The following is a 230,686-nucleotide window of genomic DNA, read 5'->3' as shown; positions in this document are numbered from 1 at the left end:
CAGGTGGTATGTTTATTGTTCCTGCTATGCATAACCCACTTGGTTTCTTAATCGCTTTAAGTGTAGGTTCAATAATTACTGCAATTCTTTTGGTATTTTTAAAAAAGGATGCAATAGAAGAAGATACTAAGGAAGATGAAGATGAAGAAGAACTTGATTTATCAAGCATTAAAATAAATTAATTTTATAACTATCATAGAGTACATCTACTGCATTTTGTGATACCGTTTAAAGGAGAATTGTTATGTATGTTTCAATGACAGAAATGTTGAAAAAAGCTAACCAGAATAATTATGCTGTAATGGCAATTAACTGTTTTAATTTAGAAACAGCGAGAGCTGTTATAAAAGCCGCCGAATTAGAAAATTCTCCTATTATTATCAATGTGGTTCAAGAGCATTTGTTAAACCATTGTGATAGTGAATTAATAACCCCCATTGTAAAAAAACTGGCTAGCAGAACCAATATAAAAGTTGCTTTAAATTTTGACCACGGGCAAGACGTTCTTTTACTTAAGAAAGCAATTGACGATGGATTTTCTTCGGTAATGGTAGATGCATCTCGCTTTGGCTTGGAAGGAAATATTGCCATGACAAAAGAAATTGTACAATATGCACATCCCAAAGGAGTAAGCGTAGAGGGTGAAATTGGGTGTATGGGAGCTACTGAAGGAGCTAATTTTACGGTAAATGATATGTATACAAATCCTAAGGAAGTATTACGTTTTGTGAAAGAGACAGGAATTGACGCTCTCGCTATCTCAATTGGTTCATCCCATGGTAATTATCCTAATGGCATGGTTCCAAAGTTTGATTTTGAACGATTAAAAATCATTAAAGAATTAACTAAAATGCCATTAGTACTTCATGGAGGTTCGGGCTCTGGTGAAGATAATATATTGAAATCTGTTAAATATGGTATCAATAAAATTAATGTGGGATGTGATTTCATGAATGCTAATATTGCAGCAATTAAAGCAAGGCTGAAGGAAAATCCAGATATTAATTATTATGTATTAATGCACCAAGTTGAGCAGGACAGTATAAATTTAGTAAGATATTATATCAAACTGTCCGGCTCTCAAAATAAAAATTAAAAAGGAGAAAAGATTATGTTAATGAACATGAAACAGTTACTAAAAGTAGCTCAGGAAAATCACTTTGCAGTACCAGCTTTCAACACAAGCAGTAATATGATATTAAAAGGTGTGATGGAAGCGTGCCATGAAAAACAAGCTCCAGTTATTATAGCAATACATCCAGATGAATTGTCATTTGTAGGAGACAGTTTTGTAGCTAGTGTCATAGAAGAAGCTTATAAATCTGATGTACCAGTTGCTATCCACTTAGATCATGGCGCAACCTTTGAACAGATAGTTCATGCAATAAGATGTGGATTCACATCCGTTATGATTGATGCTTCCCAAATGCCATTTGAAGATAATGCCGCAATTACAAAAAAAGTAGTTGAGGCTGCGCATGCTGTAAATGTTTCTGTAGAAGCAGAATTTGGAACAATTGGTAAGACAGGTAACGATGCAGAACCCTCAGCTGATAAGATTATTTATACAGATCCAGCACTAGCAAAAGAATTTGTTGAAAAAACTGGCGTAGATACATTGGCAATAGCTATAGGAACAGCTCATGGTATCTATCCTAAAAATATGAAACCAAAATTAAGATTAGACTTGTTAAAGGTTTTAAGAGATACAATAAACATTCCGTTGGTATTACATGGCGGTTCTTCTAATCCGGACGACGAGATCGCGGAATCTGTAAAAATAGGTATTTCTAAAATAAACATTTCCAGTGATATTAAAGAAGCATTCTATCGAAAATGTCGTGAAGTTTTACAGGATCCTGTTATCCGTGAACCAAATGAAATTTATCCGCCATGTATTAAAGCTATGAAAGAAGTTATATACCATAAGATTGATTTGTTCAATGATGCTGATAAAGTCAAATTCTATAAATAGGGTGTATATAATTATTTAGATTTCTTAAAAAGTTGATAATTAAAATATTACTTTATGAATAATGTAATGTTGTAAAAAACATAGATTAAAACTGTAAATTAATGACGTTAAAGCCATAATAGGATTTACAAAACCTCTTATGGCTTTAACATTCTATGTTGTAAAGCTTGGATAGTGTTTTTACTTGCATAATTGAAAACAAATTTATGCTTTTCGGCAAATATTACATCTTATGATTCTACTGCAAAAAGTTTTTATTTAAACACCTCTTCGGGCTTATTAATACAATATATTTAAACATAGATTCGGTAAGTGTATTTATCAAGTGGAGAATACTCCAATGCATTCAATAGTTATTTCCACATAACAATACTTTTTTGTAATCACATCAAATGATGAAGAAAAATTCAATCATTATATAGATATAAATTCACCTATTTTTTGTTACTGTCATCTTCATACATAGATTCTTTTATAACTTTTTACGTAATTTTATTCAAAATCCTTTCTATATTCAGGATCTTTGGCAAGTTTTTCTTGCTGTTTTTTATACATTTCATCAGCAGTAACTAAAAAAGCATATACATACCTTAATTGCTCTTCTGACAAAATTTGTCCTTTAAAAGCTAACATTTTGCGACCATCTAAAAACTGTTCAATATCTTCAATAGGTATATCTTTATAATCTGAAGAAGTATTTTGACCTTCAATATTATTACTTTCATTAACTTGGCGCATAATTTCATCAGATGTTGTATCAAGTGCTATAGCAATTTTAGAAAGCATTTCAGGATCAAAATATTTATTTTTATTATTTTCTATTTTATATATTGCAGTATTACTAACCCCTAATATATTTGCTAACTCTCTTTGAGATATATTCTTATTTTGTCTTAATTCTCTTATTACATCACCAATTGTTTTTTTATTCCTCATCGTAACACTTCCTTTAAAAATCGCCTTTCAATTTCCAATTATAGCAATAAAGTGACATGAATGTCAACAATAAAGTGACAACTAATTTAAAATTAGTAACCATGTAGAAAAAAGTTATATATACATCATCTATATAGAGATTAATTATAAAAATTAATAGCAAAATAGTTGACATCTAAATGATTATATACTATAATTAAAATAATCAAATAGATTATTACGAGGAGGATAACTATGGTAAATGTTATTAATGAGATACTTATAAAATATGGTCTAACTCAAAAACAATTATCACAAAAAGTATACATAAGCCAACGACAACTAATACGCATTAAAAAAGGCGAATCGCGTCCAGGGAATAAATTCATAACAGGTCTAAAAAATGCATTTCCAGAGATTGACCTAAACGAACTTATCGAAAACAGAAAATAGGTGAGAGAAGATGTTGTGGAAGATTAAATGAGGTTGAAAAAAGTTGTAAAGCTTCTATGCAAGTCGTACTATGCTTAAAATACTGTCAGCAAAAATATGCGGATAAGAATCTTTATTTTAGGCAATGTAAATGATACCAATTGCTGCGAAAATTAAGTAAATTGAATGTCATACAAGGCACTAATAACGTTTAATAGTTTAAACTTAGTTTTATAAGGATGCCTCCATTTTTGGCATAATGTCAGTTATATTATGATAATTCTATGAAATTGGAGGAAGTCCTTTGAAATATGCGAAACCTTAATATTTTAAAGTTTTTTGGGTTTTGCAAACTAAAATCTAAATAATTAATGGAGGTGTTAAATTTTTGTAAAATGATATGAAATATAGTTCAGTAGGACAAGTAAACCATGTTTGGATGGGGCTCTGGTGAAGAACTGAAGGTTCGTAAAGAAGCTACACAAATATTTAGAAAATTATATCCAAATGTGAAAGTAAATGAAATTTGGCTTCCTTCGGATAGCATTGATCAAAAACTTGATGCTGCATTAGCAGCTGGAAATGCTGGTGATGTTATTATGATGTCACCTGATTGGTACGGCCTTCGCTCGAAGTGGTTTGAAGATTTAACACCATATGTGCAGAAAGATCATTTGGATTTACAAAGTATTTATACTCCTGGTATTGATGTAGGATATGTAGATAAAGATGGAAAACGAGAAGGTTTGCCTGTAACAGCTTCATCTTTTGTCTTTGCATACAATAAAGACATTTTTGATAAAGCTGGTATTTCATATCCTACAGATAATTGGACATGGGATGATTTTAAGAATATTTGTGAAAAAGTATCTTCAGGTTCAGGCGTTAATAGGATTTATGGTACTGTTTCTCATTGGGTTCTTCCAAACTTTGCTACTATTGCATATGGTGGAAAGATGTATAACGACGATTGGACGAAAGAATTGGTTGATGATTCAAATTCGTTAAAAGGATTACAGATGTTTGGTGATTTATTTGCTAAAAATGTAATACCAAGTAGTGCGGCATCTAGTGCTATGCCTATGGATCAAATGTTTGCAGCAGGAAAAGCAGCAATCTATCCGATGGGATTATTTGAAGCAAAACAAATAGCAACCGAAATTGGAAATAATTTTAAATGGGATATAGTGTTACCACCTAAAGATCTAAATGGTAAGAATACCGATGTAAGTTATCTTACAGGTTTTGCTATGAATAAAAGTTCAAAAAATAAGGCAGCAGCTTGGGCATATATAAAGACAATGTCTACCAATAAAGAGATTGCTGATTTATATTGCCAAGTAGATATACCTTCACTTAAAGAATCTGCTGAAACTACTTTTAAATCTTCAAAAATTGGCAATACTCAAATATCAACAGAAAAGTTTGAAAAAGGTTTAGAAGTTGCAATTTTGAACCCTTGGGGAGGAGCTCTTGCTAAAGCTGGAGACCAGTACAGCCAAATGTGGCAGCAGATTACAACGTTGCATAAACCGGCTTCTGATGCTGTTAAAGAATTTGCTCCTAGAATACAATCAGCTTTAAATGAATTAAAAAGTGAAAAGTAAATATAAAAAGGGGAGAATTTATTAATTATCATTTTCTCCCCATTTATCCTAATAATAATAAAATGATTAATGAGGTGAAAAAATGAAGACAAGAAAAAATAAACTTGAAAGAATTGAAGCTACAAAATTTTATCTATATATTTCCCCATGGTTACTAGGTTTTCTAATTTTTACTCTGTATCCTATAGTATATTCATTTTTGTTGATTTTTACTAATGCTGATTTAACGGGAAATGGGAAATTTATAGGTATTAATAACATAATAAAAGTATTTAGCAAGGACCCACTTTTTTTAAAAGCACTTGAGAATACATTATACTATTCGTTCGTTTTTGTCCCTTTAAGTTTAATATTTGCTTTTTTAATTGCGCTTTTACTCAATCAAAAGCTAAAGGGAATAAGTATATTTAGAACTAGCTTTTATATACCTTATATAACTTCAGGTGTTGCTGTTACAATGCTATGGGGGTGGCTTTTTAACCCTGACGTTGGGCTTATCAACTATATATTATCTGTTTTTGGTGTCAAAGGGCCAAATTGGTTAAACGATGAAAGGTGGGCAATGCCTGCTATTATTATAATGAGTCTTTGGTCTATTGGCAATACAATTATTATAACACTTGCTGGACTTCAGGATATACCAACTCAACTATATGAAAGTGCTGAGTTAGATGGTGCTAATCGTTTTACAATTACAACTAGAATTACCATACCACTTATAACACCTACGTTATTTTTCAACCTGATAATTGGCATAATAGGTGCATTTCAGATATTCACGCAGCCATATGTTTTAACCCAGGGTGGACCAAATTATGCGACATATACATATGTACTTCATTTATATAATTATGCGTTCAAATATAATGAGATTGGATATGCTTCTACCCTTGCATGGATACTTTTTATTATCATAATGATACTTACATTAATAGTAAACTATACATCGAAGTATTGGGTTTATTATGAAAATTAAGATTTGGAGGTGTTGAATATGCATAGAAATAAAAATGTATTAAAAAATTTAAGATATGTCTTAAGCTATGTTTTGCTAGGTATATTGACAATTGTATTTATTTTTCCATTTGTTTGGATGGTTTCTACTTCTTTAAAATTGCCAAATGAAGTATATACTTTTCCCCCCAAAGTTTGTATCAAAAACTATAACCCTAGATAACTTTATACAGGGATGGCAATATGCTAATTTTACTCGTTATACAATAAATACAGTAATAATAGCAATAACAGCAACTGTGGGTGCAATATTCTCCTCAGCTCTTGTAGCTTATGGCTTTGCTAGATTTAAATCACGTTTTAGTAATTTGCTATTTTCTATAGTTCTTGCTACAATGATGTTACCAAGTCAAGTTTTACTCATACCTACATATATTCTTTTTTCTAAATTAGGATGGATAAATACATTTCTTCCACTTATAGTTCCTTCATTTTTTGGAGGTGGGGCATTTAACATATTTTTACTCAGACAATTTTTTAAAACGATACCCAAGGATTTTGATGAGGCCGCATAAATTGATGGAGCTAGCTCATTCCAAATTTTTTATAAAATATTATTGCCAATGATTAAGCCAGCATTAACTGCTGTAGCTGTCATGTCTATTACTTATAATTGGAATGATTTTTTCCTACCATTAGTTTATCTTAATAGTGACAAAAATTTTACATTAGCCATAGGTCTCCAATTCTTTCGTACATCATATGGATCAACACAAATACCAATGTTAATGGCTGTTTCTTTTATAACGATCATACCTGTACTTATTCTTTTCTTTGCTGCACAAAAGTATTTTGTGCAAGGTATTACTATGACAGGTATTAAAGGATGATTTATTATTATTTGGGAAAGGTGATGTTAATGAAATATAAGAATCCAATAATTCGTGGATTTAACCCTGATCCTAGTATATGCAGAGTAGGCAATGATTATTATATAGTTAATTCTAGTTTTGAATTCTTTCCAGGTATACCGGTATACCATAGTAAGAATCTTGTTAATTGGCAATTATTAGGTTATTGCCTTTCAAGAGATTCACAGCTTGAGTTATCTGGAGCAAAAGCATCTAGTGGTATTTATGCACCTACTATCCGTTACAATAATGGCATTTTTTATGTAACGGCAACGAATGTATATCATGGAGGAAATTTTATTGTTTATTCAAAAGATCCAAGTGGGCGATGGTCTGAACCTATTTGGGTGGATCAAAATGGAATAGATCCATCATTATTTTTTGATGACGACGGGACGGTTTATTATAGTACAACTAATAACAATAAAATAATGCTTTCTGAAATAAATCCATTAACTGGTAAAAGGTTATCTTCTATAAAGCAAATAAGCGAAGGAAGTGGTGGGCGCTATCCCGAAGGACCACATATTTATAAGATAAATGAATGGTACTATTTAATGTTGGCTGAAGGAGGCACTGAATATGGGCATATGGAGACAATTTTTAGGAGCAAATCTCCATGGGGGCCATATGAGGTATGTCCGCATAATCCAATACTTACTCATAGAAATAAAGGAGAAAACCCGATACAATGTGTAGGTCATGCGGATTTGGTGGAAGATCAAAATAGAAATTGGTGGCTAGTATGTTTGGGTGTAAGACCTATTGGTAATTTATTATTGCATAATTTAGGTAGAGAAACTTTTCTCGCTCCTGTTATATGGGATAAAAATGGTTGGCCTATAGCAGGCAATAACGGTACTATCGCAATAGAAATGGATGGACCACTTCTAAGTGAGGCATTACCTGATGAAAATATCTTTTATGATGATTTTGAGAATAATAAGCTGGATGTACACTGGAATTTTATTCGTAATTTTAATCAAGCTAGATATGATTTGTCTTCAAAGAGTAGTTGGTTAAAGATTAGTGGTGGTGAAGAAACATTATCTGAAAGCAAAGGATCTCCTGCATTTATTGGGCGAAAACAACAGCATTTTAATTGTACAGTTACTACAAAAATTTTATTTGACCCTATAGGAGATAACTCGGAAGCCGGTATTGCTGCCTATTACAATGATAGCTATCATTATGAGGTTTTCATTACAAAGAAAAATAATGATTATTATATATGTCTTAGAAAAAGAATTCATGATATTGAAGTAATAACTGATTGTGTAAAAATAGAATATGAAGGAAAACTCCAACTTAGAATTCGCTCCGATAGAAAATACTATTATTTTGATTATAAGCTTTCTGAAGATGAATGGAAAACCGTTGGTAAGGGGATGACTGCGGGTTTATGCACAGAAGGAACTTATTTAATGACATTTACTGGTACATATATTGGAATCTACTGTATAAATGGTGAAGCTTATTTTGATTGGTTTGAATACTTCGGTGAAGATTGAGGATTTGTTGCAGGAATTTTAAAATAAAAGGCGAAATATATCAATTAATCGATAAATTATGGTTTATATTGGAAAATGTTTTGGATGTGAATTATGACGAAAAGCATTAACAAGTTGATTGCTGAAAATTATTGAAAGTAACAATAATAGTGAAATAAAAGTGGTGAGAAATCTAGTGAACATAAAAATAAGAGAAGCAGAATTGAATGATTATAAATCAATAAGTACTCTTGTTAAAGAAGTACATAGTCTACATGTTAAAAATAGGCCGGATGTGTATGCGGATGTGGAGAATCCTTTTACGGAAGAAAGATTTAATAAGATATTAGATGACGATAAAACAAAGATTTTTGTCGCTGAAAATAGTAATAATGAAATAATCGCTTACAGCATTATAGAAATAATGATTGCGAGAAATATTCCAATTCTTAAAGAGAGAAAATTTGTCTATATAGATGATTTATGTGTTAGCTCAAATCATAGAAGAAAAGGCGTGGGGAGAATGTTATTTAAGCATATTGTTGATTATGCAAAAAAATCAGGTGCAGATGCTCTTGAATTAACTGTATGGGAGTTCAACAGCGATGCGATAAAGTTTTACGAAAGTTTAGGTATGACGACAAGAAATAGAAGAATGGAATTGAAGATTTAAACTTTATAAATAATTATTTAAACATTTTAACAGGATATTATCCATTATCTTGTCTAATTTTATTTTTGAGAAGCGAGGCATGAGAAAAAATTGGTGAAGCCGGAGGGTTGGGTTATAATATTAATAGATTAATATTATAAAGACGATGTTCTCCTCTTAGTAATTAAAGAAAGACTTTTAAAGATCTTGGCACTTATTAAAGTTTTTTCAGAAGTTACACAGGCTTTCAAAATCCGCAATAAATAATATATGAAGTATGGATGCTGAGAGCATGATGTCAAACTTTACAAAAAAATAATAGAAGGATTAAAAGACATGAAAGAAGGTAATAGAAGAAGGAATAAGTACGTACATTTTATGATAATTAGTTTATTGAGAATTAATTGAAGGTATATAGGGGTGTCGTCAAATGGATTTAGTAGATACCTATGCAAGATGGATAAAGAAGAATGTGGATAACCCAGAGATGGTCAGAAAGCTTATTATATTGGGTTTGAAGGCAGAGCATGCCTACTTTTCTCTATTTAGAGACAAGCAAGTGCCAAGGTCGTTTAACTACCTAAATAAGATAGGTGTGGAGTTTATATTAAATCCTTTGATATATAGAGATCAGTCAGCATGGGTCAATTTGTTTGCTCCCACCGAAATACTTCATGCTATGGACATATACCCTTTGTGTATAGAGGCACTTTCTTCTTTCCTTGTTGGTTTTCACTGTGAAGATGTATATGTAGACTATGCCCAACGGTCCGGGATATCCGATACCCTTTGTAGTTATCATAAGGGATTTATAGGAGCTGCTTTAACCGGCCTTTTACCTAAACCTAAGTTTATGATTACATCATCAATGCTGTGCGATGCCAATATAAGCACATTTAGATATCTTTCATGGTATCACCATATACCCATGTATTCCATAGATGTGCCGCTTGAATATAGCCAACAAAGTGTTAATTATTTGGAAAAACAGCTTAGGGAAATGGTGAAAATGCTGGAAGAGGCAACAGGTAAAAAGATGGATGAGGATAAACTGAAGGATGTAATAAAAAGGGAGAATAAGATTCACGCACATATGAATAGATATATTGATGCTTTGAGGTATAAATGCCATCCTACCACCTTGACGTTAGAGATGTATATGTTGTTTATCAATCATACATTTATGGGTACTCAACCAACATTGAATTTTTATGAGATGTTGACAAATGAGCTGGATAGCTTTCCCCACAGCAGAGCAAAGAGGGTATTTTGGGTGCACATCGTGCCTTTTTATCCATATGCATTAAAGCAGTATTTTAATTACAGCCATAAGTATGAAATTTTGGGACTTGACCTGAATTTTGATTATTTAGAGGAGATGGATTATGAAAACCCGTACAGGGCATTGGCCAGAAAAATGCTTCTTAATAATAACAATGGGCCTTATCAAAGGAAAGTGGACAGCATAATGAGCATAGTTGACAGGCTGCAACCTGACGGTATAATACATTTTTGTCAGTGGGGATGTAAGCAGTCTGTAGGAGGAATGATGCTGCTTAAAAAGGCACTGGATGAAAGGGGCATACCTTTTCTTGCTTTGGATGGCGATGGAGCGGATCGGCGCAACCATCATGAAGGACAGATAAATACCAGGCTGGAAGCTTTTTTGGAGATGTTAGATAAGTAAGGGAGATGCTTATGATCATAGGATATATATGTAAATATACACCTATAAAGATTTTGGAGAGCATGGGTATTGAATGCGTGCGCATTGAGCCATCATATATTGATAATGGTATAGCCGAAGCCCATATGCATCCCAATGTGTGTACATACGTAAAGGGAGTGCTGACAGAAGTATTTAAGGGGGGATATGATGGCATTATCCTTGTAAACTGCTGTGATAGCGTAAGGCGGTTGTATGATGTCCTGAAAAACGCAGAAAATGGCAAAATGATATATATGCTGGATTTACCGAGGAAAAGCGGAGACCAGTCAGTGGCCATGTATGCCTCCGAAATAAAAAAACTTATACAGACATTTACAGATTTCTATGGGAAAAAATTCAATGTCCAGGATTTTATAAGATATATATCGACAGAGCAGGAAAATGCCGGGCAATTTAATATGCCCAAGGGAAACGATGGTATAAGGCTGGCTATAATGGGGGCCAGATGCAATTCATCTCTTATTGATTTGCTTAAAAAGGCAGGGGTAGATGAGGTGTTAAATTATACATGTACTGGGGATTTATTAAATTATATGCCGCTTCCTGATTTCTCAGCAGGTGAGCAGGACATAATAGAGTGGTATGCTGGAAGCCTTATCCGTTCAATCCCGTGCATGCGCATGGCAGATATTGATAGAAGACGTGATATGTTGAAGGATATAATGGCAAACGCCAATGGCATAGTGTATCATACTATAAAATTTTGTGAGTTCTATTCATATGAGTATTCATATATAAAGGATAATTGTCGCTTTCCCATCTTAAAGATAGAGACCGATTTTACCCATGGCAGTGAAGGACAACTTATAACAAGGATTGGTGCCTTTGTGGAATCATTGAAGGGTAGCAATAATAAGGTGGAGAGACCTTCACATGGAACTAGGAAAACTATAGTAGCCGGCATAGACAGCGGGTCTTTGTCCACCGACGTTGTTATACTGGATGAAGACTGTAATATACTGTCATATAGCATTGTACCAACTGGTGCATCTATAGTGGATAGTGCCAACAAGGCCTTTTCACAATCTCTTAAAAGAGCTGGAATTGCTCCACAAGATGTTTCGTTCATCGTATCTACTGGATATGGGCGCATTAATATCCCTTTTGCCAATAAACAGGTAACAGAGATAACTTGCCACGGCAAGGGGGCCTATTTCTTAAATAGCAATATAAGGACTATCATTGATATAGGCGGTCAGGATAGTAAGGTTATAAGACTGGATGAAGATGGCAATGTGGTGGATTTTGTAATGAATGATAGGTGTTCGGCAGGTACGGGACGATTTTTGGAAGTTATGGCAAAGGCCCTTGAAATTCCACTGGAAAAGATGGGAGAAGAAGCTGAAAAGGCGACGGAAGACATAAATATTACAAGCATATGCACGGTTTTTGCAGAGTCGGAGGTTATATCTCTTATTGCACAGAATAAAAAAGGGCAGATATAATAAAGGGATTGCACAATTCAGTGGCCAGCAAAACAATTGGCTTGCTTGACAGGCTTGGCAGGAAGGGTGCCTATATGATGACAGGTGGAGTGGCAAAAAATAGAGGTGTGGTAGAGGCAATAGAGCAGCGAATAGGGGACAAAGTACATATTCCTGCGGAACCACAGATGGTAGGAGCTTTGGGAGCAGCCATTTTGGCGCTACAGGAAATTAAGGTGAAACACGTTAAGTAAATTAAAATATATTTTTAATACAAAAGGCTTTTCGTCTCTTAAAACAGCAAATACAATATCTGAAATCTGGTGCATAATTGCTCCAAGAGCCATTTTTTTAAGGATTTTTAAATTCAATATAGTATTCTATTAAAATTAAAAGAAATTTTGGGGGTTATAATGAAACTTCTTATAAAAATTACTGCATTGCTAATAACTTTTATCGTGCTTTTAAATATCATAGCAGAGTTACAGGTGATCACATTTGCATATAATGCAAAACCGGTAAAATCTGATGCTATTATTGTCCTCGGCTGTGCAGTTTACGAGAAAAATCCGAGTCCTTTTTTTAAGGAAAGGTTAAATGAAGCTATAAAACTTTATAAAGAGGGACTTGGTAAGTACATTATTGTATCTGGCGGTGAAGGACCTGGTGAGGATATATCTGAGGCAGAAGCGGGGAAGGAATATCTTTTGAAAAATGGTATACCTGATAATACTATATTAAAAGACGACAAGTCGTATTCAACGTTGCAAAACCTCAAAAATTCTAAGAAAATTATGGATGAAAAATCGCTAAAGACAGCAATAATTGTATCAAACAAATTTCACCTGAAAAGGGCAAGCATAATAGCGAAAGAAGCAGGCATAAATGCAAGCTATTCAGGAGTATTTGTAAAAAGGTATTTTTATGAAGAAGTATACGGCTTTTTACGGGAAGCACCTGCATTATTGTATATGTATTTGAGAACTTTAGCTAATATTTGATATAATTATAATATATAGCATAGATTAAAACCATACATATATTTGGTGGTGTTATTATGGAAATTTTTAATGTTGATGAACTTATTAGACTGATTAAAAAAGGAGAAGATTCCTACACTCAATTTAAAAGCATGATAAATAGTCCGGATGCATTGGCATCTGAAATTTGTGCATTTGCAAATACTGATGGTGGAAAAATTGTTGTAGGTGTTTCGGATGATGGAGAAATTATCGGGGTTAGTGATATTAATTATTTAAATCAGATAATATCAAATGTTGCATCACAGAAAATTGAGCCTCCTATAAGTGTTCTGACTCAAAATATAATTTTTGATGATAAATTGGTTGTAATTATAGATGTGCCAAAAGGTGATAATAAACCTTATGCCGCAAATAGGACCGATTATTGGATAAAGGTTGGTGCTGACAAAAGAAGAGCAACAAGGGAAGAATTGAGACGGCTTATGCAATCATCCGGAAATATTTATGCAGATGAGATGGTAGTGCCCAATACTTCAATTGAAGATATTGATATGTATGCATTTAGGGATTTTTATGAAAAAGAATATGGCTCTGCAATTGAAGAAAATGGAATACCCGTGGAGCGGCTTTTAAATAATTTAAAACTCATGAAAGACAGCAGTTTGACATTGGCTGGATTATTATTGTTTGGCAAAAGGCCAGAACGCTTAAAACCGCAATTTATAATTAAAGCGGTAAGCTTTATAGGGAATGACGTAAGCGGAACTGAGTATCTTGACAATGAAAATATAGAAGGTACTATTTTTGAGCAGTATAAAAATACTATTGCCTTTTTAAAGAGAAATTTAAGAAAAATCCAGAAAGGACAGAATGTAAATCTGCAAGGAATAATAGAGATTCCCGAAATTGCTCTCGAAGAAGCAGTTATTAATGCAATTGTACACAGAGATTATTTTATCGAAAGCAGCATTAGAGTGTTTGTGTTTGATGACAGAGTAGAAATAATAAGTCCGGGTAAATTACCTAATACTGCAAACATAGAGAATATAAAAAGAGGAATACAGATTGCAAGGAATCCTATATTGCTATCATATTTGCCGAAATTAAAAATCCCATACAGAGGAATTGGCTCTGGCATAAGAAGAATGATTGCAGAATGTAGTAAAGCAGGTATCAAAGAACCTGAATTTATTGAAGATAAAGAAGCAGAATTATTTAAGGTTATATTTTACAGGCCGTAATATTGTGTAAAAGGCTTTCCTTTTATTATAGGATAAGGAAAGCCTTTTTTAGTGAAAGTGTACTTTATTTATTCGGTTGGTTTTATCACAAGTCCATTGTTGAAGTGGTTTAAACCACCGACTAGATCGATAACTGATAAAAGCTCAACTATTTCTTCATCAGTTACGCCCGCTTCTTTTAATTTGTTGGTGTATGTAGTAATGCACATCTCGCAATTATTTAAAATTGATACGGTCAATGCAACAAAAAGCTTTGTTTTTCCGTCTATCTTGCCAGATCCCATTACAACACGTGATTTTTCAAGAAAGAGTTTAAGATATTCTGGCTTATTTGCCATTGCACGCATTGTTGGAGGAATAAATCCCATCTGCTTTTCTATTTGCTCAAATAATTGCTTTACTTCTGGACTTGCCTCTTCATTGCTAACTAATTTAACCCCTATAGCCATACTATCACTCCTAAAAATGAAATAATATATACCCACCCCTCTATGATGGGGTACAAGATAATAATACTACTATTCTATTGTGGATGCAAGTACGGTGAAAATTTCAGTAGAGCGAAGGGTACATTTAATAAGCAATGGTTCACTTCTCATCTTTGATTAAGTATTCTTTCTATCGGCTGTACATACAGATGAAAATATTGATGATAATAAAACAATAGAGGCAAGCTTTGAAGCAATAAAAAGATATTCAATATATAAGTTTCTGTTATGGTTTCTATAAATTTTTATTATTATACTTGTTAAATATTTGATGTTATAATTATATCAAAATATGTTAAATAATTTTCAACTTTCAAAGGAGGAGAGAACTTGGGATATCTAATTGAGAATAAAGATTTTGACGATATTTTAAATGTGCTGAAAAAAGATTATAAAATTTATGCACCGAAGCGCTTTGAAAAGCGTGGCCGGTATTCTGACACAGATCTTATAAGATATGATGAGATAAAATCTTTGAAGGACATTGTATACGATGAAAAATCCGATTTTTCACCAAAAGAAGTTATATATCCAATAACACAAGCTTTGTTTTATTTCACAGAGGATGAGTACAGAGAAAGCAAGGTATTTGATAAAAAAATACTATTATTTGTAAGAGCTTGTGATATAAATGGCATAAAAAGACTTGATACGATTTTCCTTCAAAATGGTGGTACAGAAGATATTTATTACAAAAGACTCCGTGAAAAAGTAAAATTCGTTTTGATGGAATGTAAAGATGGCTGGGATACATGTTTCTGTGTTTCTATGAACTCCAATAAAACAGACGATTACAGTCTTGCAGTAAGGTTTAATGATGACAACATTATGATAGAAGTTAAAGATGACGAATTTTTAGATATATTTAAAGATAAGGAAGAAATAGATTTTAAGCCTGAATTCGTAAAATCAAATCCGAAGGTTGTCCATGTCCCAGAAATAGACAATACAGAACTACTCAAAAAAGTATATGATCTTGATATGTGGGAAAGCTTTAATTCCCGCTGTATAAGCTGCGGTGCTTGTACTGCTGCTTGCATAACATGTAGCTGTTTTAATACAGTAGATTTAATTTACAGTGAAAATGCAAATGTCGGCGAAAGAAGAAGAGTGCAGGCAAGCTGTATGCACAAGGATTTTACAGAGATGGCGGGTGGTCATGTATTTAGAAAAACTGCCGGTGAAAGGATGAGATTCCGTACACTTCATAAAGTATATGATTATAAAGCTCGCTTTAAAACGGAAAACATGTGTGTCGGTTGCGGTCGCTGTGATGAAAGATGTCCAGAGTTAATATCTTTTTCAACAACGATAAATCGCTTATACGATGAAGTTGAAAAGTTGAAGTCGGGTAAAGGAGGCAGCATAAATGAATAATATTTTCATGCCTAAGCCATATAAGATACTTGAAATAGTTCATGAGACGAATTTGGAATACACATTTAGAGTTGAAGTTGATGTAAAAGCAGAACATGGGCAGTTCTTTCAAATTTCCATTCCAAAGATAGGTGAAGCACCTATATCGATAAGCGCTATGGGTGACAATTGGATGGAATTTACTATAAGAAAAGTTGGAAAAGTAACAAATGAGATATTTAACTTATCTCCTGGCGATAAGATATTCATGAGAGGACCTTATGGTAATTCATTCCCAGTTGACAAATATAAAGGGAAAGATCTAGTCATTATAGCTGGTGGTACAGGTGTATCGCCTGTTAGAAGCTTACTTAAGTATTTTTATGATAATTCGGAAGAAATAAAATCACTATACTTTATAGCAGGTTTTAAAGATGAAAATAGCGTCTTGTTTAAAGAAGATTTAAATAATTTTAAGACAAAATTTAACACCATATATACTCTTGATAAGAAAAAAGTCGATGGATTTGAAGTTGGCTTGGTGACAGAGCATATAAGTAAAATACCATTTGATAGCTTTGATGATTACAATGTCATTGTCGTTGGTCCGCCAGTGATGATGCATTTTACAGCATTAGAATTATTGAAAAATGGGGTACCAGAAGATAAAATTTGGGTTTCCTTTGAGAGAAAGATGTCTTGCGGAGTTGGAAAATGCGGTCACTGCAAGATAAACGAGACGTATGTTTGCCTCGAAGGTCCTGTGTTTAATTACACAAAAGCAAAGGATTTACTTGATTAAATGTGGAGGTGTATGTAATGAACTATGATATAGATGTAAAAAAAGTCCGCAGAAATTGTTACAGGCAATCGAAAGTCCGCGGTGAATTCATGCTGCAGATGCGCGTTCCAGGCGGTGTAATGGATGCTAAATATCTGTCATATGTAGAGCATATTGCAAAAACATGGGGGAATGGACAATTTCATCTTGGCGTTAGACAAACTTTATCAATTCCTGGAATAAAGTACGAAAATATCGATGAAGTCAATAAGTATATAAAGACGTTCATTAAAGAGATAGAAGTAGAGCTTTGTGGTGTTGACATGGAAGTAGATGACAATGGATATCCAACGATAGGTTCTAGAAACATCATGGCTTGCATAGGAAATAAACACTGCATAAAGGCAAATATCGACACAACATCACTTGCAAGGAAAATTGAAAAAATCGTCTTTCCAAGTGATTATCATATAAAAGTCAGCATAGCCGGATGTCCTAATGACTGTGCAAAGGCTCATTTCAACGATTTTGGAATTATCGGCATCACTAAAACAGAATATGATTATGATCGCTGTATAGGATGCAAGAAATGTATCGAGGCTTGTAAACAACATGCTACAGGTGTTTTATACATGGTAAATGGAAAAATCGAGAAAGATTCATGCTGTTGTGTTGGTTGTGGTGAGTGTGCACTTGTATGTCCTACAGGCGCTTGGTCTAGAAATCCTAAGAAATTCTACAGAGTCCTCATTGGTGGTAGAACCGGAAAACAGACACCTCGGATGGGAAAGATTTTCTTGAATTGGGTAACAGAAGATGTAGTGCTGGGCATACTTAAAAATTGGCAAGATTTCTCTGCGGAAGTATTGAATCATAAACCAGTATATCTCCATGGAGGTCACTTGATAGACAGAGCTGGATACAATAAATTTAAAGAGCTTATATTAAAGGGTGTAGAATTAAACCCTGAAGCTATGGTTGCAGATAGAATATTTTGGGCAGAAACTGAATACAGGTCAAATATAAATGTTAAGCCTGTTTGTGAATGTTAAATTAAAAGTGAAGGAACCCCCTTCACTTTTTTGATGGTTTATTATATATTTTAAGTGAATTGATTATTTTGATGTAAAATGATAAAATTAAGCCGTATAAATTTTAGGTGGTGATATTGTGCCGCTTTCGGATCAAGAGAGAAAAAATATACGTGAAACATGGCGTATAAAAGTCAAGAAAGATAGAGAAATAGAAACGTATAGAAAAAAAGAAGCTTTTGATAGAGTATATAAAATTGCAAAGATATTAAAAGAAAAGTATTTTGTTGATAAGGTTATATTGTATGGTTCACTTGCAAGAGATGACCGTTTTTATAATCTATCTGATATTGATATTTTTATTGATGGATGGGATGATAGTAAATTTAACTATTGGACAATGTTGATTGATGTTGAAAATGTTGCAAAGCCTTATAAAATAAGCATAGTTACGCAAAAAGAAGCTTATAAATCTCTGCTAAATGAAATATTAAGAGAAGGGAAGATTATAGAGTGACGGATATTAATAAAATTAAAGTCACATTAGCAAGACTACAGTTAGAACTTGAGAATATACAGAAATTATATGATACTTTAAATGAGAGAGGCTTATTAGATAGTAAAAACAGAAGAGAGAAATTGGCTGATGATTTCATGCTAAGGGCTGTTGGCTCTATTTTTCATGATTTTTATACTTCCGTTGAGAATATGTTTAAAATTGTGGGTAGAAATATAGATAATTTGATCCCTTCAAGCTCTGAATGGCATCTAGAATTACTTGAACAAATGTCGACTCCTATAGAAGGAGAAAGGCCGGCTTTTATTAGTTCTAATTCAAAGTTTTTGCTTAATGAATTTAGGGGATTTTGTCATGTATTTCGTAATGTTTATGGATTTAACCTAGTATCAGAACGCATAGAAAGACTACTAGATATTTTCCCCCATACTGTTGATAATTTAAGAAGGGATGTAGTACAGTTTATAGAAGACATGCAATCTATCATGATAGAGGAGTGATTTGAGGCTTACAAGCTCTAATTGCTTTTACTTAAAATACTATGGATATAATTTTTTACCTTTACAAATTTACTGTTTTAAAGTATAATTAGATTAAATTTAATACTTGTGAAATTAGTTTGCGGGGGAACCATTTTGGTTGAGAAGGTAAAACCTGACCCTTAGAACCTGATGTAGTTAATACTACCGTAGGGAAGCAAATGTCTGTTATTATAAAGCTTTACCATGCGGTAAGGCTTTTTTATTATTATGACATTAAATACTACCTTCTTTCTCCCCTTCATTTTACAAGTATCAAAAAAATAATTTATGAAAGGATGACCATGATGAATTATACTACACAGTTAGACGCAGCAAAAAAAGGAATTATTACAGAAGAGATGAATGTTGTGGCAGCTAAAGAAGATATTGAAGTTGATTTATTGATGAGTAAGATAGCTTCTGGTGAAGTAGTTATACCTGCGAATAAAAACCATGAAGCACTTAGTCCAGAAGGTGTAGGGGCAGGCCTTAGAACAAAAATAAATGTAAACCTAGGTGTATCAAGGGACTGCAACAATGTAGATGCAGAATTAGAAAAGGCAAAAAAAGCAATAGAAATGAAAGCAGAGTCAATCATGGATTTAAGTTCATATGGTAAAACTTTTGAATTTAGAAACAGATTGATAGGTATTTCTACAGCCATGATAGGTACTGTTCCAGTATATGATGCTGTAGGATATTACGACAAAGATTTAAAAGACATAACTCCTTCAGAATTTATAAAAATCGTTGAAAGGCATGCACAAGATGGCGTTGATTTTATGACCATCCATGCAGGCATAAATAGAGAGACAGCGGAAATTTTTAAAAGAAATGAAAGACTTCTTAATATCGTTTCACGCGGAGGCTCTTTGTTATATACGTGGATGGAATTAAATGATAATGAAAATCCTTTTTATGAGTATTTTGATGATATTCTTGACATATGTGCTGAGTACGATGTAACCATAAGCCTTGGCGATGCATTAAGGCCAGGTTGTATAAGTGATTCGACAGATGCATGCCAAATAAAAGAGCTTATAACCCTGGGCGAACTTGCAAAAAGAGCTTATGAAAAGAATGTTCAAGTGATAATTGAGGGACCTGGTCATATGAGGCTAAATGAAATCGAAGCAAATGTTTTGCTGGAGAAAAAGCTATGTCATGGTGCGCCGTTTTATGTATTGGGACCAATCGTAACAGATATTGCCCCTGGATATGATCACATTACAAGTGCAATTGGCGGTGCCATTGCTGCAGCAAGTGGGGCGGATTTCCTGTGTTATGTTACACCTGCGGAACATCTGAGGCTTCCAACGATTGAAGATATGAAGGAAGGCATCATTGCTTCTAAAATAGCTGCCCATGCAGCAGATCTGGCAAAAGGTATACGCAATGCAGAAAAATGGGATAATGATATGGCTTATGCAAGAAAAAAGCTTGATTGGGATGAAATGTTTAGATTAGCAATAGATCCTGAAAAAGCACAGAGGTATAGAAGTGAATCTCTACCACATGACAGTGAAACATGTACAATGTGCGGAAATATGTGCGCTGTAAGAAACATGAATAGAGTTATTAAAGGAGAAGATGTAAGCTTGTTATAGATTCAACTAGAAAAGGCTCTTGAGTAAAATTGATAAAATTAGGTAAATTGCTATTCTTATGATATAATGGATGTGTAATCGAATATAATATAAAAGGGGGCTACAATATGCCTGGTTTTGGTACTCCATTTGCTGGGCTTGCAAATAAAAACAAGATTACACATGAGGAGCTTATAAGAGCTATACGATTTATGGTGGCGGCAGAGTATGAGGCTATACAGTTATACATGCAGCTAGCAGAGTCAACAGATAACAAATTAGCAAAAGACGTTTTAGTAGATATAGCAAACGAAGAAAGAGTGCATGCTGGAGAATTTTTGAGGCTTTTGAAGGAATTATCTCCAGACGAAGAAAAGCTGTATGAAGAAGGAGCAAAGGAAGTAGAAGAAATGATTGAAAAAAACAACAAATAGACTTTTATACATACTTTTTCAAGGCACAAGTGAAAACTATCTTGTGCCTTATTTTTTAGCACTCATTCATGTTTTATTTTTCTAGAAAAAAATTTTTAAAAACAAGAAGGATTTTTGAAATTTGCGTAGAATATATTATAATATAAAACGACATATTAATATACTAGTATACAAGTTTAAAAACTAAAGTGATTATTACTTAACACATTACGCTTTATGTCCCCTATGAAATATTTTTAAGCAGAAGAAAAAATCAAATAAAAAAGAAGGAATTTTAAAAATTATGTCGAATATATAGAAGTATGAATATTAATATGCTAGTATACAAGAATACAAGTATTAAGATAGGGGATGTGAAGCGATGGCATTGGAACTTTTAGAAAACAATACGTACGAGTCTAAAAAAGACTACATCTACAGGATGATCAGAAAGAACATAATCGACATCAATTTAAAGCCTGGCGAAGTTATATCTGAAAATGATATAGCTAATGCCTTTGAAACCAGTAGGACGCCTATTAGAGAAGCATTTACGAGGCTGGCAAATGAAGAACTGATTGAAATCTACCCACAAAAAGGCACGTTTGTTTCTTTGATAGATATAAAGCGTGCTCAAGAAGCAAAATTCATGAGGGTAAATCTTGAGAGAGAAATCGTAAAGCAGGCTTGCAGGGAATTTCCAGATGACATCTTATTTCAGCTTGAAGCGAATATAAACCAGCAAGAATTCTGTGTCATGAAAGAAAATTATATAACCATATTTGATCTGGACAACGAGATGCATGAGCTTATATACAGGGGATGCAAAATGGATAGGATATGGTCGGCCATAAGGTTTATAAGCGGTGATTATGACAGAATAAGGACTTTAAGATTGTCGTCTGATACTGACTGGAATGCAATAATTGATGATCACAAGCAGCTTATCGAATCGATAAAAGACAAGGATGAGGAAAGAGGACTAAAAATAATCAGTGATCACTTAACAATGATAGATAGAGATGTAATTCTTCTCAAAGAAAAGTACTCAGAATATTTCAAACAATAAAAAATGTTGCACTAAAAATCTACAATAAGGGAGTAGGATATATGAAGATGACTTTCAGATGGTTTGGCGAAAAAGATGACAGTGTTACGCTTCAGCAGATTCGCCAAATACCAGGTGTTTATGGAATTGTAGGGGCTTTATACGATGTACCTGTTGGAGAAGTATGGCCGATTGAAAAAATTCTTGATTTGAAGAAAAAAGTTGAATCATATGGTCTAGAGTTGGAGGTTATAGAAAGTGTAAATGTTCACGAAGATATTAAGCTTGGACTTCCAACGAGAGATAGATACATTGAAAACTACAAGGAGACCATCAAGAATCTGGGCAAACTTGGTATTAAAGTTGTGTGCTACAACTTCATGCCTGTATTTGACTGGATAAGAACGAATTTAAATGAAAAATTGCCTGATGGTTCATATGTGATGTCTTACGATGAAGATATGTTAAGGGGGAAAGATCCGCTTAAGCTTATTGAAGACATGGATAATGGCTCAAATGGTTTTATACTACCTGGTTGGGAACTTGACCGCCTAAAAGAATTAAGAATGCTATTTGATATGTATAAGGATGTAGATGAGGAAAAATTATTTGATAATCTTAAGTACTTTTTAGAAAATATCATGCCTACATGTGAAGAATACGATGTAAAGATGGCTATACACCCAGATGATCCGCCATGGTCATTATTTGGACTGCCGAGGATTGTGACCTGCAAGGAGAACCTTGAAAGGATTGTAAACCTTGTAGATAGCCCGTATAATGGATTGACACTTTGCAGCGGTTCACTAGGCTCAAACCCTAAAAACAATATACCAGAGCTTGTAAAGCATTTTGGAAAGATGGGAAGAATCCATTTTGGCCATGTAAGGAATATAAAATTTACAGGTGATGGTAAGTTTTATGAGACATCACATCTATCAAGTGAAGGGTCATTTGATATGTTTGAGATAATGAAAGCTTACTATGATATAGGGTTTGAAGGATATATAAGGCCGGACCATGGAAGGATGATATGGGGTGAAAAAGCTAGACCAGGATATGGGCTTTATGACAGGGCCTTAGGTGTAGCATATTTAAATGGTTTATGGGAGGCAATTCAAAAGATGTCTTGAGATAAACTTGTATTTAGTATTGTGATTGTCATACTATTTAAGTTTGTGACTATATAGAAATCGTTGCCAACTATTACAAATCGCATAATATTTTATTTGTATTTTAAGATGTTTGCTTAGTCAAACATTAGAGAAAGGGGATAAGCAGATGGATTCGGTTTTAATGAATAAAGACAGAAGCAATGAAAAGACCAAAACGAAGAAAAACAGCAATTTCAAAAACACGTTAAAAGCTATAAAAAAAGACTGGCAGCTGTATAGCCTTCTTATACTTCCTATAGCGTACTATATCATCTTTAGATATATACCTATGTATGGAAATATTATAGCTTTTAGAAGATTTGTGCCTGGTGGTCCTGTGTATGGCACAGAATGGGTTGGACTTAGATATTTTAATATGTTTATACACGATCCATCGTTCTGGCAGGTTTTTAGAAATACGATAATTTTAAGCGTAGAATATTTGGTAATAAGCTTTCCATTTCCAATAATTTTTGCACTGCTTTTAAATGAGATTAAAAGCACGTGGTTTAAGAGATTTACACAGACAGTATCATACTTGCCATACTTCATATCAACGGTTGTTGTGGCAGATATGATAATGCAGATACTTGATCCATCATCAGGAGTTATAAACATGATTGTAAAACACTACACTGGTCATACTATAAACTTTTTAGCAGAACCGCAATGGTTTAGGACGATTTATATAGTTTCAGGTATTTGGCAAGGCATGGGATGGGGCGCTATACTTTACCTTGCAGCACTTACAAATATCAATCCAGAATTATATGAAGCAGCTATTATTGATGGTGCTAGCAGATGGCAACAAACGATATATGTAACTATTCCAGGCATGATGCCAACGATTATGATTCTTTTGATATTAAATATAGGTAGTCTTTTAGCCGTAGGTTTTGAAAAGATATTGCTTCTGTATAATCCATTGACATATTCTACGGCAGATGTCATATCGACATATCTATATAGAATGGGACTTGTATCAAATAACTTCAGTTATGCGGCTGCAATCGGTATGTTTGAAGCAGTAATAGGTCTTACATTGGTTTACACAGCAAACTACTTGTCGAGAAAATTTACAGAGTCAAGTCTATGGTAAAGGAAGTGATGATAAATGAAAGAAACAAAGCAATATAAGATATTTAAAGTAGTAAACACAATAATAATGATAATTGTAATTTTAGTGACGCTTTATCCATTTTGGTATCTTGTAAGTTTATCATTAAGCAGTGAAAAATACGTATATGCAGGCTTAGTATCATTATATCCTAAAGGTCTTACGCTTAAAACTTATCAGGTTCTTTTGGCAGAGAAAGAATTCTGGACCACCTACAAAAACACGATAATATATACGATTGTAGGGACTCTTATATCATTGTTTTTATCGACGCTTTTAGCATATCCTCTCTCAAAAAAGCGTCTTAAAGGAAGAGGAATAATACTTGGATTTGTAGTATTTACCATGTTTTTTAGCGGTGGATTGATACCGACTTACTTATTAGTTAATGCATTAGGGATGAGAAATACAATATGGGGCGTTGTGCTTCCTGGTGCTGTCAGTACATTCAATGTAATGGTTATGAAGACTTTCTTTGAAGGTATACCAACTGAGCTGGAAGAAGCTGCACAAGTTGATGGAATGAGCACTTATGGAATATTGCTTAAAATAGTACTTCCGCTTTCAAAACCTATTATGTACGTTATGGCGCTTTTCTATGCGGTAGGTGTATGGAACAACTGGTTTGGACCATTTATATATCTTGATGACAGCTCAAAATTTCCAGTTGCACTTTACTTAAGAAATATTTTAGCAGGTGCACAGCAGACAGCGGTTAGCAGTACCTCAGACCAAAGTGAACTAGCACAGATATCAGCTACTTTAAAGTCAGCCAGCGTCATACTAACATCAATACCAATTATGATGGTATATCCATTTATACAGAAGTACTTCGTTCAAGGCGTCATGATTGGCTCACTGAAAGGTTGATTAACAGTATCTAAATATCAAAGAAATGAAAGAAGGTGAAGCTTTCGTATTCTTTTAAGGAGGTGATGGTTAAAAATAAAAAAACCAAATTTTCTGCTATATTTAAATATTTGATTAATAAAGAGGAGGATATTTGTATGAGTAGAAATGCAAAAAAATTGCTGTCATTTTTATTAGTTGTTGTGTTGGCAGTCGGTGTTTTACTGGCAGGTTGTGGCAATAAAAACACGGAATCTAACAGTAACACAAATACTAGCAAGCAGGAGCAGACAGCAACAAATAGTAAAGACCCGCAGAACTTACATTTTAAATCAGATAAGCCATTAGAATTTACAATGCTGTACAGTGATCACCCAAATTATCCATACAAGGAAGATTGGCTTTTGTGGAAGGCTATAAAAGATGCTACAAATGTTACGTTGAAACTTACAATAGTGCCTATGAGCGATTATAATCAGAAGAGGAGCCTTTTAATTAGCTCAGGTCAGGCGCCAGAGATAATACCAAAGACATACCCAGGTTCGGAAATACCGTTTGTTTCATCCGGTGCCATACTTCCAGTAAGTGACTATATAGATCAGATGCCTAACTTCTCAAGAGAAATAAAAGAGTGGGGACTTCAAAAGGAGATAGATTCTCTAAAACAAGCAGATGGTAAATTTTATGTGTTACCTATGTTACATCAAGATTATACAATGCAGTATTCACTGGCTATAAGACAAGATATATTCGATAAAAACAATATACCGGTTCCAAACACATGGGATGAGTTGGAATCGGCATTAAAGAAATTAAAAGAACTCTATCCTAATTCTATACCAATGTCAGACAGATGGCAAGGGAAAGCTTTAATTGGTGAAGCATTGCCGACATTTGGTGTGCCTGTATCTGGCAGTGACGGTTTGTTTGATTGGACACAGACATCAACAGTATTGTATAACAGTTCAAAAGATGATTGGGAATTTTATCCAACATCACAGGAATACAAAGATATGTTAACATACTTTAACAGGCTTGTAAAAGAAGGTCTTCTTGATCCAGCAAGCTTCACACAGACAGATGACCAAGCAGTACAGAAATTTGTAACTGGTAAATCATTTGTCATTATGACAAATACTCAGGAAATACAAAACATGATAAACAGAATGAATGAGACACTAGGTCAAGGTAATTTCAAAGTTACACAGATTTTGCCTCTTGCAGGTCCAAAAGGTGGAGTAATTGCAGGCAGCCATCTTGAAAACGGTATAATGATATCTGCTAAGGCTAAAGATGATCCAAACTTCCCACAACTTCTTAAGTTTGTCGACTGGCTGTGGTACAGCGAAGCAGGCCTGACGCTTACAAAGTGGGGCGTTGAAGGTGTGACTTATCAGAAAGTCAATGGCAAATTCCAGCTTATGCCTGATGTAAACTACATGAATCTTAACCCAAGCGGCACAAAGAACTTGCAGAAGGATTATGGATTCTCTGGTGGTGTATTCTGTCTGTTATATGGCGGACCAAAAGATCTTGCTGAATCAATGATGACACCAGAAGTAGCAAACTTTGAAAATCAAGTGAATACTCAAAGAAAACTGTTACCTATAGCACCACCTGTACCATTTACTGAAAGTCAAAGAGAACAGGCTAATATGTTAAGCCAGCCAATAGGTGATTATGTAGAACAAATGATGCTGAAGTTTATAACGGGTGTTGCATCAATTGATAAGGATTGGAATAGCTATGTACAACAGGTTAATTCAAAAGGTGTTGACCAGCTAGTGAAGCTTACAAATGATGTATATAAAAGTACAAAGGACAAAATGAAATAAAATAATAGTGGTATTAAATTGTTGATGATTCCCTTTGAGGGCTTCTGCCTTCAAAGGGAAAAATGTTAGGAGGAGATATTTTTCTTTAAAGGTATAAAATGATAATATAGTCATGTAGTATATATGCTTATGGAGAGTGATAATATTATGATGAATAATAAAAAAGTTGTTAACAGAATGTACGACTGCTGGCTTAGGTATGAACTTTGCGATGAAAAAGTTCTTGATGGATATAAGGATTATTTTAATTATATTGTAGTTAAAAGCAATGATAGGATTATTAGCAATGCGGTCAATGAGCTAAAAAAAGCTTTATCGAATATTAAAGATGTTGATATAGAAATAGTCGAAAATATACCGGAGTCTAATTGCATTTTTGTAGGCACTCCAGATGATTTTAAGGCAGAAGGATTTGATATTGATTTGGAAGATGAACTTAAAAGTGAAGGCTATGTATTAAAGATAGTAGAAAAAAAAGGTCACAGTGTGTTGGTGGTAATTGGCGGAAGCGAAAAAGGCGTACTATATGGTGCTTTTCACCTGATAAGGTCTATATTTAGTGGTAAAACTTTGAAAGATGCATTGTGCATCGATAATCCTCAAAATGCTTTTAGGATATTAAATCATTGGGACAATATGGACGGGAATATTGAAAGAGGATATGCGGGAAAATCTATCTTCTTTAAAGATAATCGCATAGTCCAAGATCTTTCGAGGATAAAAGATTATGCAAGGCTACTTGCTTCTATTGCAATAAATGGCGTTGTAATAAATAATGTCAACGTCCATCAGCAAGAAACTAAGCTTATTACAGATGAATTTTTGCCTGATGTAAAAAGGATTGCAGATGTCTTTAGAGATTACGGTATAAAGACATATCTAAGCATAAATTTTGCATCACCTGTTGAAATAGGTGGTCTTTCTACTGCAGACCCGCTTGACGATGAAGTTAAGAATTGGTGGAAAGATGTAGCATCAAAAATATACAGCTACATTCCAGACTTCGGTGGATTTTTAGTAAAAGCAGATTCAGAGTTTAGACCTGGACCATTCACATACGGACGCAATCATGCAGATGGTGCAAATATGCTGGCTGAAGCATTAAAGCCATATGGCGGTATTGTTATCTGGAGGACTTTTGTATATAACTGCATGGTAGACTGGAGAGACCGCTCTACAGATAGAGCAAAAGCAGCTTATGACAATTTCAAGCCGCTAGATGGAAAATTCATGGATAATGTTGTCTTGCAAATAAAAAATGGCCCGATGGATTTTCAGATAAGAGAACCTATTACGCCATTATTTGGCGCAATGGAGAAGACAAATGTTTTTATGGAGTTTCAGATCACTCAAGAGTACACAGGACAGCAGAAGCATTTATGCTACCTTGTGCCCCTTTGGAAGGAAGCTTTAGACTTTGATACATTTGCGAAAGGCGAAGGCTCGTTTGTAAAGAAAGTGGTAAATGGCAGCCTATTTGGAGCAAAATACGGCGGAATTGTCGCTGTAGCAAACATAGGGGATAGTAAGTCATGGACAGGACATCCTCTTGCACAATCAAATCTCTTCAGTTTCGGAAGGCTTGCATGGAATTCAGACCTTTCGTCAAGAGAGATAGCAGAGGAATGGGTTAAACTTACATTTGGGTGCGATAAAGAGGTTTTGGAGACGGTTGTACCAATGCTGCTGCAATCCAGGGAGATATATGAGGAGTATACAAGTCCTCTTGGGATAGGATGGATGGTAAACCCAGGCCACCATTACGGACCTAATGTTGATGGCTATGAATATTCCCATTGGGGAACGTATCACTACGCCGATTTTAGAGGGATAGGCGTTGATCGCACTGTCGCGACTGGGACAGGTTATACGGCGCAGTACAAAGAACCTGTTGCGAAAATGTACGAAAATATCGATACATGTCCTGATGAGCTTTTGCTTTTCTTCCATCATGTGCCTTATGACCACAAATTGAAATCAGGGAAAACTGTGATTCAGCATATATACGACACCCATTTTGAGGGAGTGGAAAGGGCAGAAAAACTAAGGGAATCTTGGATGAAACTAAAAGGAAAAATAGACGATGGGATATTTAAAGCCGTGTTAGAAAGATTAGACATACAGGTTGTTGATGCTAAAGAGTGGAGAGATGTTGTAAATACCTATTTTTACAGAAAGACAGGCATAAAAGATGAATATGGAAGGAAAATTTATGAATAACCGTCTTAGGCGAAGCTTGAGATAGAAATACGGTAAAAATCTAAAAATTTGGATTATAAAGTTAGTTGATTGATTGGAGGAAGTTTATTATGATTAATATAGCCATAATTGGGGCAGGTAATATTTCACCTGCCCACATACAGGGCTTTTTGGAATTTAAAGATAGGTGCAAAATCGTAGCAATATCAGACATCTACAAGGATAAGGCAGAAGAAAAGAAAAGGCGGTTTGATTTAGATGATGCCACTGTGTACAGCGATTACAGAGAGATATTAAAAAGAGAAGATGTTGATTTGGTGGACATATGCACGCCGCCTTACACACATGCAGACATTGCAGTGGAAAGTTTAAATGATGGAAAGAATGTAATCGTAGAAAAGCCAATGGCAGCATCATTAGAAGAGTGCGACAGAATGATAGAAGCGTCAAGGAAAAACAAAAAACTCTTGTCGGTAATAGCGCAGAATCGCTTCAGGACTCAATTTATGAAATTAAAAAAGATCGTCGAGTCAGGCCTAGCAGGACGTATAGTACATGCACAAGTAGACTCATTTTGGTGGAGAGGTCATTCCTACTACGATCTGTGGTGGAGAGGTACATGGGAAAAAGAAGGTGGAGGATGCACATTAAATCATGCAATACACCATATAGACATGCTTATATGGCTTTTAGGAATGCCTGAAGAAGTACAGGCTGTTATGAACAATGTAGCACACGACAACGCCGAAGTTGAAGACATATCGATAGCGATACTTAAGTATAAAAGTGGTGCGTTAGCACAGATAACAAGTTCAGTTGTGCACCACGGCGAGGAGCAGCAGATAATACTTCAAGGGAAAAAGGCGAGGATATCTGTTCCATGGAAAGTACATGCATCTACAGCATCCAGCAATGGTTTTCCATCAGGCAGAGATGAAGAACTAGAAAAGAAGATACAAGACTACTATGACAGCTTGGAAAAAACAAAGTACAGCGGTCATACTCCACAAATAGATGATGTATTAAAGGCATTAGAATCAGAACATGAAATCTTGGTAGGTGGCAGTGACGGAAGGAATGCCTTAGAGCTTATAACGGTTATCTACAAAGCTGCAACAACAAGGGAAGTTGTAAAGCTTCCACTTAAAAAGGATGACCCATTTTATACAGTAGATGGCATAATGTCAAGTGTACCTCATTTTTATGAGAAAAAAACGTTTGTAGAAAATTTCAATGATGAGCGCATAACATTTGGAAGAGATATTAAGTAAAAATAAGGAGGAATACCAAATGAGCAGAGAAAACGGTATGTACTATATGCCTGAAAGCAGGGCTAAAAAAGTCTGCGGTGAAGGAGATTTTGAATTTGCAGCAATTGGACTGGATCATGGGCACATATATGGAATGACAAAAGGACTGATAGAAGCAGGTGCTGAAGTAAAATGGGTATATGACAAGGACCCAGAGAAAGTTGAAAGATTCATAAAAGCATTTCCTACTGCAAAAAAGGCCAGAGACGAAGATGAGATACTGATGGATAACTCAGTTAAATTGGTAGCAAGTGCAGCAATACCATCAGAAAGGTGCGCTATAGGCTTAAAAGCCATGGATGCTGGCAAAGACTACTTTGCAGACAAGCCACCTATGACAACCAGAGAGCAACTGGAGCAGGCTAAAGACAAAGTGAAAAAGACGAAAAGAAAATATGCAGTCTACTATGGTGAAAGGCTTCACAATGAAGCATCTGTCTATGCAGGACAATTAGCAGAAAAAGGGGCAATAGGACGAGTAATACAAGTCATTGGCATGGGACCACATAGAGAAGGAAAAGGACGGCCTGACTGGTTCTACGAAAAGGACAAATTTGGAGGAATACTGTGCGATATAGGAAGCCATCAGATAGAACAGTTTTTGTTTTTCACAGGTGCAAAAGATGCTAGGGTCCAATCGGCAAAAGTAGCAAATTACAATCATAAACAGTATCCTACTTTTGAGGACTTTGGCGATGTGACACTAGTTGGCGATAATGGCGCAACAGGCTATTTTAGGCTTGACTGGTTTACTCCAGATGGCCTTGGCACATGGGGAGACGGAAGGCTATTTATATTAGGAACAGATGGATATATAGAACTTAGAAAGTATATCGATGTTGCTAGAGAAAATACGACAGACCACGTGTACCTAGCAAATAAAGATGGCGAATATCATATGGATGTAAAGGGGAAAGTCGGATTTCCTTTCTTTGGTGAATTAATACTGGACTCAATAAACAGGACAGAAAATGCTATGACACAAGAGCATATATTTAAAGCTATAGAGCTAGCATTAGAGGCTCAAACAAATGCAATAAAGGTAGAATGAAATTTATAATCTTGAGAAGAGGTGTTTCACATGATAAGTAAATCTTTTTATGCGCATCACAGCGCATTTGGAGCTTTTTCAAGTTTTGTGATTGGAAAATGCGGTAAGGGTGGTGGCGTCGTATTAAATGATGTTAGACCGCCTGAAAACAATATCTACATCGGGTACAAAAGAGATGGAGTGATAAACCTACTTCCATTTATTAAAGATGATACAAAAAATGCTGAGGAAGAGTTTACAGGAGAAGTTTCTAACAGCAATAGAGGAAAAAATATAAAAGTTTTCAAAGAAGATGAAATAGAAAGGGAAATGGGATGGGCATCAGACACATGGACTGCTGGAAACTTTAGATTTTCAATACTTACTCCATTTGGATACGTCAAAAATCCTGCAGTGATGGATGAAAATGAGAAAAAACTCGTACTGGCTCCTGTTATATTTGTGCAGTTGACGATGGACAACACTGACAACGATAAGGATGCTGAGATGATATTTGGCTTTGAAGGACCAAAAAGGATATTATCTGAGCTTACAGATGGAAAATACTTAGGTGGTGCCTTTGAAAGAAAATACGGTTTTGCCATCAAAAAAAGTGATGATGTAAGAGAACTGTCAAGACTTGATATTTTGACGTCATGGGCAAATGGCAATTATCAAAACCACGGTCTTGGCAGAGCACCTTCTTTGATATTTAAAGTTCCTGCAGGTGCCAAGAGAACATTTACTATCGCATTAGCAACTTATCAAAGTGGAATTATAACGACAGGAATTGATACTGAGTTTTACTATACTTCTGTGTTTAAGTCGCTAGAGGATGTCCTTGCGTTTGGTCTTGACAATGTTGATTATTATATAAATTTGGCTAGAGAAAGGGATGAAGAGCTTAGGAAAAGCGGACTCAATGAATACAGGCAGTTTTTGCTAGCTCATGCTGCTCACAGCTATTATGCCAGCACTGAGCTTCTGAAAAGAACTGATGGTACGCCTTTATGGGTTGTAAATGAAGGCGAATATATAATGATAAACACATTTGATTTGACGGTTGATCATGTCTTCTGGGAAATAAGATTTCACCCGTGGACTATTACAAATACACTAGACTTGTACGTGGAAAATTACAGCTACAAGGATCAAGCAGGTCTTGCATTTACACATGATATGGGTGTTGCAAATGGCTTTTCTAAAAAAGGGTATTCTTCTTATGAACTTCCTAACCTTACAGGATGCTTCAGCTATATGACTCATGAGGAGCTTTTAAACTGGGTGCTGACAGGTTCTGTCTATGCCATAAAAATGAACGACAAAGAATGGCTTAATAAGAATATGGATGTTTTTTCTGAATGCTTTGATTCCATCATTGCAAGGGATAAGAATAACGACGGGATAATGGATGTGGACAGTTCAAGATGTCAAAATGGCTCAGAGATAACTACTTATGACAGCCTTGATGAAAGCCTTGGTCAGGCAAGAAATAATTTATACCTTGGCGTAAAGACGTGGGCAGCGTATGGAGTACTTCATGGACTATTTAAAGAAAATGGATTGGAAGAAAAGGCGAAAAAAGCGCTAGAAAAGGCGAAAGAGGCTGCAAATACAATTGTTGGCAAGTTTGATACAGAAAATCAGTATATCCCTGCTGTATTTGAAAATGGAAATACATCTAGGATAATACCTGCTGTTGAGGCGTTGGTTTATCCGTACGTTGTAGGATATACTGACTTTGTAAGCGAGGTAGGAGTTTTTGGTGAGCTTATAAAGGTATTGAAGAAGCATGTTATGACGATTATGAAACCGGGCATATGCATAGATGAAGTATCTGGTGGCTGGAAGCTTTCCTCAACGAGCAAGAATACATGGAACAGCAAGATATTCTTGTGCCAATATGTGATAAAAGATGTGCTTAATATAGACTTTGGAGATAAAGAGATTGAGTGGGATAGGGTACACGCAATGTGGCAACAGGTGTCTTGCAGTGAAGATTGTGCTACAGACCAGGTTAACAGCGACACAGGTACACCTAGAGGAAGCCGTCTCTATCCGAGACTTGTAACCAGCATACTGTGGATGAAATAAATTATTAAATTATCTAACATAATTTCGGGGGGCTTAACATGGTAAAAATAAAGATACCAAAAAATTCTGATGGCAAAAAATTCACCAGTAGATGGAGATATTGTGTAGGGACAGGGAGATTAGGGCTGGCCCTACAGAAAGAGTACATTGATACATTAAAATACGTAAAAGAGAACATCGATTTTAAATACATCCGTGGTCATGGACTTTTGTGCGACGATGTGGGTATTTACCGTGAAGACATAGTAGGTAACGACATAAGACCCTTTTACAATTTCACGTATATAGATAGAATCTTTGATTCATTTTTGGAATTAGGGATAAGGCCTTTCGTCGAAGTTGGATTTATGCCTAAAAAATTAGCGTCAGGCACACAGACAGTATTTTATTGGGAGGGAAACGTAACCCCTCCTAAAGATTATAATAAGTGGAGTAACCTTGTAAAAGCAGTTGTTACACACTTTATATCTAGATACGGCATAGATGAAGTCTTGAAGTGGCCATTTGAGATATGGAATGAACCTAACTTAAAAGAATTTTGGAAAGATGCAGATCAAAAGGAGTATTTTAAGCTGTACAAGGTTACTGCAAAGGCGATTAAAGAAGTGAATGAAAATCTACAAGTTGGAGGTCCAGCTATATGCGGCGGATCTGACTACTGGATAGAAGACTTTTTGAATTTCTGTAATGAGGAGAATGTGCCTGTTGACTTCGTGTCCCGCCATGCGTATACATCTAAACAGGGAGAGTATACTCCGCATCTTATATATCAAGAGATCATGCCATCTGAATACATGCTTAACGAATTTAAAAGTGTCAGGGAGATTATAAGGAATTCACCTTTCCCAAATCTTCCTTTTCACATAACAGAGTACAATACATCTTACAGTCCATTAAATCCTGTACATGATACGCCTTTTAATGCGGCGTATCTTGCGAGGATTTTAAGTGAAGGCGGCGATTATGTTGATTCATTTTCTTATTGGACATTCAGCGATGTGTTTGAGGAGAAGGATGTTCCAAGGTCGCAGTTTCATGGAGGATTTGGACTAGTTGCATTGAATAAGATACCAAAGCCGACTTTTCACATGTTTAAATTTTTCAATGCTATGGGAGAAGAGGTGCTTTACAGGGATAACCGTATGCTTGTGACAAGAAGAAATGACGGATCAGTTGCGCTTATCGCTTGGAACGAGATAATGGAAAAGACGGAAAATCCAGATAAGGAATATGAACTGGAAATACCTGTAGGATTCAAAGATGTCTTTATAAAGAAGCAGATGATAGATGAGGATCACGGCAATCCTTGGGGTGCCTGGATACACATGGGAAGGCCGAGGTTTCCAAACAAAGAGCAAATTAAAACTTTAAGAGATATTGCGAGGCCACAGATCAAAACAAGTAGAGCTACATCAGATGATGGCTATGTAAATTTGAAATTTAGATTGGGGAAAAATGCTGTGGTATTGTTTGAATTGACTGAAGTAATGGATGAATCAAACACGTATATAGGACTTGATGATAGCAAAATAAACGGATATTGATGTGATTTAGGAGGGTAAAAATGGGACTTTTTGATATGCCATTACAAAAACTTAAGGAATACACTGGTACAAACCCATGTCCGAAAGATTTTAATGAGTATTGGGACAGGGCTTTAAATGAGATGAGATCAGTTGATCCCAAAATTGAACTTAATCCCAGCAGCTTTCAAGTGCCGTTTGCAGAATGCTATGACTTGTACTTTACCGGCGTGCGAGGCGCAAGGATACATGCAAAGTATATAAAGCCTAAAACAGATGTGAAGCATCCTGCACTAATAAGATTTCATGGATATTCATCAAATTCAGGGGACTGGAATGACAAATTAAATTACGTGGCGGCAGGTTTTACAGTTGTGGCGATGGATGCAAGAGGCCAAGGGGGGCTTTCTGAAGATGTTGGCGGCGTAAAAGGAAATACTCTAAATGGACATATAATCAGAGGATTAGACGACGACGTTGACAACTTGTTATTCAGGCATATTTTTCTAGATACTGCACAATTGGCAGGAATAGTAATGAATATGCCTGAAGTTGATGAAAATAGAGTTGGAGTCATGGGGCCATCACAAGGCGGAGGTTTAGCATTGGCGTGCGCATCATTAGAACCCCGTATACGCAAAGTCGTATCTGAATATCCTTTCTTATCTGATTATAAGAGGGTATGGGATTTAGACCTTGCAAAAAACGCATACCAAGAGATTACAGACTATTTTAGGCTTTTTGATCCTAGACATGAAAGAGAAAATGAGGTGTTTACTAAGCTTGGCTATATAGATGTTAAGAATCTGGCGAAGAGAATAAAAGGCGATGTGTTGATGTGTGTCGGATTGATGGATCAAGTTTGTCCGCCATCAACTGTTTTTGCAGCGTATAACAATATAAAATCAAAGAAGGATATAAAAGTATATCCTGATTACGGCCATGAGCCTATGAGGGGATTTGATGATTTAGCTATGCAATTTTTACTGGAGCTTTAAACGTTAAAAGTATGAGGAGATTTGATATAGTCAGATCTCCTCATACAATATTTTTTATCAATTTTTTGTATTCACTTACATTTAAACCTGTATACTTTTTAAAGCAGGATGAGAAGTAATTTGGGTCTTGTATGCCGACTGCATTAGCGATTTCAAATGATTTCATATTTTTTTCTTTTATCAAATTTATTGCTTTTTCCATTCGCTTATTTGTAAGGTATTCTATGAAGTTTATGCCTGTTTCTTTTTTAAATGTCCTGCTTAAATAGCTGGGATTTAGGTAAAAGTGCTTAGCGACGTATGACAGTGAAAGATTGCTATTGCTAATATTTTCATCTATGAATTTTTTAACATTATCAATCAAATTGTTGATATTGCTTATCTGCTCTTTGTTTACCGCCTTAATCGTATTTTTTACAGTTGTTGATACATATTCAATCATGTCAGGCAGCGTCTCTATATTTATGATTTTGTTGTAAGACTCTACCTCAGACAAATATATATCATCAAAGTTTTCTTTTAGTTCTAATGACACAGAAAAGCAAATTGATATAATGTTTAATGCTGTAACGCGGATTAACTTAATTACATTTTCGCTTTTAAGATCTATATTAGAAAACACATCTTTTACAATATTTATTGCATCGTTTTCTAAGCCTGATTTCATGTAAAATCTCAATTCGTTAAACAGATGATTGGTGTCAAGCCCAGTTTTGCTTTCTGTAAATTGTACATCTCTATAATGTATGACATTGTTGTTGCCAACTGCTATGCGATAGTTTAATGCATCTATTGCTTCAATGTACGATACTTTTATGTCGCTTACCTCTCCTTTTATATTTCCGATCCCTATATTTACAATGCAGTCAACATCTTTGATGATTTTATTTTTCAACCTTATACAAATTTTATACAAATCTAATTTTTCATCGTTGTTTAAGATGATAATTCTATTCATTGAGTTAGTGAAAACAATGATCCTTTTCAAATCTTTAAAATAGTTTTTTACGTAATTAGTCACTTTAAAATTTTTTATCAGACGAGATTCTTCGTTTACATCATTTGAATTGATAATCTCTAAAGCGGCAACTTGATAAATGCTGCCATCCAGAGATATATCGAAAAATTCTAACTTTCCATTTATCAAATTGTCATCTAAATTGCCACTAATAAGCTCATTTAAAAACCGCTCTCTTAAATAAGGCAGATTATCGTAAAGCTGTCTTTTTAATTCTTCAAATTCTTTCTTTTCCTTCCTTTCACTTTCTATGACTGCTTTTAGCTTAGATGCAGTATTTAAGACTTCATCTTCATCTATCGGTTTAAGCAAAAAATCAGATATCCCTATTTTTACGGACTTTTGAGCGTAATTAAAGTCATTGTAACCAGTTAGGATGACAATTTTTATTGTAGGATATTTTTGTAAAATAGATTCGCTGAATTTTATGCCGTCAATTCCTGGCATTTTTATGTCTGTAAAGACTACATCTGGTTTAAGTTCATCTATTAGTTTAAATCCTTCCTCCGCATTTGATGCTTCGCCTGCTATTTCCATTCCGAGCGTGTTCCAATCAATACAACCTTTTAATAGATTTCTTTCAAGATACTCATCGTCAATAATGAGCACTTTTATTTTATCATTCATCATTCTGATCCTCCTTATTTATCGGGATAGTTATTTCAATCTTTGTTCCTTCATCTATTTTGCTGTAAATTTTTACTACATCTGCAGAATTGTAATATATCTTCAACCTTTCAATTGTCGATCTAAGGCCAACACCTTTAGACATGCTACTTTCGATTTCTCTTATCTTTTCTTCATTCATGCCTTTTCCATTGTCTTCTACTATGAGTTTTATTTGATCGTTGTCATATAAAGCTTTTATTGAAATGATTCCCTGACCGTCTTTATTTCTCACGCCGTGGTTCAAGGCATTTTCGACTAATGGCTGCAATATAAGCTTTGGTATTCTATAGCTTAATGTTCGCTCATCAATATTTATTACAACATTAAATTTATCTCCAAACCTTATTTTTTGTATTGTAAGATAGTTTTTTATTATGTCAAGCTCTTCTTTTATGGTGATTTCCTCATTGCCATTCATCAAAAAAGATCTATAAAACTTTCCTAGAGCTTTCACAATTTTACTGGCGTTTTTCGTGTCATTCATTAAAATCAAGGCGCTTATTGCGTCAAAAGAGTTAAATAGAAAATGGGGCTTTATCTGCGATTGCATTACATCCAGTTCCAATTTCCTTTTCATCTTTTGCTCGTTAATGATATCGCCAATCAATTTTTTGATTTCATCGATCATCTTGTTATAAACATCTTTTAGCATCCCTATCTCATCATTGCCGGTTATAATATTTACCTTTTCAAATTTTCCATCCTTTATTCCCTTCATAGAGTTTACCAGCTTTATTATAGGCTGTGTGATAAATAGAGATATAAATAATAGACCTAAAATAAGCAATACAATATTTATGATTATTACTAATAGAAGTATTAAATTGTATATCCAAAACTGACTGTTAAGCTCATTAAATGGTGTGACGCTTATTATATTCCAGCCAAAATTATTTTTAAGATCCGAAATAATGTACACTTTTCCGTCAATCTTCTTTATAGTTGAATTATTGGGCTTTATATAATTGAATATCTCGTCATTTAAACTTTTACTTATATTAGTTGGCTCTATTATACTGTTACCTTTCTCGTCTTTTATTATGATACCAGATGTATAAGTATTTATTGAGCTATTTATATACTTATACAAGTAAGATTTAGAAATATTTATTATCATAAATCCTGCTGGCTTTTGGCTATTTATATCGTTTATCACTCTTATGAAAGATACATATCCTTGGTTTCCTTTACTATCATTTATCAAACTACCACTATTAGCTATTAATATATAAGCACCTCTTAAACTTATCAATTTATCGTACCAATCAGCCGATTTTAGCACAGATAAATTAATATTTTTATAAGAAACATTATCTACAAAGTATTCGTTTCCTCTGTTGTCAAATATATATATAGACGAAATAAAATCATTAAAGTTTAAAAAATCAGCCAAATATTTGCTCATAGGCTGTATATAGGAAGCGTAATTACCTGCATTTCCGTTTGACAAAGCTGATTGCAGTATTTGACTTGATATTAAAATTTTTGACTGATTGTCAACGGTATTTATTAATGATTCTATACTGGAATTAATATTTGAAACAATTTCATTAGAAACTTGCATGACTTTGCTGTTAGTTATATTATTATTTATCTCATTATAAGTGATCGAAAGAAAAGAGATTGAAACGATTAAAACAAACAAATAGTACAATACTATTTTGGATGATATATTTAGATCTCTGAATTTTTTAATAAATCTTTTTAACATAGCATTAACTCCTTTGGAGTAATATTTTAGAATTAATGACATTACCTTGTAAAATACATGAAACAATGAATTTAACTATATTTTAAGTTTTATTATTGTGATATTTATACAAATTAAAATATCTATCATATATTTTATCACATATTAAAAGAAAATGTAACTAGTTTATTTGTTGGGTGAACAAAGTAAAAAAATTAAAGAATCAGGTAAAAAATTTCTATTTTATTAAAAAAATTTCGAGCTATAATATTCTCATAAATTAAAGTTAGAAATTAAAACAAGTATTAGTAATAACATGTTTTTATTCCTTTATATTGATTTATTTGATTTAATTTCTTTTAAATTTCTTTTATCCAGAACTATTTTATTTAATAACATTAGTAAACGTTAAGTGTAAGATGATGGTATATATGGGTAGATATATTAAAGTTATTTAAACACTTGTTTGATATTTAAAAATATTTTTCTACTCATATATATAATATTTAATGCTAATGGAGGAGGTGGTATTATAAAACATATTTTTAACATTTTTTAACATTTTTATGGGAGGGGAAAAGATGAAAGGGAAAAAATTATTTATTTTAATTCTGACGATTGTAATTGTAATGGTTATCTCAGCACTTTTGTCAGGATGTAGCACTACAAAAACGTCTAGCAAAGATTCTAACAAAAATACGCCCAGCAATAATACTTCTACAAACAGTAAGCAAATGAAGACGCTATCACTCTACATAGGTGACTCTACTCAAAGTCCAATCGATTTTACTAAAACACCTGTAGGTCAAAAGCTTGCGGAATTGACGGGTGTCAATTTACAAGTAAGTTATGTAGTTGGTACTGATGAAGAGACTAAGGCAACGCTTATGGTTACAGGAGGAGATTTACCAGATATAGTTGTTACACATAATGCTTATCAAATATTTAGAAATGCAAACGACTTAATTCCACTAGATGATTTGATAGATAAATACGGTACAAATATAAAAAGATGGTATTCCCCACAAGATCTCAATAAGATGAGAGATCCTAAAGATGGCCATATATATTATTTAACTCCTGCTAGAAAAAGCGCATATTATTATCCTTATTCAGGATTTTATTTGCCATTGGAAGTTTTGCGTGATGCAGGCTGGCCTAAAAAATTAACGCTTGATCAGTATTTTACTATAATAGAAGATTATATAAAAAAACATCCTACTTATAATGGTCAACCGGTAATAGGATTTACTGCCGATACTGACAACTGGAGAATATTTACATTAACTGGTGCACCAAGCTATTTAGCTGGAAATGCAAACACAGGTGATGTCTGGGTAGACGATAACAATAAGGCTCATCCTTTTGCAATAAGTCAATGGGCACATGATTACTATAAGAAGCTAAATGAAGAGTGGAATAAAGGCATACTCGATAAACAGATGTTTACCAGGAATTATGATTCATATAAAGCACTTATAGCTTCAGGCAGATTATTAGGTTTTTACGATCAGCGTTGGGACATTCAAGATGCGATTAATTCACTTGAGCAGCAAAAACTTTATGATAGGGTACCTTTTGCTTTGCCAGTAACTTTCGATGGTGTAACAAAAGAAGATTATAATAGCATAAATATTACAGGTACGACACCTGGTATGAGTATAACAAAAAGTTGTAAAGACCCTGTTGCTGCAATGAAGTTTTTAGATGCTATGTGCAGCGATGAAGCTTTAAAGCTTGAGAACTGGGGAATAGAAGGCAAAGATTATACTGTTAAAGATGGCAAAATGTATATGACACCAGAACAATTAAATCAATATAAAAACAGCAGCTACACACAAAAAGAAGGCGTAGGGCTATATTGGGAATTTCCACATCCAGATGCTGGAGCAAAACTTGCTGATGGGAACTTTGCATCACCTCAAGACAGCCCAGAATATGTAGCAAGTGTATATAAACCATATGAAAAAGAAGTATTAGATGCTTATCATTTAACGAATTTGTCAGAAATGATGGCACCGCCATTAGATACACCATATGGATTTGTATACGATATAAGCATACCTGATAGTGAGCAGCAGATTAAGATTGCAAATCAAAAGGCATCTGACCTTACGAGAAAATATGTAGCACAAATGATACCTGCAAAACCAGACCAATTTGAAAGCATATGGAAACAATATGTATCAGAAATGCAAAAAGCTAAATATGATCTTGAAGTACCATATATACAGCAACAAATAGACTGGAGAATTCAGCATTGGGGGACAAAGTAAACTAATTACGGTGTTTTTGTAATGAAGTACGATTTTCGTACTTCATTACACTTAAAATATTTTAATTTTTTTTGGAGGATTGATTATGACTGTTATAAACGCAAGTGCAGAAACTTTATCCAGAGAAAAAATGATAAAAGATAGAAAAGATAGAAGGAAAAAATTTTTTAAAAAATTGAGCCAACAAAAAGAATTGGTTTTGATAGTTTTGCCATTTCTAATATTGTTGCTGATATTTAGTTATGTTCCGCTATGGGGCTGGATAATAGCATTTAAAAATTTTAATCCTGCATTGGGAATTAGCAATTCTCCATGGGTTGGATTGGAAAACTTCAAAATGCTTTTTGAAGATCCAACTTTTTATCAGTCAATTAGGAATACATTAGGAATTAGCATTTTAAAATATTTTTTAGGATTTTTTTCCTCTATAACGTTGGCAGTTTTAATTAATGAAGTTAGAAATATGAAGTTTAAAAAGACGGTACAGACCATTTCATATTTACCACATTTTGTTTCGTGGGTTGTTGCAGCTAGTATTGTTCTTGATGTTTTATCACCAGATGGAGCGATAAATCAACTGCTTTTAAAATTTCACACTATAAAGCAGTCGATTAATTTCATAGGAGTACCTCATCTTTTCTGGCCGTTAATGGCACTTTCCGATATGTGGAAAGAAGTGGGCTGGAATTCAATTATTTATCTGGCGGCAATGACTGCTATAGATAATGAGTTGTATGAGGCAGCAAGTATTGATGGGGCCGGTAGGATAAGAAAAATTTTTTCTATAACTCTGCCGTCAATAGTGCCAACTATAAAAATACTTTTAATATTAAATGCAGGCTGGATATTAAATGCTGGTTTTGAACAAGTTTTTCTATTATCAAATCCAATGGTTATAGATTATTCACAGACATTGGAATTGTATGTATACAATTATGGTATACCGATGGGGAGATTTTCGTTTGCGACAGCAGCCGGTGTATTTAATTCTGTTGTTTCATTAGCGATGGTTACACTAGCAAATAGAATATCAAAAGCACTTAGTGGTGAAAGTGCATTTTAATTCTAATTTAAATTTACAAATTCTCAGGGGGTTATAAAGTGGCTAAAAATAAGAGAAGAAGGTTGACCACAGAAGATATAGTATTTGATACAATTAATTATATTATTCTTACAATTGTAATAATAGTTACGCTGTATCCATTTATACACGTACTAGCGGTTTCTTTTAATGATGCTATAGATACAGTGAGAGGTGGAATATATTTATTTCCAAGAAAATTTACGACTTTTAATTATGTTTCAATTTTGAGCGATCCGGAAATTTACAATGCGACAATAATTTCGGCATTGAGAGCAATTATAGGTTCAGTATTAAATGTAATTGCTAGTATAATAGTTGCTTATGCCATAAGCAGAAGGGATTTTGTGTTAAGAGGTATAGTTTCAAAAATATTTACTTATTCTATGTATTTTACAAGTGGTTTAATTCCATATTACCTGTTAATCAGAGACTTACATCTTATGAACAATTTCTTAGTTTACATATTGCCAGGGATAGTAAGTGCGTGGAATATAATGGTTGTGAGAAGCTATATTGATGGTTTGCCTGCCAGCCTAATTGAATCAGCTAAATTAGATGGAGCTAGCGAACTGAGGATAATATTTTCAATTATATTTCCACTTAGTGTGCCAGTATTAGCGACGATAACGCTTTTTGTAGCTGTAGGACAGTGGAATTCATGGTTTGATACAATGCTTTTTTGTTCAACAAATCCAAATTTAAGCACATTACAGTATGAATTGCAGAAAGTTTTGCAGTCGACTCAGCAGTTTACACAACAAGCATCTTTTGATATGGGGTTGAAAAGCAATACTAACTCAGTAACTCCTGAAAGCATAAGAGCTGCGATGACAATAGTAGCAGTAGTTCCAATTATGATGGTATATCCGTTTTTGCAAAAGTACTTTGTAAAGGGTTTAACCATTGGCAGCGTGAAGGGTTAGAATTTGTTATTTGAATAGCAGTTTAAATTTTAATATTAATTTAATTACCGGGAGGTAAAAAAATGAGCTTAAAAATAAATAAAATTGTATCATTTATTACAGTTTTTATAATGATTTTAGGGACGTCAATGTATATGCCACATGTAAAAGTGTTTGCGGACAGCACCAGCACTAATTTAGTTTCCAATGGAACTTTTGAAAATGGAAATACTTCTGGATGGGCTGGAACAGGTTCATCTGTCGTTAAGGCAGTATATGGTGATGCTCATAGCGGAGATTATAGCTTATTGACGACAGGGAGAACAGCAAATTGGAATGGTCCTAGTTATGATTTGACTGGCAAAATAGTTCCCGGACAGCAATATAATGTTGATTTTTGGGTGAAATTTATTGATGGTAATGATACAGAGCAAATTAAGGCTACTGTTAAAGCGACTTCTGACAAAGACAATTATATACAAGTTAATGATTTTGCAGATGTAAGTAAAGGTGAATGGACAGAAATAAAAGGCAGTTTTACTCTTCCTATTGCAGATTACAGTGCAATAAGTATCTATGTTGAGTCACCAAATCCAACAGTGGATTTTTACATTGATGATTTTTCTGTAATAGGTGAAATTTCAAATAATCAAATTACAATACAAAATGATATTCCGGATTTATATTCAGTATTTAAAGATTATTTCCCAATCGGTGTTGCGGTTGATCCAAGTAGATTAAATGATACTGATCCGCATGCTCAATTGACGGCTAAACATTTTAATATGTTTGTTGCAGAAAACGCCATGAAACCGGAAAGTTTACAGCCTACAGAGGGAAACTTTACTTTTGATAATGCTGATAAGATTGTTGATTATGTAATAGCACATAATATGAAGATGAGAGGTCATACTTTACTTTGGCATAATCAGGTTCCGGATTGGTTTTTCCAGGACCCATCTGATCCGTCTAAACCAGCTTCAAGAGATTTACTGCTTGAAAGATTAAAAACACACATAACAACTGTGTTAGACCATTTTAAAACAAAATATGGTTCTCAAAATCCAATAATCGGATGGGATGTTGTAAATGAGGTTCTTGATGATAATGGCAATTTAAGAAATTCTAAGTGGTTACAAATTATAGGACCTGATTATATAGAAAAAGCTTTTGAATATGCACATGAAGCAGATCCATCTATGAAATTGTTTATTAATGATTACAACATCGAAAATAATGGTGTTAAAACTCAAGCTATGTATGACTTAGTGAAAAAATTAAAGAGTGAAGGTGTGCCAATAGATGGAATAGGCATGCAAATGCACATAAATATAAATTCTAATATAGACAATATAAAAGCTTCTATAGAAAAACTTGCATCATTAGGTGTGGAAATACAGGTAACTGAATTAGATATGAATATGAATGGTGATGTATCTAACGAAGCATTGCTTAAGCAAGCGAGATTGTATAAACAATTATTTGACTTGTTTAAAGCAGAAAAACAATATATAACTGCTGTAGTTTTTTGGGGAGTTTCAGATGATGTAAGTTGGCTTAGTAAGCCAAATGCTCCGTTACTTTTTGATTCAAAGTTGCAGGCAAAGCCGGCGTATTGGGCAATTGTAGATACAAGTAAAGCTATACCCGATATTCAATCTGCAAAAGCTTTAGAAGGATCACCGACGATTGGTGCAAATATTGATAGTTTTTGGAAACTTGTAAAACCATTGTATGCAAATACTTATGTGAAAGGGATTGTTGGTGCAACTGCTACTGTTAAGTTTATGTGGGATACTAAAAACTTGTATTTGTTAGTACAAGTTTCAGACAATACTCCATCTAATAATGATGGTATAGAGATTTTTGTAGACAAGAATGATAACAAATCTACTTCTTATGAAACTGATGATGAACATTATACAATTAAGAGGGATGGTACAGGGAGTTCAAATATTACAAAATATGTAACATCTAATAATTATGGATATGTAGTTCAGCTAGCCATTCCAATTGAAGATATTAATCCTGCACTTAATGATAAAATTGGATTTGATATTAGAATAAATGATGATGAAGGCAGTGGTAATATAGATGCAATAACAGTTTGGAATGATTATACCAACAGTCAAGATACTAATACATCGTATTTTGGTGATATTGTATTGTCAAAATCTGCACAAATCGCAACAGCTATATATGGTACTCCTGTTATTGATGGTAAAGTAGATGATATTTGGAATAATGTTGAAGCTATTTCAACAAATACATGGGTTTTGGGTTCAAATGGTGCTACCGCGACAGCAAAGACGATGTGGGACGATAAATATCTATATGTTTTGGCTGATGTTACAGATTCAAATCTGAATAAATCCAGTGTCAATCCATATGAACAAGATTCTGTAGAAGTTTTTGTAGATCAAAATAATGACAAGACAACTTATTATGAGAATGATGACGGCCAATATAGAGTCAACTATGACAATGAGCAAAGTTTCGGAGGAAGCACTAATTCAAATGGATTTAAGTCGGCTACTAGTCTTACACAGAGTGGATATATTGTAGAAGAAGCCATTCCTTGGACGAGTATTATTCCGTCAAATGGTACTATCATAGGGTTTGACTTGCAAGTTAATGATGCAGATGAAAATGGTAATAGAATAGGTATTGTCACATGGTGCGATCCAAGCGGAAATTCATGGCAAGATACTTCTGGCTTTGGAAACTTGATGCTTACAAGCAAGTCATCTGGTACCTTGAAAAAAGGTGTGACATTTGATGACATAAAAGATAGCTGGGCAAAAGACGTGATAGAAGTATTAGCATCAAGGCACATAATAGAAGGGATGACAGACACTCAGTATGAACCTAATAAGACGGTAACAAGAGCGGAATTCACAGCAATGATACTGAGGCTTTTAAACATAAAAGAAGAGCCATACAGCGGAGAATTTAGCGATGTAAAGAGTGGAGATTGGTATGCAAATGCAATAGAAGCAGCATATAAAGCAAGAATAATAGAAGGAGACGGAAAAAACATGAGGCCCAATGACAGCATAACGAGAGAAGAGATGACAGCCATAGCCATGAGAGCATACGAGATGCTGACACAGTACAAAGAAGAAAGCATAAGTGCTACAGCATTTAGCGACGACAAATCCATAAGCGACTGGGCAAGAAATGTAGTAGCAAATGCAGCAAAATTAGGAATAGTAAATGGGGAGCCCAACAACGTGTTTGCGCCTAAAGGTATAGCTACGAGAGCAGAAGCAGCTGCTATCATATACGGTTTACTAGAGAAAACAAATAATCTGTAAGTAAAAAGACAGAGGGAATTTACTCCTTCTGTCTTTTACTTTGTGTTGACTTAGACTGTGATTTCTATTAATGTGCTGTTTTTATCGAGGTTAAAGTGTAATTTTATATTGTCAATAACTAACTCGTATTCGCCTAGGAAACCTGTAAATTCAAATTCGCCTGTATTGCTTGTGACAAGACGCGTAGGATGTGTCCACCATTCATCTTTTATAAGCTTTTTTAATCCGTAATATGATGGTTTGCATGAATTGTCACGGCGTAAAAGACCTGCAGGTGCACCAAGCCATGCGTTTTCATCGCAGAAATTCCACCATGTGATTGATTCTACCATTGGATGTGAAAAGAGAGATTTATAATGCTTTATAACTTCCATTGCTTGTCGTTCTTCACCATCAGGTGTTGAGGGCCAATCGCTTATCTGGTAGTCATTTAAGTCTTCTATTTCGGGTGGCATCAAATGCCCTGATAATAATGTGTTTTCTGTAAAATGCAATGGAATATTGAAATGCGAAAATCTTTCAAGTACTTCTAAAGTCTTTTCGACGCCCCAATATCCTTGATGCATGTGCGATTGAATTCCTATGGCATCAATAGGGATTCCAGCTTCAATGCATCCTTCTATGAGTATTTCGTATGAAATTGATGTATTAAAGTCATTTATAAGTAAAACTGCATCAGGATTAGCCTTTTTTGCTTCATTAAAAACTTCTTTTACGAGGCGAATGCGCCCTAATTCTTTGCATATCCTGGTTATTCCATTGTCATACTTATCAAAAATAGGCATGATGACGACTTCATTTATTACATCCCATATATCGACTAATCCTTTAAAATCGCTTACTTCACGCTTTATGCGATTTAGCTGTGCTTTTAAAATTTCTTCATTGCTCATATTTAAAAGCCAAGGTGCAGTTACGGTATGCCAGCAGAGGGGATGTCCTTTTACAAGACAGCCTTTTGATACAAGCCACTCTGAGGCTTTTTTAAGTCTTTTTGTATCTGGTTTGTCTTTTTCAGGTTCAAACCTACCCCAATAAAAGGGAATTGTAGCATAATTAAATATGTCAAGAAATTTTTCAAAGCGCTCTTCGATTTTTGCTTTATCGTTTTCTTTTAATTCGTTATTAGCAAGTGGAAGAGAATCAAATGCCCCACACCCAAATAAAAATTTATGCTTCACCTGAGATACAGTAACTTCCGTGTCTTTAATAGGTGAACCGTCTTTTTTAGTAAGCCTTATTTTGATTTTTCCTTTGCGGTGTTTTAACTCATCCGCAGTATCTGCGCTCATTATAATCCCTCCAATGATATGTAATTATTTATAAGTAAAATTTACTCTCATATTTTGACCAAGTCAATAAAATATGCATGTAAGATTAGCACAATTTAAAGTCGTTTTTTATGTCATATTAGACAATGGTTTTGTGTATGATGCATTTAAAAAAGTAAAAATATCTAAGATTGTAGTAAAAAATTTATATTCATTCTAATTATATGGTATTTTATCATATTATTGTAAACAATTTGGTTTTAAAATAATAGAAGGGATGTGGAGGCATGAAGCTGTTTAAAAAAATCATGTTGATCTTTCTATCAATAATGTTGATAATCAGTACATCAGCATGTGGCACTGGCTCAAATAACTCAAGTAATTCTAACGCTTCTAAATCTTCGAAGTCTTCTAGTACAAACGAAAAGATAACGCTTACATTTTGGAATATATTTACTAGCGATCCGCAAAAAACGATAGTCAAAAATATAGTAGACAAATGGAACCAAGAAAATCCAAATGTTCAGATAGAGCAAAGCATTACTGAGAATGATGCATATAAGACAAAGATAAAAACAGCAATAGCAGCAAACGAAGCGCCTGATATTATTTATGCGTGGGGTGGTGGATTTTCAAAACCATTTGTAGATGCAGGGAAAATACTAGCTTTAGATGATTATTTAAACGATGGAACAAAAGATAAGATGCTGTCTGGAGCACTTAATAATATTACGTATAATGGAAAGGTTTACGGACTGACATTTGCACAGCAAGCCAGTGTGCTTTACATAAACAAAGAGCTTTTTGACAAGTACAATGTAAAGATACCTACAACATTTAGCGAGTTGATTGATGCAATAAAGACATTTAAAGCAAATGGAATTACGCCATTTGCCTTGGGTGAAAAAGACGAATGGCCTGGAATGTGGTACTATGATATGATAGCGCTCCGTGAGGCCGGTGCACAGCTTTCTAGAGATGCATTAAACGGAAAAGCTTCTTTTGAAGATCAGGCATTTATAAATGCTGCCGAGAAGCTACAGGAAATGGTTGATGCTGGAGCATTTGATCAAGGTGTTATGGGCCTAACAAGAGATGAGGCTACAGCAGAATTTAATCAAGGTAAAGCTGCTATGTACTTCGGAGGAAATTTTGATGCAGCTTCTTTTGAAGTAGATTCTTCATTAGTTAAGGGTAAAGTAGAAGCTGTAAGATTTCCGACGATCGAGGGAGGTAAGGGAGATCCGACTGAATACATTGGTGGAGGCAGTGATGTGTTGCTTGTAAATGCCAATAGTAAGTATAAAGATGAGGCTGTAAAGGCTGCGAAATATCTGGCTGAAAATATGTCTCTTGAGTTTTACAAAGTTGGCGCCGCCTTGCCTACATGGAAGTATGACAGCGTAGATCAATCAAAAGTTGATCCTTTAGAGATACAGATAATGAATAACATTGTGGCAAATTCAAAAGATAGTGTTCTTGCGTGGGACTTATATCTTGAGGGTGACCAGGCTCAGACACATAAAGATTTAGTTGCTCAATTGTTTGCAAAACAGATTACACCACAAGATTATGCAAAGCAGATGCAAGAAAAAATCAATGGGAAATAATGCTGAAATGGGATTTATTCTGATGTGTTTTGATGTAAAATTGCAAAGCTACTGAACTGGTGGCTTTGCGGTTTGCTATTATTAATTTTTTATTAAGAATTTCGTTAATTAGTAAAGATATTAAAGATTGTGGTAAAAAAATTGTATTCATTATGTTTGCATAATGTTTTATTATATAAGCGTAAGTTGTAAACATTACAATAAACATTAGAGAAAGGATGCGGAACAATGAAAAGATTTAAAAAGGTTATGCTAGTTGTATTATCTTTATTGCTGATTCTTAGCGCATCAGCATGTGGTACTAGCTCAAACAATTCAAATGCTTCAAATTCAGCGAAGTCATCTGGTTCATCCGGAAAGATAACGCTTACTTATTGGAATATCTTCACTGGTGAACCGGCAAAGACAAAAGTCAAAGAGATTATTGATCAGTGGAATAAAGAAAATCCAAATGTGCAGATTGTTGAAAGCGTTACTGAAAACGATGCTTACAAAACAAAGATTAAGACTGCAATTGCTGCAAATGAAGCACCTGATATATTTCAGACATGGGCTGGAGGATTTTCACAGCCATTCGTTGAAGCTGGTAAAGTTCTTCAATTAGACAGCTACTTAAATGACGGTACAAAAGATCAGATGCTGCCAGGAGCACTAGATAATGTTACGTACGATGGAAAAATATATGGCATTACTTATGATCAGCAGGCAAGTGTATTATACGTAAATAAAGAACTTTTTGATAAATATAATGTTAAGATACCTACAACATTTAGTGAATTGATTGATGCAATAAAGACTTTTAAATCAAAAGGAATAACTCCATTTGCACTCGGTGAAAAAGATGAATGGCCGGGCATGTGGTACTACGATATGTTAGCACTTCGTGAAGGCGGTGTGCAACTTACTAGAGATGCATTAAATGGCAAGACATCATTTGACAATCAAGCTTTTGTAGACGCTGCAAAGAGACTTCAAGAGATGGTTGATGCAGGTGCATTTGATCCAGGATTTATGGGACTTACAAGAGATGAAGCTACAGCAGAATTTAACCAAGGAAAAGCTGCCATGTATTTTGGAGGTAACTTTGATGCGGCAGCATTTGACTCAGATCCATCGTCACTTGTAAAAGGAAAGATAGAAGCTGTCAGATTTCCAAGTATAGAAGGCGGCAAAGGTGATCCTACTGAGTACATTGGCGGTGGTGCTGGTGCATTAATGGTTAGTGTAAATTCAAAGCACAAAGATGAAGCTGTTAAGGCGGCGAAATATCTTGCAAAGCATTTGTCTGATATGGAGTATCTGATTGGTGCTGGGTTGCCTATGTTTAAATACGATAATGTAGATCAATCACAAGTTTCACAACTTCAAATACAAATAATGAATAACATTGTTGCAAATGCGAAAGGTAATGTTCCTGCATGGGATCTATATTTAATGGGTGATGATGCTCAGACACATAAGGATTTAGTTGCTCAATTGTTTGCAAAACAAATTACACCACAAGATTATGCAAAACAAATGCAACAGAAGATAAATGGTAAGTAATATTATTTGATAAATTTCCTGCTAATTATTTGATAATTAGCAGGAAATTATTTAACGGCCAACAAAGATAACTACTATTGATAGTGTATATGCGTTTCTACTATTTCTGTTAGGAGGTTTTTCTATGGAAAAAATTTTGAGCGATAAGAAAGCGATATTTCTTTTCGTCTTTCCTGCATTTTTAGTTTTTTTGGTTATTGTATTGCTTCCGATATTTTTTTCTTTTTATTACAGTTTATTAAAGTGGGACGGTTTTAGCAAAGGAGTTTTTATTGGACTGCAGAATTATAAAAATTTATTTATTAATAACACAGACGGGTTTATTGTTTCTGTCAAAAATTCGTTTATATTGGCAATTCTTTCTGTGTTTATTCAGCTGCCTATTTCTCTTTTACTTGCTTTGATATTATCCAGAGGAATTAAAGGTGAGAAATTCTACAGAACTGTGTATTTTATACCTGTTATATTGTCGACAGTTGTTATAGGTCAGCTTTGGATGAAGATATACAATCCTAACTATGGACTATTAAATTTCATACTGACTAAAATTGGCTTACAATCTCTTACAAATCAGTGGCTTGGAAATACAAAAACAGCACTTGCCGCGGTATTTGTTCCGATTTTGTGGCAGTACATTGGCTATCACATGCTATTAATGTATGCGTCTGCAAAATCGATACCTACGGACATATACGAAGCTGCTAAAATCGACGGAGCAACAGAATCGCAGATCGCATTCAGGATAACAATACCTCTTATGAAACCTATATTGAAAGTTTGCGTCATATTTGCTGTTATAGGTTCTTTTAAGGCATTTGATTTAATCTATGTTTTGACAAATGGTGGACCATTACATGCCAGCGAAGTGCCGTCAACATTGATGTACAACATGATATTCTTTAGATATCAATATGGTTATGGTAGTGCAATGGCTATATTTATCATCTTAGAATCTTTAATTGGAACAATCATTATACAAAAATTATTCGGAAAAGATGAAGCATATTAAAGGCGGTGTTAAAATTGGAAAATATAGCAAATAAGAATAATAAAAGAGGTATGAAAAAAATTGGATTTTATTTGTTGGAGGCTATGCTTGTTATTTGGGCAATAATACAGCTATATCCTTTATTTTGGCTATTTTTATTCTCTGTAAAAAATAATACTGAGATTTTCGGTGGAAATATTCTTGGATTTCCTCGAATTTGGCAATGGTCAAACTATTCTGAGGCACTATCCAGTGGTAATGTAGGCAGGTATTTTATAAATAGTTCCATAGTCACAGTTTTAACTATTGTAATATCGAGTATTTTGGTGGCAACAAGTGCATATGCGATTGTCAGGATGAAATGGAAGTACAGCAAGTTGGTTTTGACAATATTTTTGATGGGCATGATGGTGCCGATACATGCCACACTGCTTCCGTTATTTATAATTTTAAAGAATTTAAATCTGCTTAATACGTACGCATCGCTGGTAATCCCATATGTCGCATTCGCTATACCTATGGGAATATTTATATTGACAGGCTTCCTTTATACTATACCACGAGAATTAGAGGAATCGGCATTTCTAGATGGATGTAGCATATACAAGTCGTTTTATTACATTATATTGCCGCTTATAAGGCCGGCATTAGCGACAATAGCGATTTTCACCTATTTGTCGACGTGGAATGAGCTTATGTTTGCAAATACTTTTATAAATAATGATGCTATAAAAACATTGACAGTTGGTATCATGTCTCTGTCAGGACAATATCAAACTGAATGGGGACCAATTGGTGCTGGGCTTGTAATTGCTACGATTCCTACAATTTTAATATATGTTTTGCTTAGCGAACAAGTGCAAAAGAGCCTTGTAGTAGGAGCTGTAAAGGGGTAAAATAATAAAAGGTAATTTATTCTTAATCATTAAAAATTTTAAAAGGAGATAATAGAAGTGAAGATAAGCTTTAATTATTATCCTGATGGAAAGAAAAAAGCCTTGACTATGAGTTATGATGACGGACAGGTGTTTGATAGAAGATTGGTTGAGATTTTTAATAAATACGGCATAAAAGGAACATTCAATTTGAATTCAGGTAAGTTTGATACAGAACCTTATGTATCTAGAGAAGAAATAAAAGAATTGTATAAAGGACATGAAGTAGCAGTCCATTCGCTAGATCATCCTTATTTGACGTTGATACCTTCAGAAGAACTGGTGTATCAGATAATAGAAGATAGGAGAAACCTTGAATCACTTGTAGGCTATCAGGTACGAGGCATGGCATATCCATATGGGGACTACAACGATATAGTGTTAAATAGTCTTACATCATTTGGTATAGAGTATTCCAGAACTGTTAGGTCGACTAAAAGCTTTAGAATACCTAATAATTTTTTAGAATGGCATCCAACTTGCCATCATGATCAAGATGTAATACAGAAGCTAAAGGAATTTAAGAACCTAAAAGAATGGGAGCAGATGCCTTTATTCTACGTTTGGGGACATAGCTTCGAGTTTGATAGAAATGGCAATTGGGATCTGATAGAAGAATTTTGCAAAATGGCATCCTTCGATGAAACCGTGTGGTACGCTACAAATATTGAAATAGAAGATTATATAAATGCACTTAAAAGCTTAAAGTTTAGTGTTGATCGCAGCATAGTATATAATCCATCGGCAATACCTGTATGGATCGGAGTAGATCATGAGCCGGTAAAGATAGAACCTGGTGAGAAAATTTATCTAAAATAGCAAGTATATATAAAATCATCCACGATTGTGTTGTTGAAAGAAAACAACCAGTGGATGATTTTTTATAAAGAAAAATACGTTTTAGTCGATATATAACATTGAGGAGGTGATAGCGTGAAGAAGATAGTGGCTTTTGCACTTTCAATTGTACTTGTTATCAGTTCGATATCGCTTGTAATAGCAAAGCCAAGAGAAAATAATCGAAAGACTACAAAGTCAGTTAAGGTAGTTAGCCAAAGAAACGAAAACGGACAGATTGAATCAGAGGATAGAGTTACTGAGGTAAAGTATACAAAGTTTGCCGGAAAGATGAAGGCGAATGGCAAAGAAATTAAATTTGATGTCCCTCCGGTCATTAAAAGCGGTACAACATTAATTCCGGTGCGGGCTGTAGTTGAGAGTCTAGGTGCAAACGTAAATTGGGATGCTGCATCAAATACTGTTACAATAACAAAGGGAGACAAAACTATTGTATTTGACTTAAATAACTCAAAAGTATACGTAGATGGTACCGAAGTAACTCTAAGTATGCCGGCAATGGAAATTAGCAATAGGACATTTGTTCCGTTAAGGTTTATCGCCGAAAGCTTAGGAGTAAAAATAAATTACGATAACAATACAGGAAACATAGACATTGAAGATGACAATACGCAAAACAGCACTGTATCGCAAGATGTCTATGGACAAACAGATGAGACAGTTTCACAGGAAGTCTATGGCTCTAATGATACAGATAATACAGACAACACAGTTGTAAACAGTGTATATGATGAACAGGATTAGATTTAATAATATATAAAAAGATACTCAGATTTGAGTATCTTTTTATAGCATCTTTTTTTTATTTTTTTATTTTGAATTTTTGAGTATTATTTATGCAGTCATCCCGCCTACTACTTCTAAAGCAATTCCTGTGATGAAAGAAGCTTTTTCTGAAGCTAAAAATAATACTGCTTCAGATACATCTTTAGGCTCACTATAGCGACCTAGAGGAACTGATTTAGTTAAAAATTCTTTAGCAGCTTGTGAATCTTCTGGATTAAATTCTTTCTCTAAAGATCTCATCATGCGTGTATTAACTAATGCAGGGCATACAGCATTGACGCGTATTCCAAGACCTGCATATTCTACTGCAGCTGTTTTTGTGAGAGCTATGACGGCAGCTTTTGATGCATTATAAGCACTTGTATTAGGCATACCCTTTAAACCTGCAATAGAAGACGTATTTATAATTGAGCCGAATCGTTGCTCTTTCATGACACGCAACACGTATTTTAATCCGTAAAAGACACCTTTTATGTTTACATCAATGATTAAATCAAGTGAATCCGAAGGATAATCTGTTATTGGTGCAACTTTTCCTTCTACACCTGCATTGTTAAAAAACACATCAATCTTTCCAAAATGATCTTTTGCTTTTTTTACATATTGTTGAACTTGCTCTTCTTTGCTTACATCTGCACATATTAGAAGGTAATTTTCTTTTTGTAAATTCAGATCTTGTGCTGCTTTTTCGAGAGCATCCATGTTTAAATCAACTAAAGCTAATTTAGCTCCCTCTGCAGCAAATGATTTAGCAGTTTCTTTGCCTATTCCACCAGCAGCTCCTGTAATCAATACAACTTTATCTTGAAAAGTCATTAGTAAATTCTCTCCTTTTGAAATTAATTTGTAAAATCAATACTATACAATTTTTTCTAATTTGTCAATAGATGTTTAGTGTTATGGTAAAGATAATCAATACATTTAAAACTGTTTACTTGAAAAAATATACTAATTGAACTATTATATATGTAAAAATTAATTTAATAACTTCAAAGGAGTGTTAAATATGGAGGAAGTAATTAGCTTTTTAAAAGCAAATCCTGTTTTATGCCTTGCGTCGATATGACGTGACAGCAAGCCTAAGGTTCGCCCATTTCAATTTATGCTTGAGAAAGATGGAAAGTTGTATTTTTGCACGTCAAATAAAAAGAAAGTTTATGATGAGATTAAATTAAATCCTTATATTGAACTGACTTATTTGGATCGCATCAAGTATATCCTCGACATTCGGTATATCTAGTTTCCAAAGTCCGAGATCTGAGATAATTTGTGACGCTTGCGAAGAAGATAATGGCCTTTTCACCTTTTTTGTAATAGTTTCTCATAAAACTGAATTTGAGTGCTCAGACAGCCATTTCTCGTATTCCACAAATCTTTTAATAATTTTTTAGCAATTTCATGTTTTCTGCCGGCAGATATGTCGTGGGCACAGACCCAAATATTCATATCAACAAATTGCAAACCAATATTATCTTTCATATAAATCCTCTCTATTCCATGTTGTTTTACCTTCTGTGCCTAGATCAATGTTATTTTCTAATATGTCAATATGGTGCAATCTTGCTTTTTCATACAAATTCTCTTTTTTAACTATTTCTTCTAATGTCTTAGTTAGAAGACCAGATACAGATGTTTGTTTATTTATAGCTATATGCTTTATCTTCTGCAATAAATCTTTAAGTAATGATAATTTAATGTTTTGCGTCTTGTTCAATGATATCACCTCCACGTAATTTAATATAGCACATGTTTATGTGTATATTAATGCATTCATTTATCAATGGTTATTTAAAAATACTTAGATTTAAAATAGTTTTTAGCATTATACAGATTCTATTGTGTTTTATATATTATTGAAGACAATTTTGCATTATGGTACTATAATTTTAGATCTAAAAGAAAGAGTGAAGATTGATGAATAGTGAATCATTAGAGACAAAAGAAAAGATACTTAATGCAACAATTGATATAGTAGGGATGAAAGGCGAGGCTACTATTAGGGAAATTACTGAAAAGGCAGGTGTGAATGTAGCATCCATAAACTATTACTTTGGAAATAAAAATAATTTGCTAAAGGAAGTGGAAAATTACTATGCCGAGAAACTTCTAAAAACTGGATATGATATTTTAAGGGATGACAATCTAAAATCTAAAGACAAACTTTTTAAATGGGCTTTAAATTTGATAGAGTACATGTATAAATACCCTGCATTGATTGCCATCATAGTTAAATTAACAAATGACGACAAGAGCTATAATCCGGTAATGATAAAAAAGATATATTTTAATGATGAAATACGTGAAATGATAGAGGATATAATAAAGGATATAACAAAAATAGAAGATAATAGAATCTTAAATTTTAAATATCTACAACTTTTTTCAGGTATTTTAGGTACCGTTATAAACCATGTCGTTGTAAGCATATATGGCGATAAAAAAAGCATTTTGAATTTAGGAGATCCGGAGGAACTAAGGCAGTACATAAGGCTTTTGATAGACAGCATTTTAAAATAAATAAACATTCTGTGATTTTTCTTGTCTTTTAGCATAAGATAATTAAAAGATTATTATGTCGATTATGTTGACTCATTGACTTTAATATGCTAAACTTAAAACAAATATTTTAAACAATTGTTTAATTACACTTTATAAATGGAGATAGATATAGATGGGAAGCTTTGTAGAAGTAAAGAATATTTCTAAAAGATATAAAATGGGTGAAATCACTATTACTGCAGTTTCAGGGGTAAGCTTCAATATAGAAAAAGGTGAGTTTACCGTAATAGTAGGTGAAAGCGGTGCTGGCAAGACGACAATTTTAAATATGCTTGGTGGAATGGATACCTGCGATGAAGGCCAAATAATTGTGGATGGAAATGAGATCAGCAAATACAACCAAAGACAACTGACAACATATCGTAGAAAAGATATAGGGTTTGTATTTCAGTTTTATAATCTTGTTCCAAACCTTACGGCTTTGGAAAATGTAGAACTAGCAACGGATATCTGTGATAATCCTATGGACCCCGTAGAGGTGCTTAAAGATGTAGGGCTTTCTGAAAGGATTAACAATTTTCCTTCGCAATTGTCAGGTGGCGAACAGCAGAGAGTCGCCATAGCCAGAGCACTGGCAAAGAATCCTAAATTGTTATTATGTGATGAACCAACAGGGGCTCTAGATTATAAGACTGGAAGGGCAATTTTAAAGTTACTGCACGAGACGTGCAGGAGATTAGGAATGACAGTCATAATAATAACCCATAATAAGGCTATAACTCCAATGGCAGATAAGGTTATAAGCCTTAAAAATGGCAGTGTTGAAAATATAGTTGTCAACGATTCTCCAGTCCCTATAGAAAGGATAGAATGGTAAATGGGAAAATCTCTATTAAAAGATATATTTAAAGAAATTGCCAATACAAAAAAGAGATTTTTATCTTTGTTCTTTATTGTTTTGATGGGCGTTGGAGTTTTCGGTGGAATAAAAGCAGCAAGCCGAGATATGAAACTCACCGCTGACAAATACGCTGATGACTACAATCTTTTTGATGTGCAAGTTATCTCAACAATGGGGCTGACAAAAGGCGATGCAGAAAGTATAAGCAAGGTAAAGGGTGTTGCGGCTGTCAATCCTTTTTATACAGTTGATGCAGTTGTAGATAAAAACAATAAGGGCTTTGTCATCAAAGTCATAAGTATAGATCCTTCAAAAATAAAGAATGATAAAAATTTTGTAAATAAACCTAAGCTTCTAGAAGGCAGATTTCCTGAAAACAATTCTGAGTGTGTGGTGGAGACAAAATTTCTAAAAGATCTTGGCTTTTCTATAGATGATACTGTAACTATAAATTTGGATTCTCAAAATCAAGACAATATAAAAAGCAAAAAGTTTAAAATAGTTGGAGTTGTTGAAACGCCTTATTACATCTCAAGAGACAGAGGTTCCAGCAATGTCGGAAATGGGCAGATACAGGCTTTTATGATGGTACCTCAATCTGACTTTTCTATGGATGCATATACAGAGATAGATGTGCTGGTAAATGGCGCAAAAAATTTTTCTACTTTTTCTGATAAATATTATAATTTTATACGTCCAGTAAAAGATGATTTAACAAAATTAGGAGAAACAAGAAGCGAAATTAGATATGAAGAAATTAAAAATAAAGCCCAGAAGGAAATAGACGACGCTAAGAAAGAGCTTGAAGACAAAGAAGCTAAGTACAACAAGGAATTGGCTGATGCTAGAGCAAAGCTGGATGAAACAAGTGCTATGCTTTCCAATTCAAAAATAGAACTAGATAAAAAACAAGCCAGTTTTAATGAGCAAATGGCTTTAAATCAGAAAAAAATTGATGATGGAAAAAGGCAGATCGCAGAGACACAGGCGAGTATATCACAGAATGAAATAGATTTAAATAATGCAGAAGCTGAGATTCAGGCAAAAGAAAAAGAATTAAATTATGATGAAAACATAAAGAAATTAAATTCGACATACGATGAACTTAATAGCTCGCTAAATCAATTGAATTCTGAGATAAACAATAATCCATCTTTAAAAGATCAGCTAAAACCAAAGGTAGATGAATTAAATGCACAAATCGCCAGTGTATCAAAACAAATAGATACACTTAATGCAAACAAACAGGCATTAGATGAGAATATGGCGCAGTTAAATGAAAAGAGGTCACAGCTTGAAAGTGCCAAAGCGCAATTAGCTGCGTCAAAGGATAATATAGCAAAACAAGAAGCCGCACTTAATAAAGCTAAGATCGATGGTCAAAGACAGCTTGACAGTGCAAGGGAACAATTAAATAATGCTTTAAAAGAATTAAGCGATAATGAGAAGAAGTATCAGGACAACAAAGTTGAATTTGACAAGCAGATAAGTGATGCTAAAGAAAAAATAGCATCTTCTAAAGAGAAACTTAAGGGTTTAAAAAAGCCTAGCTGGTATGTTTTAGATAGAAAATCAAATATAGGCTATGTAGAGTATGGAGATGAAGCAGATAGAATAAAGGCGCTTGGAAATGTATTTCCGACCATATTCTTCCTTGTTGCAGCACTGGTAAGCTTAACATCGATGACTAGGATGGTAGAAGAGCAGCGTACACAGATGGGCATATTGAAAGCATTAGGATACGGCAAGTTTGCCATAATGTCGAAATTTTTAATATATTCATCAGTTGCAACAATCTTGGGTGGTCTTGCAGGACTTATCTTAGGCTTTAATATACTGCCAAGAATAATATTTAATGCGTACAGCATGATGTACACATTGCCTCCGGTCATAACAGAATTTAATATCTATTATGCAGTTGTGGGAATTGTTGCTGCATTGATATCTACTACAGCCGTAACTGTTTTGGTGTGCCTTAGCGACTTGAGAGAGACTCCTGCTTCATTGATGAGACTGAAATCACCTATGGCAGGGAAGAGAGTTTTGCTGGAAAAAGTAAATTTTATTTGGTCACGACTTGATTTTATGCAGAAGGTAACTGCTAGAAACATATTTAGGTATAAGAAAAGATTTTTCATGACTGTAATTGGCATAGGCGGTTGTACTGCACTGCTGCTTACTGGTTTTGGAATTAGAGATTCCATAAATATCATTGTGGATAAACAATTTAACGAGATTTTTAAATATCAGATGGTTACGACTTTTAAGAGTGATGCTTCTTCAAAGGACATAAAAGAGCTTTCTGCAACTATTAATAATGACAAAGATATAAAAGAAAGCATCATGCTTAATCAATCCAGCGTAGATGTTACAAAAGGTAAAGTTAAAAAAAGCGCATTTCTAGTCGTTACAGGTGATAAGGAAAAATTTAAAGATTTTATAGTCCTGAGGAGCAGAACTACTGGTGATAAAATATCATTGACAGACGATGGAGTTGTCATAACTGAAAAGCTTGCAAATATGCTTGGAGTGAGGAGTGGCGATTATATCTACTTAAACACCGATGATGGCAGGAAAGCAAAAGCGAAAGTGATCGGCATAGCAGAAAATTATTTGCAGCATTATATTTATATGAGTTCTTCTTTGTACGAAAAGCTATTTGATAAGAAAATAGCATCAAATGAGATATTGTCGAAGATTACTAGCAGTTCAAATTCAATAGAAGATAAGCTGTCTCAAAGAATATTGAAATCGCCGGCGGTAATGACCGTTAATTTTATATCATCTGTTAAAAAGACACTTCAAGACGTTGTAAATAACTTGCTGTCGGTTGTGCTGGTTTTGATTGTATCTGCAGGAACACTTGCTTTTGTGGTCCTTTATAATCTGACTAATATAAATATAACAGAGAGAATAAGAGAACTTGCTACTATGAAAGTGCTGGGATTTTACGATGATGAAGTTTCTATGTACGTAATGAGAGAAAGTTTCATACTTACTGTCATCGGAATTTTACTGGGATTTGTGATGGGAATTTTCCTTCACAGATATCTTATGACGACGGTAGAAGTAGAGATTCTCATGTTTGGGCGCAATATTGAACCGATGAGCTTCTTGTATTCTGCACTTATCACAATTGGATTTTCTATTCTTGTAAGTATTGTAGTGCACTTCCAGCTTAAAAAAGTCGATATGGTGCAATCATTAAAAAGTCCGGAGATTGATTAATGTATGGTATTGTGCTATCATCTTATGAAGATTTCACTGATAGCACAATATTTTCTATTTTTATTGATGAATTCTATACATTAATTTATAATGTTAATAAGTTATTAAATCTTTATAATCAAAGGAGTGTATTTTATGCCGATAATCAATTCAATAACAAAGGAAAAATTAAGCGACAACGTAAAAAATGCTATAAAGACAGAATTTGCATCCATGATGATGGATGTGGCTGGCAAAAGCGAAAATTGGCTCATGGTAAGATTTACAGAAGGCGATGATTTGTATTTCCACGGAGAGCCTTTAGATAAAGGTGCAATCGTAGAGATACAGTTAATAGGAAAACTGACTAGAGAACAAAAGGAAAAGATTTCAGCAAGAATCTGCGATATTTTTGAAAATAATTTAAAATATCCTAAGGACAATGTATACATAGTCATTCAAGAATTTGCTGGTGAAAATTGGGGATACAATGGCAGCACATTTTAAAAGGTGAAAAATTATGTCTGATAAAATAAATTTTAATGTTATAAAGCCTATTGATGAGGCAAGATATCTTACTGCTGAAAATGCATCAAGGTATCGCCTCATCATGCGATATTTTTACCAGAACTATGAGCGGCTTAGATACTGGTTATCTAAAGAGGATGTATATAATTATGTAAAGGGTTTTGATTTGTTTTACGATTATACGCTGGAAAAGTGTGAGCAGGATTTAAAGTCGCTGACTGAGTGGAAAAACTTAATAGCTGAGCAGGACACTGGAAGAGCACAATCTGCAGAAGAATTTAAAAACAAGAAATTTAGATACATGCTTAGCGAGTATTCTATAGAGATAGAAAGAATGACAATTAATCTAGAAAAAATAAAAGGATATGGTGGTTCCCTAGAACCATCTTTATTCCAGAGATTGTATGAAAACTTAAAGAAAATTGATGACATATCTAAAAGCGATGACTTAGAAGCTGTACACCGGTGGTGGAAAGATTTCACTTCTGATTTTGAAAATATTTATCACAGTGCTATAGACTACATTGCTAGTTTGCAAAGCTCAAATGCAGATGAACTTATGAAAACTGATGCTTTCTTAATATATAAAGACAAACTTACTGAGTATTTAAGAGGATATATAAAGGATTTACAGAGGTTCTCTCAGGTTATCGTATCGCTTTTAAATAAGATTGACAAAAAGTCATTAGATGGTATCGTAGAGAAATTGCTGCTTTATGAGGAGAATATACCAAGGCTGGATAGGGATTTTGATATTAATGACGTCAAAGAAAATATATTAAGCAAGTGGGAGAACATAGTATTTTGGTTTAGAGGAAATGGCGATGAAGATAGTGAAGCATATAGGCTTCTTGAGATATCAAATGAGATAATAAGAAAGATTACAATGTATGCAGCTAGAATTTCTGAAAACAGGTTAAGGACTGCCAGCAGAAAAAATGAATATATAAAGCTTTCAAAGATATTTGCAAACATCGATGACATAGGCTATGCTCATAAGCTTTCATCAGTCGTGTTTGGAGTTTTTCACACGAGGCATTTATACGGTGATTTTGACAAAAGGACTGAAAGCATAAATGAAAGCGTGTGGGATGATGTGCTATGTAAATTTTTGATAAGGCCAAAGACGAGAAGCTATACACAATCAACAAAGACAAATGCTGTAATAGATAGGACAGAATATAAAGAGATGTGTAAAAAACAGTACATTGAAGAAAGATACAGTGAGATTGAGGAAATATCAAAATATATAATTGACGGCAAGATCGTGCTGAGAGAGTTGCCAATAATTAAGCCTTTTATAAGGACAACCCTTTTAAGTTGGATAAGCAAATCCTTAAGTCAGCCTAAAAATATAGCTAAATCAGAAGATGGCAGGACATACAAAGTCAGTATTTCAAGAAATAAGGTAATAACTTTAAATTGTACAGACGGGGTCCTTGAAATGCCTGATGTAACGATAGAGTTTTTAGATTGATACGGTGGTGTTTTTAATTGGATGAACTTAAGATACTTTTAGAGAACTTTTGGGTTACAAAAGATGATACGGAAATGTTTAATAGAATACGTGACAATGAAAAGAAATTAAGATCATTTGTAGAGGATAAGTTAGGATATCGGCTTATCGTGAATCCACTTCTTATAAAGCTGGAGAAGATACCGGGTGATGCTGAAGATTGGATGGGGATCGAAGAATTTCAAAGTCCTATGGACTACGCATTTTTATGCCTACTTCTTGCATTTTTAGAAGATATGGGGATAGGTGACCAATTTATACTTTCAAATATAACGGAGTATATCGAGATGCAGTATGATGGCATAGAAAGTGTTGACTGGACCCTTTTTAAGCATAGAAAATCTCTTGTCAGGGTGCTTAATTTTGCAGAAAAACTGAAAATGATAAAAGTCGATGATGGAGAACAGGAAAGATTTGCTGATAATCGTGAAATAGAGGTTTTATATGAAAATACAGGACTTTCTAGGTATTTTATGAGAATTATGAACAACGAAATAAGCGAAGAGATGACATTGGATGATTTTATGAAGGACGACAGGTATGAGGACAATAAGGTTCTTGAGAGAAGGCATAGGGTCTACAGAAAACTTCTTTTATCTCCAGCCGTTTACTATGAGGGACCTGACGATCAAGACTTTATCTACATAAAAAATTATAGAAATACGATAGAAAAAGACTTTGACGATTATCTCGATTCGAAACTGCACATTCATAAAACATCTGCATACATAATTTTCGATGAGAATAAGTATGCAACATCTTATTTCCCAGACAATAAAAATATATCTGATATAGTGCTTCAAATCGCGTATGTTTTAAGAGAGATGATAGATTCCGGTAATTTAAATGTAGGAGTAGATGATTGCATTGAAATTACAGAAGGACAATTTATGAATATCATATCTGATGTAAAGAATAGGTTTAAAAATGGATGGAGCAAGGTATACGCTGATATGAATGATGATAAATTATTTAATGAGATTACAGAGTTTATGGAAAGTTGGAAAATGGTAATATACAATGATGATACCCACTCGTATACTTTGATGCCGATCTTAGGCAAGTTTATTGGTGAATATCGAAGTGATTTTAAAGGAGCAATTCAAAATGGATGATAGATGGATAATTAATAGAGCTGGTCTTCTTAACTTTTGGTATTATGATGATGAAGTATTCGAATTTTCTGGAGGAAGGCTTCTTCTAAGAGGTTCCAATGGTTCAGGAAAATCTGTAACTATGCAGAGCTTTATACCTCTTCTTTTAGATGGTAATAAAAGCCCTGAAAGGCTAGATCCATTTGGCTCAAGGGCTAGAAGGCTTGAGGACTATCTTTTAGGTGAAGAAGATGTAAATGGAATTGACGAGAGAACTGGTTACCTTTATATGGAATTTAAGAAAGGAAGTAAAGATAACTATATCTCTATAGGCATAGGCCTTAAGGCAAAGAGACATCAAAGCATGGACTTTTGGGGATTTATCATTAAAGATGGAAGACGAATAGGTATTGATATATTGCTTTATAAGATGGAGACAGGTATCGATGGTAAGAGAGTCAAAATACCTTTGTCAAAAAAAGAGCTTAAAAATTGCATTGGAAGCGGCGGAGAAGTAGTTGATTCACAAAGAGAATACATGGAATTAGTAAATAAAAATATATTTGGCTTTTCAAGCATTGATGACTATGATGAACTTATTAAGCTTTTAATACAGCTTAGGAGTCCAAAGCTTTCTAAGGATTTCAGACCAACGGTTATATACGACATATTGAGGGCATCTCTTTCACCTTTGACAGATGATGATTTAAGGCCAATGTCTGAAACGATAGAAAACATGGATCAAATAAAGCTGCACCTGGACTCGCTGAATAAAAATATGAAATCCTTAAAGAAGTTGAAAAATGAATACGACAGGTATAATAAGTTTATGCTTTATTATAAAGCAGAGAAACTTTTGATGCAGAAAAATGAGCTTTCTAAAGTACGAAAACAAAGCGAGGAGATAAGGCAAAGCATTGAAAAAAATAATCAGGATGTTCTCAAGGGTGAAGACAAAATATCGGAACTTGCAAGCGAGCTTCAGGCATTAAAAAATAAAGAAATTCAATTAAGGAAAAACGATGCCTTTAATACACAAAGAGAACTTGTTGAAGAAGAAAATATTTTAAAACAATACAGAAAAGACAAGAATTTAAAAGAGCTTCAGCTTAAAAAGAAAAAAGATCGATATTTTGAAATAGAAGAAGAATTAAAGAACCTTGAAGGCAGAGAATATTCAATTGATAAAAATATAAAGGACAATCTTGAATGTATGGATTCCATATCTGAAGAAGTCAATTTTGATGAGCACAGCTTCTCAGAAGAAGAATTGAAGAAATCGTATGGTAAAGATTTTGACTTTGATTTTTGGAACAATTCATTAAAGGAATATACAGGGAAAGTAAGGAAGGCATTAGATGCCCTTAATGACGAGGCAGAGGCAAATCAAAAGTACAATGATGCATTGCTTGAAGAAGATAGGTTGAGAAAGGCAAATGAGGACTTGAAGCGAAAAGTCAATGAAATTGAGATTTTGTTTGATGAAGAAAAGAGCAGGTTCATTGACAAAATATATGATTGGTCAGATACGAATAAACTTTTGAAGCTTAATAGAGAGGACATCGAAAAACTTGCCAGGATCGTACTGTCATACGGTGAGACAAGCGTGTACGAAGATCTGATATCATCTATAAGGAAGCCATATGATGATATCAGAGGAAGACTTCAGATGGATATGCTTAAAGTTAAAAATGAGTTGGACTTAAAAAATTCTCAGCTTGATGAAAAAGAAGAGGAATTAAGAAAATGGAAAGAGACGGAAGATCCTGAGCCAGAGCGCAGTGAACAAGTTCTAGAAAACAGAAAAAGACTGGATAAAGCGGGAATTGCATATGTACCACTTTATAAAGCGATTGATTTTAAAAATGATATTGATGATGATACAAAAGGAAATATTGAATCAGCTCTTATAGATATGGGAATCTTGGATGCACTTATTGTGTCAAGAAGCGATTTAGACAGAGCAATGAAAATGGATAAGGACATGGCAGATAAGTATATCGTTCCGGGGACTTTTAACATGAAGCTTAATGTATTGCAGTATTTTAATGTTGTCGATTCAAATAGCGGTGTCAGCCCGGAGGAAATTTCAGATGCCTTAAGCAATGTATTTATTTATGAGGAAGAGAATGCAACATATATAAATGATGATGGCACGTATGGAATAGGGATTTTAAAGGGGAAAGCAGCAGGAAATGTAAAGTCAAGGTATATAGGTTTTGAATCGAGACGGCGCTTTAGAGATGAAATGATATCATCCATAGCTAAGGAAATAAGCATCATAAAAGATGAGATAAGAAAACTTAACGATAGACAATTGTCAATAAAGTCCCAATTAAGTGACTTAGATGTAGAATATAAAAATTTTCCAGAAAAAGATGATTTGGAAGAAGCACTAAAAGAATTGAAAGAAGCACAATCTAATCAAAAATTTACTGAGAATAAGTTGAACGATGCAACGCTTACAGCTAAAAAGTTTTTTGATGTGCTTCAAGAAAAGAGGGCGGTTGTAAGGAAATTGACATCGGGAATCGGCATACATGCAGATGTGAAATCTTACCAAGATGCTTTAGGCGAATTAGATGAGTACAAAAATCTCCTACAGAAATTACAGATAAATTACAATAGCTATATTACTGTTTTAAGAAATATAGAAACGAGAAAAATGCAGAAACAGGATATCGAGTATGACATTGATAATTACAAGTTTGAGATTGATGTATTAGATACGAAGATAAAAAACAGCATAGAAAAGATCAATGTATTAAAAGAAACCATTGAAAAACTTGGTATAGAAGACCTTCAAAAGGAGCTTTCACAGTGTATAAAAAGGATTGACGATATACCAAAGGAAATAAATGATTTAACTGCTAAAACTGCTGCTCTTAAAGAGAGAGTAGTCCTGCAAGAAAAAGAATATGAAAGATTGAGAGAAGAAATAAGGAAAAACGAGGATATTTTAAACATATACGATAAAGGGTTAAAAGATGAAATAGCATTGGGATTTATTGATGAGCTTATAGATCTAGATGATATGTATAAAGCAGCGAAGACTATTCAATCACAGTACAAAGAGATGTTTGCAAAGTTTGATAAAGATAGTGCAACAGAAAAGCTTAGAAATGCGTTTTATGTCTGTATAAATGAACTTGTGGAATTTGGGCTTTCATTAGACGTAGTAGAAAATGAACAAAGTGATGTAGGTATGGGCACTTATCAGGAGATATATAAAGATTTAAGGAGATATCAGATAACAGCGAAAGTAAATGACAAAACGATATCGCTTTATGGATTGTACAACATGATCGATGAAGATATAAAGATAAACGAAAATCTTATGAAGGAAAAGGATAGACAACTTTTTGAGGACATAATCATGCACAATGTAGGACGTAAGATCAGAAGTAGAATCTTTAAAGCAGAAGAATGGGTTAAAAAAATGAATGATTTAATGTCTCAACGCGATACGTCAAGCGGTCTTAAGTTTCAATTAGAATGGAAGCCAAAGGTCGCTACAAATGAGCAAGAACTTAATACAAGAGAGCTTGTAGAGCTATTGAAGCTTGATGCAGACATGATGAAAGAAGAAGATTTTAATTTAGTAGTAAATCACTTTAGATCAAAGGTTGAAAGTGCAAAGAAAATATATGAAGAAAACAGCAATACTGATACATTCCACCAGATAATGAAGAGCATTCTCGACTATAGAGACTGGTTTGAGTTTAAGCTGTATTTCAAAAAAGAAGGAGAAAATCGCAAAGAGCTTACGAATAACGCGTTTTACAAGTTCAGCGGTGGAGAGAAAGCCATGGCTATGTATATACCTCTTTTTTCAGCTGTTTATTCAATGTATCAATCAGCGTCATCACAAGCACCAAAGATTATATCGCTTGATGAGGCTTTTGCAGGAGTAGATGATAACAACATAAGGGATATGTTTAAGCTCATAGAAGATTTGGGATTAAATTTTATCATGAACTCTCAAGTATTGTGGGGAGATTATGATACGGTGCCAGAGCTGTCTATATACGAGCTTATAAGACCTAAAAATGCAAGCTATGTGTCTTTGATAAAGTACAAGTGGGATGGGAAGATCAGGCATTTAGTTACCGACATTGAAGAAAGTGTTGAAGCAACAAATGATTTTCCATACGATGAGGTTGCATTTACAAAAGCAGGTGAATAGATGAAAGCTGAAGATATAGAGTTCTTTAAAAGAAACAAAGGATATGAAAGGATATTTAAAGCCATACGCGATAAGTATAAAAGCATAGGAAGGATAGGCGGTGTAATCAAACTTGATGACTTGACGGATTCGGAAAAAGAAGTATTGTCTAACCATTTTAAAAAAGACTTTAGCAAACGAAAATCAGTAAATATCGATGTCAATAAATTTGCAGCGACATTTTTAAATACGAGATTTGAAGAATACAGCTTAATCGATATATTAGAATCGTATTTTGATGAAAAGCTGACCAGCAAAAAAGATGATATGTACCAGTATGCAAATGAAAAAGAAAAGTTCTTTAATAGATTTTTATCTGATTATGAAGGGACAAAATGCTGGCAGTGGTTGAAATCTATTTATGATAATAAAGCTGTAGGCCTAAGAACGATAAACCAGAGATATGACAGTAATCGCACTTTGCTCGAAAGAGATATAAAATACGTTTGTGATGCACTGAATAGACTTCCGGTTTATGAAGGAAAAAAGTTAAGGCTTCCAGTCTTTTCATCGCATATCACTAGAGATCCGCATGGATTTGACGTAAATACTGACTGCGGTAAAATGTTTATAAATGCATTGTCTACGATTTTTGGGGTCGAGGAGGTAAAAAATTCTGAAGAGATTGCTGAGCTTTTTTATAGGGCTGGTATTGTGATTGATGAGATATCGAATTTTGTGACGCTTAAAGGGCTTTTGGCTTATAGTGCAGATAAGTGCAACAAGGTATTTAAAGCGGCATATGAGTGCAATGAAGTTTTGCAAGTACCGCTTTACAATCTTAGTGAGATCGACAGGGTTGAGAGTCCATCAAAAAAGGTATTTGTTTTAGAAAATCCAGGTGTTTTTTTGTCCGTATGCGACTTTATAAAGAAACCTGTTCCACTTGTCTGCGCATATGGTCAGCCGAGGTTGTCATTGCTTGTCCTTTTAGATATGCTATATAAAAATGGTACAGACATATATTATTCAGGTGATTTTGACCCAGAAGGAATACAGATAGCGCATAGATTTTTCAAAAGATATCCTGAAAGATTCCATTTTTTGAGGTATGATGTTGAAGATTATATAAAAGCTTTATCAGATAAGACATTGACTGAATCAAGGCTTAAAATGCTAGATAAGATCGATACGGTTCAATTAAAGCCTTTAATAGATAAAATGAGATTATTGAGAAAAACTGGTTATCAAGAGCTTATTATTGATGATATCATTAAAGATGTATTGGCAATGAATTAATTAAAAAATGAGCATAACAAATTACTTTTTGAATTGTTATGCTCATTACTTGTTTTAATTTATTAATTTTTTTATCTCTTCTTTTGCTAATTCTGTAATTTTTGCTATTTTATCAATATCCATACCTTCTTCTAATAATTTTTTAGCAATTTTTATGCTTTTTTCTTTTTCACCTTTTTCAATACCTTTTTCAAAGCCTTTCTCAATTATCATTTTATACGTCTCGGATTCTTCAATTCTAAACATCTTCATCACCTCCGAAAAAACTTTCTCAATAACTTCTCTTTTAAAAACTATACCTGATAATATCTCTGCCTTAAATGCTATGTCCTTCTTTTTGTTTATGTCCAAAGGAATGTCTTTTATGGCTTCAACACATCTTTCCAGATATTTTTCTCCTTCTTCTTTCCTTCTATTTTTGTCCATCAATGGTAGAAGTGAATACAAGTCATAATAATCTGTCTTTACAACATCGGTATATTTTATGTCGCCAACATTTATTATTCTGTATTTATAGTCTAATGTGTTCTGTTCTCCAAAGTCATAGTTTAAACTATTTGCCATTTTCACATTGTCTTTTCCTATATATACGACTATCTGATATGGTAAGAGATTGTGCTTTTCCATTATCTCTAGGGAATATCTTAGCATCCTATAAGGCATTTTTCTGTCATTTTCTGATTGAAATTCTATGTGCACAGCCACATTTCCTTTGTCTGTAGTGCATTTGAATATCATGTCGCTGTCCCTTCGTTCGACTCTTTCAAATTCTATATTTAATTCATCAATCTTTGTGTATTGTAGTCCTAAAAAATAACTCATTATGTCATCGGCCATATCCGAAAAAATATTTTTCATCGTTATATCGTATTTCTGGCTCATACTTCTTCCTTCCATTTCTCTTAATCCTTACAATTATTATACCACACGGTTTTACAAAAAGATATAGATAATATAATTGTATATAATATTGCTGTAACAGCGTTAATCATAGACTCTTTGATAATAATGAACAAAATTTATAGATAATTCAATGTTAATTTGACAGAATTTTATTGGTTCAACTTGTGAATGTAATATTTTAGTATATAATATATTATGAAACGCTAATTTTAGAGGAGGGATTTTTATGGCATTAAACCAAAATATGTTTAGAATGTACGATATACGTGGTGTATGGAATGATGACCTTACTGAGGAAACAGCAGAACTTATTGGTAAAGCCTTCGGTACATATATTCAAAATGAAAAAGGCATAAAAGACGTAATTGTAGGCAGGGACAACAGGATATCATCAAAACCTATAAGGAATGCGGTAGTAAATGGACTTACCTCTACTGGCTGCAATGTGCTGGATATCGGTGTTCTATCGACGCCTGCTTTTTATTATTCCCGCATACTGTACAATTACGATGCAGGACTTATGATAACAGCAAGCCACAATCCACCACAGTTTAACGGATTTAAAGTTGCATTTGGACCGTCAACTATATATGGGGATGAGCTTAAGAAGCTCTATTATATTGCAGAGAATGGCGATTTCAAGACAGGGGCAGGTTCTTTGAAATATGCATATCCGATACAAAGTTATATAAAGATGATACAGGCCAAAGTAAAACTTGGCAATAGAAAGCTTAAAGTAGTTGTTGACTGCGGAAACGGCACATGCTCAAACATCTATCCAGATATTGTATATGGACTTGGGTGCGAAGTGTACCCGCTTTACTGCGAATCAGATCCAACATTTCCAAACCATTTTCCGGACCCAGTCAACGCAGACAATTTGAAAGACCTGATAAAAGAGGTTAAAAGACTTGGTGCAGACGTTGGCATAGCTTTTGACGGCGATGGAGATAGGATTGGCGTCGTTGACGAAAAAGGCAATATAATATGGGGCGATATGCTGATGGTGCTTTACTGGAGAGAAATCATGAAAAAGCATCCTGGAGCAGACGCTATAGTTGAAGTAAAATGTTCAAAGGCACTGCCAGAAGAGATAAAGAAACTGGGCGGCAATCCTATCTTCTACAAGACGGGTCACAGCCTTATAAAAGCCAAAATGAAAGAGCTTAATGCTGTTTTTACAGGTGAGATGTCAGGTCACATGTTCTTTGCAGACGAGTATTACGGCTACGACGATGCAGCATATGCTGCAGCAAGGCTTTTAAGAATACTTTCCAATACAGATAAGACATTATCGGAGCTTCTTTCTGATGTTCCAAAATATCCGTCAACGCCGGAATTGAGATTGCACTGCGATGATGAAAAGAAATTTGACGTTGTGAAAGGTGTGACAGAGTATTTTAGGGGAAAAGGATATGATTTAATAGATATCGACGGTGCAAGAGTTATGTTTGACGGTGGATGGGGGCTTGTCAGAGCTTCAAATACAGGACCAGAATTGATCGTAAGGTGCGAGGCTGATACAGAGGCAAGGCTAGAAGAGATAAAAAGTGAACTTGCAGAAGTATTAAAGAAATACGGCGTTGAGCTTAAGTAGATATAAATGGAAGGGACAGTGCTTTTAATGAGATATCTGTCCCTTTTACACTGGAAAAATTTCTAAAAAATTTGTTGTAAACGGTCACTAAAGGAGGAATTTCAGCAAGTAATGTCGAATACATTTTAGAAATGCATTAAAAAAGGAGGCAGCATATGTGAAAGATGGTGAAAAATGGTATGTTATATACACAAGAACGGGGGATGAATTAAAGGTAAAGAGGTTAATCGAATTATTATTTAGCAAGCTCAATAAGAAGCCTATTAGAGTATTGATACCTAAAAGAGCGATAATTGAAAGAAAGGGAAAAAAGCGGGTAGAGAAGATCAAATTTTTATTTCCTGGCTATGTCTTTATTAAAACTAATATGTGTTTTGAAATATATTATGAGATTTCAAAGTTACCTCATTTTTTGAAATTCTTAAAAGATGACGTGGAGCCCGCTGAGGTTAGAGATGACGAAATAAGAATTATACTTTCGCTTGTGGGCGACTCTGACATTGTTGGATTCTCAACAGGAATCAAGATAGGTGGTAAAGTTAAGATAATCGATGGACCGCTTAAGGGGTTTGAAGGTCTCATTGAAAAAATTGACAGGCGGAAAGGAAGGGTAAAAGTAAGGCTAAATGTATCTGGAAATGTTAATCTTGTAGATTTAGGTATACGCATAGTGGAAAATTTAGATAAAAGCGAAAAAGATGAGCTTTCAGAAGTTTCGTGATACGATGGAGGAATACATATGAAAATAAGAAAAGCGATAATTCCAGCGGCAGGACTTGGAACTAGGTTTTTGCCTGCAACAAAAGCACAGCCAAAAGAAATGCTTCCAATAGTTGATAAGCCCACGATTCAATATATAGTAGAAGAAGCTGTAAACTCTGGCATAGAAGATATACTCATTATAACAGGAAGAAACAAAAGAGCCATAGAAGACCATTTCGACAAATCTGTAGAATTAGAGTTAGAATTAAAGAAAAAAGGCAAAGAAAATCTTTTAAATCTCGTTGAAGATATAACAAATATGGTGGATATACATTATATAAGGCAAAAAGAGCCAAAGGGACTTGGCCATGCCATTTATTGTGCACATACATTTGTAGGAGATGAGCCATTTGCAGTTCTTTTAGGAGATGATATAGTTGATGCAGAAGTACCTGTATTGAAGCAGATGATAGAACAGTACGAAAGATACAACTGCTCTATAATAGGCGTACAAGAAGTACCAAAGAGTGAAGTAGACAAATACGGCATAGTAGATGCCAACATGATTGATGACAGGCTGTATAGAGTAAACAACCTAGTAGAGAAGCCAAAAAAAGAAGAAGCACCGTCAAACATGGCCATACTTGGAAGGTATATAATATCGCCAAGGATATTTGATATACTAAAAGACTTAAGGCCCGGAGCAGGTGGAGAAATACAGCTTACTGATGCACTTAAAGTCTTATTAAACTATGAAGCAATATATGCATATAATTTTGAAGGAAAGAGGTATGATGTAGGAGATAAATTAGGGTATCTTAAAGCAACTGTTGAATATGCTTTGAAAAGAGACGACTTAAAAGATGACTTTATAAAATACTTAAAAACTCTAAATTTAGCTAGCTGTGATGCTTTGGAAGATGTTGCGATTTCTGGTTTAGATGTAAAATAAGATTTGGTCTAAGGATATTTCCCCTTTTATTTCTGTCATCATTTGACTTATACGTTATTACATGGTTTACGATTTTATTGCTAGTAGGCCCCTATACTCTACAGTAAATGTATAATTTTTTCATCATATGAGGACAGTATATTTAATCATTCATTAAATAATATTTAAAATGATTAAAAGTTCTTAAATTTTGATTTTCCACTTATTTTATGATAAATGTTATTAATGAAATAAAAATAAGAGTAAAAAATGTATTTTTTACTCTTATCATGTATGTATAAAATTATGCAGAATAATATGGTATTACAGATAATAAAATAGCTACTTATTTCCTGCTAAATAGTATTTGTGATATAATTCTTCTGTTATATGACTATGGAAAAATATAGTCAATATAATTTCGGCAAATTTTTCAAAATTTTAGCTAAAATTGTGTTTTTTTAATATAACTCGACAATTTACTTAAATTCTTTAAGTATTTCATTCAGTTTTTCCATATCGGGCTTCCAGTAGCTTATATTGTTTAAATTATAGAAACTTCCTGGTACTGTGTAAGTTTTAATGTCATCAGCGTTTACATCTTTCATCACCGAAATCAAGGCAAGTATCTGATTGAAGTTAAGGTTTGTGTATATATCACCTTTAAAAGCATTGTACAATTTTAGGTATGAAGATACATCATTTTTGTTTGCCTTTAATTGTTTTAAAAAAGCCAGTAAAAATTGCTGCTGTCTTTTTACTCTATTTATGTCTCCCATCGGGTCGTAACGCCATCTAACATATTCTTCAGCTTTTTTGCCGTCTAAAACCTGATAACCTTTGTTTAAATTGGCACCGTGTGTGTGCATGTCTTCTTCAACGTTTATTGGAATGCCACCAACAGCATCGACTATCTGAGAGATATTTTGCATATCTATTGATACGTAGTAATTAACATCGATTCCTAGAAAGTTGCTGATTGTCTTCAAGCTTAATTCATATCCGCTTTTGCCCATGCCACCATATGGATATGCAGCATTTATTTTATCGTATCCTTCTCTGTCTGGTATTTGAACGTATGTATCTCTTGGAATCGATAAAAGATTTACTTTTTTTGTTTTTAAGTCGATTGAAAATATCCCTATTGTATCTGTCCTAAAGTTTCCTATTGTTTTTATTCTTTCATCTGTCATATCTAAACCGAGAAATGCCAAATATATTTTGTCAGCGTTAAATTCGGATTTATCTTTTTTAGCTGTATCGATGTCGCTTGAACTTTTTGGTGCTTCACTGTTTCTAAATGCGGTTTCAGGGTTATTTATCACATTATAACTTTTGTAGGCCCAAATAGATAGTGCAATGATAACGGCAATAACTAATATAAATATTAATCTTTTTTTCTTCATCATATTTCTCCTTGTCCATTTAGATGTTTAAAAATTAATTCTTTAATATTAGGAAAAATCTACTTTTTCACATTATACATCAAATGGAAGGCAAAGTAAAAAGCAAATATATAAATAAAAACTTTTTTGGGGAGTATATATATTAATGAAATAGCATTGGGGAGGTGGAACTTTTGAGCAAAAAAGAATTATCGGTGTTTTCTATTGCTGCAACATATATAGGTACTGTCGTTGGTGCAGGTTTTGCATCTGGACAAGAAGTTCTTCAGTTTTTTGGATATCATGGCATAAAAGGCTTTATAGGTCTTTTTGTTGCAGCTTTTATATTTATTTTATATGGGTATTTTATTTTATTGCTGGGAAATAGGCTTAATGCTGTTTCACATTATGAAGTCATTATGGAAGCTGGAGGACCTGTATTTGGGAAGATAATAGATTATGTGATTATATTTTTCTTATTTGGTGCTTTTACAGCCATGCTGGCAGGCACAGGAGCTATTTTTAAAGAACAGTTTGGACTACCTACACAGATTGGATCTGTAATGATGGCTGTAATATCTGTTATGACTGTATTGACAGGAATAGCAGGTGTAATCTCTGCTATTTCTTTTGTTGTCCCGATTTTGCTGATTGGTGTGTTTGTAGTAAGCATACTAGCTATCTTCTATGCTCCTGATATTGCGGTAATTGGTCGTATTTCGATGCCGTTTGATGCGGCAGTCAAAAATTTTTTCATGTCTGGAATTATTTATGCTTCGTACAACTTATTGATGTCTGTTGCAATACTAGCACCACTTGGAAATCAAACATCAAAAAAATTGAATCTAAAAATGGGTGCTTTATTTGGAGGTATAGGCTTATGGCTTGGCGCTACAATGATTTTGATTGCTATTCTTACAAATATGCCGAAGGCATCTCAGTATCAAATACCTATGCTGTATATAGCAGGCAAGTATTCTAAAACATTGAAGCTTATTTACAGTTTTATTTTGATTGCAGAAATTTACACGACGGCAGTTGGAAATCTTTACGGCTTTGCTGCAAGGCTTACAGATACAAAAAGCATAAAATACAAGATTTATACGATTGTAACTGGCGGTATAGCGCTTATTTTAAGCGGATTTGGTTTTTCAAAGCTTGTACATTATATATACCCTTTGGCCGGCTATGCAGGCATTGCTATGCTAGTTGGATTGACATATGGAGTAATTAAGAAAAAAACTTAGTAAGATTAAATATTCCAGTTAATATTTTCTCTTAAAAATTCGAAATATATAATGTTAAAATAATTGTAGAGCAGACTTTGCTATAGACGGGAGTGAAACTATGAATACATTTTTGTACGATGTTAAGACAAAATGCCCAGTTTGCGGTAGGGAATTTACTTATACTAAAGTAAGGATGTCGCATCTTAAAGTGTTGGAGAGAAGAAAGGACCTATATATTAAATATGATGGGATAGAGCCCTTTTTTTATGACCCTATCGTTTGTCCAAATTGTGGATATGCAGCTTTAAGTGATGTTTTTAATAATATCAGTGATGAAGGCAAAAAAGAAATATTATCAAAAATTACTACCAACTGGACTAAGAGGAAATTTTCTGGTGAAAGAACACCACAAAAGGCGCTTGAATCATATCTCTTATCACTTTACTGCTCACAGCTTAAGAATGATAAAGATATTATTTTTGCAAAGACATGTCTTAGAATTGCATGGATATACAATATTTTGAATGATTCTAGCAATGAAAATAGATATTTAAAAATCTCATTAGAAATGTATAAAAAGGCATATGAAGGCTTTGAAGCGTATGATGGGGAGATACAGCTTATATACATGATAGGTGAGTTAAACAAGATATTAGGTTATAGAGACGAAGCGCTAAAATGGTTCAATAAAGTTATAAATCATCCTGATAGAAAAAATCATTCTCTAATTGTGAATTATGCAAAGGATGAATGGCAAAGCTTAAAAATATGAGGTCATGTTTTTACATGTAACCTCATATTTTTATATGAAGAGAAATGTACAAAGGGGGGTACAAATGTTTCAAACAAAAAAACCTGAAAATGGAGCAATTTACTTCTTTAACAATGAAGTAGATAAAAATGGGTTAAGCGAACAAGAAGCACGAAAAAGATTGTTAAAATACGGTCCTAATGTACTTGAGGAAGGGAAAAAATTGACGGCATTGGATATTTTTTTAGATCAATTCAGGGATTTTATAATAATGGTTCTTTTAGCTGCAACGCTTATTTCTGCAATCATGGGAGAAATTGCAGATGCAGTTACTATTACTATAATAATTATCTTGAATGCCGTATTGGGGTTTATGCAGGAATACAGGACAGAACAGTCTTTAGAAGCACTAAAAAAGCTATCGGCTCCATCGTCAAAAGTAATTAGAGATGGGGTTATCAAGGAAATTCCGTCTGAAGAAATAACGATTGATGATGTAATCGTACTTGAAGCTGGCGATAGAGTACCTGCAGATGCTGTCGTTTTTGAATCATATAATCTCAAATTAGATGAATCTATTTTAACAGGCGAATCTGTTCCGGTATCGAAAGAGCCCACGGAGATAGGAAATAGAAAGACTGTAGAGAAAAAAAGCATTATATACATGGGGACAGTAGTTACAAACGGAAGGTGCAAGGCACTTGTTGTAGATGTCGGCATGAGGACAGAGATGGGCAAGATTGCAGGCATGATTAAAGAGATTGATGACAATATGACACCCCTTCAAAAGAGACTTGACAAATTGGGTAAAATTCTTGTAACAGGATCGTTATTGATTTGTGCGCTTGTGACAGTGATTGGCATTGCTAGAGGTGAATCCATATATTATATGTTTTTATCAGGTGTAAGCCTTGCTGTTGCTGCTATTCCAGAAGGACTTCCTGCGGTTGTGACGGTATCCCTTGCAATAGGCGTGCAGAGGATGTTAAAAAGAAATGCCATTGTAAGGAAACTTCCGGCCGTAGAGACACTTGGATGTACCAATGTTATCTGCACTGATAAGACAGGTACGCTGACAGAAAATAAAATGACAGTGAAAAAGATTTTTGTAAATGACGATGTAGTAGAAATTGAAGGGAAGAATATGCAGAGCAGATTTGTATCGAGAGGTAAGAAAATAGATACAGCATATGATGCAACAATAAAAAGGCTTTTGGAGATCGGTGCTGTATGCAATAACGCTGATGTAAAAATAGACAGGTTTAAGGTTCGCAGTGAATTTGTTGATGATGTTAAATATTACGGTGAACCTACAGAGGCAGCTATTTTGTATGCATCTATTTTAGGTGGTATATCAAAAGAGTCTGTAGAGCGAAAGATAAGGCGCATTGAAGAGATTCCATTTGATTCTGACAGAAAAAGGATGAGCGTCGTGGTTGAGGAAAATGGCTTGATGTATGCATTTACGAAGGGTGCCCCAGATGTTGTAGTCGAACTATGCACTAAGGTTTTAAAGGATGGAAGGGAGGTTCCACTCAGCTCTTTTGAAAAGAAGAAAATACTTGAGGCAAATGAAAGGTTCAGCAGAAGTGCTCTTAGGGTTTTAGCATTTGCATATAGAAGGCTGCCGAAAGGCATTAGATATGATTCAACAAATATTGAAAAAGACTTGGTATTTGTGGGATTGGAAGGAATGATAGATCCTCCCAGAAAGGAAGCTTATGATGCTGTTTTTAAATGCAAATTGGCAGGGATAAAGCCAATTATGATAACGGGTGATCATAAACTGACTGCCGCTGCGATTGCAGATGAATTAAATATACATAGCAAGACAGAAAATATCATGACAGGTGACGAAATAGACAAAATAGATGATAAAACACTCTGTGAGGCGGTGGAAAATACGACAGTATATGCTAGAGTCTCGCCAAAGCATAAGCTCCGCATTGTCAGAGCTCTTAAGAAGAGGGGATTTACTGTTGCAATGACCGGCGATGGAGTAAATGATGCACCTGCAATTAAAGAAGCTGATATTGGAATCTCAATGGGGAAAAGCGGTACAGACGTAGCGAAAGAGGCGTCATCAATGATTTTGACTGATGACAATTTTGCAACTATAGTTGCGGCTATTGAGGAAGGCAGAATAATATACGACAACATAAGAAAATTTATAAGGTACCTGCTTTCTTGCAATATTGGAGAAGTCATTACTATGTTTATAGCGGCTTTGACATCATTAGAGCTTCCACTTGTACCCATTCAGATTTTGATGGTGAATCTTGTAACAGATGGTTTGCCAGCTCTAGCCCTAGGTCTCGATCCTGCAGATAAAGATATAATGAATTTAAAGCCGAGAAAAGCCGACGAAAGTATTTTTTCAAATGGACTTGGGACTAGAATAGGTATTGTAGGTATTTTAATGGCGATATGTACTTTGTCTTCTTATGTATTTGCATTGACATACGGCACTTTGGATAGAGCAAGAACGATCGCTTTTTCAACGCTTGTCATGGTTGAGCTTATACATTCTTTTGAATGTAGATCAGAGAGGCATTTGATATTTGAACTTGGTGTATTCAGCAATAAATATCTTATAATCGCCTCTACTGTATCGTTTTTACTGTTTGTCTCAACTATATACATACCATTTTTAAGCAGTGTCTTTAAAACTGCCCCACTTACGTGGTTTGACTGGCTGGTAGTAGTATTTTTCTCCTCGATAGAGTTTGTCTTTAATAACTTGTATACGGCATTTGTACTGCCAAAAAAAGAGGCGAAGTAATTTACTTCGCCTCTTTTAAGACTTTTAATGAGTACCTAAGCTCGAGATAGTTTACAAGTTTTTTTATTAGTTCTTTCTTATCGCTGTTTAAAAGATTCCACTTATGCCTATAATCGGCTATGACTGATTCCTTAACAGTATTTTGGTTCAATGTATCTACATTAACTTCTTTGTAGACGAAAAGCCTTGAGACTTTTCCGCTGCCTTTTGCTAATGTATTTGGATTGATGCCATAATCTACAATATCATCTTGTACTAAAGCATACCAATTGTAGCTGTCTATTTTTCCGTATATTATTCCGTACTTATTTGTTTTACTGTACACTTTTATCATAGAGAGAATTCTCCTCCAATAGAAATTCATTCTATTAGAGTTTATTACCTTGTCCTAGATTTTATTCATGTATTCAGGAAACCATAAAAGAATTTCTCTTTTTGCACTTTCCACGCTGTCGGAACCGTGAACTATATTAAATGTCGTATTTGTGCAGAAATCGCCTCTAATTGTCCCTGGCTGAGCATCTTCAATCTTTGTAGGGCCATTTAAAATCCTCACCATTTTTACTGCATTATCGCCTTCCAGAATCATAGCGAAAACAGGACCAGACGACATATATCGGATGAGGTCGTCGTAAAAAGGCTTATCCTTATGCTCTTCATAATGTTTTTGAAGCAAATCTAAAGATGGCGAAATGACTTTTGCAGCTACAAGATTAAGGCCTTTGTTTTCGTACCTTTTTAATATTTCTCCTATAAGGCCCCGCTTTACACCGTCTGGCTTTACCATAGCAAATGTCTTTTCCATTTACACTCCATCCTTCTCTAAATTATTCTTTTTATTAATTTTATCCCTAACGAGGGATGTTAATGCACAAATAATGGAAAATACTCCAGCTACAATGTACGCATCTCTCAACCCAAATAAAAATGCATTATTACTGTTTATCTTCAGAGATTCATAAAACATTTCTCTGTTGGTAAATATAGCACTTCCCATCGCTATACCGAGAACCATTCCCGCATTTCTCATTGTTGCCAAAAAGGCGGATGCGATGCCAAGCCTGTTTTTGGATACGCTGCCCATTACAGAGCTGTTGTTTGGAGTCTGAAATATACCATTGCCAATGCCGAAAAGCCCCAGCCTTGACATGATTGATGCCATTGAAGAATGCAGATTTAATGTGGACATTGAAAAAAGTGCTATAGCTGTAATTAATGCACCGATTGTTGATAGAATTTGTGCGCCGTATCTATCTGATAAAATTCCGCTTAAAGGCGCAACAACAAGCATTATCAGAGGAAAAGACGTCATGATTATACCTGACAGGTCTGTAGAATACCCTATTTTTTGCAAAAGGAAAGGTGTCAAAAATGTCATAGTGTTTTGAGCCATGAAGTTTATTAAAGTGCTGAGATTTCCAAATGTAAACAATCTGATTTTAAATAGGCTTAAGTCAAGCATTGGAAACTCCAGATTATTTTCGATCATAATGAAGATTATGAAAAACACTATAAATGTTGCAAGGGAAATCATGCTGGGTATTGAAGTCCATCCCCAAGTTCCTCCTTCAGATATAAACAGAAGCAAACCTGTAAGAAATAAAAATGCAGACATGGCGCCTAACGGGTCAAATTTTTCTGGTACTCCTTTGTTGTCAGGTACTACTACTTGAGCCCAGATAAAACCGATTATTCCTATTGGTATATTTATATAAAATATAGATCTCCAGCCAAGGTATGTAAGCAAAAAGCCACCTAAAGTAGGTCCTATAGAAAGTCCTATTGAAACTGCCATTGCATTAAAGCCTAATGCCTTGCCTCTTTCGTTTGGAGGAAACGTTGCTGTTATTATTGCTGGAGCCATAGACATAAGCATACCTGCGCCAATAGCCTGAAAAGCTCTTACAACGATCAGCATATAAATATTGTTTGACATGCTTAATATGGCAGATGTAGCGGAAAATGTTATTAAGCCGTATTGATAAAGTTTTTTGTAGCCAACCATGTCTCCTAGTCTTCCAAATGTAAGCATCAGGCTTGATAGCATTAATAAGTATGTCATGGAAATCCAGCTTGTAGTTGTTATATCTGTGTGAAATATTTTTGCAAGTTGTGGCATCGCTATATTTGTTACACTGCCGTCTATAGGTCCCATTACGGTACCTATTAAAACAGCCGATAAGATTATCCATTTATTAGTGCGAAGTTTTTCCATATAGACGATTTCCTTTCTTGATAAATGTAGCTTAAAGTTATTGTAACATAAAAAATTATAACATAAATCTCCATTAGAAACTAAATAGACTGTGAAGTTATGAGGCATCACCCAGTATTGCTTTTTTAGACATATTTGTCTATAATTTAACTTGTATTATTTTAGCGGAATAGGATGTGTGCGGATGGTAGATATTAAAAGGCTTATAATTGTTTGCTTTTTTACGATGGTGATAAATTTAATAGATACGTTATCGTATTCTATAAGACCATCTGGTGTAAGGACAAAAAAGCTTGCAGTTTCACTATCGCTTTTCAACATTATGGCTGTAATTTCAAGGCTATCAAACATGATACAGGGACCATTTCTTGGGAGTTTAGTTGACATATCGATAAAATACAATATGGTTCCACTTCTTGGTTTAAACATGAGACTTGTATTATTGTCGGCAACAATGGGTGCAGTCATTGGAGCGCCTCTTATGCCAACGTTTGTATCTGTGTTCTCTGCAGCAATCAATGGTATGGAGACTGCAGGTTCTGTGCCTAAGCTTATATTGATGTCTTTAAAATGGGAAAATATAAAGAGGATACGAAGCAAGATAGTTTTGCCTAGGCTTAGCATGCTTAAAGGCATTAAAGAGACTAATATACCAAAAAGCTTTTTGATTTACAATGTCATAATAACGTCTATTTATACAACGGGTATCATTTCGTCATTGTATGCTGGAGCACTTCTGCCTGAATTTCGCACAACTGCCAGTCTTCTTTCAGGAATAGTTAACGGATTCGCTACTATTCTCTTAACAGTTATCGTTGATCCTGTTGCAGCACTGATTACAGATCAAGCACTTGCGGGGAAGAGAACTCAGAAAGATGTCAATACTATGGTTGTATTGCTGGTATTTGGCAAAATAATTGGTACATTGCTTGCACAAGTCGTGTTTTTGCCGGCATCTCACTTGATTCTTTTTGTCACAAAATTAATTGTTTAATGAAAATTTAACACAGAGTTAATAAAAATGGTGTATAATATTATAAAAATGATACTTATGTAATCAAAGGAGATGGATAGCCTTGAATTTTATAAATCCCACAAAAGGCCTTTTAGATCTTGATAAGATGTTTGATGATATTATAGAGTTTATAAAAGATGACAAAGATTCCAGCTACAAACTTATGATAGGAACCGATTCGCAGCCTGGTAGAGTTATATGCTTTGTTTCGGCTGTTATCATATATCGCGAGGGAAAAGGCGCTAGATATTATTATAGAAAATTTCAACATAAAAAAATTCCATCTCTTAGGCAAAGGATTTTCATGGAGGCCAATTACAGCATAGAACTTGCAAATCTTTTATCAGCTAAATTTGAGAAGATGGGCAAAACTGATTTCAATATAGAAATACATCTTGATGTTGGTGAAAATGGGAAGACGAAAGATATTATAAAGGAAGTAGTTGGAATGGTTACAGGTTGTGGCTTTGACGCACAGGTAAAACCTGATTCGTATGGAGCAAGTAAAGTCGCTGATAAGTATACAAAATCCATGTAATTTTGTTTAGGGTATAAAAACCTCTTTTTGAGGTTTTTATTTTTAAATAATTTTCACGCGACTATTGCAATAATGGAATTTAGTGGTATAATATAAGTAAAGATAAAAGATATTAATTAATAATTATTATAAATTACGAGGTGAGATTATGGATAAAGTTGTTAAAATAAAAAATGATGTTTATTGGGTAGGAGTATTAGATCCTGATCTTGAGTATTTTGACATAGTATGGAGGACACCATGGGGAACGTCGTATAATTCTTATTTAGTAAAAGGCAGTGAAAAGATTGCTTTGATTGAAACGGTTAAAGAGCCATTTTACGATGAATATATTGATAAGATAAAAAGTCTTGTTGATTTAAAAGACATAGATTATATAATAATGGATCATACGGAGCCTGATCATTCAGGGGCACTGCCGAGACTTCTTAAGGAGGCTACAAATGCAGAGGTCATTGGTAGCAGGACAGCTATCACATTTTTAAAGGGGCAGATAAATCGCGATTTCAATTCAAGAGTTGTAAAAGACGGCGATTTTATTGATTTGGGTGGAAAGACTTTGAGATTTATTATGGCACCTTTTCTGCATTGGCCTGATACCATGTTTACGTATTTAGTAGAAGAAAAAATTTTATTTACATGTGATGCTTTTGGCTGCCATTATACTCCTAAACATTTATTTAATGACCTTGAAGATGATTTTTCTGACGCATATAAGCTGTACTTTGATTCTATCGTAAGTCCTTTTAAACCGAAAGTTCTAGAAGCTATAGAGAAAATTAGAAATTTACCAATCGATGTGATAGCGGTAGGTCATGGGCCAGTATTGAGAAAAGATATAGAAAAATACGTTGAGACCTATAAAAAATGGAGCACATATGATACAAATACAAAGAAGAAAGTGCTGATATACTATGTTTCTGCATACGGCAATACTAGAAAGATGGCGGAAGAGATAAGCAATGGCATCAAAGATTCTGGGGTTATAGACGTGGATATATACAATGCAAAGGCAGTTAATTTAGATGATGCAAGGGATAAGATTGAAAAAGCAGACGGGCTGCTGTTTGGTTCGCCGACGATTACTGGTGACGCTGTTGAACCCATCTGGGATGTTATAGATAGGATAAATCCTATAAAAAATAAGAATAAGCCTGCTGCAGTTTTTGGCTCATATGGATGGAGTGGCGAGGCGATACCTTTGATGGAGGAAAGGCTTAAAGGGTTAAAGCTTAATTTGGTTGAGCCAGGTCTTAAAATTAATTTCATTCCAAGTGATGATGATTTAGAAAAATGCAGGGATTTTGGAAGAATATTTGCATCATCACTTGTGTAACATAAAAGTGTTATATGCATCTTGCATATAACACAAATTAATTTTTTTACATATATAATTTTGAAAGGAATGATTATAATGGATTTTGTCATAATAGGCAACGGAATTGCTGCATTATCAGCCGCTGAAAGCATTAGGAAAAATGATAAAGAATCTAAAATAACGATGATTACAAGGGAACCGTACAATACATATTTCAGGATGAAATTGTCTCATTTATTGGGACATGAATACGAATTAGAAAAACTATACGTTAGACCTGAATCTTGGTACAAAAGCAACAATATTGATACTATGCTAAAGTGCAGCGTAGTGTCTTTAGATACAGACAAAAAAATTATACACTTAGATAGTAGTGATAAAATTACATACGATAAGCTTATAATTGCAACTGGAAGCTATAGTTTTATTCCGCCGGTTAAAGGAAGAGACAAAAATGGTGTTTATGCAATAAGAAGTCTGGATGATGTTAATAATTTAAACAAATATATAAAAGACAAGAAAAGAGGAATTGTAGTTGGAGGAGGATTATTAGGGCTTGAAGCTGCATGGTCATTAAAACAGGCTGGATATGATATAAATGTTATTGAATTTTTTCCGAGACTGTTGCCTAAGCAATCTGATGAAGAAGGCTCAAAGATTATTGAGAATATTATAGAAAACAGTGGAATCAAACTCATACTGAATGCAGAAGTAGCAGAGATAACTGGCGATGATGCAGACGGTGTAATATTAAAAGATGGGAGAAAAGTCCAAGCTGATTTTGTGATATTTTCAGCAGGAATCAGACCTAATGTAGATATAGCAAAAGATTCTGATATAAAAATCAACAGAGGGATTTTGGTAGACGATTTCATGAGAACGAATGTGGATGATGTATTTGCAGCAGGAGATGTTGCAGAATATAATGGCAAAATATATGGTCTTTGGACTGTTGCAATGGCACAAGGCAGAAATGCAGGGTTAAATGCGGCAGGCATTAGGACAAAATACAAAGAAGTCATTCCATCAAGTACATTAAAAATAACGGGCGTTGATGTATTTTCGTCTGGCGATATATCTGGGGAAAAATCCACTTCATACAGTTATAAGGATGGAAATATTTATTATAAGCTGTTTATAAAGGATAACAAATTAGTCGGTGCAATTCTCATTGGCGATATAAGCAGCTCTACTAAAATCAAAAAAGCAATTGATTCTGGATATAATTTAAAAGAGATTTTGGATTCCTCAAAAGATGCTAAAAGTATACTTGAAACTTTATAATACTTGGATTTCCAAGTATTATAAAGTTCTCTTATTGAGTTTAAGTTTATTGAATGTTAATGGTGCACCAATTGAAAGCCATAACCCGCATATGAGATATCTTACAGTATTAAACACATTTGTATAAGGCAAAATATACTTTAAACCATTTTGTAAGGCCAAGAAAATTAATGCACCTATCATAACCTTGTATATCTGTTTTTTAATTGAATTACTAACTGTAAAAGCGTAGTATTTTTCATCAACAAAATATCCTATCAAAATACCTGATGCCAGTCCCATGTATTCAAAATTTTCAGTATATGGAAACAGAATTATTAATGCAGTAGGGACAATAATTGCTAAGATTACTTTATAGGCAAGTTGTATATCAAATTTACTTTCGACTATGATGCTATCCACAAGTTCACCGATAATTATTATTAAAACGGCAATTAATATGCCTCCAATTATGTCTACAGGCCAATGAACGCCTAAATACAGTCTTGATAGGGAAACGAGAACTATAGAAGCTATTCCTAAAACATTGATGCATTTTCTGTTGTACTTAACCATCAGTGTTCCCCAAAAGGTAGTTGTTCCCTGCGCATGACCGCTTGGAAAAGAGTATCCGCCGGCAGATTGAGTAAAAATCGATCTTATGCCTGGATAGCCAATTGGCCTTTGAACCATTGTTACATTTTTTACTACAGTATTGACATAAACAGATGACAAAAGAATTATACCAATTTTAAGTCCAAATCTCTTATCAACGCACCAATAAAATATAGGCAATACTAAAAAATAAAAGTAAGAGCTGCCCATCATGGTAATACCGATAAAAATATAATCTAAAATTGGATTTGATAAAAGCTGAATATCTTTTATAATAGCTGCTTGCATTTTATCACCTCAATATATATATTCTACAATTCTAAAGTTCTTCCTTCAATAAAAATCAATTTATTTTCTCGATTAGTTATAATTAAATTTGTCGAAAATTATTTTCTGTTGGCAAGAAGGATTTTTTTATTTTATAAAGAATAATATATATAGGTGGTGTTAATGTGAAACCAGAAAAGATATTTTTGAGAGATATGGAGAAAAGGGATAAAAGGACATTTTCGATGTGGCTTAGAGATGTTGATGTAGTGAAGTTTCTTATAGATATGTTTAGGGTATCGAGAAAAAGCGAAAATGTATTAAATATCCCGTTTGGGAAAAATAGAAAAATATTTATTTTGCAGACCAATGATGGAGATAATATAGGCTTTTGTGGACTTTATAATATTAATTGGCAATTGAAAAGATGCAGTTTGTATGTTTATATTGATGATTGTGAAAATGTAAGCGATGATGTTATAAATGATGCTATGAATTCAATAGTAAAAAGCATATCCCTGCTTAGCAAGTTTAAAATATTGGAAGTTCACGCGAAAGCTGATATATTGAAAAAATATATGAATAATATGAATAATGCAAAGAAATGCAACAATGAGTACATTTTTGAGATAGGATTAAATGGGAAAATCGTATAAAGGCCTTTTAAGGCCTTTATTTACTTTTTATCAAATAAATAATATAATACAATACAAGTGATTCTTATTTAAGAGGTGCTTTTATGAATATACCGAATATCTTAACGATGATTAGATTTGTGTTGATACCCGTATTTGTTTACAGTTTTTTTTACATAAACAATGGCAATATATACGCTGCAGTTATATTTATAATATCTGGATTGACTGATGTTCTTGATGGATATATTGCCCGTCATTACAATCAGATAACAAAAATAGGCATATTGATGGATCCATTGGCAGACAAGCTGATGATAATAACAGTGCTAGCAAGTCTGTGGATAAAGGGAATAATACCCTTTTTTATAATATTGATTGTAATTGTAAAAGAGGTTACCATGATCATTGGCGCATTTATTCTATACAGGAAAAAAGACATTGCAATACCTGCCAATAAATTTGGGAAAGGGGCAACACTACTTTTTTACATCGCAATAATTTTTTCAATTTTTGATTGGCCTTATGGTCTTACGTTAATGGTAATAGCACTGCTACTTGCGCTTATAGCTTTCTTTATTTATTCAGTTGAGTTTAAATTTTACAATTATAAACAATAGATTGTTTTATAATTTTGCAGTTTTGATTTTTGGAATTTTTATGTTATATTTTTTGAGGAGGTATGGTTATGAGACTAGAAGAAAAATATGAGAATTTAAAAAAGTATATAAAGGAACTTGGAAGTGCTGTCATAGCATTTTCAGGTGGAGTTGATAGCACTTTTCTTGCTAAAGTTTGCAAAGATGTGCTAAATGATAGTTGTTTAGCTGTTACAGCCACATCATCTACATATCCGGAAAGAGAATTTAAAGAAGCTCTGGAGCTAGCAAAGGAGATTGGTATAAGACATAAAATAATAAAATCTGAGGAACTTGAAATAGAGGGATTTTCCAAAAATCCTATAGATAGATGTTATTACTGTAAAAGCGAATTGTTTTCTAAGCTTAAAAAAGTTGCTGATGATGAAGGAATAGAGTATGTTTTAGATGGAACAAATGCTGATGATACGGGAGATTTTAGACCGGGTAGGCGTGCAGCAAAAGAATTAGGTGTCAAAAGCCCTCTTTTAGAATGTGGCTTTACGAAGGACGATATAAGGGAGATGTCAAAGAATTTAGGTCTTCCTACATGGAACAAACCTGCTTATGCCTGTCTTTCATCCCGCTTTCCTTATGGACAAGAGATAACAAGTGAGAAATTGTCGATGGTTGAAAAATCAGAAGAATACCTTTTAAAATTGGGCTTTGTGGGATTTAGAGTGAGGCACCATGGCGATATTGCCAGAATAGAACTTAATCCAGATCAGATTAATATGATGATGGATGAAAACATCAGGAAAAAAGTTGTATCAAAATTGAAAGAAATAGGCTTTAAATATGTTTCACTTGATCTTGAAGGTTATAGAACAGGCAGTATGAATGAAGCAATATCGGAGCTGATAAATAATGTACGATAACGTAATAAGGGACGTTCTTAAAAAATATGAAAATGGCTATATAGGATTAAATGAGGCAGTTGATATATTAAAAAAGCTTCCATACGAAGATTTAGGGTTTGCAAAGATTGACTACAATAGAGAAGTTAGACGAGGTTTCCCTGAAGTCATTTACTGTGAAGGTAAGACGCCTGAACAGGTTAAGGAAATAGCGCTTAGGATGTATGAAAGGGGAAGCAATGTTTTAGGTACTAGGGCGTCTATTGAACACTTTGAAGCATTGAAGGAAGTATGCGATAAGGCAGTTTATTACGATGTGGCGAGGATTATATCGATTAAATCAGAAGAGATAATGCCTACAAAAGGTGTTATCGGTGTTGTGGCAGCAGGTACATCTGACTTGCCTGTTGCTGAAGAAGCTGCTGTAACGGCAGAACTTATGGGGAATTCTGTAAAGCGTATATATGATGTAGGTGTAGCTGGAATACACAGATTGATGAGCAAAGTTGAAGAATTGAGAAAATTTAGAGTCATAATATGTATAGCAGGAATGGAAGGTGCACTACCTACTGTAGTCGGAGGGCTTGTGGCTTGTCCAATTATCGCAGTTCCAACAAGCGTGGGATATGGAGCTAATTTTCATGGACTTTCTGCACTGCTTGCTATGCTTAATTCATGCTCCAGCGGTGTCAGCGTAGTGAACATCGATAATGGGTTTGGTGCAGCTTATTCAGCAAGTTTAATAAACAAGATAGGAGAGTAATGATATGAGATTTCTATACTTTGATTGCTTTGCAGGAATTTCTGGTGATATGACAATTTCATCTCTTCTTAGCCATGGTATCGATATTGATAAATTTAAAGGCGAATTAAGTAAATTGCCACTTGATGGATATGATTTAGAATTTGGAAGCGCAAAGAAAAATGGCATAACTGCAAATACTTTCAAAGTTAATTATGATGACCATCACCATCATCATAGAACTATGAAAGATATAGAGAATATCATAAATCGAAGTTCGCTGAATGATGATGTAAAAGAAATGAGTCTTAAGATATTTCGCAATTTAGCAGATGCTGAAGGCAAAGTGCATGGGATGTCGCCTGAGGAAGTTCACTTTCATGAAGTCGGTGCAGTTGATTCTATAATCGATATAGTTGGGACATCTGTGCTTATAAATATGATTGCACCAGATAAGATAATTTTTTCAAAACTTCCTGTAGGATCAGGCTTTGTAAATAGCCAGCATGGTGTGATACCTGTACCTGCACCGGCAACAGCGGAGCTTTTAAAGGGTATACCGGTGTATGACAATGGAATAAGTGGAGAGCTTGTAACGCCTACAGGTGCAGCTATAGCAAAAACAATAGCTGATGAATTTGGAACGATTCCAGAAGTGAAGATCGATTCAATAGGATACGGTGCTGGATTTAAGGACTTTGAGATTCCAAATGTTTTAAGGACGATGATAGGCACGATAGATGTAAAAAAAAAGTAGAAAATCTTACTGTTCTTGAAACGAACATAGATGACATGAGTCCGGAATATTATCAATATATATTTGATAGACTTCTTAAAAACGGAGCTTTGGATGTTTATATTACTCCAATATTTATGAAAAAGCAAAGACCTGCAAATATGCTTTCTGTGCTTTGTAAAGAAGAGATGGCAGATTTACTGCGAAAGATAATATTCGAAGAAACATCTACATTTGGCATAAGAGAGTATAAAGTAAATAGATATGCACTTCAAAGGGAATTTAAAACTGTAAAGACACCTATTGGTAATGTAAGAGTTAAAATGGGTTATATGGATGGCAAACTCCTAAAATCACATCCTGAATCAGACGATGTAAAAGCTATTGCTGAAAAAACCGGGCTTTCTATATTATCAGTCTTAAAAATTTTAAAAGATTATGAAGATGAAAATATCACGTAAAAATACTGAAAGTACTAGCTTTCAGTATTTTTACTTATCTGTATACATTTTTAAAACAGGTCTTAATTTTAGAGATAGATATGAAGATATTAAAACTTTTATAAAATCACCTAATAAGTATGGTACTGCTCCTAATAGGACTGCTTTTTTAATTTCCAACCCAGCCACAACACTTAGCTGCAAAACGCCTAGCGCATATACAATCAATATACCGCCAATAATATTTGCCAATATTAATTTAAAAAAGTTGATGTTTCCTATTCTCACAAGTAAAGATATGACAAAAGAAGCTATTGGCATAGCAATTAGGTAACCGCCTGTAGGACCTAACAGTACGCTAATACCGCCATGAAATCCTGCAAAAACAGGAATACCAATCGCACCAAGTGCAAGATAGATAATCATGCTGAATAATGACGTGATAGGATCTAATAGGCTTCCAGACAACATTAATGCAAATGTTTGGCCTGTTATAGGCACTGGCGAAAAAGGCAGCGGTATACTTATAAAGCTCATGACAATTGTGATAGAAGCAAACATAGATGCAAGTGTCATCTTTTTTAATGAAAAGATAGAATTGTCATTATGTACTATCAAATTATTCACCTCGCCTTTGCAAATTTATTTATAATTATAAATGATATAATCTATATTTGTCAACTTAAATTTTATAGTTGGTTAACAAATAGTGATATTGACAATTTGCTGGTTAATGTATATATTATATATTAATAACATATTCTTGCCATGATAGTGAGGAGTAAATGTATCAGATAAAAGAGAGGGATTCCCTAAGGCTGAAAGGTTTCCTTATCGTTAGGTACATTGAAGGTAGCACTGGAGCATGTAAGCTGAAATGTAAGTAGGCTTAAACGGGTTTGCCCGATATAGCTTAAGTTATAAAATAAGGTGGTACCGCGGAAAACCTTCGCCCTTTTGGGAAAGGTTTTTTTATTTTACTTAAAAATAAAAACTTGAAAGGAGATAAAAATGGATATTGCAAAGACGTACAATCCAAAAGAATTTGAAGATAGAATATACAATGAATGGATGGAGAAAGGGTACTTTACCCCAAAAATTGATTATAGCAAAAAACCATTTACAATAGTCATACCACCGCCTAACATTACAGGGCAACTGCACATGGGACATGCACTGGACAACACTATGCAGGACATAATCATAAGGTGGAAAAGGATGCAGGGATATGTTGCTCTTTGGATACCGGGGTCGGATCATGCCAGTATTGCAACAGAAGTAAAAGTTCTTGATAAAATAAAAGAAGAGACAGGACTTACTAAAAGAGATATAGGCAGGGAAAAGTTTTTAGAAAGGGCATGGCAATGGAAGGAAAAATATGAAAACCGAATTTTGGATCAGCTAAAAAAACTAGGTTCTTCTTGTGACTGGACGAGAAAAAGATTTACGATGGATGAGGCTTTGTCAAAAGCGGTCAGAGAAGTTTTTGTTGCGCTTTATAAAAAAGGGCTTATATATCGTGGAGACAGGATAATAAACTGGTGTCCTAGCTGTAAAACTGCATTATCAGACGCTGAAGTAGAACATGAAGATGAGTCTGGACATCTTTGGTATATCAGGTATCCTGTAAAAGGTGAAGATGGATATGTTACGATCGCTACTACAAGGCCTGAAACTATGCTGGGAGATGTGGCAGTAGCTGTAAATCCTAATGATGATAGGTATAAAGGATTAAACGGAAAAAAACTTATTCTCCCGATAGTAGGAAGGGAGATTCCTATAATTGAAGATGACTATGTAGATCCTTCATTTGGAACAGGTGCTGTCAAGGTGACGCCGGCGCATGATCCAAATGATTTCGAAATGGGAATAAGACATGGTCTAGAATTCATAAATATAATGAATGAGGATGCTACGATAAATGAAAACGGCGGTGAATATTCAGGTCTAGATAGGTACGAAGCTCGTAAAAAGATTGTTGATGAACTTAAAGACATGGGACTTCTGGAAAAAGTAGAAGACTTAAATCATAGTGTAGGGCACTGCTATAGATGTCACACGACTGTTGAGCCGTTTTTATCAAAGCAATGGTTTGTAAAGATGGAACCGCTGGCGAAGCCTGCACTTGAAGCAGTAAGGACAGGTAAAATTGAATTCATACCTGAAAGATTTGAAAAAATATATTTCAATTGGCTTAACAACATAAAGGATTGGTGCATATCAAGGCAGCTTTGGTGGGGTCATAGGATACCTGCATGGTATTGCGATGATTGTGGTTATGTCACTGTTTCAAAAAATGATCCAACTTGTTGTGAGCAGTGCGGTAGCAAAAACATACATCAAGACGAGGATGTGCTGGATACGTGGTTTAGCTCAGCATTATGGCCTTTTTCAACGATGGGATGGCCTGATGAAACGGAAGACTTAAAATATTTCTTCCCCACTGATGTGCTTGTTACAGGATATGACATAATATTCTTCTGGGTAGCTAGAATGATTTTCATGAGCCTGGAATTCATGAAAGAGGTGCCTTTCAAGCGCGTTTTAATACACGGACTTGTTAGAGATTCTCAGGGCAGGAAAATGAGTAAATCGCTGGGAAATGGCATTGATCCATTAGAAATTATAGATAAGTATGGTGCTGATACACTCAGGTTTACTCTTATTACAGGCAATGCACCGGGAAATGATATGAGATTTAGCGATGACAAGCTGGAAGCCAGCAGAAACTTTGCTAATAAGCTGTGGAATGCATCTAGATACGTAATGCTAAATCTAACAAGTGATGATACAACGCTTTATCTAGAAAATCTAAATCTTGCAGATAAATGGATTTTAACGAGATTAAACAATGTTGTGAAAGAAGTGACGGAAAACCTTGAAAAATATGAATTAGGAATAGCTGCAGGAAAATTGTATGATTTTCTCTGGAGCGAGTTCTGCGATTGGTATATAGAGCTTAGCAAGCCTGTGCTTTATGGTGATGATTTAGAGGCTAAGAAAAAAACAAAATCTGTATTGAGGTATGTACTAGACAATACGTTAAGGCTTTTACATCCATTCATGCCTTTTATAACAGAGGAAATATTTAAGAACATACCACATGATGGTGAAACGATTATGCTGAGCAAATGGCCAGAATACAGAGAAGATTTGAATTTTGAAAAAGAGGCAAAGGATACAATACTTATAATGGATGCTATAAAAACCATAAGGAATCTAAGAGCAGAAGCATCAGTATCACCATCAAAAAAGGCAAGAGTGATAATAAACTCAGATAGGGAAGATGTTATAAAAATTTTTAGAGATGGAGAGAATTATATTACTAAACTTGCCGGAGCTAGTGAAGTCATATATGAAAGAGACAAAGATAAACTTCCACAAAAGGCTATGTCTGGGTCAGTTGAAGGCACATTGATTGTCATGCCGTTAGAGGATTTAATAGATATAAAAGTTGAAATAGAAAGATTAAGAAGCGAGAGAGAGCGTGTAATTAGCGAGTTAAAACGCGCAGAAGGCATGCTTAAGAATGAAAAGTTTATAAGTAAGGCACCAAAGCATGTAGTGGATGCAGAAAAGGAAAAGTACGAAAAGTATACTGAGATACTTAAAAATTTAGATGATAGGATTGACTACTTAATGAAATGATTTTGATGCCTCAATAGGAGGTTATAGGATGTTTACACTATTCAAGAAGGTAGAAAAAAATCCAACTTTAACGATAAGAGAAGCAAATGTGAGAGATGCCAAAGGAATAGTGAAGCTGCTTGATAGCGTCGGGAAAGAAAAAATATACATGGTTTCAGAAAATTTAGGGTGGTCAGAAGAAGAGGAAAAACAATTGATAAAGCGACTTGACCGAGGGAAAGACCTGATTCTGGTAGCTGATTATGGAGGAAATATTGTAGGCTGCCTTACTCTTTTTAGGTATTATGGCGGCAGATCGCCTAAAGTTCAACATGTAGGTGAAATCGGCATAAGCATAGATGCTAAATACAGGAATGTCGGCATTGGGTCGAAACTTTTTGAATATACGATTGATTGGGCTAGAAAAAGAAACTATAAAAAATTATGTTTGAGTGTTTTTAGTTCCAATACAAAAGCTATCCATTTGTATAAAAAATATGGATTTGAAGAAGAAGGGCGTAGAAGGAAACAATTTAAAATCGGCAATGAATATGTAGATGAAATACTAATGGGATTATTTTTATAAAACATCCCCAGACAATAAATGTCTTGTCTGGGGTTTTGAATTTCGGAGGATGAGAATATGAATTATCAAGATGCAATAGATTATATTCATAACACACACAAGTTTGGAATGAAACTAGGCCTTGAAAATATAAAACGCTTGCTTATACATATGGGAAATCCACAGAGCAATTTAAAATTTATTCATGTAGCTGGGACAAATGGAAAAGGTTCAACATGTGCTTTTATAAATAGTATTTTACTTGAAGCAGGTTTTAAAGTAGGTCTTTATACATCTCCATATTTAGAAGAATTTGAAGAGAGGATGAGGATAAATAATCAAAATATTCCAAAAGACAAGTTGATATATTACGTTGAATACATAAAACCTATTATAGAAAAGATTGTTGATGAAGGATATAACCATCCTACAGAATTTGAGATAATCACGGCAATTGCATTTAAATATTTTTGCGATGAAAATGTTGATTTTGTTGTGCTAGAAGTAGGGCTAGGAGGGCGTTTTGACGCTACAAATGTCATAGAAAGATCGCTAGTATCTGTAATAACAACAATTGATTATGACCACATGGATAAGCTTGGAGATACTTTAGAAAAGATAGCATTTGAAAAAGCTGGCATCATAAAAGAAAATGGGACAGTCGTTAGTTTTTATCAAAAAGATGAGGCACTTAAGGTAATAGAGGAAGTTTCTAGGCTTAAGAATGCATCCCTATCTGTTATGGATACAAATGATGTTAAAATTAAAGAATCTGACAGCAATCATCAGGTATTTGACTACAAAAATTACAAAAATCTTAAGATAAGCATAATTGGAAAGCATCAGGTTTACAATGCTTCACTGGCTGTTATGGCTGTAGAGAAGCTAAAACAATATGGTATAAGTTTTAGTGAAGATGTGATAAAAAGGGGACTTATTAATGCAAAGTGGCCAGGAAGAATCGAAGTTATCAGTAAGTTACCATTAATCGTAATAGATGGTGCCCATAATCCCCAAGGCATGGCTGTATTAAAGGAAGCTTTGAATTTATTCACATATAATAGATTGATACTTGTCATTGGCATGCTGAAGGACAAAGATACAGATAGTATGTTAAAATTGATAGTTCCTGAAGCAGACCTTATAATAACAACAAAACCCATAAGCGATAGGGCTTACACTGCAGAAGAATTATCACAAAAAATTGCATATGATGATGTATTGCATTTTGAAAACATAGATGATGCAATAAATGAAGCTTTAAAACGTGCAGGAAAAAATGATTTAATATTATTTTGTGGTTCCATTTACATGATAGGGTATGTCAGGATGTATTTAAAAAATGTAATAAAATAAATATTTAAATAATATAATATAGAGAACTATAGTCTCCAGAAGGTGGTTGTATGGAATATAACAGTGCACAACTTCTACAAGAGATAGATAATGCACTAAAGCGACTTAAGGAAAGCGAATTGTATCTTGAAAGAGTTGAAAAAGACAACTACCTTAAAACAAAACTTGCACAGTTGAAATATGACTTTGCAAGGGAGGAATACTTAAGACTTTTGAAAATTGCGCGAGATGAGCATATAAAGTACGATATGCAGGATTTGTATGAAAAGATTATAGACGTGTGATGAAAGCGGCCAAACGGCCGCTCACTGTATTTTTAGTAAATAGTATAAAACTTGATTAAGATACAGGATATACATAAGCGCTTTGTTCTAGCTGCACATCACTTATTTGTCCAATCAGCCATCCAGGGCTTGTAGTCTCTGTAAAGTAATATTTTGTTCCATCTAAGTTATAGTATGTAAAATCATAATTGCGGTCATATGGAATCTCGTTATCGTTAAAAGCTACACCAACAGCCATGTGTCCAACTTGTTGATTCTGTGGAGGTGGAAATACTAGCAATGCTACTTTATAGCCTAAGTTTTTTAATATAGACGATAAAAGTATTGACTTGTCTTTGCAGTCTCCACCATCTACAAGAGTCTGTGCCGGAAGTTGTGGCGTATCTGTTACTTTGTATGGTATAGATTCTACAAAACTTTGTACAAATTCAGCAGTATGAAAAGTGTCATATCCATTATTTTGTGCTATCTGCAGTAAATTTTTCGCAATATTTCCTATATAATCATAATTAGATTCTTCATTGACCCATGGTACATAATTATTGTTGGCATACTCCGAGCATGATAAAACCAAGGTTTTAATTTCATCAGACATATATGTAAGCTGTGATGATTGTTCTTCTCCATTGCTGCTGTAAAAAGTGTCTATTATGTTAGGTATTTTTCTATCCCAATCTAAAATATCAGATGGTATTTGAACTTTTAAATTATAAGTCATGTTTCCATACTGCCAGCTAAATTCTTTACTTATATCATTTGACGTGCTGTTGTTTTTTACGGATGACAAGGAAGCGGTATTATTTTCTAAGGTAGAACTGATGGCATTTGCACTGTTATTTGTATCTCCAATATAATCTATCGTTGCAGTGTATGTTGATTGATCCCAGCTTATATCGATATTAAAAGCTTTAGATATCCAATAAATAGGCACCATTACCCGATTGTTTATAATCTCTGTTTTCGTGTCCATTTCAACTGTGCTGCCATTTATATTTAAAATATTGCTATCTATACTAAGCTTTACGATTTTGTTATCTTTATCTATAGTTATGATTTCATTATTAAATGAAATATTCTGCGGTTCTACACCAATTGCATATGCAACATAGCGCAGTGGCAGGAATGTTCTATTATCTTTTACGTATGGTGCCACATCCATTGTATAAGTCTGGCCATTTATTGTGTATTCGCTTTTGCCAATTGTGAATTCTGCTTTAATGTTTGTTGTAGCAAAGACTGATGATATGCTGAGAAGAATGATAAATAGCACGCAAAAGAATACGGCTGATTTTTTCATTTTTATAATCATTCCTTTCGCTTCGCTCAAGGCACAAAACGTAATGAAATGTGCCACTTCGAGCTAATTTTGTTCTATAATTATGTCATAGGGATACCAGTAAACTACAAATCACGGGGAGGTGAGTGGTTTGCTACACTTACGTAGTGACCGCATTTTTATATGTGTAGATTGTCTTTCCAAGCACAAATAAGTGTGCTACTGAGCACGTAACCTTATCTTTGTTTAAACATTCTCGTTTAATGCTAGACAATCAGTCAATGCTGTCTATCCCTTTAATTTTTAGAACCTATCGGTTTAGAAAGGAGTTCCCTATGGCTTTAAAAATCGTGTATAAAATCTGTTGTGGAATTGATGTACACAAAACCTTTGTGGTTGCATGTATTGCTTCCACTAATTCTAATGGAATTACCACCTATAAAAGCCATCGCTTTTCTACCTACACGAAGGGTTTAAGAGAGCTGTTACAATGGCTTTTGGACAATAACTGCAAGGATGTTTGCATGGAATCTACCGGGAAATACTGGATTCCTGTGTTTAATATATTAGAAAGCTCCTGCAACATCATACTTGCACATCCTAAATATGTTAAGGCTATTCGTGGTAAAAAAACTGACAAGAAAGATGCAAAATGGATTGCTGACCTGTTTAAGCATGATCTTGTTGCCGCTAGCTTTATGCCTCCCGCTGATATTAGACAACTTCGTGACTTAATGCGCTATCGCTTTAAGCTTATTTGCTTTATGTCTAGCGAAAAGAACAGACTCCAAAATTGTCTCACGGTTTCTAACATACAGTTAGGAAACATTGTTTCAGATACTTTCGGTAAAAGTTCTCAAAAGATAATTGATAAGCTTCTAGAAAATCCTCTTGATACTTCCTTTGATATTGGATCTTTAATTCATGGTTCTATGCTAAAAAAACTCCCTGAGCTGGAACTCGCTGTTGATGGTTATATTACACCTGAACAAGCTGGAAAATTAAAGATCATCAAAGGACATTTTGAAGATTTGGAATCCCGGAAAGCAGAGTTAGAAAAACTAATTCTTGCGCTCGCTGCGCCTTATCAACAAGAACTAGACATAATTCTAACCGCTCCATCGTTTAAAAATATTTTCTCGGCTATTACTGTAATATCTGAAATCGGCGTAAATATGGAGGCTTTTCCTTCAGCGAAACACTTATGCTCATGGGCTGGACTCACTCCAACTAACAATGAGAGTGCAGGCAAGAAAAAATCTGTCCGGGTTTCCAAAGCAGGATGTTACATTAAGCCGCTTCTTGTGCAGTGTGCTAACTCTGTAGTTAAAAGCGAGAAACATCCTGAAATTCGTAACCGCTATTTGCGCATCAAAAAGCGTCGCGGCCACAAGAAAGCAATCATTGCTATTGCAAGAATGCTTCTTACAGCATTATACAACATGTTGAAGAAGAAAGAACCATATAATGCTGAATTATATAAAAAATCTGATGCTTTTCCCGCAAAACGCGAGATTACGGTTGAGCAAGCTATACTATTAGCTCAATTTCAAGGCTATAAAATAAAGCCAGCTATTTAGCATTAACACTTACTTCGATATTTAATTTTTAAAAAGTCATCAAAAGATGGCTTGTTTGCTATGCCATTTTATTCTTATTGCAATTTGTACTTTTAATTTCAACCTTTTGCACCCTCTCTTATGTAATGTAGTATATTTAAATGCTTGTAAATAGACTGCCAAACAATACGAGTCTATTTTAATAATACATAATAATTTTAACAGATAAATGAACAATTTGTTAATTTTATTTTAAAATGATTATTTACATGTAAACAACGCATTATCAAAAACCTTTTAAAAGCTGATAAAATCTAGCTCTCTTAATAAAAAATTGCTACTTGATATAATAATTTGTTTATGATAAAATTGTAAATGCGTCGGGGCATAGCGCAGAGGTAGCGCGCGCGGTTCGGGACCGTGAGGTCGCAGGTTCAAATCCTGTTGCCCCGACCATTTTAGTGGCATTAATTACTTCCATGCATATTATAAAGTAGCATATGCGTGGAGGGATGCACTTTGAAAATATTTGTAGCTAACAAAGGCGATGACACTATAAGCTTTATAAATGATAACCAAACGAAGGCATTTCTTGAATTGGTGAAAGATAAATTTACTTTTAAGAGTGATAAAAGTCATGTGCCGCAAATAGGGCCTCATAGATTGCTTATAAACAAATACAAAAAAGAATTGTATACGCTAAACATGTTTGATGATTCAATAAATATCATTGACATTGAGAATTTCCAATTAATTGATACAGTGTATGTAGGGCCTTCCCCAAATGATGGAATAATATTAAATAATCTTATTTATGTATTAAATGGCGATGCAGATTGTTTAAGTGTTTTTGATATAGGGTCTAGTAAAATATTAGAACAGATTGAGGTCGGTTTTCAACCGCAATCTATACTTTATAGTAAAAAACATAAAAAAATTTTTGTATCCAATATGAATTCTGATTCGATATCTTTAATAAATCCACTTAATTTACGTATTGAAAAAACATTATCAGTTTATTCAAAACCATATGGAATGTGTTTGTCAGATGACGAAAAATTTTTATTTATAGCAAACACATACCTTGAAACAGGGCTTGATGGTTCTATAACAATCTATGATATAATAAATGATGAAATTATTGACAATATACGATGTGGAAGATTGCCAATTTCCATTGCATTCCATAATGGCTTTATATTTGTAGTAAACTCGTGTTCTAACACATTGATGAAAATCAATTTACAATCCCGGCAATGCGAAGAACTTTATTGTGGTTATATGCCAGTTTATATTAAAATATTTAAAGACGTCGCATATGTATCAGTTTCAGGTGAAAATAAGTTGATTATTGTGAATATAAATGATCTTAAAATTGAAAAAAAAGTAGAAGTTGGTAAAGAGCCCGATGGTCTCATTTTTGAGGCGTAAGGGCTTTTATGATATAGCTGTATATATCATTTGATTTTTGTTTCCAGTTATCGCACACTATTTTAGCTTGCTGTGCATTAACTAAATTTAGATTTATTTCGATAAGGACGATATCATTTTCTATGACTTGTAAATTAGCTATGAATTCATTATCCGATTTTTTATAGTATGTTGCAACATATTGAGATTCTTGCTTGAATTTTTCTCTATTTATTACTATATATTCATCAATTTTTTTTCTTGTATTTTCTTGTATGTGTTTAAAGAATAATTTTAACGCATTCAGTCCAAACTCCGATAAAACATATTTATTCTCTTTAAGTTTGATAAAATTACTTTCTTCTAATTCATTTAAATATTGCTGTAAATAGAAATAATTCATCAAATTATTATCAGAGATTATTCTATTTATTTGTTCGCCTGTTATAGGCATATCTATCCTATTTAATATGTATAATATTATTAGCTTATTTTCAGCTAATTCTTGAATTTCATAGCTCAAAGCTCTACACCCCTCACAATATATTGTATGCTATTTATATTCTACCACAAAATATATATTAAAAAAAGAGAGTGCTTTGAATACTCTCTTTTGCATTATTTATTTCATATATTCTGCTTCGCTTCCTGCTGCACCGTTGCCTCTTTGTGTTGTTTTTTCGCCACCTATACTTATGCCATTTGACATTGCAGATTCGGCGTAATTTACCATTCTTCTAAGCATGTGACCTCCAACAGCGCCACAATCACGACTTGATAAATTTCCCCAATAATCTTCAGAACCTTGTTTTACTGGCAGTCCTAGTTCTTTAGCTATTTCATATTTTAAATTATCCAGTGCTTGATGGGCTTCAGGTACTACTTTCGGTTTATCGTTCCAACTTCCTCTTGCCATATTTATTCCTCCTAAAAATTATTCCCATCATTAATTTGTGTAGAAATATGCAATTTATTCTTTTTATAAATTGCAATTTTATGTTAAAATGATTTTGAAATTAAAAGTAAAAGGTGATTTATGTGAATGGACAATTAATTATTGAAGAAAAAATGAAAGAGTGGGGTGCATCAATCGTTGGATTTTCAGATCTTTTAGATGTACTTCCTGATGATTTAAAAGATTTAAGGTATGGAATAACGGTGGCAGTTAAATTATCAGATAGAATAATAAATGAAATCAATAATAAGCCTACTTATACTTATTTTCATCATTATCGCTCAGTAAATACGTTGATAGATCAGATAACATTGAAAACTGTATTGATGCTGGAAGAGTGGGGATATAATGCTCTGGCAGTACCTGCATCCCAATCAATAAAGGAACTTGGAGAATACAGAGGATTATTTCAACATAAGACGGCTGCAACAAAAGCAGGATTGGGGTGGATTGGTAAAAATGGCCTTTTGGTTACAGAAAAATATGGCCCGAGAGTACGACTTGGTACGGTATTGACAGATTTTGAATTAGATACTGGGAAACCGATAGAGACTAGCAAGTGCGGAAATTGTACCTTATGTGTTAAAAGTTGTCCTGCAATGGCACTTCACGGGAAATTATGGGAAGCCGGAATAGAAAGAAAAGAAATTGTTGATGCACAGGCATGTAGTGAATATATGAATAAAAATTTTAAACATATAGGAAGGGGCTCTGTTTGCGGTATTTGCATTAAAGTTTGCCCATATGGTATTAAAAATTAATAATTTTTTAATAAACTTTATCTAAATATTTGCTAGAATTTATTTATAGAAACAAAAAAAGGGGAGTCACTACTATGTGGCGAATAACTTATAAAATAATAGCGTTATTTATAACATTATTATTTTTTTTATCTGGTTGCGGCATAAATAAAACGCAAGAAAGTGGTATAAATAACGAAATAGCTAAGATTAACAAAAATGCTGAATATAGTTACAATTTAAATAACATTCCAAAATTTGGTCTTCAGGCCATTTATTTCATAAATGGAAAAGATGGCTGGGCAGGTGGTCAAGGGATTATTCTTTCAACAAATGACGGAGGCAAGAATTGGAGTGTAGCACATACTGGTTCTTTTAATATATTGGCATTTGATTTTGTTAATTCGATTTATGGTTGGGCAATATCGGATAAATCAATATTAAGAACTACCAATGGTGGCAAGACTTGGACCGAATTGCCGAAATTGACTGCAAATATAACAAATATAAAATTTGTAACTGTTGATAAAGGTTATGGGCTTTCAGACGATAAGCTTTACGTTACAAATGATGGTGGGCAAACTTGGGAAAATATAACCACTAAAATAAGGATAGATTCATATGATTTTGTCGATCAGTACCATGGTTTTGCATCATACAATAACAGCATATATTATACGAAAGATGGTGGAATATCGTGGAATTTTTTATTTAATCCGTATTTGCAAGGGGAATGGAATGTTGAAATTTCTGCAATTGATTTAAATGATATATGGGTCATTTATAGAGGTAAATCATCATCAATGAATAAACAACCTTATCTTATTTTAAAGACAAATGATGGTGGCAAAACATGGAGTACACTAGCAGAAGAAAATTATTTTGCTGATTTATATGGGAGCCATAAATCGAGCAATTTTTTGGGTTCGTATTTAAGTACAATCAACATCGTTGATAAAGACACTGCTTTTGCTATTGGTTTGAATCCAGATAATGAAAGCGACAAAGTGATAATTTCCAGGACAACAGATGGTGGAAATACTTGGAGCAGTTACCCTATACCTCAACTTGATTTTGAAAGCTTGATTGAAGGACCTACTCCAATATCATTTGTAGATACTTATAATGGCTGGATTGCTTCCACAAAAAACGGTAATGGCATAATATTAAATACATTAGATGGTGGCCAAACATGGCAGCAGCAATATCCTGCAAGAAAGGATAATAACCAAAAGAACAGTGAATTTATAAATCCTGTCATTATTGATGCATTGAAAGACATTACAGGAAACTCAATCATAAAAATTTACGCGCCTTCTGTTGTACCATTGCCGGAAGACAAGAAGAATCTGTATATAACTGCAGTACCTGAAATGAGTAAATTTAATGATAATTACAATGTGGACCTTATAATGACTGATAAACCTTTGGATGCAAATAGCTCTGAAATAGAAATGTACAAAGATGATTCAAATAATATTCTTGGAGATTTTGGCGGTCTTCTTTTTAGTTCTGATATCGACGCCGAAAATTATATAAGCGCCATTGAACAGAACAATGGATTTATAGTTGACGATGAAAGCCAGAAACTTAATTATAAGGATTTCATATGGGGACATGTCTATTATAAGAAAGGTAAATACAGCGTTCAATGGAAAGAAGGCAGATGGACTGTTGAGGTTAATTCTGAAGAAAAGCCGCAATTAGACATTGCTAAGCAGATGGTAAAATATCTTCAAAACTATAATTTGCCTATTCCACTGTATAAAGGGCTGATTGTAGTTAATATATCTAAAAACAAGACGACAACTAATATTTACTGGGCAAAAGAATCCAGTGTTTACTATATAAATTACAACTTTAAGCCTGTTGATGCATTACAGATGGCGGTATCAATGAGAGAGAATTGATAAAACTTTAGATTAAGGTTATTTAATTTAGTCTTTACATTTGTCAAAAAGCACTCATACAGAAAAGTGTTTTTTGACTTCATTTGTGTTCTAAGTATTAGTGACAATACATATCCTTTTTATTCTAGAGACAGAATTGCCAATTTCATGCAGATAGTGAGGTGAGCCTGTATAATTATCAGTTTTATAAAGAATTTGATTAATATTTTTATATATATTTTTATTGCCTTCTTTTTATTTATACAATACATTTGGTATGTAGCTATTGTTGGAAGTTATTCTACACACATGACAGTTCAAGAATTTGTTGTATTTATATTTTTATCTATTTTGGTTTGTTTATCTGTATATTTAAACAATATATTTGCTAAGAGAATATTAATGAATTTTATTATGACTTGTCTTTTATTAGCTGAAGAAGGTATTTTATCTACATTGTGGATAGTTTCTATACTAGACAGTTTTAGATATAAAGATGAAGTTTTTGTAATAATGGCAGGTTTTACAGGATTTATTTCTGTATTAATACTATTTTTACTTGGTATAAAATATCTTTACAGATATACATCTAGATAGCTATTGTAGAAGTTGATAGAGCAGGAATGGTGTCTATTGGAGTTGGCAATTATGAAACAGTGAAAGAGGCAGATATTGTTTTAAAGGACTTGAGCGATCCGTCGAAAATATTAAACTTACTATAAAGTAGTAATAATAACCTCCCAAAGGAATAAATTTATTATAGATTATAGTTGGGAGGTTATTTTTGTGAAAATATATTATGTTAAGAGAAGTGTTATTGTCAATTTATTCGCTGTTTTTGTACTAGCATTTATCTCCGTTTTATATTTTAATTATGGGATACCACCTCAAGTTAGGACTTTTTTAAATATTAATAGACAACTTCCAATCTACAGTGTTGATATACCTGATAGAAGAGTTGCGATTTCATTTGACGCATCGTGGGGAAGCGATAAAACGGAAAGAATATTGCAAATACTTAGGGACAAAAACGTTAGGGCTACATTTTTTTTGACGGGGTTGTGGGTTGATAAGTATCCCGATTTGGTTAAAAAGATATCTAAAGAAGGCCATGACGTCGAAAATCACAGCAATACACATCCTCACATGACTCAATTAAGTGATAGCCAAATAGTCAATGAGTTAAAAGCTAATGAAGAAAAGATTGTCAAGCTAACGGGTAAAAAACCATATTTATTTAGACCACCTTTTGGTGATTACAACGATAAAGTCATTATAACAGCAAAAAGCCTAGGATATTATACGATACAGTGGGATGTTGACTCACTTGACTGGAAAGGTCTCAATACTGAGGCTATAATAGATAGAGTATTACCAAACGTAAAAAAAGGGTCTATAATATTGTTTCACAATAATGGTGATTTTACAGCGGATGCACTTCCTTATATTATAGATAAGTTAAAAGAAAATGGGTATCAAATAGTTCCAATAAGCCAGCTTATTTATAAAGAAAATTATTATATCGATCATGAGGGAAGACAGCATTTAAATCAATAAAATTTTACAAAGTTCTATAATAGTAATTGCAAAAAAACAAGATTAATGATATTATTTTATATAATATTGAGGAAAATAATAATGCAAGAGTATTTTGATGCCGACAATAATTAATTTTACATAAGAACTATTTCGTAATATTTCATATTGAGGTTGGGTGATTTGATGAAGTTTGTTTTTTTATTATTTAATATCGCCGTAAAACGATTAAATATTTTAACTAACCTGTCATAAATGCTCTTCATAAATAATATTAATATCAATAAGAAGGTACACATGATGGAAGGGGAGAGTAAACAGATGGCAGGTAATATTTTAGGGAATAATGTAGTTAATGTAACTGGTAAAATTGTTAACGACTTAGAATTTAGTCATGAGCTTTATGGCGAGCAGTTTTACAATTTTATACTTGAAGTACCTAGGTTAAGTGATGTAAAAGACATGCTTCCCATCACTATATCAAACAGGCTATTCGAAGGAATAAATTTAGGCCCTGGTACTAGAGTAAAAATTGAAGGACAGCTAAGATCATATAATAGGCAATCACCAAATGGAGGGAAAAATAGGTTAATACTGACTATTTTTGCAAGGGATATTATGGTTGTAAGTGATGATGAATACATAAAGAATCCCAATGAGATATTTTTAGATGGATTTATATGCAAAGATCCAATCTATAGAACAACTCCGTTTGGAAGGGAGATATCTGACTTGCTTATTGCTGTCAATAGACCATATAGTAAGTCTGATTATATTCCTGTTATAGCATGGGGGAGAAATGCTAGATTTTGCGAAAAATTAAAAGTCGGTGATCGTATAAAATTGTGGGGAAGGGTACAAAGTAGGGAATATCAAAAAAAAGGAGAAAATAATGAAATTATAACAAGAACAGCCTATGAGGTATCAATAACAAAGATGGAAAAAGCTAATAAAGATGAGATGATTTCAACAGAACAATAAACATTATAAACAAAAGGAGAGATAAACATTGAAAAATGGTCTCATTCAAATATATACGGGAGATGGAAAAGGCAAAACCACTGCAGCTATTGGACTTGGTGTTAGAGCATTGGGAAGGAATTACAAAATATATATGGTGCAATTTTTAAAGGGACGTGATACTGGAGAACTTCATATATTAAAAAATTATGAGAATTTTAAAGTATTTCGATTTCAATCTAGTGAAAAATTTTTCTTTCAAATGAATGAAGATGAAAAAAACATACTTAGAGATGAAATGCATAAAGCTTATGAATTTATAGAAAGTATTTTAAAAAATAGTGAATGTGATATGCTCATATTGGATGAAATAATGGGGGTAATACATAATAACATATATTCTGTAGATGATGTACTTAAACTTATGAGGGAAAAACCTGATACAATGGAAATGGTTCTGACAGGAAGAAATGCTCCCAAAGAGCTAGTTGAGAATGCTGATCTTGTTACAGAGATGAAACTCATAAAACATCCTTATGAAAAAGGCATTACTGCCAGATACGGCATAGAATTTTAAAACCCGGGGAAAACCGGGTTTTTATCCTCTTAAATCGTCTAAAAGTTTAGTTTTCTCTTTTGTTTTTTCATCTTTTATTTTAACAATCTTTGCAGGGACACCAGCAACTACAGTGTTTGGAGGTACATCTTCAGTGACCACTGAACCTGCTGCTACAACAGCATCATGGCCGACTCTGACACCTTCAAGCAATACAGCATTTGCTCCGATTAACACATTGTCTTCAACTATTACAGGTATGCTGCTGGGAGGTTCAAGTACGCCTGCGATGACAGCGCCAGCACCAACATGAACATTTTTGCCGATTATTCCTCTTGCGCCAACAACTGCATTCATGTCTATCATAGAGTTTTCTCCGATTTCAGCACCTATATTTATAATTGCCCCCATCATTATTACAGCGTTTTTGCCTATTTTAACTCTGTCACGAATAATTGCACCAGGTTCTATGCGGGCATTTAAGTCTTTTATATCCAGCAATGGTATTGCAGAATTGCGTCTATCATACTCTAAATGATAATTTTTAATTTTATCTTTATTTTCATCCAGAAGCTTTTTTACATCATCTAGCTCTCCGAAGATTATCTTAAAATTGTCGCTGCCAAATACTTTAAATGTTGTCTCATCAACGTCGATGTTTCCGCTTATATAAGCTTTTACAGGAGTCGATTTTTTTGACTCCTTTATGAATTTTGCTATTTCATATGGATTTGTCATTTCATCTTTTGAACTCAAATATTATCATCCTTTCTTGACAAGTGATTCCATATCGTACAATCCGGGCTTTTGATTTACTAGAAATTTTGCTGCAAAAAGAGCACCATTGCCGAATATTTCTCTGGATCTGGCAGAATGGCTGATTTTTATAATTTCATCATGACCCGCAAAAATTACTTCATGCTCGCCTACTACAGTACCACCTCTTAGAGCATGAATTCCTATCTCATTTTTATCCCGCAAATCCGTCTTGGAGTGTCTGCCATATACATATTCTTTTTTATCGTTAAGTACTTTATTGATGGCGTCAGCTATTAAAAGGGCAGTTCCACTTGGTGAATCTTTTTTCATATTGTGGTGCATTTCCAATATTTCTATATCGAAATCATTGCTTAAAACTTTTGCAGCCTCTTTAACTAAACTGAGAAGCACATTTATGCCTAATGACATGTTGGCAGATCTAAATACAGGTATATATTTTGATGCTTCAATAACAGAATTAATTTCTTCATCATCAAGACCTGTTGTAGCAACTACGACAGGCAAATTTTTACCTATTGCAGCTTTAAGTAAACGCGGTACAGCGGTATGATATGAAAAATCAATTACTACATCTGCTGTCTCTTTTACGTCATCGAGGCTTTTATATACAGGGAATTCGCATTGGCATGTGTTTTGATCGATTCCAGCAACGACTTCAAATTCAGGGTTTTCTGAGGCCAGTCTTGCAATTACTCTACCCATCTTTCCACAGCAACCATTTATAATGATTTTCAACATTTATATGGCCTCCTTATAACAATCCGTATTCTTTTAATGTGGATTTTAATGTGTCTAAATTCTTTTCACTCATGTCGACTAAAGGAAGCCTCAATGGCCCAACGCCAAAACCCATAAGATTCATAGCTGTCTTTATAGGTATTGGATTTGTTTCTATGAACATCGCACTATTAAGCGGATTTAATTCTAGTTGGAGTTTTCTTGCAGCTTTTATATCGCCATTTAAATATAACATTACCATGTCGTGTATCTTTTTAGGAACGATATTAGCAGTGACAGAAATAACGCCGATTCCTCCTAAAGACAAAATTGGCACAACTTGGTCATCATTTCCTGAATATATCTCAAATTTATCGCCCATTATCCGAGCTATTTCCGCTATTTGTACGATATCGCTGCTGGCTTCTTTTACACCTACAACATTGTCAACGTATTTACATATTTCTAAGTATGTTTCTGGCTTTACATTCATTCCTGTTCTACTTGGCACATTGTATATTATTATTGGTTTATCGACATTTTTGGCGATCTCCGTAAAATGTTTGACAAGGCCTGTTTGAGTAGTCTTATTGTAGTATGGTGTTATGACAAGGAGAGCATCAGCACCAACAGATGAAGCATATTGACTTAATTCGATACTGTGCTTTGTATTGTTGCTGCCGGTGCCGGCTATGACTGGGATTCTCCCTGCTACTTTATCAACTGCAAATTTTATTGCGTCCATTCTCTCTTTTTCTGTCATTGTTGAAGATTCACCAGTAGTACCGCATATTATTACAGCATCTGTACCTTCTTTTATATGCCATTCTAAAAGTTCCTCTAACTTATTAAAGTTAACTCCATCTTCGGTGAAAGGAGTAACGAGTGCGACACCCGAGCCCTTAAATACTGGCATAATTTAATCATCCTTTCCTATAATGAGTGGCTTTATTTTATAAGCAACTCAGCAATTTGAACAGCATTAGAAGCAGCACCCTTTCTAATATTGTCTGCTACAATCCACATATTTAATCCGCTGTAGACTGTTTCATCACGTCTAATTCTACCTACAAAGACTTCATCATGGCCTGTTGCAATTGTTGCAACTGGATAGATGTTGTTTTCAGGATCATCCATCAGAACGACTCCTGGTGCATTTCTTAAAATTTTTTTTAAATCTTCCATCTGATATGGTTTCTCAAACTCTATATTGACACTTTCACTGTGTGAATTTTTTACAGGTACTCTCACTGTAGTAGGTGATACTTTTATGGAATTATCCCCCATGATTTTTTTTGTTTCATTTATCATTTTTAGTTCCTCTTTTGTATAACCATCAGGCAAAAATACATCTATGTGAGGAATACAGTTATTTGCAATTGAATATGGGAAACACTGATTTTTTTCACCATTCAATGTTCTTTCAAGGTCATCAACACCTTTTTTACCTGCACCTGATACAGCTTGATATGTTGAAACTACAATTCTCTTTATTTTGTATCTATCGTGAAGAGGTTTCAGGGGAACTACCATTTGAATTGTTGAACAGTTTGGATTGGCGATTATTCCTTTATTCCACTTTATGTCCTGTGGATTTACTTCAGGAACTACAAGTGGCACATTATCATCCATTCTCCAAGCGCTGGAGTTGTCAATGACTGTAACACCTTTTTCGGCTGCTATAGGTGCGTATTTTTTGCTTACAGTTGCACCTGCCGAAAACAATGCAATTTTAATATCTCTGTCAAAGCTATTTTCTGTTAGTTCTTCAACTGTGTATTCATTTTCTTTAAATAATAATTTTTGACCAGCAGACCTTTTCGATGCGAATAGATATAATTTATCTATTGGAAAATTTCTTTCTTCTAAAACTTTTATAAAAGTTCTGCCCACAAGGCCTGTTGCACCTACAATTGCTACATTGACTCCCATTATTATCCTCCTTAAATATATGAATTCAATAATATAATGTAATAAAGCACTTTTGTTATATAAAATATATCATTATTATTATATGAAGTCAATAAAATAAGGTTATATAAAAATAACCCCAAACTGAGGTTATTTTTTTGACCCTGAAGCTTTTTCAAGTGACTTAATATCTGACTCTAGAACATTCGATTTAATCTTTGTGATCGTGCTGTCTTTTGCCTGTACTGCCTTTTCCAATTCACTGAGGCCCGAGTCAAATTTATCTGATGCAGTTTTGGCATCTTTCGGAAGTTTTACTTTTAAAGTTTTCCAGATTGCTTTTAGATCGTTTATATCTTTCTTTGCTACGTCCCATTTTCCTATCGATGAATTAAAATCAATATCTCTGTTGTAAAACCTAAGCTTTTTAATGTCTGGAGGTGATGTTGTCTTAAAATAATTTTCAATTTCAGGTATATATTTGTAAACATTATTGGCAGCAATCATCGTGTCATTTAATAATTTATTTGTGGATTTTGTTGTCAAAGTATTTATGGCGGTGCTTACATTGTTTAATAAATCTGTACTTGCACCTGCTTTTGCTGCTATAGGACTCAGAACATTCCAATTTGTATGTATGTCCTTGACTGTTTTATCAATTGTACTCCATGATTTTTTCTCAGGTGGTTCTTTTTGCTGCTTTTGCTTATTTCCGCCCTTGCTAGTTGATTTGCCTCCTTGCTGCTGATTTTGAGGTGCTAATGCTGATACAGATAATTTGTCAGTTTCACTTTTTTGTGATTCTTGCAGCTTTTGACATTCTTTTATTATTGTATCAATATCATTTTCTATTTTTGTAAGCTCTTTTGGCGTAGACATTTTTTGAGTCGTATTTGGCTTTTTTTGTGGCACTGGTTTCTTCTGATTATTTTTACAAGCTGGTAATTGAAATATTACTACAACAATTAATAAGAAATACAATATTTTGTGATAATTTTTCATACAATCACCTCAAAGAATAGTATTACCATTATGATTTGTTCGATTCAATTTGAATGGATATAGTAATTTTTTTAAAAATTTATAAGTTTATTAATTTTTGTACTTGCATAAGAAAATTATGTTATAATATAATTATAGAGTAGCTGCATAGTTGAAGAACTACATAGAAAGGGGTGGATATATGTGGAATTATAAAATCAAAAAAATCTCTGCTTTGTCAGTCTTCAAATTTACATTTCTATACGGTATCATAATAGGAGCTATATTTGGCTTAATAGGTGGTCTGTTAGGGAGTGTAGGGGATGCTAGGTTTTTTGGTATGGGCATTTTTGGAGGGCTCCTTTTTGGTATAATTTATGGGATTATATTGTCACTTTTCAGTGCACTTGGTGCATGGCTTTTTAACCTAATCTCTGGAGTTATAGATGGCATAGATGTGGAACTCGTTAAAAAGGACGAATGAAACCGTGTCATAAAAATATCATCTTGTTGTGCGGTAATTTATGTGCTATAATTTTGTAAAGTCTTATATTTAGATGGGCAATGGTGTCCTCAATGGAAAGGTGAGATGCAACCTTTAGTTGAGTACACCTATTTTTAATTTAAGGAGGATGGCTATGGGAAATAAATACAGTGCTGAAGATGTATTGAGGATTTCTAAAGAACGTGGTGTTGAATTTATCCATCTGCAATTTAGCGACATCTTTGGTGTTATGAAAAACGTCTCAATTCCTATTGAAGAGCTGGATAAAGCTCTAAACAATGAAATAATGTTTGACGGTTCATCAATAGATGGATTTGTCAGAATCGAAGAATCTGATATGTATTTAAGGCCGGATACCGATACTTTTGTAATATTTCCATGGAGAACTACCAGTGGTGTAGAGGCAAGGCTTATTTGCGATATATACAATCCCGATGGTACGCCTTTTGAAGGCGATCCAAGGTATGTTCTCAAAAAAAATTTAGAAGATGCCAAAAAACTAGGTTACACAATGAATGTGGGACCAGAATGTGAATTTTACCTATTTTTGACTGATGAAAAAGGAAATCCTACTACAATTACTCAGGATGCAGCCGGGTATTTTGATATGGCTCCTGTTGATCTAGGCGAAAGTGCTCGTAAGGAAATGGTTTCTACATTAAAAGAAATGGGTTTTGCGATAGAGGCATCACACCACGAAGTAGGGCCAGGACAACATGAGATAGATTTTAAGTATGATGATGCACTTGCAACAGCAGATAATGTCATGACGTTTAAGATGGTTGTAAGAATAATTGCACAAAAACACGGACTTCATGCTACATTTATGCCTAAACCTGTCTATGGCATTGCTGGTTCAGGTATGCATTTAAATCAATCGCTTATGAAAGACGGTGAAAATGCATTTTACGATCCATCTGCTCAAATGGGGCTTAGCAAAGATTGCTATTATTACATTGGTGGACTTTTGAAACACGCAAAGGCACTTACATGTATAACAAATCCCACAGTTAACTCCTATAAAAGGCTTGTGTCAGGTTTTGAAGCTCCTGTTTATATTGCATGGTCTGGAAGAAACAGAAGCCCATTGATTAGGATACCTGCTAAAAGAGGAAATTCAACAAGGATAGAGCTTAGGTCGCCTGATCCGTCTAATAATCCGTATTTAGCATTAGCATGTTCATTAGCTGCAGGTCTTGATGGCATAAGAAATAAAATAATGCCACCACCATCTGTTGACAAGAATATATATGAAATGGATGAGCAGGAACTAAAAAAGTTAAATATAGATAAATTACCTGATTCATTAGAGGAAGCTTTAGTTATTTTAGAAAAAGATGAAGTCATGAAAAATGCATTGGGTGAACATATATACAATAAATATATTGAGGCAAAATGGTCTGAGTGGAATTCGTACAAGACTTTTGTTACGAGGTGGGAGATAGACCAATACCTTACTAAATTTTAAAGTGAGGTGTTTCCATGAGTCAATGGCGCATTATAGTAGCTGATAGCAATGATTACAGCAGAAATATTTTAAAAGGAATGTTGTTGTCTAGTGGTCATCTAGTCTATGAAGCGAGAGATGGTGGAAGCGCAGTCAGGCTGTCTCGCTCCTTGATGCCTGATCTTGTTTTGGTAGATATGGGTATTGTGGGGATGAATGCATATGAGGTAGCACATATCATAGATAGCGATAATGTAGCACCAGTTATATTGATGACGCAGACTATTCAAAGAGGTTTTATTGAAGAAGTAAAAAACTATTCAGTATTTGCGTATTTGCTAAAACCAATCGATAAAGCTGTTTTATTAAGTCTAACGGAATTTGTAATTGAAAATCATAAAAAATATTTATCCTTAAAACATGAAATAGAAAGTTTAAAAAAGCAAATAGAAGCCCGCAAGAAAATAGAGAGAGCTAAAGGGTTGTTGATGAAAGTAAAAAAATTAGATGAAGATGAAGCTTATACTTTAATGAGGAAGATGAGCATGGACTCAACTCTTCCTATGGAAGTCATAGCAGAAAGGATATTGACTAAATACTCGTAAAAAAAACTTAAGCACAATTAACATGATTTTTCTGTGCTTAAGCTTATTTTTTGGTTGAGGATAAAGATATTTGCTTTTAAATTAAAATTAAAATATGAATATGATAAATATTTATTGTAGAAGGAATTTTAACAATTTTGTAGAAATAATAAATTATTTAAGAAGTTTGTAAAATGTTAGTTGGTGAGTTTTATGAATAGCAAAGAGTTGTACAGAGAAATACTTTTTTCAAAGAGAAGATGTGCAAGTATTGGTCTTAAAGATTCAATAAATTTTCCACTTGTAACTTTAAGTAAGAAAGATTTAAAAGTCAAGTTGAATGAAAATATGAAACTTATTAACATATTTCGAAATTGCATTGATAATATTATAGATGCTGTAAAAGAAAAATATATGTTTTTATTGACCGATCAAGATGGATGTCTTTTAAATTTACTATGTAATAATAATGTATATAGGTACATAGATAAATTTGGATTTAGAATTGGTACATATTTTACGGAAAATAGTTTAGGAACGAATGCGATCTCAATGGCGATAAATGTAAAAAGGTGTGTATTTTTAACGCCACAAGACCATTACTGCGGCATATTGAAAAAGTGGTATTGCATTGCATCACCGCTTATTATAGATGAAAAAACAATAGGGTATCTTGATGTATCGACAATAGAACATGATATGGCAGAAGAAATGGTTGCATTAACAGAATTATTGGTATACCAGATTGAAAATGAGTATAAAAAATAATTAGAAATAAAGATAGAACTAACATAATCAAATTTAGCAAAGAACAATTAAAAATTTTAAAGCTGATTACTAAAGGATACAAGGACTCAGCAATTGCATCAGAACTTAAAATAAGTATTAATACTGTAAATTATCATAAAAGAAACATATTTAAGAAATTGGGTGTTTTAAGTACCAGAGAAGCAATAGTCAAGGCAATTCAAATGCATCTGGTGGAAATAGACTAATTTATTTATGGTTGATTTAGAAAACAATAAAGACTACAGAAAAATGTAGTAGAAAATAAAAAATTCCCATGGTAAAATGATGGCAAATCGGAAGGTTATTTAGCTTCTTGATATGGTTTATAAAATATACCTATGATTTCACTGCAAAAACTAATCTTTAGATAGTTTTATGTAATTCTTTAATTTATAAATTGCATATTTTAATGTTTAGCTAGCTTAAATTATTATATTTTATGAAATATTAAAAATGCTTTATCTCATATAAATCAAGAAAAAAGACTTTTTGCAGCAGAATCATAGATAATAACTCTGAATTTAACAAATTGATTAGCAATACAGGATATAAAGCAGTTGTATTTACACAAAAGGATATTTTAAAATGATTGACGGATAATTTAGATATATATATCTTTTTATCATAATTATCTCCGTTATTGTATCATTAATATCAATCGCAAGTATTTCAAATACAATGATTATATCAATATACAAGAGGTGTCAGGAAATTGGTATTATGAAAGCAATTGGTGCATCAAATATGCATGTATCGATGTTTTATATAGTTGAAAGTTTAATTATTGGCATTATATATTAAAAAGATATTTTTACCCAATATTATAAAAACTAAAGGGAGCATTCCTGTAATAAAAAAATATAAGATTTGAAATAGAAAGTACCTCCTGATAAAATACAAGATGTCGATTGTTCATGAGCACGACTCTCAAATAACAAGGAGGTACCTAATATGAAGTATAACCAAAATTTAAAGATATTGCAAATAACAGAAAAGACATTAATTGTAGGTGTAGACATTGCTAAAGAGACACACCACGCCAGAGCTTTTGATTTTAGAGGAATAGAATACGGTAAGCGTATTGAATTTAGCAATGACATTGATGGAATGGAAAAATTCTTTAAATGGGCTGCAGAGATTATGAATAAAAGCAACAAAGAGCATCTGATGGTTGGTATGGAACCAACAGGCCATTATTGGCTCTGCTTTGCACAGTTTCTTAGAGATAAGAGCCATAAGGTAGTACTGGTAAATCCATTCCACGTAAAGAGAAGTAAGGAATTTGATGATAACTCGCCAACTAAAAATGACAGGAAAGACCCTAAGACAATTGCAATGCTAGTTAAAGATGGAAGATATGTTGAACCTAATATACCTGAGGGTGTATACAGCGAACTTAGAATTGCAGTGGACATAATGGAAAGGCTTACAAAGGACTTAAATAAGATAAAGAACTGGGTTGCAAGATGGCTTGATATATACTTTCCTGAGTTTAATAAAGTTTTTGCAGATTGGGAAGGGAAAGAGGCACTGATAACATTAAAAGAATTTCCAACGCCTGCAAAGATATCAGAGATTGAAGCTAAGGAAATATTTGCACCGCTGTAGTGATGATACACCGCAGTCCCTCGTCAGTCAAGGGTCAGCTTTGCTGTGTTTCACTTCACAAAGCTGACCCTTGACAGCATTGCTCCTGCGATGGTTTGGATAATTAAGCGGTGCCAAAAATAAAGTAAATAAAGTTTTAAAACTCAATTTAAAAATTGGAAGATTGACAAAGAGAGCCGGAATTGTCAGGTTGGTAATTTCACCATAAGGGCTTAAGACCCAGCAAGGGAGCATAACTGACATCCACCTCATGTAAGGCAGAACGAAGGAATTAAGGACAAAGATCCTGTGAGACATGGGAGGGTATGCCACATGAGCTTAAGTGGAATCCATAGGCCAAAATATGGGAAAAAATAATAGAAGCTTATTTGGGTTACCTATCACATGTAAAATTCATAAATAAATAGCATTTATATACATGAGAGCTTTTTTGAAGATCGTGAGAATCTGAGAATGAGTGAGATATTAAAAGAAAATCAAAGATTATAGTGGGAGGATGATTTTATATGAGTAAATATTGGAGTAATATCATTAAAAAAATAGAACCTTATGTTCCTGGTGAACAACCACAAGATAAACATTTTATTAAATTAAATACAAATGAAAACCCATACCCTCCTTCAGAAAAAGTGATTAGAGCAATAAAAAATGCCGCTAATGAAGATCTTCGTTTATACCCAGATCCAACTTGTAATAGTTTAAAAAAAACAGTTGCTGATTATTATAACTTAAAAAAAGAACAAATTTTTGTCGGAAATGGTTCAGATGAAATATTGGCTTTTTCATTTTTAGCCTTTTTTAATCCAGGGGATACTATTTTTTTCCCAGATATTACATATGATTTTTATCAGGTATATGCTTCATTGTTTAGAATTAACTACAGGAAAATACCTCTAGATAATAATTTTAATATACCCATAGAAAAATTTTATGAAGCTAACGATGGTATAATTATAGCAAATCCTAATTCACCTACTGGTATTGTAATTCAAGTCGATTTAATAGAAAACATACTTAAAAAAAATCCTAATAAAATAGTTATTATTGATGAAGCATATATTGACTTTGGTGGAGAATCCTCAATAAATCTTATTAATAAATATCCAAATATACTTATAATACAGTCACTTTCAAAATCGCGCTCTTTAGCAGGATTACGTATAGGTATAGCTTTAGGGGATAAAGATCTGATTGAAGGAATTAGTAGAGTAAAAAACTCTATTAATTCATATACTGTAGACAGAATAGCTCTTATTGCTGCAGAAGAAGCATTTAAAGATCAAAAATATTTTGAAAAAATTAGAAATAAAATAATTATTGAAAGGGATATGATATCGAGGAAACTCAGAGGATTAGGTTTTAAGGTTTTAGATTCAAAAGCTAATTTTATATTTATAAGCCACCCTGAAGTGCATGCATTACAGTTGTTTAATGAATTGAGGGAAAATAATATCTTAGTTCGTTATTTTAATCAACCGAGAATTGATAATTTTCTTAGAGTTAGTATCGGTACAGACAGCGACATGGAATATTTTTATAGCGTATTAAAAGATTTTTTGTATAATGCTCCGAGTATGCAAAAATAATTTTTGCTTCTGTTTTGAGAGGCAAAAGGTTAGTTGTATAATTAAATGCAACAGGCAAAAATTTAATTGAGAAAAATTGAAACCATAGTTTCAAACCATGTATGATATTAAGCGAAAATCAAATCAACATACAGGAGGTTTGAAACTATGGCTAAGAATAATAATACCACAAAAAAGAGAAGTTTTAAACACCTGTCACAATATGAAAGAGAAATGATTTATACATTAAGAGAACAAGGTAAATCAATGCGTCAAATAGCAAAGATACTGAGAAGGGCTCCAAGTACTATTTCAAGAGAGATAAGAAGAGGAACTGTAACCCAAATGAGATCAGATTTAACTACATATGAGAAGTATTTTCCTGAAGTAGGATACGAGGTATATAAAAAGAATCGAAAAAACTGCGGAGCAAAGCTAAAAGTGGCAAAAGCAGAGAAATTCTTGAGATTCGCAGAAGAAAAAATATTGAAAGAGAAATGGTCACCTGATGCAGTTGTGGGTTACTGCAGAAATAATGCCGACTGGCAAGAAGAGAAAATGGTATGCACCAAAACCCTTTATAATTACATAGATAAAGGTCGTTAAGAGTTCGCAATATTGATTTGTGCCTAAAAGTGCGCTTAAAACCAAAGAAGAAGATAATAAGAAGGAACAAGAAGATTATGGGAGAGAGCATATCGCAAAGACCTGAGGAGATAAACAAAAGAGAGAGTTTTGGGCATTGGGAAATAGATACTGTTATAGGCAAGAGATCAAATGATAAAGCATTATTAACACTGACAGAACGTTTAACAAGATATGAATATATCTTTGTGATAGATGAAAAAGACAGCTTATCAATCAAGAAGGTATTTGATGAACTCAAAGCAATATAAGGAGAATTTTTCAAAGATATTTAAGAGCATAACTAATACAATGTATAAAGAAAAAATTGGATATGTTTCTGAACAAGAAAAATATTACATTTTAGAATTAGAAGAAAGGCTATCTGCCTTAAAAGAATTGATAATAGTCTTAAACGATCAATTCTTATCAGAAGAAAAAAATAATAATTTGTATGAGAAAATAATGAATGATATTTTTCATACAAAGTTATTACAAGATAAATGGTGGAGAGAAATGAAAACTAAATATAATTTTAAGTTTTATGAAAATGGTAAATGGATGGTTAATTTTGATACAAATGAAGTATTTCTAATTATTAATGATTAATGTCTGTATAATGGGGTTAAATCCCTCAGCTTAAGCTGAAACCTTTAGGGCAACAAAATAAATATTCACTTCTAGTAAAAAATAAACTAGAGGTGATAAATATGCAAAATTATAGAAAGTCGTCGCATGCTACATATGACCTAAAATATCATATAGTATGGATAACAAAATACAGAAAACCGGTATTGGTTGGGAGAATAGCAGAAAGAACAAGAGAACTAATAAGAATGGTATGCAAAAATAACGAAGTAGAAATATTATCAGGGCATGTGTCAAAAGATCATATACACATACTAGTGTCAGCACCACCACATTTGTCAGTAAGTAAGTTAGTACAATATATAAAAGGATACAGTTCAAGAAAGCTGCTGATGGAAAATAAGGAGCTTAACAAACAATTTTGGGGACAACATTTGTGGGCACGAGGATATTTTGCAGCAAGTAGTGGCAATGTAACAGATGAAGTGATAATAGAATATATACAAAATCAAGACATAGAAGAAAATCAAAAGAATGATAATTTTACTTTAGGCGAGTTTTAAGCTGCTTAAGCGGCATATCCAACCCACCTGCTTTAGCAGGTGGTAGTTGAGTTACAGCAGGTGATCATTTTTAACAAATTTGTTTACCTTGGTTTATGGGAATGGAGAGATTTTATTGGAGAGTATTATTAAAATAAAGCATCTTGTAAAAACTTATAGTAAAAATATTTTAAATGACATAAATCTTTCTTTAAGTAAAAATCATGTATTGGGGCTTATAGGAAAAAATGGATCCGGAAAGACTACACTTATCAAATTGATTCTCGGATTTATAAAACCAACTCATGGAGAGATAAAAGTATTTGGTGGTAATCCTATAAATGTAAGCGGAAGAATAGGATATCTTCCAGAAAAACCTGATTACCATCTCCTTTTTACTGGTAGAGAATATTTAACATATCTTGCAAAGATGTTGAGTATCAAAAATGTAAAGCAAAGAGTCGATGAAGTCTTATTGCTTGTTGGAATGGAAAGTCAAAGTAAGAAACGTATGAGCAAATATTCTAAAGGTATGCTTCAAAGAATCGGGTTTGCACAGGCATTATTACAGGATCCTGAACTTCTTATTCTAGATGAACCTCTATCAGGATTAGATCCGGTTGGCAGAAAAGAAGTTCGGGATATAATAATTGATTTGAGAAGAAAAAATAAAACAATTCTACTGTCTGCTCATAACCTTGACGAGATAGAAAAAATGTGCACAGATATAGCGATAATAAATGAAGGGAAAATTATAAAAGAAGGTTCTCTGAATGAAATCCTTACAGTTAACTATAGGTTTAAATTGAAAGCACGCGGTATTAATCCATCGCTTTTAAATAGTCTAAAAAGCACATATAAAATTATTGAAACTGAAATTAATAATTACATTTTCGAAGAACAAAGAGATGGCGAAAAAGAAGAGTTTCTTAAATTTCTTTTAGAAAACGGCGTTTTAATAGATCAATGGGTCAAATACAAAATATCGCTTGAAGAATATGTTATTCCATTAATAAAGGCGGATGAAAAATGAAAATTATGAACTTAGCAATTTTTACTATCCATGAATATTTTAGAGCAACAGGATTTTATGTTGAATTACTGGTCGTTGGCGCATTTTTATATTTTGGTTATGGTAATACATTTTATAATAAAACGATGCCAGTTGATGAAGCGTATTTTATTATGGGACTTATATCATGTATACTGGCAATTGTTACAACTTACAGGATTACTAACAGAGAGAGAAATAGGCGCATACATATTATCATAACAAAAGCTTTAAGCAGATTTGATTATATCACTGGTAAAGCGATAGCGGCATTTGTGATAGATTTTGTACTTTTAATGATAGTATTTGTTATAACATATTTTTATACAAGAGTAAATAAAGAATACTCATTTTCTATGGCTATTATCACTATGATACCAATATTATTGATTTACTTTCAAGTTGAAGCGATTATTCTTTTTTTATCGCCAATCAATATAAATAAATCAGCTTTTATGATTGGGTTTATTCCTATAATATTAGGGTTCTATCAGCCATATGGCATATTAAAATATATATTACCACCAATTCAGCAGCTTATAAAGATTAGCTATAGAGGATTCATTAAGTCAAGTGATTATGGAATATTTGCATTGTCTCTGCTGTATATAATTATATTTTTTTACTTATCTTGTACAGTCTTTAAAAATAGAGAAATTGACTATGATCTATCTTAAATGAAACAAGTATTGTGTAATTATAATCGGAATTTTTAAAAAGCTTATTTATATAAAAGAATTTTGAAGATTAAATTCTTAAGAGCAAATAAAAATTACCACTACAGAAATCAGTTTTTAAATATTATTGTGGATATTTTTAAGGTTATATTTATTGGAATAGCAGTATTTAGCATAAACATTTATTTAGCAGTAATAGTAATTGCAACATTTCCATTTTCTTATTTTGTATTTCTTAAATATGGTAAAATTTTAAAGAGAAAAATAAAGAAACCGCAAAAGTAAATGATGATTATTTCAGTGATATGCAGGAATCTATATCTGGGATAAGAGAAATTAAAGGCTTAGGAATTAAGAATGAAAGATTCAATACATTTATGATAAATAGTATTAAGCTAAAAAATAAAATTATAAATATAAATATTATTAGTAATTTGTCGCAAATCTTGTCTCAAAGTATTAATATTATATCTCAGATTTTAATAATGCTGACAGGAGGGTATTTAATTTCAAGAAACTTGCTATCAATAGAATATTTTGTAGCATTTTCTTCTTACTCAAATCAATTTTCTGCCTCATTAATGAATATAACAAAAATTAATTCTTATATACAGCAGATTATGGTATCTCTAAAAAGGATATTTGATATAATGGACAATTTATCGTATAGTAAACAAGAATTTGGAAATAAAAATATAGAACATATAGATGGAGATATAAAATTTGCAAATATCAATTTTAAATATGATAAAAATAATAAGTTAATATTAAGAAATATATCGTTTAAAATACCTAAGAATAGTAAAATAGCAATAGTAGGGAGCAGCGGTGTTGGAAAAACAACAATATTAAACCTGATATTGAGATTTTATGAACCTTTATCAGGAGAAATTTTTATTCATGACATAAATATTAAAGAATTTGATGAAGAATCATTGAGAAGACATATAGCTATTGTAAAACAACAGCCATATTTATTTAACGGTACAATTAAAGAAAATCTTCTAATTGTAAATCGAAATGCTTCTGATGAAGACATAAAAAGAGTATGCAAAGCTGCATATTTGCATGATTACATCATGAGTTTGCCTAAAAAATACGATTCTATTGTTGGGGAGAATGGAATAAATTTATCGGGAGGTCAAAAACAACGGCTTGCTATTGCAAGGGCACTATTAAAAGATGCTAAAATAATCTTATTTGATGAAACAACGTCGGAACTTGACAATGAATCACAGGAATATATTAAGAAATCGATAACTAAAATATCTGAAAATCATACGGTTGTTATTGTAGCACATAGACTTTCTTCAATTATAGATATGGATAAAATTATGATAATTGATAATGGAGAAATATGTGGTATAGGAACGCATGATATGCTGCTAAATGGTAATAAAATTTATAGACGTTTATATGAAGCAGAAGCATATAATTTTAATAAAAGTGAAAGGCAATTTAATATGGCTTATAATTGAGGAAGATATAGGAAAGATACAGAATACTATAGAGTGCATTAAATCAAGAAAGATCTGAATTTTATTGATGAACATTGAAAACAGAAAAAACAGGCATGACAATTAGACCCAAATATTTAGGCAAATGATGTAGATGCTTAAGCTGCTCAATGATATGTTTAAAATCTGCTATTTGATTCCATTGCTTTTGCTTTAAATCTATAGGGATAGGGGTATGAACTCTATAATTATTTTTAGGATATGTATAAAACATTTTGCCACAATCGGAAATTGTACATTTATCCTCGCAGGAGCAAACATATTTGCCACCAGGTAACTTTTCAGTTTTAGGGCAAATAAACTTGTTCCTAAAGGAACGGTTTTTACCTTTACAAGAGCCATCCCATTTCATTGGAAGAGATGGGGCCTTGGTATGTAGGAATACCATCTTCATTAATTCCTGATTTGCCGAAATTTTTTCTGGTATTTCGAGGATTAAGAGCAATGACAGGCAAAATGCCATGATTCTCAAAGAGATATTTATAGTTTAGGACATCATCGAAGCCAGAATCAGCAGTCATAGCATAAATATTAAAGTCACGATGACGCACAAAAAAAATTCTCCATAGCAGGTATAAGCAGTTTTCCATCCCATGTAAGTTTAACTTCTTCAGGGGATGCGGGCTCAGAGCTATAAATATAATCATTAAAATCCGGCTGGTAATCGCAAAAGTCCATATGTCTTAAAATATCGAGGGCATTAGACACAACTATAGTTTTGTAGGCATAACAGAAGGATTTTTCAACTGAAATACTGGGATACTTTTAGTGTAACATAAAGAAAAAATGAAATAGAAAGCTTAAAAAAGCAAATAGAAGCCCGCAAGAAAATAGAGAAGGCTAAAGGCATTTTAATGAAAGTAAAAAAATTAGATGAAGATGAAGCTTACACACTGATGAGGAAAATGAGCATGGACTCAACACTTCCTATGGAAGTCATAGCAGAAAGGATATTGACTAAATACTCGTAAAATAAGCTTAAGCACATAAAAACATATTTGTGCTTAAGTTTTTTTTATTTGAGATTAAGATAACATTAAGCTGAGATTAATTTCACAAATTAAGAAGGAATTTTAACAATTTTGTAGAAATAATAAATTATTTAAGAAGTTTGTAAAATGTTAGTTGGTGAGTTTTATGAATAGCAAAGAGTTGTACAGAGAAATACTTTTTTCAAAGAGAAGATGTGCAAGTATTGGTCTTAAAGATTCAATAAATTTTCCACTTGTAACTTTAAGTAAGGAAGATTTAAAAGTCAAGTTGAATGAAAATATGAAACTTATTAACATATTTCGAAATTGCATTGATAATATTATAGATGCTGTAAAAGAAAAATATATGTTTTTATTGACCGATCAAGATGGATGTCTTTTAAATTTACTATGTAATAATAATGTATATAGGTACATAGATAAATTTGGATTTAGAATTGGTACATATTTTACGGAAAATAGTTTAGGAACGAATGCGATCTCAATGGCGATAAATGTAAAAAGGTGTGTATTTTTAACGCCACAAGACCATTACTGCGGCATATTGAAAAAGTGGTATTGCATTGCATCACCGCTTATTATAGATGAAAAAACAATAGGGTATCTTGATGTATCGACAATAGAACATGATATGGCAGAAGAAATGGTTGCATTAACAGAATTATTGGTATACCAGATTGAAAATGAGTATAAAAAAATAATTAGAAATAAAGATAGAACCAACATAATCAAATTTAGCAAAGAACAATTAAAAATTTTAAAGCTGATTACTAAAGGATACAAGGACTCAGCAATTGCATCAGAACTTAAAATAAGTATTAATACTGTAAATTATCATAAAAGAAACATATTTAAGAAATTGGGTGTTTTAAGTACCAGAGAAGCAATAGTCAAGGCAATTCAAATGCATCTGGTGGAAATAGACTAATTTATTTATGGTTGATTTGGAAAACAATAAAGACTACAGAAAAATGTAGTAGAAAATAAAAAATTCCCATGGTAAAATGATGGCAAATCGGAAGGTAAATTCGCTTCTTGATATGGTTTATAAAATATACAACAAAATTTATGTTTATATAGGTGCTTATGGCATGCGAACTTCGTATCAATTTTAGAATGGTTTAAATGTCAGAATTCGAAAAATCAGGTGCTTGCCTTTCTTGTCTAGTTATGCATCTCAACTGGAGATGACGCTATTTTCATTATGAAAAGAGGTTTTACTTATGACTAAACAATATCGTATTCTCATGCTAGGCTATCGCAAAGGTTTAGTAGATGCCTGCAATAAACTTGGTGTACATAGTACAATTCTTATTGATCCGTGGGAAGACATAAGTGAACTTCCAGCTTGTGGTGATAATGAAAAAAGAATATTTGTAGAGAATCTTTCTAAAGATGAAACGACACTTTTTTCATTAATGCGATCAAATGAAACCAATTTTGATGCTGTTATAACAACTGAGGAATATTTTGTTGTAAATGCTTCAATTTTAAGCTGTATTGTTTCTAAGCCATATATTGAACCACATGTTGCGGTAGCATTTAGAGACAAATTTTATCAAAAGAAGTTATTACGTGGAGTTGTATCAGTGACTGATTCTTGGATGATTGATGATATCGAAAATTTTGTTATTGACGAGAAATATCCATATCCTGTAGTGCTTAAACCAGTTGCAGGTGCTGCTACTTCTTATACTTATATAGCTTATAGTCAAGAGGAGTTAAAAAAATGTGTAGAACTTCACAAACAAAAATTGGCCGAAAATCCTGCTGAAATTCCGAGGAGTATGGTCATAGAACGCTTTGTATATGGTGATGAATGGCATATAGATGGATGGGTTTTAGAAGGTAAACTTCAAAGCTTTACAGCATCAAAATACAACTTTCCTTTAATTGGCATAAGAAATGGAGGAATAGTAGGCAGTGTGACTTTACATCCCGAGACAAATAAAGAACTTTATGATAAATTTCATCAATTTGTTGAGAAGGCTTTACAAAAGCTTGGATTAAAAAATAGCGTATTTCATATGGAATTATTTAAAAATGATGAAAATGACGAACTTATATTTAGTGAATGTGCAGCTCGTGTGGGAGGAGGATTTATTTATAAGGCATTTCAATATTTATATGATATTAATTTATATGAAGTCCTTGTTCGATTAGCCCTTGGTGAAAAAGTTTTATCTACACCAGCTAAAACTTCGCAATGCGTAGGTTGGACTTTTCTTCCCTCTGTCTCATCTACTATAAAGTCGTTACCAGATAGTTCATTATTAATGAACATGCCAGGAGTTATAGAGGTAGAATACAGTTGGAATCCTAGTAAGGAAATGCCCGATACTAAGATAGATACTACTCAGCGAACAGGGCAGGTTCTAATAACCGGCAAGGATGAAGATGAAGTGCTACAAAGGATTAACGATGTATTGAATTATTTCACTGAACTTACAAAAAATTAATTATAATACAAATATGTTTCTATTATTTTTGACTTTATCTATATATTAAGTTAAAAATTAACTCATTAAGCAATAATTCTCTAGCTTAATGAGTTAATTTAATATAGTTTATTAAGACCAGCTAATAAAAGTCAATAGGTTTTAGAAAGAAATTTAAATTTTTTTACGTTTTAAAAAATGGTATAGCAAACAAACTCAATTAAGAGCCGAACTTTGAAAACTTAATAGAGTTAATAGCTATTTCCAAGTATAATGCAAGACTTTAAGCAACTTTATGAATGTTCTGATATTGTAGTTTGTGTTCATCAGGTGTCTTTAATACAAAAGGCTTATTATCTCTTAGAACAGCAAATACAATATCTGAAATCTTGTGTATAACAGCTCCAAGAGCTACTTTTTTAGGTTTAGATTCCTTCTTTTTCTGGTAATAATCATAAAGTACAGGATTTATTGCTATGCCATTTCTTTTAACTCTTACAGAGGCTAAAGCAATGGCATAGAGAACACGCCTAGCAATTTTAGAACCTCTTTTGGACATTTTATTGTCAGTACCTTTAAAATGTCCAGATTCATTAACAGAAGGATCTACACCAAAATATGCAAAAAGTTGCTTAGGTTTGCTAAATGCTGAAAAATCGCATATTTCACACATAAGAGTAACCGCTGATAGAAAACCAACACCAGGTATAGAATCGAGGTAATAAATTTGCTGTACAAATTTCTCAGACTTATTTTTATCCACAAATGCCTTGATTTCAGATAATATTTGGTTAATCTTTTTATCAAATTCTTCTATGAAATAAATATATAATTTTAGTACATCATAGACAGAAGACAAATTATACCTGAAATTCAAAGCATTTTTAGCAGCTTTAAATAACTTATCATACTTAGCTTTAGCATACTTCAAGCCTTTTCTTGATGACGTTGAAATAAGTTCAATTATTTCATCAGGTTGAGCATTAATAACATCTTCTGGTGTTGGGAATTTTTTTAACAAAGAAATAGCTGTAATTCCAGTAATATCAGAGAAAACCTTGCAGAAACCAGGGAAAACAATATGCAATTGAGCTTTAAGTTTATTCACATAAGAAGTATGATTATCGACAAGGCTATAGTACTCTCTGCATAAACATCTAAGATTTAAAATTAACTCAGCGGGCATAACAGAAACCTTAGTGTCAGGCGAATAACCAGTAACAGCAATACGTTTTGCATCAAGTCTATCATTTTTCACTTTTCTTATGCCAATATTTTTGTTAGAATTAGTAATGAGAGGATTAATAACAAAAACCTCAAATCCTAATTCTTTTAAGTGGCAGAAGAGTGGGAAATGGTAGATTCCCGTAGACTCCAGAAATATCTTAGATTTCATGGAGAATTGCTCTTCTGCCTTTTTAATTGTCAGAACAGCATTTTTAAGGGAATCAGCATTATCGTGTTCAACCTTAAATGGCTTTTTAAACTCCCTTCCATCAGGTGTCAAGATGCAAAACCAGCTAAAATCAGCAGCGACATCAATACCAACACTAATATAATTAGGCAAAAAACTCATAAAACAACAACTCCTTTAAGTAAAAGCGAATAAGAGTATCCATTCTATTTAGTGAGTAAACAACCTAGCATGTGACGCGGGTATTCCGAAAAGCCGGTCCCAACCAGCCAAAACATTAATCCTCACCAAATGGAATAATTAGCTTTTTCACGGGTATAGACCATAAGGATGATCTCCCAGGGGGTGGTACATCTATCCTCTATTTAGAGAAGATTGTACACAAAGTTAAAGCTTAAGTCTATACCGGCTTAAAGGATATCCTAAATTATTTATTTAAAAGCAACTTAAATGACTTTTAAGATGTGACATATAAAGTCATTTAAGATAAGATGTGCATAATATGGGAGTTAAGCATTAGAATAAACCCGAACATAGAAAGGTCATGTTAAATTATTGTTCGGTGTATTAACTCCCGATTTGATATAAATCATGTAACTTTGTTACAAATATATTATACTAGGTGGTGATATATTGAATAATGATGAAATAAAAGAAAATTTGTTAGATGTACAATCGCATGAGACAAAACTATTATGGAGACAAAAAAATTTTTTAATTCTATTGTTAGGAGATTTATTAATCAGTTTTGGCAGTAAAGTTTATGAATTAGTATTACCATTATTGATTTATGAATTAACTAAATCATCGATTGTTATGGGAACTATGAAGGCAGTTGAATTTTTGCCAAATCTTTTATTAGCAGTATTTATAGGCGTGTTAGTTGATAGAACAGATAGAAAAAGATTTTTAATATATGCGCTATTTATACAAATAATATTATTAAGTATGCTGTACATTTCAATAAAAAGTGGACATAAATATATTTTGCTCTTTTATATAATAGGTTTTTTCTTTATGGCATTATTTTACTGTTATGATAATGCTATGACAAGTATAGTTAAAGATGTTATTCCTAATAATTTGCTTACATCAGCAAATGCAAAATTTTCTTTTGTCTCAACATTTATAGGAATCATTGGGCCTGCAATCTCAGGGTTTATTTTAGCCCTTTCTAATCTTGAAGACGGATTGCTAATTACTATGTTTGCTTTGTTGGGAGGATTTATTGTATTTTCTTTTTTAAAGAGTCAAAAAAACCAAATAGAAGTAAAAAAAGAAAATCAGTTAATTTTTGAAGATATTAAGGAAGGTTGGGTTGAGCTTAGGAGAAATCATTCGCTTTGGTTGATAACATTAATAGTTGTTTTCACCAATGCTACTAGTGGTTTGTTTGATACAATGGTAATCTTTTTTGCAGAAGACTCATTTCATCTAAGCAGTTTTCAACTTGGATTAGTATTTTCGATTGCTGGACTAGGTGGTTTAATAGGAAGTCTATCTACAGATTATATTTCTAAAAAGCTAAAGTTTGGTAAGTTAATAGGGATAACCATATTTTCTATTGGCTTTGCTTACCTAATTATGTATTTTGCAAGTAATATTTTTTTAATAGCACTTTCTTTGTTTCTAGAAGGCATATTTAATTCGATTTTTAGCATATGTATATATACTTATCGCCAAGAAACAACTCCGCCACATCTTATTGGACGTATTAGTGGGATTACAGGTACAATGTTTATGCTCGGAGTACCATTATCTATGTTTGGATCTGGCTGGATTGCAAGTATTATAAACACAAAATATTTATTTCTTAGTGCAGCAATACTTAATCTATTGATATTTATTGTTTATCGTAAGCTTTCTTTGTGGAATTTAACATGAAGATAGCTTCAATATTATGATATAAATAATTTAAATTTTTAAAGCAAAAAGGCTATAGGAGAATTCCAATAGCCTTTATATTCTATAAATGTTAAAATACATTAAGTTTTAACTTTTTCCTTCTAACCCAATGTTTTAAGACTTTTGAAAGCCAAGGCATAACATAGTAGTCAAGGCCAAATGCTCTACCAGCACCACCCATTATTGCTATAGCAGTTATGACGTACCACCAGTTGTTGAATGTTGCCATACCTGATAAGTAGAAATTAATATGAAGGAATATGGTTCCAAGTGCGGCAATAAACGTAAATAATCCTGCAACAAGCAAAAGATCGATGGCTATTTCAGACAATGTTATTACTGATTGGGAAAATATAGCATGAGGCAATATGAATTTTTCCATAAACCAGCCGTACCATGCCGGTACATTTTGCATTGGAGCTGCAGATGCACCAGCCGATAATTTAACTGATGACAACCATCCTTTTTGTATGTGCTGAATACCACTAATGATCCACATTAAGCCTAAGAAAACTCTCATGAGGGATAACCAGAACCAACAGCTATATGGTTTTCAAAACTATGCTTAATTTGCCTTTATCAGGTATATCTATAAATTGATCTCGTATCACACATACCAAGGCCGCTTAAGTCGAAAAGGCTATATGTTTGTTTATAATTTCGGCATCCTTTAAAGACCAAAGGGTGAAAGCATGTTCTTTCATACCTGGAATGCCGAAATAAGCTGGTTTGCTGCCACAAGCTATCACTAGATAGTCATAACCATGTTCTGCTGTGTCTGAATAGATTTTTTTTTATTTTCTATATCAACCCTTTTTATCTTATCTTGTACAATTTTAACACGTGTGTACTCCAATGTTTCTTTTAATGATACTTTGACGCCTTCTGGCTTTATTCGATTTCCAGCTACTTCATGTAGCTCTGTAAGGTACGTCTGACTATCGTTTTTTCAATAAGCGTTATTTCAACATCGTCGTTAAGTAAATATTTATCAAGATTTTGTGCAGCAGTAGCTCCATCCTTCGCCTAATATTATGATCTTGACGCCTATATAAAGACCTCCTGTAAAAAAAATATATATATATCATCTTGATCATATCATAATTAATTAACGAATAAAAATTTTTCATAATAATTGCTATTTGTTGATTAAAGATAAAAAAACAAATATAATAATAATGATGTGTTTTATCGGATTGGAGGGCATAAAACTGTCTGCTAAGAAAATTGTTTATATTTCAATGTTAGTATCACAAGCGTTAGTATTAAACATTATTGAGAGTTTTATTCCTGTTCCTGTGCCTGTTCCGGGGATAAAGATCGGGCTTGCTAATATAGTTTCTCTAGTAACGATATTGATGTTTGGATTTAAAGAATCTTTGGTTGTAGTTGTTTTGAGAACGTTATTGGCACAACTGCTTGTTGGAAATATAACGTCATTCTTGTTTAGCGTATCTGGTGGTATTTTAAGTGCATGTATAATGTACGTTATATATAAGAAGTTCAGCAGATATTTCAGTTTGGTTGGTGTGAGCGTTTTTGGATCTGTTGCCCATAATGTAGGGCAATTATTTGTGGCAGCTATAGTTATAAATAATTTTCTGATATTCTCATATTTACCGGTTTTAATGATATCAGGAATAATGATGGGTATTTTTACGGGACTTGTAGCTAATTTTTTCAGAAAATATATAAAAAACATAGAATATGATTCTAGGTGGTAGGTGTTAATTTTGTTTGATAAATATGCTTTTGTTAAAGATGATATGAAGAAAATAGATGATTTTCTTTTATCAAATATTAAGACAAACTCCCCCACAATAAAAAAGTGGATTTATTAAACGGAATTTACACATTGCCTCTTATTTATGCGCTTAAAACGGATCGCAAGAAGGCAATTGAAGGGATTTTAAGGAAGAGAAATTTAAGCAGAAAAGATGTAAACCGCGTAATAAAAGAAGTAAAATTGAGCGGCGGGATAGATTACGCAAAAGAACTTGCTCTCAAATATGCCAAAAAAGCTGTTAAATATTTGGAAGTCATACCAGACTGTGAACAGAAAAGCTTAATGATAGATATTGCTAACGATGCACTAAAGAGGAATTATTGATTTTTGATAAGCATAGCAAAAGGACATTTTCAAAAAATGTCCTTTTGCTCGAATATACCTTTTTTTACGATTTCATTGAATTTAATCATAAATTGGCCTTTTGCTATGACTGAGGAAATATTTAAATTCTTGTCCAAGATGACAAAATCGGCATCAGAATTTTCTTTTATGCACCCTTTTTTTGGATACAAAAGAAGCACTTTGGCCACATTTTCAGTTATTATTTTTATGGCAGTTTCAAGTGGCAAAACACCATTTGTAATTATCTCTTTTAGATCTCTATAAAGTGTCAACGTACTGCCAACTATGACTTTAATAAGCTTTTTGTTTTCGTCAAATACAGGTATGCTTCCGTTGCTGTCGGAGCTCATAGTCACGTTATCTAATGGAAGATTGTTTTCTACAATTTTTCTTACTGCATCTATTGGCGTAAGTGCAGTTTTAGAATTTTCGTCAGGTTTTATATCAGATGTCAAATCAATGCGACCGCCCATTTTCAAAAATTCAAGTGCTTGCGAAAAGAGATGGCTGTTCCTATTTACATGAGTCGGGATAAACTGAGTAATTGGTATTTCAGTATTTTTGACTATATCTATGACAGGAGTCAAACCTCTTATGCCATCGCCTACGTGCAGGTGCACGATTCCAGGCTTATTTCCAAGCAAACCTCCAACTCTGGCTTCTGCAGCGAGTTTTTTGAGATCTTCTACAGTCGGTTGAGCTGATCTATGGTCAGATATAGCAATTTCGCCGGTGCCTAGTACTTTATCTATTATCGCTATATCGGACCTTACACTATTTGTAAGAGTTCGTGTTGGAAGTTCATATGCACCTGTATAGATATACGTAGTAAGACCTTCTTCTTCAAGGGCTCTCGATTTGGCTAATAGCTCAGACATGCTTCTAGTTATGCCATCAGCGCCTAAAAGTCCCACAACTGTGGTAATACCTGCTTTAGTAAGATCAGTCAAATTGATTTCCGGAGTCCTTGTGGCAGGACCTCCTTCACCGCCGCCGCCTGCAATATGAACATGTTGATCAATGAAGCCTGGCACTACGATGCATCCGCTTAAATCTATAATTGAAATATCGGGTAAATCTTTAAGATTGATATTTTTTTCGATTTTAATAATTTTTTCATTGCATGTCAATATATCCATTTTGCCAATGTATTTGGGCGAATACACTTCGCCGCCTTTTAAAAGCAAAAACATTTTATCACCTTCTAAAAAATTAATTTCTTTTACATATTAGTTTGTTCAAAATTTTCATACCTTATGTTATTATTAGATTGTATCGAAACAAATCAAGAGGTGTTCAAAATGGTAAATTTTACGGTAGACAAAAATAAAAATACGCCACTTTATATACAAATTTTCAATCAATTCAAAAAATATATAGAAAATGGAAGTATACCACAAGGCTATAAATTGCCAACTATACGTTCACTAGCTAAAGAGCTTGGCGTCAATAACATAACAGTTATTAACGCTTATAAATTGCTTGAATTAAACGGTTATGTAAATAAAAAGGTTGGGAGCGGAACATATGTTTCACAAAACATAAAACAAAATGACTTAACTGGGGAAGATATTAAGGCGTTAGAGCATGGGCAGATACTTTTAAGTAAAAATATGATAAATTTTTCATCTTCTTCTCCAAACCCAGAATTGTTTCCAGTTGATGATTTTAAAATAATTATAAACAAGGTTTTAGAAAGAGATGGAGGATATGCATTTGAATATCAAGATACAAAAGGGTATATGCCGTTTAGAAAATCTATCTGTGAATTTATAAAGAAAGACGAGATAAATATTGACTATGAAGAGGTTCAAGTTATATCAGGTGGACAGCAGGGAATTGACGTGGTTTCAAAAGCTTTAATAAATTTTGGTGACTGTGTATTTGTTGAATCGCCAACATATTCATGGGCAATAGCATCATTTAAATCAAGAGGTGCGGAAATTGTCGATATAGTGCTTAATAAAGACGGAATTGACATTGATGAATTAGAGGAAAAGCTTAAAATTTTTAAACCAAAATTAATCTATACAATGCCGGTATTTCAAAATCCTACAGGAATTTCATATAGTGAAGATAAATTGAAAAAGTTGATTGAGCTTGCATATAAATACGACACTTATATAGTAGAGGACGATTTTTCAAATGAATTGAATTTCAGCAGTAACAAACATTTGCCGTTAAAATCGTATGATAAATACGATAGGGTAATATACATCAAGAGTTTTTCAAAGATATATATGCCGGGGCTTAGATTAGGTTTCATTGTATCACCTAAAAATCTTGTAAATTCTTTTGCAGAGGCAAAATATGTTTCAGATTTGTCAACATCTGGCTTGATGCAAAGGGCGTTTGAGATTTATTTGAGAGAAGGCATATGGAAAAAACATATCGAGAGATTTAAAAAGATTATGAGAGAGCGGTTTGACGAAATGAAATATCTTTTATCAGGTAACAAGTATTTTGAAGTTAATATTCCAGATGGAGGATTTTATTTTTGGCTTAAGTTGAATGACGATATTTCTGCTAAGAAGTTGTATTTAAAGTGCATAGAAAGAAATGTTTCAATCGTTCCTGGAAATATGTTTTTTTCAAATAAAGTTGATGATTCACATATCAGGTTAAGTTATGCATCATGTGAAGTTGACAAGATAAAAAGCGGTATTTCAACACTTAATGATATTTTGAAAGATATTCATAATGAAGAAAATAGCGAATATATACCAATTGTTTAAAGGTGCTTTGTGCGCTTTTTTTTGAATTAAAATGTTTCTATTACAAATAATAAAGTTGAAATATATAAAAAGAGGAGGTAAAAAAATGGCATTAACTCAAAAAGAGCTTGGATATATTTCAGATGAACTTGCTTCAGAGCAATTAATAATAAAAAAATATCAAACTGCTGTAAATCAAGTAACAGATCCGCAGCTTAAAAATTTATTTCAAAAAAATATAAGCATACACCAAAATCATTATAACTCTTTATTAAATTTATTAAGATAGGAGAGATAAGAATGGGTAGAAAAAGTACTAAAATTAATACTGCTGCTATGAATTCTGCGGCTATGCCTGATATGTCTGGCAGCAGCATAAGTAAACAGATAGATTCGTATACGAATTCGAATTTAAATAATGTATCGTCAAATGCCGCAGCAACAAGCAGCATGAATGCCACAGGAATGCCTAATGACTATGCACGTGCAGGTAGCATAAGTCAGACAATTGATAATACAACAAGGCAAAATCTAAGCAGTGCAAACAGCAAAGGTACTGCATATGCTGTAAATAGTCCAATAGCAGGAACTGCTCAAACATTGACTGAAAGAGATATAACAGCAGACTGTTTAAGATCAGAAATATTACTTTTACAGTCGTATAATAGTGCTTGTATAGAGAGTGCGAATCAAAATGTTTTTTCCAGCATAAAAAATATATTGAACGAAGAACAGGATATACACTATGAAATATTCAATGTAATGAAACAAAAAGGTTGGTATCCTGTAAGCAATGCAAACCCACAGGACATCAATAATACAAGAAGCATGTTTCAAGGTTAAAGAGAGGCCCGCTGGGCCTTTCTTCCTTATAAGGAAAATTTATATTATTGAAGCGATATGTTTGCCAATGTTATCATATAAGTTGAAAATGGTACAAGGGGGATATTGGCATGCATATAAAAAAGGTTATTTTTATGTTGGCAGCAGCTTTTTTAATACTTTCTTTATTTATATTCAATTTTACTAAAACGGATGCATCAGCAAGAGTAGTATATGCATATGCAACACGTGATTATTCGGACGATAATAGCTCTTATAATTCGTTTGTCAACAATGAATCACATATCAACTATGTAATAACGTTTACCTATGGGATAGATGAAAATGGAAATTTAAATGGTGAAGAAGATGATGCAGTAAAAGATGAAGCTATAAAAAATAATATTGCTCCTCTTCTGTTAGTTCATAACATAAGAGGAGGTACTTTTGACAACAGCTTGATACATTCGGTTTTAAGCAATAAGGCAGCAAGAAATAATTTAATTGATAATATCGAGAATGCTGTGATTAACGGTGATTATAAAGGAGTAAACATCGATTTTGAGAATGTTGGGTATGTTGATAGACAAAATTATAATCAATTTTTGTCAGATTTAAAATCAAGATTAGACAGAAACAATTTGTTGCTTACTGTTGCGATACCAGCTATGACGGCTGATAGTCCTAATAGTTTTTGGGCGGGAGGCTTTGACTATGCGGCAATATCTAAGATAGCAGATAAAATTATTATAATGGCATATGATCAGCATTGGTCTGGTGGAAACAGCGGTCCTATTTGTTCAATCGATTGGCTTCAAAATGTCACCAAGTATGCTCTTTCAACGATAGATAAAGATAAAATAGTGATGGGACTTCCAGCTTATGGTTACGACTGGTCTTTGAGTGGTACTACATCTGTAACGGAGGATGAAGTTAAAAGCCTTATAAATACTTACGGTGGAAATGCTATGTGGGACAATACATCTAAAGAACCGTATTATATATACTATAAAAACGGTGTAAAACATACCGTATGGTTTGAAAACTCCTACAGTTTTAAATTGAAGCTTGATTATCTTTCATCGATTGGAATTGACGATATATCTTTTTGGAAATTAGGCTATGAGAATCAAGACTTTTGGGAAGTTATAAAGGGCAATATGGTGGACTATTTCGGAGATATATTTGCAAGCTGGGCAAGAAATGACATAAACGATATGGCAAGGCTTAAATATGTCTCCGGATATAGTGATGGTACATATAGACCGAATAATTACATAACTAGAGCAGAATTCATTACCTTGTTATTAAGAGTAAAGGGAATAAAAGAAGAGCCTGGCGAGGGATTCTGGGATACGCAGCAGAGCTTTGCAAAAGATGCTATTGCAACAGCTAGAAAGCTTGGCATAGTTAATGGATATAGTGATGGCAGTTTTAGACCTAATAATAAAATATCGAGAGAAGAAATTGCTGCTATAATAGCAAAAGCATATGGATATGAACCATATGCAGACAGCAAATTTGTAGATATAGGAAATAGCTTTGCTAAAAATGATATTATAGCATTATCTAACCGAGGAATAATATCTGGTTACGATACATATCACTTTATGCCCAAAAATTACGCAACTCGTGCTGAAGCAACAGCTATACTATATAGACTTATAAATAAATAAGGAGCATATTTACTCCTTATTTATTATCTTTTTTCTTTGGTTGGTTGTCGGCATTATTATTGACCTTTTTATTCATTTTGCAGTTTCCATCAAAAATTGCGCCTTCATCTATAATAAGGTTTTGCACCTCAATGTCGCCATATACTTTTCCAGTCGATGTAATCTGAACTTGATTTTTTACTGTGAGATTTCCTGTTATTTCTCCTGATACAGAAATATTATCAGCTTTTATATCGGCTTCAATTTTTGAACTTTCACCAATTATAATACTGCCTTGTATTTCAATTTTGCCGGTTACATTGCCGTCAATTCTCATTGCCCCTTGTGACTTTATATTGCCTTCTATTGTAGTGTTTTTACCAATTATTGTATCAATCTTTTCAGTATTAATATCCAATGTATTTACATCTTTCTTTTGAAACATAAAGCACCTCCTTATAACTCATTTTGACTTGTGTGTACTCTACTTTCCTAAATATTTTAATGGATCTACTGGATTACCATTTAGTCTTATTTCAAAATGTACATGTGGTCCTGTGCTGCGACCAGTGCTACCCGATTTTGCTATGATATCGCCTCTGTTTACAGTTTGTCCAACTTTTACCAACAATTGAGAGTTATGGCCGTAAACAGAAGTGATTCCATAACCGTGATTAATCATGACCACATTTCCGTATCCTGAAAGCCATCCAGCATAAGTTACAACTCCTTTTCCTGCCGCTTTAACAGGAGTACCATAACCGACAGCTATGTCAATACCGGGATGAAATTCAGAACTTTCACCATATGGAGAAGTACGACTTCCAAATGGTGATGTTATAGATCCTGTAACGGGATAAGCAGAAGGCAGTGAAGCAAGATAATCCAATCTTTTATTTATATCATCTATAAGTGTTTTATATTCATATATCTTATTATCTATTTCATCTGAAAGTTCATTTGTTGTTTTTTCATCAAGCGTTAAGCTTCTTGAATCACGGGTTATACCGCCACGGCTAGTTTTTTGTGTACTGAGCCCAACCATCCTTCTGACCTTTTGTTCTAATTCATCAAGGCTTTTTATTTTATCATTTATTTTTTTTGCATTATCATTTAACATAGCTATTTTTTTATCTTGAACCTCATTTAGATCTTTCATTTCAGCGATTTTTTGGTCCTTCAAAGAAATCGTCTTATTTTTCTCAGCTATTATGTTATTTTTCTCTTTTATGGTTGCATAAAGATATGTATATTTACCGGCAAAATAAAAAGCGGAAGAAAATATCCCCAATAAAAATATCATTGCTGCGATAATAGCAGCTTTAAAAGTAGATTTTTTTATTTTAATATTTTTTATGTCGTTTTTAGAGTTTGGTACAATCATTATATTTATACATTCATCTTTCTTTTTTATATGCATTTACTCTGTCAACACCTCCTTTACAAAATAGCCAATTATTAATATTCTACATTTGATTTAAAAATCCTTCTTTGTAGATAAATTAACAATCATTAGAATATGTGATTTTAGCAAACAAAATATATAAATATGACATAGTGAGCGAAATAATTTTTTTTGAATACAATGATATATAAAGAAGAAATTAAGTTGCATAGGGGGATTTTAGATGGCGACAATTGTATACCCGCCTACGATTAATTTTAGCTGGCTTTTTCAAAGACCGCAGCAGATATTGAGCCGTATGGCTACTAAAAATTATACGGTATACTACTTAAATAAAACGTATGATGCTAATTATAAGAGAGGGATAACGAAATTAAAAGAAAATTTATATTTGGTGAACGGTGTTGGCATTGGTAGCATAAAATTGAGAGAAATTCCTATATTATGGATTTCATTTCCTCCCAATTACAGCTATGTAAAGATGTTTAAGAAAAAATATGTAATATTTGACTCTATAGATTATCCTTCAGACGAATTTTCAGAATGGAGGTTTAATTTTGAAGAGATGCAGAAAGCTGCTAACATTATATTTGCTTCATCTAGAAAACTTTATAATATAAATAAAAGAGTTAACAACAAGACATTTTTACTGCCAAATGGTGCAGATTTTGAACATTTTAATAAAGCGGAGAGAATTTTTTCAAAAAGACCATCCGATTTACCGGAAGGAAAATCGATTGTAGGGTACATTGGTGCATTGGCAACATGGATCGATTGGGATATTGTTGACTATGTCAGTTTAGCATGTCCTGAATACAATTTTGTTTATATCGGTCCAAATTTAAATATGAAGAAGCTGCCTATAAGAGATAATATTTTTTATTTGGGGGAGAAAAAGTATAGCAGGCTTCCAGAATACTTGCAGTTTTTTGACATATGCATAATTCCTTTTAAAGTTACATCTATGACGGAAGGTGCCGATCCTATAAAAATGTATGAATACTTAAGTGCTGGTAAACCAGTTGTTTCTTCAAATTTACCGTCTATACTAAGATGTGAAGGCATATATACTGTAGATGGAAAAGCTGAATTTGCTAATATGATAAAAGAAGCTTTGGAAAATTATGACGACCAAAAGAGAAGAAAACTTATTGATATTGCAAGGGAAAATTCATGGGAGAAAAGAGCTGAATATGCTGATAGGATTATAAGGTATTATTTGATATGACCTGGCAAACAGGTCATACATAGATATTTTAAGATGTTTTTGCTAAAATATATACATAAGATAATAAGGAGTGTTATTTTGAAAGGGTTTATACTTGGCGTAATTTTATCTATAATAACTCTTATTATTAATATCATTGTAAATGGAATACATACGACGTATGTTAATTACAGCAATTATTTTTTCATAGTTGGATGTATTGTTGGGCTTGTTGGCGGCTTTTTATATATTTCGTATTGGTTTAACGATAGGCGTACTATTAAAAAGATACTTCGAAATCAGGAACTGCCTGAAAGAAGAAATGATTTTATATATATGACTGAGTGGGGAAGCGTATTACTTACGGCATCAGCTTTTTTAATATTAATTTCGCTATTGATAGCTATCCTATGCGAATAAAAAGGCTTATTAAACTAATACTAATTATGTATTCGCTATAGGAGGTGTTTTTTATGGGGAAGAAGATAGCAGTTGAGAGTCAGCTTTCTAATGTTAAAAGATATCTGTCTAATAAAGGGTATGATGTAATTAATCTTGAACAGAATAGTGACTTAAGTGGTATTAGAGTAGACGATTATGATGCGGTAGTGGTAACGGGACAGCATAAAGATATGTTGGGATATGAGAATACTAATACAAAATCACCAATAATCGATGCCACAGGATTGACTCCGGAAGACATTGAAAGTGAAATAAGAAGAAGCACAGGTGGTGATTTAAATGGCTAATAGGGAACAATTAAAAGCTGTAGGTGAAATGTGTCCTGATTTTACATTTGATGATTCTTTAAATAAGGAAGCTACAATGTCTACTGAAGAATCTTTATCAAGAAGCTGTGAGATATGCAGCCATTGGGATGTAAGAAATCAAAAGTGCAGAATAGATGTTTTTGATGATGTACTTACAAGTCTTGATCAGACATAATCTAAAAACATAAGAGAGGATTATTCCTCTCTTTAGTCATTCATGTGAATAAATCTATATATAACTTTTTTGTCCCAACCTAAATCAAATGGAACATGATACCTATCTGACGTATGTGTGTTTACAACAGGAATTCCATAAGAATCAAAGCCTGTTACGACTCCAAAATGCACAATTTCTCCTTTTTCCTCATAGCAGATGAGATCACCTTTTTGCAGTTCTCGAATTGCACCTGATGGATGTGTGTCAGATGGCTTTACCATATTAGTATATGTGCCTTGTGCAATAAGCCTTCCTTTCCCATTGTATATAAGATAGTTGAATAATGCTGGAGCTTGTGCCCATGCTGTGCTTGAATCACGACCGTTGAAATTCCACACGTAATCCATTTTAAGTCCGCCACCTTCATGGAGAACTTGTGAAGCAAAATTTGTGCAGTCACCACCGACACCATTGTAATCTCTGTACTTTTTATTGTATTCATAATTGTTTCCACTGCCCCAAGCAGCACCGGCATATGTATCAGCGTATCTTACAGCACCTTCGCGATCGTAGTTTCCTTTTTTCTTATTTTGGCTGTCACCTGCCGGAGTTGAATTTGCAGGCGATATCTCCGGGGCGATACCGTCGGCTGGGCTGATATCTATGAATGCAGAATCTTCATCCAGAGGATCGTAATACCAATCGCGGCGAATGACCCATTTGCCATCAACTTTTACCAGTTGTATTGAATGGCGGATACCTAGTCCCATGTAGTTAATTATGTTAGGCTTTACATTATATTCATATCCCATTTTCATCGTTTCTACCAAATACAACCATATAGATTGTTCACCTACTTTTATGCTTTTAATTCTGTATATTGATTGAGCTTCAGTGAATTTTAGATTTCTTTTTTCTGACCAACCTTTTACATAATTAATTCGCCTCATCTCATGTTCTAATGCCCATTTTCCATATGTATTTGCTGTATCGTAGTATTTCTCTATATCTTTTATGTTTCCACTTAGAAGTACATTGCCGCGGGATTCAAAAAACGCATCTAAAAAGGGCTTTATTTCCTCTTTGTTATCTGCTACTGTAGATAATGTTTTATTGAAAAATAATATTCCCCAAATGCTGACTGATATTAACAATAAAATAGGAATTGCTATCTTGTAATATTTTTTAAGTGGCAATAAATATCCCTCCCTGCCTATACATTCATAGTAAATAATATGTCTTAATAAAATAAATAATACTATGCAATTATTATTCTTGAATTATATATAATTGTATAATTGGAGATTCAAAAATACATGATATGACAGACAAAATAAGTTTTAAAAATTTTCATAATACATCACCACCTGAGTGCATACTGTGATTTGTTTTTTTCAGATTATTCTTATAGAGGGCGGGATATACATTTCAAGCCAATCTTTAAAGAGAAAATATTTTATTACTTATGTCACGGAAAAGGGATTTATATAAAAATAGTATGCTTACAATTGGCTTAAGTGGTATAATAATACATAAGGTAATCAGAAACAGGATGCGGTTGCCGCAATATATAAGCTGTAAAGGTAGACACGTCTAAAAATAAATTTTAATTTATTGTAAAAGCTTATACGCAGAAAATTGGAGTGGTTATATGGCTAAAATTTTGGTTTGTGATGATGAAAAATCTATATTAAATATGCTTAAAATGCTTTTAGAAAAAGAAAAATATGAAGTAATATGTGTAGAAAATGGAAAAGAGGTCATTGAAGTATTAAAAAATCAGATACTAGATTTAATAATATTAGATGTCATGTTGCCTGACGAAAGCGGATTCGATATTTTAAAAAAAATTTCCCCTATGTATAAAATTCCTATAATAATGCTTACAGCCAAAAACGACATTATTGATAAAGTACTTGGTTTGGAATTTGGTGCGGATGATTATATAACAAAACCATTTGATACTCGTGAGCTTATTGCTAGAGTAAAAGCTTTGTTGAGAAGAATGGAAGAAGTAAAGGTGAATAAAAATATTTATTCTTTTGGAGAATTAACGGTCAATTTTGATCAGAAAATTGTGAAAAAGAAAGGGAAAATTGTAAATCTTACACCAAAAGAATTTGACCTCCTGAAAGTGTTGATAGAAGCAAAGGGAAGTGTTTTAACAAGAGATGAGCTTCTTGATAAAGTATGGGGATATGACTATTATGGCGATACCAGAACTGTTGATATACACGTATTAAGACTAAGAAAAAAGATTGAGGATGATACACAAAGACCAACATATATTCAAACTGTTTTTGGCTTTGGGTATAAATTTGCTATAGAATAAAAACAAATTCAAAAAAATTTATAAAACTGTAGCAAGATTGAAATCGGAATGTTACAAAAATGAAATAATTGGCTTTTATAATGTAGTATATAAAATGATTTGTGGAAGGGAGCTTAAGTGGAATCCATAGGCCAAAATATGGTAAAAACAACAGAAGCTTATTTGGGTTACCTATCACATGTAAAATTAATGAATAAATAGTATTAATATACATGAGGGCTCTTTTGAAGATCATGAGAATCTGAGAATGAGTGAGATATTAAAAGAAAATCAAAGATTATAGAGGGAGGTATTTATGTGAGATATATAAAGTTGTTTATAACATTGTTTATTTTAGCAGTTTGTATTCTTATTTTGACTGCATGTAACAATTTAAAAAATGGAGACATTAAACAGGTTAAAACAGATAAAGATGCCTCTATAAATATGACGGTTGAAGACGAAAATGCAACTAAAGTCATTTATGAATTTTATAAATTTGTTGTAGAAAAGAAGCCTAATGAATATGTAAATTTGTATACAGAACAGATGAGAAATTTATTGAAAGAACAAAATGTAAAAGATGATACAAAGTATATAAAAAGTGCAGATATAAAAGAAATAGAGTTTTTAAAAGATATGCCTCAAGAAAAAGGAACGCAAGAATACAAAGTAAAAATCGATCTTCAATATGAAAATGTGCCTGAAGATTTAAAATCCGTAGCAATTTCTGGAGAAAGGATATTATTTATCACATTAAAGTTTGAAGATGGTGGATGGAAAATTGCATCAATTGGAACGGGACCATAGGTGATAAATAATGAAAATTAGGACAAAAATATTAATATGTTATATAAGTGCATTTACTGTTACAATCATATTAATAGGTTATTTTATGTTTAACATAATAACTAATTACATTGTTAAAAATACAGTTAATAATCTAATTGATAGTTTAAATAGAGAAATATACCTGGCAGAAGATAATATAACTGATCCTGAAATATTGCTTAGGGAATATGCTGATAACATTGCTTTGAATTTAAGTGGAAATAATATTTTTGTAAAGCTATATGACAATAAAACTTTAATTAGCCATTTAGAAAATGATCTCGACAATCTAAATAACAGAAGTAAAAATAATAAGATAGATGTAGTTGTTGAAAATGCTTTAAATGGAAGTAAAGTATATAAAGTCGATAGAAATGTATTATATTTAGCGTTACCAATAAAATTTGGGAATGAAATTATTGGAGCAGTTGAGTATATATATCCACTTAAAAATGAATTAATGAATATAAATTTCATTAAAATGATTTTTGAAGTATTTGGATTGGTATCTGTTATAATTATTTTTTTAGTTAGTTTTTATATTTCACGTATTATAACAAAACCTATAAAACGACTTGACAATGCAGCAAAAAATTTTTCGGATGGAAATTTCGAAATAATACCGATTATAACAAAAGATGAAATTGGAAATCTTACGAGGACATTTAATCAAATGGCGGAAATAATATCAAAACAAATTAGAGATATAGCTATTGAAAAAAATAAACTAAATAGTGTTTTATCTGGACTTAGTGAGGGTGTTATTGCTTTCAACGAGAAGAGGGATAGTATTGTATTCAAAAATCAAAAAGTAGATGAATTAATTGGAGAAAATATTCAAAATTATATTTTTGATATTGTAGATAAGACATATAAAGATAAAAGAATTATCGAAGAATTACAAGTAAATGGTAAAATATTAAATATTGAAAGTTTTTTGTGTGATGGATATTGTATAATTGTTATAAAAGATGTAACTTTAGATAAGGAATTAATAGAAAAACAAAAGAAATTTGTTTCAAATATTTCTCACGAATTAAAAACACCTATAACTACTATTATAGGTTTTATACAGATATTAAAAGATGGTAAAAATATGATCAGGATGTTTTAAATTATCTTGAAAGTGAAGCAAATAAATTAAAAAGCTTGTTTTAGAAATCCTTGAATTATCAAGGCTTCAATCATATGAATTGAAACTTCAAAAGAAAACTGTGAATTTAAGCCATATGTTATTAAAGATATGCGAAAACATAAATCTAAAAGCTTCAAAATTTGATATATCAATAAAGATAAAAGTTCAAAATGGGATAAACGTGATTGTAGATGAAGATAAGGTTTCTCAGGCAATAATTAATATTCTTGATAATGCAATTAAATATTCAAAACCGCATCAACAAATAGATGTATTATTATACAAAAATTGCAACCAAGATATTGTAATTGAGATTAAAGACCATGGTATAGGGATTCCGGAAAATGAAATATGCCATATATTTGATAGATTTTACAGAGCAAAAAATGCTTTATCTATAGGTGGAAATGGACTTGGCTTGACGATTGTAAAAGAGATTATAGAAAAGCACGGTGGGAAAATTGAAGTTGTGAGCACAATAAATAGCGGCAGTACTTTTAGAATGGTATTGCCTCAAAATTCCTAAAAACAGGATTCAAAATGTATGAATCCTGTTAGAATTTTTTCATATCAATCCATTGAGATACTCGTCTATTTACTTCATCCCATTTGACATTATTCATGAAGGCGTCAATGTATCCTTTTTTGTTTGTCCCATAATCTATAAAATATGCATGTTCGTAAGTATCGATTATCAAAAGTGGAATCGCTCTTGAAATGATGCCATGATTGTGAAGATCCTGCAGATAATTGTGAAGCATTAAGTCAATGGGATCAAAGCAAAGAACTGTCCAACCTCTTGATGATATTGCACATGCTTTAAAGTCGTTAAGCCAGTTTTCATAAGAGCCAAAATCACATGCTATCATAGAAGCAATTATCCCTGTTGCAGGACCACCTGTTCCGCCAAGGTTTTCAAAGTAAAGCTCATGCAATTTTACGCCGTCCAATGCATATGTTTCTTCCAGTTTAAGTTTCCTGTATTGGCTGTATGTGGCATTAGCCTTTTCTCTATCAGATGTGATTAATTTCTCCCAGATCTCATTTGTCTTATTAACATATCCTTCGTAAAGTTTATAATGTTCTCTTAGAGTTCTTTCAGATATGCCATTTAAAGTCAAATTATATTTTTTAGGTATGAGATTTTTCAACTATTTTACCTCCCTATGAATAATTTACTTCAATATAATATGAATTAAAAATTTACTGTGATACAATAAAATAAAATACAAATGAAAAACAAGTCTATAATAATATGTTGATGAGAGGTGTTAAAATTGAATTTAAATGAAATTTCGGCACAAACTAAAGAAGTTATAGAAGAACTATTGGATATTGCTAATGTAAAAAGCGGTGGGCTATTTGTATTAGGAGGCAGTACTAGCGAAGTTATAGGTAAAAAAGTTGGAACATCAGGAAGTCTCGACATTGCAAAGGCAATCGTCGACCCTATTATGGAATCTATAAAGAAAAGAAATTTGTACCTAGCAATCCAAGGGTGTGAACATTTAAACAGGGCACTTCTTGTAGAAGAGGAAGCGATGATAAAATATAATCTTGATGAAGTTTCTGTTATACCACAGGTGCATGCCGGAGGATCCCTACAAACATATTCTTACGATATATTTGAAAAGCCAGTAATGGTAGAGAATTTGAAAGGTTTAGCACATGCTGGGCTTGACATAGGACTTGTGTTAATCGGCATGCATTTAAGGCCTGTTGCGGTTCCTGTAAGGTTAAGACGAAATAAGATTGGTGATGCAATCATCGTCGCAGCAAGGACACGCCCTAAATTAATCGGCGGTGAAAGAGCTATATATAAAAAGTGATAGTAATATGAAAAGCCGCTCACAGGGGGAAAATAAGGGCGCGTATAAACAACGCACCCATATTTTTTATTTTTCTACTCTTAGGTATCTTACTAAAATCGATGCTACTTGCGCTCTTGTGAGGTTTTCGTCTGGGTTGAAATATCCATTGTTGCCTGTCATTATATTTAAACCGTATACTATAGCAACATATCCTTTTAAAGAATTATCTATTTTGTATGCATCTTTTAAGTAATCTAATGTGTAGATGCCATTTATGTCGGCAACATATTTTAGTCCAAGGCTTCTAACGATAAATTTTGCTGCCTCTTGTCGAGTTACTTTAGAATCAGGCTTTTTCTCACTTTCCGTAATGATTTTACTATTAATTGCTACGTTGTAGTAATTGTCGTAATTTTCATCCTCATTTGATGTCAGTGGTATTATTACGTTATTTGGCTGCAGTGATTTTACCAGCATCTTTATAAAATCTTTTTGCAGTATATAGTTGTTTGGCATGTATTTGCCATCTTTTCCGTCTGCTATTCCAAATTGAGCCAACAATAAAATATCTTTTTCTGCCCAATTTCCTGCAATATCAGTAAACTGTTTATTTTCGTTTTTAAGTATAGGCTTACCTGAATAATCTATATAAGCACCTGAGTTTGCGTCTATTAAGCCATCGAAGTTTGTCAATTGATATACAAGTCTTATATCTTTTGAATTACTTTGATAAACTTTATCTGGAGCGTAATAAATTATATAGCTAAGTTGAAAATCGCTGTTATTAAATAACGTTTTGTAAGCATCATCAAGGCTGATTACATTTTTATTGTCAGGTAGCTTTACATCAGTCCAACTTAAATTATATGTTATTATATCGCCAGTATACTTGTTGACGCCTATATTTATTGAGTTAAATGGGCATGGTATTCCGTTTGCTTTGTAGATGTAATTAAATGTTGTGTATGGTGAATTATCATCTTCAGATGCGGGGTTATCTTGATATTCCATTTGCTTAAATTTTTCTGGCTGTATTTCATTAAGATAATTTTCTGCTATACTTTTAAGTTGATCTTTTGTATATTTTGGACTCTTACCTTGTACATTATTTTCATTACTATCGTTTCTGTAAAATGTTTTTAGTTCACCTGTTGTTGCATCTATTGCCGCAGATATATAATTGTAGTTGTTTCCCTCAGAGTAAGTCCAACTGAAATTCCAAGTTGCGCTATTGGAATTTGAATTATTTTTGTAAAGAGCAGAGCTGGTAAGGCTGTATTGGGATCCGATTGTAAATGGCAGCTTTTCCTTTGCTAATTCAATTGCCTTGTCCTTTGAGATGTATTTTGAGATATCGTCTACAGCTTTTTGTTCTTCAGGCGATAATGCTTGAGAACTATCTGATTTAGCCCCCATTCCGCCCATATAGGGACCGTAATAACCTTGGTGCAAAATTTTACCTGTAATTGCATCTATAGGCTGATTGTTGACAAGGCTGTAGACCAATATAGCTTGTGGTTCTGATTCATTATTGCCATATACATCTGTATAAACAAGATTGTACTGCAGACGCAAACTATTATTGTCCTTGTATATTTGAATTGCTTTGTCTTTTGAAATAGCTGATTTTGGATCAGGGAAATTGTAGTCACTGCCCCAAGTTAAATAATATGACTGAATATCTAAAGTGTTTTTATTTATTTCTACAGTTATTTGATTATCTTGAAGTGGGATTCCATTGACTATTCGGATGAAATTAAATGAATAGGTTGTGCTGTATGCAATCTTAGGACTTAGTCCAAGATAATCGTCACTTTCTTGTTCTTTTGTTTGTTTAAATTTTTCTGGGACAATTTTGTTTAAAAAGTCAATTGCAATTTTTTTTGCTTCTTCCCTTGAATGCTTTGGTATAATGCTTGATGGCGTATTATCTGGTTTGTAAAAATTGTAGCTTATTATTTCACCAGTATCAGCATCTACACTGACATTTATGGTGCCATTTGTGCTGGATGACCACGTCAAATACCATGTGTTATTGTTGTCGCTTTCGTTGTAGTTGGAATTAAAGTTGTATCCAGTGCTTGAGATATTTAGTTTTTCTTTAGCAATTTCTATTGCTTGTTTAAGCTCAATTTTGCTATTGGTTTGTGCAAAACCGATTGAAGGAATCGCTACTGCAAATATCAACACAATAACCAGCAAATAGGATAAAAACTTTCTCATTGTTGAACCTCCTTTTCTTCTTTATTTTAGACTCTTCTTCTCTCCTTTTAGTTAGACGAAAAATATATGTAAAAGTTCCCAATAAAAATAAGGAAGGGTTAACTTCCTCTGATTATATTCCAGATATTAGGATCTTCTTGACCAAGTCTCCAGACGGCTATGCCGGATAAGTTGTATTGTGAAATCAAGGGTAGTTTGGCTTGAAAGCTTCTAGAGTCTTCAAACCATACTGTGTGTTTTACAGAGTCGATTGTATATGTGTATGTGGATTCTTGGGCGGTTTCGTCATATATTATCGTTGCACCAAGATTTTTAGCAGTTTCTATTGCTTGTGAGTAAGATAATGTTCTGGGATAATTAGAACCTTCTGCCCAGTCATAGCCGTATACAGCCATTCCAAGCCAAATTTTTCTTGGTGGTATAGCTGTAACAGCGTAATTTAGAACGCTGCGTACGAAACCTATCGATGCAATTGGCCCTGGATTGGAAAAATGTTCGTCGTATGCTAAAATATATGCCTGATCCGTAAATTGACCTAATATGGAGTACTGAAAAGCTCCTGAAAAAGGATGGCGCGGATTGTCTTCTATTTCTGCTGGCAATGAAATTGTCACGATTTTTTCAGCATTTTTAAGAGAGTTATACAGGTTTTCCATAAATGCATTTAGATTGTTTCTGTCTTCGGGAGGTACAAACTCAAAATCGATATTTATTCCAGGGTAATTATTGTACAATGCGAGATTCGTTATATTTGATATTAATGTATTTCTTAAATGTATATTTGATAAAAGGTCGTGTATAAGCTGAGATTTCTTAGGATCTGAGTAGTTGTGAATAATAGGGAAAATGGGCAGGTCATTTTGCAATGCAATATTTTTGACTTCTTGCGATGACATATCTGCTAACGCTCCGTCTGATTTTACTCCATACCAAAAAGGGATAAGAGTCGTTATGTCGCGGGCATGTTCATTTAAATCATCGATAGCACCTGGCGCTATATCAAAATACCATTTATTGTCCATAGCTACACCTCCTAAAATATTATATTCTATAATACGCTATGAAATTTTCTTTGTGATTTAATCTGATTCGTTAAAATTTGCTTTCCAAAAACATTTATGTTGGGTATAATTTATAGTAAGTATTTAATACAAAGTAGAAAATTGTTTTGCAAAAGGGGGTGTATTTTTTATTATACATTGTTTTTAAGCAATAATATTTTGTGTTTTTGTTAATCTGCTAAAAATTATAAAATTGATTTGTGAAAAAGGAGGTCTCAATGTGGATAAAAGATTGTACCGCTCTAGAAATCAGGTTATTATCGGTGGTGTCTGCGGAGGGATAGCTGAGTACTTTGACATTGATGTGACGATTGTAAGACTTATATGGGCTTTAATTGCTTTAGTAGGTGGTACCGGTGTTTTGCTTTATATAATAGCGTGGATTGTTGTGCCTGAAAATCCATATCAGCTTAAAAATAGCGATTTTAATTCTAGCGATGTTAATGAAGTAAAAGATACAGAAAACGCAAAGGTAGTGTCAAGTGGAAAGAGAAGTGGTGAAATCTTTGGATGGATTTTAATCGCAGTTGGCATATACCTTCTTGCTAGGACTTTTATCCCATGGTTTTATTTAAAGCTTTTTTGGCCTGTTATTCTCATTGCATTTGGACTTTTGTTTGTGTTTAAAAAATAGTGAACTAAAAATATCGGGTATTCCCGATATTTTTACCATTTATCAAATAAATCTAGCTTTTTGGCAATGAAGTACAACAAAAGTATAATAATCAGCAGTATTAGTCCACCAAAAAAGCCTATTGCTTGTTTTGGTACGACCAGTGTTGATAGAAGAACTGTAATTATTAATACAATCGTAAACCATGGTCTTAGAGGGAAGCCATACTTTTGGCGTTCAAAGTATTCAGGATTTTTATCTTTAAGTATTGGTCTGTATTTTATAAACGTGTATAAAATAATTATCCAGTTAAAAAATTGTATAAAACCGGTGGCGCTTGTTATATATTCATATACATCTTTTGGAAGAATGTATGAAAGTATGACTGCTGTTAATAAACCTACACTGCTAAATAAAAGTGCATAAATTGGCACATCTCTTTTTGTCACTTTGCTTAAAAAAGTTGGAGCAAATCTTCCTTTACCTAAGGAATACATGACTTGTGTCACACCATACATGGCACCATTCATAGTAGTCAGTGCAGCCGTAAGTATTACAAAATTCATTATGGAGTCTATGTAAGGTATATTGGTAAACGAAAGTAGCTTATTAAATGGGCTTTCTTTTGTAGAAACTTTATACCATGGGATTACGCCTAGCAGGACGGCAATTGACGAAAGGTATAAAGTCGACAGAAATAAAACAATATATTTTCTGGCTATAGGTACATATTTTTTTGGCTTTTTTGTTTTAGATGCTGTCATTGCAGTGACTTCGACGCCACCGAATGGTATTAGGGACATCAACATTGCTCCTAAGAAGCCTTTTATGCCGTTTGGTGCTAAACCTCCATGGATAAAATAGTTTTTAACACCTATTTCACTTTTACTGCCAAAAAATCCCAAAAGCGTCAAGATTCCAACTATAGTTATTATAAATAGTGCAGATATCTTGATGGTAGAAAACCACGACTCGATTGTGCCGAAATTCTTTGTGCCTAAAGCATTTACAAACAGAACCATAACAGAATATATTAAAGCGAAAATCCACAATGGTACATTAGGAAACCAGAATTTGGTGAATATTGCTGATGCTGTTACTTCGCTGGACATTATGAATACACCTGCAGTCCAATAAACCCATCCACTTAAAAAGCCACCTATGTCACCTAGTGCTTCTTCAGCATAAACTCTAAACGAGCCGTCAACAGGATTTGCAACGATCATTTCTGATAATGCGCAGAAAACTTCAGACATTATAAAAGCAGATATTCCATAATCTAATAAAACTATAGGTCCTGCAGTATGTATTGCAATGCCACTTGCTAGAAAAAAACCGGCACCAAGTATTCCACCTACACCTACTAAAACAAGTTCATTTACAGATAAATTACCACTTTCCAAATTAAATACGCCTCCAATTATATATGAATTAGACCCTTACATATTACCTTTTTATTATTTGTAAGATTAAGTATTTTATTAACTTGAAATTAATTTATATATAATGTAAAATTTCATTTATCAAATTTATTTCTGGAGGGAAATTTATGAAGTATTATATTTTTGACAAATTCAGCAGATTTGTATTGTATTTTTTGACGTTGCTTATTTTAATAAGCGTAGCCCTATTGTTTGTATACGTATTTGTAGATGTTAATATTAAGGGGTTTAATATTGAATTATCAATTCTCTGGTGGGTGCTGTACATAATTTTGTTGATGGTATTATCTATTATATTATTTTCAATCGGGATTTCTCAAATTATTTTATTAGAAGATTATCTTGTCATATCATTAGGTATTATGGGCTTTGTCAGAATAAGATATGATAATATTGCATATATAAGTGAAGCAGGGAATAGAAATATGTACAGAAGAGGTATTCATGTTTTTGATAGTATATGTAGCATGATAGTGTCTAAAAAGAATTTGCTAGAGATTGAATTAAAATCCCCTGTAAAAATTTATTACTTCTTATTTTTCGAAAGATATGCAGCTAAAATTGTATTTTCTACACCTGATTCAAAAAAATTAAAAGAAGAGATTAAAAACAAAATATGATTCATATTTTCATAAATTTTATCATAAATAAAGTAATAGGCGTGGCGACGGTAAGTTTTGCGCTTTTATTATCGATAAAATTTGTGAAAAGAGGTGTAAAGTTGCAGATTAAAAGAAGATGTTCTATAACTTTGATATTGATTTTTATTTTTGCACTTGCAAACACATGTTATGGTTTTGCAAGTACTATAACAGTAAATATCCCTTCTAGAACGATATATTTTGTTTCTCAAAGCGTGTCAAAACTTTATCCCATTGCAGTTGGTAAAATTGTGTCTACATCCCCATTAGGAACGTACAGGATTATAAATAAACAGGTAAACCCCACATGGATATCGCCATGGAATGGTCAAGTAGTTCCATCTGGTCCTAATAACCCACTTGGGTATAGATGGATAGGATTTTACAGCGATTATGGCATACATGGAAATAATATGCCATCATCTATAGGCACTTTAGCATCGTCAGGATGCATAAGGATGTATGAATCAGATGTAGAAGAAATTTATGAAATGGTCAATTACGGTGACATTGTCAATGTCGTGTATCAAACGATGTTTGCAAAGACATCTCCAACAGGTGGTAAAGCGCTGTTTGTATATCCCGACTTCTATAAAAAAGGTTTAAATACGAGGCAGTTAATCAAGAAAGAATTAAGTGATGAAGGTATAAAAGTAAGCGATGATACTTTTGATAAATTATATAAATACATAAACATCAGCGATCCTTTGGTATTTTCAGAAGGATACAAGGTCATCCACAATAACGAACTTGTAAGCGATGATGTGTATGTATCGGATAAAGGTCAGCTTTACATAAATGTTAGTGATATCAAAGGTTTTTTCAACATTGACGACGAAAAAATTAAAAGTTTGAATTTAATTTTAATCGATGATAAGAATTATGCAAATATTAGTGATATAGGAAATGTGACGGGAGTAAAGTTCAGCATCGACGACAATATAAAGACGATTAAGATGATGGGCAACATCATTTACTATGAAGGCAAGTTTTTACACACAACTGATTATGCTGACTATCAAGATAGAGACATATATATTCCAATTAAAGAATTTTGCAATATGACAGGTCACAAGGTTGAATGGGGTGAACATAAAGGGGTAACTATCGATGGCAATCCAGTTAAATATAAAATATATAATAGCAAATCTTATATAAATCAAAAAGACTTGAAAAGTATGTATGGACTAAATATAATAGTTGATTCATCATCAAACAAAATATATATTAAGCGTCAGTAGCGCTTATTTTTTTGTGCTTTTTGACTTTTCTGATAGAATAAAAATAACTAAAATTTTGGAACTTATCTTTTGTATTTTCGTCATATTTATTGAGGGGAGGTCTTATGATTGGATGAAAAACAGCTCCTTTTAAAGGCACAAGAAGGAGATATCGAATCATTTGAAAACGTAATAAGCACTTATCAAAATTATATATATAATGTCATATACAGGCTTGTAGATGTCAAAGAAGATGCTTTGGATTTAACACAGGAGACCCTTATAAAGGCCTATATAAATTTAAAAAAATTCAAAGGCAACAGTGAATTTAAGACATGGCTTTATCGAATTGCTGTCAATGTTTCACTTGATTTTATTAGAAAGAAAAAAGGTGTTGAGGAACATTTGGAAGAAATAAGTGATTTTAGAACCCCTGAGAATATCTTCGATGATAAAGTTACTAGAAAGATTATAATAGATGAGTTGAATAAACTAAAAAGTGAGTACAAGACTGTCTTAATACTCAGAGATATAGAAGGACTTACATACAATGAAATAGCGGAAATAACAAATACAAATATTGGGACGGTAAAGTCTAGAATATCAAGAGCGAGAAATATTCTTAAAGAAAATTTAAAAAAGATACCGGGGTTTATAAATGTTGTTGAAGAAAGGGGGCAAATATAATGCAGTGCAGTAAGGTCAAGAAATTGATTAACTTTTATATCGATGAAGAGTTAAGCAAAAGACAGATGGAAGAGGTAAAGGGTCATTTAGCCTTATGTACAGAATGTAAAAATGATTATTACGAGTTAATGTCTGTGAAGGAGTTTTTACAGAATATGCCTCCTGTAGAATTGCCAAGCAACTTCAATGATATGCTGCACGCTAAATTACTAGAAGAAAAGAAAAACTTAGAATCAGGGCAAAGCTACAAAAAATTAGGGAAGAGGAAATTTATAATTGCTTTTGCTGTATTTGCATCACTATTTATATTGTCACTTGGATTTAAACTTTTTGAGAATAAAATAAATAATGTCGGTGTTACTGAAACTGCTCTTAGTACAAAAAGTGCTGTAAATTATTCTTCACAGACTTCCATAAGCAGTGGTAAAGTTGCGTCTGATTTAAAAAAAGATGTATCACAGGCTAATGCATCTGATTTAAATAGAGGATTGGATGCGAACTATAAAAGAAAAATAACTAAGGATGCGACAATTTCCATTGAAACAGACAGTGCAGATGAATGCTATAATAAGATATTAAACATAAGCAAGCAATATAATGGGTATATTGAAAGTTCAAGTGAAAGCAGCACAAGCGATAATAAAAAAACGATAAACGTCGTATTAAAAATACCTTCAAATGATTTTGAAGATGTCATTGCAAGTATTAAATCCTTAGGCGACGTTAAAACAATAAGAATTAATAGCAATGATATAACAGAACAATACTATGATGTGGAGTCTAGAATAAAAAATCTCGAAATACAAGAAGAGAAATTGCAGGAGTTGTTGAAAAAAGCAAGTAATATTTCCGATATACTGCAAGTTGAAGATAAATTAAATGAAGTGATGACACAGATTGATTCATATAAGAATCAAATAAAGATATGGGACAATATGACCAGCATGAGCACAATCAATTTGACATTTGTATCGACTAAGCCACAAACAAAAATCAGCAAAATTTTCAGTACAAGTTTTTTAAATGATATATTGAATGCTGGTTCTAAAAGTCTTAATATATTTTTTGAATTTTTAAAATATGTATTTATAATATCCATATATTTATTGCCGTTTTCAATATTGGCATATTTAATTTATGTAGGATATAAATTGTTTAAAAAATAATTATGGACAATTTACATCCTCTTTTTTTTGCGGTATATTAGATTACAAGAAGTTAAATAGGAGTGAGCGTATGTCAAAATTTTTAATCATAGACGGAAATAGCTTAATGTACAGAGCGTATTTTGCGCTTCCAGATTTAATGAACAGTGAAGGACTGCATACAAATGCCATATACGGTTTTTCAATGATGCTGATTAAACTGCTTGATGAAGAAAGACCTGATTATATAGCTGTTGCATTTGATAAAAAAGCTCCAACTTTTAGGCATAAAGAGTACAGTGCTTATAAAGGCACCAGACAGTCTATGCCTGAGGAACTTATTGAGCAGGTGGATATTTTAAAAGATGTTATCAATGCATTTAATATAAAGACAATTGAGATTGAAGGATTTGAAGCAGATGATATAATAGGTACTGTATCTAAAATTGCATCTGAAAATGGCTTAAAAGTATTGATTGTCACTGGTGATAGGGATGCACTTCAACTTGTATCAAACGATGTGAAAGTGAAGATATGCAAAAAAGGCATAACTCAGATGGAGGAATACGATGAAAGGGCAGTCATTGAGAGGTATGAGGTTACTCCACGCCAGTTTATTGATTTAAAGGGCCTTATGGGTGATAAATCTGACAATATTCCTGGCGTGCCTAATATAGGAGAAAAGACAGCGATAAAACTTATTAAAGAATTTGGCTCTATCGAGAATGTCCTTATGAATACTGATAAATTAAAAGGAAAAATAAGAGAAAATATTGAAAATAATACAGAAATGGCTGTGCTAAGTAAAAAACTTGCTACTATAGAGAGAAATGTTCCAATTGAAATAGATTTAAGCGAATACCAAATGAAGGATTATGATAGAGAAAAATTAATAGATTTATTTGAGAAGTTGGAGTTTACCAGTTTAATTAATGACCTAAAAAAAGATGCTGATGATATTAGAGAAGTCAAAGAGTGGCCTGTAAGAGACTTTAAATATGTAAGAGAGCTGCTAAAGAGAGAAGATACAGTATCATTTTATCCATTAATACTTGAAGGCGAAGTAAAAGCTGTATCATTTGCCACTGATGATGAAATATTTTTTGTTGAAGTAGATGACTATGAAGAATTTAAATTATTAGATAATGAGAAGTTTGCACTTATATGTCATGATATAAAAGACTTTTTTGTTAATCTTTCATACCATGGTATTGAGCTAAAATGTAAATTTTACGATACTGCAATAATGACTTATCTGCTAAATCCGTCGGAATCCAATTACGACATAGGCCGTGTCTTAAAGAAGTATTTAAAAGAGGACATACCTAATATTGAAGATATACTAGGAAAAGGCAAAAGCAAAAAGAGTTACGATGACATAGATAAGAAGCTTTTAATTGATTATCTGTGTGCTACTGCATCTAAATTATCTAAATTAAAAGATAAACTAATGTCCTTTATAAAAGAAATGGAAATGGAAGAGCTTCTTAATAATGTTGAGCTTCCGCTGGTAGAAGTGCTAAAATCTATGGAGGTATATGGATTTACATTAGATAAAGATGTCTTAAAAGATTTATCGAAAGAGATAGATGAAAAGACAGATAAAATAATAAAAGACATATATGACGCTGCAGGATATGAATTTAATATAAATTCTACCAAACAGTTATCAGAGTTTTTGTTTGATAAATTGAATTTGCCTGCAATAAAAAAGACTAAAACGGGATATTCCACTGATATGGAAGTTCTTGTGGAGCTTATGCCATATAATGAAATAGTTGGGGAGATAATCGAATACAGACAGCTTATGAAGCTGAAATCAACATATATAGATGGCTTCATTCCAATAATGGACAAGGATGACAAAGTTCATTCTACATTTAAGCAGATAGTTGCAGCAACGGGGAGAATCAGCTCTACAGAGCCTAATTTACAGAATATACCAGTAAGAGATGAGTTTGGCAGAAGAATAAGGAAAGCATTCATATCCAGCTTTCAAGGAGGATACATTGTATCCGCTGATTATTCACAGATAGAGTTGAGAGTTCTTGCACATCTTTCAGAGGATGAAAAGCTTATTGAGTCATTTTTAAACAATGAAGACATACATTTAAGGACAGCGTCGGAAGTGTTTAAGATCGCCCCTGAAAAAGTTACTGGTGAAATGAGAAGGCGTGCGAAAGCTGTAAATTTCGGAATCGTATATGGTATAAGCGATTATGGTCTCTCTAGAGATTTAAAGATCTCTCGCAAAGAGGCAAAAGAATATATAGACAATTATTTTGATAGGTATAAAGGAGTTAAAAATTACATCGATTCGGTAGTCAAATTTGCCAGAGAAAATGGATATGTGACGACTATTTTGAATAGAAGGAGGTATATACCGGAGATTAATTCAAAGAATTACAATCAAAGGTCATTTGGCGAGAGAATGGCGATGAATACGCCTATTCAAGGAAGTGCTGCAGATATAATAAAAATGTCAATGGTGAAAGTATACAATGAGTTAAAGGCAAGATCATTAAAATCGAAATTAATACTTCAGATTCATGATGAACTTATTGTAGATACTTCTCCTGATGAAGTTGAAATCGTCAAAGACTTATTAAAGACTATAATGGAAAATGTCATAAAACTAAGAGTTCCTTTGGTTGTAGATATTGGATGTGGTAAAAATTGGTATGATGCAAAATAAAAGTGTCTAATAGGCACTTTTACATTATATAGACAGGAGGTGCTATGATGGAGGTTATAGGATTGACGGGTGGAATTGCGTCTGGGAAAAGCACCGTATCATCGATACTTAGAAGTCTTGGGGCATTTATAATTGACGCAGATGTTGTTTCAAGAGAGATTATGATTAAAGGTACTAAAACATATAATATATTAGTTAATGAGTTTGGAAAAGAAATTTTAAGAAAAGATGGAGAAATAGACAGAAAAAAGCTTGGTAACCTTGTGTTTGCTGATAAACAGAAATTAAATAGACTAAATGAAATAACACATCCGGAAATAATAAGGAGAATAAAAGAAATAATAGAAGAAGAAAGAAAAAATGGTAAAGAGAAGGCAATTATTTTAGATGCGGCTCTTCTCATTGAAATGCGGCTTTTTAATATGGTAGATGAAGTATGGCTTGTAGTAGTAGACAAAAAAACTCAGATAAGAAGACTCATGAAAAGAGACAATTTGAATTACAATGATGCTTTGAACCGTATTAAAAGCCAGATGTCTATAGAAGACAAAATGAAGTATGCCGATTTTATCATTAATAATTGTAAGGACTTTAATGCTATAAAAAAGCAGGTTGAATTATTGTGGGGACGATTTTCAAAATAGAACATCTGGAGGTATTATATTGAAATTTAAAAAAGTCACAGTAATTATTGTAGTAATATTTACCATTTTGACAGTTTATGGCGTTAAAACCAACTGGTTTTTAAAGCAGCTATATCCTAAAAAATTCAGCCAGCAGGTATACTTTTATTCAAATCAATATGGTGTCGATCCTTATTTGGTTTTTGCTATGATAAAGGCAGAGAGCAATTTTAATCCTGACATTGTTTCCAGTAAAGGTGCTATAGGCCTTATGCAGGTCATTCCTGAGACAGGAATTTGGGTGGCGAATTACATAGGTATAAAAAATTTTAATGTAAATATGCTGTATAATCCCGATTATAACATAAACATAGGGACGTGGTATCTAAAATATCTTTTAAAACAATTTAATAACAATATCACTTTAGCAGTTGCAGCATATAATGGTGGAAGCGGCAATGTTTCAAATTGGTTGAAGGATAAAAGATATTCAGAAAATGGCAGCAATTTAAAAAAGGTACCTTTTTCAGAAACGGATAAATACATCAAAAAGGTGACTAAATACTACAAGATTTACAAGAGCTTGTATGAATAATTTGAATTGAAATTGTGAGGGGGTTATATGGATTTTGGTGTTGCGCTTCTTTCTGTCATGTTATTTTTCAGCATTGTAGGGAAAAATAACAATGTTGCAGCTGCTATTTCAATGCTTTTGCTTATTAAGCTTATGAATCTAGAAATAATTAATCAATATATATCGAAAAATGGGGTGAATCTTGGTATAATAATATTGACAATGGGAGCTCTATCTCCGCTTGCCTTGAATAAGGTATCATTAAGCGATTTTATAAATGCCTCGAAAAGCATTGAAGGCCTTATTACAATTATCGCTGGGATAATTGTGGCTGTATTGGCATCTGTAGGTCTTGATACGATGAAAGTAGACACTAATGGGGTAGTTGGCGTTTTGCTAGGCACAGTAATTGGAGTAAGCTTTTTTAAAGGTGCACCGATAGGTCCAATGATAGCTCTCGGTATAACAACTATAATACTTAAGATATTTCGATTATAGAGAGGGAGAATACATATGAAAATGATAAAGTATCTTGAAGATCTAAGGGAAGTTAAGGTGAGTGAAAATAGGGAATTTTTTTCTGCAACACATGAAGAAATAAAGAATGGCGCTACGACAGATGTATATTTTTTAAGAACACAGGATATTTTAAAACACTTAGGAATCGATGGTAAAGTCGTTACAGCAGAGATATTTGCACGAAAAAATGGAATTTTTGCAGGCTTGCCAGAAGTAAAAAGTATTTTGAAAGATAAAAATATTGAAGTATGGTCTATAAATGAAGGAGAAACATTTGAACCAAAAGAAACAGTTATGAGAATCATTGGACCTTACAATGAATTTGGGACATATGAGACCGTCATATTAGGGATACTTGCAAGCTCTTGTGGGTGGGCAACTGCAGCAAGAGAGTTAAAGGAAGCTATTCCAGATAAGCCGCTCCTTTGCTTTGGCGCAAGACACGTACATCCAGCGGTAGCACCTGTTATGGAAAGAGCTGCACTTATAGGTGGTGCAGATGATGCAAGCTGCATACTAGGAGCAAAACTTGCTGGAAAAGAACCGAAAGGAACTGTCCCACATGCAGCATTTCTGATTGCTGGTGATACACTACCTATAGCAAAAGCATACAGTGAAATAACGCCTGATGATGAGAAAATAACTATCTTAGTTGATACATTTAAGGATGAGATAGAGGAATCATTAAGAGTTGCTGAATATCTTGGCGATAGGTTATACGGAATAAGGTTAGACACACCGTCAGAAAGAGGAGGCGTTACGGCCAGCCTCGTTTATGAACTAAGACAGAGGCTTAATCAAAAAGGATACAATAACGTCAAAATTATTGTGTCTGGCGGGCTTACACCTGAAAGAATAAAAGAACTTGCATTGAGTGGTGCAGATGCATTTGGCGTTGGAAGTTATATATCAGACGCTCCACCAATAGATATGACTATGGATATTAAAGAGGTAGAAGGAGAACCTATTGCTAAAAGAGGCAGAATTCCTGGGAGAATAGAAAATAAAAAATTAAAGAGAATAATATAATCAAGCAAGAAACTTATTCTTGCTTGATTTAATATAATTTATTTTTTGCATTTTGCAATTTAATATTTTGTAATATAAGTTTATGTAGTCGTATAAAAAAGTATTGACACAAATTAAAAAACATTATATAATGACTATTGTGTTAACGATGAAGACGCGCGGGGGTGGCGGAATAGGCAGACGCGTACGTTTGAGGGGCGTATGGAGTTATCCGTGCGGGTTCAAGTCCCGCCCTCCGCACCAAAATGAAAATAGATATTTTACATAAAAGTAAGCCTTGAAGGCTTTATTTTTTATGTTTATTACCACTTTAGCATTATAAGTGACATAAATATGATAGTGATAATGGTTGTAGATGTTATAAATATAGAGGCAAGTTTTACGTTTAAATTCCTCTCATCTGAATATATTACTGCTACTAGTGCTGTTGGCATTATTGAGCCTAGCATTATGGCTTTAATTGTCATTGAAGCTGTGCTGAAGAAAAGTGGCAGTGTAATAAACAATACTATACCAGGTATGTACTTTATAATAAGGCCTTTTATCAGTGATACTAATTCGTCTTTATCTAAATTAAAATCAAGGAAGTATCCGATTACGAAAAGGGCTAAGGTAGTATTTGGCAGTGAAATTTGTTCCACCAGATTAACGATTAAGCTTGGAAACTTAAATCCCAATATATTCAAAGTAAATGCAATAATATATGTATCAAATGGAACAAAGTATAAGATTTTTTTTAAAACTTTTTTTATATCTATTTTGCTACTTTGGGAGAATACATATGCAGCAATATATGCAATTCCAAAGACGTTAAATGAGTTACCCATGTCAAACATAGCAATGTGTAAAAGTCCATTACTACCATATATCTGCTGAATAAAAGGAAATGCAAAAAGACCGATGTTGTACCCACATAGTGAAATCATAAGCGTGCCTTTAGTTTCTTTTTTTAAATTGGCATTTTTAAAAATTAAAAGCCCAATAAGAAAAGTAATAAAGCCCATGACAAATCCAGAAAATGTTAAAATGAATAGATTTGTACTTACTTTCGTAGTAAAAAATACTTTTGCAATGCTGGCAGGTAGAGTTATATATATGATGAAGTTATTTAATACCTTTCCAGTTTCATTCGGTAAAAATTTCATCTTTTTTACTGCATAGCCTAAAAAAATTATTATAATGCTTATTGATATTTTTTGAAGTATGATTATCTGACTCATCTAGATCCCCTTTCTGTATTGTTAAATAAAATTATACTATATTAGAGAGATTATTTACATAGATTGTAACAAATTTATAAATTTTTTATAAAATATATTAAGGAAATATTAAAAAAATATTAAAAAATTATTATGAAAACATTGACTTTATTAATAATATCTGATAAAATGAAAGAAACTTGTACATATTAGCAATCTTGCCGAATCCTATTTAGGTACGGAGGATTTTCATGTTTTGGGGTTAATCTGCTATAAGCAGTAGGGATACCTTCTTATTCCGCACCCGTCAACTAACTCCGGAGGCAAAAAGGAAGGAGATTAGCTATGAATTGTCGATTAAGTAAATTAGTTTTTGGTGTATCCGTTTTCGGTATGACACTTGTAGGTTCTTCAATGTTGACGCATGTTTACGCAGATAATCTTGGAACTGGCATTGTGACAGGAAATAATGTAAATATCAGAAGTGGTGGTAGTTTATCATCAAAAGTAATAACTCAATTAAATTGGAATGACGCTGTCACTGTACTTGGACAGGAAAATGGCTGGTACAATATAAAATTATCTAATGGAACTGTTGGATGGATATATGGGCAATACCTTTCTTTAAGATCATCATCTAGCACAGTGTCTAGAGGGGATGTTGATAGGAGTGTTGTTTCCAGGTTGATAGACTTTGGTAAGAAGTTTTTAGGGACTAAATATGTCTATGGTGGTGAATCACCTTCTGGATTCGATTGCTCTGGATTTACACAGTACGTCTTAAAAAGTGTAGGGATAGATCTTCCGAGAACTGCTTCAAGCCAAGCAACAGTTGGAATATATGTAGACAGAGGAAATTTACAGCCTGGTGATTTGGTGTTTTTTAAGACATTAGGTAGCAGCATAATAAATCATGCTGGTATATACATAGGGAATGGAGAGTTTATGCATGCCTCATCAGGTGCAGGAAAAGTCATGATAAGTTCACTTAACGATGGCTATTACAGCACTCACTATGCCACAGCCAGAAGAGTAATACAGTAAATAATATAGAGACAAAAAGGCACTTTCATGTGTCTTTTTTTTAATGCCTTTTGTAACTTTAATCGTTTGTTGACTATTTAGGCATATTAATATATTATAATATATTGTATAAAATTTGCTTTTATGTGGAAGGAGATAACCTAGATGGGGTTTGTAAGAGATGATATAAGGAACGTAGCTATAATAGCACATGTTGATCACGGAAAGACAACTTTAGTAGACGGAATGCTTAAGCAGAGTGGCATTTTTAGGCAAAATGAAAAAGTTGAAGAAAGAGTAATGGATTCAAATGAGCTTGAAAGAGAAAGAGGTATAACGATTCTTTCAAAAAATACTGCTATTAGGTACAATGGTGTAAAAATAAATATAGTTGATACACCTGGGCATGCAGATTTTGGCGGTGAAGTAGAGCGGGTACTAAAGATGGTTGACGGTGTATTATTACTTGTAGATGCTTTTGAAGGACCAATGCCTCAGACCAGATTTGTATTGAGCAAAGCTTTAGAGCTTAATTTAAAGCCTATTGTAGTTGTAAATAAAATCGATAGACCAGATGCCAGACCTGAAGAGGTGATTGACGAGGTTCTTGATTTGTTTATAGAGCTTGGTGCTGATGATGATCAAATTGATTTTCCTGTTGTATATGCATCTGCAAGGGAAGGGGTTGCTAAATTAAATCTAAAAGATGAATCAGTTGATTTGCGCCCACTTTTTGATACGATTTTAAAAGAGATTCCGGCACCAGAAGGCGATATAGATGACCCACTGCAACTTATTGTTACGACACTTGATTATGACGATTATATTGGGAGAATCGCTATTGGAAAAGTCGTAAGAGGCAAAATCGTATCAGGTGAAAATGTCGCTATATGTAAAAGAGATGGATCTGTACAAAATGTAAAACTGAGTAATTTATACCAATATGAAGGCTTAAAAAGGGTTCAAGTTGAGGATGCTTTGCTAGGTGATATAGTGGCTGTATCAGGTATAAGCGATATAGAAATAGGTGAAACTATAGCGGATCCTGAAAAACCTGAGCCAGTTGATTTTGTCGAGATAGAAGAACCTACAATTTCAATGACTTTCGGAGTAAATACTAGTCCCTTTGCAGGAAGAGAAGGCAAGTATGTTACATCTAGACACCTTAGAGAAAGGCTATTTAGAGAGCTTGAAACAAATGTTGCATTAAGGGTGGAAGAGACAGAGACGACAGAAGCATTTAAGGTATCTGGACGTGGTGAGCTACATCTATCTATTTTGATAGAAACCATGAGAAGAGAAGGGTATGAGCTGCAAGTATCTAAACCCACTGTTATTATAAAAGAGATAAATGGTGTCAAGCATGAGCCTATAGAGCTTGTGACGATTGACATACCTGAGGATTTTATGGGTGTGGTTATGGAGAAGATGGGCTCTAGAAAAGGGGAGCTTATGGACATGCATACATTAAAACCAGGGACGCTAAGGCTTAAGTTTAAAATACCAACAAGAGGCCTTATTGGATACCGTTCTGAATTTCTTACAGATACAAAAGGAAATGGGATAATGACGTCTGTCATTTATGATTATGAACCGTACAAAGGTGATATACCAACAAGGTCTAGAGGTTCTCTAGTGGCTTTTGAAACTGGTACAACAACTACGTATGGTCTTTACAATGCGCAGGAGAGAGGAACTCTTTTAGTTGGACCTGGTGTTGAAGTGTATGAAGGTATGATAGTTGGTGAAAATTCTAGAAGTGAGGATATAGATGTCAATGTATGCAAGAAAAAGCATGTTACTAATTTGCGTTCCGCAACTGCAGATGAGGCATTAAGGCTTTCACCTATAAGAGAGATGTCTCTTGAAGAAGCATTGGAGTTTATAGCAAATGATGAGCTTGTGGAAGTTACACCGAAAAGCATAAGGCTGAGGAAAAAGATATTAAGTGCACAGCAAAGGTATAAAAATGCAAAATATAAGCAGTAAATAATAAAAGGGTTGTCACATTACGTGCATGGCCCTTTTTTTATTTTGATAAATCATCTATGATTTTATTTATATAGTTTACTGTTTCATCATATGGTGGTATGCCACTGTATTTATCTACTGCTGCTTCCCCAGCATTGTAAGCTGCCAAAGCCAGAGTAGTATTGTTGTATTTGTTAAGCAGTTGACTTAACAACTTTGTACCACCATCAATATTTTCTTCAGGATCAAAAGGGTTGTCAATTCCTAAATATTGAGCAGTCGATGGCATTAACTGCATAAGACCAATAGCACCAGCATTTGATACAGCATACGGATTGTAATTTGATTCGGCTTTTATGACAGCATTTATCAATTCTGTACTAACTCCATATTTTTTTGAAGCTTCACTAATGTAATCAGCTATATCAGCAATCGATGTTTTGTTTACATTAACTGGTTTTACATTTGCTGATTTATTTGCTTCAGTCACATAATTATTTGTATTTACAGAGCCTTCACTTATTAAGTTATTTAAAATATCCTGAAATGAATTATTCTGGTTTGTGAGGTTTATATTTACAGGTAGCCGTGATTGGATTTCATTAAATTTGCTTTCAATCAATGAATTAATATAATCCAATTCAAAAACCTCCTTTTTTATATATAATTCGACATGAATTGAAAAAATCCTTTAACTTTTAAAAAATGAGAAAATAGTCCTAAGAAATAATTTAAAGTAGTTTAAAAAGGAATTTAAGCATTTATGTAGAATATATTTTATAGGTGATTATGGTGTATGCAAAAGAAGAAAGTAAGAAAAATGTTAAAATTAACTTAAAAAAAGGTGTTCTTTTATTATTTTTATCAATATTTGTTTCTATGTTAATAGGCTTTTTAATAACACAGTTTTTGATAAGACCTTACTTATCTAAAATAAGCAGCAGCACTAAGTACAGTTATTCTCTTAAAATTCCTCAATTAAATTATTATATTGTTAAAATAGGAGAATACGACAATGAAAGGGATGCAGACTACAATTTAAATTTGCTTATCATGAAAGGAATTTATGGGGAATCAATAAAAAGCAATGATAAATATATTTTAAGCGTAGGATATTTTATTGATAAAGATGAAGCCAATAATTTAAGTTTAAAACTTAATAAAAGTGGTATCATATCGTCTGTTGTTATAAACAATGGTCCTATTTATGAAATATCTTACGAGGAAAATTCAAAAGATGATGTAAAGATTGCATTAGATAATATAAACAGCTTTTATAATAATCTATCGCATTTATCCGAGCTGTCATATAAAATAGCTTTTGGAATTGCCAGTGAAAAAGATATAGATGAGACAGAGTTGTACTTTAAAAAATACAGTGAAGTGCCTTATAATATAAGAAGTGATAATAATTTAAAAAAAATTGTAGAGAGTACAATGGCTATTAATGGTCATATTTTAAACAATTTTAAAGATATTAAAACTTCATTTGAGCTTAATGATGGAAATGCTTATGGCTTAACACAGAAGCTGTTTATTGATTCTATAATGGAATATTATAGTAAGATGAGTTCTTTGAAATAGGGGAGTGTAGCATGAAGCTTGCGGAAGTAAGAGAAATATTAAAAGCGGAAGTTCTTTGCGGACATGAGAGATTGTCAGAAGAAGTTAATACTGCTTGCGGCGCAGACCTTATGAGTGATGTCTTAGCTTCTAAAGATGAGAAATCATTGCTGCTAACGGGACTTACAAATGTACAAGTTGTAAGGACAGCAGAAGTCTTAGGTGATATCATATGTATTGTGTTTGTAAGGGGCAAAGAACCTGGATGTGAGATTTTGGAAATGGCTGATTCTGCTTCAATTGTCGTTATGAAAACTGATTATCCTCTTTTTATTGCATGTGGCCTTTTATACAAAAATGGACTTAATTGTGGGAGTGATTCTTAATCGTGAAGCCATATATAATGGAATTTGATGTTAAAGCAAGAGATTTTTCATCTGCAGGGGAATCGTCAAGTGCATTTAGAAAGACTTTACTGATGCTTTCTGTACCATCAGATATTGTAAGAAGGGCTTCGATAGCAGCTTATGAAGCGGAGATGAATATCGTTATTCATTCATATGGTGGTAAAATGCATTTTGAAATATATTCAGATAAAATAGTTATTATAGCGGAAGATACTGGGCCAGGCATAAAAGATTTAGAACTTGCGATGACAGAAGGATATTCTACGGCTCCAAAAGAGGTAATAGAGATGGGATTTGGAGCAGGAATGGGTTTACCTAATATGAAAAGAAATGCTGATGTAATGGACATTGTCAATCATGATGAGAATGGTACCAAAATCGTCATGACAATTAATATTTAAGGTGGTTGTTTGTAATGTATATTCATTCTGTAACTCTTGATAAAGATAGATGTAAAGGATGTACAAACTGTATAAAAAGATGCCCAACAGAGGCAATACGTGTAAGAGATGGTAAAGCGAAAATAATTAAGGAAAAGTGTATTGATTGCGGTGAATGTGTTAGAGTTTGTCCATATCATGCTAAAATCGTTGTGACTGATGATACTGAGATGATGAAAAATTACAAATACAAGATAGCACTTCCTGCACCATCACTGTACGGCCAATTTAAAGACATGACAATTGGAGATATACTTGCATCTTTAAAATCATGTGGATTTGACGAAGTTTTTGAAGTCGCATACGCGGCTGATATTGTTTCATATATAACCAGAACTATAGTAAAGATAAAAAACTTTAAAAGGCCTATTATATCATCTGCATGTCCTGCAATTGTACGTCTTATACAACAGAGATTTCCATCATTGATTGACAATATTTTAGATATTATGCCACCTGTAGAAGTTGCTGGGAAAATTGCTAAAGATGAGGCAAAAAAGAAAACAGGTCTTAATGATGAGGAAATAGGAGTATTTTTCATATCACCATGTGCTGCAAAAGTGACTAGCGTAAAGAACCCCATAGGCATTAAAAAATCATATATAGACGGTGTTTTTTCAATGCATGATATATATAGCATGATTTTGGACAATAGAAGATCTCGGGATAAAAGTGTAGAGCATGCTTCATCAATGATTGGTGTTGGCTGGGCAAATACAGGTGGTGAGTCCTATGGCACATCACTGGAAAACTGCCTTTTTGTGGATGGAATCCAAAATGTGATAAATGTGCTTGAAGAGATAGAATTAGGAAAGTTAAATGATATAGATTTTTTTGAAGGACTGGCGTGTATTGGTGGATGCGTTGGAGGTCCATTAACTGTTGAAAATAACTTCGTAGCGAGAAATAGAATAATGAAGATAAAAGAAAAACTTAATAAAGAAGCTAATATCAAAAAGCATTTAGTAGCAGATTATAGGGCGTTTATGCTAAATGTAGAACTTAAAAAAAGCGATGTTTTAAATCTTGACGATGATATAGACAAAGCTATAGATAAGATGAAATTAATTGATGAAATATACAAAAATCTTCCTGGTCTTGACTGTGGTTCATGTGGATCACCTGGTTGCAGAGCCCTTGCGGAAGACATAGTTAAAGGTTATGCTAGTGAGTACGACTGTATCTTTAAATTGAAGGACAGGATTAAAATATTGGCTGAAGAGATTAATAAGTTGTCAATTAAAATTCCGCCTGTTATAGGCAGTGATAAGGAGGTAAAATCTTGAAAGTAAAAGATATTTTGAATTCGGAATTTACACTTGTGGCAGGAAGCGGTGGAATTGAAAAAGAAATAAGCAACGTCTACGTATGTGATTTATTGAGTTTTGTAATGTCTCATGTTAAAAGCGGCAGTGCATGGATAACGATACAGACTCATGTAAATGTAGTTGCTGTTGCGCTAATGACAGAAATAAGCTGTATAATTATTTGTGAAGGGGAAAAACTTGATGAAAATGCTAAAGTAAAAGCTGATGAGGAAAATATACCCGTTATTTCATTTAGTGGTACATCATATGATGCAGCAATTAGATTGAGTGAGTTGATCAAATGAAGTTTTACTACGACTTGCACATCCATTCTGCTTTATCGCCTTGTGCTGATAATGAAATGACTCCGAATAACATAGTGAATATGGCTGTGTTAAAAGGACTTGATGTGATATCAATAACTGATCACAATTCCGCAAAAAATGTAGAAGTTATTTACGAATTAAGCAAGTCTAAAGGGATAAAATTAATTCCCGGAATAGAAGTTCAGACAAAGGAAGAGGTTCATATATTATGTTATTTTTTTGATATTTTTGACTGCATAAGCTTTGGAAAAATAATTTATGACAGCTTAGAATGCATAAAAAATAACAAATCTATTTTCGGAGAACAGCTTATTATGGATGAAGATGATAACATTATTGCGGAAGAAGAAAAGCTGCTTTTAACTTCATGCGGCTATTCTATTAATGATATTTTTAAAATGATGGATGGGAAAGGTGCTGCTGTACCTGCCCATGTAGATCGTACTTCCTACAGCATCATATCAAATTTAGGGTTTATACCGAATATTTCTAATCTAAAGACGGTTGAAGTATCTTCTGATTTTAGTATAGTAGGAAATACAAGTGAATATCAAAAAAAGCACAAGACAATTTCGTCTTCTGATGCGCACCGACTAGGCGATATAAATGAAAGAATCCATTATATAGAGTGCAATGATTTTGAAAGTATCGTAGAATGGCTTTGCAGTTAATAAAAACATATCAAATTAGTCGGGATTATCAGAAAATAAAAAATTTTATTTTAAACCTGTTAAAAAATTAATTAACATATGATATAATAATCATGTCTTATTATTATATTTAAAAGTTCTAAAATTATTCAAAAGGAGGGTATTAGATGCAAGCAATTTATGAAAAATTTGACGAAGAAAAGGTAAATAAATTTAAAAAAGTAATTGACGAATTAAAAAATGTCGATGGTTCGCTGATTGCTGTTATGAATGAAGCACAAGAAATTTTTGGATATTTACCTATTGAAGTACAGCAATTTATCTCAGAAGAAATGAATGTACCGCTGACAGAAATTTTTGGTATTGCGACGTTTTATTCTAGGTTTACTTTGAAGCCATCCGGAAAGTACAAAATAGGTTTATGCCTTGGGACTGCTTGTTATGTAAAAGGTTCTGCGATGGTATTGGAAAAATTGAAAGAGAAACTTGGAATAAGTGTTGGAGATGTAACAAGCGACGGCAAGTTTTCACTTGAAGCGACTCGCTGCTTAGGTGCTTGTGGACTTGCACCGGTTATGATGATAAATGGCGAAGTCTTTGGAAGATTGACACCTGATGATGTTGATGATATTTTGAAAAAGTTTGATTAAATAAATATGAAAGAGTTGTCACTTTACATTTTAGATATTGCACAAAACAGCCTAAAGGCCGGTGCAAAAAATATTAAAATTGAACTTGACATTGATCATAGTAAGGATTTGCTTACTGTTATTGTAGATGACGATGGATGTGGTATGGAAAAGGAATTTTTACAGAAGGTTTTTGATCCTTTTACAACGACTAGAAAAGAGCGAAAAGTAGGATTAGGTTTATCGTTTTTTAAAGAGTTAGCTCAACAGTGTGGCGGAGACGCAAAAATCGAGTCTAAAAAGGGTATCGGCACTCATGTTGAAGGAACTTTTAAAATTTCTAGTGTTGATTTAATACCAATCGGTGATATACCTTCTACTATAATTTCACTGATTATTTCAGATAGTGAAGTTGAAATATTGTTTGTCATTAAAGTAGACGAGAAAATTTTTAAATTTGACACAGTTGAGATAAAAAAAGTATTGGACGGCGTGAAAATTTCTGAACCATCTGTATTAAAATGGTTGCGAGAGTATTTGACCGAAAATCTAAAATGTGTCATGGAGGTGTAAATATGAAATCAATTGAAGAGTTAGAAAAGATTAGAAGAGAAACTTTAGAGAAAGTAAATCTTCGGAAAGATAGAAATGGCATAAGGATAACTGTAGGAATGGCTACATGTGGCATAGCTGCTGGTGCGAGACCTGTAATGATGGCAATATTAGATGAACTTGGTAAAAGAAATATAACGGATGTTGTCGTTGCTGAGACAGGTTGTATTGGCATGTGCAAGTATGAGCCAATGGTTGATGTATATATTCCAGGACAAGAGAAAGTAACTTATATAAAAGTTGATGAAAACAAAGCTAGACAGATTGTAGCAGAGCATGTTGTTAATGGACATCCAATTAAAGAATGGACTATTAGTAATGTTGAATAAAGGAGGGCTGTAGATGTTATATAGATCACATGTTATGGTATGCGGTGGTACTGGATGTACATCGTCAAATTCAGATAGGATTGCAAAGTGTTTTGAAGAAGAAATTGCAAATAAAGGCCTTGATAAAGAAATTCAAGTAGTGAGGACTGGATGTTTTGGACTGTGTGAACTAGGTCCTGTTGTGGTTGTATATCCCGAAGGTGTTTTTTACAGCCGTGTTAAAGAAGAATATGTTCCTGAAATTGTTGAAGAACATTTACTAAAAGGAAGAATTGTAAAAAAATATCTTTATGGCGAAAGCGTAACAGAAGAAGGAATAAAGCCTCTAGAAGAAACTGGATTCTTTAAAAAACAGCAAAGAGTGGCCTTGAGAAACTGCGGACTTATAAATCCGGAAGATATAAAAGAAGCAATTGCATTTGATGGATATAAAGCTTTGGCAAAAGTTTTGACAGAAATGACTCCGGAAGAAGTTATATCGGAAATTAAGAAATCAGGGTTAAGAGGTAGAGGTGGTGGTGGCTTCCCTACTGGTGTGAAATGGGAATTTGCTTATAACCAGAAGGAGACACCAAAATACGTCGTTTGTAATGCTGATGAAGGGGACCCTGGTGCATTCATGGACAGAAGTGTGTTAGAGGGAGATCCTCACAGCGTCTTAGAAGCTATGGCGATAGCAGGGTATGCAATAGGAGCTAACCATGGTTATATTTATGTTAGGGCTGAATATCCTTTGGCGGTAAAAAGACTTCAGATTGCTATCGATCAAGCTAGAGAATATGGACTTTTAGGTAAAAATATTTTTAATACAGGATTTGACTTCGATATTGAAATAAGGCTTGGAGCAGGAGCTTTTGTATGCGGTGAAGAGACAGCACTTCTAAATTCTGTTATGGGAAAACGCGGTGAACCAAGACCAAGACCTCCATTCCCTGCTGTAAAAGGTGTATGGGAGAAACCGACGATTATCAACAATGTTGAAACTTATGCGAACATTCCAGCAATTATACTAAAAGGTGCAGAATGGTTCTCAAGTATAGGAACTGAAAAATCAAAGGGTACTAAAGTTTTTGCTCTTGGCGGAAAGATAAACAACACAGGATTAGTAGAAATTCCTATGGGTACAACGCTTCGCGAAATCATATTTGAAATAGGTGGGGGAATTCCTAACGGTAAAAAGTTTAAGGCAGCTCAGACTGGTGGTCCTTCCGGTGGATGTATTCCAGCAGAGCATCTAGACACACCTATTGATTACGATTCGCTTTTAAGCATAGGATCAATGATGGGTTCTGGCGGCCTTATTGTGATGGATGAAGATAATTGCATGGTCGATATAGCAAAATTCTTCCTAGAATTCACAGTTGACGAATCATGTGGTAAATGTTCACCTTGCCGTATAGGTACGAGAAGGATGCTTGAATTGCTAAATAAGATTACATCTGGAAAGGGTGAAGAGGGAGACATTGAAAAACTTGAAACTCTTGCCAATTCCATAAAAGCATCTTCACTATGTGGACTTGGTCAGACTGCACCAAACCCTGTTCTTTCGACGCTTAGGTATTTCAGAGATGAATATGAGGCTCATATAAAAGAGAAGAGATGTCCTGCTGGTGTGTGTCAGGCGCTTTTGAGATTTAGAATTGATCCTGAAAAGTGTAAAGGATGCGGAATATGTGCTAAAAACTGTCCTACAAATGCTATTTCAGGAAAAATAAAACAGCCGCATGTTATTGATCAAAATAAGTGCATTAAATGCGGAACATGTATGGATAAGTGTCCATTTGATGCTATATACAAGAAGTAGTAATGAAAGGAGTGCGAAATATGGATAAAGTTCGAATAACTATAGATGGAATTCCTGTAGAAGTGCCTGCTAATTATACAGTATTACAGGCTGCAAAATATGCGAATATTGAGATTCCCACATTATGTTATCTGGAAGAAATTAACGAAATAGGTGCATGTAGACTATGTGTAGTTGAGATAAAAGGAGTTAGAAATTTACAAGCATCATGCGTTTATCCCGTTAGCGATGGAATGGAAATTTTCACAAATACACCTCGCGTACGGGAAGCAAGGCGTTCCAACTTAGAGTTGATATTATCTGCGCATGATAGAAGCTGTCTGACATGTGTTAGAAGTGGAAACTGTGAATTGCAAGAATTAAGCAGAAAGTTTGGAATTGATGAAATTAGGTTTATGGGAGAAAATATAAAATATCCAAAAGATGATTCATCTCCTTCAATTGTTAGGGATCCAAATAAATGTGTTTTGTGCAGAAGATGTGTCGCTACATGCAATAATGTACAAAATGTTTTTGCAATTGGTATGGTCAATAGAGGATTTAAAACAATTGTTGCTCCTTCGTTTGATAGAAGCTTGAATGATTCACCATGTATTAGCTGTGGACAATGCATTGAAGCTTGCCCTGTTGGAGCTATTTACGAAAAGGATCACACAAAAATGGTTTACGATGCGCTTTTAGATGAGAAAAAGTATGTTGTGGTTCAAACTGCTCCAGCTGTAAGAGTTGCACTTGGCGAAGAATTTGGACTGCCTTATGGTTCAATAGTGACAGGGAAAATGGTGTCAGCTTTGAAAAGATTAGGATTTGATAAAGTGTTTGATACGGACTTTGCTGCTGATTTAACAATTATAGAAGAAGGTAATGAGCTTTTAAAGAGGATTAATGAAGGCGGCAAGCTTCCTATGATAACATCCTGCAGTCCGGGGTGGATAAATTACTGTGAAAGATATTATCCTGAATTTATTGAAAATCTTTCAACATGCAAATCGCCTCATATGATGATGGGTGCTATAATCAAGAGCTATTTTGCTGAAAAGGAAGGAATAGATCCGAAAGATATATTTGTTGTATCAATTATGCCGTGTACAGCAAAGAAGTATGAAATAGACAGACCGCAAATGATGACAGATGGTATGAAGGACGTTGACGCTGTTTTAACTACAAGAGAATTAGCACGTATGATAAAACAATCTGGAATAGACTTTGTCAACTTACCTGACAGCGAATACGACAATCCGCTTGGAGAATCAACTGGTGCTGGTGTAATATTTGGAGCAACAGGTGGCGTTATGGAAGCAGCATTAAGAACTGTTGCTGATATTGTTGAAGGTAAAGACATTGAAAATTTTGAGTACAAAGAAGTAAGGGGATTAGAAGGAATAAGAGAAGCAAATATAAATATAGGCGGGAAAGAAATAAAAGTGGCCATAGCAAATGGAACAGGAAATGCAAAAAAATTATTAGATAAGATAAAAAATGGTGAAGCAGAGTACCACTTCATAGAAGTCATGGGATGCCCCGGTGGTTGTATAATGGGCGGTGGTCAGCCAATTCACAATCCAAATGAAAAAGAATTGGTAAGAAACAAGAGATTGAATGCAATATATGAAGCTGATAAAGATTTGCCAATCAGAAAGTCTCATAAAAATCCTATGATAACGAAACTGTATGAGGAATTTTTAATAAGTCCACTTGGTGAGAAATCTCATCACTTACTCCATACTAGTTACAGCAAGAAGGAATTATATCCCATGAATGATTAGATGATGGGCCCCCCAGTTGGGGGCTTTTTTTACCATAAATAACATATTAAAAAAAGATTAGATTGTGTCGAAATACATTATATTTATGATATAATTAAAAGGAAAAGTTTTAAAACGACGTGAAATCATAGAAAATAAATAAAAGGAGTGGGAGAATGAAGAGAAGCAAGGGATTGGGGACGTTGTTTTTTTTGCTGATTGTAGGTCTTCTTTTAGGCGGATTTGTTGGAGACTTCCTTGCTAAGTATGTCCAAGTTTTTTCATACCAACAAACAATAGGAATGAGTAGTCCAATAAATATCGACCTTAATTTTATCAAAATATCGTTTATGTTGGCATTTAAGTTTAATCTAGGTACAGCATTAGGTCTTATAATTGCTATATTTTCATATTACAAAGTAAAATAATTGACATTATGCGAAAGGAAAGTAATTGTATATGAAGATTGTTCTTGCATCAAATTCTCCTAGGCGACGGGAGATACTTTCAAACATTGGTCTTGACTTTGATGTGATACCTAGCAATATAGCAGAAGAAACAAAAGAGAAAGAACCAGAAAATATTGTTATGGATTTGTCAAGAAAAAAAGCATTATGCGTTGCTGAGAAATTGGATGATGATTCAATCGTTATAGGAGCAGATACAGTTGTTGTCATAGATGGTGAAATACTAGGCAAACCTAAGGACAAGGGTGAAGCATTTTCCATGCTTAGGAAGCTATCTGGAAGATGGCATAAGGTATATACTGGAGTTTCAGTGGTTTCACTAAAAAATCGCAAATTTATTAATGATTATGAATCGACCGATGTTTATATTAAGAATCTCAGCAATGACATGATCTTAAATTATATAGAAAAAGGTGAATGTTTAGATAAAGCAGGTTCATATGCTATTCAAGGCTATGGGGCATTGATTGTAGAGAGAATAAATGGTGATTATTTCAATGTTGTTGGACTGCCTATATCGAAATTGTACGATATATTTTTAAATGAATTTAATATAAACCTGCTATAAGGGGGATAAGTGTGGGAGAGGAATCACGTATTACAATAAAGGATTTACCTGAAGATGATAGACCAAGAGAAAGATTAATTAAATATGGTCCATCGGTATTGTCAAATGCTGAACTAATGGCTATAATTATAGGGACAGGAAATAGAGATGAGAGTGCAATAATGCTTTCACAAAGATTGCTTAGTGAAGGTAATGGTCTTAAATATCTTCTTGATACTGGGGTAGAAAGGCTTTCAGAAATCAAAGGAATTGGATTGGCGAAGGCTGCAAAAATAAAGGCAGCTATTGAGCTTGGTAGAAGATTGGCTCTTGCGGGGTACAGTGATGGTTACATTATAAAAAAGCCTGATGATGTCATAAGTTTACTGATGGATGAAATGCGATATCTAAATAAAGAATATTTTAAAGTGGTTATGCTGAATGTAAAAAACAAGGTGATTGCGGTTGACACTGTTTCAATAGGAAGTTTAAATACTTCTATAGTGCATCCAAGAGAAGTATTTAAAGCTGCTATCGAAAGGTCCGCATCTTCTATAATCATGGTTCATAATCATCCAAGTGGTGATCCAACCCCCAGCAGAGAAGATATTGAAGTGTCAGATAGGATTTTTAAAAGTGGCAATTTGTTAGGAATCAAAGTTTTGGATCATATTATTATTGGTGATGGAATAGGTATAAGTTTGAAAGAAAGAGGTTATTATGATTTTGATAAGTAAGGAAGGAGTTATAAATAGGATGAAAGGATTTTCTAGGGATATAGGTATTGATCTTGGAACTGCAACAACACTTGTTTATGTTCAAGGAAAGGGAATAGTTTTAAGGGAACCTTCTGTTGTAGCAATAAAAAACGATACACATACTGTATTGGCTGTAGGCGAAGAAGCTAAAAAGATGGTGGGAAGAACACCAGGGAATATAGTTGCTATAAGACCTATGAGAGACGGAGTTATAGCTGATTTTGATATAACAAAGATGATGCTGGATCATTTTATAGGAAAAGTGAATCCGCGAAAGGGATTATTTAGACCCAGGGTAATAGTAGGAATTCCGTCAGGAGTCACAGAAGTTGAAAAAAGAGCAGTTATTGAAGCCTCACTTCAAGCAGGAGCAAAAGAAGCGCATACTGTGGAAGAACCAATGGCAGCAGCTATAGGTGCTGGTTTGCCTGTGGAAGAGCCGACTGGAAGCATGGTAGTTGATATAGGTGGAGGTACAACAGACGTAGCAATTATTTCTCTTGGTGGTATTGTAACAAGCAAATCATTGAGAGTCGGCGGAGATGAAATGGATGAAGCTATTATAAATTATATAAAGAGGGAATACAATCTGATGATAGGAGAAAGGACTGCTGAGGAAGTAAAGATTCAAATTGGATCGGCTTTTCCGAAGGCTAAAGAGGAAACTATGGATATAAGAGGAAGAGATTTAGTATCTGGACTTCCTAAGACATTAAAAATCACTTCCACCGAGATACTGGAAGCTTTGAAAGACCCAGTATCAAGTATATTGGATGCTATTAAGTTGACACTTGAAAAAACACCGCCGGAGTTGGCAGCAGATATAATGGACAGGGGAATAATGCTTACTGGTGGTGGCGCACTATTAAGTGGTATTGATAGGCTTATAAGGCAAGAAACAGGTATGCCTATACAGATAGCAGATCAACCTTTAGATTGTGTTGCGTTAGGTACAGGTAAAATTTTAGAGGAAAGTTCTTTGTTTAAAAGGGTGCTGGCCCCAACGAATAAGTTAAATTGAGAGGAGGGGGAAAGTGCCACGATTTCTCAAAAATAAGCAATTTATATTTGTGATTTTAATAGCCGTGGCACTTATATCCGCCATGGCGTATACTTATGGTGGGGGACGCAATATAACACCTATTGAATCAGCTATAGGCAGTATTTTATCGCCTGTAGAAAAAGTTTTTTATTCAATAGGAAATAATGTATCTAACTTTTTTTCTTCCATAAGAGAGATTGGGACATTGAGAGCTAAAAATGCAGCGTTGGAAAAAGAGATTATTAAATTAAATAAAAACGACATAATGCTGCAGGAATACATTAATGAAAATAACAGACTAAGAGATATTTTAAACTTTAAAGATAATAATAAAAATATAACTACTCAACCTGCTAATATTGTAAGCAAAAATCCTGGTAATTGGTTTAATACATTTAATATAGATGTTGGATCAGATGATGGGATAAAGCCAAAGATGGCTGTTTTAGATGAAAAAGGAAATATGGTTGGAATAGTAACAGACGTTGGGAAAAATTGGTCAAAAGTCCTGTCAATTATTGACGTAGATAGCTCTGTAAGTGCTATTGATGTTAGAACAAGAGACAATGGCATTATTCGAGGAGATTCCAATGGAAATCTAACTATGATATATATTCCAATCGATTCCAAGATAAGTAAAGGTGACATAATTACAACATCAGATATGAGTATGTTCCCAAGAGGGCTAATTATTGGTAAAGTAGAGAAAGTAGAAAAAGATGAGGGCTCACTTTTAAAACAAGCAATCATAAAACCTGAAGCAGACTTTGAAAGGCTTGAATTTGTACAAGTCGTGACAAACATGAAAACTACGGGAGATTAATTATATTAGTCTATGTACTTTATGATGATTGACACAGAAACGATGGAGGTTAAAATGAGGAGCATATATAAATACCTGTTAATTATATTTGTTATAATCCTTCAAGCTACATTATTTAGATATATTGCAATTTTAGGCGTTAAACCTGACGCCTTATTAATTTTGGTTATCGCCTTTTCTCTATTAAATGGGACAAGAGAAAGTATTATATTGAGCTTGTTTGGAGGAATTCTTGTAGATGTGCTTTTTAATAACGCCATTGGTTTTGTAACTATTTCCCTTCTTTCTGTGGCTTATTTAACAGGATTGTTGAGCAAAAATGTATTTAAAGAAAGTACATTTGTAGCATTTGTCTTTGTATTTTTAGGAACAATTCTTTACAATCTAATAATGATATTTTCTATGCTCCTTATGAAATATGACATCAATCCATCTTATTTATTTAATGTTATTATTGTTCAATCTGTCTACAATTCTTTTATAACTATTTTTGCTTATAGGTATATTGTGATGTTTAATAGCTATATAAATACAAAAAAATTTTTTTTTAAGATCTAAAGGTGGTCAAATTGAGTGAAAGTTTAAAGAAGAGATTCAATATATTTGGATGGGTAATAGCCATAATGCTTGTTACTCTTGTAGGTAGGCTGGTGTATTTGCAGCTTATAAAAGGTGATTATTATAAACAGCAGTCTTTAGGCAATGCTATAAGATCTATCACGATTACAGCTCCAAGAGGCGATATAGTCGATAGAAACGGTATTAAACTTGCAACAAACAGGCCTAGCTATTCTATCGAGCTACTGCGCAGCGATGCCAAAAATGTCAATTTAAATGATGTGATTTTAAGATTATTAAATATCCTTAATAAAAACGGAATTAAGTATAAAGATGATTTGCCTATATTTCTAGACAACAAAAACATGCCCTATTTCAATTTTCAAAATCCAGATGAAAGCAATGTATCTCAAACAGTTTTAAAACAGCGTGAAGCACAATGGAAGAAGAACAACAATATACCTAAAAATGCTACAGCATATGAAACGTGGGAAATATTGATAAACAAATTTAAGATAACAAAAGAACTACCTCCACAAGATATAAGAGGTATAATGGCGATACAACAGTTGATGCTGGAACAAGGATATACCCAGTACAAGCCTGTAGAAATAGTGACAGATGCGAATCAGCAGACAGTTGCAGAAATAGAAGAAAATCATCTAGATTTGCCAGGTGTAATTATAGATGTTAAACCTATAAGACTTTATCCTTTTAAGACATTACTTTCCCAGACATTAGGATATATTGGACGTATGACAGCGGAAGAGTGGAAAAAGTACAGTAAGGAAGGCTATCAAATAACAGATTTAGTTGGGCATTACGGTTTGGAAAGTTATCTAGAAAAATATTTAAGAGGCACAGATGGAAAGCAGCAAGTGGAAGTAGATAACTATGGTAGATTAATAAAAAAACTGGATGAGGTTAGCCCGAAGCCAGGAGATACTGTGTATTTGACTATAGATAAAAAACTACAGCAAGTAGCAGAAGAATCACTAGAGAAGACTATGGAAAATATAAGAAAAACAAAAAAGGGTCCTCATGGTGAGTATTTACCGGCAAATATAGGAGCTGTCGTCGTTACAGACATAAATACCGGTGAGATTTTAGCACTTGCCAGCGTACCCGGTTATGATCCCAATATTTTTGCATCAGGCAATCCACCAAGCAGCGTAGTAAATGAATTGTTTAAACCGCGAAATGCTACTATCGACCCAAGTCCTATCTTTAACTATGCCACACAAGGTGCAGCGCCTCCAGGTTCAACATTTAAGATGGTAACTGCATTGGCTGCTTTGGAATCTGGTGTCACGACAGTAAATGAAAAATACGTTGATCCAGGTATATATCCTCTAACAGGTCAGGAAAACTGGCTGTATGGGGAATATGGAAGGACGCAAGGTGCTGTAAATGTATCTGAGGCCATAAAATACTCAACGGATACCTATTTCTACGAGATGGGAAGAAGAATGGGGATTGACAAAATATATGAATACGCACATATGTTAGGCCTTGACCAAAAAACGGGAATAGAATTATATGAGACGATAGGAACAATATCCAACAAGAAGTTTAAAAGGGATTATAATTTATCAATATTGAAATCAATGGTTAAGTCTGAATCAAATCCAGAAGGTAAAATAACTCAAGAACAGTACGACAAAATAGTAAGTTTAATTGACAAAGGTAATTTTAGCGACTATTCTACGTTTTTAGAGCTAAAAAAAATGGGCATAACCGATTCAAAACTGCAGATGACTATATGGCAGTTGATGGATGCAACTAAGTGGACTTTAGTAGATACGACAAATGCATCTATAGGACAAGGCAGCAATCAATTTACGCCTGTAGAAATTGCAAGTTATTTATCGACGCTTTTAAATGGTGGAACAAGATATAGATTGCATTTGGTGGATAAGATAGTTTCTCCAGATGGTAAAATTGTTAAGGAAGAAAAGCCAGAAGTATTAGATAAGATCAGCATACCGCAGAAATACTTAGACGCTATAAAGCTGGGAATGAAAGGAGTAACTGAAGAAGGAGGTACTGCCAGTGCGGCATTTCAGGGGTTTCCAATACCTGTTGGTGGTAAGACAGGCACTGCTGAAGTAGGGTCTCATGGTACGAAAGTCATGCAGAATTATGCTTGGTTTGTTGGATTTGCGCCATATGATAAGCCACAGATTTTGGTTACAGCACTGATATATCAAGGTGGCTCTGGTGCATATACTGCATATGTTGCAAGAGATATAATGGATGCTTATTTTGGATTTGCCAATTCAAACAATAAGACGCAGACAAATAGTCAACAAAGCAATACTACTAATAATCATTAATTATTATTTAGATTTGTATCATTGTTGTGTGAGAGGATTTTTTGTCCTCTTTTGTTTTTTTTAGAAGGAAAAATCTAAGTTATGGAGAATATTATAAGTAAGACTATATTGGGAGGGCAAAAAATGTTAAATGATTATGTAAAAATCCATGGTTCAAAAGATGGATTGGTAATTATCGCTAGTGATGTTTCTGATATAAATGTTTTAAGAGAAAAAATAATTAATAGAATTGAACGTTCACTAACATTTTTTAAAGGTGCACAACTTACAGTAAAAGTTCGCAATTTAAATGTAGATGAGAAAAGTTTGGATCAGTTGAAAGAGCTTATTTTGAAAAATTATGGAGTAAATGTTAGATTTAAAAAGATTCAGGATAGGTACCTAAAAAATGTGACAGGTGAAAATGCAATTTTTGATGGACTTGATGAGGGAATGACCAAATTTTACAATGGAACTGTAAGATCAGGTCAAGTTGTAAAATACTATGGAAATCTTGTTGTTCTGGGTGACGTAAATCCTGGCGGTATTGTACAAGCATCTGGAAATATTGTTATAATGGGTACTTTAAGGGGAATTGCTCATGCAGGTATATCTGGGAATATCGATTCTATAATTGCGGCATCTAAGATTAATGCCATGCAGCTTCGAATTTCTAACATAATTTCACGTTCACCCGATAATGATATTGAGGCTGTATATCCCGAAATTGCTTTAGTCAAAAAAAACAAAATAATAGTTAAACCACTTTACTTATATGGAAAAATATAGTAAAATAAACAATTAGAAGAAATATAAGAATGGAGTGAAAATGTATGAGTGAAGTTATAGTTATAACATCTGGTAAAGGTGGAGTTGGAAAAACCACAACTACGGCTAATATAGGTACATATTTGTCAATGAAAGGATTTAAAACAGCATTGGTAGATACTGATATAGGTTTGAGAAATCTTGACGTAGTTATGGGGTTGGAAAATAGAATAGTTTACGACCTAGTTGATGTGGTAGAAGGACAGTGCCGTCTGAAGCAAGCATTAATAAAAGATAAGAGATTTGATGGACTTTACCTTTTACCGGCTGCTCAAACAAGAGATAAAACAGCTGTAAATCCAGAACAGATGCGGGCAATTACTGATGAATTAAGACAGGATTTTGATTATATATTGATAGATTGTCCTGCAGGCATCGAACAAGGCTTTAAAAATGCCATAGCGGGTGCTGATAAGGCTTTGGTGGTTACGACGCCAGAAGTATCTGCAGTGAGAGATGCCGATAGAATAATAGGGCTTTTGGAAGCATCGGATGTACGGGATCACATGCTTATCATAAACAGGATAAAGATGGATATGGTAAAAAGAGGAGACATGATGAATATTGACGATATAATGGATATACTGGCTATAGATTTGCTTGGTGTTATTCCAGATGATGAAAATATAGTCATATCTACAAATAAAGGTGAACCGATTGTTGTAGATGATAAATCATTAGCTGGACAAGCGTACAGAAACTTGACACAGAGATTGATAGGCGAGGATGTCCCGCTTATAAATCTTGATATTAATTACGGTATTTTAGACAGGTTGAAAAATTTGTTTAAAATTTCTTCGAGTCGGTAGTGCCGGGAGGTGTAATAAATGGACTTGTTTAAATCTTTTGGTGGGAGAAGCAATAGTAAAAATGTAGCAAAAGAGAGGCTTCAATTATTGCTTGTTCATGACAGAGCAGACGTATCTCCAAAGCTTTTGGAACTTATGAAAGAAGAAATAATGAATGTAATATCCAATTACGTTGAAATTGATGAAGATGGATTAAATGTAGAAATTACAAAAGAGAAAAAAAGAGATGATACACTTGTACCAGCTTTGCATGCAAATATACCTATAAAAAAGATGAAGAGAAATGTTAGATAACCGGTTTAAGCCGGTTATTTTAGCTTTTCAAATTTTACATATTTTTAAGAATTAAGTTCCTAAATTATATATAGTGAAATCATGTATTCTATGATATAATACAAAATGAAATCTTAATGATAGAGGGGAACTAGTAGATTAATGTTTAACAAAAAGTTATGGAAGAATTTTGATTTTGGTTTGTTTATTACGGTTTTATTCATATGTGCATTTAGCGTTGTCGTCATATCAAGTGCATCACATGCAGTAGAAACGGGATCATACAAAAATGTGATAGTTCAACTTATAGCAGTTTTGGTTGGAATGATTTTTCTGTTTTTTATAATATTGTTTGATTATAATCAGATTGCCAGGCTTTCAAAGATAATTTACGTTTTAAATATTTTAATTCTTATTTCTGTTCTTTTCATAGGGAAGGTAAGCAATGGCGCTCAAAGCTGGATTCATATAGGACCAATTGATGTGCAGCCATCTGAATTTTCAAAAATTGCCCTCATATTAACACTTGCAAATCTTTTTAATGAAATGGGTGAAATAAAGAGTTTTAAAGATTTGGTGGGTCCATTGATTCACGTTGGTATACCATTTATAATTGTAATGCTGCAGCCGGACCTTGGAACAGCTTTAGTTTTTTTAGCAATCTTTATTGGCATGCTTTTTATATCAGGTGTAAGGCCAAAAATTTTTGCGGGATTAATTGCAATGGGTCTGGCGATGCTTCCTGTGGCATATAAGATATTGAAACCATATCAAAGAAATAGGCTTTTATCATTTATAAATCCCAACCTTGACCCAATGGGTTCTGGCTACCACGTAATACAGTCTAAAATTGCAATTGGCTCTGGAATGTTCTGGGGGAAAGGACTTTACAACGGCAGCCAAACACAACTTTATTATTTACCTGAGGCATGGACAGATTTTATTTTTTCTGTTGTTGGTGAAGAATTGGGATTTATCGGTGCAACGGCATTAATAATTCTTTATGCGTATATGCTGTATAGATGCTGGAAGATAGCTGTTATGGCTAAGGATAAATATGGATGTTTAATAGCCGTTGGCATTATGTCGATGTTTACATTCCATATATTCGAAAACATTGGAATGACTGTTGGAATAATGCCTATTACAGGTATACCGTTACCTTTTATGAGTTATGGAGGCAGTTCAATGGTTGCTAACATGATTGCACTTGGGTTGTTATTAAATGTAGGTATGCGAAGGCAAAAGATTAATTTTTAAATTTAGAGAGGATGGTTAATATGAATATTGCATTAATTGCACATGATATGAAGAAATCTTTGATGATAGATTTTGCAATAGCGTATAAAGACATTTTAGAAAAGTGCAATATATACGCTACAGGGGCTACAGGTCAATTGGTTGAGGAAGCTACAGGGATTAAAGTTAACAAGTTTTTGCCAGGCCCTATGGGTGGTGACCAACAGATTGGTGCTATGATTGCAGAAGATAAGATGGATTTAGTCATATTCTTAAGAGATCCATTAACAGCGCAGCCCCATGAGCCTGATATATTGGCACTTTTAAGGGTATGCGATGTTCATTCAATACCCCTTGCTACAAATTTAGCTACTGCTGAGGTGTTGATTAAAGGACTTGATGTTGGACTTTTGGAATGGAGAAATGCCGTTAAATGAAAATATCATAAACTTCCTTCATATGTAATATAAATATAGAAAGAAGGAGGTTTATCAAATGAAACCCAACAAATGGCAATCTGGTAGTTATTCTAAAGATGGTTTAAACAATTTAAAGAAATATTTTGGTATGTTTGAAGACCAGTTGATAGTGTGTCTTTTGCTTTTAGGTGTTGTGATGCTTTTTAAGGCTATTAATGTTCCGATGACGAATAAAGCAATGGCAGAAGTAAAATCTGTACTAAATTACAATTCAAATTATGAAAATACTAAAAAGGGACTTAAACTAGTTATGAGCAAGATACCATCATTGAAAAATGATGTTGTAAAAGTATTTTCGAATAAAACCGAAGATGTGAAGGATACAGTCACGCAAAATGTTAATACGAAAATGATAAAACCAATTAGTGGTGATATTGTATCTGTATTCGGGACAAAAGTTGATCCAAATTCAGGAAAAGAGATAAAAAATGATGGCATTGATATAAGTGTTACCAACAATGAGCCAGTAGAAGCTGTATTAGATGGAGAAGTTATGATAGCTGATAATTCTAATCCCGATTGGGGTAAGGTAGTTGTAATAAGGCATAATGGCGATGTTCGTTCTGTTTATGCGTATTTATCTGAAATAGACGTAAAAGTTGGTGATAAAGTATTACAGGGCCAGATAATAGGAAGGATAGGAAGCGACAAGAATAAAAGCACCGCTCTGCATTTTGAAATATGGGAAAACGGGAAACCTGTAGATCCAGAGTCAAAGATAAATTTTAATGTTGTAAAAAGTGATGTGCAAAATGAAAATTGATGATCTGAAATTAAAGATAAACCCATTTACGTGGGTTTTTATATTGCTACTCATTATTACAGGTTTTTATATTGAGCTGATAAACATTATTTTGACTGTTGCAATTCATGAGATAAGCCACTACTACGTTGCCAAAAAGCTAAATGTGAACATGATACAAGTTGAAATATTCCCTTTTGGTGGAGCTGCAATTTTTGAAAGCGAAATTTTTATACGGCCTGATTTGGAGATTGTTATTGCATTGGCAGGGCCTTTGTCTAATCTTGTCTTTATTATGATATTGGTAATTTTAAGTGAAGTAACAAGCATTTCTTTTGACTACCTCATTAAAATAAATGTTTTAATGTGTGCATTTAATCTTTTACCAGGTGTTCCTCTCGATGGTGGCAGAGCTTTAAAGGCTATTTTATCCAGTTTTATAGGTATCACGAGAGCCAATAATGTAGCAGTTAAATTTTCTTATGTGATATCATTTTTGCTTATTTACAGTGGTATACTTATGATTATTAATGGCAATAAAAATTATGTACTTATAATTACTGCTATATTTCTCATCATTTCTGCAAAAAAAGAAAGAAAGTTGTCTGCATATTTTAATCTAAGAGATTTGGCTTATAAAAAAGAAGAATTTTACAAGAAAGGTTGTATGAATGTAAAACAGATAGCAGTCCTCGAAAACCAGAAGTTAATAAAGATAATCAATTGTTTTTTGCCATTAAAATATCATATAATAGTTGTGTTGGATAAAAATTTAAGAGAGAAAAAAAGAATTACTGAGACTGAACTTTTCGATTTTGCAGTCAGTAATGGACTATATTTAACGATAGGTGATATCTTAAATAAGCTGAAATAGGAGGTAACAATGTTAGATATTAAGGATAAGTTAGATAAAATATTGATGAAAGTGAGTAAACCTGCCCGTTATATAGGCGGTGAAATAAATTCTGTAATTAAAGATGTAAATAGTGTTGACATCCGGTTTGCCTTTGCATTTCCTGACGTTTACGAAGTCGGAATGTCGCATTTGGGATTGAAAATACTTTATCATCTAATGAACGATAGAGATGATACATATTGCGAAAGGGTATTTGCTCCATGGGTAGATATGGAAAACCTAATGCGAGAAAATGACATACCGCTTTTTTCACTTGAAACTAAAACACCTCTTAATATGTTTGACATTATAGGATTTACGCTGCAATACGAATTAAGCTACACAAACATATTAAACATGTTAGATTTATCTAAAATTCCAGTGAGAAGCAAGGATAGACATGGCTATCCATTAATCATAGCTGGAGGTCCTTGTGCATACAATCCTGCTCCCCTTTCTGATGTTGTGGATTTATTTGTCATAGGAGATGGAGAAGAAATTATCAATGAACTTTTAGATTTAGTTAAGGCTTGTAAAAAAGATGGAGCACCAAAAGAAGTGCTTTTAAGGCGTGCATCTAAAATTCAAGGTGTATATGTTCCATCGTTTTACAGGGAAGTATACAATTTTGATAATACTATTCGCACTATAGAGCCATTAAATGAAGATGTGCCTGCTAAAGTAAAAAAGCGCGTAGTAAAAGATTTGGATAAAACGTATCATTCAGATAGACAGATTGTGCCGTTTATAAATACAGTGCACGATAGAATCATATTGGAAGTTTTTAGAGGTTGTACAAGAGGATGTAGATTTTGTCAGGCTGGAATGATTTACAGGCCTGTAAGGGAAAGGTCGAAGAAAACTTTACTTAAATTAGCTGACAAATTAATAAAATCAACCGGATATGAGGAGATTTCTTTGACTTCCTTAAGCACATGTGACTATTCAGAAATAGAAAGTTTGATATATGATTTAATTGAAAAATATAAAGATAGAGGCATTGGAGTAGCACTACCGTCTACCAGGATTGATGCCTTCTCTGTAAATTTACTAAATGAGATACAGAAAGTAAGGAAGACAGGGCTTACACTTGCACCAGAGGGTGGCACGCAAAGGCTGAGAGATGTGATAAATAAAGGTGTTACTGAAAGGGACTTGATAAATTCTACGAGAGAAGCCTTTAAAGCAGGGTGGAGGAGTGTAAAGCTGTATTTTATGCTGGGGCTTCCTGAGGAGACGATGGAAGATGTAAAGGGGATATCAGATCTTGCCCATTTAGTAGCTGATGTATATAAAGATGTGAATGGCAACACAAAGGGACTTAAAATAACAGTAAGCACTTCAACTTTTGTTCCAAAACCATTTACTCCTTTTCAATGGTGTCCTCAAGACGACATGGATACTATAATTAAAAAACAGAATTACCTAAAAGAGCTACTAAAGGGAAAGATTTTCCACTACAATTGGCATGAGCCGAAGATGAGCTTTTTAGAAGCTGTAATTTCTAAAGGCGATAGAAGAGTAGGACAAGCATTGATTAAGGCGTGGGAAAGTGGATGTAAGTTTGATGGCTGGGATGAATTTTTTAAATTTGATAATTGGCTTAAGGCCTTTGAAAGTGTAGGAATCGATCCAAGATTCTATGCTTATAAAGAAAGAGATTTCAAGGAGATATTCCCATGGGATGTGATTGATGCTGGTGTGAAAAAAGATTATCTTGTAAGAGAATACAAAAAGGCGTTGGAAGGAAGACTTACAAATGACTGCAGGTTATATTGTACAGGCTGCGGAATAAAAGATCTTGATGAAGGAGTTGTATGCTTTGAAACTGAGAAGTAAATTTGAAAAAGATGGTGATTTAAAGTTTATCTCTCATTTAGATCTCATGAGGGCGATTGAGAGAGCGATGAGAAGAGCTCAAATAAAGTTTTCACTTTCGAAAGGCTTTAATCCACATCCGCTGTTGTCTTTTGGACCGGCATTGATGATGGGTGCAACGACTCACGGAGACTATTTTGATGTAGTTTTAGAAGATGAAATAGATCCGGAGAAATTTAAAGATGATATGAATAGAACACTTCCAAATGGATTAAAAATAATAGATTGTTATAGAGTTGATGATAAGGACTTGCTGTCAGATAGAGTTGTAGAGGGTGAATATACAATAATTATTGATCTGCTAGACTATGGAAAAGACATGGGAGATATTATTGAAAGATTTTTGAACAAAGATGAAATATTAGCAGAAAAAGACACAAAAAGTGGTAAAAAGATGATTGATTTAAAAAAATACATTGAGGAATTTAAAATATTAAGTGTCCATGATGGCAAAATAAATTTATATCTACGGTTAAAGATTTCTGAAGGTTCACCAGGCCCGATTCATGTTTTGAAGGCTCTTGATGACTTTGCAGGTCATGTTTTTGATTTGGAGAAGATTCTCATAGACAGAAAAAAGCTTATATTAAATTGAGGTGAAATATTTGAAGCGGATTTTATTTGATATAAGTGATAAATTTGATCAAGTAGCGTATTTAGAAGATGGTACGTTGGTTGAGTATCACGTAGAATATTCTGACAACAGAAGCATAGTGGGAAATATTTACAAAGGAAAAGTTAAAAACACCATAAAAGGTATGCAAAGTGCCTTTATAGATATAGGTATAGGTAAAAATGCATATTTATTTGTAAGTGATGTAAATAAAAAAGGCAAAGCTAATGAGAATTGTTCAATTACAAAGCTTGTAAAACCTGGTCAAGATATAATTGTTCAGGTATCAAAAGATTCTATAGGGCTAAAAAATCCAAAAGTCACAACAAATATATCTCTACCTGGTAAATATGTTGTTTTGTTGCCTGAAACAGATTATGTTGGGATTTCACACCGCATCTATGATGAAGAAAAGCGCTTAGAATTGATAAACATAGCGAAAAGAGTTAAACCAAATAATATAGGCATTATAATTAGAACAGCAGCGCAAAATGTAAGTGAAAAAGAGTTTGAAAAAGATATTTTGGATTTGTGTTATTTGTACGATGAGATAATTAAAAAATATAAATATGCCAACGCTCCTGAATTAATATACGAAGAGGAGAATTTTATTGTTAAGTATATAAGAGATTTATCATCATTTATGGTTGATGAAATAGTGATTAATGATGTTAAGCAGTATGAAAAAATATTGGATTATGTGAAAAAGCAGGGGCAAAATGTATCTATAAAATACGAAGAAGGAGACTTAATAGGCTTATATGGTGCTGAAAAGCAAGTTGAAAAACTTTTAGACAAGAAAGTGTGGCTTAAAAGCGGCGGATTTATAATAATTGATAAGACTGAAGCATTGACGGTCATAGACGTAAATACAGGAAAATATGTAGGGAAATCTTCGCTTCGGGAAACTATATTAAAAACGAATATAGAAGCGGCTAAAGAAATAGCGCTTCAATTGAGACTGAGGGATATTGGCGGTATTATAGTTATAGATTTTATCGATATGGACAATGAAAGTGACAGGCAGAAGGTTTTAAAGGTTTTTGAAGAATCGTTAAAAAGCGATAGATCGAAATGCAGTATCCTGGGATTTACTCATTTAGGATTGGTTGAAATGACGAGGAAAAGAGTAAGATCAAATGTAAGCGAGTATTTGCAGGATAAATGTGAGTGCTGCAAAGGTACAGGGTATGTTGTGTCAAACAATATGCTTGTGCTTAAAATTAAGAGAGCAATTGAAAGAATTTTGAGAAATACTAACGCAAAAAAAATTAAAATAATTTCAAATAGAAGAATATTGAATTTAATTAGGCAAAATGAACTAGAGAAAAGATATAAGGAAAAATTTGAAATAGAAATAAATACAGTTTTTGATGATAAGCTTGACATAGATGAATTTCAGGTTGATTACGAATTATGATTGACAATTAATTATTATTATGCTAGAATACACTTTGTAACCGCTCGGAACGGGTTTTTAATGCTTCTATTGGGAATACCTTTGGAAGTACCTTGGTTTCGGCGAGACTGGTAAAGAGGAGGTGCCGTAGTGTACGCAATTATAGAAACAGGTGGCAAACAGTACAGAGTTCAAGAAGGCGATATTCTAGAAGTTGAAAAACTTGATTGTGAAGCTGGTAGTGTGTATTCCTTTGATAAGGTGTTAGCAGTAGCAAAGGACGATGGAACTGTAGATTTTGGCAAACCATATCTTAAAGATGTAAAAGTTGATGCAAAAGTTCTTGAACATGGAAAAGGTAAAAAAATCATAGTTTTTAAGTATAAGCCAAAGAAGAATGAGAGAAAGAAGAAAGGGCATCGTCAGCCGTTTACGAGAGTACAGATTGAGAAGATTATGTAAGTAAAATGATTAGGATTAATATATTTAGAGATGCGGATAACAAAGCACAAAAATTTGAAATCAAAGGACATGCTGGTTATGATGTTTACAATAGAGATATAGTATGCGCCGGCGTTACTGCAGTGGCGCAGACAGCTGTCCTTGGCTTAGAATCACTTAAGACGGTATCCATTAAGAAGAAGATAAGTGATGGATATATGTATGTTGAAATAGAAAATCATGGTACAAATGATGATAGCATTAGATTGTGTGCTATTATTGATACAATGATTTTAGGGCTTAAAGATATTGAGAAGGATTATTCTGCGTATGTAAAAGTATTTGATAGGAGGTGTAATTGATGAGGCTACAGTTATTTGCTCATAAAAAAGGTATGGGAAGTACCCGCAATGGTCGTGACAGTGAGTCAAAGCGACTTGGTGTAAAAAGAGCAGATGGCCAATTTGTATTAGCGGGGAATATACTTGTAAGGCAAAGAGGTACAAAGATACATCCTGGAGTTAATGTAGGTAGAGGTAAAGACGATACATTGTTTGCACTTATTGATGGATATGTTGCTTTTGAGAGAAAAGGAAAAGACAAAAAACAGGTAAGTGTATATGAAAAAAGAAAGGAAGTCCTGGCATAAGCCGGGATTTTTCTTTTTTATACCAAGTTATGTGGTATAATATATATATAAATTATTTATTTGACTTAGGAGTGATACAAATGACAAAAGATGATGAAGAATATTTAATAGAATACATAAATCTAAAGAGGCATGAATATATAAATGATCTTCAAGTTTTGCTTGGTTATGCTCAGCTTGGAAAAACTGATAAAATTTTTGAGTATATTCAAAAAGTTATTGATAAAAGCAATGATGAGCGTACTGTATTCAATAGCGGTATGGATAATGTTATGAAATACATTAAAAATAAGATTGAAGATAACTAATCTAAAGTAGGTGATGGTGTGTTTATAGATAGTGCAAAAATTTATATAAAGTCGGGAAATGGTGGCAATGGTGTTATCTCATTTAGAAGGGAAAAATATGTGGCGTACGGTGGACCGGATGGGGGTGACGGCGGTAAAGGTGGTGATGTGGTATTTATTACCGATCCTAATATGTCTACATTGATGGACTTTAAATATAAAAGAAAATATATAGCGCCTAGTGGCGAAAATGGAAGCGGTAATAATAAATACGGTAAAAATGCTGATGATCTATACATAAAAGTGCCTGTTGGAACACAAATAATTAGAGATGATACAAATGAGTTAATTGCTGATCTTACGAAACCTGGTCAGAAAGCTATTGTTTTGAGAGGTGGCAAAGGTGGAAGAGGTAATGCAAAATTTGCTTCAGCCACGTTAAAGACTCCTAGATTTGCAGAAAGTGGTGAAGAAGGAAAGGAACTTTATATTCGTTTGGAATTAAAGCTATTGGCTGATGTTGGACTTGTTGGTTTTCCAAATGCAGGTAAATCAACTTTACTGGCAGCTTGTACTAATGCTAGACCAAAGATAGCAAACTATCCTTTTACTACTTTATATCCAAATCTAGGTGTAGTTTATCATAAGGGGAAATCTTTTGTCATGGCTGATATACCCGGCCTTATAGAAGGTGCTCATAGAGGAGAAGGACTTGGATATGACTTTTTGAAGCACATAGAAAGGACGAAATTGATACTGCATATTATTGACGTGTCGAATCCGTTGTCAGATCCTATAGATGATTTTAAAAAAATCAATGAAGAGATGTACTTGTATAATGATAAGCTAAAAGAAATACCTCAGATAGTTGCTTTGAATAAAATAGATGCATTAGACGCATCATTAATTGATTTAGACGATATAAGCGCAAAAATTCAAAGTTTTGGGTACGATGTTTTTAAAATATCTGCAATAACTGGTATAGGCATTGAAAATTTGCTTGATAAGACTATTGAAATCCTTAATAAGTTTAAAGTTGATGTTGAAGAAAATATAGAAGATGTTATTATTTATAATATGCCAAAAGAAGAGGAAACCGTAGATATAGATATTAAAAATGGTGTGTATTGTTTAAGCGGTTCTAAAATTGATAGATTATTGAAAAGAGTTAATCTACAAGATGAAAACTCTTTAAGGTATTTTGAAATGATATTAAAAAAATCTGGAGTAATAGATATGTTGAAGGAAAGGGGGTTTAAAGATGGTGACACTATAAATGTACGAGATTTTGAGTTTGAGTATTACGAATAATCAAAACATCCATAAAACTTGTTGAATGTTGTCAGTAAGTGCTTATTATTGTATAATTACGTATATAATAAGCTAATTAATTGAATTCTTACTGGAGGATTTATTTAGATGACAAATAATTTTCTTAGGCTTGGCATTATGGGTGGTACGTTTGATCCAATACATTTTGGACATCTTGTAACAGCAGAGGCTGTTAGGGATCAATTTAATCTTGATAGAGTAATATTTGTTCCATCAGGTAATCCACCTCATAAAGTCAAAAGAAATATTACAGATAAACATATAAGATACTTGATGACGATTCTTGCTACTGTTACAAATCCATATTTTGAAGTATCTGCTATTGAAATAGATAGGGAAGGATACACCTATACAATTGATACTTTAAAAGAGTTTAAAAAGATATACGGGGAAAATACGCAGATATTCTTTATAACTGGCGCAGATGCAATACTTGAAATTTTGACTTGGAAAAATGCTGAAGAACTTTTGCAAATGTGCAATTTTGTTGCAGCAACAAGGCCTGGATATGCTGGTGATAGTATCAGTGAAAAGATAGATTACATCAAGAAAGTTTATAATAAAGATATATTTCAAGTAACTGTTCCATCATTGGCCATATCATCGACAGATATACGCAATCGTGTATATGAGGGTAGACCTATAAAATACTTGTTGCCTGAATCTGTAGAAAGGTACATTGAAAAAGCCGGGCTTTATAAAAGAAGGTGATACCATGAGTCCTGAATTTTATGTTGATAAACTGAAAAAATTATTAAATGAAGATAGATTTAAACATTCCCTAGGTGTGATGGAGACAGCGGAGAAATTAGCTATAAAATATAATGCAGATATTGAAAAAGCAAAAGTAGCAGGGCTTCTTCATGATTGCGCAAAAAATCTCAGCGATGAAGAACTTATTTCATTAGCCAATAAATACAACATTCAATTAGACGATGTCTTGTTAAGGTCACCATCTTTGTTGCATGGACCTGTTGGTGCATATCTTATCGGAGATTATTTTGGAATACATGATGAAGAAATAAAACGAGCTATTATGCTGCATACAACTGGAGATAAAGATATGACAGTATTAGATAAAGTAATATTTTTAGCAGACTACATTGAACCCAATAGAAATTTTGAAGGAGTAGAGAATTTGCGAAAAGCATCATTAAGCGATCTTGATGAAGCTGTTATCATGGCACTAGACCAGACTATAAACTATATCATTAAGAAGCATCAACTATTGTATATAAAAACAGTGATTGCTCGTAATGATATGATTATTAAGACAAATTCAACTTTGTAAAATAATAGATTTTTTAAGTTCGGAGGTATTACATTGGGTAAAGACAGTGCTGAATTAACATTAAAGATTTTAAAGATACTGGATGATAAAAAAGCATTGGAAGTAAAAGCTCTTTATGTGGGAGAATTGACCACAGTAGCTGATTACTTTGTGATAGCCAGTGGTACATCAACTACTCATGTTAAATCTTTGTGTGATGAGGTATTAGAAAGACTGGAGGAAGAAGGTGTTACGGTAAACCATATTGAAGGGTATAATTCAGCTACATGGATTTTGATGGATTACGGCAGCATTGTTGTGCATATTTTTACGAAAGATGAGAGAAACTTCTACTCTTTGGAAAGACTTTGGGGTGACGCTAAGGAAATTGCTCTTGACAATGTAATGTTTGATTAGTATAATATCTTTAATATAAACCTCCAAGGCCTGCAGATAAAGGCAGGGAGGTTTTTTTCGTAATTTTTTATTCAATAAAATGTTTAATGTTTAAATTAGTTTAATTTATATTTTGAAGTTTTAGGGGGGGTATAAAAGTGCCTACAAAAGTGCATCCGGCTTTAAAAAACATGATACCTATTGTAGACAGCATTGCAAAAACATTTGGAAAAAATTGTGAAGTTGTTTTATATGATTTTTCAAATTTACAAAGTTCTGTAATTGCAGTTGGTAATGGGCATATAACGGGTAGAGAGGTTGGAAATCCTATACCAGAGGTAATATTGAAATCACTTAAAGCCAATAAAACTGAAAATGAAGTGAATTTTAAGACAAAGGGTAAAGATGGCAAAATACTCAAGTCTACTATTGTTTATATCAAAGATGATGCTGGTAAACCTATTGGCTGTTTATGCATAAATATTGATATTTCTGAATATATAATGGTTAAGAATACGTTAGAGGACCTCTGTGAAATTAATAATGGTGAAGAAACGCCTGTAGAGCCGTACGGAGGCAGCGTAAATGACGTTTTAGAGAACATTGTAAATACTACAATAGAGAATTACGGCAAGCCAGTTAACTTTATGTCAAAAGAAGAAAAGGTCAATATGGTAAAAATGCTAGATGCTAAAGGTACATTTTTAATTAGAGGTGCAATAGATTACGTCGCAAAAATATTGTGCGTGTCAAGATATACTATATACAATTATCTTGATGAAATAAGAGTAGGCGATGATCTAACTAAATACTGATGTTAATAGAATATTGAAAAATTTTACGTAGGAATGTGCTGTGTTGCATTCCTATAATATTTTATTGCTATTCTATATTAAAAAGTATATTGTAATTAAAGGTGGCGTATATTTTGAACATTGTATCTATAGAAAAGTGTGATTCCTACTCTGAGGATGAAGTAAAAAAAGCTATAGAAAGGTCTTATAAAAATCTTGGTGGTTTAGAAAAGTACATAAAAAAAGGAGATAAGGTCTTTTTAAAAGCAAATTTGTTGAAGAAAAACAAACCAGATGATGCTGTTACAACACATCCAGCAATAGTTGAAGCTGTTGCCAGTACAATAAAAGATATGGGGGCTATTACTATTATTGGTGATAGCCCTGCAGGACCATTCAGTGAGAGGACTTTAAGATCCATCTACGAAACGACAGGTATGATAGATGTTGCAAAAAGGACTGGTGCTGAACTAAATTACAATACTGATGAGATAGTTGTAAAAATACCTGATGGGAAGCTTATTAAACAAGCGACTTTTATGAAAGCTCTTATGGAATGTGATTCGATTATATCACTTCCAAAATTAAAAACACATGGTATGACAGTATATACAGGGGCAGTTAAAAATCAATTCGGCGCTATACCAGGACTTGTGAAAGCTGGGTATCATTTATCAATGCCTGATGTAAAAAACTTTTCAGACATGTTGATTGACATCAATGTCTTTTTAAAGCCGGTTTTATCGATTATGGATGCAGTTATTGCCATGGAAGGTAACGGACCATCGGCAGGCAAACCTAAAAAAGTAGGACTGATTATATCATCTAACGATGTTTTTTCTCTTGACACAGTAGCAACATTGATAATCGGACTAAATCACGAAGATGCACCAACAGTTTTTATGGCACACAGAAGAGGGCTTGGACGTTTTGATGATATAAAAATAAATGGAATGAATATTGAAGAAGCTAAAGTCAGTAACTTTGATATACCTACTTTGAGGGGATTTAGTGTCACTGAAAAAATACCACCATTTTTAATGAAGTATTTAGATAAGCATGTAAAGCCGTATCCAATTTTTGATTATGATGTATGCAAAAGTTGTGGAATATGCGTATCTAATTGCCCTCCTAAAGCATTAAAAATGATAGATAAAAAACCTACCGTTGATCTTAAAACCTGCATAAGATGTTTTTGCTGCCAGGAATTATGTCCACATAAAGCAGTAAGCATAAAAAGGCCATATATTGCAAAATTATTTTACAGATAAAAAGGGGCTATGCCCCCCTTTTATTTTATAAATATGAATCTGTTTTTTGCTCTTTTTCTTCGCCAAAGTACAACTGAAACTAAAATAGCAAATAATCCCAATATCAATTCAATATACGATCTTATCGTGCCATAATCTTTTATTATTGTAGTTCTGTTGCTATTGTAATAGGTTCCTAAGTAATTTTTGTAGACTGATTCATCTGCAACAAGTTGCACACTGCCAATACTTTTACCATCAAAAGTGAAATTGATTTTACCCAATACAGTGCCTTTTTTAATAGGTGCTTTAATATTATTATCTAATGTTATGCTTGATTTAATGTTGTTTTCTTCACCTTTGGGTACAGCGTAATAGAAAGAATCTTTTGCTATTAGAGGCAATTTGAATTTCACTTTTCCAATATCTGCATATGTTACAATAGAATCTTTCTCAAGAGGATTGACCAATGTATAATTGTTAAATCCGTAATTAAGCAATTTTATTGTATCTGACCATATGTTAGTTCCCACATCTCCCATTATGACCGATATTAACCTATGACCACTTCTTGTGGCAGAACCAACAAAAACTTGATTTGCAGCTATAGTGTAACCCGTCTTTATGCCATCTGCTCCATCATAGTGGAAACTTGAAGGTTTTATAAGTCTGTTGCTAATCCATAAATCTCTTGGCTTGTCAAACTTATTGGTAGGTGGTATCTGATAATGTATTGTGCTTACAATTTTTCTAAATGTCGCATTTCCCATTGCGTATCGCGCAATTAATGCCATATCATATGGTGTCGAATAGTGATTATTATCTGGCAATCCATTAGGGTTGACAAAATGACTGTCATTTGCTCCTATCTCTTTTGCCTTTTTATTCATCATATCAGCAAATGCCTGTACACTGCCGCCAATATGATCGGCAACTGCAATTGCAGCGTCATTGGCAGATTCAAGAAGCATTGCATAAAGCAGTTGTTCCAACGTAAGCTGTTCACCAGGAACTAAGTAAATAGAATTACCATCGATATTCTTAACATCGTCGTTTACAGTTACTACATTATTTAGTTTCCCTTTTTCTATAGCTATGATTGCAGTTAAGATTTTTGTTGTACTTGCAGGATACATCTTTTGATGCATATTCTTATCGTAAAGCACTTGTCCTGTAGTGAAATCCATTAATACTGCGGTCGGACCTACTATCTGAGGTGGACTTTCAATTGCGTACACATGGGGGATAAAGCTTATTAAAAATATAAATGCCATAATAAAAGTAAAAGTTTTTTTCATACTTTTGCCTCCATTTTGCGCTTATAATTTTAGTATACCAAAAAAATATAAAATTTAAAAAGGAATTTATATAAAAATGTAGAAATATTTATATAAATAATTATCGGTGAGAGGTGAAACATGTTTAAATTAACTAAAAACCAACAGTATGGAATAATTATATTGCTTGTTGTAGTACTTTTTACAACAGGATATTTTATTTTTGAAAAAAATAAAAACAATGGAAGTAACATTGATATGAGTTTAAAAAGCACTGATTCGGTCTTAAATGCAGATAATACAAATGAAATGGTAAGCAATGAAAAGCCCAAAGAAATAAAAGTCTATGTAACAGGACTTGTTAAATCACCTGGTGTATATACAATGAAAGATGGTGACAGGATTGATGACGCTATAAAACTTGCAGGTGGTGCTTTGGAAGGTGCAGATCTTTCCAACATTAATTTGGCCGAGAAAGTGAAAGATGAGCAAATGATAAAGATACCAAAAGTTGGAGAAGATAGTAGTTCTACAGGAGGAATCAGTGATGTTAAAAAAGCTGATGGCAAGATAAACATAAACAAGGCTACAAAGGAAGAGCTTGATACATTGCCGGGGATCGGTGAAGTCACTGCACAGCGTATAATCGACTTTAGAGAACAACATGGGAACTTTCAAAAAATAGAAGATATTATGAACGTTTCAAGGATTGGTCCAAAATTATTTGAGCAAATAAAAGACAAGATAACAGTAGACTAAGATGTAAATTTGTTCCATATAGAACATTATGGGGAGAAATTATGAAGAAATATATTTCGATAATACTAGTTTTTTGCTTAATAGTTTCCGAAATCACGATAGTTTATTCTGACCCTGCATCTGACTTAAAAAATGCCCAATTAGAAGAGCAAAAAATTGTTCTCGAATTGTTTAATTTAAACATGGAAAAAGTCAGATCATTAAGACTTCTTGACCAAATTAATACGGAAATCCTCAATACTAATGAGAAAATCGATTCTATGGAAGAAGAAATATCCAGCTTAAATCAAGATATTGTAAAAGAAAGAAATAACGTAAAAAGTTGGTTTAGATTCTTATATATGAATGGAACGAATACCATCTTATCGATACTATTAATGTCAAATAATGCATCAGAGCTTTTGCATAGATTAATATACATAGACATAATTACTAATTATTTTTACAGTAAATTAGATCACATAAACTACCTATTGAAAAATAAAAAATCTGAAGAAGAGGCATTAAACAATCAGCGCAATGATTTAAAAAAGAAGCTGGATGAGCAAAAAAATATGATACTTAAGATTGAACAGTTAGAATCTAGCAAAAATGAAATGCTGGTCAATATTAGAAGACAAATTGGTGATTATCAGAGAATATTAAGTTTAAGTGAGTCATTGGAAACTAGCATACCTTCTCTCGATTTTTTGCTAAATAATATTTCTAAATTACCTTGGGATAGTTTACAGCCTGATAACATTGATATCCAGTTTGATGCTGTTTCAGCTTCCTTCAGCGACGTATCGATAAGCAATATGATTGATAATTATGATGTCATGCTGAAAAATGTAAAAATAGTATTTGACGATAGTGGATTTACATTAATTGATGGAGATAATTATACTTTAAAAGGTATCTTTAAAGTAGATGGAGGCAAAATAAATTTTAATATTGAATCAATTACTATTAAAAATGTGGAAATAACAGGAGAATATTTAAATAATCTCATTAAAAATTATAATACTGTTTTAGATTTTGAAAGCCCTTTAAAACAATATAAATTAGACAGTGTTGAGACAACTAATGGTGAAGTGAAATTTAAATTGGTGAGAATAAAATAAGAATATTTTTCTTTGACAACTTTGTATGGTAAACTTATATTAGATTTGAACGAGGAGGAATAGTAATGAAAGAAATAGTTTTAGTTGGAGGGTGTTTTTGGGGCGTTCAAGCTTATTTTGACATTATAGATGGTGTTGTTGAAACCAAAGTTGGTTATGCAAACGGAAACAAAGAAAATCCAACATACGAAGAAGTCTGCACAAACACAACAGGCTTTGCAGAAGCTTGTCACATAAAGTACGATGAAAACATAATATCACTGGAAGATTTATTAAGAAATTATTGGAAAATTATAAATCCAACACTTAAAGACAGACAAGGAAACGATATAGGGATCCAATATCGGACGGGCATTTACTATATTGATAGTGATGATGCTGACATCATAATCAAATCGAAAGATGAAGAACAGAAAAAATACGATAAATCAATAGTGACTGAAATTGAGCCATTAAAGAATTTTTATGATGCTGAGGAATACCATCAGAAATATCTTGAGAAAAATCCTAATGGCTATTGCCACATTCCAAGAGAGCTTTTTAAAAAATGATCAAATGAAGGGGCCTCAATATTAAAATAAGCCCCTTTTAATGTTTAGTTAGATTTTTCGCTTTTAATTGAATGAGCTATTCTAGAGCAGGCAGCTGCTATTATTGCGGCAACCAGATCATCTATGAATGTATTGCATCTTTCATCCTTATGTTCATTCAAGATTCCAATTATGCCAAGTTTGATCTTATCTAAATACCCAAAGTTTGTAAGTCCTATTGAACCGTATATATTAGTAATACTTAATGCTAATATTTCATCAATTCCATAAAGGGGTTCATCTCTTTTAAGGATTGAAAGCAAAGGTTCCTCAAGCATGTTTTTTTCTGCCAGTTTATCAAGGGTTATACCTGTTAAAACAGCATTTTGAACTTCTCTTTTATCTAGAACAGAATTTAAGCTTTCTATTGCTTCTTCTCTTGTCAAATCATAATATTTCTTTTGGAGTTCTAAGACAAGATCTGCCATATCTTCAATGGTAACTCCTCGTTCTTTAAGCAAATTTACTATGATATCCTTCATGACGTACCTCCTAATATTAAAAATTTGGCATATAACCATATAATATGATGGATTGTTGAAAAATATTATATATTACAGTATAATCTAAATTAGTTTAAAATCCAATAGACAGTTGAAAGGGATGTTTATATGAGGGATATTAGAGTAAGGTTTGCACCAAGTCCTACAGGCAATTTACATATTGGTGGTGCAAGGACTGCACTATTTAATTGGCTTTTTGCAAGGCATAACAATGGTAAAATGATTTTAAGAGTTGATGATACAGATTTAGAGCGTTCAACAGGAGATTCTATGAAAGCTATAGTAGATGGACTAAAGTGGTTGGGAATTGATTGGGATGAAGGACCTATATATCAGTCTAAAAGGTTAGATTTATATAAAAATTATGCAGATAAGTTAGTAAAAGAAGGTAAAGCCTATTATTGTTTTTGTACAAAAGAAGAACTTGATGAAATGAGAAAAGAAGCGCAAAAAGCAGGCAAACCTCCTATGTATACCGGGGAATGTCGAAATTTATCGGCTGATGAAGTAAAAAGATATATGGATGAAGGCAAGAAATATGTTATAAGACTTAAGGTGCCGAAAGAAGGGAAAACAATCGTACATGACATAATAAGAGGTGATGTTGAATTTGACAATTCAACGTTTGATGATTTTATTATAATGAAATCTGACAATATGCCAACTTATAACTTTGCAACTGTGATTGATGACTATGATCTTAAGATAAGCCACATAATAAGAGGGGAAGAGCACCTATCCAATACGCCTAAACAGATTCTTATATATGAGGCATTAGGATTTGAAAAGCCAAACTTTGCACATGTTTCTATGATATTAGCACCTGATAGAAGCAAACTCAGCAAAAGGCATGGGGCTACATCAGTACAGGAATTTAGGGACCTAGGTTATCTTCCAGAGGCAATCATAAATTATATAACGTTACTTGGATGGATTCCCTCTGATGGTGAGGAAGTATTTACGACTGAAAAAAGCATAAGTGAATTTACTTTAGATAGAGTATCTAAAAATCCTGCAATATATGATACGAAGAAGCTGACTTGGTTAAATGGCATTTATATAAGGAACTGCGATATCGATAGATTGACAAAAGAAGTCATACCGTTTTTGATTAATAAAGGTTTAATAGGCGATAACTATGATTACGATTATATTAAAAAGATTGTGAGTGCTGTAAGAGAAAGAGAAAAAACTTTAAATGAAATCGCCGATGCGATGTCTTATTATTTTAATGATGAGTTTGATTATGATGAGAAGGGTGTAAAAAAATATTTTGAAAAAGATGGTGTTGATAATATACTTAAGGAAGCCATTGAAGTATTAGACAAAGTAGATGATTTTAATTTAGTTGAGACTGAGAAAGCATACCGAGATTTAATAGAAAAATTGGATATAAAAAGCGGAGATTTGTTTCACCCAACGAGGCTTGCTATATCAGGAAGAACATTTGGCCCGGGCTTATTTGATATAATGGAGTTATTAGGCAAGGAAAAGACGATAGAAAGGATAGAAAAAGCTATAAAGTACATTGAAAATATTAAAGGAAAATAAGGGAACATTGTGTTCTCTTATTTTTTTAAGTTTAAATATAATTTTTATGGTTAACTTTTTATGATATTAATTTAGTAATTTGAAAGGAGGCCATCTTATGGGTAAACTATATTTGGCATATGGAAGCAATATGAACTTTACGCAAATGTTAAAAAGATGCCCTAAGGCAAAATTAATAGGTCCGGCAATCATTAAAAACTGGAAACTTGTATTTAGGGGTAAAGATAAAAATGCCTTTGCTACTATTGAGCCGTCAGATAATAGTGAAGTTCCTGCTCTTTTATGGGAAATAGAAAAATCAGACGAAGATGCTTTAGATATGTATGAAGATTATCCGAATCTCTATCACAAAGAAATTGTAGAAGCCATATGTGAAGATGAGCCAATAAAAGCAATGGTTTATATAATGAACCCGGGAAATGATATAGGAAGACCTAGTAAGAGATATTACAATATTATAAAACAGGGTTATATAGATGCAGGGTTTAATATTGAACTACTTGAAGAAATCTTTAAAAATTAACATAAATGTAACATGTACTTAATATCAACATAACATTTATCTTGTAATATTAAAAATGACAAGTATATATAAATTTTCTGGTTGGAGATGAAGAGAAACCGTTAATGTGATTAACAATTTCATAAATAAATTGTTAATCTTATTAGGTTTCTTTTTTTGATGCTATACACGTCATTCATACATATTATATTTTTATAACTGCCATCGACAAAATTACTATTTAGCAATTGTAAAATCACTGTTTAAGATGTAGGAGGTGAGATATTGAAAAAAGATGAATTTATAGAAAGGCTAAAATCCAATAAATTGATTGCTGCTATCAAAGAAGAAAAGCATATTGAAAAGGCGATTAATAAAAACTTAAGCGGTGTGTTTTTACTTACTGGAAATATCGGCGTTATAAAAAGATATGTAGACTTTTATAGATCTCATGATATGTTTGTCTTTGTTCACCTAGAAAAAATTGGTGGTATAAGCTTTGATAAAGAAGGACTAGAATTTGTTGCAAATTATGTAAAGCCAGATGGAGTAATTACAACTAAAAATAATCTAATAAAGATTGCAAAGAAATTCGATATATTGACAATTCAGAGGTGTTTCATGATAGATACAGATGCGCTAAAAAAGACGATAGAAATTTCTAAAGAAGTACGGCCTGATTTTATCGAACTTATGCCAGCTTTGATGCCTGATGTAATTTATGAATTTACTAAAAATGCAAAAGAACTAGTAATAAGTGGTGGATTAATTAAAACAAGTGAACACATGATAAATGCATTATTAAGCGGTGCAATCGCAGTATCAACAGGTGATCCAAAATTGTGGGACATAAATATATCAAAAATGTTAGAGGAGGTGTCACAGTGGAAAAATCAGAAATAATTATAAAACATGGAAAAACTTTAGATGATAGCCAAATAAAAGGTAATGTTATAAGATTTAAAAATAATATTGAACCATATCTATATCTTTTTCCGTCTACTATAATTTTCGCAGTATTTGTATTTTATCCATTCTTAAAAACTATTTATATCAGCTTATTTTTAACGGATCCACAAGGTTATTTGAGCCAATTTGTTGGGTTAAAAAATTACATAGATATGTTTAAATCAACTGATTACTTAAATAGTATTTATTTAACATTGAAATTTGTGGTTATGACAGTACCTTTTGAAATGATTATTGCATTTATTCTGTCAGTCTTTGCTAATGCAAAACTTAAAGGTATTGGAGTATTTAGGACATTATATGCATTGCCAATTGCAATATCATCAGCATCGGCTGCAGTCATATGGATGCTTTTATTTAATCCCAGTATAGGATTTATTAATTACATACTTAGTTTTTTTGGCATTCATGGAATTGGATGGCTTACAGATGCAAATTACGGCATGGTCTCTGTATCAATAGTAAATGTATGGCTAAGTATAGGCATCAACTTTGTATTTATGCTTGGAGGACTGCAAGATATATCAAGAGAACTTTATGAAAGTGCCGAGATAGATGGGGCAAATATTATTGTACAGCAGATTAAAATAACCATACCGATGCTTTCACCAACACTATTTTTTCTTCTTGTTATTAATATAATAAATGCTTTTCAAGAATTTTGCGTGATCAATATTATGACACAAGGTGGCCCTGTTAATTCTACAAATGTTATGGTTTATTCAATATATAGGGATGCATTCTTTAATTTCAGATTTGGCAATGCATCGGCAGAGTCGATAATTCTTTTTATATTGCTTTTAATATTTACATTGTTGCAATTTATATCTGGTGAAAAGAAGGTGTTCTACAAATGACAGATTATATGAAGTGGTTAGTAAGGAGATTTTCACTTTATTTAGTTAATATTATTTTAGCAATTATCGTGATTTTCCCTATTATATATGCTTTGTCAATAAGTTTGATGCCTGCCAGTGAGGCATTTCAATATCCTCCAAAATTAATACCACATTCACTGTATTTGGGAAATTACATTGAGGCCCTTAATTCTGTTCCAATACTAAGATTTATACTAAATAGCTTTATAGTTTCGGCAATTGTCACAATAGGGCAGATATTGACATCCAGCCTTGCAGCATATGCATTTGCATTTTACGAGTTTAAAGGGAAGAATATAATTTTTGCAGTATTTCTATCAACTATGATGATTCCCGGTGAGGCTATAATAATAGCAAATTACCTTACTATACGGCAATTAAACTGGTTAAATACATATGCCGGGCTTATTATACCATATTTAAGCTCAGCATTAGGAATATTTTTATTAAGGCAGTTTTATTTAACTATACCGAAGGATTATTATGAGGCAGCGCAGCTTGATGGCTGCAAAAGATTTGAATTTTTGATAAAAGTGGTAATGCCCCTTTCAAGGCCGGCAATCGGATCTTTAGCTGTATATTCTTTTTTGATGACATGGAATCAGTACATGTGGCCCCTATTAATAACTAATACAGACAACATGAGGACAGTACAGATAGGTATAAGCATGCTTCAGTGGTCTGATTCACAATCATTTGGACTTATTATGGCAGGCGTAATCATGATCTTACTTCCATCAATTATAACATTTATATTTGGACAAAAGCAGCTTATAGAGGGCTTAAATGCCGGAGCATTGAAAGGTTAAATATTAAAAGAAAGGATGAAAAAAATGAAAAAGCTTAAGAGAATTTTATCTATTGTATTAATTGGAAGTGTATTATTATCAGCGACAGCATGTTCAAATGGTACAAAACAGGCAACAACATCTAATACAAAGCCAAACGAAAACAAAGTTATAGAGCTTACATTCTGGCATGCAATGGGTGGTAAAGGCGGAGAAGCAATAAATAAGATGGTGGAGGACTTTAATCAATCACACCCAAATATCAAAGTTACGGCACAGTATCAAGGAACATATGATGATGCATTAAACAAATTGAAGACATCTGAGCAGTCAAAAGCAGGTCCAGATATTATGCAGGTATATGATATAGGTACGAAATTTATGATTGACAGTAAATGGGCAACACCTGTACAGAAGTTTATTGACGAGGACAAATTTGATACATCTAAACTTGAGCCAAATCTTTTAAAATACTATACAGTTGATAATAAATTATATTCAATGCCATTTAATTCATCAACGCCAATATTGTATTACAATAAAAATGCATTTAAAGAAGCCGGACTAGACCCTAATAAACCTCCTAAGAATTTCAAGGAAATAGAGGAATACGGAAAGAAACTTTTGAAAAAAGATACATCAGGCAAAGTTACACAGTATGGATATTCAATGGCAATATACGGTTGGTTCTTTGAACAATTTATGGCAAAACAAGGTGCATTATATGCAAACAATGGTAATGGCAGAGATAGAGCAGCAACAGATGTAGCATTTAATAATGATGCTGGATTAAATATTATCAACTGGTGGAAAAAACTCGTTGATGAAGGTATCGCAGGTAATTTTGGAAGGAAAACAGATGATACAAAAAATGCTTTTATTGCAGGTCGCACAGCAATGATAATAGAATCAACAGCATCATTAAAATCAATATTAGACGGTGTTGGAAATAAATTTGAAGTCGGAACAGCATATTTACCTGCGCTAAATAATAATAAAGATGGTGGAGTAGTAATAGGTGGTGCCTCATTATGGATACTAAATAATAAATCAGATGAATACCAAAAAGCCGCATGGGAATTTATTAAATTTATGGTTTCTTCCAAAGAACAGGTATTTTGGAATGAAAATACAGGATATTTCCCTGTAACAAAGGAAGCTTATGATTTACCTGAAATGAAGATGCACCTTGAAAAGTATCCGCAATTTGAAACGGCTATTGAACAGCTTCATTCAACACCAATAAACAGAGCAACACAAGGAGCATTGATAGGAGTATTTCCAGAAGCTAGGCAAATAATAGAACAGAATATTGAAAAAGTCTTAAATAACCGAGCTACACCAAAACAAGCCCTTGATGATGCAGAAAAGAGTGTCAATAGTGCACTTGATAATTACAATAAAACTCTAAAGAGATAAAAAAGAATAGCTAATTACGCTATGCTTTTTGTATTACACTTATTTCAGCGAATGACAATATTTACATTTATCTTGTAAATATACACTTTTATTATGATGCCGAATTTGACTATTCAATATGATAGTATTATAATATATATGGAATGTCATAAATTTAACAAATAGGAGGTTATAAAGATGTGGGAAACAAAAATAAATCCCAGTAAAGTTTTTGAGCTGCGCTGTAAAAATACGACTTATTTTGGGATAGGAAGCATACAAAAAATAAAAGATATTCTAGAAATTCTCAAAAATAAAGGTATTGATAATGTTATTTTTATAACAGGAAAGGGATCTTATAAAGCTAGCGGTGCTTGGGACGTTGTGAAACCTGTACTGGATGAGCTTGATTTAAAATATTCACTTTATGATAGGGTTGGTCCTAATCCTACTGTTGACATGATTGATGAGGCAGCAAAAATCGGACGTGAATCTGGAGCAAAAGCAGTTGTGGGAATTGGCGGCGGTAGTCCAATAGACACTGCAAAAAGTGTAGCTGTGCTTTTGAAGTATACTGATAAAAATGCAAGAGAACTTTATGAACAGAAATTTATACCTGAAGAAGCTGTTCCTATCATAGCTATAAATCTTACTCATGGTACTGGCACGGAAGTAGACAGATTTGCAGTAGCCACTATACCAGAAAAAAATTACAAACCGGCTATTGCTTATGATTGTCTGTATCCTATGTATTCAATAGATGATCCTTCACTTATGACAAAGCTTGATAAAAAGCAGACAATAGCAGTTACTGTAGATGCATTAAACCATATTACAGAAGCTGCTACAACACTTGCTGCATCACCTTATAGCATTCTTACTGCAAAAGAGACAGTAAGATTGATAGTTCGTTATCTTCCTGCTGCTGTAAATGATCCTTTAAATCTTGTAGCAAGGTATTATTTGTTGTATGCCTCTGCTTTGGCTGGTATTTCTTTTGACAATGGTCTTTTGCACCTTACTCATGCTTTAGAGCATCCTTTAAGTGCTGTAAAACCTGAGATAGCTCATGGCCTTGGACTTGGAGCAATATTGCCTGCAGTGATAAAAGCAATTTATCCTGCTACAGCAGAAATTTTAGCTGATGTATATAGCCCTATGGTGCCTGGCTTGAAGGGTTTGCCTTCTGAAGCAGAATATGTATCTCAAAAAGTTGAAGAATGGCTTTTTAACGTTGGATGTACTCAAAAGCTATCAGATTTTGGATTTACAAAAGAAGATATTCCGACATTAGTTAATCTTGCAAAAACAACACCTTCTCTAGATGGACTGCTTTCTATAGCACCGATAGAGGCTACAGAGTCTGTTATTGAAAAGATTTATGTGGAATCCCTTTAAAAAGTTTTGATTATAAGATTTGAATATTAATTAGTCTTATAAAGCATTTGACAATGAATAAACAAATATATACTATATTGTTAGAGAGGATTATATATGTCTGGTGTACAACCAGACATAATTTTGTTACACTATATTATGGAGGTGTAAAAATATAATGAATGAAATATTAGAGAAGAAGCAGTTAAATCCGACAGTAAAATTGATGGTTATAAATTCTCCTTTAATGGCAAAAAAGGCCAAACCAGGTCAATTTGTCATAGTGAGAGTCGATGAAAAAGGTGAACGCATCCCTTTGACGATTGCTGATTACGATAGTGAAAAAGGTACGGTCACTATAATATTTCAGGAAGTCGGTATGAGTACAAAAAAGCTGGGCAAATTAGATGTTGGAGATAAATTGCATGATTTTGTAGGACCATTGGGAACACCTGTAGAATTTTCTAAAGATACAAAAAGAGTATTAGCCATTGGCGGTGGAGTTGGAGTTGCACCCCTTTACCCTAAAGTAAAAATGCTTAATAAAAATGGCGCATCAATAGATAGCATAATCGGAGGAAGAAGTGCGGAGTACGTCATACTTGAAGATGAAATGAGGGCTGTAAGCGACAATCTCTATATAACAACAGATGACGGAAGCAAAGGACGTAAAGGCTTTGTTACTGATGTGCTAAAAGAATTAATAGAAAAGGGCAACAAATACGACGAAGTAATAGCGATAGGACCATTGATAATGATGAAGATGGTATGTAGAATCACGAAAGAATACAACATACCTACGATGGTCAGTATGAATCCTATCATGATAGATGGAACAGGAATGTGTGGAGGATGTAGAGTCACAGTTGATGGCGAAACAAAATTTGCCTGCGTAGATGGACCTGCTTTTGATGGACTTAAAGTAGACTTTGATGAGGCGATGAGGCGCCAGGCCATGTACAAAGATATGGAAAAGAAAGCGTTAGAACAATATGAGCATGAATGCAAGTTAGGAGGCATCTTATAAATGGCTAACATGTCGCTAAAAAAAGTACAAATGCCTGAACAGGATCCAAATGTACGAAACAAAAATTTTAAAGAAGTTGCACTGGGGTATGAAGAAAATATGGCTGTAGAAGAAGCAGAAAGATGTATTCAGTGTAAAAATCAGCCATGTGTCAGCGGCTGTCCTGTGCATGTTCAGATACCAGATTTCATAAAGCAAATAGCAAACAGAAACTTTGAAGGAGCATATCAAAAGATAAAAGAGACAAACAATTTACCTGCCATATGTGGAAGAGTATGTCCGCAGGAAAGCCAGTGCGAATCAGTATGTACAAGAGGCAAAAAAGGAGAACCTGTAGCAATAGGAAGGCTTGAAAGATTTGCAGCAGATTGGCATATGAGGAACAAAGAAGACAAAGTAGAAGCACTTAAAAAAACTGGCAGGAAAGTTGCAGTAATAGGCTCAGGACCTGCAGGACTATCATGTGCTGGCGATCTAGCTAAGATGGGATATGACACAACAATCTTTGAGGCATTTCATACGCCTGGTGGAGTTTTAATGTACGGCATCCCTGAATTTAGACTTCCTAAGGAGATAGTTCAGAAAGAAATAGACTCATTAAAAAAATTAGGAGTAAAAATAGAAACAAACATGGTTATAGGCAAAATACTGACAATTGACGATCTATTCGACATGGGGTATGAAGCAGTGTTCATAGGAACAGGTGCAGGACTACCTAAATTCATGGGTATACCGGGAGAAAATCTAAATGGCGTATACTCAGCAAATGAATTTTTGACGAGGATAAATCTCATGAAAGCTTATGACTTTCCTAATCACCCTACACCTGTCAAAGTAGGCAAGAAGGTTGCCGTAGTTGGCGGTGGAAATGTAGCAATGGATGCTGCAAGATCTGCAAAGCGTATGGGAGCAGATGAAGTGTATATTGTATACAGAAGATCAGAAGAAGAAATGCCTGCAAGGCTAGAAGAAATACACCATGCAAAAGAAGAAGGAATCATATTTAAGCTATTAACGAACCCTGTGAGAGTAATTGGAGACGAAAATGGCAATGTAAAAGGGATCGAATGTGTGAACATGGTTTTAGGTGAGCCTGATGAATCAGGAAGAAGAAGACCTGTAACAGAAAAAGGTTCAGAGCATGTAATAGACGTGGACACCGTAATCATAGCTATAGGACAAAGTCCAAATCCTCTTATAACGTCGACAACAGAAGGACTTAATAAGCAAAAATGGGGTGGAATAATAGTCAATGAAGATACACTTGAGACGAGCCGCAAAGGTGTATTTGCAGGTGGTGATGCTGTGACAGGCGCAGCAACAGTAATACTTGCAATGGGTGCCGGTAAAAAAGCAGCAGCATCTATACACAAGTTTTTAAGTGAAAAATGATTGACTGAACAGCTTTGTAGAAAATGTTGTTTTGGAAATTTACATCATATTAAAAAAGCAGGATAAAATATTCCTGCTTTTTTAATATATACGATTTACGATACAATGATTAAACTTCCATGCAGTAGGAAAAATATTTTAGCTATTAGATAATTCCATTTTAGTCTAAATTCAAAATAACTGAACTTGAAATACATATTAATAGTTAAATATGAGATCTGGCTTGAGTATAACAACTAAAATAAAATAATCGTCCTTCCTGACAGACTTGAAGTTTACTTCAAGCTCTCGGTAGACGATAAAGTTTGCATATAGATGGTAGCCTTAAGGGGAGTCGAACCCCTGTCTTCGCCGTGAGAGGGCGATGTCCTAGGCCACTAGACGATAAGGCCACATATTGGCTGCCGAACTAGGATTCGAACCTAGACTAGATGATCCAGAGTCACCGGTGCTACCGTTACACCATTCGGCAACAACTGACAGATGTTATTATAACATGGTTTTTTATTTTTGACAAGGGGTTTTTTATTTTTTATTATTGTCTAAAATGCAGCAAATTTATACAATCATTTGCAGCATATGTCTATAAGTTTTTTTTCGAATGCAAAAAAAGGAGAAATTACATATAGGATTAACAACGATATAGGCGGAATTTGAAAGCGTATTTTCAAATACATCACATACAGGTTTTATTTGGTATATTTATATTTTTAACGACAGATGTAACGTTATTATTTACTAATTGTATATTGATGATTGTAATTCTTTTAACACTACAATTGTTTATTGTACCAACAAGAAAAGTTGGCAAAAGCCGGTGGAAAATGGATATTGAGACACAATCAAAATTTGCAAAACTGACAAATATAATAACTGAGATATTGAACATTAGCGAAATATTGCTTATTAAGCTTTTACAAAGGAAGAAGAAAAATTAGGGAATTTGAAAATGTAAATAATGAAGTGACGCGACTTCAAATTAGGGAGACTGACGGCAATGATATAAAATGGTTTGGATGGAAACTCTAAATATTAGCTGACACATCAGGTGAGCTTCTACTTGCCATAGTTGATTCTTACAAATAAATACTTTGAAAGTATTGAATATAAGAGTTTATCAAAGATATCTAATTATGCTTAAAGTTTCAATGAACCGTACCACACACCAAACGTACGTACGATGATGTGAGATAACAGTTAATAAAATAATTATTTGCCTGATTTATGATTGTGCATAAAAATAATAATAAATAATAGTTAATAAATCAACAAAATATTTTTTATGACCATAATCTGTTTTTAAAGTTTAAAATATTTAAATAATCACTATTTTATATTATTATTTTATTTGTAAAGAAGCTTGGAAATTTCTATGAATAGGAGGTAATTGGATGAATTATTTTGAAGAAAGTTTAAAGCTTCATGAAAATAATGTAGGTAAAGTAAATGTAGTATCAAAAGTAAAGGTACAGACAAGAGATGATTTAAGTCTTGTCTATACCCCTGGAGTTGCAGAGCCCTGCAGAAAAATTTATGAAAACGAAGAAAATGTATACAAGTATACTTCAAAAGGACATATGGTAGCTGTGGTTACAGATGGTTCAGCAGTGTTAGGACTAGGAAATATAGGCCCTAAAGCTGCATTACCTGTTATGGAAGGAAAGTCTATTTTATTTAAGGAATTTGCGGATGTAGATGCATTTCCTATATGTTTAGATACTCAAAATGTTGATGAAATTGTTAGAGCCGTTAAACTTATAGCTCCAGGTTTTGGTGGCATTAATCTAGAAGATATTGGAGCCCCAAGGTGCTTTGAAGTTGAAGAAAAACTAAAAAAAGAACTTGATATACCTGTATTTCACGATGACCAACATGGAACTGCAATAGTAGTTCTTGCAGGAATTATAAATGCTTTAAAGGTTGTTAATAAAAAGATAGAAGATATAAAGGTTGTCGTAAATGGCGCAGGAGCTGCAGGAACTGCTATAGCTAAATTATTACTTGCTTCAGGAGTAAAGGTGCAATATTAATAGCTGGAAAGTTCATTTTAGGTGCTGGTATTGGTATATTTGTTGGAAAAGTTTTTGGAACAGTTGGAATATTAGGTTTATCACCATTGGCTGTTATTTCAGCATTAACAAATTCAAACGGTGGATTATATGCATCACTTGCTTCAGAGTACGGAGATGAAACTGATGTTGGTGCTTATGCTTTATTCTCTTTAAAAGATGGCCCATTTTTTACATTAGTTGCATTAGGCGCATCAGGACTTGCACAAATTCCTATTAAGTCACTTGCTGCAGTTATAATTCCAATATTGATAGGGTTGATTTTAGGAAATATTGATCCTGATATGAAATCTTTCCTTGGAAGCAGTAAATTACTATTAATTCCGTTTTTCTCATTCCCATTAGGAGCAGGAATGGATCTTAGGACTATTATAAAAGCTGGAGGACCTGGTATATTATTGGGTGTAATAGCGGTATTTACAGGAATAGGCCCTTATATTCTTCTCAAATTATTTAAAGAAGAACCATTAGTTGGCTTAGGAACAGGGTCAACTGCAGGAAATGCAGTAGCTACACCAGCTGTTGTTGCATCATTAGATTCGACATTTACCGCAGTGGCGGCAAGTGCTACTGCCCAAGTAGCAGCGGCGTGTGTAATATCTGCCATGATTTGTCCATTTGTTGTTTCTTATGCATTTAAACTTAGAGATAATAAAATGAAAAAGTTAAATAGTAAAGTTATTACATCATAAAAAACTATAAAAGTTGGATGTAATAGAAATTTTGTTAATAAAGTAAATGTAAAAGTTTAATTTTTATGTAGTTAAAAGTATAATGCCTCATTTGTCTTGACAGATGAGGCATTATACTATACTATCAGAAAATAAGAGGATTTTATTATTTACCCTAAAATTACTTAAAAAATACGATGCATTAATTCTAGTATTATTAAAATAATTTGTAGCTTTTTGTTCTAGCTTCACGCGAATTTATGTTAAATTTACATATATTAAAATTGAGGGGATGCATTTGAAAAAAGTAATGAAACTACAAACAAAGATCATATTATTGGTTGCCACAGTGGTATTTGTTTCTATATCTGGCCATAGAAATATGGAAACTATGGAAGCCATGTATGATGTTTGCTTTTCATCGTGCATGTACAGGCTTGAAATAACCTGCAATAGCCAATGCATAACTATAACTCAAACATTGGTGTGAACTTCCCGGAGTATAATACCCTCCTAAATGTCACAAACAAGGATAGATGAGTCGGAATGCAGGAGAACCTGCATGTGGAATGTGGCGACATGATGAAGCATGCAGGGAGTCGGAGGTGTCATAGTAGTGATGATGTATCATAATATAAATGATGCTGAACGAAGGACACCAGACGGTTAGTTCTTGTAGTAATTCTCAATTGCAACTTTGAAAGTCCTTGAAATAATAGGTAACTAACCATAAGGAATTGTATCCTTATGAATAATAGAGTCAAGGTTGCAAATTTATGATAACTACGCAGGAAATGCCACCATGTAGTATATGAAAGCAAAATTTCTAATGACTATACAGATAAGCAGAAAAATAAAATCAACAAATTCAGAGAATTATTACAAGCAGGTGATAACGATGACGTTAAAGCCTGACTCCGTTAGGGCGACAAATCGTTAGAAAGCCGTATGAGGTGAAAGTTTCACGTACGGGTTGGGATGGTGGAAAATGCAGAGATAACTTCAAGGCTTTACCTATCATCTACAGTGATTTATCATCTTATACAAGTTATTTCCCTGAAACTGGTCAGGATATATATGAAAAAAATCGTTCAAATTGTGTAGCTAAATTTAAAATAGCTAAAGTAGAAGCTTTCTTGAAATATGCTGAAACGAAAATATTACATGAAAAATGGTCACCAGATGCAGTCGTTGGTCATTGTAAGAAAGATCTTAACTGGAATGATAAATCCATGGTCTGTACTAAAACTTTATACAATTATATCGATAGAGGATTATTAGCTGTTAGAAATATTGATTTACCTTTAAAACTACGTTTTAAAACCAAAGAAGAAACATATTCGTAAAAATAAACGTATTGTAGGCAAGAATATCGATGTTAGACCAAAGGAAGTTGAAAACCGATCTTTATAATATTATGTTTTAGACCTTATTTAGTACATCAAAATATTTATTTTATTTTCACGGATTCATGAAGATATATAAAAACTGGTAATATAAGTATATAAGAAGTTATTATTATTGTTATAACCATTTGTTATTTGACTAGGATTTTTACAGGTGCTATACTTATGTTAAAGTTAATTATTTGACGAAGGGATTATAAGTAATACCAGAAATGGACGTTAGTGACAAAACGTCATTACATATATGTTAACATTGATACAACCAACCTGGCCAGAAAATAGAAAGGATTATATTTCTCAGCGATTATCACATAAAATTAAATATATCAGGGTACCTTAACGACTGTGCTAAAGCTCACGTTAATGATATCGGTATAATTGGCATTACAAAGACGGAATACGATTATGGTGATATATAGGGTGTAAAAAGTGTGTGAAAGCGTGTGTTCATCATGCAACGCGTGTTTTATCTGTATAAAAAGGCAAAATTATCAAAGACACCTGTTGCTGCGTCGGCTGTAGCAAATGTGTCTTATTAGTGTGTCCTATCGGTGCTTGGAGCAGGAACCCTAAAAAATTCTACAGAGTATTGATTGGCGACAGAACAGGAAAGCAACAAATACCTCGTATGGGGAAAATCTTTTTAAGCTGGGTTATAAGAAGATGTGGTTTTAGGTGTACTTAAAAACTGGAAAGCATTTTCCGCTTATGTTATGAATAACAAACCTGAATACCTCCACGGCGAACACCTTATTGACAGAGCGGGATATAACAAATTTAAAGAAATGATATTAGAAGATATCAAACTGAACCTAGAAGCTATGGTAGCTCAAAGAGTTTTGTGGGCAGAAACCAAATACAGATTTAACTTTAATTTAAAATCTATAACCCAACATTAATGTTAAAGGAGAAAAAGGGGAACATACGCCATACTATCTATACGCAATTAGATATAACATAAATATAATATCCATCTTCTGAATAATCTAAAGTCTATAGGCTACTATAATAGTAGTATGCCCTTTATTAGCACCTTCAGCACTTTTGTAGTTGTTTTTCTGAGACTGAATCTAAAAACAGAAGCGGCTTTATCAAGCAGCAATATAGGAGTATCTTTTAACAGACAGAGCCAGGGCTGTGGCTTATATTTTGATCATTGGATAAGGTTGTTGATACATGCGATGATGAAAGAAGGAATATTCTTCCTGATTACCAAATTTTTTAAGGAGGAGAGTAGCGTGAAAAATAATTGAATTAAAGTAAAAAAAGATGTACTTAACTAAGGCTTTTATGTAGCAAAAAATTAAACCTTATTGAGTAGCCACAGGAATGTCAGAAGCTTTTATTAAACCTTGGTTAACTAAAAGTTTTATTGCCTGTTTAAGAGCTTTATCTTCCTGTTTTTCAAGCATTTCTTGTGGTATATCAATTTTAACAGATTATTTGGATTGAACTCTTCACCAGTAACAAACTTATGGTATATGGCGGTGAGTATCATCCTTGCAATAGCTATTTTGGTTCTCTTCTTTCCTCTTTGTTTTAAGATGTGTTCATACTTAATTCTGTAGTAAGATGAACGGTTCGATTTCACGGCTGCATGGGCAACTTGTACTAATGCAGGTTAGAGGTAAACACCAGCACGTGTTATTTGAACATATTTCTTCTTACCAGCAGATTTATTCATCTGATATTCTTCGATAGATTCAACAACGATATTTGCTTTTTCTTCAAAGACTTTTGAAGAATTGATAAACAGAGATCATGATCAAAAAAATTAGAGGAAATGAGGTAGTTTATGATAGAAAGAGGCAGTTCTTGGTACTAAACCAAGGTAAAAAAGGTCGTCAATCCCATTTGGAATCTTTTTTATCATCCTTATTCACCCATTTGGGGTTGGCAATAGTGATAAGGATGGTATCTTCCAAAAGGTTATAGCAGGCACCTAATATTTACTGGTAGATTTCATGTACACATCAAAGCAGTTGTTATCAATTAGCCACTGTTTGAATTTGAGAATAGATTTGTTAAAAGTTGAAAATTTCTTTTCTACCTTAAAATGAGTGGTGTCATTGGCTTTGGTGAGATCGGGTTACATGAGGGAAACAAGCGGGAACAGGAGGCTCTACATGAGCAATTGAAGATTGCCAAGGAATATGGGGTTTCAGTAATCATTCATACTCCGCTATAGAACAAGGTTGAAATTACCAAAAAAACAATTGAGATTGTTGCTACTTTGAGGATGAAACCCGGAAAAACGATTATAGACCATGCTAATTTAGATATTATTGACTTAATCGAAGAATTTGGGGTTGTTCCCGGGCTTACCATTTGCAAGGAGGGTTTCACTTCTCAACATATTGATGAATCATCTGGAATGCTTCCAGCGAGGCGCACTAAATAGCGATTACAGCAATCTAAAACCCAATGATCTGCTGAGCGTACCCAAGACAGTGCAGTACCTAGAATTGAATGGGGCTTTACTGGAAGTTATTGCTCAAATTGCGAGATACAATGCTGAGGAAGTTTTTGGTATTTAAACGCTCAGCAATATGATTTATTACCAAGACATAGTATTTAAAAACCAAACCACTTAGTGGTTAATCCATAATAAAGGAGTGGAGAGTATGCCAGTCAACAACAATCAAGAGGAACTTCTTGATTTAACAATTCTTACCTATCTCAAAAAGCTTGGACCAGAATACGCAAAACTTCTGGCGATACGCCTGGGTATATCCTTGGAAGAGAGCAGAAGGCGACTTCAAAGTTTGGAGGAGAGAGGACTAATCAAGCGAGTGGAAAGAAGAATAGTTAAATATTACCATCGACGACGAAAAAGTGTTAAGCATCGAAATCACACATATTATGAGCTCACCAGGAAAGGAGAATTTTTTCTAAGGCAGGATAGGAAGAAAATTGATTTTAATTTTAACATCGAATACCCCAACAGGTAAAATGACTTCTAAGGATTCACATCAGAAAGTTCAAAATTTGATGTATTGGAATAGACTTAAGCAACCAGTGAACAATCTCAGCACAGTTGCGGAATAACACCTGCAAAATCTGGTATCAGAGATATTGACACGGTGAAGGAAATGTGGACTTTACAAAGTTTAATATCTTTATGTAGGTTACAAAAACTGTGTTTGTTCAAGCTTGTTGGTCCCTCAAGAGAAGTGGACTAAGATACACAACATGATAAAATTTCTCTAGGTTATTGCGAAACCTCAAAAGGCTTTAAAATAACGTGGTTTTGCAATAAATAATCTAAAAGTGTCATATGGGAAGGAGGATTTTAAAGTGAAATATGTTGATGTAGAAAAGATTAAAAAAGACTTTCCTATATTAGATGTTAAACCTTATGGTAAAAAGCTTATTTACCTTGACAATGCTGCCACAACTCAAAAGCCAATTGAAGTCATAAAAGCTATGGATAAATATTATGAAGAATTAAACGCCAATGTATACAGAAGCCCACACTATTTAAGCACTCTTTCCACACAGGCTTATGAAGAGGCAAGAGAAAGAGTAAAAAAATTTATTAACGCAAAAAGAGTAGAATCCATAATATTTACGAGAAATACTACAGAATCAATAAACTTTATAGCATATACATGGGGGATGAAATATATAAACGAAGGGGACGAAATAATACTGACAATAGCCGAACACCACAGTAATATGCTTCCATGGCAAATGGTAGCGGAAGCTAAAAAGGCGAGACTCAAATATGTCTATCTTGATGAGAATTTTAGGCTTTCTATGAAAGATTTTAAAGAAAAAATGTCTGACAAAGTAAAGTTGGTTGCTGTACAGCATATGTCAAATGTTTTGGGCATAGTAAATCCTGTGGAGGAGATTACACACATTGCCCACAAATACGGCGCAAAAGTGTTAATAGATGGATCACAAAGTGTACCTCATATGCCGATTGATGCACAAAGAATATCCTGTGATTTTTTTGCTTTTTCTGGCCACAAGATGCTCGGACCTATGGGAATTGGTGTACTTTATATAAAAGAGGACTTGCTTTCTGATGTGCCTCCTTTTTTAAGAGGTGGAGAGATGATAGACGAAGTTTTTGAAGACCGTGCAACTTTTGCTCCACCACCTCTTAAATTTGAAGCAGGTACTCCCAATGTAAAAGGGGCTTGTGTGCTTGTTTCTGCAATAGATTATATAGAAAAAATTGGGCTTTCCAATATTCATAATCACGAAGGCGAGCTTTTGGAGTATGGCCTTCAGAAAATGAAAGAATTAGACTTTGTAAAATTGTATGGCCCCAAAGATGTGAAGGAAAGAGGAGGAATAATTTCCTTCAATGTAGAAGGTGTCCATCCTCACGACGTTGCTACAATATTAGACGAAGAGGGAATTGCTGTAAGAAGTGGGCACCACTGTTGTCTGCCCTTAATGAGATACCTTGGGGTGCCGGCAACTGTAAGAGCAAGCTTTTATCTCTATAACGACTTTGACGAAATTAACGCACTTGTTGAAGGATTGAAAAAAGTCAGGAAGTGGTTTAAATGAGCGATTTAAATCAGCTTTATTCTGAGGTTATAATGGAACATTACGAAAACTCTCCCCATGAAAAAGAACTTAAAGATGCTACTCACAAAGAAAGAGGCTACAATCCTCTTTGCGGCGACGATATTACTCTTTATTTAAAAATGAACGGTGACATTATAGAAGATGCTTCTTTCACAGGTCACGGGTGCGCCATAAGCCAAGCATCAACCTCTATGATGATAGATTTAATAAAAGGAAAAGACAAAAAAGAAGCTTCAAGGCTTGTGCAAGGATTCATAGACATGATACACAAAAAAGACGTAAACCTTGATGAATTAGGTGATGCCCAAGTATTACAGGGGGTATCTGACTTTCCTGCCCGCGTAAAATGTGCTTTACTTGCGTGGAAAGCGCTCCAGGGAATTTTATAAAAAAGAGAAAGGCTAAAAAAGAGGGCACTGAAAAAGTGCTCCTAAGAAATGTAAAAAGTAGAAGAAGCCATGTTTAAAAAAGTAAATACATGACTTCTTCTTTCTTTTATGATATAGTAAAAATATTGAAAATACTAATTTTATAGGAGTTTTAACATGTTGAATTTTGAAAATGCACAAATAAAGATATCAGAATATAGAAGTTTGTATGATATAATAATACACAAGGATAATATTCTTAGGAAAATTAAAGAAAATATTGATTTCAGTTTTGTAAATAAAATGTTAAAAGAAAGTTACTGTGAGTATTATGGTCGTCCAACAAAAGAACCTGAAATGATGTTTTAGTGTATAAAAAATCAAGCAATATTCTGACTCTTTATCCATTCCTCCGTTTCTTTAAGTCTATATGAATTTCCATTCATATTTACTAAAAGGCTTTATGCGTTAGTTTATCTACCATCGCTGCTGTCATTACTGGATCTTGAAATATTTCAGCCCACCTTTCAAATGATAAGTTTGTAAATAAAAGCTCAGATCCCTCTTTGTCAAAAGAGATATAACCTAGAAGGAAAATTAGCAACCTTATACGATTTTCTTTTGCATGTTCCTGTTTTAGGTCATATTCTTTTTGAAGTAATCCATATAAATATTCTTCATAACTTATACTTCTTGTTGCAGCATCTTTTGCATCTTCTTGAAAGTATTTCTTTATTCCTGGTAGTCTTAAGCTTGTTGCAAATTGTTCTATTTCTTTTGATATTTCCTTTTTATTCACTTAAATGACAGCCTTCTCTTTGAAATTTTCAGCCTCTTCAGGTATTAAGCTGCCGAACTTTTTAAGCATTTCTTCCGATGAATCTATATTTTTCTTAACTTTTCGATAGCATCAAGCATCTTTTGAATACCTACTATACCGATATATTGTAAGAGCTCTATAAATTCTTTCTCTTTGGTGGTATAATAGGTATAATATATTTGTTGCAACCTTAGGTCTGCCTGATTAAGTGCTGCACTTGACGGCAGTGCCCCAGGTTTTTTCTTTAGCGTGTTCAAGTAATGCTCTATTTTTATTGACCATTCATTAAGTCCGTATATTCGCTCATGTTCGGCAATTTTTGTATTGTCGTAATAGCAAAGCACTTTATGCGAATATATTTTTGTAAATATGATTTTGCCGACATAAGCATCAGGGACAGAATAATGAATCTATAACTATTGTTGAATATTTATCTGTGCGCAAGTCTTCACATCTTGCTGCATCAAATGGTGGCAATTCGGCAGTTATTAGTTTCTTCCATTGAGTCAAAGCTGTCTTTAAAAGCAGTCTTTATTAGAAAATGCCTTTCTTCTTACAAATTCTACACTTCTTTCAACGTGTCTTTTTTCATTACCTCTATATGTATTGCAAAATCTAAATTTAAAGCAGTAATATATTGATAGTTTTAAAAGCCCTTCTGTTGGTTCTTTTTCACTCCTTCCTACAAATTTTTTGACCATAACTTTTGCGTTGTCATATACTACAGTATGATAAACACCTTTTATATCTTCAAAAAAAGCTGCATGTGCTTCTTGAAAGCATGAAGTATCTTGCTTTGGAAAAAGTTTTGCAAACCTGTAATTACCTTTGGCGCTTGTAAATACAGCCATTTGAAATATTTTTAGCTTGCCTTTAATAAATAATTTAACTTCTCCCCAGTTGAATTTACGCATATTCCCAAGTTGATATTCTGCCTTTATATATGCTTCTTTTTGGTCATTTAATATTTCAATTTATTGCTTGACAAATGGATGTATAACCGATGTCATAGCCTTCTTCTCTTAAAGCATTATATATATCAATTTTCTTTTATGTCTGTTTTCAATATTGTACTTAGACCTTTCAACTATATTATCAATAATCTCTTGAATATCTGTATTTCCATCTATTTTTCCTTCATTTATCAAGTCCCTTCTCTTTTCTTCATATTTTTTAATATATTTTCTAATAACTTTTCTATCGATACCAGTTTCTCTAGATATCTGTCTCTGAGATTTACCATCTCTAATATATGATAATATTATTTCCTGTTTGTCTTTCAAAGAAATCAACTTCACCGCTCCCTCATGCTCTTATTTCATGAGAGAAATTTTATCTTAAAGTGGGGGATTTTTCAACTGAAATACTGGGGTACTTTTAGTGTAACATAAACAAAAAAAGTTTATACAAAATTATCCTTATTGTATTTGGAAAATGCTAATGTAGACAATTGCAAAAATTATTTAAATAAAAATTGATAGGATCCTGAAAATGTAATTAACAGGGAGAAAAGATATTTACAGATAGGCGAAGAAATAACGATTCTAGCGACAAACGAACCTGTGTTTAAAGCAGGAACAGAGCTAAAAAAGTAGTATCAGGATAGGTATAACGCCTGTCCTTTTCGAAATTTTTGTTATTAAGTATCAATTAATCAAATAATTAATTACCGATTTATTGGTAAACCTTAATTGTTTAGGAAATTCATTGTTTCTTTTTGATAAAAGTGCAAAGTATCCTTCTTCATCAAAGTTGTTTTTAATTTTTGCATTTTTAAAACCCAATCTTCTTATTAATTCATAATAAAAATCCTTATAATTGATTATATTTTCTGGTGCCAAATGAAAGATTCCCTTTAAATTATTATTTATTATGTAGCATAATTGTTTTGCTATCATCACATCAGTATTTGTATTATGAAAAAGTTTGGGATAAACAACAATATCTTTGTTATTATGAAGCGAGTTTAATAGTTCGTTCATTCTTGGAGAACTTTTTCCCCAAACTTGAGGAAGTCTTAATATACAAACATTATCATGTAATATTTCTGTCATTCTTTTTTCACAAGCTATCTTATATTGCCCATAATCACTATGAGAATTTGGCAAATCATCTTCATAATGAGGTTTACTTAAGTCATTATCAAAGACATTTGTAGTAGAGAAAAAGTATAAAGTGCCACCATTTTCCATTAGATATTCAGCAACTTTTATATGTAGAATCAATTGCTTATTAAAATCTCCTCTTAAACATGAAACTATGCCATGGGGCTTTAGAGTATTCAATAGAATACTTATGTTATCCGGATCTTCTATGTTGAGTTTAAAACTTCTATCTTGATTCAATGGTACAGGATTTTGAAAGTACGTTGAATAAACCTGAAATTTATCATATTTATTCATCTCATTTATTATTGCTGTTCCTACAAGTCCACTTCCACCTAGTATTAAAATATTGTGCATAATAATTATACCTCCTTAGCCCAAAACTAAAAAGCAGAAGATATGTACAGTTTGTTTTTTTTAATCAATCCTTCCTTAATCTTTTAATAATATTATACAAAAAAACAATAAAAAAGTAACCCAATTAATAATTTTTTAAGTTCTTCCAATGTCTTGTTCTATGCCCTAAAATACATTATAATAAATTTATAGGAAAGCTAAAACGTATACTTTTGTGCTCTTTAATGCTATAATAAACTCAAAACTATTGATATATTTGTAAAGTTTATTAATTTCTATATTTAAGTCGGAGAAGGGAGATAGTGTTTTGGCTATTTTTGCGATAGTTTTGGCACTTATTGGATTGCTTAATTTATTTGCGCCACGCATAGCATGGTTTGCCGCTATTGGTTGGAAAATCCGAACTTGACACAAACAAATTATAACGTAGTGTTTACATATAGTCATAAATGCTATATAATATGCTTTGAAGTATATACTGTATACATAAAAAGGGGGGAAACAATTATGGCACATATTATAACAGATGAATGCATTAGCTGTGGTGCTTGTGCTGCAGAATGCCCTGTAGAAGCTATTCACGAAGGTACTGGCAAATATGAGGTAGATGCTGATACATGCATTGATTGTGGCGCATGTGAATCAGTATGCCCAACAGGAGCTGTAAAAGCTGAATAAAATAAACAAAAAGTCCCTAAAGGGACTTTTTGTTTAAATTTTTTATGGGCTTTAGCCTGTTGAGCTCGCAAAGCGAGCGAAACAAAAAACCACCCGCTATGCGGGTGCGCGACAGAAGTTATACAAAAAATCACCTTTCCGTTATAATAGAGTTGTTCAAGCTACTATATATAACAAAAGGAAAGGTGATTTAATGGCTAATAAACGAGATGAAATGGCACGCACAAAATGGATGTGCAAATACCACATTGTGTTCACTCCTAAGTATAGACGAAAAATAATATATAATCAATACAAAGAAAGTATAAGGGATATATTAAAAGAACTATGTAAATACAAAGGAGTGGAAATAATAGAAGGACATCTAATGCCGGATCATGTACACATGTTAGTGAGTATACCACCAAAAATTAGTGTATCTAGTTTTATGGGATACTTAAAAGGGAAGAGTGCATTGATGATATTTGACAGGCATGCAAATCTAAAGTATAAATTTGGCAATAGACATTTTTGGGCGGAAGGATATTATGTAAGCACTGTAGGACTAAATGAGGCAACAATAAAGAAATACATTCAGGAACAAGAAAAGCGAGATATTATGTTGGACAAATTAAGTGTAAAAGAATATGAGGACCCCTTTAAGGGGTAGCCCGTAGTACATTTGTCCCTTTAGGGACGAGCAAAAGTGACAAATGCATGGTGGCTTGAACAAAGTGAAAGCCAGCGCCTTTAGACGCTGGCTAGTAATAGAGGCTTATAGCCTCAGAGCAAACCACCCGTTTTACGGGTGGTTATGATTGACTTTAAAATTTTAAAGTGGTATAATCTACAATAAAATATTTAGAGAAATTAGGAGGAGTCATTATGCCTATAGTATATCTTAATGGCGAGTTTGTAGATAGTGAAAAAGCAGCCATTTCTGTTTTTGACCATGGTTTTCTTTATGGTGATGGTGTTTTTGAAGGAATCAGGACATATGATGGTGTTATTTTTAAACTTGATGATCACCTAAAGAGGCTTTACAATATGGCAAAAGCGCTTCTTCTGGATATCCCTTTAAGCAAAGAAGAAATGGCTGAGAAAATTTGTGAGACAGTAAGGCGCAATAATTTAAAGGATGCATACATAAGGCTTGTTGTATCAAGAGGAAAAGGCGATTTAGGTCTGGATCCTTATAAATGTTCTAAGCCGACAGTCGTAATAATTGCGGATGAAATTTCTTTATATCCAGAAGAGATGTATCAAAATGGATTAAAAATAATTACTTCTACGTTCAGACGAAATTCAATTCAGACTTTAGATCCGCAAATAAAATCTTTGAATTATTTAAATAATATATTAGCAAAAATCGAAGCAGTAAAAGCAGGTTATCCTGAGGCGCTTTTATTGAATGTAGATGGTTATGTTGTAGAGTGTACAGGAGATAATGTATTTATAGTATCGGATGGTGTTTTGTATACACCGCCATCTGCTGCAGGAGCGCTTGGAGGTATAACAAGGGCCACTGTAATTGACATAGCAAAAAAATTGGGAATACCATTTGAAGAAAAGTATTTTTCGCTTTTCAATGTATATACAGCGGATGAATGCTTCTTAACTGGTACTGCTGCAGAAGCCATTCCGGTAACTGAAGTTGATAAAAGAGTAATTGGAAATGGTAAACCTGGAGAAATTACGAAAAAAATCATTGAAGAATTCAAGAAAGTAAGAACTTTGTACGGAACAAAAGTATATTAAAGAAATCGAAGAAAACGCATGGATTGACCATGCGTTTTAAGTTGCCAGGAGGTTAAACGCTATAATGGAGAGAATGTACTATTATGACAGTTATAAAAGGTCTTTTACTGCTAATGTTGTTGATGCAAGTTTTGTAAATGGACATTATGAAATAATTCTTGATGAAACATATTTTTATCCTGAAAGCGGCGGACAACCTGCAGATACTGGAACTATAGATGAAATAAAAGTTGAGAATGTCATTTTAAAAAATAATAAAGTCATTCATATGTTAAAAGAAATTCCTAAAAATAAAAGTGTATTTTGTGAAATAGATTGGGAAAAAAGATTTGACAATATGCAGCAACATAGCGGCCAACATCTTTTATCAGCAGTATTTTATAAATTATATAATGCAGAAACGGAAAGTTTTAGCATAGGAGATGATTGTTCTCATATAACATTGACGAACAACAATCTTAGTGAAAGTGAACTTGCAGAAGCTGAAGAGGAAGCAAATAAGATAATATATTCAAATTTGCCAATTTCGACATATTTTGTAGACAATAAAGAGTTAGCTAAATTGCCTTTAAGAAAGAAACCAAAGGTTAATGAAAATATTAGGATTGTAGAGATTAAAGATATAGACTATTCACCTTGTGGAGGTACACATGTAAAAAGTTTAGGTGAAATAGGATTAATAAAAATTAGAAATTATGAGAAATCAAAAAAAGGTATTAGAATAGAATTTTTATGCGGTCTCAGAGCCATTAAAGATTATAATGTCAAGAATAATTGTATTAATACGTTAATATCATTATTATCTGTAAAAGAAGATGAAATTTTAGGGAAAGTGAATAAATTAGTTTTGGAGAATAAGGAATTAAAAAAGGAATTAAACATGATGAAAGAAAATATACTTTTATATGAGGCAGAAAAATTAATTAGTGAATCAGTTGATTTAAAAAAATACAAATTGGTGACAAAGACTTTTAATGATAGAGATTTAAAAGAATTAAGGACTTTATCTCAAATTGTCACAAAAGAAAAAGGGATTGTTTGTATTTTATGTAGTATTTCAAAAAGCGCTAATATAGTTATATCGAGATCTGAGGATGTTAATATAAATATAAATTCGTTTTTTAATTCAGTATTAGATATAATAGATGGAAATGGTGGCGGGAATCAAAAAATATGTCAAGGATGTGGAAAAGTAGAAAATATAGATAAAGCATTAGAAAAAGCTATTGATATCATATCAAATTAATGAAAAAAATTTTAACTATTATGCAGGAAAATAATAACATTTATAGAATATATAACAATAATTAGAATATTCTATAGGAGTTGAATCAAAATGGGAAAAAGAGAATCGTCATCAGCGGAAATTTTGATAGAAAAAATAAAGCAAAAAATTTCAAATGATGACATATTGGGAAACATCTTAAATGGAGAAATATTGACAATTAGAGAAGGATGTGAAGATTGGGAGATTGAATACGGGAGAAATATAGTAGATATATATAAAAAATTGTCAAAATTAGTGGAAAAAATTAGATAAAATTTCTGCTTTATCCTATTGAATTTTTTGGTTCCTAATGATAAAATTGTATATGCGATTTTTAGAAAAGGGGAACTAATGATGTACAATAAAATATCTATATTAGAAGAACAGATAAGCAATTTACGAGATGAACTTGATGACTTAATAAAGCAGGAAGAAGTAAAATATGATATAGTGCTTGATTTGAGTCGAAAACTGGATGATTTAATCGTATTATATGTGACGACTAAAGCCAAAAAACATTTATCAAATGGTGATATTGTGCAATAAATATGTTATAATTATATCTAAAGGGGAGTAACTCTTCGTTAATCAGTCGTCAATACGGTGAAAACACCCGGCTGGTTAAGCAAATTTGCGAGTGAGACCTTTATTTTGGGGAATAATACAAAATAAAGGTCTTTATTTATATTATACAAAAATTAGGAGGAATACGATGAAGGAAAATTGGATTCTTGATATTGATGAAGTTTCAAGCAATTTGAAGACAGATGTAAAGAAAGGGCTTTCGTCAGAAGAAGCCAAAAAGAGACTAGAAAAATACGGTCCAAACAATTTAAGTGAAAAAAAGAAAAGAACCGCCCTTTCAATGTTATTGGATCAATTTAAAGATTATATGGTAATTATTTTAATAATTGCTTCTATAGTTTCGTTTTTTCTAGGCGAGATTACAGATGCAGTAATAATTTTGTTTATCATTTTGTTAAATGCCTTCTTAGGAATGATACAAGAAAATAATGCCGAAAAATCTCTTGAATCTCTTAAAAAATTGTCTGCACCGGTATCGCGAGTATTAAGAGATGGAAAAGTTATAGAGATAGAATCACGGTATCTTGTTCCTGGTGATATAGTATTTTTAGAAGCTGGAAATTTTGTTCCGGCAGATGGCAGAATTATAGAATCTGCAAATTTGAAAGTTGATGAATCTGCTCTCACGGGTGAATCAATTGCATCAGAAAAAATAGCAGGTAAATTGTCAGATAAAAATTTGAATGTCGGCGATAGAATTAATATGGTTTATATGGGAACAATTGTAACCTATGGTAGAGGACTATTTGTAGTAACAGAGACCGGCATGGATACTGAGATGGGTAAAATTGCAAAAATGTTGGACAATGATGATAAAGTAAAGACACCACTTCAGATTAAATTAGAGCAGTTAGGTAAATATCTTGGTACAGGAGCTCTTATTATATGTGCGATTATATTTATAATAGGAGTAATGGAAAAAAGGCCTGTATTTGATATGTTCATGACATCAGTAAGTCTTGCTGTTGCTGCTATTCCTGAAGGATTGCCTGCCATAGTGACAATTACTTTAGCTTTAGGCGTTCAAAAGATGATTAAGAGAAACGCTATAATAAGAAAACTTCCTGCAGTAGAGACATTAGGAAGTGCCAATGTCATATGCTCTGATAAAACAGGTACTTTGACACAAAATAAAATGACTGTTGTCAAGGTTTATACTGATTTTAAAGAGTTAGATTTAGATGATCAATATGACAATAAAGCTGATTTTTTACTAGAATGTT

The 230,686-nt window shown here is 33.3% G+C and carries 228 protein-coding genes, 4 tRNA genes, 11 pseudogenes, 2 riboswitches and 1 other annotated feature (2 of these 246 only partly in view); of the genes and pseudogenes, 195 read left to right on the top strand and 48 right to left on the bottom strand.

Features of this window, described 5'->3' with window-relative positions; translation table 11 throughout:
* The 3 genes from Q2T46_RS03070 to Q2T46_RS03060 form a co-directional block, all read left to right on the top strand.
* Window positions 1-182, top strand: partial view of a PTS fructose transporter subunit IIC gene (locus Q2T46_RS03070; protein ID WP_303264311.1) — the final stretch only. It extends 898 nt beyond the left edge of the window; only the last 182 of its 1,080 coding nucleotides appear in the window; its start codon lies beyond the left edge, outside the window; its stop codon occupies window positions 180-182.
* A 62-nt stretch (window positions 183-244) separates the two neighbouring features.
* Window positions 245-1,096: a class II fructose-bisphosphate aldolase gene (locus Q2T46_RS03065; protein ID WP_303264312.1), complete on the top strand. Its 852-nt coding sequence runs from the start codon at window positions 245-247 to the stop codon at window positions 1,094-1,096.
* Window positions 1,097-1,111: 15 nt separating this feature from the next.
* Window positions 1,112-1,975 (top strand): ketose-bisphosphate aldolase, encoded by an 864-nt coding sequence (locus tag Q2T46_RS03060; protein ID WP_399387988.1) that lies wholly within the window; start codon window positions 1,112-1,114, stop codon window positions 1,973-1,975.
* A gap of 492 nt (window positions 1,976-2,467) precedes the next feature.
* Here the strand turns inward: Q2T46_RS03060 and Q2T46_RS03055 are convergent, their stop codons facing one another.
* Complete coding sequence (locus Q2T46_RS03055) at window positions 2,468-2,911, bottom strand: helix-turn-helix domain-containing protein (protein ID WP_303264314.1); 444 nt, start codon at window positions 2,909-2,911, stop codon at window positions 2,468-2,470.
* A gap of 234 nt (window positions 2,912-3,145) precedes the next feature.
* Here Q2T46_RS03055 and Q2T46_RS03050 point away from each other — a divergent pair, with 234 nt between their 5' ends.
* The 10 genes and pseudogenes from Q2T46_RS03050 (at window position 3,146) to Q2T46_RS03000 (ending at window position 14,313) form a co-directional block, all read left to right on the top strand.
* Window positions 3,146-3,343 (top strand): helix-turn-helix domain-containing protein, encoded by a 198-nt coding sequence (locus tag Q2T46_RS03050; RefSeq protein WP_096230322.1) that lies wholly within the window; start codon window positions 3,146-3,148, stop codon window positions 3,341-3,343.
* A gap of 410 nt (window positions 3,344-3,753) precedes the next feature.
* The gene (locus tag Q2T46_RS03045) at window positions 3,754-4,929 is read left to right on the top strand and encodes a sugar ABC transporter substrate-binding protein (protein WP_303264315.1); all 1,176 of its coding nucleotides are present in this window, start codon (window positions 3,754-3,756) and stop codon (window positions 4,927-4,929) included.
* Between the two features lie 82 nt (window positions 4,930-5,011).
* Window positions 5,012-5,905, top strand: a complete 894-nt coding sequence (locus Q2T46_RS03040; RefSeq protein ID WP_303264316.1) for a carbohydrate ABC transporter permease — start codon at window positions 5,012-5,014, stop codon at window positions 5,903-5,905.
* Window positions 5,906-6,050: 145 nt separating this feature from the next.
* Window positions 6,051-6,773: pseudogene (locus Q2T46_RS03035) on the top strand (carbohydrate ABC transporter permease).
* Between the two features lie 29 nt (window positions 6,774-6,802).
* Complete coding sequence (locus Q2T46_RS03030; RefSeq protein WP_303264317.1) at window positions 6,803-8,305, top strand: glycoside hydrolase family 43 protein; 1,503 nt, start codon at window positions 6,803-6,805, stop codon at window positions 8,303-8,305.
* Window positions 8,306-8,480: 175 nt separating this feature from the next.
* The gene (locus tag Q2T46_RS03025) at window positions 8,481-8,957 is read left to right on the top strand and encodes a GNAT family N-acetyltransferase (RefSeq protein WP_303264318.1); all 477 of its coding nucleotides are present in this window, start codon (window positions 8,481-8,483) and stop codon (window positions 8,955-8,957) included.
* A 409-nt stretch (window positions 8,958-9,366) separates the two neighbouring features.
* The gene (locus Q2T46_RS03020) at window positions 9,367-10,623 is read left to right on the top strand and encodes a 2-hydroxyacyl-CoA dehydratase subunit D (protein ID WP_303264319.1); all 1,257 of its coding nucleotides are present in this window, start codon (window positions 9,367-9,369) and stop codon (window positions 10,621-10,623) included.
* An 11-nt stretch (window positions 10,624-10,634) separates the two neighbouring features.
* Window positions 10,635-12,343: pseudogene (locus tag Q2T46_RS03015) on the top strand (acyl-CoA dehydratase activase).
* Between the two features lie 159 nt (window positions 12,344-12,502).
* Window positions 12,503-13,090 (top strand): YdcF family protein, encoded by a 588-nt coding sequence (locus Q2T46_RS03005; RefSeq protein WP_303264320.1) that lies wholly within the window; start codon window positions 12,503-12,505, stop codon window positions 13,088-13,090.
* Between the two features lie 56 nt (window positions 13,091-13,146).
* A complete protein-coding gene (locus tag Q2T46_RS03000; protein ID WP_303264321.1) occupies window positions 13,147-14,313 on the top strand; it encodes an RNA-binding domain-containing protein in 1,167 nt (388 codons plus the stop codon).
* Window positions 14,314-14,381: 68 nt separating this feature from the next.
* Here the strand turns inward: Q2T46_RS03000 and Q2T46_RS02995 are convergent, their stop codons facing one another.
* Window positions 14,382-14,762, bottom strand: a complete 381-nt coding sequence (locus Q2T46_RS02995; protein WP_303264322.1) for a carboxymuconolactone decarboxylase family protein — start codon at window positions 14,760-14,762, stop codon at window positions 14,382-14,384.
* Between the two features lie 369 nt (window positions 14,763-15,131).
* Here Q2T46_RS02995 and asrA point away from each other — a divergent pair, with 369 nt between their 5' ends.
* From asrA to Q2T46_RS02905, 18 genes are all read left to right on the top strand, one after another.
* Window positions 15,132-16,178, top strand: coding sequence for an anaerobic sulfite reductase subunit AsrA (asrA, locus tag Q2T46_RS02990; protein WP_303264323.1), 1,047 nt, complete (start codon window positions 15,132-15,134; stop codon window positions 16,176-16,178).
* Window positions 16,171-16,959: an anaerobic sulfite reductase subunit AsrB gene (gene asrB / locus Q2T46_RS02985; RefSeq protein WP_303264324.1), complete on the top strand. Its 789-nt coding sequence runs from the start codon at window positions 16,171-16,173 to the stop codon at window positions 16,957-16,959. Before asrA ends, asrB begins: the two co-directional genes overlap by 8 nt.
* A 17-nt stretch (window positions 16,960-16,976) precedes the next feature.
* Window positions 16,977-17,990 (top strand): sulfite reductase subunit C, encoded by a 1,014-nt coding sequence (asrC, locus tag Q2T46_RS02980; protein ID WP_303264325.1) that lies wholly within the window; start codon window positions 16,977-16,979, stop codon window positions 17,988-17,990.
* Between the two features lie 118 nt (window positions 17,991-18,108).
* Entirely contained in the window at window positions 18,109-18,486 is a 378-nt protein-coding gene (locus Q2T46_RS02975) for a nucleotidyltransferase family protein (RefSeq protein ID WP_303264326.1), read from the top strand.
* The gene (locus Q2T46_RS02970) at window positions 18,483-18,986 is read left to right on the top strand and encodes a hypothetical protein (protein ID WP_303264327.1); all 504 of its coding nucleotides are present in this window, start codon (window positions 18,483-18,485) and stop codon (window positions 18,984-18,986) included. Before Q2T46_RS02975 ends, Q2T46_RS02970 begins: the two co-directional genes overlap by 4 nt.
* A gap of 113 nt (window positions 18,987-19,099) precedes the next feature.
* Window positions 19,100-19,199, top strand: a riboswitch (TPP riboswitch).
* A gap of 113 nt (window positions 19,200-19,312) precedes the next feature.
* Window positions 19,313-20,614 (top strand): phosphomethylpyrimidine synthase ThiC, encoded by a 1,302-nt coding sequence (thiC, locus tag Q2T46_RS02965; protein WP_303264328.1) that lies wholly within the window; start codon window positions 19,313-19,315, stop codon window positions 20,612-20,614.
* Between the two features lie 107 nt (window positions 20,615-20,721).
* Window positions 20,722-21,027, top strand: a complete 306-nt coding sequence (locus Q2T46_RS02960) for a ferritin family protein (protein ID WP_303264329.1) — start codon at window positions 20,722-20,724, stop codon at window positions 21,025-21,027.
* Between the two features lie 361 nt (window positions 21,028-21,388).
* The gene (locus Q2T46_RS02955; RefSeq protein WP_303264330.1) at window positions 21,389-22,075 is read left to right on the top strand and encodes a GntR family transcriptional regulator; all 687 of its coding nucleotides are present in this window, start codon (window positions 21,389-21,391) and stop codon (window positions 22,073-22,075) included.
* A 41-nt stretch (window positions 22,076-22,116) separates the two neighbouring features.
* Window positions 22,117-23,187, top strand: coding sequence for a mannonate dehydratase (uxuA, locus tag Q2T46_RS02950; RefSeq protein ID WP_303264331.1), 1,071 nt, complete (start codon window positions 22,117-22,119; stop codon window positions 23,185-23,187).
* Between the two features lie 148 nt (window positions 23,188-23,335).
* The gene (locus tag Q2T46_RS02945) at window positions 23,336-24,307 is read left to right on the top strand and encodes a sugar ABC transporter permease (protein WP_303264332.1); all 972 of its coding nucleotides are present in this window, start codon (window positions 23,336-23,338) and stop codon (window positions 24,305-24,307) included.
* Between the two features lie 15 nt (window positions 24,308-24,322).
* Window positions 24,323-25,195, top strand: coding sequence for a carbohydrate ABC transporter permease (locus Q2T46_RS02940; RefSeq protein ID WP_303264333.1), 873 nt, complete (start codon window positions 24,323-24,325; stop codon window positions 25,193-25,195).
* A gap of 137 nt (window positions 25,196-25,332) precedes the next feature.
* Complete coding sequence (locus tag Q2T46_RS02935; RefSeq protein WP_303264334.1) at window positions 25,333-27,009, top strand: extracellular solute-binding protein; 1,677 nt, start codon at window positions 25,333-25,335, stop codon at window positions 27,007-27,009.
* 150 nt (window positions 27,010-27,159) lie between these two features.
* Window positions 27,160-29,229 (top strand): alpha-glucuronidase family glycosyl hydrolase, encoded by a 2,070-nt coding sequence (locus tag Q2T46_RS02930; RefSeq protein ID WP_303265823.1) that lies wholly within the window; start codon window positions 27,160-27,162, stop codon window positions 29,227-29,229.
* Between the two features lie 89 nt (window positions 29,230-29,318).
* The gene (locus tag Q2T46_RS02925) at window positions 29,319-30,479 is read left to right on the top strand and encodes a Gfo/Idh/MocA family protein (RefSeq protein WP_303264335.1); all 1,161 of its coding nucleotides are present in this window, start codon (window positions 29,319-29,321) and stop codon (window positions 30,477-30,479) included.
* 19 nt (window positions 30,480-30,498) lie between these two features.
* On the top strand, window positions 30,499-31,569 hold the full coding sequence (locus Q2T46_RS02920) for a Gfo/Idh/MocA family protein (RefSeq protein WP_303264336.1): 1,071 nt from the start codon (window positions 30,499-30,501) through the stop codon (window positions 31,567-31,569).
* Window positions 31,570-31,599: 30 nt separating this feature from the next.
* The gene (locus Q2T46_RS02915) at window positions 31,600-33,642 is read left to right on the top strand and encodes a glycoside hydrolase family 52 protein (RefSeq protein WP_303264337.1); all 2,043 of its coding nucleotides are present in this window, start codon (window positions 31,600-31,602) and stop codon (window positions 33,640-33,642) included.
* A 38-nt stretch (window positions 33,643-33,680) separates the two neighbouring features.
* Entirely contained in the window at window positions 33,681-35,186 is a 1,506-nt protein-coding gene (locus Q2T46_RS02910; protein ID WP_303264338.1) for a GH39 family glycosyl hydrolase, read from the top strand.
* A 20-nt stretch (window positions 35,187-35,206) separates the two neighbouring features.
* Window positions 35,207-36,163: an alpha/beta fold hydrolase gene (locus Q2T46_RS02905; RefSeq protein WP_303264339.1), complete on the top strand. Its 957-nt coding sequence runs from the start codon at window positions 35,207-35,209 to the stop codon at window positions 36,161-36,163.
* 40 nt (window positions 36,164-36,203) lie between these two features.
* Here Q2T46_RS02905 and Q2T46_RS02900 read toward each other — a convergent pair whose 3' ends face one another.
* Window positions 36,204-37,811: a response regulator gene (locus Q2T46_RS02900; RefSeq protein WP_303264340.1), complete on the bottom strand. Its 1,608-nt coding sequence runs from the start codon at window positions 37,809-37,811 to the stop codon at window positions 36,204-36,206.
* Window positions 37,801-39,561: a sensor histidine kinase gene (locus tag Q2T46_RS02895; protein ID WP_303264341.1), complete on the bottom strand. Its 1,761-nt coding sequence runs from the start codon at window positions 39,559-39,561 to the stop codon at window positions 37,801-37,803. The genes Q2T46_RS02900 and Q2T46_RS02895 overlap by 11 nt, the downstream gene beginning before the upstream one ends.
* 560 nt (window positions 39,562-40,121) lie before the next feature.
* Here Q2T46_RS02895 and Q2T46_RS02890 point away from each other — a divergent pair.
* From Q2T46_RS02890 to Q2T46_RS02875, 4 genes are all read left to right on the top strand, one after another.
* A complete protein-coding gene (locus tag Q2T46_RS02890; protein ID WP_303264342.1) occupies window positions 40,122-41,816 on the top strand; it encodes an ABC transporter substrate-binding protein in 1,695 nt (564 codons plus the stop codon).
* 130 nt (window positions 41,817-41,946) lie between these two features.
* Window positions 41,947-42,879 (top strand): sugar ABC transporter permease, encoded by a 933-nt coding sequence (locus tag Q2T46_RS02885; protein WP_303265824.1) that lies wholly within the window; start codon window positions 41,947-41,949, stop codon window positions 42,877-42,879.
* Between the two features lie 38 nt (window positions 42,880-42,917).
* Window positions 42,918-43,823: a carbohydrate ABC transporter permease gene (locus Q2T46_RS02880; RefSeq protein ID WP_303264343.1), complete on the top strand. Its 906-nt coding sequence runs from the start codon at window positions 42,918-42,920 to the stop codon at window positions 43,821-43,823.
* Between the two features lie 62 nt (window positions 43,824-43,885).
* Entirely contained in the window at window positions 43,886-47,119 is a 3,234-nt protein-coding gene (locus Q2T46_RS02875) for an endo-1,4-beta-xylanase (RefSeq protein WP_303264344.1), read from the top strand.
* Window positions 47,120-47,169: 50 nt separating this feature from the next.
* Here the strand turns inward: Q2T46_RS02875 and Q2T46_RS02870 are convergent, their stop codons facing one another.
* A complete protein-coding gene (locus tag Q2T46_RS02870; RefSeq protein WP_303264345.1) occupies window positions 47,170-48,411 on the bottom strand; it encodes an endo-1,4-beta-xylanase in 1,242 nt (413 codons plus the stop codon).
* Between the two features lie 266 nt (window positions 48,412-48,677).
* On the opposite strand from Q2T46_RS02870, the gene Q2T46_RS02865 reads away from it, so the two are divergent.
* The 6 genes from Q2T46_RS02865 (at window position 48,678) to Q2T46_RS02840 (ending at window position 55,070) form a co-directional block, all read left to right on the top strand.
* Window positions 48,678-50,000: an extracellular solute-binding protein gene (locus Q2T46_RS02865; protein ID WP_303264346.1), complete on the top strand. Its 1,323-nt coding sequence runs from the start codon at window positions 48,678-48,680 to the stop codon at window positions 49,998-50,000.
* Window positions 50,001-50,228: 228 nt separating this feature from the next.
* On the top strand, window positions 50,229-51,545 hold the full coding sequence (locus Q2T46_RS02860; protein ID WP_303264347.1) for an extracellular solute-binding protein: 1,317 nt from the start codon (window positions 50,229-50,231) through the stop codon (window positions 51,543-51,545).
* 124 nt (window positions 51,546-51,669) lie between these two features.
* Window positions 51,670-52,554 (top strand): carbohydrate ABC transporter permease, encoded by an 885-nt coding sequence (locus Q2T46_RS02855; protein ID WP_303264348.1) that lies wholly within the window; start codon window positions 51,670-51,672, stop codon window positions 52,552-52,554.
* A 14-nt stretch (window positions 52,555-52,568) separates the two neighbouring features.
* Window positions 52,569-53,429 (top strand): carbohydrate ABC transporter permease, encoded by an 861-nt coding sequence (locus tag Q2T46_RS02850; protein WP_311062314.1) that lies wholly within the window; start codon window positions 52,569-52,571, stop codon window positions 53,427-53,429.
* 57 nt (window positions 53,430-53,486) lie between these two features.
* The gene (locus tag Q2T46_RS02845; RefSeq protein WP_303264350.1) at window positions 53,487-54,287 is read left to right on the top strand and encodes a polysaccharide deacetylase family protein; all 801 of its coding nucleotides are present in this window, start codon (window positions 53,487-53,489) and stop codon (window positions 54,285-54,287) included.
* Window positions 54,288-54,401: 114 nt separating this feature from the next.
* A complete protein-coding gene (locus Q2T46_RS02840) occupies window positions 54,402-55,070 on the top strand; it encodes a copper amine oxidase N-terminal domain-containing protein (protein ID WP_303264351.1) in 669 nt (222 codons plus the stop codon).
* A 90-nt stretch (window positions 55,071-55,160) separates the two neighbouring features.
* Here the strand turns inward: Q2T46_RS02840 and Q2T46_RS02835 are convergent, their stop codons facing one another.
* Window positions 55,161-55,928 carry an SDR family NAD(P)-dependent oxidoreductase gene (locus Q2T46_RS02835; RefSeq protein ID WP_303264352.1) on the bottom strand — a complete coding sequence of 256 codons (768 nt, stop codon included), beginning with the start codon at window positions 55,926-55,928 and terminating at the stop codon, window positions 55,161-55,163.
* Window positions 55,929-56,214: 286 nt separating this feature from the next.
* Here Q2T46_RS02835 and Q2T46_RS02830 point away from each other — a divergent pair, with 286 nt between their 5' ends.
* Window positions 56,215-56,352: a hypothetical protein gene (locus tag Q2T46_RS02830; RefSeq protein WP_303264353.1), complete on the top strand. Its 138-nt coding sequence runs from the start codon at window positions 56,215-56,217 to the stop codon at window positions 56,350-56,352.
* Window positions 56,353-56,411: 59 nt separating this feature from the next.
* On the opposite strand, the gene Q2T46_RS02825 is transcribed toward Q2T46_RS02830, so the two are convergent.
* Both Q2T46_RS02825 and Q2T46_RS02820 read right to left on the bottom strand, forming a co-directional pair.
* Window positions 56,412-56,591 (bottom strand): hypothetical protein, encoded by a 180-nt coding sequence (locus Q2T46_RS02825; protein WP_303264354.1) that lies wholly within the window; start codon window positions 56,589-56,591, stop codon window positions 56,412-56,414.
* Window positions 56,581-56,826, bottom strand: coding sequence for a CopG family transcriptional regulator (locus Q2T46_RS02820; RefSeq protein ID WP_303264355.1), 246 nt, complete (start codon window positions 56,824-56,826; stop codon window positions 56,581-56,583). The genes Q2T46_RS02825 and Q2T46_RS02820 overlap by 11 nt, the downstream gene beginning before the upstream one ends.
* A 200-nt stretch (window positions 56,827-57,026) precedes the next feature.
* Between Q2T46_RS02820 and Q2T46_RS02815 the strand changes: the two genes are divergently transcribed.
* From Q2T46_RS02815 to Q2T46_RS02780, 8 genes are all read left to right on the top strand, one after another.
* Entirely contained in the window at window positions 57,027-57,629 is a 603-nt protein-coding gene (locus Q2T46_RS02815) for a TetR/AcrR family transcriptional regulator (RefSeq protein WP_303264356.1), read from the top strand.
* Window positions 57,630-57,783: 154 nt separating this feature from the next.
* A complete protein-coding gene (locus Q2T46_RS02810) occupies window positions 57,784-58,488 on the top strand; it encodes an ABC transporter ATP-binding protein (protein WP_303264357.1) in 705 nt (234 codons plus the stop codon).
* The gene (locus Q2T46_RS02805) at window positions 58,489-61,740 is read left to right on the top strand and encodes an FtsX-like permease family protein (RefSeq protein WP_303264358.1); all 3,252 of its coding nucleotides are present in this window, start codon (window positions 58,489-58,491) and stop codon (window positions 61,738-61,740) included.
* A 135-nt stretch (window positions 61,741-61,875) separates the two neighbouring features.
* Window positions 61,876-62,226 (top strand): phenylpyruvate tautomerase MIF-related protein, encoded by a 351-nt coding sequence (locus Q2T46_RS02800; RefSeq protein WP_094043121.1) that lies wholly within the window; start codon window positions 61,876-61,878, stop codon window positions 62,224-62,226.
* Window positions 62,227-62,239: 13 nt separating this feature from the next.
* Window positions 62,240-63,724: a TIGR02677 family protein gene (locus Q2T46_RS02795; RefSeq protein ID WP_303264359.1), complete on the top strand. Its 1,485-nt coding sequence runs from the start codon at window positions 62,240-62,242 to the stop codon at window positions 63,722-63,724.
* Window positions 63,725-63,741: 17 nt separating this feature from the next.
* Window positions 63,742-64,878 carry a TIGR02678 family protein gene (locus tag Q2T46_RS02790; protein ID WP_303264360.1) on the top strand — a complete coding sequence of 379 codons (1,137 nt, stop codon included), beginning with the start codon at window positions 63,742-63,744 and terminating at the stop codon, window positions 64,876-64,878.
* Complete coding sequence (locus tag Q2T46_RS02785) at window positions 64,871-69,043, top strand: TIGR02680 family protein (protein WP_303264361.1); 4,173 nt, start codon at window positions 64,871-64,873, stop codon at window positions 69,041-69,043. Before Q2T46_RS02790 ends, Q2T46_RS02785 begins: the two co-directional genes overlap by 8 nt.
* The gene (locus Q2T46_RS02780; protein WP_303264362.1) at window positions 69,044-70,321 is read left to right on the top strand and encodes a TIGR02679 family protein; all 1,278 of its coding nucleotides are present in this window, start codon (window positions 69,044-69,046) and stop codon (window positions 70,319-70,321) included.
* A gap of 54 nt (window positions 70,322-70,375) precedes the next feature.
* Here the strand turns inward: Q2T46_RS02780 and Q2T46_RS02775 are convergent, their stop codons facing one another.
* Complete coding sequence (locus Q2T46_RS02775; RefSeq protein ID WP_303265825.1) at window positions 70,376-71,203, bottom strand: Rpn family recombination-promoting nuclease/putative transposase; 828 nt, start codon at window positions 71,201-71,203, stop codon at window positions 70,376-70,378.
* A gap of 247 nt (window positions 71,204-71,450) precedes the next feature.
* On the opposite strand from Q2T46_RS02775, the gene Q2T46_RS02770 reads away from it, so the two are divergent.
* The 3 genes from Q2T46_RS02770 to galU all read left to right on the top strand — a co-directional run bounded on the left by Q2T46_RS02770 (window position 71,451) and on the right by galU (window position 74,475).
* The gene (locus Q2T46_RS02770) at window positions 71,451-72,821 is read left to right on the top strand and encodes a phosphomannomutase/phosphoglucomutase (protein WP_303264363.1); all 1,371 of its coding nucleotides are present in this window, start codon (window positions 71,451-71,453) and stop codon (window positions 72,819-72,821) included.
* Between the two features lie 157 nt (window positions 72,822-72,978).
* Window positions 72,979-73,542 carry an antiterminator LoaP gene (loaP, locus tag Q2T46_RS02765; RefSeq protein ID WP_303264364.1) on the top strand — a complete coding sequence of 188 codons (564 nt, stop codon included), beginning with the start codon at window positions 72,979-72,981 and terminating at the stop codon, window positions 73,540-73,542.
* Between the two features lie 18 nt (window positions 73,543-73,560).
* A complete protein-coding gene (gene galU / locus Q2T46_RS02760) occupies window positions 73,561-74,475 on the top strand; it encodes a UTP--glucose-1-phosphate uridylyltransferase GalU (RefSeq protein ID WP_303264365.1) in 915 nt (304 codons plus the stop codon).
* Window positions 74,476-74,933: 458 nt separating this feature from the next.
* Here the strand turns inward: galU and Q2T46_RS02755 are convergent, their stop codons facing one another.
* Window positions 74,934-75,860, bottom strand: a complete 927-nt coding sequence (locus Q2T46_RS02755; protein WP_303264366.1) for an LCP family protein — start codon at window positions 75,858-75,860, stop codon at window positions 74,934-74,936.
* Window positions 75,861-76,033: 173 nt separating this feature from the next.
* Between Q2T46_RS02755 and Q2T46_RS02750 the strand changes: the two genes are divergently transcribed.
* The 3 genes from Q2T46_RS02750 (at window position 76,034) to Q2T46_RS02740 (ending at window position 80,601) form a co-directional block, all read left to right on the top strand.
* Window positions 76,034-77,086 (top strand): hypothetical protein, encoded by a 1,053-nt coding sequence (locus Q2T46_RS02750; protein WP_303264367.1) that lies wholly within the window; start codon window positions 76,034-76,036, stop codon window positions 77,084-77,086.
* Between the two features lie 100 nt (window positions 77,087-77,186).
* Window positions 77,187-77,840: a DUF2225 domain-containing protein gene (locus Q2T46_RS02745; RefSeq protein WP_303264368.1), complete on the top strand. Its 654-nt coding sequence runs from the start codon at window positions 77,187-77,189 to the stop codon at window positions 77,838-77,840.
* 64 nt (window positions 77,841-77,904) lie between these two features.
* The gene (locus Q2T46_RS02740; protein ID WP_311062313.1) at window positions 77,905-80,601 is read left to right on the top strand and encodes a calcium-translocating P-type ATPase, SERCA-type; all 2,697 of its coding nucleotides are present in this window, start codon (window positions 77,905-77,907) and stop codon (window positions 80,599-80,601) included.
* Between the two features lies 1 nt (window position 80,602).
* Here Q2T46_RS02740 and Q2T46_RS02735 read toward each other — a convergent pair whose 3' ends face one another.
* From Q2T46_RS02735 to Q2T46_RS02725, 3 genes are read right to left on the bottom strand one after another with little or no spacing between them, the layout of a single operon-like run.
* Complete coding sequence (locus Q2T46_RS02735) at window positions 80,603-80,935, bottom strand: hypothetical protein (RefSeq protein WP_303264370.1); 333 nt, start codon at window positions 80,933-80,935, stop codon at window positions 80,603-80,605.
* A 54-nt stretch (window positions 80,936-80,989) separates the two neighbouring features.
* The gene (gene ndk / locus Q2T46_RS02730; protein ID WP_303264371.1) at window positions 80,990-81,406 is read right to left on the bottom strand and encodes a nucleoside-diphosphate kinase; all 417 of its coding nucleotides are present in this window, start codon (window positions 81,404-81,406) and stop codon (window positions 80,990-80,992) included.
* Window positions 81,407-82,816 (bottom strand): MFS transporter, encoded by a 1,410-nt coding sequence (locus Q2T46_RS02725; RefSeq protein ID WP_303264372.1) that lies wholly within the window; start codon window positions 82,814-82,816, stop codon window positions 81,407-81,409. It abuts the gene before it with no gap.
* Between the two features lie 184 nt (window positions 82,817-83,000).
* On the opposite strand from Q2T46_RS02725, the gene Q2T46_RS02720 reads away from it, so the two are divergent.
* From Q2T46_RS02720 to Q2T46_RS02705, 4 genes are all read left to right on the top strand, one after another.
* The gene (locus Q2T46_RS02720) at window positions 83,001-83,810 is read left to right on the top strand and encodes a lipid II flippase Amj family protein (protein WP_303264373.1); all 810 of its coding nucleotides are present in this window, start codon (window positions 83,001-83,003) and stop codon (window positions 83,808-83,810) included.
* Between the two features lie 82 nt (window positions 83,811-83,892).
* A complete protein-coding gene (locus Q2T46_RS02715; protein WP_209454485.1) occupies window positions 83,893-84,369 on the top strand; it encodes a ribonuclease H-like YkuK family protein in 477 nt (158 codons plus the stop codon).
* 148 nt (window positions 84,370-84,517) lie between these two features.
* Window positions 84,518-85,705, top strand: a complete 1,188-nt coding sequence (locus tag Q2T46_RS02710; protein ID WP_303264374.1) for an FprA family A-type flavoprotein — start codon at window positions 84,518-84,520, stop codon at window positions 85,703-85,705.
* A gap of 78 nt (window positions 85,706-85,783) precedes the next feature.
* Window positions 85,784-86,971 (top strand): NAD(P)/FAD-dependent oxidoreductase, encoded by a 1,188-nt coding sequence (locus tag Q2T46_RS02705; protein WP_303264375.1) that lies wholly within the window; start codon window positions 85,784-85,786, stop codon window positions 86,969-86,971.
* 18 nt (window positions 86,972-86,989) lie between these two features.
* Here the strand turns inward: Q2T46_RS02705 and Q2T46_RS02700 are convergent, their stop codons facing one another.
* Window positions 86,990-87,853, bottom strand: coding sequence for a phosphatase PAP2 family protein (locus Q2T46_RS02700; RefSeq protein ID WP_303264376.1), 864 nt, complete (start codon window positions 87,851-87,853; stop codon window positions 86,990-86,992).
* Window positions 87,854-88,017: 164 nt separating this feature from the next.
* Here Q2T46_RS02700 and Q2T46_RS02695 point away from each other — a divergent pair, with 164 nt between their 5' ends.
* From Q2T46_RS02695 to larC (Q2T46_RS02670), 6 genes are all read left to right on the top strand, one after another.
* Window positions 88,018-88,488, top strand: coding sequence for a hypothetical protein (locus tag Q2T46_RS02695; RefSeq protein ID WP_209454489.1), 471 nt, complete (start codon window positions 88,018-88,020; stop codon window positions 88,486-88,488).
* Between the two features lie 83 nt (window positions 88,489-88,571).
* Window positions 88,572-89,087: a CDP-alcohol phosphatidyltransferase family protein gene (locus tag Q2T46_RS02690; RefSeq protein WP_303264377.1), complete on the top strand. Its 516-nt coding sequence runs from the start codon at window positions 88,572-88,574 to the stop codon at window positions 89,085-89,087.
* A 68-nt stretch (window positions 89,088-89,155) separates the two neighbouring features.
* On the top strand, window positions 89,156-89,983 hold the full coding sequence (gene larE, locus Q2T46_RS02685) for an ATP-dependent sacrificial sulfur transferase LarE (protein ID WP_303264378.1): 828 nt from the start codon (window positions 89,156-89,158) through the stop codon (window positions 89,981-89,983).
* Window positions 89,973-90,725: a nickel pincer cofactor biosynthesis protein LarB gene (gene larB / locus Q2T46_RS02680; RefSeq protein ID WP_209454491.1), complete on the top strand. Its 753-nt coding sequence runs from the start codon at window positions 89,973-89,975 to the stop codon at window positions 90,723-90,725. The genes larE and larB overlap by 11 nt, the downstream gene beginning before the upstream one ends.
* Before the next feature lie 4 nt (window positions 90,726-90,729).
* The gene (gene larC / locus Q2T46_RS02675; protein ID WP_303264379.1) at window positions 90,730-91,461 is read left to right on the top strand and encodes a nickel pincer cofactor biosynthesis protein LarC; all 732 of its coding nucleotides are present in this window, start codon (window positions 90,730-90,732) and stop codon (window positions 91,459-91,461) included.
* Between the two features lie 35 nt (window positions 91,462-91,496).
* A complete protein-coding gene (larC, locus tag Q2T46_RS02670; RefSeq protein ID WP_303264380.1) occupies window positions 91,497-91,901 on the top strand; it encodes a nickel insertion protein in 405 nt (134 codons plus the stop codon).
* 30 nt (window positions 91,902-91,931) lie between these two features.
* On the opposite strand, the gene Q2T46_RS02665 is transcribed toward larC (Q2T46_RS02670), so the two are convergent.
* Window positions 91,932-92,498: a biotin transporter BioY gene (locus Q2T46_RS02665; protein ID WP_303264381.1), complete on the bottom strand. Its 567-nt coding sequence runs from the start codon at window positions 92,496-92,498 to the stop codon at window positions 91,932-91,934.
* Between the two features lie 141 nt (window positions 92,499-92,639).
* Window positions 92,640-92,840 (top strand) — a binding site (T-box leader).
* Window positions 92,841-92,891: 51 nt separating this feature from the next.
* On the opposite strand from Q2T46_RS02665, the gene Q2T46_RS02660 reads away from it, so the two are divergent.
* Genes Q2T46_RS02660 through Q2T46_RS02645 form a run of 4 tightly spaced genes read left to right on the top strand, consistent with a single transcriptional unit; the run spans window position 92,892 to window position 97,712 of the window.
* Window positions 92,892-95,528, top strand: coding sequence for a valine--tRNA ligase (locus Q2T46_RS02660; RefSeq protein WP_303264382.1), 2,637 nt, complete (start codon window positions 92,892-92,894; stop codon window positions 95,526-95,528).
* A gap of 28 nt (window positions 95,529-95,556) precedes the next feature.
* Window positions 95,557-96,093 carry a GNAT family N-acetyltransferase gene (locus tag Q2T46_RS02655; RefSeq protein ID WP_209454494.1) on the top strand — a complete coding sequence of 179 codons (537 nt, stop codon included), beginning with the start codon at window positions 95,557-95,559 and terminating at the stop codon, window positions 96,091-96,093.
* A gap of 57 nt (window positions 96,094-96,150) precedes the next feature.
* The gene (locus Q2T46_RS02650) at window positions 96,151-97,428 is read left to right on the top strand and encodes a folylpolyglutamate synthase/dihydrofolate synthase family protein (RefSeq protein ID WP_303264383.1); all 1,278 of its coding nucleotides are present in this window, start codon (window positions 96,151-96,153) and stop codon (window positions 97,426-97,428) included.
* Window positions 97,429-97,478: 50 nt separating this feature from the next.
* Window positions 97,479-97,712 (top strand): hypothetical protein, encoded by a 234-nt coding sequence (locus Q2T46_RS02645; RefSeq protein ID WP_209454500.1) that lies wholly within the window; start codon window positions 97,479-97,481, stop codon window positions 97,710-97,712.
* Between the two features lie 55 nt (window positions 97,713-97,767).
* On the opposite strand, the gene Q2T46_RS02640 is transcribed toward Q2T46_RS02645, so the two are convergent.
* Window positions 97,768-99,039 (bottom strand): stalk domain-containing protein, encoded by a 1,272-nt coding sequence (locus Q2T46_RS02640; RefSeq protein ID WP_311062312.1) that lies wholly within the window; start codon window positions 99,037-99,039, stop codon window positions 97,768-97,770.
* A 284-nt stretch (window positions 99,040-99,323) separates the two neighbouring features.
* On the opposite strand from Q2T46_RS02640, the gene Q2T46_RS02635 reads away from it, so the two are divergent.
* The 3 genes from Q2T46_RS02635 (at window position 99,324) to Q2T46_RS02625 (ending at window position 101,978) form a co-directional block, all read left to right on the top strand.
* Window positions 99,324-100,568, top strand: coding sequence for an IS110 family transposase (locus Q2T46_RS02635; RefSeq protein WP_303264385.1), 1,245 nt, complete (start codon window positions 99,324-99,326; stop codon window positions 100,566-100,568).
* 360 nt (window positions 100,569-100,928) lie between these two features.
* Window positions 100,929-101,003, top strand: a tRNA-Pro gene (locus Q2T46_RS02630).
* A 63-nt stretch (window positions 101,004-101,066) separates the two neighbouring features.
* Window positions 101,067-101,978: a YncE family protein gene (locus Q2T46_RS02625; protein ID WP_303264386.1), complete on the top strand. Its 912-nt coding sequence runs from the start codon at window positions 101,067-101,069 to the stop codon at window positions 101,976-101,978.
* Here the strand turns inward: Q2T46_RS02625 and Q2T46_RS02620 are convergent.
* Together Q2T46_RS02620 and Q2T46_RS02615 are read right to left on the bottom strand one after the other, a co-directional pair.
* The gene (locus Q2T46_RS02620) at window positions 101,962-102,480 is read right to left on the bottom strand and encodes a DUF4364 family protein (RefSeq protein WP_303264387.1); all 519 of its coding nucleotides are present in this window, start codon (window positions 102,478-102,480) and stop codon (window positions 101,962-101,964) included. The genes Q2T46_RS02625 and Q2T46_RS02620 overlap by 17 nt on opposite strands.
* A 99-nt stretch (window positions 102,481-102,579) precedes the next feature.
* Window positions 102,580-102,873, bottom strand: coding sequence for an alpha/beta-type small acid-soluble spore protein (locus Q2T46_RS02615; RefSeq protein ID WP_303264388.1), 294 nt, complete (start codon window positions 102,871-102,873; stop codon window positions 102,580-102,582).
* 152 nt (window positions 102,874-103,025) lie between these two features.
* Between Q2T46_RS02615 and Q2T46_RS02610 the strand changes: the two genes are divergently transcribed.
* The 7 genes and pseudogenes from Q2T46_RS02610 to Q2T46_RS02580 all read left to right on the top strand — a co-directional run bounded on the left by Q2T46_RS02610 (window position 103,026) and on the right by Q2T46_RS02580 (window position 108,614).
* The gene (locus Q2T46_RS02610; RefSeq protein WP_399388512.1) at window positions 103,026-103,673 is read left to right on the top strand and encodes a 4Fe-4S double cluster binding domain-containing protein; all 648 of its coding nucleotides are present in this window, start codon (window positions 103,026-103,028) and stop codon (window positions 103,671-103,673) included.
* Between the two features lie 74 nt (window positions 103,674-103,747).
* Window positions 103,748-105,562 carry a YCF48-related protein gene (locus Q2T46_RS02605; protein WP_303264390.1) on the top strand — a complete coding sequence of 605 codons (1,815 nt, stop codon included), beginning with the start codon at window positions 103,748-103,750 and terminating at the stop codon, window positions 105,560-105,562.
* A gap of 381 nt (window positions 105,563-105,943) precedes the next feature.
* Complete coding sequence (locus tag Q2T46_RS02600) at window positions 105,944-106,138, top strand: hypothetical protein (RefSeq protein ID WP_303264391.1); 195 nt, start codon at window positions 105,944-105,946, stop codon at window positions 106,136-106,138.
* A 2-nt stretch (window positions 106,139-106,140) separates the two neighbouring features.
* Window positions 106,141-106,263: pseudogene (locus Q2T46_RS02595) on the top strand (beta-phosphoglucomutase); the annotation flags it as partial.
* 64 nt (window positions 106,264-106,327) lie between these two features.
* On the top strand, window positions 106,328-107,098 hold the full coding sequence (locus tag Q2T46_RS02590; RefSeq protein ID WP_303264392.1) for a polysaccharide deacetylase family protein: 771 nt from the start codon (window positions 106,328-106,330) through the stop codon (window positions 107,096-107,098).
* Window positions 107,099-107,398: 300 nt separating this feature from the next.
* Window positions 107,399-108,058 carry a single-stranded DNA-binding protein gene (locus Q2T46_RS02585; RefSeq protein WP_303264393.1) on the top strand — a complete coding sequence of 220 codons (660 nt, stop codon included), beginning with the start codon at window positions 107,399-107,401 and terminating at the stop codon, window positions 108,056-108,058.
* Window positions 108,059-108,086: 28 nt separating this feature from the next.
* Entirely contained in the window at window positions 108,087-108,614 is a 528-nt protein-coding gene (locus tag Q2T46_RS02580; protein WP_303264394.1) for a cob(I)yrinic acid a,c-diamide adenosyltransferase, read from the top strand.
* Between the two features lie 21 nt (window positions 108,615-108,635).
* Here the strand turns inward: Q2T46_RS02580 and dapD are convergent, their stop codons facing one another.
* The 5 genes from dapD to Q2T46_RS02555 form a co-directional block, all read right to left on the bottom strand.
* Window positions 108,636-109,331: a 2,3,4,5-tetrahydropyridine-2,6-dicarboxylate N-acetyltransferase gene (gene dapD, locus Q2T46_RS02575; RefSeq protein ID WP_303265826.1), complete on the bottom strand. Its 696-nt coding sequence runs from the start codon at window positions 109,329-109,331 to the stop codon at window positions 108,636-108,638.
* Between the two features lie 24 nt (window positions 109,332-109,355).
* Entirely contained in the window at window positions 109,356-110,111 is a 756-nt protein-coding gene (gene dapB, locus Q2T46_RS02570; protein WP_303264395.1) for a 4-hydroxy-tetrahydrodipicolinate reductase, read from the bottom strand.
* Window positions 110,112-110,124: 13 nt separating this feature from the next.
* A complete protein-coding gene (gene dapA, locus Q2T46_RS02565; protein ID WP_303264396.1) occupies window positions 110,125-111,006 on the bottom strand; it encodes a 4-hydroxy-tetrahydrodipicolinate synthase in 882 nt (293 codons plus the stop codon).
* Window positions 111,007-111,038: 32 nt separating this feature from the next.
* Window positions 111,039-112,022, bottom strand: a complete 984-nt coding sequence (locus Q2T46_RS02560) for an aspartate-semialdehyde dehydrogenase (protein ID WP_303264397.1) — start codon at window positions 112,020-112,022, stop codon at window positions 111,039-111,041.
* Between the two features lie 129 nt (window positions 112,023-112,151).
* Window positions 112,152-113,003 (bottom strand): hypothetical protein, encoded by an 852-nt coding sequence (locus tag Q2T46_RS02555; RefSeq protein WP_303264398.1) that lies wholly within the window; start codon window positions 113,001-113,003, stop codon window positions 112,152-112,154.
* A gap of 151 nt (window positions 113,004-113,154) precedes the next feature.
* Here Q2T46_RS02555 and Q2T46_RS02550 point away from each other — a divergent pair, with 151 nt between their 5' ends.
* The 15 genes and pseudogenes from Q2T46_RS02550 to Q2T46_RS02490 all read left to right on the top strand — a co-directional run bounded on the left by Q2T46_RS02550 (window position 113,155) and on the right by Q2T46_RS02490 (window position 124,440).
* A complete protein-coding gene (locus tag Q2T46_RS02550; RefSeq protein ID WP_311062311.1) occupies window positions 113,155-113,466 on the top strand; it encodes a hypothetical protein in 312 nt (103 codons plus the stop codon).
* 154 nt (window positions 113,467-113,620) lie between these two features.
* Complete coding sequence (gene glnA, locus Q2T46_RS02545) at window positions 113,621-114,955, top strand: type I glutamate--ammonia ligase (protein ID WP_303264400.1); 1,335 nt, start codon at window positions 113,621-113,623, stop codon at window positions 114,953-114,955.
* Window positions 114,956-114,969: 14 nt separating this feature from the next.
* Window positions 114,970-115,539, top strand: coding sequence for an ANTAR domain-containing response regulator (locus Q2T46_RS02540; protein WP_303264401.1), 570 nt, complete (start codon window positions 114,970-114,972; stop codon window positions 115,537-115,539).
* A 192-nt stretch (window positions 115,540-115,731) separates the two neighbouring features.
* Entirely contained in the window at window positions 115,732-116,286 is a 555-nt protein-coding gene (locus Q2T46_RS02535) for a LuxR family transcriptional regulator (RefSeq protein ID WP_303264402.1), read from the top strand.
* Window positions 116,283-116,513 (top strand): response regulator transcription factor, encoded by a 231-nt coding sequence (locus Q2T46_RS15480; protein ID WP_399388509.1) that lies wholly within the window; start codon window positions 116,283-116,285, stop codon window positions 116,511-116,513. Before Q2T46_RS02535 ends, Q2T46_RS15480 begins: the two co-directional genes overlap by 4 nt.
* Before the next feature lie 403 nt (window positions 116,514-116,916).
* Window positions 116,917-117,108 carry an FtsX-like permease family protein gene (locus Q2T46_RS15475; RefSeq protein WP_399388506.1) on the top strand — a complete coding sequence of 64 codons (192 nt, stop codon included), beginning with the start codon at window positions 116,917-116,919 and terminating at the stop codon, window positions 117,106-117,108.
* Between the two features lie 150 nt (window positions 117,109-117,258).
* Window positions 117,259-117,900, top strand: a pseudogene (locus tag Q2T46_RS02530) (transposase); the annotation flags it as partial.
* Between the two features lie 521 nt (window positions 117,901-118,421).
* Complete coding sequence (gene hisC, locus Q2T46_RS02525) at window positions 118,422-119,501, top strand: histidinol-phosphate transaminase (protein ID WP_303264403.1); 1,080 nt, start codon at window positions 118,422-118,424, stop codon at window positions 119,499-119,501.
* 147 nt (window positions 119,502-119,648) lie between these two features.
* Window positions 119,649-120,410: pseudogene (locus Q2T46_RS02520) on the top strand (IS30 family transposase); the annotation flags it as partial.
* A gap of 6 nt (window positions 120,411-120,416) precedes the next feature.
* A complete protein-coding gene (locus Q2T46_RS02515) occupies window positions 120,417-120,713 on the top strand; it encodes a CXXX repeat peptide modification system protein (RefSeq protein WP_034844693.1) in 297 nt (98 codons plus the stop codon).
* 101 nt (window positions 120,714-120,814) lie between these two features.
* Complete coding sequence (tnpA, locus tag Q2T46_RS02510) at window positions 120,815-121,255, top strand: IS200/IS605 family transposase (protein WP_274892487.1); 441 nt, start codon at window positions 120,815-120,817, stop codon at window positions 121,253-121,255.
* 115 nt (window positions 121,256-121,370) lie between these two features.
* A complete protein-coding gene (locus Q2T46_RS02505) occupies window positions 121,371-122,267 on the top strand; it encodes an ABC transporter ATP-binding protein (RefSeq protein WP_303264404.1) in 897 nt (298 codons plus the stop codon).
* Window positions 122,264-122,962 (top strand): hypothetical protein, encoded by a 699-nt coding sequence (locus tag Q2T46_RS02500; protein ID WP_303264405.1) that lies wholly within the window; start codon window positions 122,264-122,266, stop codon window positions 122,960-122,962. The genes Q2T46_RS02505 and Q2T46_RS02500 overlap by 4 nt, the downstream gene beginning before the upstream one ends.
* A gap of 63 nt (window positions 122,963-123,025) precedes the next feature.
* A complete protein-coding gene (locus Q2T46_RS02495) occupies window positions 123,026-123,247 on the top strand; it encodes a hypothetical protein (RefSeq protein WP_311062310.1) in 222 nt (73 codons plus the stop codon).
* A gap of 20 nt (window positions 123,248-123,267) precedes the next feature.
* Entirely contained in the window at window positions 123,268-124,440 is a 1,173-nt protein-coding gene (locus tag Q2T46_RS02490; protein ID WP_311062309.1) for an ABC transporter ATP-binding protein, read from the top strand.
* A gap of 61 nt (window positions 124,441-124,501) precedes the next feature.
* Here Q2T46_RS02490 and Q2T46_RS02485 read toward each other — a convergent pair whose 3' ends face one another.
* Together Q2T46_RS02485 and Q2T46_RS02480 are read right to left on the bottom strand one after the other, a co-directional pair.
* Window positions 124,502-124,831: a hypothetical protein gene (locus Q2T46_RS02485; RefSeq protein WP_311062308.1), complete on the bottom strand. Its 330-nt coding sequence runs from the start codon at window positions 124,829-124,831 to the stop codon at window positions 124,502-124,504.
* Entirely contained in the window at window positions 124,809-125,030 is a 222-nt protein-coding gene (locus Q2T46_RS02480) for a hypothetical protein (protein WP_303264407.1), read from the bottom strand. The genes Q2T46_RS02485 and Q2T46_RS02480 overlap by 23 nt, the downstream gene beginning before the upstream one ends.
* A gap of 240 nt (window positions 125,031-125,270) precedes the next feature.
* Here Q2T46_RS02480 and Q2T46_RS02475 point away from each other — a divergent pair, with 240 nt between their 5' ends.
* From Q2T46_RS02475 to Q2T46_RS02465, 3 genes are all read left to right on the top strand, one after another.
* Window positions 125,271-125,450: an ANTAR domain-containing response regulator gene (locus tag Q2T46_RS02475; RefSeq protein ID WP_303265827.1), complete on the top strand. Its 180-nt coding sequence runs from the start codon at window positions 125,271-125,273 to the stop codon at window positions 125,448-125,450.
* 166 nt (window positions 125,451-125,616) lie between these two features.
* Window positions 125,617-126,399 (top strand): LuxR C-terminal-related transcriptional regulator, encoded by a 783-nt coding sequence (locus Q2T46_RS02470; protein ID WP_303264408.1) that lies wholly within the window; start codon window positions 125,617-125,619, stop codon window positions 126,397-126,399.
* Window positions 126,400-126,694: 295 nt separating this feature from the next.
* Window positions 126,695-127,930, top strand: coding sequence for an acetyl-CoA carboxylase biotin carboxylase subunit family protein (locus tag Q2T46_RS02465; protein ID WP_303264409.1), 1,236 nt, complete (start codon window positions 126,695-126,697; stop codon window positions 127,928-127,930).
* Window positions 127,931-128,192: 262 nt separating this feature from the next.
* Here the strand turns inward: Q2T46_RS02465 and Q2T46_RS02460 are convergent, their stop codons facing one another.
* A complete protein-coding gene (locus Q2T46_RS02460) occupies window positions 128,193-129,485 on the bottom strand; it encodes an IS110 family transposase (RefSeq protein WP_303264410.1) in 1,293 nt (430 codons plus the stop codon).
* 471 nt (window positions 129,486-129,956) lie between these two features.
* Here Q2T46_RS02460 and Q2T46_RS02455 point away from each other — a divergent pair, with 471 nt between their 5' ends.
* Window positions 129,957-131,207, top strand: a complete 1,251-nt coding sequence (locus Q2T46_RS02455; protein WP_303264411.1) for an MFS transporter — start codon at window positions 129,957-129,959, stop codon at window positions 131,205-131,207.
* Window positions 131,208-131,298: 91 nt separating this feature from the next.
* Here Q2T46_RS02455 and Q2T46_RS02450 read toward each other — a convergent pair whose 3' ends face one another.
* The gene (locus Q2T46_RS02450; RefSeq protein WP_399387922.1) at window positions 131,299-131,685 is read right to left on the bottom strand and encodes a hypothetical protein; all 387 of its coding nucleotides are present in this window, start codon (window positions 131,683-131,685) and stop codon (window positions 131,299-131,301) included.
* Between the two features lie 169 nt (window positions 131,686-131,854).
* Entirely contained in the window at window positions 131,855-131,977 is a 123-nt protein-coding gene (locus Q2T46_RS02445; RefSeq protein WP_303264413.1) for a hypothetical protein, read from the bottom strand.
* A 429-nt stretch (window positions 131,978-132,406) separates the two neighbouring features.
* Between Q2T46_RS02445 and Q2T46_RS02440 the strand changes: the two genes are divergently transcribed.
* On the top strand, window positions 132,407-132,952 hold the full coding sequence (locus Q2T46_RS02440; RefSeq protein ID WP_399388503.1) for a Gx transporter family protein: 546 nt from the start codon (window positions 132,407-132,409) through the stop codon (window positions 132,950-132,952).
* Between the two features lie 131 nt (window positions 132,953-133,083).
* Entirely contained in the window at window positions 133,084-133,338 is a 255-nt protein-coding gene (locus Q2T46_RS02435) for a hypothetical protein (RefSeq protein ID WP_311062306.1), read from the top strand.
* A gap of 29 nt (window positions 133,339-133,367) precedes the next feature.
* Here the strand turns inward: Q2T46_RS02435 and iadA are convergent, their stop codons facing one another.
* On the bottom strand, window positions 133,368-134,552 hold the full coding sequence (gene iadA, locus Q2T46_RS02430; protein ID WP_303264416.1) for a beta-aspartyl-peptidase: 1,185 nt from the start codon (window positions 134,550-134,552) through the stop codon (window positions 133,368-133,370).
* Window positions 134,553-134,660: 108 nt separating this feature from the next.
* Between iadA and Q2T46_RS02425 the strand changes: the two genes are divergently transcribed.
* From Q2T46_RS02425 to Q2T46_RS02410, 4 genes are all read left to right on the top strand, one after another.
* Complete coding sequence (locus Q2T46_RS02425; protein WP_303264417.1) at window positions 134,661-136,094, top strand: PLP-dependent aminotransferase family protein; 1,434 nt, start codon at window positions 134,661-134,663, stop codon at window positions 136,092-136,094.
* Between the two features lie 85 nt (window positions 136,095-136,179).
* A complete protein-coding gene (locus Q2T46_RS02420) occupies window positions 136,180-136,362 on the top strand; it encodes a spore coat protein (RefSeq protein WP_303264418.1) in 183 nt (60 codons plus the stop codon).
* Window positions 136,363-136,373: 11 nt separating this feature from the next.
* Entirely contained in the window at window positions 136,374-136,916 is a 543-nt protein-coding gene (locus Q2T46_RS02415) for a spore coat protein (RefSeq protein WP_303264419.1), read from the top strand.
* Between the two features lie 110 nt (window positions 136,917-137,026).
* On the top strand, window positions 137,027-138,571 hold the full coding sequence (locus Q2T46_RS02410; protein WP_303264420.1) for an S-layer homology domain-containing protein: 1,545 nt from the start codon (window positions 137,027-137,029) through the stop codon (window positions 138,569-138,571).
* A 16-nt stretch (window positions 138,572-138,587) separates the two neighbouring features.
* Here Q2T46_RS02410 and Q2T46_RS02405 read toward each other — a convergent pair whose 3' ends face one another.
* The gene (locus Q2T46_RS02405) at window positions 138,588-138,995 is read right to left on the bottom strand and encodes a polymer-forming cytoskeletal protein (RefSeq protein WP_132774791.1); all 408 of its coding nucleotides are present in this window, start codon (window positions 138,993-138,995) and stop codon (window positions 138,588-138,590) included.
* Between the two features lie 39 nt (window positions 138,996-139,034).
* Window positions 139,035-139,970, bottom strand: coding sequence for a M23 family metallopeptidase (locus tag Q2T46_RS02400; protein WP_303264421.1), 936 nt, complete (start codon window positions 139,968-139,970; stop codon window positions 139,035-139,037).
* Window positions 139,971-140,178: 208 nt separating this feature from the next.
* On the opposite strand from Q2T46_RS02400, the gene Q2T46_RS02395 reads away from it, so the two are divergent.
* From Q2T46_RS02395 to Q2T46_RS02380, 4 genes are all read left to right on the top strand, one after another.
* Window positions 140,179-141,183 (top strand): glycosyltransferase, encoded by a 1,005-nt coding sequence (locus Q2T46_RS02395; RefSeq protein WP_303264422.1) that lies wholly within the window; start codon window positions 140,179-140,181, stop codon window positions 141,181-141,183.
* Between the two features lie 78 nt (window positions 141,184-141,261).
* A complete protein-coding gene (locus tag Q2T46_RS02390; RefSeq protein WP_303264423.1) occupies window positions 141,262-141,582 on the top strand; it encodes a hypothetical protein in 321 nt (106 codons plus the stop codon).
* A gap of 53 nt (window positions 141,583-141,635) precedes the next feature.
* Window positions 141,636-141,911, top strand: a complete 276-nt coding sequence (locus Q2T46_RS02385) for a YkuS family protein (protein WP_303264424.1) — start codon at window positions 141,636-141,638, stop codon at window positions 141,909-141,911.
* Window positions 141,904-142,107: a hypothetical protein gene (locus Q2T46_RS02380; protein ID WP_192403545.1), complete on the top strand. Its 204-nt coding sequence runs from the start codon at window positions 141,904-141,906 to the stop codon at window positions 142,105-142,107. The genes Q2T46_RS02385 and Q2T46_RS02380 overlap by 8 nt, the downstream gene beginning before the upstream one ends.
* Window positions 142,108-142,139: 32 nt before the next feature.
* On the opposite strand, the gene Q2T46_RS02375 is transcribed toward Q2T46_RS02380, so the two are convergent.
* On the bottom strand, window positions 142,140-143,285 hold the full coding sequence (locus Q2T46_RS02375) for an amidase domain-containing protein (RefSeq protein WP_303264425.1): 1,146 nt from the start codon (window positions 143,283-143,285) through the stop codon (window positions 142,140-142,142).
* 455 nt (window positions 143,286-143,740) lie between these two features.
* Between Q2T46_RS02375 and Q2T46_RS02370 the strand changes: the two genes are divergently transcribed.
* The 4 genes from Q2T46_RS02370 (at window position 143,741) to Q2T46_RS02355 (ending at window position 146,892) form a co-directional block, all read left to right on the top strand.
* On the top strand, window positions 143,741-144,421 hold the full coding sequence (locus tag Q2T46_RS02370) for a response regulator transcription factor (RefSeq protein WP_303264426.1): 681 nt from the start codon (window positions 143,741-143,743) through the stop codon (window positions 144,419-144,421).
* Between the two features lie 297 nt (window positions 144,422-144,718).
* Window positions 144,719-145,210, top strand: coding sequence for a hypothetical protein (locus Q2T46_RS02365; RefSeq protein ID WP_303264427.1), 492 nt, complete (start codon window positions 144,719-144,721; stop codon window positions 145,208-145,210).
* Window positions 145,211-145,220: 10 nt separating this feature from the next.
* Window positions 145,221-146,345 carry a HAMP domain-containing protein gene (locus tag Q2T46_RS02360; RefSeq protein ID WP_303264428.1) on the top strand — a complete coding sequence of 375 codons (1,125 nt, stop codon included), beginning with the start codon at window positions 145,221-145,223 and terminating at the stop codon, window positions 146,343-146,345.
* A gap of 100 nt (window positions 146,346-146,445) precedes the next feature.
* Complete coding sequence (locus tag Q2T46_RS02355; RefSeq protein ID WP_311062305.1) at window positions 146,446-146,892, top strand: cell wall metabolism sensor histidine kinase WalK; 447 nt, start codon at window positions 146,446-146,448, stop codon at window positions 146,890-146,892.
* A gap of 28 nt (window positions 146,893-146,920) precedes the next feature.
* Here Q2T46_RS02355 and Q2T46_RS02350 read toward each other — a convergent pair whose 3' ends face one another.
* Window positions 146,921-147,517 carry a superoxide dismutase gene (locus Q2T46_RS02350; RefSeq protein ID WP_303264430.1) on the bottom strand — a complete coding sequence of 199 codons (597 nt, stop codon included), beginning with the start codon at window positions 147,515-147,517 and terminating at the stop codon, window positions 146,921-146,923.
* Between the two features lie 126 nt (window positions 147,518-147,643).
* Between Q2T46_RS02350 and Q2T46_RS02345 the strand changes: the two genes are divergently transcribed.
* The gene (locus Q2T46_RS02345; RefSeq protein WP_303264431.1) at window positions 147,644-148,195 is read left to right on the top strand and encodes a TIGR01440 family protein; all 552 of its coding nucleotides are present in this window, start codon (window positions 147,644-147,646) and stop codon (window positions 148,193-148,195) included.
* A 66-nt stretch (window positions 148,196-148,261) separates the two neighbouring features.
* On the opposite strand, the gene Q2T46_RS02340 is transcribed toward Q2T46_RS02345, so the two are convergent.
* Window positions 148,262-150,400 (bottom strand): YcdB/YcdC domain-containing protein, encoded by a 2,139-nt coding sequence (locus Q2T46_RS02340; RefSeq protein ID WP_303264432.1) that lies wholly within the window; start codon window positions 150,398-150,400, stop codon window positions 148,262-148,264.
* Between the two features lie 98 nt (window positions 150,401-150,498).
* Window positions 150,499-151,422, bottom strand: coding sequence for a glycosyl hydrolase family 18 protein (locus Q2T46_RS02335; RefSeq protein WP_303264433.1), 924 nt, complete (start codon window positions 151,420-151,422; stop codon window positions 150,499-150,501).
* A gap of 259 nt (window positions 151,423-151,681) precedes the next feature.
* Between Q2T46_RS02335 and Q2T46_RS02330 the strand changes: the two genes are divergently transcribed.
* Window positions 151,682-152,095, top strand: coding sequence for a PspC domain-containing protein (locus Q2T46_RS02330; protein ID WP_303264434.1), 414 nt, complete (start codon window positions 151,682-151,684; stop codon window positions 152,093-152,095).
* Window positions 152,096-152,127: 32 nt separating this feature from the next.
* On the opposite strand, the gene Q2T46_RS02325 is transcribed toward Q2T46_RS02330, so the two are convergent.
* Window positions 152,128-153,477, bottom strand: a complete 1,350-nt coding sequence (locus Q2T46_RS02325; protein ID WP_303264435.1) for an amino acid permease — start codon at window positions 153,475-153,477, stop codon at window positions 152,128-152,130.
* 146 nt (window positions 153,478-153,623) lie between these two features.
* Here Q2T46_RS02325 and Q2T46_RS02320 point away from each other — a divergent pair, with 146 nt between their 5' ends.
* The 10 genes from Q2T46_RS02320 to Q2T46_RS02275 all read left to right on the top strand — a co-directional run bounded on the left by Q2T46_RS02320 (window position 153,624) and on the right by Q2T46_RS02275 (window position 162,892).
* Window positions 153,624-154,136 carry a hypothetical protein gene (locus Q2T46_RS02320; RefSeq protein ID WP_303264436.1) on the top strand — a complete coding sequence of 171 codons (513 nt, stop codon included), beginning with the start codon at window positions 153,624-153,626 and terminating at the stop codon, window positions 154,134-154,136.
* Between the two features lie 101 nt (window positions 154,137-154,237).
* Window positions 154,238-155,398, top strand: a complete 1,161-nt coding sequence (locus Q2T46_RS02315; protein ID WP_303264437.1) for a L,D-transpeptidase — start codon at window positions 154,238-154,240, stop codon at window positions 155,396-155,398.
* 108 nt (window positions 155,399-155,506) lie between these two features.
* Window positions 155,507-156,064 carry an RNA polymerase sigma factor gene (locus Q2T46_RS02310; RefSeq protein WP_303264438.1) on the top strand — a complete coding sequence of 186 codons (558 nt, stop codon included), beginning with the start codon at window positions 155,507-155,509 and terminating at the stop codon, window positions 156,062-156,064.
* Entirely contained in the window at window positions 156,064-157,230 is a 1,167-nt protein-coding gene (locus Q2T46_RS02305) for a DUF4349 domain-containing protein (protein ID WP_303264439.1), read from the top strand. Before Q2T46_RS02310 ends, Q2T46_RS02305 begins: the two co-directional genes overlap by 1 nt.
* 70 nt (window positions 157,231-157,300) lie before the next feature.
* Window positions 157,301-159,904: a DNA polymerase I gene (gene polA, locus Q2T46_RS02300; RefSeq protein WP_303264440.1), complete on the top strand. Its 2,604-nt coding sequence runs from the start codon at window positions 157,301-157,303 to the stop codon at window positions 159,902-159,904.
* Window positions 159,905-159,951: 47 nt separating this feature from the next.
* Window positions 159,952-160,548 (top strand): dephospho-CoA kinase, encoded by a 597-nt coding sequence (gene coaE / locus Q2T46_RS02295; RefSeq protein WP_013297591.1) that lies wholly within the window; start codon window positions 159,952-159,954, stop codon window positions 160,546-160,548.
* A 19-nt stretch (window positions 160,549-160,567) separates the two neighbouring features.
* Complete coding sequence (locus Q2T46_RS02290) at window positions 160,568-161,122, top strand: lytic transglycosylase domain-containing protein (RefSeq protein WP_303264441.1); 555 nt, start codon at window positions 160,568-160,570, stop codon at window positions 161,120-161,122.
* A gap of 27 nt (window positions 161,123-161,149) precedes the next feature.
* Window positions 161,150-161,599 carry a DUF441 domain-containing protein gene (locus Q2T46_RS02285; protein ID WP_303264442.1) on the top strand — a complete coding sequence of 150 codons (450 nt, stop codon included), beginning with the start codon at window positions 161,150-161,152 and terminating at the stop codon, window positions 161,597-161,599.
* A 15-nt stretch (window positions 161,600-161,614) separates the two neighbouring features.
* Window positions 161,615-162,649 carry a nicotinate phosphoribosyltransferase gene (locus tag Q2T46_RS02280; RefSeq protein WP_303264443.1) on the top strand — a complete coding sequence of 345 codons (1,035 nt, stop codon included), beginning with the start codon at window positions 161,615-161,617 and terminating at the stop codon, window positions 162,647-162,649.
* Window positions 162,650-162,807: 158 nt separating this feature from the next.
* A tRNA-Leu gene (locus Q2T46_RS02275) sits at window positions 162,808-162,892 on the top strand.
* A gap of 59 nt (window positions 162,893-162,951) precedes the next feature.
* Here the strand turns inward: Q2T46_RS02275 and Q2T46_RS02270 are convergent.
* A complete protein-coding gene (locus Q2T46_RS02270; RefSeq protein ID WP_209454416.1) occupies window positions 162,952-163,869 on the bottom strand; it encodes an AEC family transporter in 918 nt (305 codons plus the stop codon).
* 188 nt (window positions 163,870-164,057) lie between these two features.
* A riboswitch (cyclic di-AMP (ydaO/yuaA leader) is annotated at window positions 164,058-164,188 on the top strand.
* 5 nt (window positions 164,189-164,193) lie between these two features.
* Between Q2T46_RS02270 and Q2T46_RS02265 the strand changes: the two genes are divergently transcribed.
* Both Q2T46_RS02265 and typA read left to right on the top strand, forming a co-directional pair.
* On the top strand, window positions 164,194-164,892 hold the full coding sequence (locus Q2T46_RS02265) for an SH3 domain-containing C40 family peptidase (protein ID WP_303264444.1): 699 nt from the start codon (window positions 164,194-164,196) through the stop codon (window positions 164,890-164,892).
* Window positions 164,893-165,036: 144 nt separating this feature from the next.
* Window positions 165,037-166,860, top strand: a complete 1,824-nt coding sequence (typA, locus tag Q2T46_RS02260) for a translational GTPase TypA (RefSeq protein WP_303264445.1) — start codon at window positions 165,037-165,039, stop codon at window positions 166,858-166,860.
* Between the two features lie 40 nt (window positions 166,861-166,900).
* Here the strand turns inward: typA and Q2T46_RS02255 are convergent, their stop codons facing one another.
* Window positions 166,901-167,482: a lytic transglycosylase domain-containing protein gene (locus Q2T46_RS02255; protein ID WP_303264446.1), complete on the bottom strand. Its 582-nt coding sequence runs from the start codon at window positions 167,480-167,482 to the stop codon at window positions 166,901-166,903.
* A gap of 149 nt (window positions 167,483-167,631) precedes the next feature.
* On the opposite strand from Q2T46_RS02255, the gene Q2T46_RS02250 reads away from it, so the two are divergent.
* From Q2T46_RS02250 to Q2T46_RS02065, 38 genes are all read left to right on the top strand, one after another.
* Window positions 167,632-168,426, top strand: a complete 795-nt coding sequence (locus Q2T46_RS02250) for an SPOR domain-containing protein (RefSeq protein WP_303264447.1) — start codon at window positions 167,632-167,634, stop codon at window positions 168,424-168,426.
* 11 nt (window positions 168,427-168,437) lie between these two features.
* Window positions 168,438-168,791, top strand: a complete 354-nt coding sequence (locus Q2T46_RS02245; RefSeq protein WP_303264448.1) for a DRTGG domain-containing protein — start codon at window positions 168,438-168,440, stop codon at window positions 168,789-168,791.
* A 17-nt stretch (window positions 168,792-168,808) separates the two neighbouring features.
* Window positions 168,809-169,213: an ATP-binding protein gene (locus Q2T46_RS02240; protein ID WP_399388499.1), complete on the top strand. Its 405-nt coding sequence runs from the start codon at window positions 168,809-168,811 to the stop codon at window positions 169,211-169,213.
* Between the two features lie 14 nt (window positions 169,214-169,227).
* On the top strand, window positions 169,228-170,538 hold the full coding sequence (locus Q2T46_RS02235) for a [Fe-Fe] hydrogenase large subunit C-terminal domain-containing protein (RefSeq protein WP_303264450.1): 1,311 nt from the start codon (window positions 169,228-169,230) through the stop codon (window positions 170,536-170,538).
* Window positions 170,535-170,864: a DRTGG domain-containing protein gene (locus Q2T46_RS02230; RefSeq protein ID WP_303264451.1), complete on the top strand. Its 330-nt coding sequence runs from the start codon at window positions 170,535-170,537 to the stop codon at window positions 170,862-170,864. Before Q2T46_RS02235 ends, Q2T46_RS02230 begins: the two co-directional genes overlap by 4 nt.
* Window positions 170,861-171,556, top strand: coding sequence for a PHP domain-containing protein (locus tag Q2T46_RS02225; protein WP_303264452.1), 696 nt, complete (start codon window positions 170,861-170,863; stop codon window positions 171,554-171,556). Before Q2T46_RS02230 ends, Q2T46_RS02225 begins: the two co-directional genes overlap by 4 nt.
* Before the next feature lie 146 nt (window positions 171,557-171,702).
* A complete protein-coding gene (locus Q2T46_RS02220; RefSeq protein WP_303264453.1) occupies window positions 171,703-172,185 on the top strand; it encodes an NAD(P)H-dependent oxidoreductase subunit E in 483 nt (160 codons plus the stop codon).
* Between the two features lie 6 nt (window positions 172,186-172,191).
* A complete protein-coding gene (locus tag Q2T46_RS02215; protein ID WP_303264454.1) occupies window positions 172,192-172,737 on the top strand; it encodes an ATP-binding protein in 546 nt (181 codons plus the stop codon).
* A gap of 2 nt (window positions 172,738-172,739) precedes the next feature.
* Window positions 172,740-173,105 (top strand): ferredoxin, encoded by a 366-nt coding sequence (locus tag Q2T46_RS02210; RefSeq protein WP_303264455.1) that lies wholly within the window; start codon window positions 172,740-172,742, stop codon window positions 173,103-173,105.
* A 13-nt stretch (window positions 173,106-173,118) separates the two neighbouring features.
* Window positions 173,119-174,909, top strand: coding sequence for an NADH-quinone oxidoreductase subunit NuoF (nuoF, locus tag Q2T46_RS02205; protein ID WP_303264456.1), 1,791 nt, complete (start codon window positions 173,119-173,121; stop codon window positions 174,907-174,909).
* Between the two features lie 20 nt (window positions 174,910-174,929).
* A complete protein-coding gene (locus Q2T46_RS02200; RefSeq protein WP_303264457.1) occupies window positions 174,930-176,675 on the top strand; it encodes an NADH-dependent [FeFe] hydrogenase, group A6 in 1,746 nt (581 codons plus the stop codon).
* A gap of 155 nt (window positions 176,676-176,830) precedes the next feature.
* Window positions 176,831-177,082, top strand: a complete 252-nt coding sequence (locus tag Q2T46_RS02195) for a DUF4321 domain-containing protein (protein ID WP_303264458.1) — start codon at window positions 176,831-176,833, stop codon at window positions 177,080-177,082.
* 31 nt (window positions 177,083-177,113) lie between these two features.
* The gene (locus Q2T46_RS02190) at window positions 177,114-177,689 is read left to right on the top strand and encodes a nucleoside triphosphate pyrophosphatase (RefSeq protein ID WP_303264459.1); all 576 of its coding nucleotides are present in this window, start codon (window positions 177,114-177,116) and stop codon (window positions 177,687-177,689) included.
* A gap of 11 nt (window positions 177,690-177,700) precedes the next feature.
* Entirely contained in the window at window positions 177,701-178,405 is a 705-nt protein-coding gene (radC, locus tag Q2T46_RS02185; protein WP_303264460.1) for a DNA repair protein RadC, read from the top strand.
* 19 nt (window positions 178,406-178,424) lie between these two features.
* Window positions 178,425-179,447: a rod shape-determining protein gene (locus tag Q2T46_RS02180; protein WP_303265828.1), complete on the top strand. Its 1,023-nt coding sequence runs from the start codon at window positions 178,425-178,427 to the stop codon at window positions 179,445-179,447.
* Window positions 179,448-179,460: 13 nt separating this feature from the next.
* Window positions 179,461-180,291 (top strand): rod shape-determining protein MreC, encoded by an 831-nt coding sequence (gene mreC / locus Q2T46_RS02175; protein WP_303264461.1) that lies wholly within the window; start codon window positions 179,461-179,463, stop codon window positions 180,289-180,291.
* Between the two features lie 54 nt (window positions 180,292-180,345).
* Complete coding sequence (gene mreD, locus Q2T46_RS02170) at window positions 180,346-180,849, top strand: rod shape-determining protein MreD (protein WP_303264462.1); 504 nt, start codon at window positions 180,346-180,348, stop codon at window positions 180,847-180,849.
* An 11-nt stretch (window positions 180,850-180,860) separates the two neighbouring features.
* Window positions 180,861-183,185 carry a penicillin-binding protein 2 gene (locus Q2T46_RS02165; protein WP_303264463.1) on the top strand — a complete coding sequence of 775 codons (2,325 nt, stop codon included), beginning with the start codon at window positions 180,861-180,863 and terminating at the stop codon, window positions 183,183-183,185.
* A 123-nt stretch (window positions 183,186-183,308) separates the two neighbouring features.
* Window positions 183,309-183,953 (top strand): septum site-determining protein MinC, encoded by a 645-nt coding sequence (gene minC / locus Q2T46_RS02160; protein WP_303264464.1) that lies wholly within the window; start codon window positions 183,309-183,311, stop codon window positions 183,951-183,953.
* A gap of 44 nt (window positions 183,954-183,997) precedes the next feature.
* Window positions 183,998-184,801 (top strand): septum site-determining protein MinD, encoded by an 804-nt coding sequence (gene minD, locus Q2T46_RS02155; RefSeq protein WP_094043414.1) that lies wholly within the window; start codon window positions 183,998-184,000, stop codon window positions 184,799-184,801.
* A gap of 18 nt (window positions 184,802-184,819) precedes the next feature.
* Window positions 184,820-185,095: a cell division topological specificity factor MinE gene (gene minE / locus Q2T46_RS02150; RefSeq protein ID WP_303264465.1), complete on the top strand. Its 276-nt coding sequence runs from the start codon at window positions 184,820-184,822 to the stop codon at window positions 185,093-185,095.
* Window positions 185,096-185,236: 141 nt separating this feature from the next.
* On the top strand, window positions 185,237-186,334 hold the full coding sequence (rodA, locus tag Q2T46_RS02145; RefSeq protein ID WP_209454396.1) for a rod shape-determining protein RodA: 1,098 nt from the start codon (window positions 185,237-185,239) through the stop codon (window positions 186,332-186,334).
* Window positions 186,335-186,354: 20 nt separating this feature from the next.
* Window positions 186,355-186,750 (top strand): methylglyoxal synthase, encoded by a 396-nt coding sequence (mgsA, locus tag Q2T46_RS02140; protein WP_303264466.1) that lies wholly within the window; start codon window positions 186,355-186,357, stop codon window positions 186,748-186,750.
* Window positions 186,751-186,808: 58 nt separating this feature from the next.
* Entirely contained in the window at window positions 186,809-187,555 is a 747-nt protein-coding gene (locus Q2T46_RS02135) for a M23 family metallopeptidase (RefSeq protein WP_303264467.1), read from the top strand.
* Window positions 187,545-188,408 (top strand): M50 family metallopeptidase, encoded by an 864-nt coding sequence (locus tag Q2T46_RS02130; protein WP_303264468.1) that lies wholly within the window; start codon window positions 187,545-187,547, stop codon window positions 188,406-188,408. The genes Q2T46_RS02135 and Q2T46_RS02130 overlap by 11 nt, the downstream gene beginning before the upstream one ends.
* A gap of 9 nt (window positions 188,409-188,417) precedes the next feature.
* Window positions 188,418-190,268, top strand: coding sequence for a TIGR03960 family B12-binding radical SAM protein (locus Q2T46_RS02125; RefSeq protein ID WP_303264469.1), 1,851 nt, complete (start codon window positions 188,418-188,420; stop codon window positions 190,266-190,268).
* Window positions 190,252-190,902, top strand: a complete 651-nt coding sequence (locus Q2T46_RS02120) for a TIGR03936 family radical SAM-associated protein (protein ID WP_209454392.1) — start codon at window positions 190,252-190,254, stop codon at window positions 190,900-190,902. Before Q2T46_RS02125 ends, Q2T46_RS02120 begins: the two co-directional genes overlap by 17 nt.
* Before the next feature lie 10 nt (window positions 190,903-190,912).
* On the top strand, window positions 190,913-192,340 hold the full coding sequence (locus Q2T46_RS02115) for an Rne/Rng family ribonuclease (protein ID WP_303264470.1): 1,428 nt from the start codon (window positions 190,913-190,915) through the stop codon (window positions 192,338-192,340).
* A gap of 129 nt (window positions 192,341-192,469) precedes the next feature.
* Window positions 192,470-192,781, top strand: coding sequence for a 50S ribosomal protein L21 (gene rplU, locus Q2T46_RS02110; protein WP_209454390.1), 312 nt, complete (start codon window positions 192,470-192,472; stop codon window positions 192,779-192,781).
* A gap of 5 nt (window positions 192,782-192,786) precedes the next feature.
* Window positions 192,787-193,122 carry a ribosomal-processing cysteine protease Prp gene (locus Q2T46_RS02105; protein ID WP_303264471.1) on the top strand — a complete coding sequence of 112 codons (336 nt, stop codon included), beginning with the start codon at window positions 192,787-192,789 and terminating at the stop codon, window positions 193,120-193,122.
* Window positions 193,122-193,409, top strand: a complete 288-nt coding sequence (gene rpmA / locus Q2T46_RS02100) for a 50S ribosomal protein L27 (RefSeq protein WP_013297628.1) — start codon at window positions 193,122-193,124, stop codon at window positions 193,407-193,409. Before Q2T46_RS02105 ends, rpmA begins: the two co-directional genes overlap by 1 nt.
* Window positions 193,410-193,489: 80 nt before the next feature.
* Window positions 193,490-193,717, top strand: coding sequence for a Spo0B domain-containing protein (locus tag Q2T46_RS02095; protein WP_303264472.1), 228 nt, complete (start codon window positions 193,490-193,492; stop codon window positions 193,715-193,717).
* An 18-nt stretch (window positions 193,718-193,735) separates the two neighbouring features.
* The gene (obgE, locus tag Q2T46_RS02090) at window positions 193,736-195,007 is read left to right on the top strand and encodes a GTPase ObgE (RefSeq protein ID WP_303264473.1); all 1,272 of its coding nucleotides are present in this window, start codon (window positions 193,736-193,738) and stop codon (window positions 195,005-195,007) included.
* A gap of 108 nt (window positions 195,008-195,115) precedes the next feature.
* The gene (gene nadD, locus Q2T46_RS02085) at window positions 195,116-195,739 is read left to right on the top strand and encodes a nicotinate-nucleotide adenylyltransferase (protein ID WP_303264474.1); all 624 of its coding nucleotides are present in this window, start codon (window positions 195,116-195,118) and stop codon (window positions 195,737-195,739) included.
* Between the two features lie 4 nt (window positions 195,740-195,743).
* Window positions 195,744-196,319: a bis(5'-nucleosyl)-tetraphosphatase (symmetrical) YqeK gene (gene yqeK, locus Q2T46_RS02080; RefSeq protein WP_303264475.1), complete on the top strand. Its 576-nt coding sequence runs from the start codon at window positions 195,744-195,746 to the stop codon at window positions 196,317-196,319.
* A gap of 33 nt (window positions 196,320-196,352) precedes the next feature.
* Complete coding sequence (gene rsfS, locus Q2T46_RS02075) at window positions 196,353-196,715, top strand: ribosome silencing factor (protein ID WP_303264476.1); 363 nt, start codon at window positions 196,353-196,355, stop codon at window positions 196,713-196,715.
* A 137-nt stretch (window positions 196,716-196,852) separates the two neighbouring features.
* Window positions 196,853-197,509: a transcriptional regulator gene (locus Q2T46_RS02070; RefSeq protein ID WP_303264477.1), complete on the top strand. Its 657-nt coding sequence runs from the start codon at window positions 196,853-196,855 to the stop codon at window positions 197,507-197,509.
* Between the two features lie 113 nt (window positions 197,510-197,622).
* Complete coding sequence (locus tag Q2T46_RS02065; protein ID WP_303264478.1) at window positions 197,623-198,759, top strand: DUF362 domain-containing protein; 1,137 nt, start codon at window positions 197,623-197,625, stop codon at window positions 198,757-198,759.
* 20 nt (window positions 198,760-198,779) lie between these two features.
* On the opposite strand, the gene Q2T46_RS02060 is transcribed toward Q2T46_RS02065, so the two are convergent.
* Window positions 198,780-200,012, bottom strand: a complete 1,233-nt coding sequence (locus Q2T46_RS02060) for a D-alanyl-D-alanine carboxypeptidase family protein (RefSeq protein ID WP_311062399.1) — start codon at window positions 200,010-200,012, stop codon at window positions 198,780-198,782.
* Window positions 200,013-200,156: 144 nt separating this feature from the next.
* Here Q2T46_RS02060 and Q2T46_RS02055 point away from each other — a divergent pair, with 144 nt between their 5' ends.
* From Q2T46_RS02055 to msrA, 3 genes are all read left to right on the top strand, one after another.
* Window positions 200,157-200,774: a helix-hairpin-helix domain-containing protein gene (locus Q2T46_RS02055; RefSeq protein ID WP_303264480.1), complete on the top strand. Its 618-nt coding sequence runs from the start codon at window positions 200,157-200,159 to the stop codon at window positions 200,772-200,774.
* A gap of 41 nt (window positions 200,775-200,815) precedes the next feature.
* Window positions 200,816-201,877, top strand: coding sequence for a hypothetical protein (locus Q2T46_RS02050; RefSeq protein ID WP_303264481.1), 1,062 nt, complete (start codon window positions 200,816-200,818; stop codon window positions 201,875-201,877).
* 65 nt (window positions 201,878-201,942) lie between these two features.
* A complete protein-coding gene (msrA, locus tag Q2T46_RS02045) occupies window positions 201,943-202,428 on the top strand; it encodes a peptide-methionine (S)-S-oxide reductase MsrA (RefSeq protein WP_303264482.1) in 486 nt (161 codons plus the stop codon).
* A 44-nt stretch (window positions 202,429-202,472) separates the two neighbouring features.
* Here the strand turns inward: msrA and Q2T46_RS02040 are convergent, their stop codons facing one another.
* A complete protein-coding gene (locus Q2T46_RS02040) occupies window positions 202,473-202,949 on the bottom strand; it encodes a phosphatidylglycerophosphatase A (RefSeq protein ID WP_209454379.1) in 477 nt (158 codons plus the stop codon).
* A gap of 129 nt (window positions 202,950-203,078) precedes the next feature.
* Here Q2T46_RS02040 and gltX point away from each other — a divergent pair, with 129 nt between their 5' ends.
* From gltX to gltA, 9 genes are all read left to right on the top strand, one after another.
* Window positions 203,079-204,521, top strand: coding sequence for a glutamate--tRNA ligase (gltX, locus tag Q2T46_RS02035; protein ID WP_303264483.1), 1,443 nt, complete (start codon window positions 203,079-203,081; stop codon window positions 204,519-204,521).
* 97 nt (window positions 204,522-204,618) lie between these two features.
* On the top strand, window positions 204,619-205,044 hold the full coding sequence (locus Q2T46_RS02030; RefSeq protein WP_303264484.1) for a gamma-glutamylcyclotransferase family protein: 426 nt from the start codon (window positions 204,619-204,621) through the stop codon (window positions 205,042-205,044).
* 264 nt (window positions 205,045-205,308) lie between these two features.
* Window positions 205,309-205,926 (top strand): glycerol-3-phosphate responsive antiterminator, encoded by a 618-nt coding sequence (locus Q2T46_RS02025; protein WP_303264485.1) that lies wholly within the window; start codon window positions 205,309-205,311, stop codon window positions 205,924-205,926.
* On the top strand, window positions 205,908-206,849 hold the full coding sequence (locus Q2T46_RS02020) for a carbohydrate ABC transporter permease (RefSeq protein WP_303264486.1): 942 nt from the start codon (window positions 205,908-205,910) through the stop codon (window positions 206,847-206,849). Before Q2T46_RS02025 ends, Q2T46_RS02020 begins: the two co-directional genes overlap by 19 nt.
* Complete coding sequence (locus tag Q2T46_RS02015; RefSeq protein ID WP_303264487.1) at window positions 206,846-207,679, top strand: carbohydrate ABC transporter permease; 834 nt, start codon at window positions 206,846-206,848, stop codon at window positions 207,677-207,679. The genes Q2T46_RS02020 and Q2T46_RS02015 overlap by 4 nt, the downstream gene beginning before the upstream one ends.
* 15 nt (window positions 207,680-207,694) lie before the next feature.
* The gene (locus Q2T46_RS02010; protein ID WP_399387871.1) at window positions 207,695-209,077 is read left to right on the top strand and encodes an ABC transporter substrate-binding protein; all 1,383 of its coding nucleotides are present in this window, start codon (window positions 207,695-207,697) and stop codon (window positions 209,075-209,077) included.
* 177 nt (window positions 209,078-209,254) lie between these two features.
* Window positions 209,255-210,454, top strand: a complete 1,200-nt coding sequence (locus tag Q2T46_RS02005) for an iron-containing alcohol dehydrogenase (RefSeq protein ID WP_132774849.1) — start codon at window positions 209,255-209,257, stop codon at window positions 210,452-210,454.
* Between the two features lie 157 nt (window positions 210,455-210,611).
* Window positions 210,612-211,460: a sulfide/dihydroorotate dehydrogenase-like FAD/NAD-binding protein gene (locus tag Q2T46_RS02000; protein WP_303264489.1), complete on the top strand. Its 849-nt coding sequence runs from the start codon at window positions 210,612-210,614 to the stop codon at window positions 211,458-211,460.
* A complete protein-coding gene (gene gltA, locus Q2T46_RS01995) occupies window positions 211,461-212,852 on the top strand; it encodes an NADPH-dependent glutamate synthase (RefSeq protein ID WP_303264490.1) in 1,392 nt (463 codons plus the stop codon).
* Between the two features lie 316 nt (window positions 212,853-213,168).
* Here the strand turns inward: gltA and Q2T46_RS01990 are convergent.
* Together Q2T46_RS01990 and Q2T46_RS01985 are read right to left on the bottom strand one after the other, a co-directional pair.
* A tRNA-Glu gene (locus tag Q2T46_RS01990) sits at window positions 213,169-213,244 on the bottom strand.
* A gap of 6 nt (window positions 213,245-213,250) precedes the next feature.
* Window positions 213,251-213,324: transfer RNA gene (locus tag Q2T46_RS01985), tRNA-Gln, on the bottom strand.
* A gap of 277 nt (window positions 213,325-213,601) precedes the next feature.
* Here Q2T46_RS01985 and Q2T46_RS01980 point away from each other — a divergent pair.
* The 6 genes and pseudogenes from Q2T46_RS01980 to Q2T46_RS15470 form a co-directional block, all read left to right on the top strand.
* Entirely contained in the window at window positions 213,602-213,790 is a 189-nt protein-coding gene (locus Q2T46_RS01980) for a hypothetical protein (protein WP_311062304.1), read from the top strand.
* A 453-nt stretch (window positions 213,791-214,243) separates the two neighbouring features.
* Window positions 214,244-214,870: pseudogene (locus tag Q2T46_RS01975) on the top strand (NADP-dependent malic enzyme); the annotation flags it as partial.
* Window positions 214,867-215,613: pseudogene (locus Q2T46_RS01970) on the top strand (2-keto-3-deoxygluconate permease); the annotation flags it as partial. The pseudogenes Q2T46_RS01975 and Q2T46_RS01970, both read left to right, overlap by 4 nt.
* 277 nt (window positions 215,614-215,890) lie before the next feature.
* Window positions 215,891-216,082 carry a hypothetical protein gene (locus Q2T46_RS01965; protein WP_303264492.1) on the top strand — a complete coding sequence of 64 codons (192 nt, stop codon included), beginning with the start codon at window positions 215,891-215,893 and terminating at the stop codon, window positions 216,080-216,082.
* Between the two features lie 535 nt (window positions 216,083-216,617).
* Window positions 216,618-216,996: pseudogene (locus Q2T46_RS01960) on the top strand (IS30 family transposase); the annotation flags it as partial.
* A 224-nt stretch (window positions 216,997-217,220) separates the two neighbouring features.
* A pseudogene (locus tag Q2T46_RS15470) lies at window positions 217,221-217,897 on the top strand (sulfite reductase subunit C); the annotation flags it as partial.
* 411 nt (window positions 217,898-218,308) lie between these two features.
* Here Q2T46_RS15470 and Q2T46_RS15465 read toward each other — a convergent pair.
* A pseudogene (locus Q2T46_RS15465) lies at window positions 218,309-219,045 on the bottom strand (IS110 family transposase); the annotation flags it as partial.
* Between Q2T46_RS15465 and Q2T46_RS15460 the strand changes: the two are divergent.
* The 5 genes and pseudogenes from Q2T46_RS15460 to Q2T46_RS01925 all read left to right on the top strand — a co-directional run.
* A pseudogene (locus Q2T46_RS15460) lies at window positions 219,046-219,535 on the top strand (hydrolase TatD); the annotation flags it as partial. It lies immediately after the preceding pseudogene.
* An 87-nt stretch (window positions 219,536-219,622) separates the two neighbouring features.
* A complete protein-coding gene (locus tag Q2T46_RS01940) occupies window positions 219,623-219,949 on the top strand; it encodes a DUF2250 domain-containing protein (protein WP_303264493.1) in 327 nt (108 codons plus the stop codon).
* 346 nt (window positions 219,950-220,295) lie between these two features.
* On the top strand, window positions 220,296-221,525 hold the full coding sequence (locus tag Q2T46_RS01935) for a cysteine desulfurase (RefSeq protein WP_303264494.1): 1,230 nt from the start codon (window positions 220,296-220,298) through the stop codon (window positions 221,523-221,525).
* Window positions 221,522-221,935 carry a Fe-S cluster assembly sulfur transfer protein SufU gene (sufU, locus tag Q2T46_RS01930; RefSeq protein WP_303264495.1) on the top strand — a complete coding sequence of 138 codons (414 nt, stop codon included), beginning with the start codon at window positions 221,522-221,524 and terminating at the stop codon, window positions 221,933-221,935. Before Q2T46_RS01935 ends, sufU begins: the two co-directional genes overlap by 4 nt.
* A gap of 156 nt (window positions 221,936-222,091) precedes the next feature.
* Window positions 222,092-222,283 (top strand): hypothetical protein, encoded by a 192-nt coding sequence (locus Q2T46_RS01925; RefSeq protein WP_303265833.1) that lies wholly within the window; start codon window positions 222,092-222,094, stop codon window positions 222,281-222,283.
* Between the two features lie 82 nt (window positions 222,284-222,365).
* Here Q2T46_RS01925 and Q2T46_RS01920 read toward each other — a convergent pair whose 3' ends face one another.
* The 5 genes from Q2T46_RS01920 to Q2T46_RS01900 all read right to left on the bottom strand — a co-directional run bounded on the left by Q2T46_RS01920 (window position 222,366) and on the right by Q2T46_RS01900 (window position 225,196).
* Entirely contained in the window at window positions 222,366-222,713 is a 348-nt protein-coding gene (locus tag Q2T46_RS01920) for an ATP-binding protein (RefSeq protein ID WP_303264496.1), read from the bottom strand.
* Window positions 222,714-222,796: 83 nt separating this feature from the next.
* Window positions 222,797-223,093, bottom strand: coding sequence for a hypothetical protein (locus Q2T46_RS01915; protein WP_399388496.1), 297 nt, complete (start codon window positions 223,091-223,093; stop codon window positions 222,797-222,799).
* A gap of 159 nt (window positions 223,094-223,252) precedes the next feature.
* The gene (locus tag Q2T46_RS01910; protein ID WP_303264497.1) at window positions 223,253-223,648 is read right to left on the bottom strand and encodes a hypothetical protein; all 396 of its coding nucleotides are present in this window, start codon (window positions 223,646-223,648) and stop codon (window positions 223,253-223,255) included.
* A 108-nt stretch (window positions 223,649-223,756) separates the two neighbouring features.
* Window positions 223,757-224,032, bottom strand: coding sequence for a helix-turn-helix domain-containing protein (locus tag Q2T46_RS01905; RefSeq protein WP_303264498.1), 276 nt, complete (start codon window positions 224,030-224,032; stop codon window positions 223,757-223,759).
* Window positions 224,033-224,380: 348 nt separating this feature from the next.
* Entirely contained in the window at window positions 224,381-225,196 is an 816-nt protein-coding gene (locus Q2T46_RS01900) for a sugar nucleotide-binding protein (protein WP_303264499.1), read from the bottom strand.
* A 507-nt stretch (window positions 225,197-225,703) separates the two neighbouring features.
* On the opposite strand from Q2T46_RS01900, the gene Q2T46_RS01895 reads away from it, so the two are divergent.
* The 7 genes from Q2T46_RS01895 to Q2T46_RS01865 all read left to right on the top strand — a co-directional run.
* On the top strand, window positions 225,704-225,874 hold the full coding sequence (locus tag Q2T46_RS01895) for a DUF362 domain-containing protein (RefSeq protein ID WP_303264500.1): 171 nt from the start codon (window positions 225,704-225,706) through the stop codon (window positions 225,872-225,874).
* 193 nt (window positions 225,875-226,067) lie between these two features.
* Entirely contained in the window at window positions 226,068-226,523 is a 456-nt protein-coding gene (gene tnpA / locus Q2T46_RS01890) for an IS200/IS605 family transposase (RefSeq protein WP_303264274.1), read from the top strand.
* A 215-nt stretch (window positions 226,524-226,738) separates the two neighbouring features.
* The gene (gene ilvE / locus Q2T46_RS01885; protein ID WP_303264501.1) at window positions 226,739-227,611 is read left to right on the top strand and encodes a branched-chain-amino-acid transaminase; all 873 of its coding nucleotides are present in this window, start codon (window positions 226,739-226,741) and stop codon (window positions 227,609-227,611) included.
* 64 nt (window positions 227,612-227,675) lie between these two features.
* Complete coding sequence (locus Q2T46_RS01880) at window positions 227,676-228,857, top strand: DHHA1 domain-containing protein (protein ID WP_303264502.1); 1,182 nt, start codon at window positions 227,676-227,678, stop codon at window positions 228,855-228,857.
* Window positions 228,858-228,947: 90 nt separating this feature from the next.
* The gene (locus Q2T46_RS01875) at window positions 228,948-229,151 is read left to right on the top strand and encodes a hypothetical protein (RefSeq protein ID WP_303264503.1); all 204 of its coding nucleotides are present in this window, start codon (window positions 228,948-228,950) and stop codon (window positions 229,149-229,151) included.
* 81 nt (window positions 229,152-229,232) lie between these two features.
* Window positions 229,233-229,424 carry an aspartyl-phosphate phosphatase Spo0E family protein gene (locus Q2T46_RS01870; RefSeq protein ID WP_311062300.1) on the top strand — a complete coding sequence of 64 codons (192 nt, stop codon included), beginning with the start codon at window positions 229,233-229,235 and terminating at the stop codon, window positions 229,422-229,424.
* A gap of 166 nt (window positions 229,425-229,590) precedes the next feature.
* Window positions 229,591-230,686 carry the 5' portion of a calcium-transporting P-type ATPase, PMR1-type gene (locus Q2T46_RS01865; RefSeq protein WP_303264505.1) on the top strand. The gene runs 1,514 nt beyond the window's last position, so the window shows 1,096 of its 2,610 coding nt (coding positions 1-1,096); the start codon lies at window positions 229,591-229,593; its stop codon lies off the right edge, out of view.

The organism is Thermoanaerobacterium sp. CMT5567-10 (assembly GCF_030534315.2).
GTDB lineage: Bacteria > Bacillota > Thermoanaerobacteria > Thermoanaerobacterales > Thermoanaerobacteraceae > Thermoanaerobacterium.
This window is presented reverse-complemented; position numbering and strand designations above follow the sequence as displayed.

Bases quoted from the DNA above. Each gene is read 5' to 3' on its own strand.
- Q2T46_RS03065 (WP_303264312.1), top strand. From the start codon at position 245: ATGTATGTTTCAATGACAGAAATGTTGAAAAAAGCTAACCAGAATAAT.
- Q2T46_RS03060 (WP_399387988.1), top strand. From the start codon at position 1,112: ATGTTAATGAACATGAAACAGTTACTAAAAGTAGCTCAGGAAAATCAC.
- Q2T46_RS03055 (WP_303264314.1), bottom strand. From the start codon at position 2,911: ATGAGGAATAAAAAAACAATTGGTGATGTAATAAGAGAATTAAGACAA.
- Q2T46_RS03050 (WP_096230322.1), top strand. From the start codon at position 3,146: ATGGTAAATGTTATTAATGAGATACTTATAAAATATGGTCTAACTCAA.
- Q2T46_RS03045 (WP_303264315.1), top strand. From the start codon at position 3,754: ATGTTTGGATGGGGCTCTGGTGAAGAACTGAAGGTTCGTAAAGAAGCT.
- Q2T46_RS03040 (WP_303264316.1), top strand. From the start codon at position 5,012: ATGAAGACAAGAAAAAATAAACTTGAAAGAATTGAAGCTACAAAATTT.
- Q2T46_RS03030 (WP_303264317.1), top strand. From the start codon at position 6,803: ATGAAATATAAGAATCCAATAATTCGTGGATTTAACCCTGATCCTAGT.
- Q2T46_RS03020 (WP_303264319.1), top strand. From the start codon at position 9,367: ATGGATTTAGTAGATACCTATGCAAGATGGATAAAGAAGAATGTGGAT.
- Q2T46_RS03005 (WP_303264320.1), top strand. From the start codon at position 12,503: ATGAAACTTCTTATAAAAATTACTGCATTGCTAATAACTTTTATCGTG.
- Q2T46_RS03000 (WP_303264321.1), top strand. From the start codon at position 13,147: ATGGAAATTTTTAATGTTGATGAACTTATTAGACTGATTAAAAAAGGA.
- Q2T46_RS02995 (WP_303264322.1), bottom strand. From the start codon at position 14,762: ATGGCTATAGGGGTTAAATTAGTTAGCAATGAAGAGGCAAGTCCAGAA.
- asrB (WP_303264324.1), top strand. From the start codon at position 16,171: ATGAATAATATTTTCATGCCTAAGCCATATAAGATACTTGAAATAGTT.
- asrC (WP_303264325.1), top strand. From the start codon at position 16,977: ATGAACTATGATATAGATGTAAAAAAAGTCCGCAGAAATTGTTACAGG.
- thiC (WP_303264328.1), top strand. From the start codon at position 19,313: ATGAATTATACTACACAGTTAGACGCAGCAAAAAAAGGAATTATTACA.
- Q2T46_RS02960 (WP_303264329.1), top strand. From the start codon at position 20,722: ATGCCTGGTTTTGGTACTCCATTTGCTGGGCTTGCAAATAAAAACAAG.
- Q2T46_RS02955 (WP_303264330.1), top strand. From the start codon at position 21,389: ATGGCATTGGAACTTTTAGAAAACAATACGTACGAGTCTAAAAAAGAC.
- uxuA (WP_303264331.1), top strand. From the start codon at position 22,117: ATGAAGATGACTTTCAGATGGTTTGGCGAAAAAGATGACAGTGTTACG.
- Q2T46_RS02945 (WP_303264332.1), top strand. From the start codon at position 23,336: ATGGATTCGGTTTTAATGAATAAAGACAGAAGCAATGAAAAGACCAAA.
- Q2T46_RS02940 (WP_303264333.1), top strand. From the start codon at position 24,323: ATGAAAGAAACAAAGCAATATAAGATATTTAAAGTAGTAAACACAATA.
- Q2T46_RS02935 (WP_303264334.1), top strand. From the start codon at position 25,333: ATGAGTAGAAATGCAAAAAAATTGCTGTCATTTTTATTAGTTGTTGTG.
- Q2T46_RS02930 (WP_303265823.1), top strand. From the start codon at position 27,160: ATGAATAATAAAAAAGTTGTTAACAGAATGTACGACTGCTGGCTTAGG.
- Q2T46_RS02925 (WP_303264335.1), top strand. From the start codon at position 29,319: ATGATTAATATAGCCATAATTGGGGCAGGTAATATTTCACCTGCCCAC.
- Q2T46_RS02920 (WP_303264336.1), top strand. From the start codon at position 30,499: ATGAGCAGAGAAAACGGTATGTACTATATGCCTGAAAGCAGGGCTAAA.
- Q2T46_RS02915 (WP_303264337.1), top strand. From the start codon at position 31,600: ATGATAAGTAAATCTTTTTATGCGCATCACAGCGCATTTGGAGCTTTT.
- Q2T46_RS02910 (WP_303264338.1), top strand. From the start codon at position 33,681: ATGGTAAAAATAAAGATACCAAAAAATTCTGATGGCAAAAAATTCACC.
- Q2T46_RS02905 (WP_303264339.1), top strand. From the start codon at position 35,207: ATGGGACTTTTTGATATGCCATTACAAAAACTTAAGGAATACACTGGT.
- Q2T46_RS02900 (WP_303264340.1), bottom strand. From the start codon at position 37,811: ATGATGAATGATAAAATAAAAGTGCTCATTATTGACGATGAGTATCTT.
- Q2T46_RS02895 (WP_303264341.1), bottom strand. From the start codon at position 39,561: ATGTTAAAAAGATTTATTAAAAAATTCAGAGATCTAAATATATCATCC.
- Q2T46_RS02890 (WP_303264342.1), top strand. From the start codon at position 40,122: ATGAAAGGGAAAAAATTATTTATTTTAATTCTGACGATTGTAATTGTA.
- Q2T46_RS02885 (WP_303265824.1), top strand. From the start codon at position 41,947: ATGATAAAAGATAGAAAAGATAGAAGGAAAAAATTTTTTAAAAAATTG.
- Q2T46_RS02875 (WP_303264344.1), top strand. From the start codon at position 43,886: ATGAGCTTAAAAATAAATAAAATTGTATCATTTATTACAGTTTTTATA.
- Q2T46_RS02870 (WP_303264345.1), bottom strand. From the start codon at position 48,411: ATGAGCGCAGATACTGCGGATGAGTTAAAACACCGCAAAGGAAAAATC.
- Q2T46_RS02865 (WP_303264346.1), top strand. From the start codon at position 48,678: ATGAAGCTGTTTAAAAAAATCATGTTGATCTTTCTATCAATAATGTTG.
- Q2T46_RS02860 (WP_303264347.1), top strand. From the start codon at position 50,229: ATGAAAAGATTTAAAAAGGTTATGCTAGTTGTATTATCTTTATTGCTG.
- Q2T46_RS02855 (WP_303264348.1), top strand. From the start codon at position 51,670: ATGGAAAAAATTTTGAGCGATAAGAAAGCGATATTTCTTTTCGTCTTT.
- Q2T46_RS02835 (WP_303264352.1), bottom strand. From the start codon at position 55,928: ATGACTTTTCAAGATAAAGTTGTATTGATTACAGGAGCTGCTGGTGGA.
- Q2T46_RS02830 (WP_303264353.1), top strand. From the start codon at position 56,215: ATGCTTGAGAAAGATGGAAAGTTGTATTTTTGCACGTCAAATAAAAAG.
- Q2T46_RS02825 (WP_303264354.1), bottom strand. From the start codon at position 56,591: ATGAAAGATAATATTGGTTTGCAATTTGTTGATATGAATATTTGGGTC.
- Q2T46_RS02815 (WP_303264356.1), top strand. From the start codon at position 57,027: ATGAATAGTGAATCATTAGAGACAAAAGAAAAGATACTTAATGCAACA.
- Q2T46_RS02810 (WP_303264357.1), top strand. From the start codon at position 57,784: ATGGGAAGCTTTGTAGAAGTAAAGAATATTTCTAAAAGATATAAAATG.
- Q2T46_RS02805 (WP_303264358.1), top strand. From the start codon at position 58,489: ATGGGAAAATCTCTATTAAAAGATATATTTAAAGAAATTGCCAATACA.
- Q2T46_RS02800 (WP_094043121.1), top strand. From the start codon at position 61,876: ATGCCGATAATCAATTCAATAACAAAGGAAAAATTAAGCGACAACGTA.
- Q2T46_RS02795 (WP_303264359.1), top strand. From the start codon at position 62,240: ATGTCTGATAAAATAAATTTTAATGTTATAAAGCCTATTGATGAGGCA.
- Q2T46_RS02785 (WP_303264361.1), top strand. From the start codon at position 64,871: ATGGATGATAGATGGATAATTAATAGAGCTGGTCTTCTTAACTTTTGG.
- Q2T46_RS02780 (WP_303264362.1), top strand. From the start codon at position 69,044: ATGAAAGCTGAAGATATAGAGTTCTTTAAAAGAAACAAAGGATATGAA.
- Q2T46_RS02775 (WP_303265825.1), bottom strand. From the start codon at position 71,203: ATGAGCCAGAAATACGATATAACGATGAAAAATATTTTTTCGGATATG.
- Q2T46_RS02770 (WP_303264363.1), top strand. From the start codon at position 71,451: ATGGCATTAAACCAAAATATGTTTAGAATGTACGATATACGTGGTGTA.
- galU (WP_303264365.1), top strand. From the start codon at position 73,561: ATGAAAATAAGAAAAGCGATAATTCCAGCGGCAGGACTTGGAACTAGG.
- Q2T46_RS02755 (WP_303264366.1), bottom strand. From the start codon at position 75,860: ATGAAGAAAAAAAGATTAATATTTATATTAGTTATTGCCGTTATCATT.
- Q2T46_RS02745 (WP_303264368.1), top strand. From the start codon at position 77,187: ATGAATACATTTTTGTACGATGTTAAGACAAAATGCCCAGTTTGCGGT.
- Q2T46_RS02740 (WP_311062313.1), top strand. From the start codon at position 77,905: ATGTTTCAAACAAAAAAACCTGAAAATGGAGCAATTTACTTCTTTAAC.
- Q2T46_RS02735 (WP_303264370.1), bottom strand. From the start codon at position 80,935: ATGATAAAAGTGTACAGTAAAACAAATAAGTACGGAATAATATACGGA.
- ndk (WP_303264371.1), bottom strand. From the start codon at position 81,406: ATGGAAAAGACATTTGCTATGGTAAAGCCAGACGGTGTAAAGCGGGGC.
- Q2T46_RS02725 (WP_303264372.1), bottom strand. From the start codon at position 82,816: ATGGAAAAACTTCGCACTAATAAATGGATAATCTTATCGGCTGTTTTA.
- Q2T46_RS02720 (WP_303264373.1), top strand. From the start codon at position 83,001: ATGGTAGATATTAAAAGGCTTATAATTGTTTGCTTTTTTACGATGGTG.
- Q2T46_RS02710 (WP_303264374.1), top strand. From the start codon at position 84,518: ATGGATAAAGTTGTTAAAATAAAAAATGATGTTTATTGGGTAGGAGTA.
- Q2T46_RS02705 (WP_303264375.1), top strand. From the start codon at position 85,784: ATGGATTTTGTCATAATAGGCAACGGAATTGCTGCATTATCAGCCGCT.
- Q2T46_RS02700 (WP_303264376.1), bottom strand. From the start codon at position 87,853: ATGCAAGCAGCTATTATAAAAGATATTCAGCTTTTATCAAATCCAATT.
- Q2T46_RS02690 (WP_303264377.1), top strand. From the start codon at position 88,572: ATGAATATACCGAATATCTTAACGATGATTAGATTTGTGTTGATACCC.
- larE (WP_303264378.1), top strand. From the start codon at position 89,156: ATGAGACTAGAAGAAAAATATGAGAATTTAAAAAAGTATATAAAGGAA.
- larB (WP_209454491.1), top strand. From the start codon at position 89,973: ATGTACGATAACGTAATAAGGGACGTTCTTAAAAAATATGAAAATGGC.
- larC (WP_303264379.1), top strand. From the start codon at position 90,730: ATGAGATTTCTATACTTTGATTGCTTTGCAGGAATTTCTGGTGATATG.
- larC (WP_303264380.1), top strand. From the start codon at position 91,497: ATGAGTCCGGAATATTATCAATATATATTTGATAGACTTCTTAAAAAC.
- Q2T46_RS02660 (WP_303264382.1), top strand. From the start codon at position 92,892: ATGGATATTGCAAAGACGTACAATCCAAAAGAATTTGAAGATAGAATA.
- Q2T46_RS02655 (WP_209454494.1), top strand. From the start codon at position 95,557: ATGTTTACACTATTCAAGAAGGTAGAAAAAAATCCAACTTTAACGATA.
- Q2T46_RS02650 (WP_303264383.1), top strand. From the start codon at position 96,151: ATGAATTATCAAGATGCAATAGATTATATTCATAACACACACAAGTTT.
- Q2T46_RS02645 (WP_209454500.1), top strand. From the start codon at position 97,479: ATGGAATATAACAGTGCACAACTTCTACAAGAGATAGATAATGCACTA.
- Q2T46_RS02635 (WP_303264385.1), top strand. From the start codon at position 99,324: ATGGCTTTAAAAATCGTGTATAAAATCTGTTGTGGAATTGATGTACAC.
- Q2T46_RS02615 (WP_303264388.1), bottom strand. From the start codon at position 102,873: ATGGCAAGAGGAAGTTGGAACGATAAACCGAAAGTAGTACCTGAAGCC.
- Q2T46_RS02610 (WP_399388512.1), top strand. From the start codon at position 103,026: ATGAAAGAGTGGGGTGCATCAATCGTTGGATTTTCAGATCTTTTAGAT.
- Q2T46_RS02605 (WP_303264390.1), top strand. From the start codon at position 103,748: ATGTGGCGAATAACTTATAAAATAATAGCGTTATTTATAACATTATTA.
- Q2T46_RS02600 (WP_303264391.1), top strand. From the start codon at position 105,944: ATGAATTTTATTATGACTTGTCTTTTATTAGCTGAAGAAGGTATTTTA.
- Q2T46_RS02585 (WP_303264393.1), top strand. From the start codon at position 107,399: ATGGCAGGTAATATTTTAGGGAATAATGTAGTTAATGTAACTGGTAAA.
- dapD (WP_303265826.1), bottom strand. From the start codon at position 109,331: ATGACAAATCCATATGAAATAGCAAAATTCATAAAGGAGTCAAAAAAA.
- dapB (WP_303264395.1), bottom strand. From the start codon at position 110,111: ATGTTGAAAATCATTATAAATGGTTGCTGTGGAAAGATGGGTAGAGTA.
- dapA (WP_303264396.1), bottom strand. From the start codon at position 111,006: ATGCCAGTATTTAAGGGCTCGGGTGTCGCACTCGTTACTCCTTTCACC.
- Q2T46_RS02560 (WP_303264397.1), bottom strand. From the start codon at position 112,022: ATGGGAGTCAATGTAGCAATTGTAGGTGCAACAGGCCTTGTGGGCAGA.
- Q2T46_RS02555 (WP_303264398.1), bottom strand. From the start codon at position 113,003: ATGAAAAATTATCACAAAATATTGTATTTCTTATTAATTGTTGTAGTA.
- glnA (WP_303264400.1), top strand. From the start codon at position 113,621: ATGGGAAATAAATACAGTGCTGAAGATGTATTGAGGATTTCTAAAGAA.
- Q2T46_RS02540 (WP_303264401.1), top strand. From the start codon at position 114,970: ATGAGTCAATGGCGCATTATAGTAGCTGATAGCAATGATTACAGCAGA.
- Q2T46_RS02535 (WP_303264402.1), top strand. From the start codon at position 115,732: ATGAATAGCAAAGAGTTGTACAGAGAAATACTTTTTTCAAAGAGAAGA.
- hisC (WP_303264403.1), top strand. From the start codon at position 118,422: ATGAGTAAATATTGGAGTAATATCATTAAAAAAATAGAACCTTATGTT.
- Q2T46_RS02515 (WP_034844693.1), top strand. From the start codon at position 120,417: ATGTATAAAGAAAAAATTGGATATGTTTCTGAACAAGAAAAATATTAC.
- tnpA (WP_274892487.1), top strand. From the start codon at position 120,815: ATGCAAAATTATAGAAAGTCGTCGCATGCTACATATGACCTAAAATAT.
- Q2T46_RS02500 (WP_303264405.1), top strand. From the start codon at position 122,264: ATGAAAATTATGAACTTAGCAATTTTTACTATCCATGAATATTTTAGA.
- Q2T46_RS02490 (WP_311062309.1), top strand. From the start codon at position 123,268: ATGCAGGAATCTATATCTGGGATAAGAGAAATTAAAGGCTTAGGAATT.
- Q2T46_RS02485 (WP_311062308.1), bottom strand. From the start codon at position 124,831: ATGAAATGGGATGGCTCTTGTAAAGGTAAAAACCGTTCCTTTAGGAAC.
- Q2T46_RS02470 (WP_303264408.1), top strand. From the start codon at position 125,617: ATGAATAGCAAAGAGTTGTACAGAGAAATACTTTTTTCAAAGAGAAGA.
- Q2T46_RS02465 (WP_303264409.1), top strand. From the start codon at position 126,695: ATGACTAAACAATATCGTATTCTCATGCTAGGCTATCGCAAAGGTTTA.
- Q2T46_RS02460 (WP_303264410.1), bottom strand. From the start codon at position 129,485: ATGAGTTTTTTGCCTAATTATATTAGTGTTGGTATTGATGTCGCTGCT.
- Q2T46_RS02440 (WP_399388503.1), top strand. From the start codon at position 132,407: ATGATGTGTTTTATCGGATTGGAGGGCATAAAACTGTCTGCTAAGAAA.
- iadA (WP_303264416.1), bottom strand. From the start codon at position 134,552: ATGTTTTTGCTTTTAAAAGGCGGCGAAGTGTATTCGCCCAAATACATT.
- Q2T46_RS02425 (WP_303264417.1), top strand. From the start codon at position 134,661: ATGGTAAATTTTACGGTAGACAAAAATAAAAATACGCCACTTTATATA.
- Q2T46_RS02420 (WP_303264418.1), top strand. From the start codon at position 136,180: ATGGCATTAACTCAAAAAGAGCTTGGATATATTTCAGATGAACTTGCT.
- Q2T46_RS02415 (WP_303264419.1), top strand. From the start codon at position 136,374: ATGGGTAGAAAAAGTACTAAAATTAATACTGCTGCTATGAATTCTGCG.
- Q2T46_RS02410 (WP_303264420.1), top strand. From the start codon at position 137,027: ATGCATATAAAAAAGGTTATTTTTATGTTGGCAGCAGCTTTTTTAATA.
- Q2T46_RS02405 (WP_132774791.1), bottom strand. From the start codon at position 138,995: ATGTTTCAAAAGAAAGATGTAAATACATTGGATATTAATACTGAAAAG.
- Q2T46_RS02400 (WP_303264421.1), bottom strand. From the start codon at position 139,970: ATGCATATAAAAAAGAAAGATGAATGTATAAATATAATGATTGTACCA.
- Q2T46_RS02395 (WP_303264422.1), top strand. From the start codon at position 140,179: ATGGCGACAATTGTATACCCGCCTACGATTAATTTTAGCTGGCTTTTT.
- Q2T46_RS02385 (WP_303264424.1), top strand. From the start codon at position 141,636: ATGGGGAAGAAGATAGCAGTTGAGAGTCAGCTTTCTAATGTTAAAAGA.
- Q2T46_RS02380 (WP_192403545.1), top strand. From the start codon at position 141,904: ATGGCTAATAGGGAACAATTAAAAGCTGTAGGTGAAATGTGTCCTGAT.
- Q2T46_RS02370 (WP_303264426.1), top strand. From the start codon at position 143,741: ATGGCTAAAATTTTGGTTTGTGATGATGAAAAATCTATATTAAATATG.
- Q2T46_RS02360 (WP_303264428.1), top strand. From the start codon at position 145,221: ATGAAAATTAGGACAAAAATATTAATATGTTATATAAGTGCATTTACT.
- Q2T46_RS02340 (WP_303264432.1), bottom strand. From the start codon at position 150,400: ATGAGAAAGTTTTTATCCTATTTGCTGGTTATTGTGTTGATATTTGCA.
- Q2T46_RS02335 (WP_303264433.1), bottom strand. From the start codon at position 151,422: ATGGACAATAAATGGTATTTTGATATAGCGCCAGGTGCTATCGATGAT.
- Q2T46_RS02320 (WP_303264436.1), top strand. From the start codon at position 153,624: ATGAAGTATTATATTTTTGACAAATTCAGCAGATTTGTATTGTATTTT.
- Q2T46_RS02305 (WP_303264439.1), top strand. From the start codon at position 156,064: ATGCAGTGCAGTAAGGTCAAGAAATTGATTAACTTTTATATCGATGAA.
- polA (WP_303264440.1), top strand. From the start codon at position 157,301: ATGTCAAAATTTTTAATCATAGACGGAAATAGCTTAATGTACAGAGCG.
- coaE (WP_013297591.1), top strand. From the start codon at position 159,952: ATGGAGGTTATAGGATTGACGGGTGGAATTGCGTCTGGGAAAAGCACC.
- Q2T46_RS02285 (WP_303264442.1), top strand. From the start codon at position 161,150: ATGGATTTTGGTGTTGCGCTTCTTTCTGTCATGTTATTTTTCAGCATT.
- Q2T46_RS02280 (WP_303264443.1), top strand. From the start codon at position 161,615: ATGAAAATGATAAAGTATCTTGAAGATCTAAGGGAAGTTAAGGTGAGT.
- Q2T46_RS02270 (WP_209454416.1), bottom strand. From the start codon at position 163,869: ATGAGTCAGATAATCATACTTCAAAAAATATCAATAAGCATTATAATA.
- Q2T46_RS02265 (WP_303264444.1), top strand. From the start codon at position 164,194: ATGAATTGTCGATTAAGTAAATTAGTTTTTGGTGTATCCGTTTTCGGT.
- typA (WP_303264445.1), top strand. From the start codon at position 165,037: ATGGGGTTTGTAAGAGATGATATAAGGAACGTAGCTATAATAGCACAT.
- Q2T46_RS02250 (WP_303264447.1), top strand. From the start codon at position 167,632: ATGGTGTATGCAAAAGAAGAAAGTAAGAAAAATGTTAAAATTAACTTA.
- Q2T46_RS02245 (WP_303264448.1), top strand. From the start codon at position 168,438: ATGAAGCTTGCGGAAGTAAGAGAAATATTAAAAGCGGAAGTTCTTTGC.
- Q2T46_RS02240 (WP_399388499.1), top strand. From the start codon at position 168,809: ATGGAATTTGATGTTAAAGCAAGAGATTTTTCATCTGCAGGGGAATCG.
- Q2T46_RS02235 (WP_303264450.1), top strand. From the start codon at position 169,228: ATGTATATTCATTCTGTAACTCTTGATAAAGATAGATGTAAAGGATGT.
- Q2T46_RS02225 (WP_303264452.1), top strand. From the start codon at position 170,861: ATGAAGTTTTACTACGACTTGCACATCCATTCTGCTTTATCGCCTTGT.
- Q2T46_RS02220 (WP_303264453.1), top strand. From the start codon at position 171,703: ATGCAAGCAATTTATGAAAAATTTGACGAAGAAAAGGTAAATAAATTT.
- Q2T46_RS02215 (WP_303264454.1), top strand. From the start codon at position 172,192: ATGAAAGAGTTGTCACTTTACATTTTAGATATTGCACAAAACAGCCTA.
- Q2T46_RS02210 (WP_303264455.1), top strand. From the start codon at position 172,740: ATGAAATCAATTGAAGAGTTAGAAAAGATTAGAAGAGAAACTTTAGAG.
- nuoF (WP_303264456.1), top strand. From the start codon at position 173,119: ATGTTATATAGATCACATGTTATGGTATGCGGTGGTACTGGATGTACA.
- Q2T46_RS02200 (WP_303264457.1), top strand. From the start codon at position 174,930: ATGGATAAAGTTCGAATAACTATAGATGGAATTCCTGTAGAAGTGCCT.
- Q2T46_RS02195 (WP_303264458.1), top strand. From the start codon at position 176,831: ATGAAGAGAAGCAAGGGATTGGGGACGTTGTTTTTTTTGCTGATTGTA.
- Q2T46_RS02190 (WP_303264459.1), top strand. From the start codon at position 177,114: ATGAAGATTGTTCTTGCATCAAATTCTCCTAGGCGACGGGAGATACTT.
- Q2T46_RS02180 (WP_303265828.1), top strand. From the start codon at position 178,425: ATGAAAGGATTTTCTAGGGATATAGGTATTGATCTTGGAACTGCAACA.
- mreD (WP_303264462.1), top strand. From the start codon at position 180,346: ATGAGGAGCATATATAAATACCTGTTAATTATATTTGTTATAATCCTT.
- minC (WP_303264464.1), top strand. From the start codon at position 183,309: ATGTTAAATGATTATGTAAAAATCCATGGTTCAAAAGATGGATTGGTA.
- minD (WP_094043414.1), top strand. From the start codon at position 183,998: ATGAGTGAAGTTATAGTTATAACATCTGGTAAAGGTGGAGTTGGAAAA.
- minE (WP_303264465.1), top strand. From the start codon at position 184,820: ATGGACTTGTTTAAATCTTTTGGTGGGAGAAGCAATAGTAAAAATGTA.
- rodA (WP_209454396.1), top strand. From the start codon at position 185,237: ATGTTTAACAAAAAGTTATGGAAGAATTTTGATTTTGGTTTGTTTATT.
- mgsA (WP_303264466.1), top strand. From the start codon at position 186,355: ATGAATATTGCATTAATTGCACATGATATGAAGAAATCTTTGATGATA.
- Q2T46_RS02135 (WP_303264467.1), top strand. From the start codon at position 186,809: ATGAAACCCAACAAATGGCAATCTGGTAGTTATTCTAAAGATGGTTTA.
- Q2T46_RS02130 (WP_303264468.1), top strand. From the start codon at position 187,545: ATGAAAATTGATGATCTGAAATTAAAGATAAACCCATTTACGTGGGTT.
- Q2T46_RS02125 (WP_303264469.1), top strand. From the start codon at position 188,418: ATGTTAGATATTAAGGATAAGTTAGATAAAATATTGATGAAAGTGAGT.
- Q2T46_RS02105 (WP_303264471.1), top strand. From the start codon at position 192,787: ATGATTAGGATTAATATATTTAGAGATGCGGATAACAAAGCACAAAAA.
- rpmA (WP_013297628.1), top strand. From the start codon at position 193,122: ATGAGGCTACAGTTATTTGCTCATAAAAAAGGTATGGGAAGTACCCGC.
- Q2T46_RS02095 (WP_303264472.1), top strand. From the start codon at position 193,490: ATGACAAAAGATGATGAAGAATATTTAATAGAATACATAAATCTAAAG.
- nadD (WP_303264474.1), top strand. From the start codon at position 195,116: ATGACAAATAATTTTCTTAGGCTTGGCATTATGGGTGGTACGTTTGAT.
- yqeK (WP_303264475.1), top strand. From the start codon at position 195,744: ATGAGTCCTGAATTTTATGTTGATAAACTGAAAAAATTATTAAATGAA.
- Q2T46_RS02060 (WP_311062399.1), bottom strand. From the start codon at position 200,012: ATGGCATTTATATTTTTAATAAGCTTTATCCCCCATGTGTACGCAATT.
- Q2T46_RS02055 (WP_303264480.1), top strand. From the start codon at position 200,157: ATGTTTAAATTAACTAAAAACCAACAGTATGGAATAATTATATTGCTT.
- Q2T46_RS02050 (WP_303264481.1), top strand. From the start codon at position 200,816: ATGAAGAAATATATTTCGATAATACTAGTTTTTTGCTTAATAGTTTCC.
- msrA (WP_303264482.1), top strand. From the start codon at position 201,943: ATGAAAGAAATAGTTTTAGTTGGAGGGTGTTTTTGGGGCGTTCAAGCT.
- Q2T46_RS02040 (WP_209454379.1), bottom strand. From the start codon at position 202,949: ATGAAGGATATCATAGTAAATTTGCTTAAAGAACGAGGAGTTACCATT.
- gltX (WP_303264483.1), top strand. From the start codon at position 203,079: ATGAGGGATATTAGAGTAAGGTTTGCACCAAGTCCTACAGGCAATTTA.
- Q2T46_RS02030 (WP_303264484.1), top strand. From the start codon at position 204,619: ATGGGTAAACTATATTTGGCATATGGAAGCAATATGAACTTTACGCAA.
- Q2T46_RS02015 (WP_303264487.1), top strand. From the start codon at position 206,846: ATGACAGATTATATGAAGTGGTTAGTAAGGAGATTTTCACTTTATTTA.
- Q2T46_RS02010 (WP_399387871.1), top strand. From the start codon at position 207,695: ATGAAAAAAATGAAAAAGCTTAAGAGAATTTTATCTATTGTATTAATT.
- Q2T46_RS02005 (WP_132774849.1), top strand. From the start codon at position 209,255: ATGTGGGAAACAAAAATAAATCCCAGTAAAGTTTTTGAGCTGCGCTGT.
- Q2T46_RS02000 (WP_303264489.1), top strand. From the start codon at position 210,612: ATGAATGAAATATTAGAGAAGAAGCAGTTAAATCCGACAGTAAAATTG.
- gltA (WP_303264490.1), top strand. From the start codon at position 211,461: ATGGCTAACATGTCGCTAAAAAAAGTACAAATGCCTGAACAGGATCCA.
- Q2T46_RS01940 (WP_303264493.1), top strand. From the start codon at position 219,623: ATGCCAGTCAACAACAATCAAGAGGAACTTCTTGATTTAACAATTCTT.
- sufU (WP_303264495.1), top strand. From the start codon at position 221,522: ATGAGCGATTTAAATCAGCTTTATTCTGAGGTTATAATGGAACATTAC.
- Q2T46_RS01925 (WP_303265833.1), top strand. From the start codon at position 222,092: ATGTTGAATTTTGAAAATGCACAAATAAAGATATCAGAATATAGAAGT.
- Q2T46_RS01910 (WP_303264497.1), bottom strand. From the start codon at position 223,648: ATGCGTAAATTCAACTGGGGAGAAGTTAAATTATTTATTAAAGGCAAG.
- Q2T46_RS01900 (WP_303264499.1), bottom strand. From the start codon at position 225,196: ATGCACAATATTTTAATACTAGGTGGAAGTGGACTTGTAGGAACAGCA.
- Q2T46_RS01895 (WP_303264500.1), top strand. From the start codon at position 225,704: ATGGCACATATTATAACAGATGAATGCATTAGCTGTGGTGCTTGTGCT.
- tnpA (WP_303264274.1), top strand. From the start codon at position 226,068: ATGGCTAATAAACGAGATGAAATGGCACGCACAAAATGGATGTGCAAA.
- ilvE (WP_303264501.1), top strand. From the start codon at position 226,739: ATGCCTATAGTATATCTTAATGGCGAGTTTGTAGATAGTGAAAAAGCA.
- Q2T46_RS01880 (WP_303264502.1), top strand. From the start codon at position 227,676: ATGGAGAGAATGTACTATTATGACAGTTATAAAAGGTCTTTTACTGCT.
- Q2T46_RS01875 (WP_303264503.1), top strand. From the start codon at position 228,948: ATGGGAAAAAGAGAATCGTCATCAGCGGAAATTTTGATAGAAAAAATA.
- Q2T46_RS01870 (WP_311062300.1), top strand. From the start codon at position 229,233: ATGTACAATAAAATATCTATATTAGAAGAACAGATAAGCAATTTACGA.